The organism is Arthrobacter luteolus NBRC 107841, assembly GCF_001552075.1.
Classification (GTDB): domain Bacteria; phylum Actinomycetota; class Actinomycetes; order Actinomycetales; family Micrococcaceae; genus Arthrobacter_B; species Arthrobacter_B luteolus.
This window is the reverse complement of the sequence record NZ_BCQM01000001.1, coordinates 172,231-402,916: the sequence shown is the minus strand read 5'-3', so window position 1 is coordinate 402,916 and position 230,686 is coordinate 172,231. Positions and strand designations below refer to the sequence as shown.

Annotated in this window: 194 protein-coding genes, 2 tRNA genes and 4 pseudogenes (2 of these 200 running past the window's edge); 130 read left to right on the top strand and 70 right to left on the bottom strand. The window is 66.0% G+C overall.

Annotation, left to right across the window (positions count from 1 at the left end; translation table 11 throughout):
* From AL3_RS01800 to tsaD, 11 genes are all read left to right on the top strand, one after another.
* A protein-coding gene (locus AL3_RS01800; RefSeq protein WP_066295841.1) for a bifunctional ADP-dependent NAD(P)H-hydrate dehydratase/NAD(P)H-hydrate epimerase crosses the window boundary here: on the top strand, positions 1 to 1,113 show its 3' portion. It extends 405 nt beyond the left edge of the window; 1,113 of the gene's 1,518 nt are visible here — the last part of the coding sequence; its start codon lies beyond the left edge, outside the window; it ends in the stop codon at positions 1,111 to 1,113.
* A 93-nt stretch (positions 1,114 to 1,206) separates the two neighbouring features.
* Entirely contained in the window at positions 1,207 to 3,393 is a 2,187-nt protein-coding gene (gene glgX, locus AL3_RS01795) for a glycogen debranching protein GlgX (RefSeq protein WP_066295838.1), read from the top strand.
* Positions 3,390 to 5,726 carry a malto-oligosyltrehalose synthase gene (treY, locus tag AL3_RS01790; RefSeq protein ID WP_066295836.1) on the top strand — a complete coding sequence of 779 codons (2,337 nt, stop codon included), beginning with the start codon at positions 3,390 to 3,392 and terminating at the stop codon, positions 5,724 to 5,726. The genes glgX and treY overlap by 4 nt, the downstream gene beginning before the upstream one ends.
* Complete coding sequence (gene treZ / locus AL3_RS01785; protein ID WP_066295834.1) at positions 5,723 to 7,468, top strand: malto-oligosyltrehalose trehalohydrolase; 1,746 nt, start codon at positions 5,723 to 5,725, stop codon at positions 7,466 to 7,468. The genes treY and treZ overlap by 4 nt, the downstream gene beginning before the upstream one ends.
* Positions 7,469 to 7,542: 74 nt before the next feature.
* Positions 7,543 to 8,589 carry an L-glyceraldehyde 3-phosphate reductase gene (gene mgrA / locus AL3_RS01780; protein WP_066295832.1) on the top strand — a complete coding sequence of 349 codons (1,047 nt, stop codon included), beginning with the start codon at positions 7,543 to 7,545 and terminating at the stop codon, positions 8,587 to 8,589.
* 18 nt (positions 8,590 to 8,607) lie between these two features.
* Positions 8,608 to 9,186 carry a GNAT family N-acetyltransferase gene (locus AL3_RS01775; protein ID WP_246168413.1) on the top strand — a complete coding sequence of 193 codons (579 nt, stop codon included), beginning with the start codon at positions 8,608 to 8,610 and terminating at the stop codon, positions 9,184 to 9,186.
* Between the two features lie 34 nt (positions 9,187 to 9,220).
* Positions 9,221 to 10,426 (top strand): alanine racemase, encoded by a 1,206-nt coding sequence (gene alr, locus AL3_RS01770; protein ID WP_066295829.1) that lies wholly within the window; start codon positions 9,221 to 9,223, stop codon positions 10,424 to 10,426.
* A complete protein-coding gene (gene tsaE / locus AL3_RS01765; RefSeq protein ID WP_066295828.1) occupies positions 10,423 to 10,977 on the top strand; it encodes a tRNA (adenosine(37)-N6)-threonylcarbamoyltransferase complex ATPase subunit type 1 TsaE in 555 nt (184 codons plus the stop codon). Before alr ends, tsaE begins: the two co-directional genes overlap by 4 nt.
* An 89-nt stretch (positions 10,978 to 11,066) precedes the next feature.
* Positions 11,067 to 11,735: a tRNA (adenosine(37)-N6)-threonylcarbamoyltransferase complex dimerization subunit type 1 TsaB gene (tsaB, locus tag AL3_RS01760; RefSeq protein WP_066296990.1), complete on the top strand. Its 669-nt coding sequence runs from the start codon at positions 11,067 to 11,069 to the stop codon at positions 11,733 to 11,735.
* 41 nt (positions 11,736 to 11,776) lie between these two features.
* Positions 11,777 to 12,253, top strand: coding sequence for a ribosomal protein S18-alanine N-acetyltransferase (gene rimI / locus AL3_RS01755; RefSeq protein WP_066296992.1), 477 nt, complete (start codon positions 11,777 to 11,779; stop codon positions 12,251 to 12,253).
* Positions 12,254 to 13,327: a tRNA (adenosine(37)-N6)-threonylcarbamoyltransferase complex transferase subunit TsaD gene (tsaD, locus tag AL3_RS01750; protein ID WP_066295827.1), complete on the top strand. Its 1,074-nt coding sequence runs from the start codon at positions 12,254 to 12,256 to the stop codon at positions 13,325 to 13,327.
* Positions 13,328 to 13,392: 65 nt separating this feature from the next.
* Here the strand turns inward: tsaD and AL3_RS01745 are convergent, their stop codons facing one another.
* Positions 13,393 to 14,541 (bottom strand): glutamate--cysteine ligase, encoded by a 1,149-nt coding sequence (locus AL3_RS01745; protein ID WP_066295826.1) that lies wholly within the window; start codon positions 14,539 to 14,541, stop codon positions 13,393 to 13,395.
* A gap of 146 nt (positions 14,542 to 14,687) precedes the next feature.
* Here AL3_RS01745 and AL3_RS01740 point away from each other — a divergent pair, with 146 nt between their 5' ends.
* The gene (locus AL3_RS01740) at positions 14,688 to 15,500 is read left to right on the top strand and encodes a shikimate 5-dehydrogenase (RefSeq protein ID WP_083521362.1); all 813 of its coding nucleotides are present in this window, start codon (positions 14,688 to 14,690) and stop codon (positions 15,498 to 15,500) included.
* 30 nt (positions 15,501 to 15,530) lie between these two features.
* On the opposite strand, the gene AL3_RS01735 is transcribed toward AL3_RS01740, so the two are convergent.
* Positions 15,531 to 16,751, bottom strand: coding sequence for a class I SAM-dependent methyltransferase (locus AL3_RS01735; protein WP_066295825.1), 1,221 nt, complete (start codon positions 16,749 to 16,751; stop codon positions 15,531 to 15,533).
* 100 nt (positions 16,752 to 16,851) lie between these two features.
* Between AL3_RS01735 and AL3_RS01730 the strand changes: the two genes are divergently transcribed.
* Entirely contained in the window at positions 16,852 to 18,009 is a 1,158-nt protein-coding gene (locus AL3_RS01730) for a MalY/PatB family protein (RefSeq protein ID WP_066295824.1), read from the top strand.
* Between the two features lie 32 nt (positions 18,010 to 18,041).
* On the opposite strand, the gene AL3_RS01725 is transcribed toward AL3_RS01730, so the two are convergent.
* The 4 genes from AL3_RS01725 to AL3_RS01710 form a co-directional block, all read right to left on the bottom strand.
* Positions 18,042 to 18,800, bottom strand: a complete 759-nt coding sequence (locus AL3_RS01725) for an iron ABC transporter ATP-binding protein (RefSeq protein WP_066295823.1) — start codon at positions 18,798 to 18,800, stop codon at positions 18,042 to 18,044.
* A complete protein-coding gene (locus AL3_RS01720) occupies positions 18,797 to 19,813 on the bottom strand; it encodes an iron chelate uptake ABC transporter family permease subunit (protein WP_246168414.1) in 1,017 nt (338 codons plus the stop codon). The genes AL3_RS01725 and AL3_RS01720 overlap by 4 nt, the downstream gene beginning before the upstream one ends.
* Positions 19,806 to 20,756: an ABC transporter permease gene (locus AL3_RS01715; protein ID WP_066296982.1), complete on the bottom strand. Its 951-nt coding sequence runs from the start codon at positions 20,754 to 20,756 to the stop codon at positions 19,806 to 19,808. Before AL3_RS01715 ends, AL3_RS01720 begins: the two co-directional genes overlap by 8 nt.
* 168 nt (positions 20,757 to 20,924) lie before the next feature.
* Positions 20,925 to 21,878 carry a siderophore ABC transporter substrate-binding protein gene (locus AL3_RS01710; protein WP_066295822.1) on the bottom strand — a complete coding sequence of 318 codons (954 nt, stop codon included), beginning with the start codon at positions 21,876 to 21,878 and terminating at the stop codon, positions 20,925 to 20,927.
* A gap of 378 nt (positions 21,879 to 22,256) precedes the next feature.
* On the opposite strand from AL3_RS01710, the gene groES reads away from it, so the two are divergent.
* The 12 genes from groES to AL3_RS01650 all read left to right on the top strand — a co-directional run bounded on the left by groES (position 22,257) and on the right by AL3_RS01650 (position 39,246).
* Positions 22,257 to 22,553 (top strand): co-chaperone GroES, encoded by a 297-nt coding sequence (gene groES / locus AL3_RS01705; RefSeq protein WP_055239413.1) that lies wholly within the window; start codon positions 22,257 to 22,259, stop codon positions 22,551 to 22,553.
* Positions 22,554 to 22,631: 78 nt separating this feature from the next.
* Positions 22,632 to 24,242 carry a chaperonin GroEL gene (groL, locus tag AL3_RS01700; RefSeq protein WP_066295821.1) on the top strand — a complete coding sequence of 537 codons (1,611 nt, stop codon included), beginning with the start codon at positions 22,632 to 22,634 and terminating at the stop codon, positions 24,240 to 24,242.
* Between the two features lie 161 nt (positions 24,243 to 24,403).
* Complete coding sequence (locus tag AL3_RS01695; RefSeq protein ID WP_246168415.1) at positions 24,404 to 26,533, top strand: acyltransferase family protein; 2,130 nt, start codon at positions 24,404 to 24,406, stop codon at positions 26,531 to 26,533.
* A 125-nt stretch (positions 26,534 to 26,658) separates the two neighbouring features.
* Positions 26,659 to 28,176: an IMP dehydrogenase gene (guaB, locus tag AL3_RS01690; protein WP_066295819.1), complete on the top strand. Its 1,518-nt coding sequence runs from the start codon at positions 26,659 to 26,661 to the stop codon at positions 28,174 to 28,176.
* Between the two features lie 80 nt (positions 28,177 to 28,256).
* Positions 28,257 to 29,396: a GuaB3 family IMP dehydrogenase-related protein gene (locus tag AL3_RS01685; RefSeq protein WP_066295818.1), complete on the top strand. Its 1,140-nt coding sequence runs from the start codon at positions 28,257 to 28,259 to the stop codon at positions 29,394 to 29,396.
* A 50-nt stretch (positions 29,397 to 29,446) separates the two neighbouring features.
* Positions 29,447 to 31,171, top strand: a complete 1,725-nt coding sequence (locus AL3_RS01680; protein WP_066295817.1) for a glycerol-3-phosphate dehydrogenase/oxidase — start codon at positions 29,447 to 29,449, stop codon at positions 31,169 to 31,171.
* A 13-nt stretch (positions 31,172 to 31,184) separates the two neighbouring features.
* Complete coding sequence (locus AL3_RS01675; RefSeq protein WP_066295816.1) at positions 31,185 to 31,676, top strand: PTS sugar transporter subunit IIA; 492 nt, start codon at positions 31,185 to 31,187, stop codon at positions 31,674 to 31,676.
* Positions 31,677 to 31,731: 55 nt separating this feature from the next.
* A complete protein-coding gene (locus AL3_RS01670) occupies positions 31,732 to 32,568 on the top strand; it encodes an SURF1 family protein (protein ID WP_066295814.1) in 837 nt (278 codons plus the stop codon).
* Positions 32,565 to 32,987, top strand: a complete 423-nt coding sequence (locus AL3_RS01665; protein WP_066295809.1) for a DUF3817 domain-containing protein — start codon at positions 32,565 to 32,567, stop codon at positions 32,985 to 32,987. The genes AL3_RS01670 and AL3_RS01665 overlap by 4 nt, the downstream gene beginning before the upstream one ends.
* An 84-nt stretch (positions 32,988 to 33,071) precedes the next feature.
* On the top strand, positions 33,072 to 34,661 hold the full coding sequence (guaA, locus tag AL3_RS01660; RefSeq protein ID WP_066295807.1) for a glutamine-hydrolyzing GMP synthase: 1,590 nt from the start codon (positions 33,072 to 33,074) through the stop codon (positions 34,659 to 34,661).
* Positions 34,662 to 34,748: 87 nt separating this feature from the next.
* Complete coding sequence (locus AL3_RS01655; protein ID WP_246168418.1) at positions 34,749 to 38,708, top strand: DUF4011 domain-containing protein; 3,960 nt, start codon at positions 34,749 to 34,751, stop codon at positions 38,706 to 38,708.
* Positions 38,683 to 39,246: a hypothetical protein gene (locus AL3_RS01650; RefSeq protein WP_066295805.1), complete on the top strand. Its 564-nt coding sequence runs from the start codon at positions 38,683 to 38,685 to the stop codon at positions 39,244 to 39,246. The genes AL3_RS01655 and AL3_RS01650 overlap by 26 nt, the downstream gene beginning before the upstream one ends.
* 46 nt (positions 39,247 to 39,292) lie before the next feature.
* Here the strand turns inward: AL3_RS01650 and cpaB are convergent, their stop codons facing one another.
* From cpaB to AL3_RS01635, 3 genes are all read right to left on the bottom strand, one after another.
* Positions 39,293 to 39,910 carry a Flp pilus assembly protein CpaB gene (cpaB, locus tag AL3_RS01645; protein WP_066295803.1) on the bottom strand — a complete coding sequence of 206 codons (618 nt, stop codon included), beginning with the start codon at positions 39,908 to 39,910 and terminating at the stop codon, positions 39,293 to 39,295.
* A 336-nt stretch (positions 39,911 to 40,246) separates the two neighbouring features.
* The gene (locus AL3_RS01640; RefSeq protein ID WP_066295801.1) at positions 40,247 to 40,549 is read right to left on the bottom strand and encodes an FmdB family zinc ribbon protein; all 303 of its coding nucleotides are present in this window, start codon (positions 40,547 to 40,549) and stop codon (positions 40,247 to 40,249) included.
* A 110-nt stretch (positions 40,550 to 40,659) separates the two neighbouring features.
* Entirely contained in the window at positions 40,660 to 41,268 is a 609-nt protein-coding gene (locus tag AL3_RS01635; RefSeq protein ID WP_066295799.1) for a 5-formyltetrahydrofolate cyclo-ligase, read from the bottom strand.
* A 68-nt stretch (positions 41,269 to 41,336) separates the two neighbouring features.
* Between AL3_RS01635 and galU the strand changes: the two genes are divergently transcribed.
* The 11 genes from galU (at position 41,337) to AL3_RS01580 (ending at position 51,765) form a co-directional block, all read left to right on the top strand.
* Positions 41,337 to 42,239, top strand: coding sequence for a UTP--glucose-1-phosphate uridylyltransferase GalU (gene galU, locus AL3_RS01630; protein WP_066295798.1), 903 nt, complete (start codon positions 41,337 to 41,339; stop codon positions 42,237 to 42,239).
* A 4-nt stretch (positions 42,240 to 42,243) separates the two neighbouring features.
* Positions 42,244 to 42,861, top strand: coding sequence for a GNAT family N-acetyltransferase (locus AL3_RS01625; RefSeq protein ID WP_066295796.1), 618 nt, complete (start codon positions 42,244 to 42,246; stop codon positions 42,859 to 42,861).
* 289 nt (positions 42,862 to 43,150) lie between these two features.
* Positions 43,151 to 43,930 carry a hypothetical protein gene (locus AL3_RS01620; RefSeq protein ID WP_083521414.1) on the top strand — a complete coding sequence of 260 codons (780 nt, stop codon included), beginning with the start codon at positions 43,151 to 43,153 and terminating at the stop codon, positions 43,928 to 43,930.
* 9 nt (positions 43,931 to 43,939) lie between these two features.
* The gene (locus AL3_RS01615) at positions 43,940 to 45,244 is read left to right on the top strand and encodes a phosphotransferase family protein (protein ID WP_066295793.1); all 1,305 of its coding nucleotides are present in this window, start codon (positions 43,940 to 43,942) and stop codon (positions 45,242 to 45,244) included.
* A 103-nt stretch (positions 45,245 to 45,347) separates the two neighbouring features.
* Positions 45,348 to 46,262, top strand: coding sequence for an N-acetylglucosamine kinase (locus tag AL3_RS01610; RefSeq protein WP_066295791.1), 915 nt, complete (start codon positions 45,348 to 45,350; stop codon positions 46,260 to 46,262).
* The gene (locus AL3_RS01605; protein WP_066295789.1) at positions 46,259 to 46,744 is read left to right on the top strand and encodes an NUDIX domain-containing protein; all 486 of its coding nucleotides are present in this window, start codon (positions 46,259 to 46,261) and stop codon (positions 46,742 to 46,744) included. Before AL3_RS01610 ends, AL3_RS01605 begins: the two co-directional genes overlap by 4 nt.
* 156 nt (positions 46,745 to 46,900) lie before the next feature.
* Positions 46,901 to 48,022, top strand: a complete 1,122-nt coding sequence (locus AL3_RS01600; protein WP_066295788.1) for an ABC transporter ATP-binding protein — start codon at positions 46,901 to 46,903, stop codon at positions 48,020 to 48,022.
* A 1-nt stretch (position 48,023) separates the two neighbouring features.
* Positions 48,024 to 48,719 carry an ABC transporter permease gene (locus AL3_RS01595; RefSeq protein ID WP_066295787.1) on the top strand — a complete coding sequence of 232 codons (696 nt, stop codon included), beginning with the start codon at positions 48,024 to 48,026 and terminating at the stop codon, positions 48,717 to 48,719.
* The gene (locus AL3_RS01590; RefSeq protein WP_174522104.1) at positions 48,716 to 49,468 is read left to right on the top strand and encodes an ABC transporter permease; all 753 of its coding nucleotides are present in this window, start codon (positions 48,716 to 48,718) and stop codon (positions 49,466 to 49,468) included. The genes AL3_RS01595 and AL3_RS01590 overlap by 4 nt, the downstream gene beginning before the upstream one ends.
* On the top strand, positions 49,465 to 50,433 hold the full coding sequence (locus AL3_RS01585) for an ABC transporter substrate-binding protein (protein ID WP_066295786.1): 969 nt from the start codon (positions 49,465 to 49,467) through the stop codon (positions 50,431 to 50,433). Before AL3_RS01590 ends, AL3_RS01585 begins: the two co-directional genes overlap by 4 nt.
* A gap of 114 nt (positions 50,434 to 50,547) precedes the next feature.
* Complete coding sequence (locus tag AL3_RS01580; RefSeq protein ID WP_066295785.1) at positions 50,548 to 51,765, top strand: pyridoxal phosphate-dependent aminotransferase; 1,218 nt, start codon at positions 50,548 to 50,550, stop codon at positions 51,763 to 51,765.
* 16 nt (positions 51,766 to 51,781) lie between these two features.
* Here AL3_RS01580 and AL3_RS01575 read toward each other — a convergent pair whose 3' ends face one another.
* Positions 51,782 to 52,015, bottom strand: a complete 234-nt coding sequence (locus AL3_RS01575) for an exodeoxyribonuclease VII small subunit (protein ID WP_066295784.1) — start codon at positions 52,013 to 52,015, stop codon at positions 51,782 to 51,784.
* Between the two features lie 47 nt (positions 52,016 to 52,062).
* Entirely contained in the window at positions 52,063 to 53,343 is a 1,281-nt protein-coding gene (xseA, locus tag AL3_RS01570; RefSeq protein WP_066295782.1) for an exodeoxyribonuclease VII large subunit, read from the bottom strand.
* A gap of 182 nt (positions 53,344 to 53,525) precedes the next feature.
* Between xseA and AL3_RS01565 the strand changes: the two genes are divergently transcribed.
* The 8 genes and pseudogenes from AL3_RS01565 to AL3_RS19155 form a co-directional block, all read left to right on the top strand.
* Entirely contained in the window at positions 53,526 to 54,350 is an 825-nt protein-coding gene (locus tag AL3_RS01565) for a hypothetical protein (protein ID WP_066295780.1), read from the top strand.
* A 57-nt stretch (positions 54,351 to 54,407) separates the two neighbouring features.
* Positions 54,408 to 55,487: a 4-hydroxy-3-methylbut-2-enyl diphosphate reductase gene (locus AL3_RS01560; protein ID WP_066295779.1), complete on the top strand. Its 1,080-nt coding sequence runs from the start codon at positions 54,408 to 54,410 to the stop codon at positions 55,485 to 55,487.
* Positions 55,488 to 55,615: 128 nt separating this feature from the next.
* Positions 55,616 to 56,701, top strand: coding sequence for a redox-regulated ATPase YchF (ychF, locus tag AL3_RS01555; protein WP_066295777.1), 1,086 nt, complete (start codon positions 55,616 to 55,618; stop codon positions 56,699 to 56,701).
* 207 nt (positions 56,702 to 56,908) lie between these two features.
* Positions 56,909 to 58,048: a M24 family metallopeptidase gene (locus AL3_RS01550; protein ID WP_066295775.1), complete on the top strand. Its 1,140-nt coding sequence runs from the start codon at positions 56,909 to 56,911 to the stop codon at positions 58,046 to 58,048.
* A 109-nt stretch (positions 58,049 to 58,157) separates the two neighbouring features.
* Positions 58,158 to 59,009, top strand: coding sequence for a hypothetical protein (locus AL3_RS01545; protein WP_083521358.1), 852 nt, complete (start codon positions 58,158 to 58,160; stop codon positions 59,007 to 59,009).
* Between the two features lie 103 nt (positions 59,010 to 59,112).
* Positions 59,113 to 59,667 carry a putative immunity protein gene (locus AL3_RS01540; protein ID WP_205054082.1) on the top strand — a complete coding sequence of 185 codons (555 nt, stop codon included), beginning with the start codon at positions 59,113 to 59,115 and terminating at the stop codon, positions 59,665 to 59,667.
* Positions 59,668 to 59,797: 130 nt separating this feature from the next.
* Positions 59,798 to 60,841, top strand: a complete 1,044-nt coding sequence (locus tag AL3_RS01535) for a helix-turn-helix transcriptional regulator (RefSeq protein WP_066296973.1) — start codon at positions 59,798 to 59,800, stop codon at positions 60,839 to 60,841.
* 244 nt (positions 60,842 to 61,085) lie between these two features.
* Positions 61,086 to 61,436: pseudogene (locus tag AL3_RS19155) on the top strand (DUF7793 family protein); the annotation flags it as partial.
* Between the two features lie 15 nt (positions 61,437 to 61,451).
* Here AL3_RS19155 and AL3_RS01530 read toward each other — a convergent pair.
* Positions 61,452 to 61,877 carry a hypothetical protein gene (locus AL3_RS01530; RefSeq protein ID WP_066295773.1) on the bottom strand — a complete coding sequence of 142 codons (426 nt, stop codon included), beginning with the start codon at positions 61,875 to 61,877 and terminating at the stop codon, positions 61,452 to 61,454.
* A gap of 52 nt (positions 61,878 to 61,929) precedes the next feature.
* Entirely contained in the window at positions 61,930 to 62,799 is an 870-nt protein-coding gene (locus AL3_RS01525; RefSeq protein ID WP_066295771.1) for a PhzF family phenazine biosynthesis protein, read from the bottom strand.
* A 25-nt stretch (positions 62,800 to 62,824) separates the two neighbouring features.
* Here AL3_RS01525 and AL3_RS01520 point away from each other — a divergent pair.
* The 5 genes and pseudogenes from AL3_RS01520 to nrfD form a co-directional block, all read left to right on the top strand.
* Positions 62,825 to 62,989 (top strand): annotated as a pseudogene (locus tag AL3_RS01520) (VOC family protein); the annotation flags it as partial.
* Between the two features lie 48 nt (positions 62,990 to 63,037).
* Entirely contained in the window at positions 63,038 to 63,607 is a 570-nt protein-coding gene (locus AL3_RS01515; protein ID WP_066295770.1) for a dihydrofolate reductase family protein, read from the top strand.
* A gap of 34 nt (positions 63,608 to 63,641) precedes the next feature.
* Positions 63,642 to 66,947, top strand: coding sequence for a formate dehydrogenase (fdh, locus tag AL3_RS01505; RefSeq protein WP_157075238.1), 3,306 nt, complete (start codon positions 63,642 to 63,644; stop codon positions 66,945 to 66,947).
* Positions 66,944 to 67,939 carry a 4Fe-4S dicluster domain-containing protein gene (locus AL3_RS01500; protein WP_066295765.1) on the top strand — a complete coding sequence of 332 codons (996 nt, stop codon included), beginning with the start codon at positions 66,944 to 66,946 and terminating at the stop codon, positions 67,937 to 67,939. Before fdh ends, AL3_RS01500 begins: the two co-directional genes overlap by 4 nt.
* Positions 67,936 to 69,024, top strand: coding sequence for an NrfD/PsrC family molybdoenzyme membrane anchor subunit (gene nrfD / locus AL3_RS01495; RefSeq protein ID WP_066295763.1), 1,089 nt, complete (start codon positions 67,936 to 67,938; stop codon positions 69,022 to 69,024). The genes AL3_RS01500 and nrfD overlap by 4 nt, the downstream gene beginning before the upstream one ends.
* An 11-nt stretch (positions 69,025 to 69,035) precedes the next feature.
* On the opposite strand, the gene selD is transcribed toward nrfD, so the two are convergent.
* On the bottom strand, positions 69,036 to 70,040 hold the full coding sequence (selD, locus tag AL3_RS01490) for a selenide, water dikinase SelD (protein WP_066295762.1): 1,005 nt from the start codon (positions 70,038 to 70,040) through the stop codon (positions 69,036 to 69,038).
* A gap of 42 nt (positions 70,041 to 70,082) precedes the next feature.
* Between selD and AL3_RS01485 the strand changes: the two genes are divergently transcribed.
* The 3 genes from AL3_RS01485 to selB all read left to right on the top strand — a co-directional run bounded on the left by AL3_RS01485 (position 70,083) and on the right by selB (position 73,341).
* Positions 70,083 to 70,177 (top strand) — tRNA-Sec (locus AL3_RS01485).
* A gap of 36 nt (positions 70,178 to 70,213) precedes the next feature.
* Positions 70,214 to 71,545, top strand: coding sequence for an L-seryl-tRNA(Sec) selenium transferase (gene selA, locus AL3_RS01480; RefSeq protein ID WP_066295761.1), 1,332 nt, complete (start codon positions 70,214 to 70,216; stop codon positions 71,543 to 71,545).
* Between the two features lie 2 nt (positions 71,546 to 71,547).
* Positions 71,548 to 73,341, top strand: coding sequence for a selenocysteine-specific translation elongation factor (gene selB / locus AL3_RS01475; RefSeq protein WP_066295760.1), 1,794 nt, complete (start codon positions 71,548 to 71,550; stop codon positions 73,339 to 73,341).
* 27 nt (positions 73,342 to 73,368) lie between these two features.
* On the opposite strand, the gene AL3_RS01470 is transcribed toward selB, so the two are convergent.
* Positions 73,369 to 73,980 carry an NAD(P)-dependent oxidoreductase gene (locus AL3_RS01470; RefSeq protein ID WP_066295758.1) on the bottom strand — a complete coding sequence of 204 codons (612 nt, stop codon included), beginning with the start codon at positions 73,978 to 73,980 and terminating at the stop codon, positions 73,369 to 73,371.
* Positions 73,981 to 74,318: 338 nt separating this feature from the next.
* Between AL3_RS01470 and AL3_RS01465 the strand changes: the two genes are divergently transcribed.
* The 3 genes from AL3_RS01465 to AL3_RS01455 all read left to right on the top strand — a co-directional run bounded on the left by AL3_RS01465 (position 74,319) and on the right by AL3_RS01455 (position 78,885).
* Positions 74,319 to 76,121 carry an ABC transporter family substrate-binding protein gene (locus AL3_RS01465; RefSeq protein WP_066295757.1) on the top strand — a complete coding sequence of 601 codons (1,803 nt, stop codon included), beginning with the start codon at positions 74,319 to 74,321 and terminating at the stop codon, positions 76,119 to 76,121.
* Between the two features lie 203 nt (positions 76,122 to 76,324).
* Positions 76,325 to 77,866 carry an ABC transporter permease gene (locus tag AL3_RS01460; protein ID WP_066295756.1) on the top strand — a complete coding sequence of 514 codons (1,542 nt, stop codon included), beginning with the start codon at positions 76,325 to 76,327 and terminating at the stop codon, positions 77,864 to 77,866.
* Positions 77,863 to 78,885 carry an ABC transporter permease gene (locus AL3_RS01455; protein ID WP_066295755.1) on the top strand — a complete coding sequence of 341 codons (1,023 nt, stop codon included), beginning with the start codon at positions 77,863 to 77,865 and terminating at the stop codon, positions 78,883 to 78,885. The genes AL3_RS01460 and AL3_RS01455 overlap by 4 nt, the downstream gene beginning before the upstream one ends.
* A gap of 32 nt (positions 78,886 to 78,917) precedes the next feature.
* On the opposite strand, the gene AL3_RS01450 is transcribed toward AL3_RS01455, so the two are convergent.
* Complete coding sequence (locus tag AL3_RS01450; RefSeq protein WP_066295754.1) at positions 78,918 to 79,547, bottom strand: PH domain-containing protein; 630 nt, start codon at positions 79,545 to 79,547, stop codon at positions 78,918 to 78,920.
* A gap of 91 nt (positions 79,548 to 79,638) precedes the next feature.
* Here AL3_RS01450 and AL3_RS01445 point away from each other — a divergent pair, with 91 nt between their 5' ends.
* From AL3_RS01445 to AL3_RS01435, 3 genes are all read left to right on the top strand, one after another.
* Complete coding sequence (locus AL3_RS01445; protein WP_066295749.1) at positions 79,639 to 81,474, top strand: ABC transporter ATP-binding protein; 1,836 nt, start codon at positions 79,639 to 79,641, stop codon at positions 81,472 to 81,474.
* A gap of 274 nt (positions 81,475 to 81,748) precedes the next feature.
* On the top strand, positions 81,749 to 83,671 hold the full coding sequence (gene typA / locus AL3_RS01440) for a translational GTPase TypA (RefSeq protein WP_066295748.1): 1,923 nt from the start codon (positions 81,749 to 81,751) through the stop codon (positions 83,669 to 83,671).
* A gap of 10 nt (positions 83,672 to 83,681) precedes the next feature.
* The gene (locus tag AL3_RS01435) at positions 83,682 to 84,218 is read left to right on the top strand and encodes a hypothetical protein (protein WP_066295747.1); all 537 of its coding nucleotides are present in this window, start codon (positions 83,682 to 83,684) and stop codon (positions 84,216 to 84,218) included.
* On the opposite strand, the gene AL3_RS01430 is transcribed toward AL3_RS01435, so the two are convergent.
* On the bottom strand, positions 84,215 to 84,661 hold the full coding sequence (locus tag AL3_RS01430; RefSeq protein ID WP_343031033.1) for an ArsR/SmtB family transcription factor: 447 nt from the start codon (positions 84,659 to 84,661) through the stop codon (positions 84,215 to 84,217). The genes AL3_RS01435 and AL3_RS01430 overlap by 4 nt on opposite strands.
* Before the next feature lie 92 nt (positions 84,662 to 84,753).
* Positions 84,754 to 84,993, bottom strand: coding sequence for a putative acetyltransferase (locus AL3_RS01425; RefSeq protein ID WP_066295742.1), 240 nt, complete (start codon positions 84,991 to 84,993; stop codon positions 84,754 to 84,756).
* A 125-nt stretch (positions 84,994 to 85,118) separates the two neighbouring features.
* Here AL3_RS01425 and fdxA point away from each other — a divergent pair, with 125 nt between their 5' ends.
* From fdxA to AL3_RS01410, 3 genes are all read left to right on the top strand, one after another.
* Positions 85,119 to 85,442 (top strand): ferredoxin, encoded by a 324-nt coding sequence (gene fdxA / locus AL3_RS01420; RefSeq protein WP_066295741.1) that lies wholly within the window; start codon positions 85,119 to 85,121, stop codon positions 85,440 to 85,442.
* Entirely contained in the window at positions 85,439 to 86,593 is a 1,155-nt protein-coding gene (dapC, locus tag AL3_RS01415) for a succinyldiaminopimelate transaminase (RefSeq protein ID WP_066295733.1), read from the top strand. Before fdxA ends, dapC begins: the two co-directional genes overlap by 4 nt.
* A gap of 187 nt (positions 86,594 to 86,780) precedes the next feature.
* Positions 86,781 to 88,073, top strand: a complete 1,293-nt coding sequence (locus AL3_RS01410) for a citrate synthase (protein ID WP_066295728.1) — start codon at positions 86,781 to 86,783, stop codon at positions 88,071 to 88,073.
* Positions 88,074 to 88,165: 92 nt separating this feature from the next.
* Here AL3_RS01410 and galE read toward each other — a convergent pair whose 3' ends face one another.
* From galE to dapD, 3 genes are read right to left on the bottom strand one after another with little or no spacing between them, the layout of a single operon-like run.
* The gene (galE, locus tag AL3_RS01405) at positions 88,166 to 89,185 is read right to left on the bottom strand and encodes a UDP-glucose 4-epimerase GalE (RefSeq protein WP_066295727.1); all 1,020 of its coding nucleotides are present in this window, start codon (positions 89,183 to 89,185) and stop codon (positions 88,166 to 88,168) included.
* A 40-nt stretch (positions 89,186 to 89,225) separates the two neighbouring features.
* The gene (locus AL3_RS01400) at positions 89,226 to 90,098 is read right to left on the bottom strand and encodes a hypothetical protein (protein WP_151723894.1); all 873 of its coding nucleotides are present in this window, start codon (positions 90,096 to 90,098) and stop codon (positions 89,226 to 89,228) included.
* Positions 90,099 to 90,123: 25 nt separating this feature from the next.
* Positions 90,124 to 91,095, bottom strand: coding sequence for a 2,3,4,5-tetrahydropyridine-2,6-dicarboxylate N-succinyltransferase (dapD, locus tag AL3_RS01395; RefSeq protein WP_066295726.1), 972 nt, complete (start codon positions 91,093 to 91,095; stop codon positions 90,124 to 90,126).
* A 33-nt stretch (positions 91,096 to 91,128) separates the two neighbouring features.
* Between dapD and dapE the strand changes: the two genes are divergently transcribed.
* Positions 91,129 to 92,220, top strand: a complete 1,092-nt coding sequence (dapE, locus tag AL3_RS01390; RefSeq protein ID WP_066295724.1) for a succinyl-diaminopimelate desuccinylase — start codon at positions 91,129 to 91,131, stop codon at positions 92,218 to 92,220.
* Between the two features lie 120 nt (positions 92,221 to 92,340).
* Here dapE and AL3_RS01385 read toward each other — a convergent pair whose 3' ends face one another.
* The 4 genes from AL3_RS01385 to AL3_RS01370 all read right to left on the bottom strand — a co-directional run bounded on the left by AL3_RS01385 (position 92,341) and on the right by AL3_RS01370 (position 95,693).
* Positions 92,341 to 93,213 (bottom strand): amino acid ABC transporter permease, encoded by an 873-nt coding sequence (locus AL3_RS01385; RefSeq protein ID WP_066295722.1) that lies wholly within the window; start codon positions 93,211 to 93,213, stop codon positions 92,341 to 92,343.
* Positions 93,210 to 93,884, bottom strand: coding sequence for an amino acid ABC transporter permease (locus AL3_RS01380; protein WP_066295721.1), 675 nt, complete (start codon positions 93,882 to 93,884; stop codon positions 93,210 to 93,212). Before AL3_RS01380 ends, AL3_RS01385 begins: the two co-directional genes overlap by 4 nt.
* 98 nt (positions 93,885 to 93,982) lie before the next feature.
* Positions 93,983 to 94,822 (bottom strand): glutamate ABC transporter substrate-binding protein, encoded by an 840-nt coding sequence (locus AL3_RS01375; RefSeq protein ID WP_066295719.1) that lies wholly within the window; start codon positions 94,820 to 94,822, stop codon positions 93,983 to 93,985.
* An 88-nt stretch (positions 94,823 to 94,910) separates the two neighbouring features.
* Positions 94,911 to 95,693, bottom strand: a complete 783-nt coding sequence (locus AL3_RS01370; RefSeq protein WP_066295718.1) for an amino acid ABC transporter ATP-binding protein — start codon at positions 95,691 to 95,693, stop codon at positions 94,911 to 94,913.
* Between the two features lie 166 nt (positions 95,694 to 95,859).
* Between AL3_RS01370 and AL3_RS01365 the strand changes: the two genes are divergently transcribed.
* The 5 genes from AL3_RS01365 (at position 95,860) to AL3_RS01350 (ending at position 99,667) form a co-directional block, all read left to right on the top strand.
* Entirely contained in the window at positions 95,860 to 96,630 is a 771-nt protein-coding gene (locus tag AL3_RS01365) for an LOG family protein (RefSeq protein ID WP_066295717.1), read from the top strand.
* Between the two features lie 36 nt (positions 96,631 to 96,666).
* Positions 96,667 to 97,062 (top strand): DivIVA domain-containing protein, encoded by a 396-nt coding sequence (locus AL3_RS01360; RefSeq protein ID WP_083521354.1) that lies wholly within the window; start codon positions 96,667 to 96,669, stop codon positions 97,060 to 97,062.
* On the top strand, positions 97,059 to 97,634 hold the full coding sequence (locus AL3_RS01355) for a DNA-3-methyladenine glycosylase I (protein ID WP_066295716.1): 576 nt from the start codon (positions 97,059 to 97,061) through the stop codon (positions 97,632 to 97,634). Before AL3_RS01360 ends, AL3_RS01355 begins: the two co-directional genes overlap by 4 nt.
* Before the next feature lie 194 nt (positions 97,635 to 97,828).
* Positions 97,829 to 97,996: a DUF3117 domain-containing protein gene (locus AL3_RS17935; protein WP_083521353.1), complete on the top strand. Its 168-nt coding sequence runs from the start codon at positions 97,829 to 97,831 to the stop codon at positions 97,994 to 97,996.
* A 72-nt stretch (positions 97,997 to 98,068) separates the two neighbouring features.
* Positions 98,069 to 99,667: a leucyl aminopeptidase family protein gene (locus AL3_RS01350; protein WP_066295715.1), complete on the top strand. Its 1,599-nt coding sequence runs from the start codon at positions 98,069 to 98,071 to the stop codon at positions 99,665 to 99,667.
* A 15-nt stretch (positions 99,668 to 99,682) separates the two neighbouring features.
* On the opposite strand, the gene AL3_RS01345 is transcribed toward AL3_RS01350, so the two are convergent.
* The gene (locus tag AL3_RS01345) at positions 99,683 to 100,330 is read right to left on the bottom strand and encodes an O-methyltransferase (protein ID WP_066295712.1); all 648 of its coding nucleotides are present in this window, start codon (positions 100,328 to 100,330) and stop codon (positions 99,683 to 99,685) included.
* 354 nt (positions 100,331 to 100,684) lie between these two features.
* On the opposite strand from AL3_RS01345, the gene sigE reads away from it, so the two are divergent.
* The 3 genes from sigE to AL3_RS01330 are packed head-to-tail and all read left to right on the top strand — an operon-like array spanning position 100,685 to position 102,725.
* Positions 100,685 to 101,296 carry an RNA polymerase sigma factor SigE gene (gene sigE / locus AL3_RS01340; RefSeq protein WP_066296970.1) on the top strand — a complete coding sequence of 204 codons (612 nt, stop codon included), beginning with the start codon at positions 100,685 to 100,687 and terminating at the stop codon, positions 101,294 to 101,296.
* 5 nt (positions 101,297 to 101,301) lie between these two features.
* Positions 101,302 to 102,222, top strand: coding sequence for a zf-HC2 domain-containing protein (locus AL3_RS01335; protein ID WP_066295711.1), 921 nt, complete (start codon positions 101,302 to 101,304; stop codon positions 102,220 to 102,222).
* 50 nt (positions 102,223 to 102,272) lie between these two features.
* Complete coding sequence (locus AL3_RS01330) at positions 102,273 to 102,725, top strand: twin-arginine translocase TatA/TatE family subunit (protein WP_066295710.1); 453 nt, start codon at positions 102,273 to 102,275, stop codon at positions 102,723 to 102,725.
* A gap of 221 nt (positions 102,726 to 102,946) precedes the next feature.
* Here the strand turns inward: AL3_RS01330 and AL3_RS01325 are convergent, their stop codons facing one another.
* Genes AL3_RS01325 through AL3_RS01315 form a run of 3 tightly spaced genes read right to left on the bottom strand, consistent with a single transcriptional unit; the run spans position 102,947 to position 105,977 of the window.
* Entirely contained in the window at positions 102,947 to 104,101 is a 1,155-nt protein-coding gene (locus tag AL3_RS01325) for an Mrp/NBP35 family ATP-binding protein (protein WP_246168420.1), read from the bottom strand.
* Between the two features lie 3 nt (positions 104,102 to 104,104).
* Positions 104,105 to 104,698, bottom strand: a complete 594-nt coding sequence (locus AL3_RS01320; protein WP_066295708.1) for a DUF1003 domain-containing protein — start codon at positions 104,696 to 104,698, stop codon at positions 104,105 to 104,107.
* Positions 104,691 to 105,977 (bottom strand): magnesium transporter MgtE N-terminal domain-containing protein, encoded by a 1,287-nt coding sequence (locus AL3_RS01315; protein WP_066295706.1) that lies wholly within the window; start codon positions 105,975 to 105,977, stop codon positions 104,691 to 104,693. Before AL3_RS01315 ends, AL3_RS01320 begins: the two co-directional genes overlap by 8 nt.
* A 120-nt stretch (positions 105,978 to 106,097) precedes the next feature.
* Between AL3_RS01315 and AL3_RS01310 the strand changes: the two genes are divergently transcribed.
* On the top strand, positions 106,098 to 107,078 hold the full coding sequence (locus AL3_RS01310; RefSeq protein WP_066295704.1) for a YflT domain-containing protein: 981 nt from the start codon (positions 106,098 to 106,100) through the stop codon (positions 107,076 to 107,078).
* Between the two features lie 179 nt (positions 107,079 to 107,257).
* On the opposite strand, the gene AL3_RS01305 is transcribed toward AL3_RS01310, so the two are convergent.
* Positions 107,258 to 108,847 (bottom strand): aminopeptidase P family protein, encoded by a 1,590-nt coding sequence (locus AL3_RS01305; protein WP_370664886.1) that lies wholly within the window; start codon positions 108,845 to 108,847, stop codon positions 107,258 to 107,260.
* A gap of 101 nt (positions 108,848 to 108,948) precedes the next feature.
* Between AL3_RS01305 and AL3_RS01300 the strand changes: the two genes are divergently transcribed.
* From AL3_RS01300 to AL3_RS18765, 3 genes are all read left to right on the top strand, one after another.
* A complete protein-coding gene (locus AL3_RS01300) occupies positions 108,949 to 109,797 on the top strand; it encodes a PHP domain-containing protein (RefSeq protein ID WP_066295703.1) in 849 nt (282 codons plus the stop codon).
* Between the two features lie 572 nt (positions 109,798 to 110,369).
* Positions 110,370 to 111,959 carry a sodium:solute symporter family protein gene (locus AL3_RS01295; protein WP_246168422.1) on the top strand — a complete coding sequence of 530 codons (1,590 nt, stop codon included), beginning with the start codon at positions 110,370 to 110,372 and terminating at the stop codon, positions 111,957 to 111,959.
* Positions 111,960 to 112,027: 68 nt separating this feature from the next.
* Complete coding sequence (locus AL3_RS18765; protein WP_215727396.1) at positions 112,028 to 112,159, top strand: putative transporter small subunit; 132 nt, start codon at positions 112,028 to 112,030, stop codon at positions 112,157 to 112,159.
* 337 nt (positions 112,160 to 112,496) lie between these two features.
* Here AL3_RS18765 and AL3_RS01290 read toward each other — a convergent pair.
* Both AL3_RS01290 and AL3_RS01285 read right to left on the bottom strand, forming a co-directional pair.
* A pseudogene (locus AL3_RS01290) lies at positions 112,497 to 113,345 on the bottom strand (DNA-methyltransferase); the annotation flags it as partial.
* A gap of 21 nt (positions 113,346 to 113,366) precedes the next feature.
* Complete coding sequence (locus tag AL3_RS01285) at positions 113,367 to 115,031, bottom strand: DEAD/DEAH box helicase (protein WP_066295702.1); 1,665 nt, start codon at positions 115,029 to 115,031, stop codon at positions 113,367 to 113,369.
* 441 nt (positions 115,032 to 115,472) lie between these two features.
* On the opposite strand from AL3_RS01285, the gene AL3_RS01280 reads away from it, so the two are divergent.
* Together AL3_RS01280 and AL3_RS01275 are read left to right on the top strand one after the other, a co-directional pair.
* A complete protein-coding gene (locus AL3_RS01280; RefSeq protein WP_083521348.1) occupies positions 115,473 to 116,183 on the top strand; it encodes a ferritin-like fold-containing protein in 711 nt (236 codons plus the stop codon).
* 20 nt (positions 116,184 to 116,203) lie between these two features.
* Entirely contained in the window at positions 116,204 to 117,343 is a 1,140-nt protein-coding gene (locus tag AL3_RS01275; protein ID WP_066295701.1) for an SGNH/GDSL hydrolase family protein, read from the top strand.
* Between the two features lie 7 nt (positions 117,344 to 117,350).
* Here the strand turns inward: AL3_RS01275 and AL3_RS01270 are convergent, their stop codons facing one another.
* From AL3_RS01270 to AL3_RS01260, 3 genes are read right to left on the bottom strand one after another with little or no spacing between them, the layout of a single operon-like run.
* Entirely contained in the window at positions 117,351 to 117,653 is a 303-nt protein-coding gene (locus AL3_RS01270; RefSeq protein ID WP_066295700.1) for a hypothetical protein, read from the bottom strand.
* Between the two features lie 7 nt (positions 117,654 to 117,660).
* On the bottom strand, positions 117,661 to 117,885 hold the full coding sequence (locus AL3_RS01265; protein WP_066295699.1) for a DUF3107 domain-containing protein: 225 nt from the start codon (positions 117,883 to 117,885) through the stop codon (positions 117,661 to 117,663).
* A 45-nt stretch (positions 117,886 to 117,930) separates the two neighbouring features.
* On the bottom strand, positions 117,931 to 118,545 hold the full coding sequence (locus AL3_RS01260; RefSeq protein WP_246168423.1) for a TetR/AcrR family transcriptional regulator: 615 nt from the start codon (positions 118,543 to 118,545) through the stop codon (positions 117,931 to 117,933).
* 150 nt (positions 118,546 to 118,695) lie between these two features.
* On the opposite strand from AL3_RS01260, the gene moeB reads away from it, so the two are divergent.
* On the top strand, positions 118,696 to 119,865 hold the full coding sequence (gene moeB / locus AL3_RS01255; protein ID WP_066295698.1) for a molybdopterin-synthase adenylyltransferase MoeB: 1,170 nt from the start codon (positions 118,696 to 118,698) through the stop codon (positions 119,863 to 119,865).
* Positions 119,866 to 119,889: 24 nt separating this feature from the next.
* Here the strand turns inward: moeB and AL3_RS01250 are convergent, their stop codons facing one another.
* Positions 119,890 to 121,236: a glutamyl-tRNA reductase gene (locus tag AL3_RS01250; RefSeq protein WP_066295696.1), complete on the bottom strand. Its 1,347-nt coding sequence runs from the start codon at positions 121,234 to 121,236 to the stop codon at positions 119,890 to 119,892.
* Positions 121,237 to 121,405: 169 nt separating this feature from the next.
* Here AL3_RS01250 and hemE point away from each other — a divergent pair, with 169 nt between their 5' ends.
* The 8 genes from hemE to hemL all read left to right on the top strand — a co-directional run bounded on the left by hemE (position 121,406) and on the right by hemL (position 130,106).
* Complete coding sequence (hemE, locus tag AL3_RS01245; protein ID WP_066295694.1) at positions 121,406 to 122,467, top strand: uroporphyrinogen decarboxylase; 1,062 nt, start codon at positions 121,406 to 121,408, stop codon at positions 122,465 to 122,467.
* Between the two features lie 2 nt (positions 122,468 to 122,469).
* On the top strand, positions 122,470 to 123,918 hold the full coding sequence (gene hemG / locus AL3_RS01240; RefSeq protein WP_066295692.1) for a protoporphyrinogen oxidase: 1,449 nt from the start codon (positions 122,470 to 122,472) through the stop codon (positions 123,916 to 123,918).
* Between the two features lie 71 nt (positions 123,919 to 123,989).
* Positions 123,990 to 124,694 carry a hydrogen peroxide-dependent heme synthase gene (gene hemQ / locus AL3_RS01235; RefSeq protein WP_066295691.1) on the top strand — a complete coding sequence of 235 codons (705 nt, stop codon included), beginning with the start codon at positions 123,990 to 123,992 and terminating at the stop codon, positions 124,692 to 124,694.
* Positions 124,691 to 125,887, top strand: coding sequence for a ferrochelatase (locus AL3_RS01230; protein ID WP_066295690.1), 1,197 nt, complete (start codon positions 124,691 to 124,693; stop codon positions 125,885 to 125,887). Before hemQ ends, AL3_RS01230 begins: the two co-directional genes overlap by 4 nt.
* Entirely contained in the window at positions 125,887 to 126,840 is a 954-nt protein-coding gene (gene hemC / locus AL3_RS01225) for a hydroxymethylbilane synthase (protein WP_066295689.1), read from the top strand. The genes AL3_RS01230 and hemC overlap by 1 nt, the downstream gene beginning before the upstream one ends.
* A gap of 22 nt (positions 126,841 to 126,862) precedes the next feature.
* Complete coding sequence (locus AL3_RS01220) at positions 126,863 to 127,807, top strand: uroporphyrinogen-III synthase (protein ID WP_066295688.1); 945 nt, start codon at positions 126,863 to 126,865, stop codon at positions 127,805 to 127,807.
* Positions 127,804 to 128,787 carry a porphobilinogen synthase gene (gene hemB, locus AL3_RS01215; protein WP_066295687.1) on the top strand — a complete coding sequence of 328 codons (984 nt, stop codon included), beginning with the start codon at positions 127,804 to 127,806 and terminating at the stop codon, positions 128,785 to 128,787. Before AL3_RS01220 ends, hemB begins: the two co-directional genes overlap by 4 nt.
* Entirely contained in the window at positions 128,787 to 130,106 is a 1,320-nt protein-coding gene (gene hemL, locus AL3_RS01210; RefSeq protein ID WP_066295686.1) for a glutamate-1-semialdehyde 2,1-aminomutase, read from the top strand. The genes hemB and hemL overlap by 1 nt, the downstream gene beginning before the upstream one ends.
* Before the next feature lie 172 nt (positions 130,107 to 130,278).
* Here the strand turns inward: hemL and AL3_RS01205 are convergent, their stop codons facing one another.
* From AL3_RS01205 to AL3_RS19070, 6 genes and pseudogenes are all read right to left on the bottom strand, one after another.
* Positions 130,279 to 131,097: an ABC transporter permease subunit gene (locus AL3_RS01205; protein ID WP_066295684.1), complete on the bottom strand. Its 819-nt coding sequence runs from the start codon at positions 131,095 to 131,097 to the stop codon at positions 130,279 to 130,281.
* Positions 131,094 to 132,050: an ABC transporter ATP-binding protein gene (locus AL3_RS01200; protein WP_066295682.1), complete on the bottom strand. Its 957-nt coding sequence runs from the start codon at positions 132,048 to 132,050 to the stop codon at positions 131,094 to 131,096. The genes AL3_RS01205 and AL3_RS01200 overlap by 4 nt, the downstream gene beginning before the upstream one ends.
* A gap of 148 nt (positions 132,051 to 132,198) precedes the next feature.
* Positions 132,199 to 133,038, bottom strand: coding sequence for a MetQ/NlpA family ABC transporter substrate-binding protein (locus tag AL3_RS01195; RefSeq protein ID WP_066295681.1), 840 nt, complete (start codon positions 133,036 to 133,038; stop codon positions 132,199 to 132,201).
* Between the two features lie 244 nt (positions 133,039 to 133,282).
* Positions 133,283 to 133,960: pseudogene (locus AL3_RS01190) on the bottom strand (methionine ABC transporter permease); the annotation flags it as partial.
* Complete coding sequence (locus tag AL3_RS01185) at positions 133,957 to 134,937, bottom strand: methionine ABC transporter ATP-binding protein (protein WP_066295679.1); 981 nt, start codon at positions 134,935 to 134,937, stop codon at positions 133,957 to 133,959. The pseudogene AL3_RS01190 and the gene AL3_RS01185, both read right to left, overlap by 4 nt.
* Positions 134,938 to 135,170: 233 nt before the next feature.
* Complete coding sequence (locus AL3_RS19070; protein ID WP_306303018.1) at positions 135,171 to 136,211, bottom strand: 3'-5' exonuclease; 1,041 nt, start codon at positions 136,209 to 136,211, stop codon at positions 135,171 to 135,173.
* Positions 136,212 to 136,257: 46 nt separating this feature from the next.
* Here AL3_RS19070 and AL3_RS01175 point away from each other — a divergent pair, with 46 nt between their 5' ends.
* The 3 genes from AL3_RS01175 to AL3_RS01165 all read left to right on the top strand — a co-directional run bounded on the left by AL3_RS01175 (position 136,258) and on the right by AL3_RS01165 (position 143,451).
* Positions 136,258 to 136,653, top strand: coding sequence for an MGMT family protein (locus tag AL3_RS01175; protein WP_066295678.1), 396 nt, complete (start codon positions 136,258 to 136,260; stop codon positions 136,651 to 136,653).
* Positions 136,654 to 136,729: 76 nt separating this feature from the next.
* On the top strand, positions 136,730 to 139,966 hold the full coding sequence (locus tag AL3_RS01170; RefSeq protein ID WP_066295677.1) for an ATP-dependent helicase: 3,237 nt from the start codon (positions 136,730 to 136,732) through the stop codon (positions 139,964 to 139,966).
* Entirely contained in the window at positions 139,963 to 143,451 is a 3,489-nt protein-coding gene (locus AL3_RS01165) for an ATP-dependent helicase (RefSeq protein ID WP_083521343.1), read from the top strand. The genes AL3_RS01170 and AL3_RS01165 overlap by 4 nt, the downstream gene beginning before the upstream one ends.
* Before the next feature lie 84 nt (positions 143,452 to 143,535).
* On the opposite strand, the gene AL3_RS01160 is transcribed toward AL3_RS01165, so the two are convergent.
* The 4 genes from AL3_RS01160 to AL3_RS01145 form a co-directional block, all read right to left on the bottom strand.
* Positions 143,536 to 144,231: a hypothetical protein gene (locus tag AL3_RS01160; protein ID WP_066295675.1), complete on the bottom strand. Its 696-nt coding sequence runs from the start codon at positions 144,229 to 144,231 to the stop codon at positions 143,536 to 143,538.
* On the bottom strand, positions 144,228 to 145,157 hold the full coding sequence (locus AL3_RS01155) for an ABC transporter ATP-binding protein (protein ID WP_066295674.1): 930 nt from the start codon (positions 145,155 to 145,157) through the stop codon (positions 144,228 to 144,230). Before AL3_RS01155 ends, AL3_RS01160 begins: the two co-directional genes overlap by 4 nt.
* Positions 145,154 to 145,534, bottom strand: a complete 381-nt coding sequence (locus AL3_RS01150) for a GntR family transcriptional regulator (protein ID WP_066295673.1) — start codon at positions 145,532 to 145,534, stop codon at positions 145,154 to 145,156. Before AL3_RS01150 ends, AL3_RS01155 begins: the two co-directional genes overlap by 4 nt.
* Positions 145,535 to 145,744: 210 nt before the next feature.
* Positions 145,745 to 146,266, bottom strand: coding sequence for a MarR family winged helix-turn-helix transcriptional regulator (locus tag AL3_RS01145; RefSeq protein WP_066295669.1), 522 nt, complete (start codon positions 146,264 to 146,266; stop codon positions 145,745 to 145,747).
* A gap of 62 nt (positions 146,267 to 146,328) precedes the next feature.
* On the opposite strand from AL3_RS01145, the gene AL3_RS01140 reads away from it, so the two are divergent.
* Positions 146,329 to 147,804 carry an MFS transporter gene (locus AL3_RS01140; protein WP_066295668.1) on the top strand — a complete coding sequence of 492 codons (1,476 nt, stop codon included), beginning with the start codon at positions 146,329 to 146,331 and terminating at the stop codon, positions 147,802 to 147,804.
* Between the two features lie 43 nt (positions 147,805 to 147,847).
* On the opposite strand, the gene AL3_RS01135 is transcribed toward AL3_RS01140, so the two are convergent.
* A complete protein-coding gene (locus AL3_RS01135) occupies positions 147,848 to 149,224 on the bottom strand; it encodes a macrolide 2'-phosphotransferase (RefSeq protein ID WP_066295667.1) in 1,377 nt (458 codons plus the stop codon).
* A gap of 153 nt (positions 149,225 to 149,377) precedes the next feature.
* Between AL3_RS01135 and nudC the strand changes: the two genes are divergently transcribed.
* Together nudC and AL3_RS01125 are read left to right on the top strand one after the other, a co-directional pair.
* Entirely contained in the window at positions 149,378 to 150,355 is a 978-nt protein-coding gene (gene nudC / locus AL3_RS01130; protein ID WP_066295664.1) for an NAD(+) diphosphatase, read from the top strand.
* Positions 150,352 to 152,475 (top strand): ATP-dependent DNA helicase UvrD2, encoded by a 2,124-nt coding sequence (locus AL3_RS01125; protein WP_066295662.1) that lies wholly within the window; start codon positions 150,352 to 150,354, stop codon positions 152,473 to 152,475. Before nudC ends, AL3_RS01125 begins: the two co-directional genes overlap by 4 nt.
* On the opposite strand, the gene AL3_RS01120 is transcribed toward AL3_RS01125, so the two are convergent.
* On the bottom strand, positions 152,472 to 153,533 hold the full coding sequence (locus AL3_RS01120; RefSeq protein WP_066295661.1) for a ThiF family adenylyltransferase: 1,062 nt from the start codon (positions 153,531 to 153,533) through the stop codon (positions 152,472 to 152,474). The two genes, AL3_RS01125 and AL3_RS01120, sit on opposite strands and share 4 nt — an antisense overlap.
* Before the next feature lie 123 nt (positions 153,534 to 153,656).
* On the opposite strand from AL3_RS01120, the gene AL3_RS01115 reads away from it, so the two are divergent.
* A complete protein-coding gene (locus AL3_RS01115) occupies positions 153,657 to 154,229 on the top strand; it encodes a M48 metallopeptidase family protein (RefSeq protein ID WP_066295660.1) in 573 nt (190 codons plus the stop codon).
* A gap of 61 nt (positions 154,230 to 154,290) precedes the next feature.
* On the opposite strand, the gene AL3_RS01110 is transcribed toward AL3_RS01115, so the two are convergent.
* Positions 154,291 to 155,796 (bottom strand): zinc-dependent metalloprotease, encoded by a 1,506-nt coding sequence (locus AL3_RS01110; RefSeq protein ID WP_066295658.1) that lies wholly within the window; start codon positions 155,794 to 155,796, stop codon positions 154,291 to 154,293.
* A gap of 259 nt (positions 155,797 to 156,055) precedes the next feature.
* Between AL3_RS01110 and AL3_RS01105 the strand changes: the two genes are divergently transcribed.
* From AL3_RS01105 to AL3_RS01090, 4 genes are all read left to right on the top strand, one after another.
* Positions 156,056 to 157,210, top strand: a complete 1,155-nt coding sequence (locus AL3_RS01105) for a YlbL family protein (RefSeq protein ID WP_246168425.1) — start codon at positions 156,056 to 156,058, stop codon at positions 157,208 to 157,210.
* Between the two features lie 227 nt (positions 157,211 to 157,437).
* The gene (locus AL3_RS01100) at positions 157,438 to 160,413 is read left to right on the top strand and encodes a UPF0182 family membrane protein (RefSeq protein ID WP_370664873.1); all 2,976 of its coding nucleotides are present in this window, start codon (positions 157,438 to 157,440) and stop codon (positions 160,411 to 160,413) included.
* Positions 160,414 to 160,458: 45 nt separating this feature from the next.
* A tRNA-Met gene (locus tag AL3_RS01095) sits at positions 160,459 to 160,535 on the top strand.
* Positions 160,536 to 160,703: 168 nt separating this feature from the next.
* Positions 160,704 to 161,267 (top strand): DUF6328 family protein, encoded by a 564-nt coding sequence (locus AL3_RS01090; RefSeq protein ID WP_066296945.1) that lies wholly within the window; start codon positions 160,704 to 160,706, stop codon positions 161,265 to 161,267.
* Between the two features lie 66 nt (positions 161,268 to 161,333).
* Here AL3_RS01090 and AL3_RS01085 read toward each other — a convergent pair whose 3' ends face one another.
* A complete protein-coding gene (locus tag AL3_RS01085) occupies positions 161,334 to 162,086 on the bottom strand; it encodes a PspA/IM30 family protein (protein ID WP_066295657.1) in 753 nt (250 codons plus the stop codon).
* Positions 162,087 to 162,158: 72 nt separating this feature from the next.
* Complete coding sequence (locus AL3_RS01080; RefSeq protein WP_306303017.1) at positions 162,159 to 164,108, bottom strand: TPM domain-containing protein; 1,950 nt, start codon at positions 164,106 to 164,108, stop codon at positions 162,159 to 162,161.
* Between the two features lie 429 nt (positions 164,109 to 164,537).
* On the opposite strand from AL3_RS01080, the gene AL3_RS01075 reads away from it, so the two are divergent.
* The 4 genes from AL3_RS01075 (at position 164,538) to AL3_RS01060 (ending at position 169,010) form a co-directional block, all read left to right on the top strand.
* Positions 164,538 to 166,106 (top strand): S1C family serine protease, encoded by a 1,569-nt coding sequence (locus AL3_RS01075; protein WP_066295655.1) that lies wholly within the window; start codon positions 164,538 to 164,540, stop codon positions 166,104 to 166,106.
* A 321-nt stretch (positions 166,107 to 166,427) separates the two neighbouring features.
* A complete protein-coding gene (locus AL3_RS01070; RefSeq protein WP_174522103.1) occupies positions 166,428 to 167,267 on the top strand; it encodes an electron transfer flavoprotein subunit beta/FixA family protein in 840 nt (279 codons plus the stop codon).
* Between the two features lie 49 nt (positions 167,268 to 167,316).
* Positions 167,317 to 168,261 (top strand): electron transfer flavoprotein subunit alpha/FixB family protein, encoded by a 945-nt coding sequence (locus tag AL3_RS01065; protein ID WP_066295653.1) that lies wholly within the window; start codon positions 167,317 to 167,319, stop codon positions 168,259 to 168,261.
* The gene (locus AL3_RS01060) at positions 168,258 to 169,010 is read left to right on the top strand and encodes a PIG-L deacetylase family protein (protein WP_066295651.1); all 753 of its coding nucleotides are present in this window, start codon (positions 168,258 to 168,260) and stop codon (positions 169,008 to 169,010) included. The genes AL3_RS01065 and AL3_RS01060 overlap by 4 nt, the downstream gene beginning before the upstream one ends.
* Positions 169,011 to 169,022: 12 nt before the next feature.
* Here the strand turns inward: AL3_RS01060 and AL3_RS01055 are convergent, their stop codons facing one another.
* From AL3_RS01055 to AL3_RS01045, 3 genes are read right to left on the bottom strand one after another with little or no spacing between them, the layout of a single operon-like run.
* Positions 169,023 to 169,826: a class I SAM-dependent methyltransferase gene (locus AL3_RS01055; protein WP_066295650.1), complete on the bottom strand. Its 804-nt coding sequence runs from the start codon at positions 169,824 to 169,826 to the stop codon at positions 169,023 to 169,025.
* 14 nt (positions 169,827 to 169,840) lie between these two features.
* On the bottom strand, positions 169,841 to 170,308 hold the full coding sequence (locus AL3_RS01050; protein ID WP_066295648.1) for a tRNA (cytidine(34)-2'-O)-methyltransferase: 468 nt from the start codon (positions 170,306 to 170,308) through the stop codon (positions 169,841 to 169,843).
* Positions 170,309 to 170,331: 23 nt separating this feature from the next.
* Positions 170,332 to 171,291: a J domain-containing protein gene (locus AL3_RS01045; protein WP_161599339.1), complete on the bottom strand. Its 960-nt coding sequence runs from the start codon at positions 171,289 to 171,291 to the stop codon at positions 170,332 to 170,334.
* Between the two features lie 365 nt (positions 171,292 to 171,656).
* Between AL3_RS01045 and AL3_RS01040 the strand changes: the two genes are divergently transcribed.
* The 4 genes from AL3_RS01040 (at position 171,657) to AL3_RS01025 (ending at position 175,534) form a co-directional block, all read left to right on the top strand.
* Positions 171,657 to 172,883, top strand: a complete 1,227-nt coding sequence (locus tag AL3_RS01040; RefSeq protein ID WP_066295646.1) for a cysteine desulfurase family protein — start codon at positions 171,657 to 171,659, stop codon at positions 172,881 to 172,883.
* Positions 172,880 to 174,016, top strand: coding sequence for a tRNA 2-thiouridine(34) synthase MnmA (mnmA, locus tag AL3_RS01035; protein ID WP_066295644.1), 1,137 nt, complete (start codon positions 172,880 to 172,882; stop codon positions 174,014 to 174,016). The genes AL3_RS01040 and mnmA overlap by 4 nt, the downstream gene beginning before the upstream one ends.
* A 71-nt stretch (positions 174,017 to 174,087) precedes the next feature.
* Positions 174,088 to 174,465 (top strand): chorismate mutase, encoded by a 378-nt coding sequence (locus AL3_RS01030; RefSeq protein ID WP_066295642.1) that lies wholly within the window; start codon positions 174,088 to 174,090, stop codon positions 174,463 to 174,465.
* On the top strand, positions 174,449 to 175,534 hold the full coding sequence (locus tag AL3_RS01025; protein WP_066295641.1) for a uroporphyrinogen decarboxylase/cobalamine-independent methonine synthase family protein: 1,086 nt from the start codon (positions 174,449 to 174,451) through the stop codon (positions 175,532 to 175,534). The genes AL3_RS01030 and AL3_RS01025 overlap by 17 nt, the downstream gene beginning before the upstream one ends.
* A gap of 19 nt (positions 175,535 to 175,553) precedes the next feature.
* Here the strand turns inward: AL3_RS01025 and AL3_RS01020 are convergent, their stop codons facing one another.
* The 6 genes from AL3_RS01020 to AL3_RS00995 are packed head-to-tail and all read right to left on the bottom strand — an operon-like array spanning position 175,554 to position 181,841.
* Positions 175,554 to 176,234 carry a DUF4166 domain-containing protein gene (locus tag AL3_RS01020; RefSeq protein ID WP_066295640.1) on the bottom strand — a complete coding sequence of 227 codons (681 nt, stop codon included), beginning with the start codon at positions 176,232 to 176,234 and terminating at the stop codon, positions 175,554 to 175,556.
* Between the two features lie 17 nt (positions 176,235 to 176,251).
* Entirely contained in the window at positions 176,252 to 177,544 is a 1,293-nt protein-coding gene (locus AL3_RS01015; RefSeq protein ID WP_066295639.1) for a DUF58 domain-containing protein, read from the bottom strand.
* A gap of 12 nt (positions 177,545 to 177,556) precedes the next feature.
* Positions 177,557 to 178,570 (bottom strand): AAA family ATPase, encoded by a 1,014-nt coding sequence (locus AL3_RS01010; protein WP_066295638.1) that lies wholly within the window; start codon positions 178,568 to 178,570, stop codon positions 177,557 to 177,559.
* On the bottom strand, positions 178,567 to 179,823 hold the full coding sequence (locus tag AL3_RS01005) for a DUF4350 domain-containing protein (RefSeq protein WP_066295636.1): 1,257 nt from the start codon (positions 179,821 to 179,823) through the stop codon (positions 178,567 to 178,569). Before AL3_RS01005 ends, AL3_RS01010 begins: the two co-directional genes overlap by 4 nt.
* The gene (locus AL3_RS01000) at positions 179,820 to 180,500 is read right to left on the bottom strand and encodes a DUF4129 domain-containing protein (protein WP_066295635.1); all 681 of its coding nucleotides are present in this window, start codon (positions 180,498 to 180,500) and stop codon (positions 179,820 to 179,822) included. Before AL3_RS01000 ends, AL3_RS01005 begins: the two co-directional genes overlap by 4 nt.
* Before the next feature lie 6 nt (positions 180,501 to 180,506).
* Positions 180,507 to 181,841 (bottom strand): DUF7847 domain-containing protein, encoded by a 1,335-nt coding sequence (locus AL3_RS00995; protein WP_066295634.1) that lies wholly within the window; start codon positions 181,839 to 181,841, stop codon positions 180,507 to 180,509.
* 334 nt (positions 181,842 to 182,175) lie between these two features.
* Here AL3_RS00995 and mtrA point away from each other — a divergent pair, with 334 nt between their 5' ends.
* The 7 genes from mtrA to secA all read left to right on the top strand — a co-directional run bounded on the left by mtrA (position 182,176) and on the right by secA (position 192,266).
* Positions 182,176 to 182,853, top strand: a complete 678-nt coding sequence (mtrA, locus tag AL3_RS00990; RefSeq protein ID WP_066295632.1) for an MtrAB system response regulator MtrA — start codon at positions 182,176 to 182,178, stop codon at positions 182,851 to 182,853.
* On the top strand, positions 182,825 to 184,594 hold the full coding sequence (mtrB, locus tag AL3_RS00985) for an MtrAB system histidine kinase MtrB (RefSeq protein WP_246168427.1): 1,770 nt from the start codon (positions 182,825 to 182,827) through the stop codon (positions 184,592 to 184,594). The genes mtrA and mtrB overlap by 29 nt, the downstream gene beginning before the upstream one ends.
* Positions 184,587 to 186,311, top strand: a complete 1,725-nt coding sequence (locus AL3_RS00980; protein ID WP_066295630.1) for an LpqB family beta-propeller domain-containing protein — start codon at positions 184,587 to 184,589, stop codon at positions 186,309 to 186,311. The genes mtrB and AL3_RS00980 overlap by 8 nt, the downstream gene beginning before the upstream one ends.
* A gap of 131 nt (positions 186,312 to 186,442) precedes the next feature.
* Positions 186,443 to 187,252, top strand: coding sequence for a ComF family protein (locus tag AL3_RS00975; protein WP_066295628.1), 810 nt, complete (start codon positions 186,443 to 186,445; stop codon positions 187,250 to 187,252).
* 203 nt (positions 187,253 to 187,455) lie between these two features.
* Complete coding sequence (hpf, locus tag AL3_RS00970) at positions 187,456 to 188,181, top strand: ribosome hibernation-promoting factor, HPF/YfiA family (RefSeq protein WP_066296940.1); 726 nt, start codon at positions 187,456 to 187,458, stop codon at positions 188,179 to 188,181.
* A 29-nt stretch (positions 188,182 to 188,210) separates the two neighbouring features.
* Entirely contained in the window at positions 188,211 to 189,422 is a 1,212-nt protein-coding gene (locus tag AL3_RS00965; protein ID WP_066295627.1) for a winged helix-turn-helix domain-containing protein, read from the top strand.
* 90 nt (positions 189,423 to 189,512) lie between these two features.
* Positions 189,513 to 192,266, top strand: a complete 2,754-nt coding sequence (gene secA, locus AL3_RS00960; RefSeq protein WP_066295626.1) for a preprotein translocase subunit SecA — start codon at positions 189,513 to 189,515, stop codon at positions 192,264 to 192,266.
* Positions 192,267 to 192,270: 4 nt separating this feature from the next.
* Here the strand turns inward: secA and AL3_RS18835 are convergent, their stop codons facing one another.
* Positions 192,271 to 192,831, bottom strand: a complete 561-nt coding sequence (locus AL3_RS18835; protein WP_246168429.1) for an Rv3235 family protein — start codon at positions 192,829 to 192,831, stop codon at positions 192,271 to 192,273.
* 24 nt (positions 192,832 to 192,855) lie between these two features.
* Positions 192,856 to 193,626 carry a LysM peptidoglycan-binding domain-containing protein gene (locus tag AL3_RS00950; protein ID WP_066295621.1) on the bottom strand — a complete coding sequence of 257 codons (771 nt, stop codon included), beginning with the start codon at positions 193,624 to 193,626 and terminating at the stop codon, positions 192,856 to 192,858.
* Positions 193,627 to 193,878: 252 nt separating this feature from the next.
* Between AL3_RS00950 and AL3_RS00945 the strand changes: the two genes are divergently transcribed.
* Entirely contained in the window at positions 193,879 to 194,430 is a 552-nt protein-coding gene (locus tag AL3_RS00945; RefSeq protein ID WP_151723895.1) for a hypothetical protein, read from the top strand.
* A 26-nt stretch (positions 194,431 to 194,456) separates the two neighbouring features.
* Here the strand turns inward: AL3_RS00945 and AL3_RS00940 are convergent, their stop codons facing one another.
* The gene (locus tag AL3_RS00940) at positions 194,457 to 194,741 is read right to left on the bottom strand and encodes a helix-turn-helix domain-containing protein (RefSeq protein ID WP_246168477.1); all 285 of its coding nucleotides are present in this window, start codon (positions 194,739 to 194,741) and stop codon (positions 194,457 to 194,459) included.
* A gap of 185 nt (positions 194,742 to 194,926) precedes the next feature.
* Between AL3_RS00940 and AL3_RS00935 the strand changes: the two genes are divergently transcribed.
* The 4 genes from AL3_RS00935 (at position 194,927) to AL3_RS00920 (ending at position 203,297) form a co-directional block, all read left to right on the top strand.
* Positions 194,927 to 195,574: a CpaB family protein gene (locus AL3_RS00935; protein ID WP_066295619.1), complete on the top strand. Its 648-nt coding sequence runs from the start codon at positions 194,927 to 194,929 to the stop codon at positions 195,572 to 195,574.
* Positions 195,571 to 196,878, top strand: a complete 1,308-nt coding sequence (locus AL3_RS00930; RefSeq protein ID WP_066295618.1) for a CpaE/TadZ family protein — start codon at positions 195,571 to 195,573, stop codon at positions 196,876 to 196,878. The genes AL3_RS00935 and AL3_RS00930 overlap by 4 nt, the downstream gene beginning before the upstream one ends.
* An 88-nt stretch (positions 196,879 to 196,966) precedes the next feature.
* The gene (locus AL3_RS00925) at positions 196,967 to 201,802 is read left to right on the top strand and encodes an NAD-glutamate dehydrogenase (RefSeq protein ID WP_066295616.1); all 4,836 of its coding nucleotides are present in this window, start codon (positions 196,967 to 196,969) and stop codon (positions 201,800 to 201,802) included.
* Between the two features lie 13 nt (positions 201,803 to 201,815).
* Positions 201,816 to 203,297 (top strand): sensor histidine kinase, encoded by a 1,482-nt coding sequence (locus AL3_RS00920; protein WP_066295615.1) that lies wholly within the window; start codon positions 201,816 to 201,818, stop codon positions 203,295 to 203,297.
* Between the two features lie 192 nt (positions 203,298 to 203,489).
* Here the strand turns inward: AL3_RS00920 and AL3_RS00915 are convergent, their stop codons facing one another.
* Positions 203,490 to 203,738 carry a WhiB family transcriptional regulator gene (locus tag AL3_RS00915; protein ID WP_055239553.1) on the bottom strand — a complete coding sequence of 83 codons (249 nt, stop codon included), beginning with the start codon at positions 203,736 to 203,738 and terminating at the stop codon, positions 203,490 to 203,492.
* A 334-nt stretch (positions 203,739 to 204,072) separates the two neighbouring features.
* Here AL3_RS00915 and AL3_RS00910 point away from each other — a divergent pair, with 334 nt between their 5' ends.
* A complete protein-coding gene (locus AL3_RS00910; protein WP_246168432.1) occupies positions 204,073 to 204,498 on the top strand; it encodes a hypothetical protein in 426 nt (141 codons plus the stop codon).
* On the opposite strand, the gene AL3_RS00905 is transcribed toward AL3_RS00910, so the two are convergent.
* Positions 204,495 to 208,514 (bottom strand): FtsK/SpoIIIE domain-containing protein, encoded by a 4,020-nt coding sequence (locus tag AL3_RS00905; RefSeq protein WP_066295613.1) that lies wholly within the window; start codon positions 208,512 to 208,514, stop codon positions 204,495 to 204,497. The two genes, AL3_RS00910 and AL3_RS00905, sit on opposite strands and share 4 nt — an antisense overlap.
* A gap of 189 nt (positions 208,515 to 208,703) precedes the next feature.
* On the opposite strand from AL3_RS00905, the gene AL3_RS00900 reads away from it, so the two are divergent.
* The 5 genes from AL3_RS00900 to AL3_RS00880 all read left to right on the top strand — a co-directional run bounded on the left by AL3_RS00900 (position 208,704) and on the right by AL3_RS00880 (position 215,653).
* Complete coding sequence (locus tag AL3_RS00900) at positions 208,704 to 210,749, top strand: acyltransferase family protein (RefSeq protein ID WP_246168434.1); 2,046 nt, start codon at positions 208,704 to 208,706, stop codon at positions 210,747 to 210,749.
* A gap of 103 nt (positions 210,750 to 210,852) precedes the next feature.
* Entirely contained in the window at positions 210,853 to 212,040 is a 1,188-nt protein-coding gene (gene glf / locus AL3_RS00895) for a UDP-galactopyranose mutase (protein WP_066295612.1), read from the top strand.
* Between the two features lie 8 nt (positions 212,041 to 212,048).
* Positions 212,049 to 214,043: a glycosyltransferase gene (locus tag AL3_RS00890; RefSeq protein WP_066296923.1), complete on the top strand. Its 1,995-nt coding sequence runs from the start codon at positions 212,049 to 212,051 to the stop codon at positions 214,041 to 214,043.
* Between the two features lie 2 nt (positions 214,044 to 214,045).
* Positions 214,046 to 214,918, top strand: a complete 873-nt coding sequence (locus tag AL3_RS00885) for an ABC transporter permease (protein WP_066295611.1) — start codon at positions 214,046 to 214,048, stop codon at positions 214,916 to 214,918.
* Between the two features lie 3 nt (positions 214,919 to 214,921).
* Positions 214,922 to 215,653, top strand: a complete 732-nt coding sequence (locus AL3_RS00880; protein ID WP_066295609.1) for an ABC transporter ATP-binding protein — start codon at positions 214,922 to 214,924, stop codon at positions 215,651 to 215,653.
* A gap of 107 nt (positions 215,654 to 215,760) precedes the next feature.
* On the opposite strand, the gene rfbA is transcribed toward AL3_RS00880, so the two are convergent.
* From rfbA to AL3_RS00865, 3 genes are read right to left on the bottom strand one after another with little or no spacing between them, the layout of a single operon-like run.
* A complete protein-coding gene (gene rfbA, locus AL3_RS00875) occupies positions 215,761 to 216,636 on the bottom strand; it encodes a glucose-1-phosphate thymidylyltransferase RfbA (RefSeq protein ID WP_066295608.1) in 876 nt (291 codons plus the stop codon).
* 4 nt (positions 216,637 to 216,640) lie between these two features.
* Positions 216,641 to 217,705 carry a glycosyltransferase gene (locus AL3_RS00870; RefSeq protein ID WP_066295606.1) on the bottom strand — a complete coding sequence of 355 codons (1,065 nt, stop codon included), beginning with the start codon at positions 217,703 to 217,705 and terminating at the stop codon, positions 216,641 to 216,643.
* Entirely contained in the window at positions 217,702 to 218,958 is a 1,257-nt protein-coding gene (locus AL3_RS00865; protein ID WP_066295605.1) for a lipopolysaccharide biosynthesis protein, read from the bottom strand. Before AL3_RS00865 ends, AL3_RS00870 begins: the two co-directional genes overlap by 4 nt.
* A 268-nt stretch (positions 218,959 to 219,226) precedes the next feature.
* Here AL3_RS00865 and rfbB point away from each other — a divergent pair, with 268 nt between their 5' ends.
* Genes rfbB through AL3_RS00850 form a run of 3 tightly spaced genes read left to right on the top strand, consistent with a single transcriptional unit; the run spans position 219,227 to position 222,541 of the window.
* Positions 219,227 to 220,225, top strand: a complete 999-nt coding sequence (gene rfbB / locus AL3_RS00860; RefSeq protein WP_066295604.1) for a dTDP-glucose 4,6-dehydratase — start codon at positions 219,227 to 219,229, stop codon at positions 220,223 to 220,225.
* Between the two features lie 4 nt (positions 220,226 to 220,229).
* Positions 220,230 to 221,642, top strand: a complete 1,413-nt coding sequence (locus tag AL3_RS00855; RefSeq protein ID WP_066295601.1) for a sugar nucleotide-binding protein — start codon at positions 220,230 to 220,232, stop codon at positions 221,640 to 221,642.
* Entirely contained in the window at positions 221,639 to 222,541 is a 903-nt protein-coding gene (locus AL3_RS00850; protein WP_066295599.1) for a glycosyltransferase family 2 protein, read from the top strand. Before AL3_RS00855 ends, AL3_RS00850 begins: the two co-directional genes overlap by 4 nt.
* A 117-nt stretch (positions 222,542 to 222,658) precedes the next feature.
* On the opposite strand, the gene AL3_RS00845 is transcribed toward AL3_RS00850, so the two are convergent.
* Positions 222,659 to 224,635, bottom strand: a complete 1,977-nt coding sequence (locus tag AL3_RS00845; RefSeq protein ID WP_066295598.1) for a DUF6541 family protein — start codon at positions 224,633 to 224,635, stop codon at positions 222,659 to 222,661.
* A 310-nt stretch (positions 224,636 to 224,945) separates the two neighbouring features.
* Here AL3_RS00845 and AL3_RS00840 point away from each other — a divergent pair, with 310 nt between their 5' ends.
* The 4 genes from AL3_RS00840 (at position 224,946) to AL3_RS00825 (ending at position 227,753) form a co-directional block, all read left to right on the top strand.
* The gene (locus tag AL3_RS00840) at positions 224,946 to 225,770 is read left to right on the top strand and encodes a glycosyltransferase (protein ID WP_246168435.1); all 825 of its coding nucleotides are present in this window, start codon (positions 224,946 to 224,948) and stop codon (positions 225,768 to 225,770) included.
* A 113-nt stretch (positions 225,771 to 225,883) separates the two neighbouring features.
* Positions 225,884 to 226,591, top strand: a complete 708-nt coding sequence (locus tag AL3_RS00835) for a glycosyltransferase family 2 protein (protein WP_066296921.1) — start codon at positions 225,884 to 225,886, stop codon at positions 226,589 to 226,591.
* On the top strand, positions 226,588 to 227,019 hold the full coding sequence (locus tag AL3_RS00830) for a DUF2304 domain-containing protein (protein WP_066295593.1): 432 nt from the start codon (positions 226,588 to 226,590) through the stop codon (positions 227,017 to 227,019). Before AL3_RS00835 ends, AL3_RS00830 begins: the two co-directional genes overlap by 4 nt.
* Positions 227,016 to 227,753, top strand: a complete 738-nt coding sequence (locus AL3_RS00825; RefSeq protein WP_066295591.1) for a glycosyltransferase — start codon at positions 227,016 to 227,018, stop codon at positions 227,751 to 227,753. The genes AL3_RS00830 and AL3_RS00825 overlap by 4 nt, the downstream gene beginning before the upstream one ends.
* A gap of 131 nt (positions 227,754 to 227,884) precedes the next feature.
* Here the strand turns inward: AL3_RS00825 and AL3_RS00820 are convergent, their stop codons facing one another.
* Entirely contained in the window at positions 227,885 to 229,591 is a 1,707-nt protein-coding gene (locus tag AL3_RS00820) for a lysozyme (RefSeq protein ID WP_066295589.1), read from the bottom strand.
* A gap of 536 nt (positions 229,592 to 230,127) precedes the next feature.
* On the opposite strand from AL3_RS00820, the gene AL3_RS00815 reads away from it, so the two are divergent.
* A protein-coding gene (locus AL3_RS00815) for a TadA family conjugal transfer-associated ATPase (RefSeq protein WP_066295587.1) crosses the window boundary here: on the top strand, positions 230,128 to 230,686 show its start. 668 nt of this gene lie beyond the right edge of the window; 559 of the gene's 1,227 nt are visible here — the first part of the coding sequence; the start codon lies at positions 230,128 to 230,130; its stop codon lies off the right edge, out of view.

Below are 230,686 nucleotides of genomic sequence, written 5' to 3'. Positions count from 1 at the left end.
AAAGGCGGGCTGCGGGCACCGGCCGCCGACCTGGCCGTGCTGGAGCCGGCACGCCTGCGCCGGGGCCAGGCTCCCGCCATCATTGCCTGCGACCTTCCGAGCGGGATCAATGCCGACACCGGTGCTGCGGGCGGGGCGTATCTGCGGGCCGACCTGACCGTCACCTTCGGCGCTCCGAAGACCGGGCTGATGGCCGGCCCCGGCGCCGGCGCCGCGGGGGAGATCGAAAGCGTGGACATCGGCCTTGCACCCCAGCTGGGAACCGCCGAGGTCCAGCGGCTGGAGGCAGCTGACATCACGGATCTCCTCACCCTCCCGGACCCCGGAGACCACAAATACAGCCGCGGCGTGCTCGGGATAGCAGCCGGATCAGCGGCCTATCCGGGCGCCGCCGTCCTGGCTACCGGTGCGGCGCTGGCCACCGGGGTGGGCATGGTCCGTTTCCTGGGGCCGGAGCCGGTGCGGAGGCTGATCAACCTGGCCCATCCCGAAGCGGTCTGCTCTGACGATGCCGTGACCCAGACCCATGTCCAGGCCTGGGTGGCGGGACCCGGCGCGGGCGGGGACGAGGGGCAGCGCCGCAGGGCGGTGGAAGCCATGGCTTCAGGGCTCCCGGCCGTGATCGACGCCGATGCGCTTTCCGCCGTCGAACCTGGCCTGGGACCACAGGTAGTCCTGACGCCGCACGCCGGCGAGCTCACCGCCCTGCTCAACCGCCTGGGCGTACGCGGTGACCGGGGAGCCGTGGAAGCGGACCCCTTGGCCCATGTCCGCCAGGCCGCGGACCTCACCGGCGCCACCGTGCTGCTCAAAGGGTGGGCGACCCTCGTGGCCGCTCCCGGCGGGCCGGTCTTCAGCCAGGCGGAAGCAACCCCGTGGCTTGCCGCCGCCGGCAGCGGCGACACGCTTTCCGGCATTCTCGGGGCACTGCTCGCCACGGACCGCCGGGGATCCGGCAGCGCCGCCAGCCCCGGCCACTATGCCCGGCTCGCCGCAGCGGCGGCGAGCATCCACGGCCGGGCCGGCACCCTGGCGGCGCAGGACGGCCCGGTCGAGGTCTCCGGACTCCCCTCGTACGTCCGGCAGGTCCTGGCCGCGTTGCTGGCGGCGTGATCTCCCGGTGCCGCGCAGGCGCGGCTGACATACTGTAGAAAGTAAGCAGGCATAGCATTTATCTGCCGCCCACACAGCAGTCAGGAGATCTGAATGGAAGTCTGGCCCGGAGATGCATACCCGCTGGGTGCAACGTATGACGGCAACGGCACCAACTTCGCCCTCTACAGCGAGGCAGCAGAAACGGTAACGCTCTGTCTGTTCGACGACGACGGATCGGAAACCCGCATCCCGCTGACCGAGGTGGACGGGTATGTCTGGCACTGCTACCTCCCGCAGGCGGTGCCCGGACAGAAATACGGGTACCGCGTGGACGGTCCCAACGATCCCGGGCAGGGCAACCGCTGCAACCCGAACAAACTGCTCCTGGACCCGTATGCCAAGGCCGTTTCCGGCCAGGTTGACTGGGACCAGTCGCTGTTCGGCTACAACTTCGGGGACGAGGACTCCCGGAATGACGAGGATTCCGCCGCCCACATGATGAAGGGCGTGGTGATCAACCCGTTCTTCGACTGGGATGGAGACCGGCGCCCCCGCACCATGTACCACCAGTCGGTGATCTACGAGGCACACGTCAAGGGACTGACCCAGCTGCACCCCGAAATCCCGGAAGAACAGCGCGGAACCTACGCCGGCATCGCCCACCCTGCGGTGATCGCGCACCTGCAGAAACTGGGGGTCACGGCACTGGAACTGATGCCGGTCCACCAGTTCGTCAACGACTCAACCCTGCAGGACAAAGGCCTTTCCAACTACTGGGGCTACAACACCATCGGGTTCTTCGCCCCGCAGAACACCTACGGTGCCACCGGCGAAAGCGGCCAGCAGGTCCAGGAATTCAAGGCGATGGTCAAGGCGCTGCACCTGGCCGGCATCGAAGTGATCCTGGACGTCGTCTACAACCACACCGCTGAAGGCAACCACCTGGGGCCCACACTGTCCTTCCGCGGCATCGACAACGCCGCGTACTACCGGCTGATGGAGGACGACCAGCGGTACTACATGGACTACACGGGTACCGGAAACTCGCTGAACGTCCGCAACCCGCACTCCCTGCAGCTCATCATGGACTCGCTGCGGTACTGGGTCACGGAAATGCATGTTGATGGCTTCCGGTTCGACCTTGCGTCCGCGCTGGCCCGGGAATTTTACGACGTCGACCGGCTCTCAAGCTTCTTTGAACTGGTGCAGCAGGATCCGGTGGTGTCGCAGGTCAAACTCATTGCCGAGCCCTGGGACATCGGACCCGGCGGCTACCAGGTGGGAAACTTCCCGCCGCAGTGGACGGAATGGAACGGCAAATACCGGGACACGGTGCGCGACTTCTGGCGCGGAGAGCCCTCCACACTGGGCGAATTCGCCTCCCGGATCACCGGCTCGGCGGACCTCTACGAGACCTCCGGACGCCGCCCGGTGGCGTCCATCAACTTCGTCACCGCCCACGATGGCTTCACCCTGCAGGACCTGGTCTCCTACAACGAGAAGCACAACGAGGCCAACGGGGAAGACAACAACGACGGCGAATCCCACAACCGCTCCTGGAACTGCGGAGTCGAAGGTCCCACGGATGATCCTCAGGTCCTCTCGCTGCGCGCCCGCCAGCAGCGCAACTTCCTGGCCACACTCCTGCTCTCCCAGGGGGTGCCAATGATCGCGCACGGTGATGAGCTGGGACGGACCCAGCACGGCAACAACAACACCTATGCCCAGGACTCTGAGCTGAGCTGGATCAACTGGGAGCAGATGGACACCCCGCTGATGGAGTTCGCTTCCGCGGTGAGTAAGCTCCGGGCCGAGCATCCCACCTTCCGCCGGCGGAGGTTCTTCGACGGACGCCCCGTCGCCAGAGGCGAGGGGGAGGCCCTGCCGGATATCGTCTGGCTGGACGAGGACGGCAGTCCCATGCAGCCGGAGGACTGGGACTCCCAGCTGGGCCGCTCGCTGGGCGTGTTCCTGAACGGGCAGGAGATCCGCGGCAGCGACCGCCGCGGGCAGCGGATCACGGACCTGAACTTCCTGCTTTACTTCAATGCCGACGACGACGCGGTCACCGTAACCCTGCCGTCCAAGGAACACGGCGATCTCTGGGACCAGGTGATCGATACCGCGGGCGAATACGCGGACTCCGAGCCCGTGACTGCGGACGCCAAGATTTCCGTTGCCGCGAAGTCCATGGTGGTGCTCCGGCAGCACGTCCGCAACGAAGAAGTCCCTGACCATTCCGTGGCGGCATCGCTGGCTGCCCTCGCCGGAGCAAAGACCCGGGAGAGCGCTGCATGAGGACACCGCGGTCGACCTACCGGCTGCAGATCCATGCAGGGTTCACCCTGCACGACGCCGCCGGGCTGGTTCCGTATCTCAGTGACCTGGGGACGGATTGGATCTATCTTTCCCCCCTGCTGACGGCGGAGGATGGCTCGGCCCACGGCTACGACGTGACCGATCCCTCGGCCATAGATCCTGCCCGGGGCGGAGCCGCCGGTTTCCGGGCCCTGGCCGAGGCGGCCCATGCAGCGGGAATGCGGGTGCTGGTGGACATTGTGCCGAACCATATGGGGGTGGCAACCCCGCGCGCCAACCGGTGGTGGTGGTCCGTGCTCAGCGAGGGCCCGGCGTCGCGCTATGCCGAGGCGTTCGACATCGACTGGGCGGCCGGCGGCGGGAAACTGCGGCTTCCCATGCTGGGGGAGGGCAGCGATGAACTTGACCGGCTGCGGATCGTCGACGGGGAGCTGCGGTACTACGACCATGCCTTTCCCATCGCGGACGGCACCTTCGGACCCGGGGACTCTCCACAGGCCGTGCACGAGCGGCAGCATTACGAGCTGATCAACTGGCGCCGGGCCGATGATGAGCTGAACTACCGCCGGTTCTTCGGCATCACCACGCTGGCAGGAGTCCGGGTGGAGGTGCCGTGGGTATTCGAGGAGACCCACGCCGAAATCCGACGGTGGTTCCGGGAGGGGCTGGCTGACGGACTGCGGATCGACCACCCGGACGGGCTGGCCGATCCGGCGGAGTACCTGCACCGCCTGGAGGAGCTCACCGGGGGCGCGTACGTGCTGGTGGAGAAAATCCTGGAACACGACGAGGCGCTTCCGGCGGGCTGGGCCGCTGCGGGGACCACCGGTTATGACGCGCTCGCCGACGTGAACCGGCTCTTTATTGATCCGGACGCTGCCCCCGCATTGACAGCCGCTGCCGGGGCCGAACCCTACCGGGACCTGATCCACGACACCAAACGCGCCGTGGCAGACGGCCTGCTGCACTCAGAGGTGCAGCGGCTGGCCCGCCTGGTCCCGGCGGCGGAGCTGGATGCTGCCACGGCAGCCGACGCCTTCGCCGAACTGCTGGCCTGTTTCCCGGTCTACCGCAGCTACCTTCCCGATGGTGCCGGATACCTGGAGGAAGCGGGACGCGCGGCAAGGATCCGCCGACCGGACCTGGAGGCGGCGTTCGATGTACTGCTTCCCCTGCTGTCCGGCGGAGGGACCGGCCCTGCCGCGCCTCCGGAGCCCGGCACGGACGAGCTGGCCCTGCGTTTTCAACAGACCTCCGGCATGGTGATGGCCAAGGGCGTCGAGGACACGGCGTTCTACCGTTTCACCCGCCTCACTTCGCTCAACGAGGTGGGAGCCGACCCCTCGATCTTCGCGCTGGAACCCTATGACCTGCACCTGCGGATGCTCAGGCGGCAGCAGGAGTTCCCGGCCTCGATGACCGCGCTGAGCACTCATGACACCAAACGGAGCGAGGACACCCGGGCCCGGATCAGTGTCCTGTCAGAACTGCCGGAGGAATGGGCCGGCGCCGTGACGCGGCTCGAGGCGCTCCTCCCGCTGGGGGACCGGGCGCTGGCGGACCTGGTCTGGCAGGCGCTGGTGGGCGCCTGGCCGCTGGAACGGGACCGGGCACACGCCTACGCGGAGAAGGCGGCCCGGGAAGCGGGCCAGGGCACCAGCTGGACCTCCCCGGACGAAGCCTTCGAAAAGCAGCTCCATGCCCTGGTGGATGCCGCCTACGACCACCCGGAGGCGCATTCGGTGGTGGCATCCTTCGCTGAACGGATCACGCCCGCGGGCCGCTCCAACGCCCTCGGCGCCAAGCTGGTCCAGCTGACCATGCCCGGTGTGCCGGACGTCTACCAGGGCACCGAACTGTGGGACCACTCGCTCGTTGATCCCGATAACCGCCGGCCGGTCGACTTCGCCCTGCGGTCCCGCCTGGCAGCCGGCCTCGGCCGCCCCGGCGAAAACCGCCCGGTGCCGCCCATCGATGAGACCGGTGCCGCCAAGCTCCATCTGACCCGGGAGGCGCTGCGGCTGCGCCGGGGCCGTCCGGAGCTGTTTTCCGGCTACTCGGCGCTGGGCGTCGCAGGGCCCGCCGCGAAGCACGTGTTCGGGTTCGACCGGGGCGGGGCCCTGACCCTGGTTACCCGGCTGCCGCTGGGCCTGGAGGCGGCCGGCGGGTGGGACGGGACAACGGTTCAGCTGCCCGCCGGCACCTACCGGGACGGGCTCACCGGAGCAACATACCGCGGCGGAGAGACGGACGCCGGAACCGTCTTCGGCACCTACCCGGTGGCGCTTCTGGCACTGGAGGAGGAACTTTGAGCACTGATTTCGATGTGTGGGCACCCAACGCGGACACCATGAGGCTGCTGGCCGATGGCCGTGAACTCCAGATGAGCCGCGGGCAGGGCGGGTGGTGGCACGTCCAGCATGCAGCGCTGGACGGCGATATTGACTACGGCTACCTGATCGACGATGCCACCGTCCCGGTCCCCGACCCACGTTCCCGCCGGCAGCCGGCCGGTGTCCACGGACTCTCCCGCACCTTCGATCCCGGTGCCTACGAATGGCACGACGCCGGCTGGGCCTCGCCCGGGCTGAACGGCGGTGCCATCTACGAGCTGCACGTTGGCACCTTCACTCCCGAGGGGACACTGGATGCGGCCGCTGGAAAGCTGGACTATCTGGCGGACCTGGGTGTGCAGTACGTCGAGCTGATGCCGGTGAACGCGTTCAACGGCACGCACAACTGGGGCTACGACGGGGTGCTCTGGTACGCGGTCCACGAAGGGTACGGCGGTCCCCGCGCCTATCAGCGCTTTGTGGATGCAGCCCACCAGCGCGGGCTGGGCGTGATCCAGGACGTCGTCTACAACCATCTGGGTCCCAGCGGCAATTACCTCCCCAGGTTCGGACCGTACCTGCAGCAGGCCAGCGGCAACGCGTGGGGCGATTCGGTGAACCTGGACGGGCCGTTGTCAGATCCCGTGCGCCAGTACATCCTTGACAACGTTGAAATGTGGTTCCGGGATTACCACGTGGACGGTCTCCGGCTGGACGCCGTCCACGCGCTCCGGGACGAACGGGCACTGCACATCCTCGAAGAAATGTCCGGCCACGTTAAGGACCTGGCCGCGGATCTGGGCGGAGTCCTGTTCCTCGTTGCGGAATCGGATCTGAACAATCCGCGGCTCATCACCCCGCAGCGGCTGAACGGCTATGGCCTCGACGGACAGTGGTCCGACGACTTCCATCACGCGGCGCACAGCAACCTCACCGGCGAAGCCGGCGGCTACTACGCAGACTTCGATACCCTGGGCGCTTTGGCCAAGGTCCTTCAGGACGGTTTTTTCCACGACGGATCGTACTCATCCTTCAGACTCCGCAGCCATGGCCGGCCCTTGGACAAGGACGTTGTCACGGCCCGCCAGCTCGTCGTCGCAGCCCAGAACCACGATCAGGTGGGGAACAGGGCAGCGGGGGACCGGCTGACGGAAACCCTGGGCTATGAGCAGCTTGCGCTCGCAGCCGTCCTGAACCTGGCGTCCTCGGCCACGCCCATGATTTTTATGGGCGAGGAGTTCGGCGCTTCCACACCCTGGCAGTTCTTCACCTCGCACCCGGAGGAGGACCTCGGCAGGGCAACCGCGGAGGGCCGGCTGAGGGAATTCTCACGGATGGGCTGGGACCCCTCGCAGGTTCCGGATCCGCAGGACCCGCAGACATTCCAGGATTCCAAGCTCGTGTGGGAGGAAGCCGAAGCCGGCGGGCATGCGCGGCTTCACCAGCTTTACAAGGATCTCCTCCGGCTGAGGCGGACGGTTCCTGAACTCAGCGAGCCGGACTTCCGGAAAATCTTCGTGAATTTTGATGAGGTGTCGCGCTGGCTTACTGTCCTCCGCGGCAAGGTGGCCGTCGCCGTGAGCTTCGCGGACTCGCCGCGGGAGGTGCCGCTGCCCTTGCGGGAGCCGGCGGAGGTGCTCCTGGAAACCGGCCCGTCGGTCTTCGCCGACGGCGCCGTTCAGCTGCCGGCCTATGGGGCGGTGATCATTTCCGGCACCTGATGCGGAGACGGGCCGTCTCACGGTGCCGTCCGGCGTCCTCGATTCCGGCGTGAAGCGGTGGCAGGATGGGTCCCATGACCTACACTCCGGCCGACGGCCGCTATGATTCCATGCCCTACCGCCGCGTTGGCCGCAGCGGTCTGCTGCTGCCAGCGGTTTCCCTGGGCCTTTGGCATAACTTTGGTGATGACCGGGACTTCGCAACGCAGCGCGCCATCCTCCGCCGCGCCTTCGACCTGGGCGTGACCCATTTTGACCTGGCCAACAACTACGGCCCGCCGGCCGGGTCGGCAGAGACGAACTTCGGCCGCCACCTCCGCGATGATTTCCGGCCCTACCGCGATGAGCTGGTTATTTCCACCAAGGCAGGCTATGACATGTGGCCCGGGCCGTACGGCAACTGGGGTTCACGCAAATACCTGCTCTCCAGCCTGGATCAGTCGCTGGAGCGGATGGGCCTGGACTACGTCGACATCTTCTACAGCCACCGCCCCGATCCCGACACGCCGCTGGAGGAGACCATGGGCGCCCTGGACACCGCTGTCCGTTCCGGCCGTGCACTGTACGCGGGCATCTCGTCCTACTCACCGGAGAAGACCCTGGAAGCTGCCCGCATCCTGGCTGAGCTGGGCACTCCGCTGCTGATCCACCAGCCCTCTTACTCCATGCTCAACCGCTGGGTGGAACAGGGGGAGCCGAACCTGTTCCAGGCGCTGGAGGAAGCCGGAGCCGGTGCGATAGCCTTCTCACCACTGGCACAGGGCCTGCTGACCAGCAAATACCTGGGCGGCGTCCCTGAGGGATCGCGGGCCGCGGCCGGTAAATCCCTGGACCCGGCACAGCTCTCCGAGGAAAACCTGGAACGGGTGCGTGGATTGAACCGGATCGCCGAAGCACGGAACCAGACCCTCGCCCAGATGGCCATCGCCTGGGTGCTGCGTCCGCAGACCGGCGGCAGTGCCGTGACATCTGCCCTTGTCGGAGCTTCAAGCGTGGGACAGCTCGAAGACAGCCTGGCCGCCGTGCAGAACCTGGACTTCTCCAGCCGGGAGCTGGCGGACATCGACACGTTCGCCAAAGATGCGGACATCAACCTGTGGGCCGCCGCACTGGACGCATAGTTCCCCAGGGAATGACCGATGACCCCGAAAGGACCCCGAATGCCGCCGGCTCCGTCCGCTGACCATCCGTCCGAACCTGCCCCTCCCCGCAGGCCGATTGCCATCAGGGAAGCCACGGGCGAAGACTGGCCGCAGATCTGGGCACTGATGGAACCCATTGTCCGGGCAGGGGAGACCTATTGCTGGGACCGGGACCTGGACGCCGGTGCCGGCCGCCGGCTCTGGCTGGAACCGGCTCCGGCCCGCGTCTTCGTCGCCGAAGTTGAGGGGAAGGTCCGCGGCACGGCTCAGCTGCATCCGAACCGGGGAGGCGGCGGCAGCCACGTCGCCAACGCCTCCTTCATGACGGACCCTGCGGCGTCCGGGCAGGGCATTGCACGGACCCTGGCCGCACACGTCCTGGCGGAGGCCGCAGCCGAGGGCTATCTCGCCATGCAGTTTAATGCCGTGGTGGAGACAAACACCCGTGCCGTTGCGTTGTGGACGTCGCTGGGATTCCGGATCCTGGCCACCGCTCCGCGCGCCTTCCGGCACCCTGCCGCCGGGCTGACCGGACTCCATATTATGTACAAGGACCTTCCGCAGGGCGGGCGATGACCCGCGCCGGTGCAGACAATGGAAGAATGGACCCGTGAATTACCTCGAAGCTGTTCCCCCGGCGGAGCGTAGCGCCGTCGTCGACCTCGCTGCCATCCGCCACAACGTCCGCCATCTCGCTGAAGTCGTCAAACCTGCCCGCCTGATGGCAGTCGTCAAAGCCGATGCCTACGGGCACGGTGCCCTTGAAGCGGCGCGAACGGTGCTGGAAGCGGGTGCGTCCTGGCTCGGGACCGCCCACATTTCGGAAGCGCTGGCCTTGCGCACGGGCGGGATTTCCGCGCCCCTCATGGCCTGGCTGCACACTGCGGAGAGCGACTTTCCCGCCGCCGTCGCCGCGAATATCGACCTCGGCGTCTCAGGCTGGGAACTTGAGGCGGTGGTGGCTGCCGCACGGGAGCTTGAGGTACCGGCGAGGGTGCACCTGAAGATCGATACCGGGCTGGGCCGCAACGGCTGCCCGGAAGACCTCTGGGAATCCTTCGTGGGCCAGGCCCTGGCCTACCAGGAGGACGGGCTGATCCGGGTTGTGGGAATCTTCTCCCACCTGGCCGTTGCCGACGAACCGCAGCGCCGGGAAACGGATGTGCAGCTGCAGAAGTTCCGCGAGGCCGTGGCCGTGGCGGAAGACGCCGGCGTGGACCACGAGGTCCGGCACATCGCCAACACTCCGGCAGCGCTGTCCCGCCCCGACTCACACTTCGACATGGTGCGGGTGGGACTTGGGATCTATGGGCTTTCCCCCTTCCCCGGGCAGACGTCCGAAGAGCTGGGGCTGCGTCCCGCGATGACCCTGAAGACGACCATCGCGAACTGCAAGGCGGTTCCGGCCGGCCAGGGGGTCTCCTACGGGCTGCACTACCAGACGTCCGCGCCGACCACCCTGGCGCTGGTCCCCATGGGCTACGCCGACGGGGTTCCCCGGGTTGCCACCGGGGGACCGGTCATGGTGGACGGCGAGGTCTTCCCGGTGGTTGGCCGGATTGCGATGGACCAGATGGTCATCGACCTCGGACGGACCGGAATCGCAGGCACACCGGAATCCTTCGTGGGCAAGGAAGCCGTGCTCTTCGGCGGCGAGGGTGCTCCCAGTGTGGATGAATGGGCTGCGGCCAGCGGCTCCATCAACTATGAGATTGTTACCCGGGTCAGCGGACGGGTCACCCGGAGCTACGTGGATACCGACGCCGCGGCGGCGCCGGGGGAGGCTTCAGCAGCTGCCGAGTCCGTCCACCCATGACGGGCGCTGCGCCGGAAGAGACACCGGTATGGGAACTGGAACTTCACACCGCCTCTGCGGCAGCAACCCAGAGCCTCGCCCGGCAGTTGGGAGCTGCCCTGCGTCCGGGCGACCTGCTGCTGCTCACCGGTGAACTCGGTGCCGGGAAAACCACGTTCACCCAGGGCCTCGGCGAAGGACTCGGCGTGCGGGCCGGCATCATTTCGCCGACCTTTGTCCTGGTCCGAATCCATCCCGCCCTCGGAAGCGGGCCGGACCTGGTGCACGTTGACGCCTACCGGCTGGGATCAGCTGCGGAAATCGATGACATTGACCTGGAAAACACCATGGACAGTGCGGTGACGGTGGTGGAGTGGGGCCGCGGCATGGTGGAACACCTGGCCGAGAGCCGCCTCGAAGTGACCCTCCTGCGGGCCACCGGCGGGCAGGCGGATCCTGAGGGCGGCCTGGTCACGGACTTCTCCGCGGAGGACGACGCCGAGGAGCGCACCATCCGCATGGCCGGGTTTGGACCGCGCTGGGCATCCGCTCCTCAGCTGGACGGTTTCTGACGCCGTCAGCAGCGCTGAACGGGCTGCTTCCCGGCCCCCGGCGGCAGCCGTGACGGGAGGGGACGAAGGAACCGCGTAAAATGGGCACCGTGCTCATCCTTGCCATCGATACCTCCGCCATTGCCAGTGCGGCACTGCTAACCGGTGAAGGGGAGACGCTGGCGTCCTTCGCCACCGCAGACACCCGTTCCCACGCCGAGGTTCTTGCCCCGGGGATCCAGGACCTGCTGCAGCAGGCCGGAGTTACCGGAACGCAGATCGATGCACTGGTGGTCGGTGTCGGCCCCGGCCCGTTCACAGGGCTGCGCTCCGGCATCGCCACCGCCCGGACCCTCGCTTTCGCTTGGAACAAACCGCTGCACGGAGTGATGAGCCTGGACGCCATCGCCCTCGACGCGGCCCTGGACGCCTGGCGGGCCGGAGTGGACGAATTTGTTGTCGCCACGGACGCGCGGCGCAAGGAAGTCTACTGGGCGCACTACCGCAGCACCGGCGGCACCCCGGAACTGCTGGACGGACCGCACGTCACCTCGCCTGCCGAAGTCCCGGACCTGCCCGCGTACGGCGCGGGCGCCGGCCTGTATCCGGATATCCTGCGTCCCGTGCAGGACTTCGCCGCTGCCCAGCCGACGGCTGAGGCCCTGGGCCGCACCGCCGTCGTGCGCCTGGTCCGCGGGCTGGAACTGCTGGACAGTGCACCGCTCTACCTGCGGGAATCCGACGCCAAGGTACCCGGGCCCCGGAAGCGGGCCCTGTGAGCACCCAGCAGGAGAAGACCCCGCCGGTCAGCATCCGGCCGATGACCGAGGCCGACATTCCGGCCGTGGACGCCCTGGAAAAAGCCATGTTCCCGGTCGACGCGTGGCCCACGCAGATGTTCTACGACGAGCTCGGCCAGACGGACACCCGTTCCTATTACGTGGCTGTGCAGCCGGACGGCAGCGTGGCGGGGTACGCCGGGCTGATGTGTGTGCTGCCCATCGCCGACGTCCAGACCATCGCCGTCTCGGCGGCACAGGAAGGCGCCGGCATTGGCTCCCGGCTGCTCGCCGTGCTGATCGATGAGGCCAAGGAGCGCGGCGCCGATGACGTCCTGCTCGAGGTCCGCGCGGATAATCCCCGGGCCCAGCGCCTCTACCGCTGGTTCGGTTTCGAACAGATCCACCTCCGGCCGCGCTACTACCGCGACGGCGCGGACGCCCTGATCATGCGCCTGGACCTCTCGGCCTGGCAGGGCAGCCCGCAGCGTACCGCCCCCACTCCGAAGGAAGCGTAAATGAACCGCACCGAACCCCTGGTGCTTGGCATCGAATCATCCTGTGACGAAACCGGCGTCGGAATTGTCCGCGGAACCACCCTGCTGGCCAACGCCGTCTCCTCCTCCATGGAGGAGCACGTCCGGTTTGGCGGTGTGATCCCGGAGATCGCGTCCCGCGCCCACCTGGATGCCTTCGTTCCCACGCTCCGGCAGGCCCTGGACGAGGCCGGTGTGGCGCTCGAAGACATCGACGCCATTGCCGTCACCTCCGGGCCCGGTCTCGCCGGTGCCCTGATGGTTGGAGTGTGCGCGGCGAAGGCCCTCGCCGTTGCCACCGGCAAGCCGCTGTACGCGATCAATCACCTGGTCGCCCATGTGGGGGTGGGGGTGCTCGACGGCGGTGACCTCCCGGAGAACCTCGGCGCGCTGCTCGTCTCCGGCGGCCACACCGAAATCCTGCGGGTCAAGACACTGACCTCCGACGTCGAACTGCTGGGCTCCACCATCGACGACGCCGCGGGCGAGGCGTATGACAAGGTGGCCCGCATCCTGGGCCTGGGTTATCCCGGAGGCCCGGCGATCGACAGGCTGGCCCGGGAGGGGAATCCGAAGGCGATCCGCTTCCCGCGCGGGCTCACCCAGCCCAAGTACATGGGCAGCGCCGAGGCCCCCGGCCCGCACCGCTATGACTGGTCCTTCTCCGGGCTGAAGACCGCCGTCGCCCGCTGCGTGGAGCAGTACGAAGCCGCCGGGCAGGAACCGCCGGTCGCGGACATCGCGGCGTCCTTCCAGGAGGCCGTGGTGGACGTGATCACCGCAAAGGCCGTGCTGGCCTGCACCGAACACGGGATCACCAACCTGCTGCTTGGCGGGGGAGTGGCGGCGAACTCGCGGCTCCGGGAGCTGACCGCAGAACGCTGCGCGGCGGCCGGAATCACCCTGCGGGTACCGCCGATCCGCCTGTGCACCGACAACGGGGCCATGGTGGCCGCGCTCGGAGCGCAGGTGGTGATGGCCGGCGGCGAACCCTCCGGCGTGGGATTCACACCCGATCCGTCGCAGCCGGTCACCAGTATCCATCTGTCGGCCTAGCGCCGTCCCGGGGTTCCTTCCCCGGGCAGCGCCGGCCGGCTTGGCGGCAGGGCAGAAACGCGGGGTTAGAGCCCTTCGCGGAGCTGCTGGACGCCGTCCAGCACGACGGCGCGCAGGTCGCCGTTGTTTTCCGCGGCAACCCGGCGCTGGCGCTGGTATCCGGCGCCGCGTTCAATGATGCCGGCAACGTCTGCCAGTTCAGCGGTGCAGCCGAGCTTTTCCGCAACCGGGGCCAGGCGCGGCAGGACGTCTTCGAGCAGGTGCTCGGTGACCAGCTTTTCGTTGCCGGCGGCGTCCAGGATGATGATCGCGTCGAGCCCGTAGCGGGCGGCCCGCCACTTGTTTTCCTGTACGTGCCACGGCGGCATGGTGGGAATGGTTCCGCCGTTGTCCAGGATGGTGGAGAACTCGTCCACCAGGCACTGGGTCAGGGCCGCGATGGCCCCGATGTCGGTGGAGGTGGACAGCCCGTCGCAGACCCGCAGCTCGATGGTTCCGAGGGCGGGCACCGGGCGGATATCCCAGCGGATTTCACTGATCGAATCGATCACACCGGTGGTGAACATGTCCTGCACGTAGGACTCGTATTCGCCCCAGGACCGGAACTGGAAGGGAAGCCCCGCGGTCGGCAGCTGCTGGAACATCAGCGCCCGCTGTGAGGCGTACCCGGTGTCATCCCCGGACCAGAACGGGGATGAGGCGGAGAGCGCCTGGAAATGCGGGAAGTAGTTCACCAGGCCGTCGAGCACCGGCAGGACTTTGTCCCGTGAATCCAGGCCCACGTGGACGTGCACACCGTAGATGAGCATCTGCTGCCCCCACCACTGGGTGCGGTCGATCAGTTTCGCGTAGCGTTCCTTGTCCGTCACGGGCTGGGAGCGCGGTACGGCAAAGGGATGGGTGCCGGCGCAGAACAATTCAACGCCCATCCCATCGGTAACCCGGCGGACAGCGGCCATGGAGCGGGCCAGATCGGCTTTTGCCTCGGCCACGGTGGTGCAGATGCCGGTGACCAGTTCCACCGTGTTTTCGAGCAGCTCCTGCTTGATGTGCGGGTGTTCTTCGTCCGCGCTGAGCTCCGGGTCAGCGGCGTTGACTGCGCGCAGGACCTGGTCAGCTACTGAGAGAAGCTCCCCGGACTCCCGGTCTACCAGGGCCAGTTCCCACTCAACCCCCAGGGTCGACTGCGGTGAAGCTGCAAACTCAATGTTCAATACGTCTCCTGCTGTGCGTCTCGAATGGATGTCTCCGGTCCGCACCGTTGCGTTCTAAGAGCCGATCCAATCCTAGCCCGCAGGAAAGCCTGCTTTGTTCCGCTGCCAAACCTCCTTCTCCAACCGCTGCAGGCAATAATGATCAGATGCCCATCCTCAACAAAGACATGGTCCTGTGCATCTCACTGGCCGCCCGGCCGAGCAATATCGGTACCCGGTTCCACAACTATCTTTATGAACAGCTGGGCCTGAACTACATCTACAAGGCTTTTGCGCCGGCGGACCTGGCACAGGCGATCGCCGGGGTGCGCGGCCTGCCGATCCGCGGCGCGGCAGTGTCGATGCCGTACAAGGAAGAGGTCATCGCACTGGTGGACCGGATGGATGCCTCTGCCGCGGCCATCGACTCCGTGAACACCATCGTGAACGACGCCGGCGTCCTCACCGCCTACAACACCGACTACCTGGCCATCGCCCGGCTGCTGGCCGACCATGCAGTCTCACCGGCCAGCTCGGTGCTGCTGCGCGGCTCCGGCGGAATGGCGAAAGCGGTGGCTGCTGCCCTCCGCGACGCCGGATTCTCCGATGTCTGCATCATCGCCCGGAACGAGGGAACCGGCCGGGCGCTGGCGGATCTTTACGATTTCGACTGGCGGGCCGAACCCGGAACGGCGACGGCGGATCTGCTGATCAACGTGACTCCGCTCGGTATGGCCGGAGCCGATGCGCATGTCCAGTCCTTTTCCGGCGGAACGGTTGCCGCCGCGCGGACGGTGTTCGACGTCGTCGCGCTCCCCTCGGAAACCCCGCTGATCCAGGCTGCCCGCGCCGCGGGCAAACACGTCATCACGGGCGCCGAGGTCATCGCGATCCAGGCCGAGGAGCAGTTTGTCCTGTACACCGGGGTGCGGCCCACGCCGGAACAGGTCCGTGCAGCCAGTGAGTTCTCCCGGAGCTAGCGGTTCGCAGCTGCTGCCAGCCGCCGCCGGCTATTCGACGGCGGCCACCGGCTCGACGACGATCGCGACGCGGTCCTCGCCGATCCGGGTGAGCACCAGGGTGGCCTTGTTCGGGCCCTTGCCGGAGCCGGTGAGCAGCTGCTTGCGCAGTTCCTCCGGAGTCACAGACATGCCGCGCTTCTTGATGTCCAGCACGCCGATGCCGTTGGCCCGCACCCAGGCCTTGAGCGCCTTGACGTTGTACGGCCGGACCTCCAGGATCCGGTACGCGCGGGCAAACGGGGTCTGCAGCAGCTCCGGTCCGGCAATGTAGGCGATCTGCGGATCCAGCAGATGCCCGCCCAGGGTGCGTGCGACGTCGGCGACCAGGCCCGCGCGGATGACTGCGCCGTCGGGCTCATAGAGGTATCCCTCGGCCGGGCCCGTGCGGACGTCCTGGGCACCGGGGACGTAGTCCTCATGCGAGGTCAGCTCAGCAGCTCCGGCCGGCCCGATCACCAGGGCGGCCCGCCGGATCCCGGGGCGGCGCAGCGCGTTGAACCAGAGGGTTGCCTCGGTGACGTCGCCGGCGACGGAGACCCACTGGGCCTCGCAGTTCGCCGGGACTGACTCATGCGGAATTCCCGGCCCCAGCTTCACTCCCACGGGCATCCCGCCGTCGGCAAGGGACTCCACGAAAGACAGTGGCGGCGAAAATGCTTCCGGATCGAAGATGCGGGAGGTGCCCGACGTCGACGTCGTCCGCCGCGCCGGATCCAGCCAGACGCCGTCGAACCCGGTCAGGTCAAAACTCTCGGCATCTCCCTGGACCACGGTGGCTTCGGGCCAGGGCATGAGGTTGATGGTGGCGACGGCGGCGGTGATCTCATCGAGTTCGACGGCGGTGACCTGCCGGTCCAGTGTGGCCAGCGCCAGGGAATCCGCGCCGATGCCGCAGCCGAGGTCCGCGACCTTCACCAGCCCGGCCTCCTGGAACCGCTGGGCGTGCAGGGCCGCGACGTTCAGCCGGGTGGCCTGCTCCAGGCCGGCCGGGGTGAACAGCATATGTTCGGCGAACGGACCGAACTTCGCCCGGGCCTTCATCCGCAGCTTCGCCTGGGTCAGGACGGCGGCAACGAGTTCGGGGGAGTGCCCGGCTTTGCGAAGATCGGTGTTCAGCTTCAGCGACTCGGACTCCAGGTACGGGCCAAGCGAGTTCAGCAGGGCCCAGCCCTCGGGGGTCAGGACATGGGCAAGGGAAGTATCGGGCATGCTAACAAGCCTAGTTCTTCCGCCGGGATAGCTGTTCTCCCCGTCGTTGGCCTGCCACCGGAATCAGGCAGGCAGACAGGTTCCTTGTAAATTGGAAGACATGACTGAGATGGCCGTAGATCCCCTCGACGAACTGCGCCGGCGCACCAGCGTCAAGTGGTGTACCCACCCGCAGGATGTCCTGCCGCTGTTCGTGGCGGAAATGGATTATCCGCTCGCTCCCGCGGTTGCGCGGGCAATGATTGAGCGGATTGAAGCGTCCGACGTCGGGTACGTTGCGGGTCCGGGTCCGCTGGCACCGGCGTTTGCCGGGTTCGCGCAGCGGCGCTGGGGCTGGGACGTAGACCCCGCGCGCATCCGCACCACCACGGATGTCAGCGTCGGCATCGTGGAAGCCCTGCGGCAGGCCATTTCCCCCGGCGCCCAGGTGGTGATCACCCCGCCGGTCTACGCACCGTTCTTCCAGCTGCCCGTCGAGGCGGGCGGGACTGTCAAGGAGGTGCCGCTGCTGGACGACGGCGCCAGTTGGTCCCTGGACCTGGCCGGACTTGAGGCGGCCTTCGCTGGCGGCGCCCAGGCGCTGCTGCTGTGCAACCCGCACAATCCGCTGGGTCTGATCCACACCCGCGAGGCGCTCGCCGAGGTTGCCCGGCTGGCGCACCGCTACGGCGTAACCGTGGTCAGCGACGAGATCCACGCACCACTGGTTTATTCGGCTGCTGACTTCACGCCGTTCCTGGCGGTCTCGGAGGAGGCCCGTGCCCACGGGGTCTGCGTGACCGCGGCCAGCAAGGGCTGGAACATCGCCGGTGCCAAGTGCGCCATCGTGGTGGCGGGGGATCCCGCCATGCAACTGCTTCTGGACGGCATGCCAGCTGGAACCGGCTTCCGGACCAGTATCCTCGGACTGCACGGCACAGCCGCCGCTTTCGCGGAGGGGGAGGAGTGGCTGGATGGTGTCCTGAAAATGCTGGATGGCAACCGCCGCCTTCTGGGCGAGTTGCTGTCCGCAGAACTGCCCGGGGTCAAGTACCGGATGCCCGACGCCGGCTATTTGGCCTGGCTGGATCTGCGCGCCCTGGGCTGGGGCGAGGACCCGGCCGCGGTCGCCCTGGACAAGGCCCGGGTCGCGGTGGAACCGGGGCTCAAGTTCGGCACGGCCGGTGACGGCCATGTGCGGCTGAATTTTGGCTGCGCGCCCGAGGTCCTGGAAGAGGCCGTGCTCCGGCTTGCCCGGGCACGGGAGTCCGGCGCCTGAACCCGGCTCAGACCCGGGACCAAGCAGCCACCTCAGGCGAAGTACACGCCGATCCGGTTGCCCTCGATCTCCTCGATGCGGATATCGATCTCGTAGATGTCCTTCAGGACCTCCGGCTGCATGATCATCGACGGCGGTCCCTGGTGGAGCAGCTTGCCGTCGGCCATCGCAATGATGTCGTCGGAGTAGCAGGACGCGAAGTTGATGTCATGGATGACCAGGACCACCGTCTTGCCGAGTTCGTCCGTGAGCCGCCGGAGCAGCCGCATCATCTCCACGGAGTGCTTCATGTCCAGGTTGTTCAGCGGTTCATCCAGCAGCAGGTAGTCGGTGTCCTGCGCCAGCACCATGGCGATGAAGGCCCGCTGCCGCTGGCCGCCGGAGAGCTCGTCCACAAAGCGGTCCGCCAGGGCGGTCAGGTCAAGGAACGCCATGGCCTGTTCGATCTTCTCCCGGCACTGCGCCGTCGGGCGTCCGCCATTGTGCGGATACCGGCCGAAGCCGACGAGGTCCCGGACGGTCAGGCGGACGGTCAGGTGGTTGTCCTGCCGCAGGATCGCCATCTTCCGGGCCAGGTCCTTGCCGGGGGTGCGGACAACGTCCAGTCCGTCCACGGTCACAGTGCCGGAATCGGCAGGAAGCAGCCGGGCAATCATGGACAGCAGGGTGGACTTGCCGGCACCGTTGGGGCCGATGATTGAGGTGACGCCGCCTTCCTTGATGTGGCAGCTCACCTCATCCACCACGGCGGTGTTCGCGTACGTCTTGGTGACGCCGGTGACCTGGATCATTTGACGGAGCCTTTCAGGAGCAGGATCAGGAAGACGATCCCGCCGACGAATTCGATAACAATGCTCAGGGCCGTGTCGAACGCGAAGATGCGTTCCAGGACCAGCTGCCCGCCCACCAGGGCGATGATGCCGAGCAGGACGGCGATCGGGACCACAGCCGCGTGCTTGAAGTGGGAACAGAGCTGGTAGGCCAGAGACGCCACCAGCAGCCCGAAGAAGGTCACCGGTCCCACCAGGGCGGTCGAGACGGCCACCAGCACCGAACAGATGACGAGGACGATGGTCACCACCCGCTTGTGCTCCACCCCCAGGTTGATTGAGGTTTCCCGGCCCAGGGACAGCACATCCAGCTGGTGGCGCAGCCGCCAAGCCGGAATGCTCACGACCGCCGCGGCGATCAGTGAGTAGCCCAGCAGGGCGCCGTCAACGTTGTTGAAGCTGGCGAAGAACAGGTCCTGCAGGATGATGAACTCGCTCGGCTCGATCAGCCGCTGCAGCAGCGAGGAGACGCCGCGGAACAGGGTGCCCAGCACAATGCCGACCAGCAGCATCAGGTGCAGTGATTTCCCGCCCCCGGTAAAGAGCCAGCGGTAGAGCAGGAAGGAGAAACCCACCATCAGGGCGACTTCCATGCCGTAGCGCAGCGGTTCCGACATGGACAGGACCAGTCCGCCGCCGAAGGTAAAGACCAGGACGGTCTGGATGAGCACATAGAGGGCGTCAAAGCCCATGATCGACGGCGTCAGGATCCGGTTGGCGGTCACGGTCTGGAACAGCACGGTGGAGACGCCGACGGCGTAGGCCACCAGGATCATCGATCCCACCTTGATGGCGCGGCGGGGCAGCACGTAGCCGATGTTCCCGCGCAGGTCGATAGTCATAAAAATGGCCACCAGGACAGCTGCCGCCACCGACAGCAGGATGATCCAGAAGCGGGGGGAGAGTGTCCGGACCGGACGGCGGCGCTGGGCGGTGAGAGCGGAGGGGAGGGCACTGACTGGACTGCTAGGCACGGGCGGAGCGCTTTCTCAGGAGCAGGTAGAGGAACAGGGCGCTGCCGATGGCGGAGACGATGACTCCAACGGGGATCTCATACGGGTAGCGGATGGTCCGGCCGATGATGTCGCAGGCGAGGACGAAGCCCGCCCCGAAGATAGCGACCCAGGGGATGGCGCGGCGGACATTGTCCCCGATCAGAAGGGAGACCAGGTTGGGAACAATCAGCCCCAGGAACGGAACCGATCCAACACTCACCACAACCACGGCGCTGATCAGCGACACGATGATGAGCCCCAAGGTCATGACCCGGTTGTAGTTCAGGCCCAGGTTGGTGGTGAAATCCTGGCCCATGCCGGCCACGGTGAACCGGTCCGCAGCGAGGTAGCCGATGAGCGTCAGTGCACCGACGATCCAGAGCAGCTCGTAGCGTCCGCGCAGCACCCCGGAGAAATCGCCGGTCATCCAGGAGTTCAGGGTCTGCAGCAGGTCGAACCGGTAGGCGAAAAAAGTGGTGACGGCGGCAATCACGCCGCCGAGCATGATTCCCACGAGCGGGACGATCAGTGTGTTGCGCAGTGGAATGCGGCGCAGGACCAGCAGGAAGAGCGCCGTGCCGGCCACGGCAAATACCGTCGCGGTGGACATTTTCAGGAAGAGGGAAGCACCCGGCAGGAAAACGGTGACCACCAGGATGCCCAGGGACGCGGACTCCACTGTGCCCACGGTGGAGGGTTCCACGAACTTGTTGCGTGCCATCAGCTGCATGATGAGCCCGGCCACGCTCAGCGCCATACCGGCCAGGATGATGCTCAGAGTCCGGGGGACCCGGCTGATCCAGAAGATGTCCCAGGCATGTTCGTCACCGGCAAGCAGGGAGCCCAGCGAAACGTCGCTGACACCAACGAACATGCTGACGACGGCGAGCACCAGGACGGCGGTTCCCCCCAGGATCAGCATGGCTGCGGGACCCAGGAACCGCCGTCGTCCGGAAACGGCAGCGGCCCCGGCGGGTGCCGGAGCTGCGGGGGGAGTAATCGTGGTCATAGCGTGTTCCGTCTCCCTCAGCGGCCGGCCTTCCCCTGGGGAAGGCCGGCCGGCAAGGATCTAGCAGGTGGTGTGGACGGTCTAGGCGATGCCGTCCTGGACAGCGCTGACCATGGCGTCAACGTTGTTCAGGCCGTAGCCCACGAGGTACCAGCTGGAGGAATCGAGCATGGTGATGTTGTCGTTCTGGGCAGCCTTGGTGCCCTTGACCAGTTCGTTGTCCAGTACTGCGGAGGCAACTTCGCCGGCGTTGCCCACTGCGACGTCGCGGTCGATGACGAACAGGTGATCCGGGTTGACCTCGGCCACGTATTCGAAGGACACGGATTCGCCGTGCTGGGCTTCGGACTTGATGTCCGCAGCGGTGGCTACACCGAGGACGTCGTGGATCAGGCCGAAACGGGAGCCGGCGCCGTAGGCAGTCATTTCACCGCCGCTGGTCAGGACGATCAGGCCGTTGCCTGCGTCTGCTGCGGTGGCCTTGGTTTCTTCGACCTTGGCGTCCAGGGCAGCAAGCTTCTCTTCAACTTCGGCTTCCTTGCCGAAGATCTCACCGATGATTTCGGTGTTCGAGATGAAGGAATTCCACGGATCCGCAGCGTCGGTGCTGACGTTGATCGTGGGAGCGATCTTGCTCAGTTCCTCATAGGAATCGGATACCCGGCCGGACATGATGATCAGGTCGGGGGCGCCGGCGCTGATGGCCTCGAAGTCGGGCTCCTTCATGCTGCCGATCTTGGCGTAGTCATCCGAGCCGTACTTGGACAGGCTTTCGGGGAAGTTCGCGGCAGGGACACCGTCCACCTCGATGCCCAGGGCATCCAGGGTGTCCAGGGCACCCAGATCGAAGGTGTAGACCGTCTCCGGGTTAACCGGAACCTCGGTGGTTCCCTGCGTGTGCTCGACGGTGACGGTGGTGGGCTCGGCAGCTGCCGGCTCGGCGGCAGCGTCGGTTTCCTGGCCGCACGCGCTCACGGCAAGCAGGGACACGAGGGCGGTTCCGGCAAGCAGCCGGGACTTCAGGGTCGTCTTCACGAGTGGGTGCTCCAGTTTGTTTCTCAAAGGATGCGCCGCCTGCCGGATGCCTCCGCCATTAGGACACAAAATCGTTGGCTAATTTTTGCGCGCCCTTGAAAACTATCCGGTTAGGCAAGGCTAAGCAACTTGAGGGCGGGGTGCAGGTAACAGAAAGCCCGGCTGCCGCAGGGGCGCCCAAAGCACGCACTCACGATTCCCTCAAGGATTGTTGGCACTCACCTTGACCGAGTGCTAACGGTTGCATAAAGTCGGACCTAGCACTCGCCATGTGAGGGTGCTAACTCCTGAGGGAAGCGTTCACCGGCACCCGCGACGACGGCAAGCGCCTACCGACGGTCCACAAACCCGTTAGTAACTAAGCAAAGGAGAGCCCGAGTGTCGGTCTCTATTAAGCCCCTTGAGGATCGCATCGTTGTTCGCCCGCTCGAAGCTGAGCAGACCACGGCCTCCGGCCTGGTCATCCCGGACACCGCAAAGGAAAAGCCGCAGGAAGGCGAAGTCGTAGCAGTCGGCCCCGGCCGCGTAGACGACAACGGCAACCGTGTGCCGATCGATGTCGCCGAGGGCGACGTCGTCATCTACTCCAAGTACGGCGGAACCGAGGTCAAGCAGGGCGGCCAGGAATACCTGGTGCTCTCCGCACGCGACGTGCTGGCCATCGTCGTCAAGTAATTCTTTGAAGACCCCGGCCAGATTCGGCCGGGGTTTTCTTTTGTAGATGCAGATGTAGTTGTCGGAAAGGACACACACATGGCAAAGCAGTTGGAGTTCAACGACTCCGCCCGTCGTTCACTGGAAGCCGGTGTCGACAAGCTCGCCAACACGGTCAAGGTCACCCTCGGCCCGCGCGGCCGCAACGTTGTGCTCGCCAAGACGTGGGGCGCCCCCACCATCACCAACGACGGCGTCACGATCGCCCGCGAAGTTGAGCTGGACGACCCGTATGAGAACCTTGGCGCGCAGCTGGCCAAGGAAGTCGCCACCAAGACCAACGACGTCGCCGGTGACGGCACCACCACCGCCACCGTCCTGGCCCAGGCCCTCGTGAAGGAAGGCCTGCGCAACGTGGCAGCCGGCGCAGCACCGGGCGCCCTCAAGCACGGCATCGAAACTGCCGTCGAGGCCGTCGCCGCGCGCCTGCTGGAAAACGCCCAGGAAGTAGAGGGCAACCAGGTTGCCCACGTCGCCGCCATCTCCGCGCAGAGCGAAGAAATCGGCGAACTGCTGGCCAAGGCTTTCGACACGGTCGGCAAGGACGGCGTCATCACGATCGAAGAGTCCTCTTCGACCTCCACCGAACTGGTCATCACCGAAGGCATGCAGTTCGACAAGGGTTACCTCTCGCCCTACTTCGTGACCGATCCGGAACGCCAGGAAGCCGTCCTCGAAGACGCGCTCATCCTGATCAACTCCGGCAAGATCTCTTCGGTCGCCGAATTCCTTCCCCTGCTGGAGAAGGCACTGCAGGCCTCCAAGCCGCTGTTCATCATTGCCGAAGATGTTGACGGTGAAGCCCTGTCCACCCTGGTGGTCAACAAGATCCGCGGCACGCTGAACGTGGTTGCCGTCAAGGCTCCGGGCTTCGGAGACCGCCGCAAGGCCATGATGCAGGACATCGCGACCCTCACCGGCGCGCAGGTCGTGTCTCCGGACCTCGGCCTGAAGCTGGACCAGGTTGGCCTTGAGGTGCTGGGCTCCGCCCGCCGCATCACGGTCACCAAGGATCACACGACCATCGTCGACGGCTCCGGTTCCGAAGCTGACGTCGCGGACCGTGTGGCCCAGATCCGTGCCGAAATCGAGCGCACGGATTCCGACTGGGACCGCGAGAAGCTCCAGGAGCGCCTGGCTAAGCTCTCCGGCGGCATCGGCGTCATCAAGGTCGGCGCCGCAACCGAAGTTGAGCTGAAGGAAAAGAAGCACCGGATCGAAGACGCCGTGTCCTCGACCCGTGCCGCCCTGGAAGAAGGCATTGTGGCCGGCGGCGGTTCCGCGCTGGTCCACGCTGCCCGCGCCCTGGACACCGATGCCAACGTCACCAAGCTCGAAGGCGACGCCGCCACCGCGGTTGGCCTGGTCCGCCGCGCCCTGGCGCAGCCGCTGCGCTGGATCGCCGAGAACGCCGGTGCCGAAGGCATGGTTGTTGTTTCCAAGGTAGGTGAGCTCGAAGTCAACAACGGCTTCAACGCCGCCACCGGCGAATACGTCAACCTGATCGAAGCCGGCGTCATCGACCCCGTCAAGGTCACCCGGTCGGCGCTGCGCAACGCTGCTTCGATCGCTGCCCTGGTCCTCACGACCGAGGCACTGGTTGTTGAAAAGCCCTCCGACGAGGGCGATGACCACGGTCACCAGCACTAGTTTCAGCTGAGCAAAAAGGCCCGGCCAGGCGCAGGATTTCTGCGTTCGGCCGGGCCTGTTTGTGTCCTGCGTCCCGTGGCTGGGCACTGCGCGGATTCCAGCTCTGTGCGAACGGCAGGTAAACTCTTGCGGTATTTACCATGTCGAAAGGACACCCGCAAGTGTCAGCACCTGAGCAGCACGCTGCCGCTTCGCGCCACGCCGCCCGCCCCGAAGCAGCAGCGAAGTCCGGCACCACCGCCACCCCGGCAGCATCAGCCCCCACCGAACGGCGCTACCGCCCCGAAGTCCAGGGCCTCCGAGCCCTCGCCGTGGTGCTGGTGGTCCTCTACCACGTGTGGCTTGGACGGGTTTCCGGGGGAGTGGACATCTTCCTGCTGATTTCGGCCTTCCTGCTCACCGGCTCCTTCGTCCGCAAAGCCGAAACCGGCCGCGCCCTGGCCCTGGGCCGCTACTGGCTGCACCTGTTCAAGCGCCTGCTGCCCGCCGTCGTCGTAGTGCTGCTTGCCGTCCTTACGGCGGCCGCATCCCTCCTGCCGGCCAGCGCCTGGCAGGACGTCATCGGCCAGGCATGGTCCTCGCTCTTCTATGTCCAGAACTGGACCCTGGCCAACAATGCCGTGGACTACCTCGCCGCGGACCACAGCGCCGCGAGCCCGCTCCAGCATTTCTGGTCCCTGTCCATCCAGGGCCAGGTCTTTATCCTCTGGCCGCTGATCTTCGCCGCAGCCCTTCCGGCGGCCAAGCTGCTCCGACGCAGCTACCGGTCCGTGCTGGCCGTGACCTTCGGCACCATTTTCGCTGCCTCGCTGGTGTTCTCGATCTGGGAAACCAGCACCAACCAGGCCTACGCCTACTTCGATACCCGGACCAGGCTTTGGGAATTCGCGCTCGGCTCACTGCTGGCGCTGGCCCTGCCTTACCTGCAGCTGAACCGCCGCCTGCGGATCGTCCTGGGCTGGGTGGGTGTGGCCGCCATGCTCAGCTGCGGCATCATCCTGCAGGTCCAGCAGCAGTTCCCGGGCTACCTCGCGCTGTGGCCCACCCTTGCCGCAGCCATGATCATCACCGCCGGAGACACCGGCAGCAGCCGGGGTGCGGACCGCTGGCTGAAGGCAAAACCGCTGGTGAAGCTGGGGGACAACTCCTACGCCCTTTACCTGTGGCACTGGCCCATCCTGGTCTTCTGGCTCGTCGCCTCCGGGCAGCAGAATGCCGGCATCATCGACGGCGCGGTGGTGATCGCGGTTTCCCTGGTGCTGGCGGTCCTGACAACCAAGCTGGTCGAAGGCCCGCTGCGCGGCTGGTCCTGGCCCGAAGCGGCGTCCTGGCGCTCCGCCGTCGTCCTCGCTGCGTCGTTTGCCGTGGTCGCGGCACCGCTGGCGGGCTGGCAGGCCAAGGTCACCGCGGACGCCGAAGCCGTCCGGCTGCAGAGCATCGCGGACAACCCCGGCGCCCTGGCGCTGGATCCGGCCTTCGAATTCGCCGCCTCAACCAGCGCCCTGGTGAAGCCTTCACCGGCGGACATGGACCAGGAATGGGCGCAGCTGGACGAATCCTGCGGAGCGGATTTCGCGCCCGCGGACGACTCCGTCCTGGCGGACTCCTGCAAGCAGATCGGCAGCGCCGAGGGGGCCAAAAAGACCATTGTGGTCCTGGGCGACTCGCACTCCATGCAGTGGTCCGCGGCTCTGCGGCCGATTGCGCTGGCCAACGACTGGCACGTGGTCACCGTCCTGAAAATGGGCTGCCGCTACGGTGACGAGGATCCGGAACGCTCACCGGAATGCAACGCGTTCAACCAGGCGGCCAGGGACTACGTCCTGGAAAAGGCACCCGACGCAGTGTTCACCGTGGCTTCGGTCACCAAGGAATCCCGTCCTGATGAAATGCTGGCCGGAGGCTACGACGAGGGCGTGCGCGGCTTCGCCGAAGCGGGAATCTCCGTGCTGGCCATGCGGGATAACCCGCGGTTCGAATTCGATATGTTCAAGTGCCTGGAAGAGAACGGTTTCGCGGCCGATGCGTGCCAGGTGCCGCGCGGCGACGTCCTGGCGGAAGTCTCGCCGCTGGAAGGGCTGGAGGAACGGATTCCCGGCGTCCAGGTCCTGGATATGTCCGACCTGCTCTGCATTGACGGCACCTGCCCGGGAATCATCGGGAATGTGATCGTCTACAAGGACCATGACCACCTCAACCGCACCTACATGGAGACCACGTCCCATGTGCTGGCCGAACGCATCCTCGAAGCCACCGGCTGGGAGGGGACCACGGTCCCGGAGTCGGCCTAACCGGTGCCGGGCGGGAGAAGCCCCGGGAATAGGGCGCCCCGCCGGTTTCGTTCTACGATTGAATGTAACGCGGCCGTGATGCTCCGGCCCTCCCCACACTCTCCGGTCCTGAAAGAGGCGCGAACTTGAGCCAGCAGTCCCCAGAACACGATCCGTTCGGCTTCATCGGTCTTACCTACGACGATGTCCTCCTGCTGCCCGGCCCCACGGACGTGATCCCGTCCGAGGCTGACACCAGCTCCCGCCTCAGCAAGCGGATCACGGTCCAGACCCCGCTGCTGTCCGCTGCGATGGACACCGTGACCGAATCCCGGATGGCCATCGCCATGGCCCGCCACGGCGGCCTCGGGGTGATCCACCGCAACCTGTCCATCACCGACCAGGCTGAGCACGTGGACCGCGTCAAGCGCAGCGAATCCGGCATGATCACCAACCCGGTCACGATCTACCCGGAAGCAACGCTGGCGGAACTCGATGACCTGTGCGCCCACTTCCGGGTCTCCGGCCTGCCCGTCGTGGACCCGGACAACAAGCTCCTGGGTATCGTGACCAACCGCGACACCCGCTTCATTCCGCGCTCCGAGTACGCCACCCGCACGGTCGGGGAAGTCATGACCCGGATGCCGCTGATCACCGGACGCGTGGGCATCACACCCGAGGAAACCGTCGAGCTGCTCGGCAAGAACCGGATTGAAAAACTCCCGCTGGTGGACGACGCCGGCCGCCTGCAGGGCCTGATCACGGTCAAGGACTTCGACAAGGCCGAGCAGTACCCGCTGGCCACCAAGGACGACGAGGGCCGGCTCCGTGTCGGTGCCGCCGTCGGGTTCTTCGGCGACGGTTACGAGCGGGCGATGACGCTGGTCGAGGCCGGCGTCGACATCCTGGTGGTGGACACCGCGAACGGCCACAGTGCAGGCGTCCTGGAGATGATTGCCCGGCTGAAGAAGGATCCGGCTGCCGCGCACGTCGACGTCATCGGCGGACAGGCCGCCACCCGTGAGGGCGCACAGGCCCTGATCGACGCCGGTGCGGACGCCATCAAGGTGGGCGTGGGCCCGGGCTCCATCTGCACCACCCGCGTTGTTGCCGGTGTTGGCGTTCCGCAGATCACCGCCATCTACGAAGCCGCAAAGGCAGCCATTCCCGCAGGCGTGCCGGTGATCGCCGACGGCGGCCTGCAGTACTCGGGCGACATCGGCAAGGCCATCGTGGCCGGCGCTGACACCGTGATGCTCGGCGGCCTGCTCGCCGGCTCGGCCGAGAGCCCCGGCGACCTTGTCTTCGTCAACGGCAAGCAGTTCAAGACCTACCGCGGCATGGGGTCCCTGGGCGCCATGCAGACCCGCGGGAAGAACACGTCCTACTCCAAGGACCGCTACTTCCAGGCAGACGTCCCCAGCGACGAGAAGCTGATCCCGGAAGGCATTGAAGGCCAGGTGCCGTACCGCGGCCCGCTCTCCGCCGTCGCGCACCAGCTGGTCGGCGGCCTGCGCCAGACCATGTTCTACACCGGCGCGCACACCATTCCCGAGCTCAAGGCCAAGGGGCGGTTCGTCCGGATCACCCCCGCCGGGCTGAAGGAATCCCACCCGCACGACATCATGATGACCGCCGAGGCGCCGAACTACGGCCGCCGCTAGGCACCTGCTCCATGACGAAGCGGGCACCGTTCCACAGGGACGGTGCCCGCTTCCTTTTTGGTCTGGGATAACCTAGAGCAGTGACTAACGAGATAGAGATTGGCCGAGGCAAGCGTGGGCGCAGAGCCTACTCCCTGGATGACGTAGCGATTGTGCCGTCCCGGCGCACCCGCGATCCGCAGGACGTCTCGGTCAACTGGCAGATAGACGCCTACCAGTTCGAGATGCCGGTGATCGGCGCTCCCATGGACTCGGTGATGTCCCCGGCAACGGCCATTGCCCTTGGCCGGCTTGGCGGACTCGGCGTCCTGAACCTCGAGGGCCTGTGGACCCGTTACGAGGATCCGCAGCCGGTCCTGGACGAGATTGCCGTCCTGAGCGAAGAGAACTTCAACCCGGCTGCCACCCGCCGGCTGCAGGAAATCTACGCGGCACCCATCCGTGCCGAACTGATCACCTCCCGCCTGGCCGAGGTCCGCGAAGCCGGAGTCACCGTGGCAGGGTCACTGACGCCGCAGCGCACCCAGGAGTTCTACAAGACCGTCCTGGCCGCGGGCGTGGACATCTTCGTCATCCGCGGAACCACCGTCTCCGCCGAGCACGTCTCCAAAAACGCCGAACCGCTGAACCTCAAGCAGTTCATCTACGAACTCGACGTCCCCGTCATCGTGGGCGGTGCCGCCGGCTACACCCCGGCGCTGCACCTGATGCGCACCGGCGCTGCCGGCGTCCTGGTTGGTTTCGGCGGGGGAGCGACGACGACGACGCGGCGTGCCCTGGGCATCCACGCGCCGATGGCCACTGCGATCTCCGACATCGCCGAAGCGCGCCGGGACTACATGGACGAGTCCGGCGGCCGCTATGTGCACGTGATTGCCGACGGCGGCATGGGCACCAGCGGCGACATCATCAAGGCCATCGCCATGGGCGCCGACGCAGTGATGCTCGGTTCCGCCCTGGCCCGCGCCGAAGAAGCCCCCGGACGGGGCTGGCACTGGGGCCAGGAAGCGCACCACAGCGAACTGCCGCGCGGAGACAGGGTCCATCTGGACACCGTCGGCCCGCTCCAGGAAGTGCTGTGGGGTCCGTCGCACCATACCAACGGGACATCGAATCTGATGGGTGCACTAAGGCGGGCAATGGCCACTACCGGCTACTCTGATCTAAAGGCCTTCCAGCGCATCGATGTGCTGGTCTCGCCCTACCTGTACAACACCTGAGCACATCCTCCCCGGTACCCGGGGGCACGCTTCAGAGAGGAATCTTGACCATGGCTACAGATGCTCTAAGTCCGGAATACCGCGAAGCTGCCCTCGAGAAACTGCGTGCCACCGCCCAACCCGGCGGTGAGCTGGACATCCTGATCGTCGGCGGCGGCGTGGTGGGTGCCGGGGCGGCGCTCGACGCCGTGACCCGCGGCTTGAAGGTCGGCATGGTGGAAGCCCGGGACTGGGCCTCAGGAACCTCCTCCCGGTCCTCGAAGCTGATCCACGGCGGTCTGCGGTACCTGGAAATGCTTGATTTCGCGCTGGTGCAGGAAGCCCTGAAGGAACGCGGCCTGCTGATCCAGCGGATTGCCCCGCACCTGGTCAAGCCGGTGCCCTTCCTGTATCCGCTGACCAAGCGGGTCATCGAGCGGCCGTACGTCGGCGCCGGAATCCTGCTCTACGACACCATGGGACTGACCTCGGGCAATTCCCGCGGGGTGCCCATGCACAAGCACCTCAGCCGGCGTTCGACCCTCCGGGCGGCTCCCAGCCTCAAGGACGACGCCATGATCGGCTCGATCCGCTATTACGACGCGCAGGTCGACGACGCACGCTACGTGGCCAACATGGTCCGCACCGCAGTGCATTACGGCGCTGCCGCCGCGAACCGGCTCGCCGTCGTCGACTTCCTCCGGGAGGGCGAGCGTGTGGTCGGAGCCCGGGTCCGGGACCAGGAAAGCGGGGAAGAGTTCGACATCTTCGCCCAGCAGGTGGTCAACGCCACCGGCGTCTGGACCGATGAAACCCAGGCCATGGTCACGGACCGCGGCCAGCTGAAGGTCCGGGCCTCGAAGGGCATCCACCTTGTGGTGCCGCGGGACCGGATCCAGTCCACCGTGGGCATGATTCTCCGCACCGAGAAGTCCGTGCTCTTCGTGATCCCGTGGGGACGGCACTGGATCGTCGGCACCACAGACACCGACTGGAACCTGGACAAGGCGCACCCGGCCGCAACGTCGGCGGACATTGACTACCTCCTCGAACACGTCAACCGGGTCCTGAAACGGCCCCTGACCCGCGAGGACGTCGAAGGCGTGTACGCCGGGCTGCGGCCCCTGCTGGCGGGCGAGAACGATTCCACTGCCAAGCTCTCCCGCGAACACGTCGTGGCGCACCCCGTACCGGGGCTGGTGGTCGTCGCCGGCGGAAAGTGGACCACCTACCGGGTGATGGCAAAGGACGCTGTGGACGAGGCAGCACGGGCCTTGGACGAAAAGGTCCCCGAGAGCTGCACCCAGACGATTCCGCTGCTCGGTGCCGTCGGCTACAAGGCCGCCTGGAACAAACGCCACCGTACGGCGGAGGACTACGGCATCCATGTGGTGCGGGTGGAGCACCTGCTCAACCGCTACGGCTCCCTGGCCGGCGAAGTGCTGGACCTGATTGCCGCGGACCCGACCCTCGGCGAGCCCCTGCCCGGCGCGGATGACTACCTGCGCGCCGAAGTTGTGTACGCCACCACGCACGAAGGTGCCCGCCACATCGAGGACGTTCTGGCCCGCCGGACCCGGATCTCCATCGAGTCCTGGGACCGTGGTGTCTCCGCAGCTCCGGTCGTCGCCAAGCTGATGGCTCCGGTGCTGGGCTGGGATGAACAGCGGGTTGAAAGCGAGGTCCGGCACTACCTGGCCCGGGTGGAGGCAGAGCGCCTGAGCCAGGAACAGCCGGACGACGTTTCCGCCGATGCTGCCCGGCTGGCCGTCCAGGACATCGCGCCCCCGCGCTGAACGGCATGCAAGCATGAGCGATCTGAGTCTGAATCAGTATGACGCGGTCCTGACGGAACCGGAGATGGTCATCCTGGACCTGGAGGCCAAAGACCGGACCGATGCTGCCGCCCAGCTTGCCGAGCGGATGTACAAGCAGGGCCGGCTGACCGATCTGCAGGGCTTCCTGAAGGACGTCACGGCCAGGGAACACCAGATGGCCACCGGGCTTCCCGGCGGAATCGGTCTGCCGCATGCCCGGAGCGAGTACGCGGTCAAGACCTCGATCGCCGTGGGTATCTGCAAATACGGGCACCGGCTGGACTTCGGGGCGTTGGACGGCCCGGCTAGCGTGGTGCTGCTGATTGCGACGCCCGCCGCCTCCTATTCCGAGCATCTTGAGGTCCTGGCCACCCTCGCCCGGTCGCTGTTCCGGCCGGCTTTCCGCGAATCCCTGCGCCGGGCCCAGGACCCGGAGGTTATTGCGGAACTGATCAATTCCTCGCTGGTGTTCTTTGACCATTGACCGCCCGGCGACCGGGCATTCGGTTTTCTACACAAGTACGAAGTACCGTTAAGCCGTGCTTAAGACTGCCCTGCAACTACGCTGGATCGCCGGCCTGATCCTTGCTCTGGCCATTTCCACCGTCTTCGTGCTCCTCAGCGAGTGGCAGTTTTCCTCCGCTGAGAATGAGGGCGCCCCGCCGGCAGCGACCACGGAGGAGGTCCGCCCGCTCACCGAGGTCTTCACCCCGGGGGAGCCGCTTTACGCCACCCAGGCCGATCAGATGGTCTCTTTTACCGGCTCCTTCCAGCCCGCAGACCAGGTCCTGGTTCCGAACCGCCTGCAGGACGGCGAGGAAGGCTACTGGGTGGTCACGGCCTTCGCCGTCGACGGCGCACCCGGGGATACGCTGATCCCGGTCGTCCGCGGCTGGACCGACGACTCGTCCAACGCAGGCACCGCCCCGGAGGGCGGCGTCGAAATCACCGGGCGGCTCCTGCCCTCTGAGGCACCGGTCGCCGGTCCCCAGCCCGACGGGACAGTGGGCGCACTTTCCAGTGCGGAGCTCGCGAACATCTGGGACGAACCCCTCTATTCCGCGTTCGTCACGGCACACGAGACGCAGGCTGCCGGCCAGCAGGGCCCGGCCAGCGAGCTGGAAACCGTCGTCACAGGACCGCAGCCGCAGGAAAAGACCGTCAACTGGCTGAACATCTTCTACGCAGTGGAATGGTTCGTTTTTGCCGGGTTCGCTGTGTTCCTCTGGTGGCGTCTGCTCGCCGACTCCTACCAGCGCAGCCTCGAAGACGATGACGACTATGAAGACGATGACGAGTACGACGATGCACCTGAAGACGACCAGTCCGGCGGAGAGCTGCCGCCCGGACCAACTAGCAGTGAGGTAAAGAAGTGAGCGATCCCGCAGTCACCAAGAAGCCGAGGCCCCGGAAAAAGAAGCGCCGGTTCGGCGGAACCCACGCCCAGATCCGTTCTGCCCTGACCTTCTACAAGATCTCCTCATGGGTGACGGGCGTTTTCCTGCTGCTGCTGGTCGCCGAAATGATCATGAAGTACGCGCTGGACATCCCCCCGGTGATGCTCGGCGGCCTGAACCTGTACACGGCGGTGCTGATCGCCCACGGCTGGCTCTACGTGGTTTACCTGTTCGCGGACTTCAGGATCTGGCAGATGATGCGCTGGCCGTTCGCAAAATTCATTGTGATTGCCCTGGGCGGTGTTGTGCCGTTCCTCTCCTTCATCGTGGAGAGCCGGACCCACAAGCAGGTGCTGGCCGAGCTGGAAGCCCACCCCGAAGCGGCCAAGCGCTACTAGCGGCAGAGCCGGACCGGCCGCGCACCGCGGCCGGTCCCGCCCGCGATGTGCGGTGGCGGCACTCAGGCGACTATCCTTGAAACCGTGACTAATCCCGCGACTGCTCCCATAGAAGAGCGCCCCGTCCTGGTTGTAGACTACGGTGCCCAGTACGCCCAGCTGATTGCCCGGCGCGTGCGCGAAGCCGATGTTTACTCCGAGGTTGTGCCGCACACCTACAGCACTGAAGCGCTGCTGGCCAAGAACCCCGCAGCCATTATTCTGTCCGGCGGACCCTCCAGCGTCTACGCCGAGGGTGCACCGAAAATCGATCCCGCGCTCTTCGAAGCCGGGGTGCCGGTCTTCGGCATCTGCTACGGCTTCCAGGCAATGGCCGCCGCACTCGGCGGCAAGGTCGCCGAGACCGGCCTGCGCGAATACGGTTCCACGGACGCCAAGACCGTCAACGGTGCCCGCTCCATCCTCGAAGGCACTCCGGACCACCAGAACACCTGGATGAGCCACGGGGACAGCGTCCAGGAAGCTCCTGAGGGCTTCGATGTGCTGGCCAGCACCGCCGGCGCGCCGGTGGCCGCTTTCGCCAACGAGGAGAAGCGGCTCTACGGCGTGCAGTGGCACCCCGAGGTCAAGCACTCCGCCCACGGGCAGCAGGTCCTGGAGAACTTCCTGTTCAAGGGCGCCCGCCTGGACCGCAGCTGGACCACCGGCAACATTGTCGACGAGCAGGTCGAGCGGATCCGCGAACAGATCGGCTCCTCCCGGGTCATCTGCGGTCTTTCCGGCGGCGTCGACTCCGCCGTGGCAGCTGCCCTGGTCCAGCGCGCCGTCGGCGACCAGCTGACCTGTGTCTTCGTGGACCACGGCCTGCTCCGTGAAGGTGAGGCAGAGCAGGTGGAACGCGACTTCGTCGCCGCCACCGGCGTCAACCTCTACGTCGCCAACGAACAGGAGCGTTTCCTGAGCGCCCTCGCCGGCGTCACCGATCCGGAAACGAAGCGCAAGATCATTGGCCGTGAGTTCATCCGCGCCTTCGAAGAAGCCGAGCGTGCCATCATGGCCGAGGCCAAGGCCGCCGGCGAACCGATCCGCTTCCTGGTTCAAGGCACCCTGTACCCCGACGTCGTCGAATCCGGCGGCGGCGAAGGTGCGGCGAACATCAAGAGCCACCACAACGTGGGCGGCCTGCCGGAAGACATGCAGTTCGAACTGGTCGAGCCGCTGCGCCTGCTGTTCAAGGACGAGGTCCGTGCCGTGGGCCGCGAGCTCGGCCTGCCCGCCGAAATCGTTGGCCGCCAGCCGTTCCCCGGCCCCGGACTCGGTATCCGCATCATCGGCGAGGTCAACCAGGAACGCCTGGACCTGCTGCGCCGGGCAGACGCGATTGCCCGCGCCGAGCTCACCGCTGCCGGCCTGGATGACGAGGTCTGGCAGATGCCGGTAGTGCTGCTGGCTGATGTCCGCAGCGTCGGAGTCCAGGGTGACGGCCGCACCTACGGCCATCCCATCGTCCTGCGTCCGGTGTCCAGCGAAGACGCCATGACGGCGGACTGGTCGCGGCTGCCGTATGACCTGCTGGCCCGGATTTCGAACCGGATCACCAACGAGGTGGACGGTGTGAACCGCGTGGTGCTCGACGTGACGAGCAAGCCGCCGGGAACCATCGAGTGGGAGTAGCATCATAAACGCGGGGGACGGCTGAACAAGCCGTCCCCCGCGTTGCTATCCGGAGCTATCGAGGTCAGAGGAGATAGCTTGGAAGGTATGCCAGTTTGGTCAAGATCGTCGCGCGGAAGTGCAGGAAAGAGGACACCAGTGTCTGAGCAGAATCCCGGGGAAAAGGCCTCGGACTTCCTGCTGCCGTGGCTGGCCGGGCTCGGCCAGCATGCGGGGTCGGACACGCTGCTGCACTACACGGTCTCGGCGGAAAACAGCATCGACCTGACCCACGCGCACCCCTCCGGCCTGGCCCAGCTGCTCGCCGGGCGGCGCACCCGGCTCTCCACCCTGCTGCGCGACGCCGACCATTACCGGACGGCGATGCGGGCTGCCCGGGCGCTCCGGGCGAAAATCTACGAACTGGGCTCCGACCGGGGGCTCGACGTCGGATACCTCGCAGCGGGCACTGCCTCCTGGCGCTATGCATCCGATGACGCAGTGCGGCCGGAATCCCTGACCGCACCGGTGCTGCTGACACCGGTGTCGCTCACGGTTCACCCCTCCCAGGACGACTACGAACTCCAGCTCACCGGCAAGGCCGAGCTGAACCCGGCCCTGGTCCGGCACCTGCAGGTCCAGCAGGGCCTGGACGTCGACGCCGACGTGCTGGCCCGGCTTGCCTACGGCACCGCCCGGTTCGATCCGCACCCGGTCCTGGACCGGCTGCGTGCCCTCGCCGAGGGTGTGCGCGGAATGAACATCGAACACCGGATCCTCGTTTCGACCTTCGCTGACCTCCCTGACCTTGCCGAGGATACGGCGCTGGACCCCAGCCACCCTGTTCTCCGCGCCCTGATGGAATCCGCTCTCAACGGGCAGGCGCAGCCCTCCGAACCCGGCGACCCAGGGCTTCCCCCGCTCGACGAACGCTCCCCGGCCGATGAACTGCTGGTGCTTGACGCCGACCGCGAGCAGCAGGACGTCCTGGACCTGATCGGTGCAGGAGAATCCCTGGTGGTTTCCGCGCCGCCCGGCACCGGGCAGACACAGACCGTGATCAACGCGGCCGCAGCGCTGGTGAACGCCGGGAAGTCCGTGCTGGTGGTCGCCGAACGCCGCAGCACGCTGAACGAATTCGTCTCCGGACTGGATGCACTGAACCTGGGATCCCTGGTCCTGCAGGCCAATACCGGCCTGAACGAGGAGCAGCTGCGCGACCGGCTGGTCAGGGCAATTGTCCGCAACGAAAAAGCCGTGGAACCCAACCTGGGCAACCTTCACAAGGTACTGGCCGAAAGCCGGCACCAGCTCAGGGACCATGTGAAGTCCCTGCATAACGTCCGCCAGCGCTGGGGCTGCTCGCCCTACCAGGCGATGCAGTCATTGGCCGAGCTGACCTCCATGAACCCGGCCCCGGCCACGACCGTCCGGCTCAAGCGCAGCGTGCTGGACAGCATCACCGACCGCACCGAGCTGACCGGGCGCCTCCGCCGCGCCGCCGAGCTGGGCAGCTTTTCCCGCGCCGCCGTTTCCAGCCCGTGGTTCGGCGCCAAGCTGCTCAACCGCAAGGAAACCGAAGCAGCGCACAAGCTTTCCGAGGAACTGGCCGAGGCGCTGCCCCGCCTGCGCGAACGGGTCCAGGAAGTCGCGGAACATTCCCAGATCAGCCTGGGTGAGACCTTTGCGCAGTGGGGCGAGCAGCTGGAACTGCTGGTCGCCGTGCGCGAGAGCCTGGACAAGTTCACCCCGGACATTTTCGACCGTCCGGTGACCGACCTCATTTCCGCGACCGCGTCCTCCTCCTGGCGCAGGGAGCATGGCGTGGACATGAGTTCCATGACCCGCTCCCGGCTGCGCCGGGTCGCCAAGGAGTACATCCGTCCCGGGGTCCATATTTCGGACCTGCATACCTCCCTCGTCCTGGTCCAGCAGCAGCGGGTGACCTGGTCGCGGTATGCCACCACCCAGCGCCACCCCTCCGTGCCGACCGGACTCGCGGACCTGAACGGCACGTTCCTGGCCGTGAAGGAACAGCTGGAAACGCTGACCGGAATCCTGGCCCAGACACCGGACAAACCGGAACTCTCGGCGCAGTCGCTGGATGAGCTGGAAAAAAGGCTCCATGCCCTGGCCGGGGATAAGGAAACCCTGGAAACCCTGCCCGAGCGGACCCTGCTCGTGGACGAGATGCGGGACCAGGGCCTCGGCGAACTGCTGGACGACCTCGAAGCCAGGGAAGTCACACCGCGGCAGGTGGGCTACGAGCTGGAGCTGGCCTGGTGGCAGTCCGCCCTCGAAGCCATGATCAGCGGGGACGACTACCTCGCCATGTCCGACGGCGACAGCCTGCGCCGGCTGGAAGCGGAATACCGGCTGGCCGATAACGCGCACATCGCCTCAGGCTCCTCACGGCTGCGCTGGGCACTCTCCCGGCGCTGGCACGACGGGATTAAATCCAAGGCGCACGCCGCCGGACGGCTCAAGGAAACCATCAAGTCAGGTCCGCTGAGTGTTGAATCGCTGGGCACCCAGTCCGAAGACCTCGTCACCTCCCTGCTTCCCATCTGGGCTGCCAGTCCGCTGCTGCTGCCCATGCTGCTGCCCGGCAGCCGGCGGTTTGACGCTCTGCTCATCCTCGACGCGGAATCCGTCAGCCTGCAGGCTGCCGTACCCGCCATCGCACGGGCCAGCCAGGTCATCGCCTTCGGCGACGGCTGCCTGGGCGGCCCGCGTCCCTTTACCATCGATGTGCAGGCACAGCCGGCCGGTGAGGACCTGCCCAGCGTCTTCGACGCCCTCCAGCGGATCCTGCCCAGCCGCTCCCTGTCCACCGTGTACCGGGGGACCGACAAGCACCTGCTGAAGCAGCTGAGCGACGAGTTCTACGGCGGGCGGCTCGCGTGGGTACCCCGCGGCGACGAAGTGACCACCGGCGAACGCCCGCTGACCGTGGAGTACCTCGCCGACGGAACGGGCATGCCCAGCGCCGACCACGAAGGCGTTGAAAGCGTTGCCGCCGAGGTCAACCGTGTGGTGGACCTGGTTTTCGAGCACGTCAGGCGGCGGCCCAGCCAGTCCCTGGCCGTGATTACTGCCAGTTCCAGGCACGCCGTCCGGGTCGCCGAGGCGATCCGGGTCCAGATGGCGAACTTCCCCTGGGCTGCTGACTTCTTCGCCCCCGGGGCCGAGTCCTTCCGCGTGGTTCCTGCCGACCGGGCATCGGGTCTGGTCCGGGACGCCGTGATCTTCTCCCTCGGCTTCGGCCGGACGCCCCATGGCCGTGCCCTGCACAACTTCGGGCTGCTTTCCGAACCGGAAGGCCGCGGCCGGTTTGTGAATGCGATGACCCGGGCCCGGCAGAGGCTGCATGTCCTGACCTGTTTCCAGCCCGCAGACCTGGATGAATCACGCCTGGGCCACGGAGCCCTCGATTTCTACCGGCTGATTGTGCGTGAGCTCTCCGGAAAGCCGGCAGCCCCGGCGGAGACACTTCCCACCGGCGGCTCGATCATGTCCGATGACCCGCTGGTCGCGGACCTCGTCGGCCGGCTCCGCTCCCGCGGTGCACGCGTCTGGGACCACTACGACGGTGTGATCGACATCGTTGCGACAGTGGAGCGGCAGGGCGAGTCGGATACTGCGGTCCCGATGGCGATCGAGTCCGACGGCACGGCACGGTACCGGAGCATGAGCGTCCGGGAACGCAGCCGCCTTCGTCCGCAGCTGCTGGAGCGCCTGGGCTGGCGTTACATGCCGCTGTGGACCATTGAGGTATTCACCGATCCCTCAGCCTGCGCCGACCTGGTGGGCCGGTACCTTGGCCTGCGGCCGCCGGAAACCCAGCCGGAACCGGTCCGCGCCGCCAGCGCCGCCGGGAGCCGGAGCATTGTCACCCCGCACGGGAGCACCCGTATCCGCCAGCGTTCCGCTGAGGAAACCAGCTCCGGCCGGGAAACCGCTCCGGGCGGGGAATCAAACCCAGCCATCAGCGCTGCCGCGAAAGCTGCCGCAGCTGTGGCCGGTGGAAGTGATAGAGGCAATGAAGGAAAGACACCAGCAAACTGATCCGGCCGGCGCCGCTGATCCGGGGACAGACCCGGAGAGGTCTGGCAGCCCGCAGGAATCAGCCCGGAACCAGCAGCCGGAAGACTCGGCGAAAGCCCGGCCTGAAGCCCGGTCCGAGGCCCTGCCCGAGGCCCGGGACGAGGTCGCCGGCGCGGTAGCTGCCCCGGGGAAGCGCCGGTCCCGCCGCAGCACGGCGGCGCCGGCAACCCTGCGGCGCGCTGCGGAACTGATCCAGTCGGCCCCGGCCGGCCCCCGGAGTACCGGTAAACCCCCGGGAGGGCCCGGCGTCGGCGCCCGCCCTGCCCAGTCAGGCCGCCAGGCAGGCCGCCAGGCAGACCGCCAGGCAGGCCGTCAGGCAGGCCGTCAGGCCGAGGCACCCGGCAACACCGGTCAGTCCGCGGGCGCAGGCAACACCGGTCAGTCCGCGGGGGCATGCCTTCCACGGCTGGCCCGTGAAGATGATCCCCGCGCCTGGGGTGACCAGCCGGATGACAGTGCTCAGTGGCTGCGCGAGCAGCGCCCGCCGCACTGGGGCTGAACCAGAAGCCTGCCTCCGTCACGCCGCGCTCCCGTCCCGGCTGCAGCTAGCCACCGCTGAGGACCAGATAGAGGTTTCCGCGCTCGGAGGCCCCGGCCAAGGCTGCGGCTTCCTGCCCGCGGGCAGCGACGACGACCAGCCCGGCATCCGCTTCCGCGGACCCCGGCCAGCTTCCTCCGCTCTCCGGCGCATCGCCTCCAATCCACAGGACCGGAACGCCGGCGGCCAGCAGCGACGCAGCCGCGGCACCGTCGAAGTTGTCACCGGGTGCGAGCATCACATCGACCAGGACACCGGGAGAAAGCAGGCCTGCCACGGCCGGGTCCGCGGCCCGCAGCGGCACGGCGGACGTACCGGGCGGCGACCCCGCGAGCAGCCCGGGCCCCACCAGGAACGAATCAGTCAGGACGCTCCCGGCGCGCAGGGGAACGGCCAGCCGTTTTCCGGTGACCGCTGCCGCCGCGGCGAAAGACCCGGGAGGATCGGCGTCGGCCGGAAGCGAAGCCACCCGCAGGTCACCGGGCCCCAGGACACGCCCGGCCGGGAGGTCGGCACCGGCGGTCACTACGGAGACCGTCCGTGCGTCCGGAGGGAGATACGCCTCCACAGCAACGCCGCAGGCCAGGGCCGCGAGAACCCCTGCCAGCAGCCGCCTGTGGCGCACCGTAAACCTGCGGAACCGGTCCCGAAGCGAGGTGGCCCCTGGCCGCTCCCGCCCCGGGCGGCGGAGGGCAGGTCCAGGTCCGCCGTACGGCCGGGACGGACCAGCCCGCACACCAGGGGAAATCCGCTGACGGCGCGGGGGACCGCCCCGGGCACGGCGGGAGGTTGAGTTGACGAGGCTGCCGAACATGAGGCCAGCCTAGAACGCGCCGGGCCACGTTCCCCGGCGGGATACCGGGCCTGGGGACAACGAACGGCGCCCACCGTCCTGTGGAGGACCGGTGGGCGCCGTACGTTGTGTTTAGGGGCCGCTGCTGTGGCAGCGGTGGCTTGGCTTTTAGCCTGCGGCGGGAGCTGAGGACGACGCAGCGGCCGCCGGAGCCGGCGCAGCAGATGACTTCTCCGGCGCTCCTGCCTTGGCCGGGCTGTCCTTCGCCGGCGTGGCCGGGACGGTGGAAGCCGCGTCCCTGGAATCGGTGCGGTAGAACCCGGATCCCTTGAAAACCACGCCTACGCTGTTGAACTTCTTGCGCAGGTTTCCGCCGCACTCCGGGCAGACGGTGAGGCTGTCATCAGTGAAGGACTGCTGGATATCGAACGCGTGGCCGCAATCCTTGCAGGCATAGGCATACGTGGGCACTCTTACTCCTCCTGAAGACCGAAAAGAAGGCCGCAGCGGTGCTTTCCGCGCCAGCGCATCCCGGCTGGGACGCCGTGGGCTCTGGGGTTGGCACTCTGGGACCTTGAGTGCTAAGTATACACCCCGGACGGCGGCACGGGCGTGAAACCGGATGGCGTCAGGATCCCGTCCACGGGTGCGTCGAGCGGCTCGGCGGGAACCTCTCCGGCGGGCAGGAACTCATGGTCGTACACGATGGCGACAGTGCGCCCCGTACCGCCCGCCGCCCGGAACCTGGCCAGGAACCGGTCGTAATAGCCGCCGCCTTTGCCCATGCGGGTGCCGGCGGCGTCGGCGGCGAGGGCGGGGATGAAAAGCAGGTCGAGTCCCTTCACCTCCGCCAGATCCAGCCGGGGACCCACCGGTTCGGGGATGCCCGGGAACAGGCCGGCAGCCAGCTCCACGCCGGGGGTCCAGTGCCGCCAGGAGAGCTGCCGCCCGGGTTCACAGACCGGTACCAGCACTGTGTGACCGGCGGCGTTCAGATCCGCCAGGAGCCGGGAGGTATCAGGCTCACTGCCCATGGAGAGGTAGCAGGCCACCAAAGAGCGGGCCGGAAGTGTCCGCAGCAGGGGAGCGGCGGCCGCTGCCAGTTGCCCGGCGGTTGCGGCGGCACTGCCCAGCCCGCGCCGCTGACTGCGGAAACGGGAACGGATGCTGTCTTTGCTGTCGGCTGGCATGCACCTATTGTGCCCACAGCGGCGGTGCATTTGGCGCGCCGCATGCTCCCATAGGTATTCTTACCGTCATGACCTCACGACCGAAGATTACCAAAGCCGTTATTCCTGCCGCCGGTTTGGGCACACGCTTCCTTCCTGCCACTAAGGCCATGCCGAAGGAAATGCTCCCAGTCGTCGACAAGCCGGCTATCCAGTACGTCGTGGAAGAGGCCGTGAACGCCGGGATGCCAGACATCCTGATGGTTACCGGACGCAACAAGCGCTCCCTCGAAGACCACTTTGACCGGGTCCCCTTCATCGAGGCAACGCTGAAGGAAAAGGGCGACGAAAAGAAGCTCGCACTGGTGCGGGAGTCGTCCGAACTGGGTGAAATCCATTACCTTCGCCAGGGCGACCCCAAGGGCCTGGGACACGCCGTCCTCCGTGCGAAGCTGCACATCGGCGACGAGCCGTTTGCCGTGCTCCTCGGCGACGACCTCATCGATGCCCGTGATCCGCTGCTCGAAACCATGGTTGAGGTGCAGGCAAAGACCGGCGGCTCGGTCATCGCCCTGATCGAGGTGGAGCCCGACCAGATCAGCTCCTATGGATGCGCCGATATCTCGGTGATCGAAGGCGAGGACTTCGTCCGCGTCAACAAGCTGGTGGAAAAGCCGGACGTTGATGAGGCCCCGTCCAATCTCGCCGTCATCGGCCGGTACGTCCTGCACCCCGCAGTCTTCGGCGTCCTGGAAGAGACCGGTCCGGGCCGGGGCGGAGAAATCCAGCTCACCGATGCCCTGCAGACACTCGCTTCCGCTGAGGGTGAAGGCGCCGGAGTCTACGGCGTCGTCTTCCGCGGCCGCCGCTACGACACCGGAGACAAGCTCAGCTACCTGAAGGCCGTTGTGACCCTGGCTTCCGAACGCGAAGACCTCGGCCCGGACCTGCGTGCCTGGCTGAAGGAATTCAACGGCTCCATCGAAAACTAGCTCCGTGCTGGGGTCGGCAATCTGGCCGGTGACGCTCGAATGCGGCGACCTCATCCTCCGCCCCATCCGCTACCGTGACCGCGGGGAGTGGAGCGCGGTCCGGTCCCGGAACAGTTCCTGGATCGGTCCGTGGGAAGCGACCAATCCGCTGCCCGGCACCGAGCTGCCGAGCTATGCCGGGATGGTCCGCAGCCTGAACCAGCAGGCCAGGCAGGACACAGCGCTTCCGTTTGTCATCACGGAGCGGCTGGGCGGTGCGGGCCAGGCCCCGGCGATCATTGGCCAGCTGACCGTTTCCAGCATTGTGTGGGGCTCGGCGCGGATGGCGACCCTGGGCTATTGGGTGGATGAAGCCCGGGCCGGCCGCGGAATCGCCCCAACGGCGGTGGCCATAGCCACCGACCACTGCTTTCGGGCCCTGGGCCTGCACCGGATGGAAATCAACATCCGGCCGGAGAACCGGCCCAGCCTGCGCGTCGTGCAAAAGCTGGGTTTCCGGGAAGAAGGCCTGCGCCGGCGGTACCTGCATATCGCCGGAAACTGGGCCGATCATCTCAGCTTCGCACTCACGGCGGAGGAAGTCCCGGACGGGTTGCTGTCCCGGTGGCTCTCTACGCGCTGACCTCGGCTTTTACCGGTGGAACTGAGAATTCGGTGGAAGTCCGCCGACACACCGCCGGCAATGCCGAGCGCTAGGTTTCTTTTCTCATACCGTCATAGTTGTGGACATCCCTCTTAACAGCTCCCTGGTCCTGGCGGCAGCCGTCGGGCTTTGGCTGCTGTGGGTTGCCCCGCAGTACCTGCATGGAAGGCAGACACCTGCAGCGTCCGCATCCGGGCGAACAGGAACGGCCTCCGGTGCAGTCAGCAGCGCCGCCAACGAACCGGACCCAAGTTCTCAGGGGAACATCATGTACAACACCAGCACCGGCGTCCAGCCGCCGCACGGGCCGGGGCGCCCCCAGCCGGGGGCAGACCGCGGTTCTGGTGATACGCCTGCCCGGTCCGCCGCAGCCGCTGCGCCGCTGCGCATCCGGTACGACCGCCTGGTGCTGGCCGGACTGGGGCTGCTCTTCCTTGCCGGAATCCTTGCAGGCGGGGCGGCAGCGCTCCTGGGGATGGTGTCTGGTTGGCTGCCAGCAGCAGCTGCCCTCGGCACGATCACTGTTTTCGCGGCACTACGTAATCTTGCCGTCCGCGACCGCCGGGTACGCCGGGCGCGCCGTGCAGCGGCACTGGCAGACCGTGCAGCGCAGCCTGCTGCGGCTGCGCCCATCCGGTCCAACCCGCGGGCCGACGTCGTTTTCGATGCTTCCCCTCCGGTTGCCGCGGAGTCCGGAGCCGCGGCTGCTGCAGCCGCGCCGCCCGTCCGGCCGTCCGCCCCGGCTCCGAAGCCGCTGCCGCGCCTGACCGCAGGAGAACTCCGCGCAGCGGCCCTGGCCGAAGCGGCCAAGAGTGCCGAAGCATCGTCCTGGGAGCCCGTTGACGTTCCCAAACCGACCTATGTGGATGCGCCCATGGCACCGCGTCCGGCACCGAAGCCCCTGGCCGCTCCCGCAGCGCCCAAGCCCGTGTTGAAAACGCCGATCCGTCCGGTCGCAGCACCGGCTGCCGGCAGCACCCCCATCGATCCCCGGCCGGCCACCGGTATTTTGAACCTGGACGACGTCCTGCAGCGGCGCCGGGCCTAACCGGGCCGAATGCCGCCGTACCCGCGGCGCGGACGCGGCGGCGGCGAACGCTCCCGTCCGGGACTCTCCGCCGGTGCCGCACACCGTTCCCTGCTGGAGGGCACGAAAATGGCTGTGCCGCTGGCGCAGCTGCTGACGCCGCGGCACCTCATCCTGGACTCCTGGACGCACGAGCGGACCTTCCACCGGCCCGGAGCCGGCGTCAGCTGCCTGTACGGGGTACAGGCACTCGACCGGGCGGGCCGCATCGTGAGGCTCTATGCAGGCGCCACCACAGCTGACCTCGGCAGCACGGACCAGGGCACCCTGCAGACCTCTGTGGCCGGGATCCGGCTAAGCGTGTGGCTGCACCCTCATGATCCGCTGCTTCCCGCGCTGCCCTGGGCACTGTCACCCGGTGACGTTGCCCGGGATGTTTTTGGCCAACCAGACGCTGAGGCCCAGACAGTCCTGAGCCTCTCCGCATACCGGCCGCTGCGCCGGGCCGTGGTGCGGGCCGTATCCGGGGAGAACACTGCCTACCTGAAAATCCTGCTTCCGGGCCACGCGGAGGAACTGCGCCGCCGGCACCGGCTGCTGGCCGGGACAGGGATTCCCGCGGCCGCAGTGACCGGCACCCGCCAGCCCGCCGATTCCCGGGCGGACAGCGCCGTGGTGCTCTCCGCCCTGACCGGGGAGCCCCTGCTGCCCGGGCTGCGGACCGGAACACACGGCCTGGTCCCGGAAGACCTGACCCGGCTCCTGGACCTGCTCCCGGACGACGCCCTGGCCCTGGATCCACGCCCTGCCTGGGCGGAGCGGGCCCGCGCCTACGGCCACGCAGCGGCCGTCATCCTGCCGCAGGAAGCCGGCCGGATCAGGGGCATGGCACAGACAATCGAGAAGTACGTCCGCGGCCTGGAGCCCGGACCCACCGTCCCCGTGCACGGGGACTTTTATGAGGGGAACCTCCTGGCAGCCGGCGGACGCATCACCGGCCTGCTCGACGTCGACGGTCTGGGCCCCGGTCACCGCGTTGATGATCTCGCCTGCTTCCTGGGCCACCTGGCTGTCCTGGCGGAACTCTCCCCGGACTCTGCGCTGCCAGGGGAGCTGCAGGTGTTCCATGCGGCATTCCAGGATTTTGCCTCCGCGGCCGGAAGTTCACCGGCTGCCTTGGACGCGCGGGCGGCCGGAGTTGCCCTGAGCCTGGTGCCGGGAGCCCGGGCGGGGAGCCTGAGCCGCACCGGGAACGCCCTGGCGCGTCTGCGGGCCGCGGAAACGCTGCTGGCACAAGCGGTCACCGGCGGCGGCGGAAAAGCTCTGTGGGTATGACGGATGCCCACAGGCGGCTCTATCCGCCGCCGATCCGCCGATCCGCGGCGGAAATGGCTGCCGCCTATCCGGACCGGGCGGTAAGGCTGCGTAGGCTGAAGGCATGCAACTGAGCTCCAAACCCCGCCCACGGGGTGAACAGACCGCCGTCGGCCTGGATATCGGCGGAACAAAAACACACGGCATCCGGCTGCAGGGCAGCGAGGTCGTGGCAGAAGCCGTCAGCGGCAGCGCCAACGTGCAGAACGTTTCCCGCGAGCAGGCACGGCAGCACCTGGCCGAGATTTTTGCGGCCCTGGGAACCCGGGACGTGTCCCGGGTGGTCGCAGGCTCCGGGGGAGTGGACACGGAAGAGGACGCCGCAGCGCTGCGTGCCCTGATCCACGAACACGTTCCGGACGCCGAGGTGAGCGTAGTGCATGACACCCGGCTCATCCTGGCCGCGGGCGAGGCTCCCGCCGGCATTGGCCTGATCGCGGGCACCGGCTCCGTCGCCTGGGGAATGGACCCCTCCGGTGCCCAGGCGCGTTCCGGGGGCTGGGGCTACCTCCTCGGCGACGAAGGCAGCGCCTACTGGATCGGCCGCGAGGCGGTCCGCCACACCCTGCGCCTGCACGACCTTGGCCAGGAACCCGACCGCCTGGCAGCCGAACTGCTGCTGGCCGTCGGCGTGGAGTCTCCGGAGCTGCTCATCGCCCGTTTCCACGCTGACACCGGACGGCGCTACTGGGCTTCCATGGCGCGGGTTGTGTTCGAGGCTGCGGAGGAAGGACATGCTCCCAGCCGGAGCATCGTCGCCACCGCGGCGCGGGATCTCGCCGGACTGGTCGGCGACGTTGCCGCCCAGCTGAATATCCGGGGTCCCGTAGTGATCGGCGGCGGCATCGGCGTCCACCAGCCGCTGCTGCAGGACCTCCTCGAGGCAGGGCTTTCCGCCCGGGGACTCGCGGATATCCGCTTCCTCACCCAGGACCCGGTTTTCGGCGTCCGCTACCTGCTCGGCGGTGAAGCCGCATGAGCGGAGCCAAAGAACCGTTCGACGTCCGGGTCGGCGCGTACGCCGTGGTTATCCAGGACGAGGCGATCCTGCTGGCGCACTGGCACCAACACGGTAACTCCGCGTGGACCCTTCCGGGCGGCGGACTCGAATTCGGAGAAGACGCACCCACCGCCGCTGTGCGTGAGGTGCTGGAGGAAACCGGGTACACGGTGGAACTGGACGGCCTGCTGGGGGTGGACAGCCACTTCATTCCGCCGGCGAAAAGGATGCACGGGGAAGGCCGCATGCTCCACGCGCTCCGGGTCATCTACCGGGCCAGCATTACCGGTGGAACACTGGTCAGTGAACAGGCCGGGAGCACGGATGAAGCGGCCTGGTTCCCGCTGGCCGAGGTGGCCGGGCTGGAGCGTGTTGGACTGGTTGACGCGGCCCTTGAGCTGCTCCGGACCGCTCCCGGCCAAGGGACGGCGCCGCTTCGCCCGTGGCGTAACACTCCCTAGCGCTGGACTCAGGGGCGCGGTTACACATAGCGTAATTCCACGGCTTGTCAGCATACTGCCGATTTCCCGCCGTATGTGCACCAGCCGAAACCAACCACGGAGGCCATCATGTCCCTGCCGGATGCCCCTACGCCCCAGCCGGGTGCTGGACAGCCCATGATCAGTTTCAGCGGCGTCACCAAGTCCTATCCGGACGCTGACTCGCCCGCCGTGGACAATCTCTCCCTCGACATCGACAAGGGCGCCATCACCGTCTTCGTCGGGCCCTCCGGCTGCGGGAAAACCACCTCGCTGCGCATGATCAACCGCATGGTGGAGCCGACGTCCGGAACCATCCTGGTGGACGGCCGGGACGCGGCCAGCATCCCCTCCTCCGACCTGCGCCGGTCCATGGGGTACGTGATGCAGTCCTCCGGGCTGCTCCCGCACCGGACCGTCCTCGACAACATTGCAACGGTTCCGCGGCTGAACGGGGTTTCCAAACGGCAGGCCCGGGCCCGCGCCGCAGAGCTGCTCGACGTCGTGGGCCTGGCCCCGGAGATGGGCAAGCGGTATCCGGCCCAGCTGTCCGGCGGCCAGCAGCAGCGGGTCGGCGTCGCCCGGGCACTGGCCGCGGATCCGCCGGTGCTGCTGATGGATGAGCCGTTCAGTGCCGTGGACCCCGTGGTCCGCGCTGAACTGCAGCAGGAGTTGCTGCGCCTGCAGCGTGACCTGGCCAAGACCATCGTGTTCGTCACCCACGACATCGATGAAGCAACCATCCTCGGAGACAAGGTCGCGGTCTTCGCCGTCGGCGGGCGGCTGGCGCAGTACGACTCCCCGGAGGGTATTCTCCGCGCCCCCGTCGACGACTTCGTTGCCGGTTTTGTGGGCAAGGACCGCGGTTTCCGCCACCTGGGCTTCCAGCCCGGAGACACCATTACCGTTCATCCCGTGCAGACGCTGGACCCGGCCCAGCTCGCGGACCCGGCCGTTCCGGTCCGCGGCGGGTGGGCGCTGGCGGTCGACGACGGCGGCCGGCCCCTGGGCTGGGTGCCCGCCTCCGGGCGTGCGGCCGTTACCGCCCCGGCCGACGTCGTGCCGGGCGGTTCCCTGCACCGGCGCGGGGAAAGCCTGCGCAGCGCACTGGACGCGGCGCTGTCATCTCCGTCGGGAATGGGCGTCGTCGTTGATCCTGACGGCCGGGCGGAAGGCATCGTCCAGGCCGGGGAAATCCTTGAACTGATCGAAAAGGCCCGGCTGCGCCGCGGCATGGCGCTGCACGGTTCGGCGGTCTGACATGGACTGGTTCCTGCAGAACACGGAAATGATCGGGCGCCTCACCGCGCTGCACCTATTCCAGGCCGTGATCCCGCTGGTGCTCGGTGTGCTGATCGCCATTCCGCTGGCCCAGGCCGCGCGGCTGCACCGCGGGCTCGGAGGGTTCATCCTCGGCACGTCCGCCGTGCTCTACACCATTCCGTCCCTGGCCCTGTTCGTCCTGCTGCCCGTCATCCTGGGCACCAAGGTCCTGGACATCACCAACGTGATTGTGGCGCTCACCATTTACGCCGTCGCCCTGCTGGTCAGGTCCACCGTGGACGCCCTGAACTCGGTGGATGACGATGTCCGCCAGGCCGCGGCGGCGATGGGCTACCGGCCGCTGCGCCGCTTCCTCGCCGTCGACCTTCCCCTGTCGCTGCCCGTGCTGTTCGCCGGGCTGCGGGTGATTTCGGTATCCAACATGTCCCTGGTGAGCGTCGGCGCCCTGCTGGGCATAGACAGCCTCGGCCGGCTCTTTATGGACGGTCTCTACCGGAACTTCCCCACCGAGATCGTCGTCGGCATTGTGCTGATTCTGCTGCTTGCGCTGGTGCTGGACCTGGTGCTGGTCCTGAGCCAGCGGCTCCTCACCCCGTGGACCCGGGCCGCCAAGCGGAGCGCTCCCCGGCTGCCGCTGTCCACCCTTGAAGCCAGGACGGCGGGTGCGTCATGAACTACTCCAGCGATAACGTCCTGGTTCAGATGTTTGAGTGGCTCACCTACCCCGCCAACTGGGAAGGGCCCCGCGGGATCCCCGTACGGATCGTGGAGCACCTGGGCTACACGGCACTCGCCGTCGGCATCGCCGCGCTGATCGCCGTTCCGCTGGGCCTGTACATCGGACACACCGGACGGGGGCGCGTGGCCGTTGTCTCCGGCACCGGCATCCTGCGGGCCCTGCCCACCCTGGGCCTGGTGTTCCTCTTTGTGCTGCTCGCCGGAATCGGACTGATGCCGCCCATCTGGGCCCTGGTGCTGCTGGCCATACCTCCGCTGCTCGCCGGCGTCTACGCCGGGATTTCCTCCGTGGACCGCACCATCGTCGACGCGGCACGGGCGATGGGGATGAACGAGTTCCAGATCCTCTTCCGGGTCGAGCTGCCCAACGGCCTGAAGGTCGCCTTCGGCGGTTTCCGGGCAGCCGTCCTGCAGGTCCTGGCCACCGTCTCCGTCGTCGCGTTCATTTCACTTGGCGGACTGGGCGTGTACCTGATCGAAGGAACCCAGCTGCGGGACAACGGACGCCTCTTCGGCGGTGCGCTGCTGATTGCGCTGCTGGCGCTCGCCGTGGATTTGGTGCTGGCGGCCGTCCAGCGCCTTGTACTATCGCCGGGGCTGCGGAACCGCAGTATCCGGAAACCGGCCGCCCCAAGCCGCCGGCAGGCCCAGCCCGCCGTCCTCCAAGAAGGAGCATCATCATGAGCACACGTACCCGTCCGCGCACCAAGGCCGTCCTGACGGGAGCAGCAGGCCTGGCAGCCGCTCTGCTGCTGGCGTCCTGCGGAGCGAATTCAGACCCGCAGGGCGAGGAAAGCAGCACCTCGCCGGCAGCCTCGGGGGAAACCTCGACCCTCGTCGTCGGATCAGCCGACTTCCCCGAATCCCAGATCATCGCGGAAATCTATGCCGGGGCCCTGAACGCCAAGGGCATCGAAGCCAGCACCAAGCCCGGCATCGGTTCCCGCGAGATCTACTACCAGGCCCTCGAAGACGGCTCGGTCCAGATCATCCCGGACTACAGCGGGAACCTCCTGCTGTTTGCCGACACGGAAGCCACCGCTCAGTCGGCGGAAGAGATCATGGATGCCCTGCCGGCCGCGCTCAAGGAAGAATCTCCGGACGCCAACATCGCTGTCCTGGAACCGGCCTCGGCCGAGAGCAAGGACGCCCTGGTGGTCACCCAGGCCACTGCGGAGAAATTCGACCTCACCTCGCTGGAGGACCTGGCCAAGGTCTGCGGCGAGATTACCATCGGTGCGCCCACCACCTTCCAGGAACGGGCCTACGGCCTGCCGGGCCTGGCAGAGAAGTATGGCTGCGAACCGGCCGGGTTCGAAGCGATTAACGACGGCGGCGGTGAGGCAACGCTGCAGGCGCTGCTGACGGACAAGGTCCAGGCGGCGGACATCTACACCACCACGCCGTCGATCGAGGAGAACAGCCTGGTGGTCCTGGAGGACCCGAAGAACAACTTCATCGCCCAGCAGGTTCTGCCCCTGGTCAACCTCGACGCCGTGAACCAGGAAGCGCAGGACGTCCTGAACAGCGTCTCAGCCGTCCTGACCACGGATGACCTGATCGCCCTGAACCAGGCCGTCTCGGGGGACCAGAAGCAGGATCCGAAGGTCGCAGCGGAAGCGTGGCTGAAGGAGAAGGGCCTGGCATAGGTCCTCATGAAATGACAGGCAGCGGCCCGTTTGATTCGTCAAACGCGCGCCGCTGCCTGTCATTTTGGGAAGGCCGCGGCCAGGGTGCCGTGGCCCATATGGCATTCTGAGTAAATGCCAGAATTCACCCAGTCCCACAAGCTCCACAACGTCCTCTATGACATTCGTGGACCGCTGCTTGAACATGCGCAGCGAATGGAAGCCGCCGGCCAGCGGATCCTCAAGCTGAACATCGGCAACCCCGCGCCGTTCGGTTTCGAGGCGCCGGAGGCGATCCTGGTGGACATGATCCGCCATCTGCCTGACGCACAGGGCTACAGCGATTCGCGGGGCATCTTCTCGGCCCGCACCGCCGTCGTGCAGTACTACCAGGGCCGCGGCATCCAGAACATCGACGTGGACGACGTCTACCTGGGCAACGGGGTCAGCGAACTGATCACCCTGTCCCTCCAGGCCCTGCTGAACAACGGGGACGAAATCCTGGTCCCCACTCCGGACTACCCGCTGTGGACAGCATCCGTGTCACTGGCCGGCGGCACCGCCGTGCATTACCTCTGCGATGAGGACAACCACTGGTGGCCGGATGTCGAGGACATGGAGGCCCGGATCACCAACCGGACCAAGGGGATCGTGCTGATCAACCCGAACAACCCCACCGGTGCCGTCTACCCCGAGTACATCCTGCGCCAGATCGTCGACCTCGCGCGCAGGCACGACCTCATCATCTTTGCCGACGAGATCTACGAAAAGATCCTCTACGACGGCGCGGTGCACATCAACGCTGCTGCGATCACCGGGGAGGACGTGCTCTGCCTGACGTTCAGCGGCTTGTCCAAGGCCTACCGCATCGCCGGTTTCCGCAGCGGCTGGATGACCATTTCCGGTCCGAAGCGGGACGCCGCCGACTACATCGAGGGCATCAACCTGCTGGCCAACATGCGCCTCTGCGCCAACGTTCCGGCGCAGCACGCCATCCAGACGGCGCTGGGCGGCTACCAGAGCATCAACGATTTGATCCTGCCCGGCGGCCGGCTCAAGGCCCAGCGGGACCTGGCCCACAAGATGCTCAACGACATCCCCGGTGTCAGCTGCGAAAACGCCGAAGGCGCGCTGTATCTCTTCCCGAAGCTGGACCCCGAGGCTTATCCGATCGAATCGGACGAGATGTTCGCGCTGGACCTGCTCAAGCAGCAGAAGATCCTGGTCTCACACGGCACAGCGTTCAACTGGATCCGGCCGGACCACTTCCGGATGGTGACGCTGCCCGCGCTGGAGGACATCGAGGACGCGGTGTCGCGGCTCGCTGAGTTCCTCAGCACCTACAAGCCGTAGCCTCACCCAGCCGCGTTCACTCCGACGCTTCGCCGCGGGCTGCCCGTGCCGCTTCCAGGCGCGCACGGGCACCCTCGAGCCAGGATTCGCACCGGGTAGCCAGCGCTTCGCCGCGCTCCCACAGGGCCAGGGATTCCTCGAGGCTGGCACCGCCGGCCTCCAGCCGGGTCACTACGGATACCAGCTCGTCGCGGGCCTGCTCGTAGCTCATGGCTTCGACGTCTGCCGGCAGCGCTGCTGCTTCATTCATGCTGTTCTCCTGGTTGCTTTGATGCTGGGTGGGAAGGACTGGAACGTTCAGGCCGGCGGCCGGGGACCGGTCGCCGTGGCGCCGAGTTCACCTGCCGCGACACGGATGCGCAGCGCGGCCCCGGGTTCAACCCCCGCCGCGTCCCGGACCACGGAACCGTCTGTAAGCTGCACGACGGCGTAACCGCGGTCCAGGGTTTTCTGCGGTGAGAGGGAAAGGACCTGCGCCCGCAGATAGGTGATCCGGTCGGCGTCGCGCCGGACTTCGGCGCGCATGGCGGAGAAGGCCCGGTCCCGGAGCCGGCGGATGTCATCGCCGCGGGTAGCGAGCATGGTTTCGGGCGCGGAAAGCACCGGGCGGCTGCGGATGTGCCGCATCCGCTCGGCTTCGCGTCCCAGCGTCAGCTCCATGATGCGGCGCAGCTGCGAGCGTGCAGCGCCGATGCGCGCGAGTTCCTCGCCGACGTCGGGCACAATCCGCTTGGCCGCGTCGGTGGGGGTCGAGGCCCGCAGGTCCGCCACCTCGTCGAGCAGCGGGCGGTCGGCCTCGTGGCCGATGGCACTGACCACCGGGGTTTGGGCGGCCGCCACCGCGCGGACCAGGTCCTCATTGCTGAAGGGCAGCAGATCCTCCAGCGAGCCGCCGCCGCGGGCGATGACGATCACGTCGACTTCCGGCATGGCATCCAGGGCAGCCAGCGCGCGGGTCACCTCGGCTACCGCGTTCACACCCTGCACTGCGACTTCCCGCACCTCGAACTCCACTGCCGGCCAGCGCAGGGCGGCGTTGCGCATCACGTCCTTCATGGCATCGGAGTTGCGGCCGGTAATCAGGCCGATCCGGCCGGGAAGCAGGGGCAGGCGGCGCTTGCGGGCCGCACTGAACAGGCCCTCGGCTGTCAGGGCCTGGCGCAGCCGCTCGATCCGGGCCAGCAGGTCGCCGAGGCCCACCGGACGGATGTCCCGGGTCTGCATGGACAGGCGGCCGGTCTTGACCCAGAAGTCAGGTTTGATGTGCGCCACCACACGTGCACCCCGCTCGAGCGGCAGCTCCAAACGGTTCATCACGGTGCCCCATACCGTCAGGGACAGGGAGATCTCAGCATCGACGTCGCGGAGCGTAATGTATGACGCGCTGGCCCGGCGGTTCAGCTCAATGATCTGGCCCTCGACCCAGGCAGCGGGAGCCCGGTCGATGTAGGCCTTCAGGTTCTTCGAAAGCAGCGCCAGCGGCCAGGGGTTTTCCGGCGAAGTCAGTGCCGCCGTCGGGGCCAGGGCGGTCCCGGCGTCTGCCTCGTCAGGGCCCTGGGGTCCTGTTTCATCCTGCATTCGAACTCCTGGAGGTTTAGCTGCCGGCCGGTGCCCGGGAAGGTACCGGTCCACGGTTAATGTCTATCAGGTACTTAGGACACGGCGGGCCAACGATCCCGGATGGTGGATGCGGCGCCGGTGTTTGGCAGAATTCCAGCAGGGCAGCGAACCGGCGGCCTGCGTATTACGAGTGGAGACAGATGCGAAGCTTTGGTTCAGCGATCCTGGTTCTGGCAGCCGTGCTCTTGGCAGGGACGGCCGCCTGCGGTGCCTGGCTGGCGCAGAATGTGGTGTCCCCGGCAGGCTTCGCCAGCCTCGCCCAGCCGCTGGGGGAGAACCAGGCCTTCCAGGCGCAGCTTTCCGATGCCATCGCGCAGCAGGCGGCCGCAGCCGCGGCGGACGGCCTGCCGGAGGGCATCACCCAGTTCATCGAACCCGTTGTCCAGCAGGCCGTGTCCGGAATCCAGCAGGATCCCGGCTATCCACAGGCCTGGACCGCAACCCTGGAACAGTCACACTCGGCCACGTTTGAATCCGGCATCCCGACCCTGGATATCGGGCCTCTGCTGAACCTGGTCCTCGCCGGCGTCGCAGGGGAAATCGGAACCGACGCGCCGGACGGAGCATCCCGGCCGGTCGCCCTTTCCAACACCGATGTGAGCGGGCAGCTGGAGCGCCTCACCGGTTTTGCGGACGCGTGGCCGATGTTTGCAGCCGCTGCGGTCCTGGCCGCTCTGCTTGGACTGCTGGCCGCCCGCCGCCGCTCCACCACGCTGGCACTCACCGGCGCCGGCGCACTGGGCGTTGGAGTGATCCTGTGGCTGCTCGCCGGAGCTGCCCCCGCCGTTCTGGACCGGTTCTCACCCTCCAACCCGGTCGCTTCCACGTTCATCAGCGCCCTCGGCCCCGAAGCAAGTGCGGACTTCCAATCCTGGCTTGTCCCGCTGATGCTCGGGGCGGCCGCCGTTTTTGTCCTGGGGCTGGTCTTCCGGCTGGCAGCGGGCGCCCGGCGGAGGGTGCGCTGACAGCGTAGGGGCAGCCCCCGGCGCCGGGCCGTCGACGGCACCGGCTAGCATGGTGGTATGACCAGCACAGCCGTTTCCGTGCCGATGCCCACCGTGCCACGCCGCCGCCGCAGCCCCGAAGAGGTTGCCGCGGCTGCCCCCGTTGAGGGCCAGCGCCGGGTACTTCTTGCCGCTCCGCGCGGCTACTGTGCCGGCGTGGACCGAGCGGTCATCGCCGTCGAAAAGGCGCTGGAGGCCTACGGGCCGCCCATCTACGTCCGCAAACAGATCGTCCACAACCTGCACGTGGTCCACACGCTGGAGGAAAAGGGCGCCATCTTCGTCGACGAAACCGACGAAGTTCCGGAAGGCGCACGGCTGATCTTCTCTGCACACGGCGTCTCTCCCGCCGTCGTGCAGTCCGCGAAGGACCGGAACCTGCAGACCATCGATGCCACCTGCCCGCTGGTGACCAAGGTCCACAAAGAGGCAGTGCGTTTTGCCCGGGATGACTTTGACATCCTGCTGATCGGCCACGAGGGCCACGAGGAAGTTGAGGGCACCTACGGCGAGGCCCCCGAGCACACCCAGATTGTGAACGGTCCCGAAGACGTGGACAAAGTGGTGGTCCGTGATCCGGAGAAGGTCATCTGGCTGTCCCAGACCACCCTGAGCGTGGACGAAGCCATGCACACGGTGAATCTGCTGCGCCAGCGGTTCCCCACCCTGCAGGATCCGCCCAGCGACGACATCTGCTATGCCACCTCCAACCGGCAGGCCGCCATCAAGAAGATCGCCCCCGACGCCGATCTGGTGCTGGTGGTTGGTTCGGCGAACTCCTCCAACTCCGTGCGGCTGGTGGAGGTTGCGCTGGAGTACGGGGCGAAGGCCTCCCACCGCGTGGACTTCGCCAACGAGATCGACGAGAGCTGGTTTGAAGGCGTGGCCACCGTCGGTGTGACTTCCGGCGCCTCCGTGCCGGAAAACCTGGTCCAGGACGTCCTGCACCTGCTGGCGGACTACGGCTACGGCGACGTCGAAGAAGTGGTGACCGCGCAGGAGGACATCATCTTCTCCCTGCCCAAGGAAATCCGCGCCACGCTCAAGGCCATGGGGGACACCTCACGCGGCCTGGGCGGACGCCGCAGCAACTCCTAACGAGGCCGCCCCTCCCCGAGACAGCAGGAACGGCACGCAGCAGCGCTGAAACGTGCAGTTTCCGGGGAGGGCCCGCCCGCAGGGCTCCGGTTCGGCTCTGGCGGGCCGTCCCGGTAACATTGGCTAACGTGGCTCTTACTATTGGCATCGTCGGCCTGCCCAACGTCGGCAAATCGACCCTTTTCAACGCGCTGACCCGGAATAACGTGCTGGCAGCGAACTATCCGTTCGCGACGATCGAACCGAATGTCGGCGTCGTCTCCCTGCCCGATCCGCGGCTGGCCAAGCTTGCCGAGATCTTCGGCTCGGCCCGCATCCTGCCGGCCACCGTGTCCTTCGTGGACATCGCCGGCATCGTGAAGGGCGCCTCGGAAGGCGAAGGCCTGGGCAACCAGTTCCTCGCCAACATCCGCGAAGCCGAGGCCATCGCCCAGGTCATCCGCGTCTTTGACGATCCCGACGTTGTGCACGTGGACGGCAAGGTTGATCCGAGCTCCGACATGGAGACCATCAACACCGAACTGATCCTCGCGGACCTCCAGACCCTGGAGAAGGCCATCCCGCGCGTGGAGAAGGAAGTGAAGATCAAGAAGCGCGACGCCGCGCAGCTGGCTGCCATGCAGGCAGCACAGGCTGTGCTGGAGCGCGGCGACACGATCTTCGCCTCCGTGGAGAGCGACAAGCTGGACATGGAGCACCTGCGCGAGCTGAGCCTGCTCACCGCCAAGCCCTTCATTTACGTGTTCAACGTCGACGACGCCGTGCTGGGCAACCCGGCCCGCCAGGAGGAGCTCCGCGCCCTCGTGGCCCCCGCGGACGCCATCTTCCTCGACGCCAAGCTCGAAGCCGACCTGGTGGAGCTGGACGAGGAAGAAGCCCGCGAAATGCTGGAGATGAGCGGCCAGGAGGAATCCGGCCTGGACAAGCTCGCCCGTGTTGGCTTCCACACCCTCGGCCTGCAGACCTACCTGACCGCCGGCCCCAAGGAAACCCGCGCCTGGACCATCCGTAAGGGCGACACCGCCCCGCAGGCTGCCGGCGTCATCCACACCGACTTCCAGCGCGGCTTCATCAAGGCCGAGGTTGTCTCCTTCGACGACCTCGCCGAGGCCGGCTCCATGGCTGAGGCCAAGGCCCGCGGCAAGGTCCGGATCGAAGGCAAGGACTACGTGATGGCCGACGGCGACGTGGTGGAGTTCCGCTTCAACGTCTAGATTCTTTGCTTTGAGGCGTTTCAGATAGCCGCCAGGAACACAGGTTCCTGGCGGCTATCTGCTTTAAGGCATCCCGGTATCGGCACCTGACAGGCAGAACGCCGAAGTCCAGTCATCCGGGCAGCCCGCGGAGCCTTTCCAGAGCTCCAGGGGCGGCAGAGGCGGCGATGGGTTGCCCACCGATGAGCCGCGCACCAGAATGCGGTCATGAGTGATCCCCGCAGCCCCTCCGAACCGGCTCCGTTCACCACCGATGACTTCGCCGAGCGGTTGCGGCGATCAGCCAACGCAGCGCAGGAAGCGGGGCTTGACGGCATCCTGGTCACCCCCGGACCCGACCTGCTGTACCTCACCGGATATGCCCCCGTGGCCATCACCGAACGCATCACCATGCTCGTGATCCCCGTCGACGGGGAACCGGCCATGATCGTTCCGAGGCTGGAGCGGCCGGATGCGGAAGCAGCGCCCGGCGCCTCGATCCTGCGGATCACCGACTGGACCGACGGGAGCGACCCGTACGCGGAATCCGCAGCGCTGATGGCCGGTACGGGGAGATACGCAATCTCCGACTCGGCCTGGGCCATGCACCTCCTCGGCCTGCAGGACCGTCTGCCCAAGTCCTCCTACACCTCGATGACGGCCGCCCTGCCGATGCTTCGGGCAATCAAGGACGACGGCGAGATCGAGCGGCTGGCCGCGGCCGGAGCAGCCGCAGACCAGGCGTACGAGGAGATCGTCACCATGCGGTTCGCCGGCCGCAGCGAGACCGACGTCGGTGCTGATCTCGCTGACCTGCTGCGCCGGTTCGGTCATTCGCAGGTGGACTTCACCGTCGTCGGGTCCGGCCCGAACGGCGCCAACCCGCACCACGAGGTCGGTCCGCGGATCATCGAGGACGGCGACATGGTGGTGCTCGATTTCGGCGGCCTCAAGCACGGCTACGGATCCGACACCACGCGGACCGTGCACGTCGGCGAACCTACAGCCGAGGAGCGCGAAGTCCACGACGTCGTCCGGCACGCTCAGCAGGCCGGGTTCGAAGCCGTGCAGCCAGGCGTCGAGTGCCAGGAGATCGACCGGGTGTCCCGGGCAGTGATCACCGACGCCGGCTACGGCGAGTACTTCATTCACCGCGTAGGGCACGGAATCGGGCTCACGACACACGAGCCGCCCTACATGGTCGAAGGCGAAACCCAGATCCTCCAGCCCGGCATGTGCTTTTCGATCGAGCCCGGAATCTACCTGCCAGGCAGGTTCGGAGTGCGGATCGAGGACATCGCGACCGTAGTTCCCGACGGCGGACGGCGGCTCAACCAGACCTCGCATGAGATGAGAATCGTCCAGTAGCCCCCCGCCGGCGTCGTTCCAGCACATTCCGTGGCCCGTGTACGTCCCGGCACTGACTCGTACGGCGGCTTGAATGTGAACGTGCCTTCATAGCCCTACGCTTGGACCCATGGGGGCATTGCTGAGGAAATTCGATCAGATGAACGTTCGGTACCTGCATGCCGGGATGATCGTCCTGACGCTGGCGCTGTTCACGTGGTTGGCCGGCAATAACCTGCCGAAGGCGTCCGTGTTCCTGGCGGTTGGGGCGGTCTACGCAGCTCTTGTGTATCGCATCGCCTCACAGTCAGTGCGTGCCTTCAACGTGATGTCCTGGACGTTCATCGTGAACTACTGCATGCTCATCTCGATCACCGTCGAAGGTTCCCTTGATATCCCCTCAGCCGGACCGTGGTTTCTCGGGTTCCTGGTCGGCGCGATTGCGGGCGGCTACGTCTGGCTGGGTCCGCGCGCCGGTTCAGCATTCAGGCACAGGCGTCAGCGCATCCCCGAGGCGGACGGCAATTTCACCGGAGGGTGGCGCCTGGCGGTGATCAACGGATTCTGCGCCCTGGTGCTGCTCGGCATCGGCATAGCGCAGCTTCTCCTCCTGTCACCGACGCAGGCGTCGGTTGCCGTCCTTGTTGCCGCGCTGATGGCGGGCTGGGCACTATTCCGCTTCCCGCCGTCGCTGGAAATCAGAAACGGCCTCCTTATCCTGGGCCTGCCCGTTATCTACTTCGTGTTGATCTTCGCCGGTGGTGCAACAGATCAGATAGCGCTTCCCCATGCGTGGGCCTACGGAGCCCTGGTAGGCATTTTGATCGGCGGGAGGTACTGGACCGGACCGCGGATTGGCCAGCCCCGTCCGCCCTTTAACGGTCCACTCCGCCGCCGTCGTAAACGCCGCTCGCGGGCGAGGCAGAAACCGGAGCCAACGCAGAAACCCGAAAAAGCGGCTGCCGGTGTAGTCCATCAGTGACAAGCCGGAGGGGACAGAGGTGGAAGCGTGCCGCGGGCTTGCAAGTACTTTCGGGGTATCCATATGGTTCCCGGCGGTGCCTCCCGTGTGACAGAGTCTGAACGTGGCCTCCCTGCAGACTCTCAGCGACCCGGACCGGCGGATAGCCGCGCGGTGGGCCGTCGAATGCGCCCAACATGTGCTCCCGCTTTTTGAGGCTGATGCGTTGTCGAAAGAGCAGTTGTTTGATGCCCTGGCTCGTGCGGGTGCTTACAGCCGTGGGGAAAGCACCGCTGCCGATGAGATCGGCAAACGCCTGACCGCTGTGAAAGCCGCGGGTGCCGCGACGACTCCTGCTGGTGCTGCGGCCGCCAGATCGGTTGCCCAAGCTGCAGCGGTTGCTCACATGGGCGCCCATGCGCTGGGCGCAGCGGCGTACGCAGCTAAGGCGGTCTCTCTCGACAACCCCGGCCAGCCGGAATTGGTGCAGGAAGAGATCCGCTGGCAGCTGGAGCAGCTGACCGCGAATGAGCAGGCAGTGCTTCGGCTTCTTCCGCCCCTTGGCTCCGACGCCTCCGGACCTCTCGGTGCTGGACTGCTCTCAAGCGGGATCCTGGGCGCTGCCATCCGGGAGATCCAGGTGCAAATCCACCGGGTGCAGCCCGGTTTGCAGGGGTAGAGACCAGGCGTTCGCGGAACCCCGGTCTGGAACGTCGTGGAAGTACGGGGTAACAGTTCATGGGGGCGTCCTACGGGGATGCCATTATTTAGGCTCGGGTTTCGTACAACCGGAAGGCTCCGTGGACTTTATGCTTCCTGCCTGTGACGATGCTCCCGGCTCGAGTTCATTGCCACGGCGGGGACGCCTCACCCGCTATCGTGTGCCGGGCAGGTTAAGCCCGGACGAGAAATTCGAGCACTGGCGCACGTGGTACGGCTCCGCCGTCGATTTACCCATGCGCCTGGAGAAAACCGAAAAGGTGGTGCACCGCAGCTTTAATCCGACCGCGGTAGGCCTGACCGGCTCGGGGTTCAGTCTTGTGGAACTCACTAATGAGCCCGCCGCCGGGTACTGGAAGGGGGATACGCCTTCCGATGAGATCCGCTTGGTGCATTTCAAAACTGCCTGCGCGGGGTTCACCTTCCCGGGCGGGTCCGAAACCGTTGTGCCAGGTGCGGTGAGGTTCATTGATCTCTCGTCTTCCGGTAGTTTCCATGCACCAGCCGGACTCAGGACAGTGCAGATAAACATAGACCGCGGGCTGCTCGGAATGGACGAAAAGTCCGTGCAGCAATTACACGCGCTGACAGATATCAGGTCTAACCCCGTGGTGAGGTCTCTGATAGTTCCAGTGCTGTCAGGCTGGCAGCATCCGGACATGGATCAGGAAGTGGATCGCCTCCTTCCAGTCGTCCGATCAGTCATGGCGGCCTTGGTTGGCTCGCTGTTCGACACACATACTGACGCCGCCGACCTACGAACGGTCCGCATCCTGGCGATCAGGAAATTCATTCAGAAGAACGCCCGGAACCCAGCACTGGATGTGGACGCGGTCGCGGAGTACTCGCATCTTTCACGCCGCGCTCTCTACTACCTTTTCGAAGACCAAAAGTTACAGGTAAATGGCTACATTCGTGCGCTCAGGGCGTTGGATGCCCTTGAGCTCCTCACCACCCCGAACCCGCGGAAGACTCCACTCACGGTGATAGCTGAAGCGAGCGGGTTTAGCAGCGTGGCAGCGATGCGGCGGGCTGTCGAAACGACCACGGGAGCTTCCCTGCCGGAAATGCGGTCTGATCCGGAACGACTGCGTTCGGCGGTCCTGGCGCTCAGAAAATCAATCGGATTCTGAGGAACCCGCCAACCTCGCTGATTCCGGTTGTGGTCCACGCCATTCGTAGTGCACGCGATGGTCATTTTGGCGCACAAGTCTGCACGAACTGGTGGTCCTGCATCTGTTTGGCCGGTTAAGGAGTCCGTAAAATTGATGCAGGCCGGCGGCGGGCTTTCCGGGTGGATTCCCCCAAATTCCTGCCTGGTGAGTGTTGCCCCGCCGCTGGCCCAATTCAGCGTTCAAATACGTCTCAAGGCTGCACATGATCCCAACATACGAAGCGAATGGCATCGAGGACATATGTCCAGCCTCTACCCAGGGCGGGGCCTGTCAGCCAGAGATCGCCCGGCTGTCTTGTGGCGTCGTCCTCGTTCGCTGGCCAGTAAATACAACATTGGAAATCCCAGAGGCGCTCGCTGCCATCGCCCGCATTGAGAAGCTGACCGGGGACGGATCAAGCCCGCTGTTGCTGGTGGATATGCGCGGCATGCGTTATGCCAGCTCGGCGGTACTAAGACAGTTTGCCCAGGCCCTTTCCGCTACCCGGATGGCGCTGGTCGGAGCCTCACCGGTTGAACAGACAATCGGGCATTTTTTCCAAGCTATTCACCGGCCGTCTTACCCGGTTTCATACTTCACTCAGGACTCGGAGGCGTTGGAATGGCTCGCAGCCGTGGAAACTGCCGGCCCGCTGGCGCCGCCGTCGCAGTTCCCGCCAGCTGCTCACGGCCAGCGCCAGGGACCAGACGCTCCACAGCCGCTCCAGGGGTGAGCGGGAGACCGCATTCATGACAGTTCCCACGGTGCCGAGACCAACGCATCCCCGGAGGATTACCCGCCGCGTGCCGGGGGACGTGCCGGGAGAAACAAGCGCGCCTGCGCCGGCGGCATAAACCACAGAGGCCACCGCACTGGTGATCCGCAGCCGGGCCGGCAGCCTGCCCTCATGCTGTCCGCCGAATGCGGCACGTCCCCACGGGACGCCGGCGGCAAGGGCAGCCTGAAAGGCTGACAGGGTGGTGAGCAGCAGGGGAGCAGCGGGGCTGGTTCGCATGCGGTCATGCAAGCATCCCCCGGGCGGGTCCGCAAGCCCTCCCAGCCCCGGCTTACCTGGCCGGCTGGGCCTGGTCGATCTCGGTGGCCGTGCCCGAGACCCGGATGCCACCGGCGGCGGGGATGTCCACGGTCAGGAGGCTGGGGCGGCCCACATGCCGGCCCTGATGGATAAGCACCCGACCGGGAACCTCTACCAGACCCAGCTCTCGCAGGTAGGCCCCCACGGAAGCCGCGGCGGAACCGGTGGCAGGGTCCTCGGTAATGGCGCCCACCGGGAAGACGTTGCGCGCCTCAAACTCATGGGGGGAACGAACATGCAGAACGGTCACGGTGCCTTTCCAATCCTGTTCATCCATCAGGCCGCGCACGGCGTCCGGACCGAAGGTGAAGCCGTCAAAGACCGCCGTCTCTGCCAGCACGAGAACTGGATGGGTGTTGCCGGCAAAGGACAGCCGCACCGGGTAGGCCTCGTGCAGGTCCGCCGGTGCCAGATCCAGCAGACCGAGCAGCCGGTCCAGGACTCCGGGGTCCATGTGCGTGACCTTCGGCTCCACGCTGGTGAAGGAAGCCGTGGTTCCGGCGGGCGAAGGGGACGTCGTAATAGGTACTTCGCCTGCGGCGGTCTCGAAGACAAAGCTGTCCGCGACGCCGCGTTCGGCCAGCGCGACGGCGGTCGCTATGGTTGCATGGCCGCAGAAAGGCACCTCCGCAACGGGCGAGAAATAGCGGACAGCGATCCGGCCCGGCTCCCCGACCGCGCCGGAACGCGTCACGAAAGCACTTTCCGCATAACCGACCTCCGCCGCGATCCGCTGCATCTGATCGGTGGACAGCGACGATGCGTCCAGCATCACCCCGGCAGGATTGCCGCCGTCGGGCGTGGAAGCGAAGGCGGTCAGACGCAGGATACCGGGTGTCATGGCGGCTATTCTCCCAGAAAGCACCGCCTTCTCCGTCGATGATCTGGACGAAGCCCTTGAAATTGCCGCCCAACACGGTTGCCATCCGCTGCGCGGGGTGGCAACTTATCAGGACGTTTACCGGCTGACCTGTGTCCGCGGGCCCAGCAGGATCATCGTGATGCCCGCGGAGGACCTGAAGAAAACCTGAGCTGACGGCCAACCCGCCACCCCTGTGCAGATGGAGATTGGAACCACTATGGGAACCCTGATGTTTACGGCGACAGTTTCCCTGGACGGCTTCGTCGCTGATCAGGACGGAGACTTCCAGTGGACAGGCCCTGCAGACGACATGTTTGCCGTGCACGTCGAGCGGATGGCTGAGGTATCGACGGAAGTGCTCGGCCGGAAAACCTATGCGTTGATGGAGTACTGGGAGACCCTTCCGGACACTGAAGAAACGCCCGTGGCCATGCGGGAGTTCGCCCGCCGCTGGCGCGGGATCAGCAAGGTTGTGGTGTCGTCGACGCTGACGGAAAACGAGCTGGCTTCTGACCGGGCCCGTATCGTGCCGCAGCTGAGCCTGGCAGAGCTGCAGAGAATCGTTGAGGATGCCGAGGGCATGGTCGAGATTTTCGGGCCGACGACGGCGGCGGAGGCGATCCGTGCGGGCCTCGTTGACGAGTTCCGGCTCTTCGTGGTTCCAAAGCTGGTGGGCGGCGGCCTGCGTGCCCTGCCCGACGGCGTCCACCTGGACCTGGAACTCGCCGGCCAGAGGACTTTTACCGGCGGCACTGCCTATCTGCGCTACCGGACCCGCCGGGACTGACCCAGGAGCGGCACGATCCGCTATGGTAGGCCGTATGTCGCGGTTCAGCTTCCTTGAATGGCCGGTGGTTCGGCAGTTCCGGTCGAGTGATTCACTCGGCCGCGGAGAAGCCGTGACCTCTGCCCAGACCCGGGAGATCACACCGCGGACCTCCACTGCAGACCGGGTGGTTCAGAGTGTTTGCCCTTACTGCGCCGTAGGCTGCGGGCAGCGCGTCTTCGTGAAGGACGAGAAGGTTGTCCAGATCGAAGGCGATCCGGATTCACCGATTTCCCGGGGACGGCTCTGCCCCAAGGGCGCGGCCAGCGAGCAGCTGGTCAACGCTCCCGGCAGGCAGACCAAACTCCTCTACCGTGCGCCCCACGCCACGGACTGGCAGGAACTTGAACTCGACACCGCCATCGACATGCTGGCTGACCGGTTTATCGAAGCCCGCCGGAACAACTGGCAGCAGGATGATGAAGCCGGCCGTCCGCTGCGGCGCACCATGGGTATTGCCGGCTTGGGCGGGGCCACACTCGACAATGAAGAGAACTATCTGATCAAGAAGCTCTTCACTGCCGCCGGTGCGATCCAGCTGGAGAACCAGGCCCGTATTTGACACTCCGCCACGGTTCCCAGTTTGGGAACCTCGTTTGGGCGGGGAGGCGCCACACAATCGCTCCAGGACATGGCTAACGCCGACTGCATTGTCATCCAGGGATCCAACATGGCCGAATGCCACCCTGTCGGTTACCAGTGGGTGACAGAGGCTAAGGCAAGAGGCGCGAAGGTCATCCACGTCGACCCTCGGTTTACCCGTACCAGCGCCGTGGCGGACAAGCACCTGCCTATCCGCGCCGGCTCGGACGTTGTGCTCCTCGGCGCCCTGATCAACTATGTGCTGAGCAACGAGCTCTGGTTCCAGGAATACGTCCTCGCCTACACCAACGCCTCGACGCTGGTCGGCGAAGAGTTCCGCGACACCGAGGACCTCGACGGACTGTTCTCCGGATACGACCCGGAGACCGGGCACTACGATCTGTCTTCCTGGGCCTATCAGCGGAAAGCCGGAACGGACCACGAAGCGCAGCAGCATGAGCACGGTGCCGACACCTCGAAGCGCGCCGCCGGCGACCAGTACGGCAGCGGCGGCCCCTCCATGGGCAGGCCCGACTTTGAACAGGACACCACGCTGCAGCACCCCCGCAGCGTCTTCCAGATCCTGAAACGGCATTACGCGCGCTACACACCGGAGATGGTGCAGGAAGCCTGCGGAATTTCCCCCGCCGACTTCGACTATCTGGCCAGGGCCATCACGGAGAACTCCGGAAGGGACCGGACGACCTGCTTCGCGTATGCCGTGGGGTGGACTCAGCACACGCTGGGCGCCCAGTTCATCCGGACCGCTGCCATCCTGCAGCTGCTGCTGGGCAATGTTGGTCGTCCTGGCGGAGGGATCATGGCACTGCGCGGTCATGCCAGCATCCAGGGTTCCACCGACATCCCCACGCTGTTCAACCTGCTGCCGGGCTACCTCCCGATGCCCAAGGCCGAGATGGAGACGCTGGAACAGTACCTGGAGGGCATCGCCTCGCCGCAGCAGAAGGGCTACTGGGCGGCCGCTGATACGTACACCGTCAGCCTGCTCAAGGCCTGGTGGGGCGACGCCGCCACCGAGGACTCCGAATGGGCCTACCAGTACCTGCCACGGATCAACGGACCACACGGAACGTACAACACGGTCATGAGCATGCTCGACGGCGACGTTGACGGCTACTTCGTCTTCGGCCAGAACCCCGCCATCGGCTCAGCCAACGGACGGATGCAGCGGCTGGGCATGTCCCACCTGAAGTGGCTGGTGGTGCGGGACTTCAGCCTGATCGAATCGGCAACATGGTGGAAAGACGGACCGGAAATCGCCTCCGGTGAACTCAAGACGGAAGACATCGCCACCGAAGTCTTCTTTATGCCGGCGGCAACCCACGTGGAGAAGGCAGGCTCCTTCACCCAGACACAGCGGATGCTCCAATGGCGGCACCAGGCGGTCCGGCCGCCGGGCGACTGCCAGAGTGAACTGGACTTCTTCTACGACCTCGGCAAACGCATCCGCGCGAAGCTTGCAGGCTCAACGGATGAGCGGGACCGGCCGCTGCTGGACCTGACCTGGGACTACCCGGTCAACGAACACGGCGAACCCGATCCGGAAGCGGTGCTGGCGGAGATCAACGGCATGCACCTGACCGGACCCGAGGCCGGGACCCCGCTGTCCTCCTACACCCAGATGCGGGCCGACGGCTCCACCTCCGGTGGATGCTGGATCTACACCGGTGTTTATGCGGACGGAATCAATCATGCCGCTGACCGGTTGCCGGGACAGGAGCAGGGGCCGGCAGCCTCCGAATGGGGCTGGGCCTGGCCTGCCAACCGCCGGATCCTCTACAACCGGGCCTCGGCCGACCCCGACGGCAAACCGTGGAGCGAACGCAAGAAGTACGTTTGGTGGGACCCGGAACAGAAACGGTGGACCGGCCAGGACGTACCGGATTTCCCCGTGGACCGTGCCCCTGACGCCGCTCCGGACCTCGACGCCGGCGGAGCGGCAGCGCTGGCCGGTGACGACCCGTTCATTATGCAGTCGGACGGCAAGGGCTGGCTGTTCGCGCCGAAAGGCATGGTCGACGGGCCGCTGCCCACCCACTACGAGCCCCAGGAATCCCCGGTCGCGAACCCGCTGTACCAGCAGCAGCAGAACCCTGCCCGGCTGACCTATCCGCGGGCGGACAACCTCAGCGCGCCCAGCGCCGGGATGCCGGGGTCCGAGGTCTACCCCGTCGTCTTCACCACCTACCGGCTGACAGAGCACCACACGGCAGGGGGTATGAGCCGATGGCTGCCCTATCTCTCGGAACTCCAACCGGAAATGTTCTGCGAAGTTTCTCCGGAGCTGGCAGCTGAGCGGGGTCTGGAGCCCTACGGGTGGGCCACCATCATCTCGCCCCGCTCAGCGATCGAGGCCAGGGTGCTGGTGACCGACAGGGTGAAGCCGCTGATCGTGGGTGGGCGGACCTTCCACCAGATCGGCTTGCCCTACCACTGGGGCGTTGGGTCGGAGGCCGTGGTGTCCGGGGACAGCGCCAATGACCTGCTCGGCGTGACGCTCGATCCAAACGTGCAGATCCAGGAATCCAAGGCCGGGTCCTGCGAAATCGTTCCGGGAAGGCGCCCCCGCGGCACCGCGCTCCTGGAGCTGATCGCGGAGTACCAGTCCCGGGCAGGGGCGACCCCGGCGACCGGCAACCAGAAACTCACCGGTCCCGGCCGCACCACGGGCCAGGAGACGAAGGAGAACAACGAATGAACCCGCTGACCGAATCCCCGGACCACCTCCGGCATACCGGGCACCCCCGGAAGGGGTTCTTCACGGACACCTCCATCTGCATCGGCTGCAAGGCCTGCGAGGTCGCGTGCAAGGAATGGAACCGCAACCCCGCCGATTCCAGCTACGAACTGCTTGAGTCTTCCTATGACAACACCGGGTCGCTGGGCGCGGATACCTGGCGGCACGTCGCGTTCGTCGAGCAGGACGGAGAGCAGATTGACCGGGCCCGCGAATCCGGCCGTGCCCTGGTTAATCTCGGGATGCCTAAAATCGGCGCGCCCGGACAGGGCCAGGCCGCGAACCTGGCCGGCACTGACACCACCCCGCCGGATACTCCTGACTTCCGCTGGCTGATGTCCTCCGACGTGTGCAAGCACTGCACAAACGCCGGCTGCCTCGATGTCTGCCCCACCGGGGCCTTGTTCCGGACAGAACACGGGACCGTGGTTGTGCAGGAAGACGTCTGCAACGGCTGCGGAACCTGCGTGGCCGGGTGCCCCTTCGGGGTGATCGAGCGGCGCCAAAACGGCACCGTCCAGTCGAAGAACGACCGCGACTTCACCCCGGGGGAGCAGGCTCCCGTGCACAATGTTGGCGTCGCCCAGAAATGCACCCTGTGTTATGACCGGCTCGTCGAAGACCAGACACCGGCATGCGCCCAGACCTGTCCCACGACGTCGATCAAATACGGCGAGCGCGAGCACATGGTCGCCACGGCCAAAGAGCGGGTGGCCGAACTCCATGCGCAGGGGCTGACCGAGGCACGCCTGTACGGGGCCAATGACTCGGACGGTGTCGGCGGCACCGGTTCCGTCTTCCTGCTCCTGGATGAGCCGGAGGTCTACGGGCTCCCGCCGGATCCCCGGGTGCCCACTGCAGACCTGCCGCGGATGTACAAGCGGGCGGGACTTGCCGCTGCCGGCATGCTCGCTGCGGCGGCCGCGGCGTTCCTCGCAGGAGGCCGGGCGTGACGGTCTCCGACTTCGACGACTACCGTCCGCCGGAACCGCCGCGCCGCCGCAGGCGGGGTGGCAAACGACGCCGGGCCGGAGGGAAGGATGGCGGAGGCCGCGGCGAAGTCCCCATGGTGCCGGAAGCGCAATTCAGCACGTATTACGGCCGCCCGGTGATCAAGGCACCGCCGTGGGGAAACCCGATCGCTGCCTACCTTTTCCTGGGCGGTGTGGCGGGCGGGTCCGCGCTGCTCGGAGCCGGTGCGCAGCTGGCCGGCAAGCGGGTCCTGTGCCGCAACAGCCGGCTGGCCGCGCTCGCCGCCGTGGGGGTTGGCTCTGTCGCCTTGGTGGCGGATCTGGGCCGGCCAGAGCGGTTCCACCACATGCTCCGGACTTTCAAGCCCACCTCCCCGATGAGTGTGGGCTCGTGGATCCTTATGGTCTTCAGCGTCGGTGCCGGAGTTTCCGGGGTGTCCGAAATTGACCGGATGACCGGGTCGCGGCTTCCGCTGGGGCCGCTGCGCCGGCTGCTCCGGGGCGTGGAAGGGCCGGCGGGGTTTGAAGCAGCCGTCTTTGCCACACCTCTGGCCGCCTACACCGCGGTCCTGCTTTCAAATACCGCGAATCCGACCTGGAACGCCGCACGGGAGGATCTGCCGTTCGTTTTTGTCAGTTCTGCCAGCCTCGCTGCGGGCGGCCTGGCCATGATCACCACTCCGGTCAGGGAGACCGGACCGGCCCGCGCGCTGGCCGTGCTGGGCGTCGCCGGTGAGCTGACCGCCGTCCGGATCATGGAAAAGAACATGGACCCCATCGCTGCTGAGCCGCTTCATCTCGGTGGGCCGGGGAAGATGCTCAGGTGGAGTGAGCGGCTGGCCGTTGCAGGCGGACTGGCCGCCCTCTTCGGCGGCCGGAACAGGGCCATCGCGGCGGCTGCGGGGGTGTCCCTGCTCGGCGCATCGGCGCTCACCCGGTTCGGGATCCTGCGCGCGGGCATCGCGTCGGCAGAGGATCCCCGCTACACGATCGAACCGCAGAAGAACCGCCTGGCAGCGCGCCGCCGGGCGGGCATCACCCATGATTCGATCACTACGGCCGGCTGAGCCGGCCGGCGTTATCGTACTTCGATTCCCGGACCTTCAGTCGTATAGCCCACCACGGGGTAGCCGGGCAGTTCACCGACCACCAGCAGGCCGCCGGAGGTCTGGGCGTCGGCCAGCACCAGGAGGTCCTCCTCGGAGATGCCCGGCCCCGGCTGCAGATGGCGCCGGACCCAGTCCAGGTTGCGGCGCGTTCCGCCGGAGATGAAGCCATCCCGCAGGGCCTCGGGGGCGCCGGCGACCAGGGGCACCGCGTTCCGGTCAATGACCGCTCCTACACCGGAGGCCCGGCACATTTTGTACAGGTGCCCCAGCAGTCCGAATCCGGTCACGTCCGTGGCGGCCTGGACTCCGCGCTGAACTGCGGCCTCGGCAGCGTCACGGTTCAGCTGCACCATGACCGCAATGGCTTCGGCAAAAACCTCCCCGGTCTGTTTGTGCCGGTTGTTCAGTAAACCGAGGCCGATGGGTTTGGTCAGCGTGATCGGAAGCCCGGGGCGGGCAGCATCGTTGCGCAGCAGCTTGTCAGGGTCCGCGATGCCGGTGACAGCCATCCCGTACTTGGGTTCCGGATCGTCGATGGAATGCCCGCCAGTCACGGGACAGCCGGCTTCGGAGGCAACCGCCAGCCCTCCGCGCAGCACCTCGGTCAGCAGTTCCATGGGCAGCACATCCCGGGGCCAGCCCACAAGGTTGATGGCGCTGATGGGACGACCGCCCATGGCATAAATGTCCGAGAGCGCGTTCGCGGCCGCTATCCGGCCCCAGTCGTAGGCATCGTCCACCACCGGGGTGAAGAAGTCCGCGGTCGACAGCAGGGCGAGGTCCGCGCCCACCAGAACAGCGGATGCGTCATCCCCGCCGTCGAGTCCCACCAGCACATCGGGATGGGCCTGGCCCACCAGGCCACGGACCACGTCCTCGAGCTCACCCGGCGGAATCTTGCAGGCGCACCCCCCGCCGTGGGCATATCCGGTGAGTCGGAGCGCTTCCTGGTCAGGGGCAATGTTCCCGTTCATGGCGGCCAGTCTAGGAGAAGCGTGCGGTGTTAGCATCCTCATGGAGGCGTCCGGGTCCTGGTGGGCCCCCCGGTCTTCAAAACCGGTGAGACCGGGCATCCCGGTCTGGCGGGTTCGATTCCCGTCCGCCTCCGCCAACTTTGCGCAGTCGAAACTGATCCCGAAGGAGGGACGTGGGCAACGACGACCCCCGCAGGCGCATCCCGCGCACCGACCGGTTGCTGGCTCATCCGGAGGTGCAGCGGGCCCGGACACGGCTCGGGGAGGACATGATCCGCTCCATCGTCCGCGGGTTCCAGGACCAGGCGCGTCACGGCGGGCTGGCACCTGGGGACGTCGAACCGGGAGTCCTCGCCGCTGTGTCGGCCCGCGGTGCCACGTCGCTGCGCCCAGTGCTCAACGCCACCGGCGTCGTCGTCCACACAAACCTGGGCCGCGCCGCACTTTCGCGGTCCGCCCGGGAGGCGCTGCTGACGGCGGCCGGTTATGTCGACGTCGAACTGGACCTGCCGTCAGGATCGCGGTCCCAGCGCGGAACCGGAACACGCCAGGCCCTGCTGCGGGCCTGCCCTGCTGCCGGGGACGCGCTGGTGGTCAACAACGGTGCAGCTGCGCTTCTGCTGGCCACCACAGCCCTGGCCGGAACCCGCGAAGTGGTGATCAGCCGCGGTGAGCTGGTGGAGATCGGCGCCGGGTTTAGACTCCCTGAGCTCATCGAATCGACCGGTGCCCGCCTCCGGGAAGTGGGCACCACCAACCGGACCCACCTGAGCGACTACGAGTCCGCCATGGGCGAGCAGACCGGATGCCTGCTCAAGGTCCATCCGAGCAACTTCCGCATCAGCGGGTTCACCAGCAGCGTCGACATAAGGCAGCTCCGGAAGCTGGCCGAGGCACACCACGTCCCGCTGGTCGTGGATCTTGGCAGCGGCCTGCTGGCCCCGGACCCCCTGCTTCCGGAGGAACCGGATGTGACAGGCGCGCTGGAAGCAGGCGCCGACGTCGTGATTGCCAGCGGCGACAAACTGCTGGGCGGCCCGCAGGCCGGACTCCTGTTCGGCCGCACCGAAATGATTGCCAGGCTGGCGCGGCATCCGCTGGCCCGGGCGCTGCGGGCAGACAAACTGGCGCTCGCCGCACTGGAAGCAACAGTGTCCGGGGAAGAGCCGCCGGTAGCTGCGGCCCTGCACGCCGACCCCGGACGGCTCCGGGAGCGTGCCGAAACACTGGCTGCGGCCGTGGGCTGCCCGGTCGTAGAGCACGATGGGAGGGTCGGCGGCGGGGGAGCGCCCGGCGTGCCCCTGCCTGGCTGGGCTGTGCAGCTCCCTGAGAACGTGGCCCACGCGCTGCGCACGGGGGTTCCGGCAGTGCTGCCGCGGGTCCACGGCGGAGCGTGCCTGGTGGATCTGCGCTGCATTCCGGAGGACGACGACGACCGGCTGGTCCAGGCTGTCCGCAGGGCCCTGGCGCGGACCGGTGATCCGTCCGGAACTGAAAGCAGCTAGCCGTGTTTGTGGTGGCCACGGCCGGGCACGTTGATCATGGCAAGAGCACGCTGGTGCGTGCACTGACCGGCATGGAGCCTGACCGGTGGGCTGAGGAACGCCGCCGCGGACTGACGATCGATCTGGGATTTGCGTGGACAACTCTGCCCTCGGGCCGCGAAGTGGCGTTTGTCGACGTGCCAGGTCACGAGCGGTTCCTCGGCAACATGCTGGCCGGGGTAGGACCGGCCCCCGCGGTCTGCTTTGTCGTGGCGGCTGACGAAGGCTGGCAGGCCCAGTCCAGCGATCATCGAGATGCCATTGCGGCCCTGGGGATCAGCCGCGGGATCGTGGTGCTGACGCGCAGCGACCGCGCTCCCGGCGGCGCCCCCGGGGTACTGGCGCGGGTCCGGTCCGAACTGGCCGGCACCGGGCTCCGCGACGCGCCGGCCATCACGGTCTCGGCAGTCGATGGCACCGGACTCGATGAACTGCGCAGCGCGTTGGACACCTTGGTGGGGTCCCTGCCTGCACCGCAGCCGAATGCCCGGGTCCGGCTGTGGATCGACAGGTCCTTCACGATCAACGGAGCCGGGACGGTCGTCACCGGAACCCTGACGGCCGGCACACTCGCGCAGGGCGAGAACTTGATGATCGCCGGTGCGGACGGTACTACACCGGTGTCGGTGCGGGGGCTGCACAGCTGCAACCGGGCTGTCGGGTCCGTCGGCCCCACCAGCCGGGTGGCGGTCAACATTAGATCAGGGGTATCCGCAGACGGGATCCACCGCGGCGACGTCCTCCTCGCCGGGGACAGCTGGCCGCTGGTGAACGCCGTCGACGTGCGGCGCACCATGGGCTCCTCTTTCACGGATGCGCCGCAGCAGCTGATGGTCCACATCGGCACCGCTGCGGTGCCGGGGCGCCTGCGTCCCTTCGACGGGGACCACGCCCGGCTGATGCTTGACCGCCGGATCCCGCTCGAGCTGGGCGACCGGCTGGTGCTGCGGGCGGGCGGCAGCAGATCGGTGCTGGCCGGGGCGCAGATCCTCGACATCGAACCACCGGCGCTGAGCCGGCGCGGGGACAGCGGGCGAAGGGCCACCGCACTTGCAGCAATGTCAGCCGGGGGAGACCCGCTGACCGAAGTGGCCCGCCGGGGAGCGGTACGGGTCAATGAGCTGCGCAGAATGGGCGTCACCGGGCTGGGGCAGGTGCCCAGCGGGGTGAAGGCCTTCGGTGAATGGTGGGTGCACGAACCGGCTTTGGAGGTATGGACGCTGCGGCTGCGCACCGCCGTCGAGCAGCTCAGGGAACGGGATCCGCTGGCTGCGGGGCTTTCCCTCGGCGCGGCGCGGGACCTGATCGGACCCGCTGGCGGTGCCCTGCTGGACCCCATCCTCCAAGCCGCGGGCCTGGAACACAGCACCGGCTATATCAACCTTCCCGGAGAGCGCCGGGATCTAGGCGCGGCAGAGAAAGGCATCGGTGAGCTGGAAAGCCGGCTGACGGACCATCCGTTCGCGGCTCCGGAAGCGGGGGACCTGGACATACTGGGCCTGGGTGCCCGGGAACTGGCTGCTGCGGAGCGCAGCGGGCGGGTGCTGCGGCTGGGGGACGGAATTGTCCTGCTGCCGCGGGCGCCTGCCCTGGCCATGCGCGAGCTTTCTGCTTTGCCGCAGCCGTTTACCACCAGCGAGGCGCGTCAGGCATTGGGCACCACCCGGCGGGTGGTCATTCCGCTGCTGGAATACCTGGACAGCCGTGGCTGGACCCGGCGGCTCGACGCGGGCCGCCGGACGATCAAACGGGGTTAGCGATGGACGGTGGCGCCCGTGGGGGCCCTAGCCGCTCAGGCCGAAGGCTTTGCCAATGCTGGCATCATCGGTGAGCAGTCCGAGGATGCAGGCTGCAAGGTCCCCGCGCGGGATCGAACCGCCCAGCTTTCCTTCGGCGCTGGTTTCCAGGGCGCGCCAGGTGCCCGCCGGTTCCTTGTCCGTGAGGCCGGTCGGCCGGACGATCGTCCAGTCCAGCCCGGAAGCCTGGACCGTGCGTTCCTGCTCATTGTGGTCCGCCAGCGGTTTGGCCAGGGCTGTCCGCATAACCAGCCGCAGCGGACCCGGCAGTTGCGACGCCGAATCGCCGGCGCCCAGCGACGACTGCACAATCAGCCTCCGCACACCCGTTTCCTGCATGGCGCCGACGACGGTCCTGGTGACCGCAGCACGCTGCTGGGGGACTCCCTTGGCTCCGCCCACCGTGATCACCACGGCGTCGGCTCCGGCCACGGCACCGGCAGCTGCTGCGGGATCCGTGGCGTCGCCTGTGATAACCCGCAGGCCGGCAGGCGCACTTCCGGTGCGTGAGAGGACTGTGACCTCATGGCCAGCGTCCCGGGCCAGGTGGGCCAGCTGTGCTCCGGTGCCCTTGGATCCGCCGATAATCGTGAGTTTCACGTATTCCTCTGGTTTTTGAAATGGCTGCTGCAGGCAAGTTTATCCGGGATCCGGGTCCGGGCCGCAGGGCGCAGTCCAGCCCCTGCGGCAGCGGTCATGGGAAGGCGGGGGACAAGAATAGACCATCCGAAGACTGTGCGCCAGAGCACATCCCGTAATCGCTTTTTCGAGGTTGCAAACGTGTAACAACCGTGTCGCGCTGTGAACCAAGTTACGACCGGGTAGGGGTCAGAGGCTTACTCTCTTACTCATATGCGACGAGACACGCAGGAACTGCGCTGTCCGTCCTTCCGGTAATCCCGCCGGAGAGAAACCCGCACTAAGAATTAGGAGGCGGAATGCGTTTCGGACGTATTTCCAAAGCAGTGGGAGTCGCGGCAGCAGCTGCACTTGCACTGAGCGCCTGTGCTGCAAACCAGGGGACCACCGATAACGGGTCCACTGAGGGCGAGAGCACCGGCGGTGAAGTCCGCGTGGTGGAGGTTAACGCCTTCAGCTCGTTCAACAGCCAGACGGCGAACGGCAACGTGGACGTCAACAGCAAGATTGCGTACGCAACGCACTCCGGCTTCAACTACATCACTGATGACCTCAAGGTGGAGCCGCTGACAGACTTCGGCACCTATGAGAAGGTCTCCGACGATCCGCTGACCGTCAAGTACACCGTGAACGAGGGCGTCAACTGGTCCGACGGCGAACCCGTCGACGCCGATGACCTGATGCTCATGTGGGCAGTCAACTCCGGTCACTTCAACGATGCGACCCTCGATCCGGAAACGGGCGAAGTCGCCGCGGGCACCAACTACTTCGACTACGCCGGCGATACCTCCGGACTGGCCCTGACCGACGTGCCCGAGGTGGGCGACGACGGACGGTCCATCACGCTGGAATTCTCCGAGCCCTACGCTGACTGGGAAGTCGCCTTCGGCGCACTGTCCGACGGCGGCGTTAACGTCCCCGCCCACGTCGTAGCCGAGAAGGCCGGCCTGGCCGACGGCGACGCGCTGATCAAGCTGATCCAGGACACCCCGGCTGGCGATCCTGCCAACCCCGCTCCGGCCGCCAATGAAGAGCTGAAGGCCGTTGCCGACTTCTGGAACACCGGCTTCGACACGAAGTCCCTGCCGTCGGATGCTTCCCTGTACCTCTCGAACGGGCCGTTCATCGTTTCGGCCATCGATCCCGAGAACTCCATGACGCTGGTCCGCAACGAGGACTACAACTGGGGCCCGGAGCCCAAGGTCGACGAGATCACCGTCCGCTACATCGGTGATGCCCCGGCACAGGTCCAGGCACTGAAGAACGGCGAAGTGGACATCATCGCTCCGCAGGCTTCCGCCGACACCCTTCAGCAGCTCGAAGCTATTGACGGCGTGACCATCAACAGCGGCAACCAGATCTCCTACGATCACCTCGACCTGAACTACACGGGCGTATTCGCAGACGAGAAGGTCCGCACGGCCTTCATGAAGACCGTTCCGCGTCAGGCGATCATCGATGCCATCCCGAAGAAGCTGAACCCGGATGCCGCACCGCTGGACTCCCAGATCTTCCTGGCTGACCAGGCCGGTTACGAAGACGCAGCGGCCGCCAACGGTTCCTCCGAGTACGCCGATGTTGATATCGAAGGCGCCAAGGAACTCCTCGCCGGTGCTACTCCGGAAATCCGCATCATGTACAACAAGGACAACCCCAACCGGGTTGACGCCTACACGCTGATCGCACAGTCGGCTTCCGAGGCAGGCTTCAAGGTCGTCGACGGCGGCCTGGGCAAGTCTGACTGGGGCTCCGCCCTGGGCGGCGGCACCTACGATGCCTCCATCTTCGGCTGGATCAACTCGGGCGTCGGCGTTGCCGGCGTTCCGCAGATCTTCAAGTCCGGCGCAGCATCCAACTACAACGGCTTCTCCAGCCCCGAAGCTGATGCCCTGATGGATGAACTGATCCTGGAAATCGACAAGGACAAGCAGAAGGACCTGCAGGTCCAGATCGACAAGCTGATCTGGGACTCGAGCTACGGTATTCCGCTGTTCCAGTCGCCTGGCGTGGACGCGCACAGCGACAGCATTGGCGGCATTGATTCCTACATGCCCAACCAGACCGGTGTCTGGTGGAACTTCTGGGAATGGGAAGTAAAGTAACCGCTTCGGCCTAACCGCCAAGCAGTGACCCGCAAGGCGCCGGGGGCCTCCACGGCCCCGGCGCCTTGCACCTTTTCCACGCTCCACCGGCGCTGTCCGGCGAGTGATTGGGATTTACCAAATTCCCACCCACTATGACCTGCACTACACTTCTGCGAGTGCCGGGAGAACCCCCGGACCCGTTCAAATGAGGCTGACACTCTATGGTTACCTACATCGTCCGGCGGCTTTTGACCGCCGTGCTTATTCTCTTCGGGGCATCTTTCCTGGTGTACCTCCTGACAGCGGCGTCCGGAGATCCGCTTGAAGACCTGCGCGACAGCCCAGCTCCAAACAAGGATGACCTCATCCGCTCCCGCATCGAGCTCCTGGATCTGGACGTTCCCCCTCCGCTTCGCTACTTCCACTGGCTCGGCGGGGCGGTTAAGTGCCTGGCCCCGTTCGCCGCCACCTGTGACCTGGGCCAAAGCATCCAGGGCGAGGCCGTGACGGACGCCCTGGGCCGGGCCATGGGAGCCACGATCCTCCTGGTCACCACCGCCACCATCCTGGCCATCATCGTGGGCATCTCGCTCGGCATCATCACCGCGCTGCGGCAGTACAGCTCGCTGGACTACAGCGTGACCTTCATGGCCTTCCTCTTCTTCTCCCTGCCGATCTTCTGGCTCGCCGTCCTCCTCAAGGAGTACGGGGCCATCGGCTTCAACGACTTCCTGACCGACCCGTCCATACCCATGTCCGTGGTGCTCGGCGTCGGACTGGCCAGCGGCCTGATCTGGGTGGTTTTCGCCGGCGGTTCCTGGCAGCGCCGCGGCATTGCCTTCGCCGCAGGATTCGCCCTCGCCGCCGCCATCCTCTACCTGCTGGGCCTGACCGGCTGGTTCACGGCCCCCAGCCTCGGACCGGTGGTGATTGCCCTGACAGGTGTTGCCATCGCCTACGGCGTCACCCTGCTCAGCGCGGGGCTGAAGAACCGCAAGGCCCTGTACTCGGCGCTGATCACCGTCGGCATCGGCGTCGTGGCCTACTACGCCGTGCAGCCGCTGCTGAATCAGGCGACCTGGACCATGGTCCTGCTCCTGGCCCTGGCCACCATCGCCGTCGGCTGTGCCGTGGGCTACTTCATGGGCGGCTACGACCGCGGGCAGAGCATGCGGGGAGCCGCGCTCACCGGCCTGCTGGTCGGCGGACTGATTGTCCTGGACCGCTTCTTCTACGCCTGGCCGTCCTACATGGACAACTCGCGGATCCGCGGCAGGCCGATCGCAACAGTGGGTGCTTCAACCCCCAACCTGGAAGGCGACTTCTGGATCAGCGGCCTGGATACCTTCACCCACCTGCTCCTGCCCACCATCGCCCTGCTCCTGGCCTCCCTCGCCAGCTACAGCCGCTACTCCCGGGCCTCCATGCTCGAAATTATGAACATGGACTACATCCGCACCGCCCGGGCCAAGGGACTGTCCGAACGCACAGTGGTCATGCGCCACGCTTTCCGCAACGCCCTGATCCCGCTGGCCACCATCGTGGCCTTCGACATCGGCGCCCTGATCGGCGGGGCGGTGATCACGGAACAGGTCTTCGCCTTCAGCGGCATGGGGCAGATGTTCGTCCAGGCGCTGCACCGAACGGATCCCAATCCGATCATGGGATTCTTCCTGGTGACCGGCATCCTGGCCCTGGTCTTCAACCTGGTGGCCGACCTTGTTTATACCGTCCTTGATCCGCGCGTAAGGGTGAAGTCATGAGCACTACGTATTCCGCCGAGACCCCGTCCAACCCGCCCGGAACCGACCCTGAACTGCCTGCGGCGAAAGCAAAAACCAAGGGCCTTTCACAGAGCCAGATCGTCCGGAAGCGCTTCTTCGACAACACCGCCGCCATCATTTCGCTGGTGGTCTTCGCACTGATCTGCATCCTGGCTTTCACCTCCATCGGGTTTGCCGGGCTGCCCGGCTGGTGGAAGTACGACTACCGGGAGTTCTCCGCACAGGTCAACGACGGTGCACCAACCTTCGTGAACATCTTCAACTGGGGGGACCACCCCTTCGGCCAGGACCGGATCGGCCGGGACATGTTCGCCATGACCATGCGCGGCACCCAGCAGTCGATCATCGTGATGTTCCTGGTCGGAGCCATCGCCTGCATCGTCGGTTCCATCGTGGGAGCCGTCTCCGGTTACTTCCGCGGCTGGGTGGAAGCCGTGCTGATGCGGCTCACCGACATCATCATCATCATCCCGATCATCGTCCTCGCCGCCGTGCTGGGACGCACCGCCGACCGCCTTGTCGGCGAAGGAATCGGCGTCGTGCTGCTCGGCATCTTCCTCGGCCTGGTCACCTGGACCTCGCTGGCACGGCTGGTGCGCGGCGAGTTCCTTTCCCTGCGGGAGCGGGAGTTCGTTGACGCGGCCCGGATTGCCGGCGCATCCAACAACCGGATCATCTTCAAACACATCCTGCCGAACGCGGTCGGAGTCATCATCGTGAACACCACCCTGCTGATGTCCACGGCGATTCTTCTCGAAACCTCCCTGAGCTACATCGGCTTCGGTGTCCAGCCCCCGGATGTGTCCCTCGGCCTGCTGATCAGCCAGAACCAGGAAGCCTTCCAGACCCGCCCCTGGCTCTTCTGGTGGCCCGGCCTCTTCATCGTGTCGATCTGCCTGTGCATCAACTTCATCGGCGACGGACTGCGGGACGCTTTTGACCCGCGGCAGAAGAAGTTCAATGCCAAGCGGATGAAGACGACGGCGGCTGGCAAGTAGTGGCGCCGCAGACGCCGGACGCGGGGCTGGCCCTAGGCCAGTCCCGCCAGGGCGAAGAGCACTACGGCCAGGGTCGGAAGGCCCAGCAGCCAGCGCCAGTTCACGCTGATCTCCGCGCGGGCGGTTTCGGTCTGGTCCGGATCGATGGCACCGGCGTTAACCAGTGCTTCCCAGCGGCTGCGGACCATCCGGGCCGCCTGCCCGGAGTCGGTGTGGCTCAGGTCGCCCGGCCGTACCGATCCGCCCGCCCCGTAGGTGCTGCCCGGCAGGTTGCGCACATGCTCGGGCTTTCCCGCGTGGGTGCCCCAGACGCCGGGCGCGGGTGCGGCCCAGGCAGTGTAGGAGCCCGACGGCGTCACGAGCTTGAGTGCGAACCGCGTGTCCACATGGATCAGCCCGGCCCAGGGAACGGCAATGGTGCGGACCGGATTGTGCAGGACGACGCCGTTCGCGTTCACCCGCACGCTCGGATACCAGAACAGCCAGCTGGCGGCCGCCGGAATGAGCAGCAGGGGAGCCGTGGCCAGCAGCCCGGAGAGTCCGGAGCTCAGGACAGCGGACACCATGGCCGCCAGGGCCAGCAGCCCGGCAATCCCGGTGAACCAGAGTGTGGTCCGTGGACGGAAAAGCGCGGCGTCAGGATCGTTCAGCGGGATCGACATACCCCCATCGTTACAGCATTTCCAGGTACCTCTGTAATCGGCCCGATGACCCGGGACCGGCGTGCAGCCTGGACGGAAGGAAACCACGGCCATGACTGAAACCATTATCGGAAGTTCGGACACAGCGAGCCGCCAAGACCGGCCTCCGGTCCTGGAAGTCCGCGACCTCTCGGTTGACTTCGGGGTGGACAAGGAATGGGTTCCGGCCGCCGTCGGACTGAACTACCACGTCAACGCCGGAGAAGTGCTGGCCATCGTGGGCGAATCCGGCTCGGGGAAAAGCGCCAGCTCCATGGCACTGCTGGGCCTGCTGCCCACGAACTCCCGGGTTACCGGCGAGGTCCTGCTGGACGGCAAGTCCCTGCTGGGCCTGTCCCCGCACAAGCTGCGCCAGGTCCGCGGCAACGATGTAGCGGTTATCTTCCAGGAGCCGATGACGGCGCTGAACCCGGTCTACACGGTGGGTTTCCAAATTGTGGAGACCCTGCGGCTGCACAACGAAATGTCCCCGGACGAGGCCGCGAAGCGCGCGCTGAAACTGCTGGCCATGGTGGAGCTCCCGGACCCGGAGAAAGCGTTCAAGTCCTACCCGCACCAGCTTTCGGGCGGCCAGCGCCAGCGCGCCATGATCGCCCAGTCGCTCTCCTGCGACCCGAAGCTGCTGATCGCGGACGAGCCGACCACTGCACTGGACGTCACCGTCCAGGCGGAAATCCTCGACCTGATGCGCAACCTGCGCAACAAGCTGAACTCAGCCATCGTCCTCATCACCCATGACATGGGCGTGGTCGCGGACTTGGCGGACCGGATTGCCGTGATGCGCCACGGTGTGATTGTGGAAACCGGGACAGCGAAGGAAGTCTTCGCCAACCCGCAGCACCCCTATACCCGGGCGCTCCTGGAATCCGTTCCCCACCTGGGCCAGGGTGCCGACGGCGAGGACGTGGACGTGGTCGCCGCGCTGGCAGCGGCAACCAACGTTGAGCTGGAGTCCGTGGACCAGGAGGAACTGGCACGCCGCGAGGAGATAGTCCTCGCCGGCCTGGAAACTGCTTCGGCCACAAAGGCCGCGGCTCCCGCAGCAGAACCCGTCCTGGTGCTGGAAAACGTTGCCATTGAATACCCCAAGCAAGGCCGGGTTGCGGCATTCCGTGCCGTTGAGGGCGCCAACCTGTCCATCTTCCCCGGACAGGTCATGGGCCTGGTGGGTGAATCCGGCTCCGGCAAGACCACCATCGGCCGTGCGGCAGTCGGGCTGCTGCCCGTGGCCGAGGGTGAACTCCGCGTGGTCGGCACGGACATCTCTGAGCTGAAGCCCAACTCCAAGGCCATGCACCAGCTCCGCCGCCAGGTGGGGATGGTCTTCCAGGATCCGTCTTCCTCGCTGAACCCGCGGCTGCCCATCGGAGAGAGCATCGGCGAGCCGATGTTCCTGGCGGGGGAGGCCAAGGGTGCCGCCCTGCAGCAGCGGATCGAAGAACTGCTGGACCAGGTGGAACTGCCCCGCGCCTACCGCAACCGGTACCCCCACGAGCTCTCCGGCGGCCAGAAACAGCGCGTGGGTATTGCCCGTGCCCTGTCCCTGAAGCCGAAGCTGATGGTGGCGGACGAACCGACGTCGGCCCTGGACGTTTCCGTACAGGCCAAGGTGCTGGAACTGTTCCAGAACCTGCAGCGCGAACTTGGGTTCGCGTGCCTGTTCGTCACCCATGACCTGGCGGTCGTGGACGTGCTGGCTGACAACATTTGTGTGATGCGTCACGGGCGGATCGTGGAACAGGGCACCCGGGACCAGATCCTGCGCAACCCGCAGCAGGAGTACACGCAGCGCCTGATCGCCGCGGTGCCGCTCCCGGATCCGGACAAACAGCGCGAACGGCGGGAACTTCGGGCCAAGCTGAACGCGGGCTCCGGCGTCGTTTCCTAGTCTTTCGGCGTATCCGAACTGCGGAAGGCCCCTTTCCCGGCTATGGTCCAGGGAGGGGCCTTCCTGCATGCTGCGCCGGGTGCGGCAGGTCCGCATTAGGGAACCTTTGGCAAAACGACTAGAATAGTATGGTGCCCGCTGACGGCGGCCTCTCGGCGATTCCTACACGTGTGTTCCCACGCAGCATTTGTATAGAACTGCCGGATTCTCCGGATCGACTCCGGACCACTGTGAACCATCCCCGAACGCTTACCTATGAATTGAGTCTTCACGCATGTCAGAAACCAACACGGCTGTGAACAGCGCTGTGCGAAGCGACCTCCGGAACGTTGCTATTGTGGCCCACGTTGACCACGGCAAAACGACCCTCGTCGACGCCATGCTCAAGCAGACGAACTCCTTCGCATCCCACGGAGACGTTGAAGAACGCGTGATGGATTCTGGTGACCTGGAACGTGAAAAGGGCATCACCATCCTGGCCAAGAACACGACCGTGTTCTACAACGGCCCCGCCGCCAAGGGCGAAACCATCACCATCAACGTGATTGACACCCCCGGCCACGCCGACTTCGGTGGAGAGGTCGAGCGCGGCCTGTCCATGGTCGACGGCGTTGTGCTGCTCGTGGACGCCTCCGAAGGCCCGCTCCCGCAGACCCGTTTCGTGCTGCGCAAGGCCCTGGCCGCGAAGCTTCCCGTCATCCTGCTGGTCAACAAGACTGACCGCCCCGACGCCCGCATCGACGAAGTCGTTAGCGAAGCCATGGACCTGCTCCTGGGCCTGGCTTCCGACCTGGCCGATGAGGTTCCCGACCTGGACCTCGACCTGGTGCTGAACGTTCCCGTGGTTTACGCCGCCGCACGCGTTGGTGCTGCCTCCCTGGAGCAGCCGGCCGATGGCCAGGCCCCGGCCAACGACAACCTGGAACCGCTGTTCCAGACCATCATTGACCACATCCCGGCTCCGACCTACGATCCCGAAGGTGTCCTGCAGGCGCACGTCACCAACCTGGATGCTTCCCCCTTCCTGGGCCGCCTCGCGCTGCTGCGCATCTTCAACGGCACCCTGCGCAAGGGCCAGCAGGTTGCCTGGGCCCGTGCCGACGGCACCATGAAGACGGTCAAGATCACCGAACTCCTGGCCACCAAGGCACTGGAGCGCGTTCCGGCCGAATCCGCCGGTCCCGGTGAGATCGTTGCCGTCGCCGGCATCGAAGACATCACCATCGGCGAAACCCTCACCGACGTCGACAACCCCAAGCCGCTGCCGCTTATCACCGTGGACGATCCCGCGATCTCCATGACCATCGGTATCAACACCTCGCCGCTGGCCGGCCGGGTCAAGGGCGCCAAGGTCACCGCACGCCAGGTCAAGGACCGCCTCGACAAGGAACTGATCGGTAACGTCTCACTGCGCGTGCTGCCGACCGAGCGTCCCGACGCCTGGGAAGTCCAGGGCCGCGGCGAGCTCGCCCTGGCCATCCTCGTGGAGCAGATGCGCCGCGAAGGCTTCGAACTGACGGTTGGCAAGCCGCAGGTTGTCACCAAGATGGTCGACGGCAAGGTCCACGAGCCGATGGAACACATGACCATCGACGTGCCCGAAGAATACCTGGGCGCTGTTACGCAGCTGCTGGCCGCCCGCAAGGGCCGCATGGTCAACATGGCTAACCACGGCACCGGCTGGGTCCGCATGGAATTCATTGTTCCGGCACGTGGCCTGATCGGCTTCCGCACCCGGTTCCTCACCGAAACCCGCGGCGCCGGCATCTCCGCCTCCATCGCCGAGGGCTACGAGCCGTGGGCCGGTCCGATCGAATACCGCACCAACGGTTCGATGATCGCTGACCGTGCCGGCGTGGTTACCCCGTTCGCCATGATCAACCTGCAGGAACGCGGTTCCTTCTTCGTGGAGCCGACCTCCGAGGTTTACGAAGGCATGATCGTGGGTGAGAACTCGCGCGCCGATGACATGGACGTGAATATCACCAAGGAAAAGAAGCTCACCAACATGCGTGCAGCTTCCTCCGACACCTTCGAGAACCTGACCCCGCCGCGGAAGCTGACGCTGGAGGAATCCCTCGAATTCGCCCGTGAGGACGAATGCGTAGAGGTCACCCCCGAGTCGATCCGCATCCGCAAGCTCATCCTGGACGCCAACGAGCGTGCCAAGGCCAACCGCGCCCGCGCCAAGGCCTAGCACCATCGCCATGGCACATACCTCCGGCCACCGGGTCCCGCGTCTGCGGGGCCCGGTGGCCGTGGTTCTGGGTGCCGTGGCAGCGGCCGTCCTGGGCACGTCACTGCACGCCCAGACGGTCTTCGCCGGGGACACAGCCCTGCTTCTGGGGGCTGCGGGAGCGCTGGTTTTCAGTGCCGCCATGTCCGTCCTGGCCGGCCTGTGGGCGCGTTCCGTCCTGGTCAGCGCGCTGACCGGGGTGTTGACGTACGTGTTGCTCGGCTTCTTCAGCCTCGACGTTTTTGGCGGTCCGCTGATCGTTACCGGAACCGTCGCCAACCTCGACCTGCCGGTGACCACGGCCGGGCTGATCTGGATCTACGGGCAGGCGGCAGCGACTGTGGCTGCGGTCCTGGTCACTGCCGGCGTGCTGCGCCGTGAGGCGTTGTTCCAGCGCACGGCGGCTGCTCCAGAGCCGCTGGGCTACGGAACGGATCCCGGCTACCGTCCCGGCGGACCCGGGGCCGTTCAGGGCCCGGAATCCGGCCGCCAGGAACCGTCCGCTTAGTTCCCCGCAGGGTCCAGGTGATGGGCCAGCAGGAGTGAGGTCGGGGTGCCGTCAGGATCCGGACCGCGCACGGCATACTCCTGAAGGACAGCCCGCAGCTTCGCCATCATGGAGCTGCGGTTTTCCTCGTTAAGGCACACGCCCATCCGCACCACATCAATATCCGACGGAGACAGGCCGTCGATCTCCTGAAGAAAAGTCTCCACCAGCACCGCTTTCGTGCCTTCGGGCACCGATGTCTGCCAGCTGAGGCCAGTGGCGCGGTACGGGATTTCCTTCGCGCCGCGGTTGCCGGTCCGGGGTTCGCCGGCGGACAGGAACCCGGTGCCAAGCAGGGTCCGGACATGGTGCAGGGCGGTTGCGGGATTCAGGCCCAGCGCCTCGGCAATTTCCTTGTTGGTCCGCTCCCGGTGCAGGCACAGCCGCAGGATGCGAACCCTCACTGGAGAACTAAGCGCCCGTCCACGGGCTTGGAGTACCTCATCGCTCGGCATCACCTCAGCATACGCCGCAGCTCCCGCGGTTTTTTCTGGGTTCAGGGTCCTGTGCGCGGCCGGCGCCGCGGTGGAGCCTCCGGTACCGGCTTGCCGGCGGTGACCAGTTCCCAGGGGATAAACACCTCGCCGGTCCGGGTCGCTATCGTGCAGCCGGCAGGATCCAGGGCAGTGATGGTTCCCAGGGCATCGGTCAGCCCTTCTTCGATCCGGTACCTGACGACGGCGCGGCGCCCGGTCCCGGCCTCGCGGAGGCGGGATTCGGGAGTCTGGGAAGTCATCGTTACATAGTACGCGGGCGCCGTCCGGCTGGGAGATAATGGTGTGGGCTACTAACGTGGAAGCATCACCTCGCGGACAACCGCTGATCAGCGATAGATCCGCACACCAAGGAAGGCAAAGGGACGTGACGTACGTAATTGCGCAGCCATGCGTGGATGTTAAGGACAAGGCATGCATCGAAGAATGCCCCGTGGACTGCATCTACGAAGGTGAACGCTCCCTCTACATCCACCCCGACGAGTGCGTCGACTGCGGTGCCTGCGAACCGGTGTGCCCCGTGGAAGCTATTTACTACGAGGACGACACTCCTGAGGAATGGGCCGACTACTACAAGGCGAACGTCGAGTTCTTCGATGACCTGGGTTCTCCGGGCGGCGCTGCCAAGCTCGGCAACACCCACAAGGATCACCCGTTGATCGCCGCCCTGCCGCCGCAGAACCAGGAATGAGCGGGACCGTCTCCCGGAGCTTCGGACTGAACCTCCCGGAGTATCCCTGGGAAGCCATGGCTCCGTACGCACGGAAGGCCGCTGCCCATGCCGACGGCGCCGTGAACCTGTCCATCGGGACGCCGGTGGACCCAACCCCCGGTTTCATTCAGGAGGCGCTGGCCGCAGCAGCCGATGCGCCGGGATATCCCACGACGCACGGCACGCTCGAACTCCGCCAGGCCATCGCCGCGTGGTTCGCCCGCCGCCGAGCCGTTCCGGGCCTGGATCCGCAGGACATTATGCCGACCGTCGGTTCCAAGGAACTGGTGGCCTGGCTCCCGCTGCTGCTGGGGCTCGGGGCGGGAGACGTCGTCGTACGTCCGACCGTCGCCTACCCCACCTATGACATGGGTGCCGTCCTCGCCGGTGCCACCGCGGTGGCCGCAGACGACTTGGATGACCTGGATGATCAGACCCGTGCCAGGGTCCGGCTGGTCTGGGTGAATTCGCCCGGCAACCCCACCGGAATCGTGCGTGATGCGCAGTCCCTGGCCCGGCTGGTGGAGCAGGCCCGGACACTTGGCGCCGTGGTCGCTTCCGACGAGTGCTACGCCGAACTTGGCTGGGGCGAATGGGACACCGCACGGGGCGGAACTCCGGTTCCATCGGTCCTGGACCCCCGTGTGAGCGGCGGCAGCAACGAATCGCTGCTGGCCGTCTACTCGCTCAGCAAGCAGTCCAACGTGGCCGGCTACCGGGCAGCGTTCGTGGCCGGGGACTCCGCGATCATCGCGAACCTGGTCAACAGCCGTAAGCACGCCGGCATGATCGTTCCGGCTCCGGTGCAGGCCGCCATGCAGGCTGCGCTGTCCGAAGACGCGCACGTTGCAGAGCAGAAGGACAAATACCGGGCCCGGCGGGAACTCCTGGTTCCCGCCCTCGAAGCCTTCGGCCTGGACATCCGGCATTCCGAAGCCGGTCTCTATCTCTGGGCTACGGCCGGAGAAGACACCTGGCAAACCGTCGAACGGTTCGCCGACCTGGGAATCGTCGTCGGACCGGGTGTGATTTACGGTGACGCGGGTGCGGGATTCATCCGCGTGGCCCTGACCGGCAGCGATGAGCGGATTGCGGCGGCTGCCCGGCGATTGACCGAAGCTGCGGGCTGATTGGCCCGTGACATGGCGCAGCCATGTTGCGCTTGCACAACAAGATGATTACCGATTAGTGGTATCGCCCGGTCAGCCGGTAGCGTTTTGAGCGAAATAGTTTAAGCACCGAATGTGTACTATGGGCGCTTCCCTCACGAGGACGAGGGCCCGTAGCAGTGGGTTCTTCAACTCCTGAAGGAGAAAAATGACTGAGCGACCGAGTGCCGAGCTGCACTATGGGACCGACCCGGGGGACAAGCTGGAGCTGCCCCGCATCGCGGCGGAAGAAGGCAACGACGGTTTCGACGTATCGAAGCTGCTGAAGCAGACGGGGACCGTCACCTTCGATCCCGGCTTTATGAATACCGCGGCAACCACCTCGGCGATCACCTACATCGACGGTGACGCAGGGATCCTGCGCTACCGCGGGTACCCGATCGAACAGCTGGCCAAGCACTCGAGTTTCCTCGAGACCTCATACCTGCTGATCTACGGCAACCTTCCCACTGCCACGGAGCTGGAAAACTTCGACCACCGGATCCGCCGGCACACGCTGCTGCATGAGGACCTCAAGGGCTTCTTCGGCGGCTTCCCCCGCGACGCGCACCCGATGCCAGTGCTTTCCTCCGCGGTCAGCGCCCTGTCCACGTTCTACCAGGATTCCCTGGACCCCTTCGACGATGAGCAGGTGGAACTCTCCACCGTCCGCCTGATGGCGAAGCTCCCGGTGATCGCGGCCTACGCGCACAAGAAGAGCATCGGGCAGCCCATGCTGTACCCGGACAACTCCATGAACCTGGTGGAGAACTTCATGCGGCTCTCCTTCGGCCTGCCGGCCGAGCCGTACGATGTGGATCCGAAGCTGGTCAAGGCACTTGACCTGCTGCTCATCCTCCACGCAGACCACGAACAGAACTGTTCGACGTCGACTGTCCGTCTGGTCGGCAGCTCCAACGCCAACATGTTCGCTTCCATCTCCGCCGGCATCAGCGCGCTCTTCGGACCGCTGCACGGCGGTGCCAACGAAGCCGTCCTGAACATGCTCCGCCAGATCCAGTCCACCGGCATGCAGCCGGAAGACTTCATGGAAAAGGTGAAGAACAAGGAAGACGGCGTGAAGCTCATGGGCTTCGGGCACCGCGTCTACAAGAACTACGATCCGCGCGCCAAGATCGTCAAGGCCACCGCACACGAGATCCTCGCGGACCTCGGCGGCAACGATGAGCTGCTGGACATCGCCATGCGCCTGGAGGAGAAGGCCCTCGCGGACGACTACTTCATCGAGCGCAAGCTCTACCCGAACGTGGACTTCTACACCGGCCTCATCTACAAGGCGATGGGCTTCCCGGAGAAGATGTTCACGGTGCTCTTCGCCATTGGCCGCCTGCCCGGCTGGATTGCCCAGTGGCGCGAGATGATGCAGGATCCGCAGACCAAGATTGGCCGCCCGCGCCAGCTCTACACGGGTGTGCCGGAGCGCAACTACCCGGAGCGCTAGAACCAAAACCAAAGGGCGGGCCGCTTCCTCGTGAGGAAGCGGCCCGCCCTTTGGCGTATCAGGGGCGGCTCCGGATCAGGAGCGCCTTGGGATCAGGAACCGGTGGCGTAACCCTGCGGGTTCTGCTTCTGCCAGTTCCAGTGGTCCTGACACATATCGTCAAGGGACCGTCCAGCGGACCAGCCCAGCTCGGCGAGGGCGGCGGAGGGATCGGCATAGCTGACGGCTGCATCGCCGGGACGGCGCGGGGCGAATTCGTACGGGACGTCCTTGCCGGCTGCCTTCGAGAATGCGGCAAGCACCTCCAGGACCGAGGAGCCGTTGCCGGTGCCCAGGTTCCACCGTTTGACGCCCTTGCGGGCCGCAATGTAGTCCAGCGCCGCCAGGTGGCCGGCCGCGAGGTCCATCACGTGGATGTAGTCGCGCACACCCGTTCCGTCCGGTGTGGGGTAGTCGTTGCCGAAGACCATGACTTTTTCCCGGCGTCCGACAGCAACCTGCGCCACGAACGGAAGCAGGTTGTTCGGCACACCCGTGGGGTCCTCGCCGATGCGGCCTGATTCATGGGCGCCGACCGGGTTGAAGTAGCGCAGCAGGGCGATGCTCCAGCGTTCGTCGGAGGCACCAAGGTCCGCCAGGATGTCCTCGATTTGTTCCTTGGTCCGGCCGTAGGGGTTCACGGCGTCCATTGGCATCTTCTCCACCAGCGGCACTTCCTCGGAGGCGCCGTAGACGGTGGCGGAGGAACTGAATACGATGGTGCGCACATCATGCCGGTCCATCACCTCCAGCAGGTTCAGGGTGCCGGCGACGTTGTTCCGGTAGTAGTACAGGGGCTTGGCTACCGACTCGCCTACGGCCTTCAGCCCGGCGAAGTGGATCACCGCCTCGGGGGAGTGCGCGGCGAAGACCTCTTCGAGGGCCTGCGGGTCCAGCAGATCGGCCTGCACAAATTCCGCGGTGCGTCCGGACAGTTCCTGGACCCGGTTGAGGGATTCGGTGCTGGAGTTGGCCAGGTTGTCCAGCACCACGACGTCGTGCCCAGCCTGCAGCAGTTCCAGTGTGGTGTGGGAGCCGATGTAGCCGGTTCCTCCGGTGACTAGTATTCGCATCCTTCCAGCCTACTGGGTGGACCCGGCGACCATTGAAGGGTTATCCGGCGCCCACGGGGGCAACATGGATGGCGATCTGGGAATCAGAGGCGTCAGAGCCGGTCCATTCGCCGCTCCCGCGGCTCCAGGTCCTGGAATCGTAGGAGACCTCGTTGATGCCCAGTGCGCGGGCATTGGCTACAGCCCAGTGCGCAAGGGACCAGCCGTACTCGCCGGAAGCACCAACCAGAAGCACCTCACCCAGGACAACGGCCTGCTGCGTGCCGTAGAGAGTGGTCATTGCGGCGAGGACGGTTTCCGGATTTCCCGCGGTTTCGGCGGGGTTCAGGACACAGGTCAGAGCTGCAGGTGACTGGCCGGTCAGGGCTGAAGCAAACGCCCGCCCCTCGGGTTCGTGATCCGCGTAGGCGTCCGGGTAGGCACTGCGCTGGACCGTCTGGGCAGCGACCGTGATCGGCAGCTCCTGGTACCCCTCAACCTGCACCAGCGCATCGTAAAAGGCGTTGGCGGCATACACCGGATCCATGATCTGCTCCTGGGTACCCCATCCCTGTGAGGGACGCTGCTGGAACAGGCCGCGGGAATCCGGGCCGGCGTCGTCCCCGTAGTCGATATTCCGCAGTCCGGATTCCTGGACCGCCGTCGCCAGTGCAATCGACGCCGCCCGCGGAGGCAGTCCGCGGGCGACGGCGACAGCCGTGATGGTTGCAGCGTTGGCCGTCTGTTCCGGGGTGAGCTGCCAGGAGCTCTCATTCACGGTTGCCGTGCAGCTTTCCCGCAGCGGGCGCTCTTCCCCGGAGGTGCCCGCGAGGATCAGGAGGTACAGTGCGGCGGCCGCCGCTGCGGCACCCGCTACGAGGAGCACCGTCACCCGCTGCCTGCGGGCGGGCAGCGGGTGACTGCGGGGATTCACGGCCAGTTCTCCCGGTTGCGGACGCCTAGTTGGCGTGTAGAGCCGCGTTCAGTTCCACGGTCCGGGCCAGCCGGGGGAGTACCTCGACGGCGCCGGTCACGGAGTTGCGGCGGAAAAGCAGGCCGGGGACGCCGGAGAGTTCCGCAGCCTTCAGCGTGCGGGCTTCCCCGGTTTCCGGATCCACCACGCTGACCCGGGTTCCGGCGGTGATGTAAAGGCCGGCTTCGACGACGCTGTCATCACCGATGCTGATGCCGACTCCGGAGTTCGCCCCGAGGAGCACCCGTTCCCCGACGGTGATTCGTTCCTTGCCGCCGCCGGAGAGGGTACCCATGATCGAAGCTCCGCCGCCGACGTCGCTGCCGTCGCCGACGACTACTCCTGCGGAGATGCGGCCCTCAACCATGGACGTGCCCAGGGTGCCGGCATTGAAGTTGACGAAGCCCTCGTGCATCACGGTGGTGCCTTCGGCGAGGTGCGCGCCGAGGCGGACGCGGTCGGCGTCGGCAATGCGCACTCCCGCGGGCAGGACGTAATCCACCATCCGCGGGAACTTGTCGACGCCGTACACGGTGACCGCGCCGCGGGCACGCAGGCCGACCCGGACCTGGTCAAAGCCGGCGACCTGGCAGGGGCCGAAGTTGGTCCAGACAATGTTGGGCAGGACCCCGAAGATGCCGTCGAGGTTGATGGTGTTGGGGGCAGCGAGCCGGGCGGAGAGGACATGCAGGCGGAGGTAGGCGTCTGCGGTGGACTCCGGAGCGGCGTCCAGATCGATCTGCGTTTCCACGACCTCGCCGCGGGTACCGCGGACCTCGTCCGTCATGGTGCCGGCTGCCTTGGCCAGTTCGGTGGCCAGCGCGTTGTCGGCTTCAAAGGGGGTCAGCTGCGGCCGCGGGTACCAGACGTCAAGGACGGTGCCGTCTGCGGCTACGGTAGCCAGTCCAAGGCCGGAGGCGGTGCGGGCGGTCAGGGCTGATGGGGTGCTGGAAGTCATGGGTTCCACTCTACCGAGCGGTAGTCTGGTCCGGTGACTGTATTACCTGTGAACCGCCTGGACCTGGAGGGCGACGTTGCTGCCCTCACCGCCGCCCTGATGGACATTGAAAGTGTCTCCGGCAACGAGGCCGCCATCGCCGACGCGGTGGAAACCGCGCTGCGTGCCCTGGACCATCTGGAGGTGGTGCGTGACGGCGATACTGTCATGGCCCGCACCAATCTGGGCCGGGCCGAGAGGGTCATCCTGGCCGGCCACCTGGATACCGTACCGCTGCCGACCGTCCCGGGAGCCCGCGGCACTGTGCCCTCGACCTGGGAAGGGGACGTGCTGTACGGCCGCGGTGCCACAGATATGAAGGGCGGCGTGGCTGTCCAGCTGGCTCTCGCAGCCCAGCTGGCCGAACCCACCCGGGACATCACCTTTATCTTTTACGACCACGAAGAAGTTGATGCTTCGCTCAGCGGACTGGGCCGGGCCGCCAAGAGCTACCCGGAGTGGCTGAAGGCGGACTTCGCGATCCTGCTTGAGCCCACCGACGGAACCGTGGAGGGCGGCTGCAACGGGACCATGCGGTTCCAGGCCCGCACCACGGGCAAAGCCGCGCACTCGGCCCGTGCCTGGATGGGGGAGAACGCCATTCACGCGGCGGCGGAGATCCTGGTGAGGCTGCGCGGCCATGAGCCGGCCACCGTCCGGGTGGAAGGCCTGGACTACCGCGAGTCGCTGAACGCGGTCCGCATCAGCGGAGGCACCGCCGGGAACGTCATTCCCGATGCGGCCACTGTAGAAATTAACTACCGGTTCGCTCCGGACAAGGACCTGGCCCAGGCGGAGGCCTACGTCCGGGACCTGCTCCACGGATTCGACCTGGTTCTTACGGATGCTTCCGCCGGCGCCCGGCCCGGGCTGGACCGCCCGGCTGCCGCCAGCTTCGTGGCAGCAGTCGGAGCGGAGCCTAAACCCAAGTACGGATGGACCGACGTCGCCCGGTTCAGTGCCCTGGGCGTTCCGGCAGTGAACTTCGGGCCCGGGGATGCTCTGCTGGCACACTCCGACGACGAGCATGTGCGGGCGGATGCCATCCGCGAGTGCCTGCGGGCGCTGCGGGCCTGGCTGGCCTAGAGTCTTCCGGGCGGGTCCCGGGGTGCCGGCTGAACCCGCCCCCGGATGTTCCGCTCAAACAGTGAAGGTTCCCTTCCGGTGATCCGGAAGGGAACCTTCACTGTTTGATGCTGTCCTGGTCTACCGGGCCGGGGCGGGCGCCCCTTCCGGTTCCACCGCGTCCTCGGTCCGCAGCAGCTGCCCGGAGCGGGCGCCGAGGCGGCGGGAGAGGCGCTGAGCGGCGAACGTCAGCAGCATGTTCAGGACGATGAAGATCGCTGCCGTGACCAGCAGGGCCGGAAGGATGTTACCTTCGCCTGCCGCCAGCCTGCGGGCGTACGCCAGCAGGTCGGTGTAGCCGATGAAGGTGCCCAGGGCGGAATCCTTCAGAATCACGACGAACTGGCTCAGCAGTGCCGGGAGCATGGCCACCAGTGCCTGCGGAACCTCGATGGACCGCAGCGACTGGCTCCGGGTCAGGCCGATCGCCAGGCCGGCTTCACGCTGTCCCTTGGGCAGGCCGAAGACGCCGGAGCGCACCAGCTCGGCGATCACCGAACCGTTGTAGAGCGTCAGTGCCAGCACAACTGCCACAAACGGCACATCGGCCGATGGTACCGGCGTCGACTTGGAAAGGAACTGGTAGAAGAAGATCATCATCAGCAGCACCGGAACGGCGCGGAAGAACTCCACGATCACGCCGGAGGTCCAGCTGATGGCCTTGACCGTGGACAGCCGGCCGAGCCCGAAGATGAGGCCGAAGAGGATTGAGGTGACGATCGCTACCCCTGCAGCCCGCAGGGTGGCCATCAGGCCCGGCAGCATAAAGAACTCCCAGGTGCGCCACTCCAGGAACGGAGTCCACTTGGCGGCGTCGAACTGGCCCTTCTCCGCCAGTCCATTCACGATCAAGGCGATCAGGCCCAGGATAAAGAGGACGCCGAGGACGTTGCCGGCCATGATGCGGCGCCGGGCCCGGGGGCCGGGCGCATCGAACAGGACACTCTGGCTCATCGGGCCACCGCCAGTTTCTTCGAGGCCCAGGTTGTCAGGAGGCCGATCGGAATCACGATGAGGACGAAGCCCAGCGCGAAGGTCAGGAAGATCTGCGTCATCAGGTCCGGGCGGAATTCAATCATGGTCTTCATCAGCCCGGAGGCTTCCGCCACGGACGCCGTGGCCGCCACCGTGGTGTTTTTGGCCAAGGCGATCAGGACGTTGCCCAGCGGTGCGATGGCACCGCGGAAGGCCTGCGGCAGGATGATCAGCCATGCGGCGGGCAGGAAGGAGAGACCAATTGAACGGGCCGCCTCGGCCTGTCCCAGCGGCACGGTATTAACGCCGCTGCGGATCGCCTCGCAGACGAAGGCTGCGTGGTAGATCGACAGGGAAAGGATGGCGAGCCGGAAGAAGTTGAGGTTGAAGTCACTGGACAGGCTGACCTGGAGCTGGGACCACAGGGCCAGCGCACCGAAGACCATGATGATGGTCAGCGGCGTGTTCCTGAAGATGTTCACATACGCCGTACCGAACCAGCGCAGGCTGGCAATGGGGGAGATGCGCATAACGGCCAGGAGGGTGCCGAGCACCAGGGACCAGAGGCCAGCCCAGAAAGTCAGTTGGATGTTGACCCAGAAGGCACCAACGACGTCGTAGTCGCCGAAGAGCTCAAAGAAACCTTCCATATGTCACCTCTTCCATAAAAATAAAGTGCGGAGCCCGGGGCAGGGCCGCGGCCCTGCCCCGGGCTGTGCCGCCGAAAACCCGGCGGGGGTTGGTGAGGTTAGGCGCAGGCGTCCGGCGTCGGCGGGTTCAGGGAAGCGTTGAAGGTGTAATCGGCACCCTCGGTGTTCGCCTTGATGGCCTCTTCCCAGGCGCCGTCGTCGATCATCTTCTGGATGGCAGCGTTGATGTCTTCACACTTGTCGCTGCCCTTCTGGATGCCGACGCCGTACTTCTCTTCGGAGAAGGTGTTGCCGACTACCTTGAACTGGCCCTTGTTGGCCTCGGTGGAAGCCAGACCGGCCAGGATGATGTCGTCAGTGGTGACGGCGTCGATGGCGCCGCCCTGCATGGCGGTGACACATTCCGCGTAGCTCGGCTGTTCCATCAGGTTCACCTCGGAGGCCAGGGTGTCCTTGATCTTCTGCGCGGAAGTGGAACCGGTGACCGAGCAGAGGTTCTTGCCGTTCAGATCCTCGGGACCCTTGATGTCGTTATTGTCCGAGCGGACCAGCAGGTCCTGGCCGGCAACGAAGTACGGTCCGGCGAAGCCGACCTTTTCCTTGCGGGTGTCGGTGATGGAGTAGGTCGCGAAGATCATGTCGACCTGATCGTTTTCGAGCATGTTTTCGCGCTGGGCGGAGGGCGTCTCGATCCATTCGATCTGGTCTTCGCTGAAACCGAGCTCGCCGGCTACGTACTTGGCGACGTCGACGTCGAAGCCGGCGTAATTGCCGCCTTCGTCAAAGCCGAGACCGGGCTGGTCGAACTTGATGCCGACGCGGATGGTCTCCCCACCGGCGGAATCGGCGTTTTCGTTACCGGAATCTCCGCCGCAGGCGGAAAGAGTCAGGGCAGCAGCTGCGGCCATCGCGGCAGCAGCGTAGCGGGTCTTGCGCATTTTTTCTCCTTGCATTGCGGCAGGTTCCGAGTGGATCCTGCCTTGCCTCAAAGGGTTGGTGAAAAACTTTTGCAGTGCGGTGGGGGTCTTAGTGGGCCAGGATCTTGCCAAGGAAGTCCTTGGCCCGGTCGCTCTTCGGATTGGTGAAGAATTCCTCGGGGGTTGCCTGTTCAACGATCTGGCCGTCGGCCATGAAGATCACGCGGTCCGCGGCCTTGCGGGCGAAGCCCATTTCGTGGGTCACCACGATCATGGTCATGCCCTCGTGGGCCAGCTCGACCATCGTGTCCAGGACCTCGTTGATCATTTCCGGGTCCAGCGCCGAGGTTGGTTCGTCGAACAGCATCACCTTCGGCTTCATCGCCAGCGCACGGGCGATCGCCACCCGCTGCTGCTGTCCGCCGGAGAGCTGGGCGGGAAGCTTGTTCGCCTGATTGTCGACGCCGACCCGCTTGAGCAGGGCCATGGCCTTTTCCTTGGCCTCAGCGGACTTTGTCTTCTTGACCTTGATCGGACCCAGCGCCACGTTGTCCAGGATCGATTTGTGGGCAAACAGATTGAACGACTGGAAAACCATGCCGACGTCGGCACGCAGCTTCGCCAAGGCCTTGCCCTCGGCGGGCAGGACCTTGCCGTCGATGGTGATCTCGCCGTCGTCGATGGTTTCCAGGCGGTTGATCGCTCGGCAGAGGGTTGACTTGCCCGAACCGGACGGGCCGATCACCACAACCACTTCGCCGCGGGCCACATCGAGATTGATGTCCCGCAGCACGTGGAGGTCCCCGAAATGCTTGTTGACGTTTTTCAGCGAGACGAGGGGTGCTGCGGCTTTTTCAGGTACAGGCTGCCCTGGTGTTGTGTCACTGGTCATACGTAGAAGATAGCGAACAAATCAAGGTGCTGTGCGCCGCATCACTCCACGGGGCAGAAATCGTGACTCAAGAGAAACACAAACAACGCTGCTAACAGGCCGGCCCGAACGCCCGCCTTAGGGCGGGGGTGAGATCCGGGACACGCCTAGCCGCTAGCCTTGGAGCATGGCAATCAGCGACGAGCAAGACCTCACCAACCCGGTATCGGCGAAGCGCCGCGGCCCCGTGGAACTCCGCCGGGGGCAGGCGCGCGTGCCGCAGTCGGACCGGTTCCTCCTGGATACCCAGGACGGAACGCACTTCACGCACACCGACCCCTGGCGGGTCCTGCGCATCCAGAGTGAGTTCGTCGAGGGTTTCGGAACGCTCTCAGAGCTGGGTCCAGCGGTCAGCGTGTTCGGGTCCGCACGGAGCCTGCCAGGATCACGGTGGTACAAAACCGCCGAAGAAGTCGGCAGGCTGCTGTCCGGCGCCGGCCTGGCCGTGATCACTGGAGGCGGCCCGGGATCCATGGAAGCCGCGAACAAGGGCGCCGTGGAGGCCAGCGGCGTATCCGTGGGCCTGGGGATCGAGCTGCCGTTCGAAACCGGGCTCAACGACTGGGTGGACCTGGGCATAAACTTCCGCTATTTCTTCGTCCGCAAGACCATGTTCGTCAAGTACGCGCAGGGCTTCATCGTCCTCCCCGGTGGCTTCGGCACACTGGATGAACTGTTTGAAGCGATGACGCTCGTCCAGACCCAGAAGGTGACGTCCTTCCCCATCGTGCTGATTGGTACGGATTTCTGGGCGCCGCTCCTGGACTGGGTGCGCGGCAGCCTGCTGGCCGAAGGCATGATCTCGGAGAAGGACCTGAACCTGCTCCATCTGGTCGATGACCCCGCGGAAGCTGTCCGCCTGGTTGTGGCCGACAGTGCCGGGCATGTCTCCCTCTAATCGCCCGCCGGCACAATCTGGGACGATGGAGCGGTGATGATCCTGCTCGCCTTCCTTGCCATCGCCGTCGTCGGCGCGGTCTCCCTGCTGGTGGCAGGCCGGATCGGTCCGGGCAGGTGGCGGCGTGCGCCTGGCCCGGAGCTGGAGAACGGGGAAGGGGAACAGCGCTTTCCGGCTGCCGCCGGACTCGCCGAACCTGATCCCCGGCTGCCTCCGGTGCTTCTGCCGGAGCGGCCCGTCGCAGCGGACATCGCGGACCTGCGGTTCTCTGTTGGCTTCCGCGGTTACCGGATGGACGAGGTGGACGTGGTGCTTGAACGGCTGGCCACAGCCCTCCTGGAACGTGACGCGGCGCTCGCCGAACTGCGTGGGCCGGGCGGACCCGGTCCAGCCGCTCCGCCCGGAACCGCCCGGACCGAGCAGCCCGAATGACAGCACAGCCTGGTCCGGACGGACGGCTGCGCTGCCCCTGGGCACTTGGCAGCCCGGATTACCTCGCCTATCACGACGAGGAGTGGGGCCGGCCGGTGACCGGTGAGGCTGCGTTGTTTGAGCGGCTTAGCCTGGAGGGCTTCCAAGCGGGGCTGAGCTGGATCACGATTCTGCGCAAGCGGGAGGCCTTCCGTGAAGCCTTCCGCGGCTTCGACCCGGAAACTGTGGCCGGGTTCGGGGACGCCGAGGTAGCTGACCTGGTGGAAAACCCCGGGATTGTCCGCAACCGTGCCAAGATCCAGGCCACGATCAACAACGCGCGTGCCCTGCTCGCGCTCCCAGCGGGCGAATCGCTGGAAATCCTGCTCGGGAAACACCGCCCGCCGCCCGGACCGGCTCCCCGGTCGACGGCGGACGTTCCCGCCTCCACCCCCGAATCCGTCAGCCTGTCCCGGGCACTCCGGGACCGGGGCTTCCGCTTCGTTGGGCCGGTCACCGCGTACGCCATGCTGCAGGCCACCGGATATGTAAACGACCATCTGGCAGCCTGCAGCATCCGGGCCAGCTGCTAGCAGCCAGCCCCCGCACCCCGCCGCGCTGTGGCGCCAGACACACCGAAATTTCGCCTGCTCACTACTTGTACGGAATAATGGTCCCCAAATGCAGCTCGGTGCCCTAAGCAACGGCTCGGAAACCGATCGGCAGCAGTACAGGTGACTACTCGGGGAATAACCCCGCAGTGCACTGTTGAAAGGGGAACTTCAAGATGGCTGCGATGAAACCGCGTACGGGTGATGGACCTATGGAGGTCACCAAGGAAGGGCGCAGCCTGATCTTGCGGGTGCCGATCGACGGCGGCGGACGCCTTGTGGTGGAACTGAACGCAGAGGAAGCCGGCAAACTCAAGGAATGCCTCCTCGGCGTCACCGGCTAGGCTGGGAGCATGCGTCCTTCCAGGCAAGTTTCCAAGCCTGCGGGTTCCTTGCAGGCTCCCCGCAGGATGTCCATGACAGCTGTTTCACCGCTGCCGCCGTACCCGCGGTCAGATGAACCTGGCGCGGATACCGGCCTCGAACCGAAACCAGGCGAGGGCGTGGACGTCCTGGCCGTGGGAATCGCCCCGGGGCCGGCGGCGGAATCTGCCCAGGAAGGCGCACCTGCGGGTGCGAAACCCGTTCCCGAACCCCGCAGCGGAGCCGTTGAAGCCGCCGTGCGCTACGGCGTTGACGTTGCGGCGCGTGCGGATGCTGCCGGGATCAGCGGCCGGGCAGGGGAGCATCTTGTGGTTGAACCGCCGCGCGGTTCCGAGGGCCTGCCCGGGAAACTGATCTACCTGGGGGTCGGCGATGAGTCCCACCAGAGTCTTCGGCGCGCCGGTGCCGCGTTGGCCCGCGCGACGTTCGGAGCGCAGAAAATACGCACCAGTGTGGTGGACGGACTGACGCCCCAGGCACAGCAGGCCTTCCTCGAGGGGTTCCTGCTTGGCGGCTACCGTGCGCCGAAAACCGGGCTCACCGACTCCGCCAAGCCCATGGCCGCGAAAATGGAGGTCACCGGTTTGAACCCGCAGGCGCTGGCCCTGGCTGAAACCAGTGCCCGCGCAGCCTGGCTCGCCCGCGACCTGACAAACACCCCACCGGACACCGCAACACCGGCGTGGATGGCAGCGCAAAGCCGCTCCGTGGCCCAGGCCGCCGGGCTCGAATTCGAAGAGTGGGAGCCCAAGCGGCTGGCAGCTGAAGGCTTCGGCGGGCTCACCGCTGTGGGATCCGGATCGGCGAATGGCCCGCGGCTGGTGCGCGTTACGTACCGGCCCACGGGGGCTGCCGGAGCCGAAGCCGGCGGCGTGGTCCTGGTGGGGAAGGGCATAACCTTCGATTCAGGCGGCATCTCGCTCAAGCCGCGCGATTCCATGCCCGCCATGAAAATGGACATGGCCGGCTCGGCCGTGGTCCTGGCCGCAGTACAGGCCGCCGCTGAGCTGAAGCTGCCGTTCGAAGTGACGGCCCTGCTTGCCCTGGCAGAAAACGCTGTCGGTGCGGCGTCCTACCGGCCCGGCGATGTTGTCAGGACCTGGAACGGCACCACCGTGGAGATCGGCAACACCGACGCCGAAGGGCGGATGGTTCTTGCCGACGCCCTCGCGTACGCAGCCGGCCGGCTGGAGCCCGATGCCCTGATTGATGTTGCCACTCTGACGGGTGCGGCCGCGCTGGGACTGGGTAAACGCCATGCGGCCCTCTTTGGTAACGATCCCAGCCTGCTGACCGCCTTCGAGGCGGCCGCCAGCAGCTCGGGGGAGCCGCTCTGGCAGCTGCCGCTGGTGCCGGAATATGACTATCTGCTGGACTCCGACACCGCTGACCTGGCGCATGTGGCACCCGTCGGTGCCAAAGCGGGGGCAGGGGCTATTCTCGGGGCACTGTTCCTGGAGAAATTCGTGGACGGCACACCCTGGATCCACCTGGATATCGCCGGGCCCATGGAAGCGGCCGGCGACAGCCACGAGTACGCCAAGGGTGCCACCGGTTTCGGTGCCCGGCTGCTGATCGCTTTCCTGCGCGCCCGCGCCGCCCGCACGCTGGCAGGACTCGACGCTTCCTAGGCTGCTGCCCGGACGCTACCGGCGCGCCGGCAGTACCTTGACGGCCAGCAGGAGGCCGTCCCCGGTTGGCAGGAGCGCGGAGACCAGCGAATCGTTGTCCCGGATGGCCTTGCCCACCTGCCGCATCGTGCTGGTCAGCGGTTCACGTGCCGCCGGATCGGCGACGCGGCCGTTGTCGAGGGCGCCGTTAACGATCAGCAGCCCCCCGGGCTTCAGCAGCCGGACGGCCTGCTCGGTGTAGACGGGGAAGGATGCTTTGTCCGCATCGATAAAAACCAGGTCGTAGGCGTTGTCGGTGAGCCGCGGCAGGACCTCGGCGGCGCGGCCGGAGATGGTCCGGGTCCGGTTTCCCGGAATGCCGGCCTCCGAATAGGCCAGCCGGGCAGCGCGCAGGTGGTCGACGTCGGAGTCAATGGTCGTCAGGACGGAATGCGGGCCGAGTCCGCGCAGCAGGCAAACTCCTGAAACGCCGGCACCCGTCCCCACCTCCACAACGGTCTGTGCCTTCGCGGACGCAGCCAGGACGGTGAGCGCCGCGCCAACTCCGGTACTCACGGGATGTACACCGAGTTCATGGGAACGCTCGCGTGCGCGGAGCAGCACTTCATCCTCGAAGGGCAGGGCCTCCGTGTAGGACCAGTTGGTCTGCTTGTCGGCGCTCATCGGTGTACGTCACTTTCGGTCGGGGTGGCAGGGGAAACCAGGAACAGATCGGAATAAGAAGGAAATAGTCCGGAATGCAGCAGGGGGCGCAGCCGCTGGGCTGGGCCGGCGGCGGACTGCTTTACCAGCTTAAGGCCAGCGGTGCAGCAAACCGGGCTGGCGTGGCCGTGCCGCGGATCTTGTCAGGTGGATGTCGCAGCGAAAGGCACGCCCGCTTGTCTGCCGAACCACGGCATGCTAACAGCGAACTCCCAGAATCATGCGCGAATATTGATGCTGAAGCTGGCGATCAGAGACTGCCCCTACCTCACCGGAAACAAGGCAGCCGACTTGCGCTTTGAAGGGAGGAAGACCATGACCGGGACACTTGACGTTTCAGCGGACGCATCGGCAGGCGCCGACTGGGTGCGTCCGACCTGGGAAGAAGTGGTGCAGGCGCACTCCGCGAAGGTCTACCGCCTGGCGTACCGCCTGACCGGCAACAAACACGACGCCGAGGACCTGACCCAGGAAGTCTTCGTCCGTGTTTTCCGTTCCCTGGCCAACTTCCAGCCCGGAACCCTGGACGGCTGGCTCCACCGGATCACCACCAACCTCTTCCTCGACCAGGCCCGGCGCAGGAGCCGGATCCGGTTCGACGGGATGAGCGAAGAAGCCGAGAGCCGCCTCCCGAGCCCGGGTCCCGGCCCGGAACGTAGTTTCGAATTCAACAACCTCGACGTCGATATCCAGCAGGCGCTGGAAGAACTTCCTCCGGATTTCCGGGCAGCCGTTGTGCTCTGCGACCTTGAAGGGCTGTCCTACGACGAAGTTGCCCGTGCCTTGGGCGTCAAGCTGGGCACCGTACGCTCCCGGATTCACCGCGGGCGGACCATGCTGAAGGAAAAACTGGCCCACCGGGATCCAACCCAGCGCCGGACCCCGGCCGTCAGCCTCAAAATTCCCCGCGTGGTTGGAGCCGGATAGAGAATATGCGCCATCCTCGACGCCATATCCGTGAGTTCCTGGACGATGAACTTCCGCAGCGCAAAAGGGCAGCAGTCCAGGCTCACCTGGAACGCTGCGCACCCTGCCGGTCCCTCGTGGAAGAGGAACGGCGCCTGCGCATCCGGCTGCGGTCCATGAGCATACCGCTGCCGGGGGAGGACCTGGCCCGGCGCATTGTGGCCGGAGGAGCATCCCTGCCGGCCGCCGCGGAGGCCAAACGGCCGCGGACCCGCGCCCGCTACGCCGTCGCCGTCGGCAGTATCCTTACCCTCGTCTCCGGATTCGTCCTGGCTGGTGCCTACGTGCTGGGTACCTTGGCCAACGAACCCTTCTCCGCTCCGCAGCAGGCGCATCTGCTGGCCGGCTGGAACCAGGTAACCCAAAGCCAGACCGGCAAGCTCTCCAGCGACCAGCTGCAGAAGCTCCGTGAAGCCGGCTGGTCCTGCCCGGAGCTCTCCGAACTCGGCTTCACCCTTGAAGAAGCCACCGCCACGCACGTGGCCGGCCAGCCAGCCGTCGCGCTGGTACTCGCCCGCAATGGGGAGAAGATTACGCTGTATGAGCAGCGTCCGGGTGAGGGCGATACGAACGCCAGCGTTCTGCATGCAGTCAGCGAACGGCCGGTAACGGAAGAGGGCTTCACCCTCCAGACCGGGAACTCCGCTACCTCGCCCCGGGTCTGGCGGGATCCGGCGAAGCCCGGCCAGGCAGTGCTGTCCACCGGCAATGTCACCTATACCCTCGCGTCATCTGCGTCGAACGAAATGGTTGCCGGTGCGGTCAGTGAACTGTCGCTGACTGAGTCAGCCCGCCTGCTGGTGCCTTCCAAGGACCGCGATTCCGGGCCGGTGGACCGGGTGATGCGGGGGCTCTCGCTGCTGGCCGGCGCCGGACGTTCACTTTGAGTCCAGACTGGAAGTCGCTTGAACCGGGCGGGAAAAGGTAACCTTCAGAAGTGTTCGGAATAAATGGCTATGAGCTGATCGTGCTGGCAATCCTTGCTGTGGCCGTTCTCGGCCCTGAGCGCCTGCCCGAATACGCCTCCCAGTTGGCCCGCCTGGTCCGCGAACTTCGCCGTATGGCCAGTGGCGCCCGGGAGCAGCTGCGCGAAGAAGTCGGCCCGGAAATTGACGAAGTGGACTGGCGCAAGCTGGACCCGCGGCAGTACGACCCGCGGCGGATCATCAAGGAAGCACTGCTCGACGACGTCGAAGATGCTGTCCGCCCGGCTCCGCGGCAGGGAACCTCCGGGCACCCCGTCCGCAGCGCAGCCACAGCATCCGCAGCCGCAGCGCCGGCGGCCGCAGCCGTTCCGGCTGCCGCAGTGCAGACATCACCGCCGCCCGTGCAGCGCATCGAACGGCTCGCGGCCGGGGAAACTGCTCCCTTCGATGTTGAGGCCACCTAGTCCCGCACCAGGCAGTGCCAGTACGCCGGACGGACCAGCACCTGCCGCCGGAGCGGCCGCCGCAACAGCGTAGCCCCGCGGCCGGCGGATCCTCACCGCCCGGTGACGTGCCGTCAGAGCGGCGCGGCGACATCAGTGTGGCGCCTGCCAATATCGAGGTCCCTTGTCTCCAGTAGCCTGCGGCAGGGCGTCTCCAGTAGCCTGCGGCAGGGCGGAGCCCATCAGGAGCGGGGAGTGACTCCCAGGCTCATCCCCGAGAGTCCCCGCGGACGGCGGGACAGGGTGTGGGCGATTCGCCGCAGCTCAGCACCGGCGCTCCCGTCCTGAGCAGCGGAATCCGTCAGCACCACCGGAAGTCCCGCGTCCCCGCCTTCGCGCAGGCGGACGTCGAGCGGGATGCTGCCGAGCAGCGGGACTCCGTAGCCGAGTGCGCCGGCCAGCCGCTCGGAGACGATCGCACCGCCGCCGGAACCGAAGAGCTCCATCCGTTCCCCGTTCGGCAGGCTCAGCCAGGACATGTTCTCGATGACGCCGGCGACTTTCTGACCGGTCTGGGCGGCAACTGTTCCCGCCCGCTCGGCAACATCCGCCGCCGCAGCCTGCGGCGTCGTGACCACCAGAATCTCAGCCGACGGCAGCAGCTGGCCCACAGAGATAGCGATGTCGCCTGTGCCCGGCGGAAGGTCGAGCAGCAGCACGTCCAGGTCCCCGAAATACACGTCGGTGAGGAACTGCTCCAGTGCCCGGTGCAGCATCGGCCCGCGCCAGGCCACCGGCTGGTTACCGTCGAGGAACATACCGATGGAAATCGTCTTGATGCCGTGGGCCACCGGCGGCAGGATCATCTCGTCGACGCGGGTTGGTGGCGCGGTGATGCCCAGGAGGCCGGGGACGGAGAACCCGTGGACATCGGCGTCGACCACACCCACCCGCAGCCCGGAGGCAGCCATGGCTGCGGCGAGGTTGACCGTGACGGTGGACTTGCCCACCCCGCCCTTGCCGCTGGCGACCGCATAGACACGGGTCAGGGAATCCGGACGGCTGAATGGAATCCCGCGGGCTCCGCCGGGGCCGCGGAGCATCGCCTTGAGCTCTTCGCGCTGCTCCGGGCTCATCACGTCCAGATCAACGTCCACCGAGGTGATGCCGGGAACCGCGGCGAGCTCGCGCTCCACGTCGCCGGTGATGGTTCCGCGCAGCGGGCAGCCCGCAATCGTCAGGAGCACCGAAACGCGGGCGGCGCCGGCGTCGTCCACTTCCACGCTGCGAAGCATGCCCAGCTCGGTAATGGGACGCCGCAGTTCCGGGTCGATGACCCGGCCAAGGGCGGCGCGGGCCTGTTCCTGCAGGGTCTTGCCGGATTCGTTCAAAGGCACTGCTTAGTCTTCTCCTGCTCCGGGCGTAATCTTGGGCAGCGCTGCGGTGGCATCCTGGCCCCGGCGGCGCTGGTTCCGGCGGCTGGAATCGTCCCGGTTGTCATTTGCTTCCAGGAGCTCTTCGAGCAGGCTCCGGATCTCGGAGCGGACATAATCCCGTGTGGCTACTTCGCGCAGGGCGATCCGCAGCTCGGCGATTTCCCGGGTGAGGTACTCCGTGTCCATCAGGTTGCGTTCAGCGCGTTCGCGGTCCTGGCGCATGGACACACGGTCCCGGTCGTCCTGCCGGTTCTGGGCTAGCAGCAGCAGGGGAGCGGCGTAGGAGGCCTGGAGAGACAGCATCAGGGTCAGCAGCGTAAAGCCCAGCGCCACGCTGTCGAAGCGCAGGGACACCGGCCCCCACGTGTTCCAGCCCAGCCAGAGAAGGCAGAAGACCGTCATGTACAGCAGGAACTGCGGGGTGCCCATGAACCGGGCGAAATTCTCCGTGGCGTGGCCAAATGCATCGGGGTTTGGGGACAACCGCGGGAGCCACCGGGTACGGGCGGTGCGCGGGGTATCCAGGCCGTCGGTGCGGGGGCGGTTTTTCTCAGCCATTCTTCCTTCCCTGCCACGTAATGGGGCCGGTGTCATCGGAGGCGCGCCAGTCATCCGGGAGGAGGTGGTCCAGCACATCGTCCACCGTTACGGCTCCCACGAGCCGGCCGCCGTCGTTCACTACCGGCAATGAGTTCAGGTTGTAGGTCGCGAGCATGCGGGAAATCTCGCTGATATCCGCGTAGTCGCGGACCGGTTCAAGGTCAGTGTCCAGGATGTTTCCCAGCGCCTCGGGGGGAGCGGCCCGCAGCAGCTTCTGGATATGCACGACGCCGAGATACCGTCCGGTGGGAGTCTCCAGCGGGGGCCGGCAGACATAAATGGAGGAGGCGAGGGCTGGGGTGAGCTCTTCCTTGCGGACATGGGCCAGGGCCTCGGCCACGGTGGCTTCCGGCGGGAGGATCACGGGCACCGGCGTCATCACCGAGCCGGCAGTATCCTCTTCATATTCCATCAGGCGCCGCACATCGCGGGCGTCTTCGGGCTCCATCAGCTGCAGGAGCTCTTCCTTCTGTTCCTCCGGCAGCTCGTTGAGCAGGTCGGCGGCATCATCCGGATCCATTTCTTCCAGGACGTCGGCGGCGCGCTCAAGGTCAAGTGACTGCAGGATCTGAACCTGATCATCGTCGGGGAGTTCCTGCAGGACGTCGGCGAGGCGCTCATCCTGGAGTTCGCTGGCGACCTCGATGCGGCGTTTGCCGCTCATCTCGTGCAGGGCCTCGGCGAAGTCGGCTGCCTTGAGGTCATCGTGCTGGGCAACGAACTGTGTGGCGGCCTGTGGGCCGGAAATGTCCCAGTGGTAAATCTCGGCCCAGTCCACGATCAGCAGTTCACCGCGCCGGCGCAGTCCGCGGAGCCCTGAAGCCTGACCGCCGCGGCGGACGAAGAGGCTGGAGACATGCCAGTCCCCGGCACGGTTCTGCTCAATGGCAATATCCTCGACGGTGGCCTCGCCGCCGTTGTCCGCCAGGATCACCTTGCTGTCGAAAAGCTCGGCGACCACCAGCATTTCCGCGCCGCGCTGCTGGAAACGGCGCAGATTGACCAGCCCGGTGCAGATGATCTGGCTCGGGTCCATGGAGGTGATCCGCGTGATCGGCACGAAGACCCGTTTTTTGCCCGGGACCTCGACGACGATTCCCACGGCCTGGGGCGGCCTGCCCGCGCCGCGGTCCAGCACCACGGCATCGCGGAGGCGGCCCAGACGGTCCCCGAGCGGATCGAAGACATCCAGGCCGAGCAGCCGTGCAATGAAGACTCGGGTGGGATTTGTGCTCACCCTTCTTAGGCTACTTGGCGGCGGCGGGATCGGCGTATTACGGCGCCGCCATCCGGGCCCGGCGTTCACTGCGAGCGATACATTCCCCCACAACAGCCCCACGTGCGAAAGAATGGTGGAATGTCGAACCTATTTGGTGGATCAACGCAGCGGGACCCGGGACGCAACCTGCCACGCGGCGAACTCGTGGGCCGTTACACCGCGTACCTGGATGCCCAGAAGGCGGTGGACTACCTGGCGGATTCGAAGTTCCCCGTCCAGCTTGTCTCCATTGTCGGCAACGAGCTGAAATCAGTGGAGCGGGTGACCGGAAGACTGTCCTATCCGCGGGTGGCGTTGTCCAGCGCCGCCACCGGTGCCTGGTTCGGTCTCTTCGTGGGGCTTGCCCTGATGCTGTTCGGCGGCGGCGATTCCTATATCTCGCTGATCCCGTCCATGGCGCTCGGTGCCGTCTTCTGGCTGCTGTTCGGAGTGCTGGCGTACGCCTTCCAGCGCGGCCGCCGGGATTTCACCTCAACCAGCCAGGTCATCGCCACCAGTTACGACGTCGTGGTGGCGCCTGAGGCTGCCAATGAAGCCCGGAGGCTGCTGCAGCAGCTGCCCATGGTGGGGCAGAGCGGGCATCCGGCAGCTTCGCAGGGACAGCCGCCCTACCAGGGACCGCAGGGGCAGCCGCCGTACCAGGGGCAGCCGCCCTACCAGGGACCGCAGGGGCCGCAGCAGGGCCAGGCGCCTCAGCGCCCGTCCACATGGGCAGATCCCTACGGTGCCCGCGGCGCCGGCACCTCCGGCGAAGCTGTGTCCGGCGGAGCGGGCGCTCACGCTGCCGCAGCCCAGGGGCAGCCCGCCGAGCAGCAGGCACCGGCTGGGCAGGCTCCGCCCCGGGGCCAGTTCCCCGATCTGCCGGACGGCCGGCCCCGTTATGGTGTCCGGCTCCCGGATGCTGTCCCGGCCGCCCAGAACGACAGTGGTGCTGGTTCCCCGGAACCTGGAGCTGCTGCACCTGAAACTGCGGCGCCTGAAGCTGCCGCACCTGAAGCCCCGGCAACCGATGCCGCGCAGAATGAAACACCCCCGGAGCAGAAGGACGGGAACCGCTGATCCCAGCAGGGTCCGGGCCGGCGCAGCCGCTCAGCATGGGGCCGGCAAAAGCCACCGCCCTTGAGAATTGCCGCCCATGAGGATCTCAGCCCATAAGAACTACAGCCCATAAAAATACCCGCCCGGATCATCCGGGCGGGTATTTTTATGGCTCGGGCTGTTTCGGCCCCGGGCAGCTGCTAGGCGTAGATGCCGGCCATCCAGGCCTCGACGTCGTCCGGGTTGCGCGGCAGCGCGTCGCTGAGGTTTACCGGGCCGTCAGCGGTGATCAGGACGTCGTCCTCGATCCGGACGCCGATTCCGCGGTATTCCTCGGGGATGGTGAGGTCTTCCTTCTTGAAGTACAGGCCGGGTTCGATGGTGAAGACCATGCCTTCCTCGATGACACCGTCCAGGTACAGCTCGCGGCGTGCCTGGGCGCAGTCATGGACATCCAGGCCGAGGTGGTGGCTGGTGCCGTGCGGCATCCAGCGGCGGTGCTGCTGGCCCTCATCGGAAAGCGCTTCCTCGAGCGGAACCGGAAGCAGTCCCCAGTCCTGAAGGCGTTCGGCAAGGACCCGAACTGCGGCAGCATGCACGTCACGGAACTTGTTTCCCGGCTTGGCCGCAGCGAAGCCGGCATCGGCGGCGTCCAGCACAGCCTGGTAGACCCGGCGCTGCACCTCGGAGAACTTGCCGTTGACCGGCAGGGTGCGGGTGACATCTGCGGTGTAGAGGCTCTCCGCCTCGACTCCGGCGTCGAGCAGCAGCAGGTCACCTGCCTGCACAGCGCCGTTGTTCCTGATCCAGTGCAGGACGGTGGCATTGTTGCCGGCCGCGGCGATGGTGTCGTATCCCAGCTCGTTGCCCTCTTCGCGTGCCCGGGCAAAAAACGCGCCTTCCACGACGCGCTCCCCCCGCGGGTGGGCGATGGCGCGGGGAAGGGCCTTCACCACCTCGGTGAAGCCGTTGACGGTTGCGGCGACGGCTTCACGCATCTGGGCGATTTCCCAGTCGTCCTTGATCAGCCGGAGCTCGGAGAGCGCCTCGGTGACTTCATCGTCCAGGGCGTCCAGTGCCGAGAGGTCAACGTTTTCCGGGTCGGGAGCAGTGTTGTAGCGGACGGTGTCGACCAGGGCATCGACCATCTCGTCCACCTTCCGCAGCAGACGGACCGGGGTGCCGCCAAACTGCGGATCGCCGACGTTCGCGGTGATTGCGGTTTCAGCTTCCGACAGGTCACGGGTGGGCAGGCCAACGAGGGCGCTGATTTCAGCCAGGCCGAGCCGCGAGCCGATCCAGAATGCTCCGTAGCGTGCGTTGGAGTAGAACTCCTCGCTGTCGGTTCCGGCGAGCGGCCGGAAGTACAGGGTGGCAGTGTGGTGGCCGCCGTCGTCGCCGGTTCCTTCTTCCACGGGCTCCATAACCAGCACCGCGTCCGGCTCGTGGTCCAGGCCGAGCCCCGTGAGGTGGGCGAAGCCGGAGTGGGGCCGGAACCGGTAATCGGTGTCATTGGAACGGACCTTCAGCGGACCGGCGGGGATGACCAAACGCAGTCCCTTGAACCGCTCGGACAGGGCCCGGCGCCGGGCGGCGGCATACGGGGCCACTTCCGACTGCTGGGGCAGTTCGTGCGCCTCGGCGGCCCAGCCGGAGGACATAAAGTCCTTGAAAGCCTGAGATGTGGGGCGCTGGGAGCGGTTGTTTACGCGGTCATCGAGCGGCTGTCCCTCCGACAGTTCTTCGAGGCCGGAGTCAGCAGTGTCTGGGGAAATGGCGTCAGTACTCACCTGTACATGGTCTCACCGCCCATAACCTGGGCCAAACACCTCCGGCGCGGAGCGGGACCGGCCTGCGGAACCTGGGGCGGCGGAGCGCGTAGATTGGTGGGGTGAGAATCGACCTGCATACCCATTCCAATGTTTCGGACGGAACTGAGCCGCCCGGTGCCGTGATGGCTGCAGCCAGCGCCGCCGGCCTGGATGCCGTCGCGCTGACGGACCACGATTCCACGGCTGGCTGGGGCGAAGCGGCGGAAGCGGCGCGCGGGCTGGGCCTGGTGTTCGTCCCGGGCATGGAGGTCTCCTGCCGGACGGCAGACGGTATCAGCGTGCATGTGCTTTCCTACCTGCATGATCCCGAGCACCCCGGGCTGCTGGCTGAGATCGCCAAGTCCAGGTCGGCACGTGTCACCCGGGCCGAACGGATGGTGGAACGCCTGGCGGAGGACTATCCGATCAGCTGGCAGGACGTTCAGGCGCAGGTGGCCCCCGGCGCAACCATTGGCCGCCCGCACATAGCCGACGCACTGGTGGCAGCCGGCGTGGTCCCCACCAGATCGGCGGCTTTCGCCGGCATCCTGACGGCGCGTTCGCGGTATTTCGTGGCACATTACGCCCCGGACCCGGCTGCGGCCGTGGAACTGATCCGCGATGCAGGAGGGGTACCCGTTTTTGCCCACCCGGAGGCTTCCTCCCGCGGCCGGGTGGTCAACGAAAAGACGTACCACGAGATGATCGACGCCGGCTTGGCAGGACTGGAAATCGACCACAGGGACAATCCGGAAGCCGGCCGTGAATTCCTGCGCGGCCTGGCCCGGCGGCATTCCCTCCTGGTCACCGGCTCCAGCGACTACCACGGCACCGGCAAACCGAATGTGCTGGGGGAGTGCACCACCGCCCCGGCAGTCCTGGAAAAAATGGCCGAACTTGGCACCGGAACGGGTCTGATCACTCCGTAGAGGGCCCCCGCTGGAGACTGCTGTTCCGCTGCCGCGCACCAGCCGGACGCGGACATAGCTCATTTCAGCAGCTTTTACAAAATGGCATCCGGGAAAGCCCGGCGAAATCAGGCCGGACGCTTCGAAGCCTAACTGTAACAATTCATATTGCTTATTAGTCAATTGAAATATGTTATGTTGTAAAAAGTCCGAGGGTGCCCGGGGATGGCATTCGCGGACCGGAGACCTGTGCCCTGACGTCACAGGGTGCATCCTGGACGCAGCTTAGGCTGCAGGCCGCGGTTCGAGTGAACTCACCGCAGGCTGGGCGGCGCTATGAGCGCCGTATCCCCGATGAGCAGGGCTGCCCGCAGGGGTTCTTTCGCGGAATGATCTGTTTCCGCACGCTGCACCTGCCATCTTTCGCAAGGTCCGCCGAACGCGGTTCGTGGCCTTTTCGCATGAGTGACCCGCGGTGCCGGACCGGCTGCGGAGGAGAGGAATATGTGGTTGACGACGGAGTGGAGTTTTATCAGCTGGGCGCGTGGACAGTAGTTGCGCTGTTTATCCTGTTTTACGGCGGGACATTCCTAATGTCAGCGCTAATTGGTAAAAAGAATGAAAATGCCGACGGTTACATGACTGCCGGAAATAAGATCGGATTCGGTGTTTCGGCTGCCAGCATGACGGCCACCTGGATCTGGGCGTCCTCCATGTACGCCTCGGCAACGTCCGGTTATACCTATGGGATCTCCGGGCCAATCCACTACGGGCTGTGGGGCGCCCTGATGATTCTGTTTATCTACCCGTTCGGGCGGAGGATCCGCAAGGTTGCCCCTAAAGCGCATACCCTGGCGGAGGTTATGCGTGCCCGGCACGGAAAATCGAGCCAGCTGATGCTCGCGGGATCCAATGTGGTGGGCAGCGTCATTTCACTGACCTCAAACTTCATCGCGGGCGGCGCGCTGGTCGCGCTGCTGTCCCCTTTCAGCTTTCAGCAGGGCATCGTCGCCGTGGCTGCCGGAGTGCTGCTGTATACGCTGTGGTCCGGGTTCAGGGCCTCTGTCCTGACCGACTTTGCCCAGGTGGTGGCCATGCTCGGCGCCGTCGTCGTCATTATTCCCGTGGTGTTTTTTGCCGCTGGAGGGCCGGGAATGTTTGAGGCAGGGGCAGCTAACCTCACGGCGGAGCAATCAAACTTCTTCTCGTCCGAGGCCTTCCTGAACCAGGGGGCACCCTATATTGCCGCGGTCCTTGCCTATGCCATCGGTAACCAGACCATTGCCCAGCGGCTGTTCGCGGTCCGGGAAGACCTGATCAAGAAGACCTTCGTCACCGCCACCATTGGATACGGTGCCACAGTCATCGGCATCGGCATGCTCGGCGTAATGGCCCTGTACCTGGGTATCAGCCCGGCGGAGGGCGACCTGAACAACCTCATCCCGCAGATGGCCTCCACCTACCTGGGCCCGGTTCTCCTCGGCGTTTTCTTCATCATGATCCTCGGTTCGCTTTCTTCCACCGCCGACTCTGATCTCTCCGCACTTTCGGCCATCATGATGGCCGATGTCTACGGCCAGAACATTGCCCGGAAGGGCAAGGCCAACCCCCGGACCATGCTGATGATCGGCCGGATCTCCATGGTGGTGGCCACAGGCGCCGGGCTCTACTTCGCCAGCGGACGGATGAACATCCTTGATCTGCTGGTCTTCGTCGGTGCGCTCTGGGGTGCCCTCGTTTTCCCGGTGCTGGCGAGCTTCTACTGGACGAAGGTTACGAACAAGGCCTTCACGGTCTCCGTCCTGGCGGCCCTGGCGGTTTTCCTTCCCGTGCGGTTTGGCTGGCTGCCCATGGACGGAGCCACCGGCTATGTCTTTGACGCCGTCTCCGTGGTGGGCATCGGGGTGGTCCTGGGGCTGATGGCCTTCGGCTTCTTCGGCCTCCGCGCCGCCCTGATCATCGGTGCGGCCGGCGCGCTGCTTTCAGCACCTTTCGTGATGGGCTTCCTGCACGACTACGAAGTGCTGACCGGTTCACTGGTGGCCTATGCGGTCAGCACAGTGATCTGTTTCCTCATGTCCTTCCGCAACCGGAACGAATTCGATTTTGCGCTGATACAGCAGCGGATCGGTGACTACGACCAGCGCCCGCTGGAACCGGCTGCATCCGCAGCTCGGCCCTGATACCGCAGCCGGGCCCTGACCCCGCCACCTGCAACCGCCAGCCACCTACGACCCTTAGGAGCATCACCATGGCAGCATTCTGGCTTACCGTTTATGTCCTTATCTGGCCCGTTGTGGTCGCCGGCACCCTGGCAGTTATCTGCCGGGGGTTCTTCCGGGACTGGGCCGAGTCCCGCCGCGAAGGCCGCAGCATCATCTAGTTCAGTTCAGTTCAGTCCAGTCAGCCGGAGCTGTCCAGGGCCCGGGACAGTGAAAAGCGCCGCAGCAGCAGGAGTTCCTGCTGCTGCGGCGCTTAAGCACACTGCGGGCTGAAGCCGGCTAACCGGCGTCGACGGTGTCCGCATCGATCCTGCCCACATCGACACTGCCCACGTTGACACTGCTGTTCACTTCCGCGGCATCCGCGGCATCCGCGGGTGCCGCCGGAGCCGTTCCCGCCGCGCTCACAGGCGCGGCTTTCAGCGGCAGAGCAGCCTTGGCCCTGGCACGGGAAGGCCGCGGTTTTTTGGCGGCTGCGGCTTTCACCGGGACAACGACGGCGGCGGCGTGCCCCAGCCGCTGCTCCATCACTTCGATCGCCTGCGGGTTGGCATCCACGCAGACGAATTTCCGGTTGAGCTTCGCGGCGACGGCACCCAGGGTTCCGGAACCCGCGAAGAAATCCAGGACCCAGTCACCCTCGCGGCTGCTGGCGGCCACTGCCCGGCGCAGCAGGCCTTCCGGCTTCTGCGTGGGATAACCCGTCTTTTCCCGGCCCGTGGGGGAGACGATCGTATGCCACCAGACATCCGTGGGCAGTTTCCCCAGCGCAACCTTTTCCGGCGTGACCAGTCCCGGAGCCATGTACGGCTCACGGTCCACTTCCGCGTTGTCAAAGTGGTAGGTGTTCGGGTTTTTGACGTACACCAGGATGTTGTCGTGCTTGGCCGGCCAGCGGCTCTTGGCCCGGCCGCCGTAGTCGTAGGCCCAGATGATCTCGTTCAGGAAGCAGTCGCGCCCGAACAGCGCATCCAGCATCACCTTCACATAGTGGACCTCGCGGTAGTCCAGGTGCACGTACAGTGTCCCGTCCTCCGCCAGCAGGCGCCATGCTTCGGCCAGCCGTGGTTCCAGGAACGCCCAGTAGTCCTCGAAGGCATCGTCGTAGCTGGAGAGCAGGCCCTTGACCGTGGTGTAGCTCCGGCCCTTGAAACCCGTCCTGTCGCCGCTGCCGTCGGCGCTGCGGACCATGGTGGTCTGCTGGCGCCGCTGCGCCCGGCCCGTGTTGAACGGCGGGTCGACGTAGATCATCGTGAAGGCGCCGCCCGGCAAGGTCGGCAGGTAGTCCGCATTGTCTGCATGGACTACCAGCGACCCGCCGTCCGGCGTCCAGGTAGGTGTGCTCATCCGTGCCGCAAAATTCCCGCCCTATTCGGCTGCGGGAGCCTTGCTGACCACTTCGCCGTTGCGGCGGCGGGTGCGGCTGCGGTTACGGCGCGGGCGGTCCGCCTTGGGGGCGTCGCCACCGGTGGCCGGTGCCGTCTCGCCTGCTGCGGCCGGTGCCTTGTCGGTGCTGCTGCGGCGGGCTCCGTCGCGCGGGGCGCGGGTCCGCTCACCGCTGCGGCCGCCGTCGGAGCTGCGGCCGCCGCGTGAACGCGAATCCGATCCGGCATCCGAGCGGGCCGGCCGGCGTCCGCCGGACTTCCCGGTTTCGCCCAGGTCTTCAAGCTTCTCCGCATCGATGCCGGCCAGGACGCGCTTGTTGCGGGGCAGCCGGCCCTTGGTGCCTTCCGGGATATCCAGGTCGGTGTAGAGGTGAGGGGACGAGGAATAGGTCTCCACCGGCTCGGCCTGGTCCATGCCCAGGGCCTTGTTGATCAGGCCCCAGCGGGGAACATCGTCCCAGTCAACGAAAGTGACGGCCGTGCCCTTGTTGCCGGCGCGGCCGGTACGGCCAACCCGGTGCAGGTAGGTCTTTTCGTCTTCGGGGCACTGGTAGTTGATGACGTGGGTGACGTCATCAACGTCGATGCCGCGGGCGGCCACATCGGTGGCCACCAGGACGTCGACCTTCTCATTGCGGAAGGCACGCATGGCCTGCTCGCGGGCGCCCTGGCCAAGGTCGCCGTGCATGGCAGCCACGGCGAAGCCGCGGTCCACGAGTTCCTCGGAGAGCTTTGCCGCGGTGCGCTTGGTCTTGGTGAAGATGATGGTGCGGCCGCGGCCGCGGGCCTGCAGAATCCGGGCCACAACTTCGCTCTTGTCGAGGTTGTGTGCGCGGTAGACAACCTGACGGATGTCCTTCTTCGTCAGGCCTTCGTCATCAGGATCCGCTGCCCGGATGTGGGTGGGCTTGGTCATGTAGCGCCGGGCCATGGAGACGACGGCGCCGGGCATGGTGGCCGAGAAGAGCAGGGTCTGGCGCACGGCGGGGGTGGCTGCCATGAGGGTTTCGACGTCGGGCAGGAAGCCGAGGTCCAGCATTTCGTCGGCTTCGTCCAGGACGACGATCCGCACGTTCTTCAGCGAGAGCTGCTTCTTGTTGTAAAGGTCGATCAACCGGCCCGGCGTTCCGACGACGATTTCGACGCCGGCAGCCAGCGCCTCGATCTGCGGTTCGTAGGCACGGCCGCCGTAGATGGTGACAATCCGGGCGCCGCGGCGGCGGGCAGCAGTGGTGAGGTCGCCGGCCACCTGGACGGCAAGTTCGCGGGTCGGGACCACGATCAGGGCCTGCGGGGCGCCGGGGACGGCAAGGTCCGCGTAGCCCTCATCAGCCGGGGCAATCACACGCTGCAGCGCGGGGATGCCGAAGCCCAGGGTCTTGCCCGTGCCGGTCTTGGCCTGGCCAATGATGTCGTGCCCGCCCAGCGCGACCGGAAGGGTCATCGACTGGATGGGGAAGGGGTGGGTGATTCCGGCGTCAGCCAGGGACTCCACGATGTCTGCACGCACGCCGAAATCCGCGAACGTCAGTTCGGGGATTTCCGCAGCTGCTTCCGTGGTTGCCAGGGTCTCGGCTACATCGAGTTCTTCATTGCTGTCATCGGCGGTCAACTGAGCGTCGCCGATCTGTGAAAGTTCAGTGTTCAATTACATACCGTTCAGTTAGGCATTCCTGCCGGCCGCGCTCGACGAGGGGGCTGATAAAGCCCGTCCCGGAGCGGACGGCGCGCAGGTGATGCGTCCAGCGGAAGCCGATCGCGGGCTAACAACTGCTGGCCACTCCAACTGCATTCGGCAAAGGCAGTGGCCGGGAAATATCAAGATCGCGTAGGTACTGCGGGTCTCACAACCAGATTGGTGCATGTACATACGACGTGCGTACAACTGGCTCTTCAAGATGATGGGAACGACCGGGCATCCATTTACTACCATTCCAGTCTACCCGGTACAGCCGTGCACCGGGCGCATTGGGTGCCGGCGGGCGTTCCGCGCTCCCGTGCGGACGGGGCGGGCTGCCGGCATGACGGACTTTGAACGGCCGGGAGTGCCGCGCGTCCGCAGGCCAGGGCGCACCGGTACGCTGGGGATATGAGTGAGAACAAGCCGCCGGCGGCCAGCGGCCAGGGACCCGCCGCCGGGATGCCACCGGCCTACCAGCAGTTCCTGACCGACCTGTTTGGTGTTATTGCCTATGGTGAGCTTTCCGCCTTCGAACGGATGTCCTCCGATGCACGATTCTCACCCACTCTGCACGACCGGGCCACGCTGGGCCGGCTGGCGGTTCGTGAATACGCCCACTTTGAGCGGGTGAGCCGGCATCTCGAGAATCTCGGTGCCGACCCGGAAGAGGCCATGGCGCCCTTCCAGCAGTCAGTGGACGCTTTCCACGACCGCACCCGGCCGGGGGACTGGTATGAATCCCTCATGAAGTTCTACGTCACGGACGCGATCTCCGATGACTTCTATGCGGCTCTCGGTTCCCGGCTGGACCCGGAGAGCAGTGCCCTGATCTCCTCCCTTCACGGCAGCAGCGAAGCTCCCGGCGAAGTGCTTTTTGACCGCCTGCAGCGTTCACTCAAGGACGATCCCCGGCTCGCGTCCCGGTTGGCGCTTTGGGGCCGGCGGCTGGTGGGGGAAGCCCTGACACAGGCTCAGCGCGTTGTGATCGAACGGGCGTTCCCCAAAGGGCTGGCAGATGCGCTCAGCACCGAGGAATACGACACCCAGGTCCGGGAACTGTTCAGCCAGCTCACCCGCAACCACTCGCGGCGCATGTCCCTGCTGGGCCTGACCGCCTGAGCGCTGGCCGGGGGGCACACATGTCAGGAAGATTCATCCGTCCGTTCCGCCGGGCTCTTGCCGCGGCTGCAGTGCTGGCGTTTGCCGCGGGTGCGGCCGGCTGCGGGGTGGCTGCTCCGGCAGCGCCCGCACCCGCAGCAACCCAGGCCGATGACTCCGTGGAAAACCCGGAAGACGAACCGGGGAAGCCGCAGGCCGGGGGACCGGCGCAGATCAGCGCCGAGCCCATGGCCTCGGATGCCGGTCCCGTCCCGCCACCAGCCGGTGTTCCAGCTTCGGCCTGGGGCGCGATGCTGCGCTTCGCGGAACTGCGCCAGGACACCGGGCGGCCGCTGGCGGAAGCGACCGGCGACCCTGATTGCTCTCTTCCCGGGCCGGGATGTGCCTGGCCCCATGCGGCCGAAACCGTTGTGTGGTCCGCTGCCTCCGGAACCCGTGCCCTGCGGACCGAAGTCTTCACCAGATGGAAGGCGGCGGGACGGACCCAGCTGGGCTGGCCTGTCTCTTCGGAATACCGTTTCGGCGGGGATTACCGCACTGATTTCCAAAAAGGGTCGTTAATGTACGTTCCCCGGCTCGGACGGGTCATGGCCTATGATCCCGGCGTGGAAAAATCCGCCGTCGTTATCGGGGACTCGCAGGCAGGCAAGGACACCTGGGTAGGGAAGGGACTGGCGTCACTTGGCTACGCGCCGGTGATCCTCGGCGCCGGCGGTACCGGGTACACCCGCGGCAACGGAACCGTGGACAGCTACCCCGAGGCCCTTGAGGAAGAGGAATGGCTGCTGCCCTGGGGAACGCCCGCGCTGGTCATCCTGCAGGGCGGCGGCAACGACGCCTACGGGCCCAGCAACCAGGCGATCCGGCACAACGCCATCCAGCTGATCCGGGAAGTCCGGCGCACGTACCCCGAAGCCCGGATCGTCGTCGTCGGTGTCATTGGCAGCGGCAGCGGGCGCCGCGGGGAAATTGATGACCTCATGGGCCGCGTGGCCGCGGAGCAGCAGCTGGAATTCCTGAGCGTCAAGGACTGGTGGAGCAGATATGCGCTCAGTTCGAAACTGGAGGACGGGATGCACCTGGGCAAGGCCGGCCACGACGCGGCGGCACCGGTTTTTGCCCGTGAACTCAAGGGGATCCTGGACCGCCCACGTCCTTAGCCGCGGGCTAGAGCTTCAGAATGCGTTCCAGCTCGGCGTTATCCCGTGCGCTGCGCGGAGGAACCACGGTCAGAGCCGCGGCAACGGCCGCCGCGGGGCCGACAGCCACTGGAACAGCCCACGTCAGCCAGGCAAATTCGGAGCTGGCACCGGTACCGGAAAACTGCAGGATGATCCAGGCCAGGAGCCCTGCCGCCAGGGAGATCCCCGGCAGCAGGAGAATGCCGTACCGCTGCCTGCGCCGGTCGGCACCCCAAATGATGAAACCGGCGGAGACGGTGCCGGCGGCGGCAAGCATCAGCTCCAGCATGGGTGGCCTAGAGAGCGCCGAATCCGACGCGGCGTACTTCCTCCGCGCCAATCTCGACATATCCGATAACACCAGCGGGAACGATAATGAGGCGTCCCTTTTCATCCGTCAGGCGCAGTTCCTTCGCGCCGTTAATGGCCTCGGCGACGGTGTCGGCGACCTGGTCCGCGCTCTGCCCGGACTCGAAAACAATCTCGCGTCCGACGTTCTGGATACCGATCTTAACTTCCACCGTGGTGCCTCCTGTTTAAATGAACTCAGTGGAATGAAATCTACTCTAGATTTCCTTGGGGAAACGGCTGATTCCGCGCCAAGCTAAACGGTAGACCAGCTCACTGGCGGCATCGATGTCCAGATCGCCGCCGGTCTCCAGCCAGTAGCGGGCGCTGACCTGCGCCATTCCCGCCATGGCCCGGCCCAGAAGGGTTGCCTCGATATGGGAGAGCTTGGTGTCCTCGGCGATCACGTCGGCGATGTCGCTGGCGAACCGTGCATTGAATTCTTCGATCCGCGAGCTGACTTCCTTGTCGCTGGTCAGGTCCGACTCGAAGACGAGCCGGTGCCCCTGGCTGTCCTGGGCCACGAAACGGAAGTAGGCCCGCATGGTCTCACGGACCCGGAGCTTGTTATCCGTGGTGGAGGTCAGCGCGGTCTGCAGGAACCGGGTCAGCGTGCCCAGGTGGTCCTCCAGCAGGGCCAGGTAGAGTTCGCGCTTGCCGGGAAAATGCTGGTAGAGCACCGGCTTGCTGACCTGCGCGGTCTCGGCGATCTCATCCATGGCGGCACCGTGGAAACCGTGGCTGACGAAAACTTCCTGCGCCGCCTGCATCAGTTGCCTGCGGCGTTCTTCCCGGGGGAGCCGGGTGGACTTGCCGGCGGGCTGGTTGCTCACGTGTGAAGGGCCTCTCAGAGTTTTCCCGGGTTCACACCCGGCGCAATCGAACAACAGTTTACCCACCGGTAACCGGCAGGGAAGCGAACCGGGCGCCGCATGTGGCGCAGCTCTCGAATTCCCTCCGCCCGTGGGCATAGATTGGAAGGCATGAGTACTGCTGATCTGCCGCCGCTGGTCGACCCGGCCCCGGAACTGAGCCGTGAAGAGGCAGAACGCTATTCACGGCACCTCATTCTCCCCGGATTCGGCGTCCCGGCGCAGCTTCGCCTGAAGAACGCCCGGGTGCTGGTGATCGGTGCCGGGGGACTGGGCTCGCCCGCCCTGTTGTATCTGGCTGCGGCGGGAGTGGGAACGCTGGGCATCGTGGACGAGGACACCGTGGAAACCTCGAACCTCCAGCGCCAGGTGATCCATACGGCGGCGGATGTCGGGCGCTCCAAGGCGGAGTCCGCCCGCGCCGCAGTGCTGGCGCTGAATCCGCTGGTGAACGTCGTCCTGCACGAGGTTCACCTGGATGCGGGAAATGTCCTGGAGATTTTCGCCGGCTATGACCTCATCCTGGACGGAACGGACAACTTCGCCACCCGCTACCTCGTCAATGATGCCGCGGAAATCCTGCGCAAACCGTATGTCTGGGGATCCATCCTCCGGTTCGATGGCCAGGTGAGCGTTTTCTGGGGTGCGCACGGCCCGACCTACCGGGATCTCTACCCCGAGCCGCCCGCGCCCGGTGCCGTACCCTCCTGCGCCGAAGGCGGGGTCCTGGGCGTCCTATGCGCCCAAGTCGGATCAGTGATGGTCAACGAGGCGATCAAGCTGATCACCGGAACGGGACGCCCGCTGCTGGGCCGGCTCCTGGTCTTCAACGCCCTGGACATGAGCTGGCGGGAGGTGGGTCTGCGGGCCGACCCCGAGCGTGCCCCTGTCACGGAACTCATTGACTACCAGTCCTTCTGCGGCCTGACTCCGGCCGGGGACGCTGAACCCGTCCCGAGCATCGGCGTTGCGGAGCTCGCCATCCTGCTGGCCGACCGCCGGGCCGGCCGTGCCGACTTCGACCTGCTGGACGTGCGGGAGCCCGGGGAACACGAAATCGTCAGCATCGAAGGGGCGGACCTGGTGCCGCGGGCCGGAATTCTCTCCGGAAGCGTGGTTCCGGATCCGCTGCGCACCGTCTACGTGCACTGCAAGTCCGGGGGACGTTCGGCGGAGGTGACGGCCTTCCTGCGCGGCAGGGGATATGAACGCGCGTTCAACGTCAGCGGCGGGGTACTTGACTGGGTGCGCGAGGTGGAGCCGCACAAACCTGTCTACTAGCCGCAGCGGATCCGAAGGAGGCTGTTAGGCGGACCGGCTGTGGCCGGCGGCTTCGTCATCAGGTTCGAGGGCTGCGGTGGCGGGCTGCTCGACGGCGGCAGGCGGTGTCTCCGCGGTCTTTCCGACGGTGATTCCGTACACGGCTTCAAGCCCGCGGACGTATTCCTCCTGCTGGCCGCTGGCAGCCAGTTCACGGGCGCGGACAGCCGGAACATGGAGCAGCGCCTTGACCATGCGGCGCATGGCAAATTCGACTTCCTCAGCAGCACCGGTGCAGCCGTGCTGGGCGCGTACCTTTTCCAGTTCCTTGTCCAGTACGCCGAGGGTGTGGCGGCGCAGGGCAACGATGGCGGAATCCATTTCGCGGCTTAGCTGGGCTTCGGAGAAGGCCTGGGCTGCGTCTGAAACGATCCGGTTGGCCTGCTGGAGGGACTCGGCCTGCTCAGCCGGGGCCGCGAGCCGGACGGATTCGAGGGTGATGAGGTCGACACCGTCAATTTCGCGGACGTCAGGATCGAAATCATGCGTCAAGGCGAGGTCGATGATGATCAGCGGTTTGCCGGACTCCGCCCGGACCCGGCGGATGTCATCGGCGCTGACCTGGTTCTCGGAGCCGGAGCAGCCAATCACAACGTCCGCGCGGGCCACTGCCGGTCCAAGGGCGGCACTGTCCAGGGCGGTTCCGCCGCGCGAAGCGGTGAATGACTCGGCACGGCCGGAGGACGAATACACAGAGATGTCGGTGCAGCCGCGCTCTTTCAGGAGGGCCATGGTGGCTCCCGCATAGGCGCCGGTGCCGAAGACGACGACTGCCTTATTCCGCCAGTCGATGTCCTCGGAAAGATCGGTGGCAAGTTCCAGGGCGACCGAGACGATGGAGAGGCCGCGCTTACCCAGCGCCGTCAGCGCACCAACGTCCTTGGCGGTGCGGGAGGCTGTCTGGAAGAGGCGGGTCAGGGTGCCGCTGGCGGTCCCCTTTTCCTGTGCCTCGATCAGCGCGCGGCGGACCTGGCCGGCAATTTCGCGTTCACCAACGACGGCGGAGTCCAGTCCGGCGCCGACGGCGAACAGGTGCTTGGCTACATCCTGGCCCGTGTTGGTGGTGAAGGAACGGGACACCAGGTCCTCGTCCAATCCGGAATGCCGGCTGATTTCGGCAATTGCAGCAGAGCGCGCGGCCTCGACGTCCGCGTCGGAGCGGGCTTCGCAGTAGACCTCGAACCGGTTGCAGGTGGCAAGGATCACTGCCCCCGATACCGCCGGGCCGCTTTCCAGCAGGGAGGAAGGGACCTCGGGCGCGCCGGCACTGAGCCGGGCAACGGTTTCCAGGTCTACGTCAGAGTGTGTCGCAATAAGGGAAAGAAGTACCACAGTGGCTTAATAGTAGCCACGCAATCCGTATTCGGTGGCATCGGAGCCTCCAAAGACGGGCAGATGACGGGTGATCCGGGACGCAGCCGGCAGCGCCCGGGCCGCCCGACGGGCACCCGGTGCGTTGCCCCGGTTATCCTTCCGCGGGAAATTTGGGGAGAATCAATTCATGACTCTCAGCGCCACTCATCCGCTCATGGATGGCCGCACGGCCGATTCCCCGCTCATCACCGCCTACCGCGGCGGAACTCCGTCCCGGAGGCCGGTCTGGTTCATGCGCCAGGCCGGGCGGTCGCTTCCTGAGTACCGGAAGCTGCGTGAAGGCACCGGCATGCTGGAATCCTGCCTGCTGCCGGAAATGGCCTCCGAAATCACCCTTCAGCCGGTGCGCCGGCATAACGTCGACGCGGGGATCTTCTTCTCCGACATTGTGATTCCGCTCAAGCTGGCCGGGGTGGACGTGGATATCGTTCCGGGCGTGGGCCCCGTGCTCGGATCCCCGATCCGCAGCGCCGCCGATGTCGCGGCCCTGCCGCAGCTTACGGAGGCAGCCCTGGAACCGATCCGGGAAGCCGTGCGCCTGACCGTGGACCAGCTCGGCAAGACTCCGCTGATCGGTTTCGCTGGGGCCCCCTTCACCCTCGCGGCCTACATGGTGGAAGGCCGCCCCTCCCGGGACCACCTGGGTCCGCGCACCATGATGCACGGCGACCCGCAGACCTGGAAGGCGCTGACGGACTGGGCCGCAGATGCCTCCGGCATGTTCCTGCGCGCGCAGCTGGAAGCCGGTGCCAGTGCCGGCCAGCTCTTCGACTCCTGGGCCGGCTCCCTCAGCCTGGCCGATTACACCAACCACGTTGCACCGGCCTCCGCCCGGGCGCTGGACCACGTCCGTGACCTGGGGGCGCCGCTGGTGCACTTTGGCACCGGAACCTCCGAGCTGCTGGCCGCGATGCGGGACGTCGGCGTCGACGTCGTAGGTGTCGACTACCGCCTGCCGCTGGATGAGGCCAACCGCCGCCTTGGCGGCAGCGTGCCGCTGCAGGGGAACATCGATCCCGCGCTGCTCTCCGCCCCGTGGGAGGTTTTGGAAGCACATGTCCGCAGCGTGCTCGCCGCCGGAGCCGCAGCTCCGGGCCACGTCGTGAACCTCGGCCACGGCGTGCCGCCGGACACCGACCCGGAGGTGCTGACCCGGGTCGTGGAACTCATTCACTCAGTGGAGCCGTAACCATGCCCGGCACCGCATCCCCGCGCCGGTCCGCCGTCGTCATTGGCGGCGGAATCTCGGGACTCATCGCCGCCCGTGATCTCTCCCGCGAAGGCCTGGACGTTACCGTCCTCGAAGCCGGGAAGAGCTTCGGCGGCTGTGTCGGCAGCCATCAGGTAGCCGGACTGAGCCTGGACAGCGGCGCCGAATCGTACGCCACCCGGTCTCCGGCGGTACCGGCCCTGATTGAGGAACTGGGACTGGCCGGGAACATCGTCCAGCCACATCCCGGCGGTGCCTGGCTGCAGCTGGGCGGAACGGACCTGGCCCAGTCTGCGCAGCGGATGCCGCAGAGCGGGCTGCTGGGCATTCCGGCCGATCCGCGCGCTGACGAAATCGTCAAGGCCATCGGCCGGGTGGGGGCCGCGCGTGCCGCCCTGGACCGCGTGCTGCCAGTCGCGCCGCTGCTGCGCAAGGACAAGGTGAGCCTGGGTGAGGTGGTGCGCGCCCGGATGGGCGAGGCCGTCCTGAAACGGCTGGTCGCACCGGTGGTCGGCGGAGTCTACTCCGCGGATCCGGACGTGCTCGACGTCGATTCCGTGGCACCCGGACTGCGCAAGGCGATGGCAGAGCACGGCTCGCTGTCCGCTGCCGTCGGGGCCATGCGCAAGGCGGCGCCGGCAGGATCCACTGTTGCGTCATTGAGAGGCGGCATGGGGACGCTGACAACGGCGCTGACCTCTGACCTCGCGTCCCGTGGCGTCCATTTGGAAACTGGCACACCAGCCGTGAGCATCGAACGGACCGGCACAGGATTCCGGATCGCCACCGGGGAACGGGTGCTGGACGCCGACGCCGTGGTGGTTGCCACGGAGGGACCGGCCGCCGTCGATCTGCTGGCCCGGGTGGTGCCTGAGCTGGCGGACTACCGCCCCGAACCCGGGCCGGGGGTCGCGCTGGTAACGCTGGTGGTGGACCAGCCGGAGCTGGACGCGATGCCGCGCGGCACCGGTGTTCTCGTGGCCCGCGACGCTGACCAGGTGCAGGCGAAGGCCCTGACCCATGCCACCGCCAAGTGGCAGTGGCTGGCAGATTCCACCGGCCCCGGTACGCATGTGCTGCGCCTGTCCTATGGGCGCGGGCTGGGGGCGGGGGAGGAAGCCGACACCACGGCCCTGCGCCCGGACGAAGAACTCTTCCGGGCTGCCCTGGCGGACGCGTCGGTGCTTTTACAGACCCCGGTGGAGGAAGCCGATGTTATCGGCTGGGATGTTGTCCGCTGGGTGGGCGCCCTGCCATCTGCCGCCGTCGGGCATGCAGACCGGGTAGCCGCTGTCCGCTCGGCCGTTGCTGCAGTCGACGGGCTGGAGGTGGTGGGGGCCTGGCTGGCCGGGACCGGGCTGGCAGCTGTTACTTCCGATACCCGCCAGCGAAGCCTCCGCCTCGCGGAGGCCGTCCAAACCGTGGAATAATCGATTTTGTTCTACAGAACGTAGAAGTTCGCATTTCGCCTAAGTCTGTCCAACGCGGCAGACTGTTAAACATGAGTGAGCCCATGGGTCAGACCGCATCTGTCACAGCCGAAACACAAGAACAGTTCTTCACGCTCTGGACCGTTTTCAAGCGTTCCGAACTTCCCCGCGAGACAACAGACAACGCCGTCAGCGACTTTGACGTCCTGGAAAAGGGCCTGGCTGCGGAGAACGTTACGCTCCGCGGTATCTACGATGTCTCGGCCATGCGCGCCGATGCCGACATCATGGTCTGGCTGCACGGCAGCCAGCCCGAAGCGCTGCAGGCCGCAGTACGCCGGATCCGCCGTTCGGAGCTGTTCTCCGGCACCGAAATCGTATGGTCCGCCATGGGCGTGCACCGCGACGCCGAGTTCTCCAAGGACCACTGGCCTTCCTTCTCCCGCGGCATCGCGCCCGAAACCTGGGTGTGTGTTTACCCGTTCGTCCGTTCCTACGAGTGGTACCTGCTGCCTCCCGAAGAGCGCGGCGCCATGCTCCGCGATCACGGCAAGCTCGGCCGCGAGTTCCCGCAGGTCCTCGCCAACACGGTGGCCTCCTTCGCCCTGGGCGACTGGGAATGGCTCCTGGCACTGGAGGCACCGGAACTGGTGGACCTCGTGGACATGATGCGCCGCCTGCGCTCAACCGAAGCGCGCAACCATGTGCGTGAGGAAATTCCGTTCTACACCGGCCGGCGCATCCCCGCCGCCGAAGTTTCCGAGGTGCTCAAATGACATCCCTTTCCACCGAATCCCAGGAAGGTTTCGACCCCTTTGAGGGTGTCGGCGAGGACGGAGTGATGGCTCCGGCCAAGTACGACGCCATCCTGCTCGCTTCCTTTGGCGGACCCGAAGGCCAGGAAGACGTTATTCCGTTCCTACGGAACGTCACCCGCGGCCGCGGCATCCCCGACGAACGCCTCGAAGAGGTGGCAACCCACTACCGCGCCAACGGCGGCATCAGCCCGATCAACGAGCAGAACCGTGCGCTGAAGGCCGCGCTGGAAGCTGAACTCAAGAGCCGCGGCATCGACCTTCCGGTGCTGTGGGGCAACCGCAACTGGGACCCGTACATCAAGGATGTCCTGCAGGACGCCTATAACACCGGCTACCGCCGCCTGCTGATGGTCACCACCAGCGTCTACTCCAGCTACTCCAGCTGCCGCCAGTACCGCGAAGACCTGGGCATGAACCTCATCGCGACCGGCCTGGACAAAAAGCTCCAGGTGGACAAGGTCCGCCAGTACTTCGACCACCCCGGCTTCGTGGAGCCCTTCGTTGAAGGCACGCGCGAGTCCCTGGCGAAGGTCCGCGAGCAGCTGGCCGCCGCAGGCAAGGCCGACGGAAAGATCGAAGTCCTGTTCGCGACGCACTCCATCCCTACCTCCGATGCCGAGGCGTCCGGGCCCCGGGACCGCGAATTCGAAGAAGGCAGCGCCTACGTTGCCCAGCACCTGGCCAACGCCCGGGCCATCATGGACCGGGTCCCTGAAGCAGCCGGCTTGGATTGGCAGCTCGTGTACCAGTCCCGCTCCGGTTCGCCGCACACCCCGTGGCTGGAACCGGACATCAACGACGCGATCGCCGAACTGCCTGCCAAGGGCGTCGACGGTGTTGTTATTGTTCCGCTGGGCTTTGTCAGCGACCACATGGAAGTCATCTGGGACCTCGATACCGAGGCCATGGAGACCTGCTCCGAACTGGGCCTTGCCGCCCACCGCGCACCGACTCCGGGCATCCATGGGAAGTTCGTGGCCGGGCTGGTTGACCTGGTCTGCGAACGGACGGTGGAGAACACCATTTCCGAGCGTCCGGCTCTGACTAAGCTTGGCCCCTGGTACGACGTCTGCCGGCCCGGCTGCTGCGCAAACCTGCGCGGCGAAAAGCCGACCATCGCGGGCGCCGATTCCACGGTGGGTGTGCAGTAGTGGCGCATTCGCCTGTCCTGATCGGTACGCGCGGCTCCGCGCTGGCCGTCACTCAGACCACCACGGTCGCCGAAACCCTGTCCGACCTGGGCGGCTTCGACGTGGAACTGGTCCGGGTGAAAACCGAAGGTGACATCAACCGGGCAGCGCTTTCCCAGATCGGCGGCACCGGCGTGTTCGTGGCCGCGCTGCGTGAATCGCTGCTTGCCGGTGACTGCGACGTCGCCGTGCATTCGCTCAAGGACCTGCCTACGGCTGAGGCCGGCGGACTAACCATCGGGGCGGTTCCCGCCCGGGTGGACGTGCGCGATGCCCTCTGTGCGCGGGACGCGCTGACACTGGGTCAGCTGCCTCCCGGCGCCAAGATCGGCACCGGCTCTCCGCGGCGGGCAGCCCAGCTGCGCGCGGCGCGTCCGGACCTTGAGATCGTTGATATCCGCGGCAACGTGGATACCCGGCTTGCCCGTGTGGCGGGACTGGTCGACGGCGGCCCCGGGGACCTCGACGCCGTGGTGCTGGCGGCCGCCGGTCTCTCCCGGTTGGGCCGCCTCGAGATGGTGTCCGAATTCCTGGACCCGTCAGTGATGCTCCCGGCCCCCGGCCAGGGCGCACTGGCAGTGGAATGCCGTACCGCCGATGCCGCCGAAGGCCCGCTGAGCCGGGCACTGGCAGCCTACGACGACACCGCGAGCCGGCTGACGGTGACCGCTGAGCGCGCTCTCCTGGCACGGCTCGAAGCCGGCTGCACCGCACCGATCGGTGCACTGGCACGCGTCACCGAACTGGGCCTCTCGCTTGAAGCCGTGGTCTGCAGCGATGACGGCGCCCGCACACTGCGGCGCTATTCCTCCACCTCGCAGGTCGACGAGGACGGCGCCCGTGCCCTGGGCATCCGCATGGCCGAAGAATTGCTGGCCGCCGGTGCTGCGGAGCTGACGGAACTCGCGTCCTGATGAAGAGCTGAGGCTGGCCCCGATGACCACCGACCGCGCCAGGCCGGCACCGCCCGTGGCCGGAGGAACTCTCTCCGGCACCGACGTGGTGCTGCTCCGGACCCCGGACCGTGCGGCCCCCATGGCGGCGGAGCTGCAGGCGCGCGGAGCACGGGTCCATCTGCTCCCGCTGATCGACTTCCAGCTGCCGGCGGACACCGAACCGGTGTCCGCCGCGCTCCGGGAACTCGGGGAGCGGAATTTCGACTGGATCATCTTCACCTCGGCAACCACCGTGCGGGCCCTGCACCGGTTTGCCGCAGACACCGGGCGGACGCTGCCCGGACTGACCTCAGGGACCCGGGTAGCCGCCGTCGGCGCAGGCACCCGGCAGGCGCTGTCCCGGGAGGGCATTAACGCTGACCTCGTGCCGGAAGCGGACCAGTCCGCGCGCGGCCTCGCCGCAGCCTGGCCGGCGCCCGGACCCGGACGGAACCGGCTGCTGCTGCCGCAGGCCGACATCGCTGACCCGTTCCTGCGCACCGCCCTGGCCGACGCCGGCTGGGAGGTTTCCGCGGTCACCGCCTACCAGACGGTCGACTACCCGGCGCCGGCAGAACAGCGGCTGGACCCCGGGGCCGCGGCGCCCGGCGCAGGCAGCAACGCCGAACCCGCTCAGCTGACGCCGGCGCAGTACCGGCGGTTCGCCGTGGCTGCCGCAGCCGGTGGCGCATCAGCACCGCACGCCGTCGTCGCCACCTCGCCAAGCACGGCCCGGCGGTTCGTCCGGGACGCCCTGGTGCCGGGCACGGCGGTGCTGGCCGCCATCGGGGATCCAACCGCCCATCAGCTCCGGTCCCTGGGCCACCCGCCGGAAGCCACCGCTTCCGCGCCAACGCCGGCTGGAATAGCCGACGCCGTCGAAGCAGCCCTCGCTGCACACCGGATTTCCCATTCCCCTCGACCGGAAGGCAGAACGCCCCAATGAGCTTCCCCCAGCACCGCCCCCGCCGGCTGCGGACCACCCCGGCCATGCGCCGGATGACCGCCGAATACCGGCTTGATCCCGCCGAACTCGTGCTCCCGGCCTTCATCCGGGAGGGCCTCACCGAGCCGAATCCCATCAGCTCCATGCCCGGCGTCGTCCAGCACACCACCGAAACCCTCAAGCGCGCCGCTGCCCAGGCCGTGGAGCTGGGAGTCGGCGGCATGATGCTCTTCGGCATTCCGGCAGTCCGAGACGCAGCCGGCAGCGCCGGCACCGATCCGGACGGGGTCCTGAACAAAGCCATCGCTGATGTCCGCGCCGAGGTGGGCGATGACCTGGTGATCATGAGTGATGTCTGCCTTGATGAATTCACCGATCACGGTCACTGCGGTGTCCTGGACGAGCACGGGGTGGTCGACAACGACACCACGCTCGAAATCTATGGCCGGATGGCTGTGGAGCAGGCCCGTGCCGGTGCCCACGTGCTGGGCCCGTCCGGCATGATGGACGGCCAGGTTGCCGTGATCCGCCAGGCCCTGGACGACGCCGGTTTCCAGGACGTCTCCGTCATCGCCTACGCGGCCAAATACGCCTCAGCCTTCTACGGGCCGTTCCGCGAAGCCGTGGATTCCCAGCTCAAGGGTGACCGCCGCACCTATCAGATGGATGCTGCGAACCGCCGCGAAGCGCTGCTCGAGGTGGAACTGGACCTCGAAGAGGGCGCGGACATGGTGATGGTGAAGCCCGCCATGAGCTACCTGGACATCCTGGCCGACGTTGCTGCCATGTCTCCGGTTCCCGTCGCGGCGTACCAGATCTCCGGCGAATACGCGATGATCGAAGCTGCGGCCGCCAACGGCTGGATTGACCGTCGCCGCGCCATTGAAGAATCCGTCCTCGGCATTAAGCGTGCCGGCGCAAACATCATCCTTACGTACTGGGCTGCCGAGCTGGCCGCCTGGCTGAAAGAAAGCAAGTAATGACCCAGACAGTCTCCTCCGAAGAGCTCTACGACCGCGCCCGTGCCCTGATGCCCGGCGGCGTCAACTCGCCCGTGCGCGCTTTCGGATCCGTGGGCGGAACCCCGCGCTTCCTGGTTTCGGCCAAGGGCCCGTACGTGACGGACTCCGAGGGCCGTGAATACGTGGACCTGGTCTGCTCGTGGGGGCCGGCGCTGGTGGGCCACGCACACCCCGATGTCCTGGCTGCCGTTCATGCTGCGGTGGACCGGGGACTCTCCTTCGGTGCCTCGACCCCGGCAGAAGCTGATCTTGCGGCCCTGGTGATGGACCGGGTAAAGCCCGTGGAACGCCTGCGTATGGTCTCCACCGGGACGGAAGCCACCATGACGGCAGTGCGTCTGGCACGTGGTTTCACCGGCCGCAACCTGGTGATCAAATTTGCCGGCTGCTACCACGGCCATCTGGACGGCCTGCTGGCATCCGCCGGGTCCGGCGTAGCCACCCTGGCGCTGCCCGGATCCGCCGGCGTCACTGAAGCGACCGCCGCGGAGACACTGGTGCTTCCGTACAACGACGCAGCTGCCGTGGAGGCAGCGTTCGCCGAGCACGGCGCGAACATCGCCGCCGTGATTACTGAGGCAGCTCCGGCCAACATGGGCGTGGTTACCCCGGCGGAAGGCTTCAACGCAGCCCTGTCCCGCATCACCACCGCCCACGGTGCGCTGCTGATCCTGGACGAGGTACTCACCGGCTTCCGCACCTCGCCGGCCGGATACTGGGGCCTGACCGGTGCGAAGGAAGGCTGGACGCCGGACCTGTACACCTTCGGCAAGGTCATTGGCGGTGGGATGCCGGTGGCAGCCTTGGGCGGACGCGCCGAGGTCATGGACTACCTGGCACCGCTTGGACCGGTCTACCAGGCAGGCACCCTGTCCGGTAACCCGATCGCCATGGCCGCCGGTGTTGCCACCCTCACCGCGGCAACGCCCGAGGTATACGCGAACATCGACGCGCGTTCGGCCCAGCTCTCCCAGGCCGTCTCCGATGCCTTCGTGGCTGAAGGCGTGAATCACAGTATCCAGCGGGCCGGCAACCTGTTCAGCATCGCCTTCGGCACCGCGGAGCACGGTGTGCACAACTATGCCGATGCGCTGGCCCAGGAGGCGTTCCGGTTCAAACCGTTCTTCCACTCCATGCTGGACTCCGGGGTCTACCTGCCGCCGTCGGTCTTCGAAGCGTGGTTCCTCTCCGGTGCGCACGACGACGCCGCCATGGACCGGATCCTCGCTGCGCTGCCGGCAGCTGCCAAGGCAGCGGCTTCGGCGAAGCCCGAATAACACTGCGGAAGCCCGGGTAACCCTGCGAAGCCCGGGTAACGCTGTGCGGCCCGGGTAACGCTGTGAAGCCGCGCTAACGCGGCGAAGCAGCAGCGGCTCCACAGTGCCGGCCAGGTTCCCCCGGGAGCCTGGCCGCTGCCGTTTACGGCCCGGCCGCCGGACCGGGTCGGAGCTACCCCAGGATGTCCCGCCGGCGCAGTGCCGCGGCAGCCGCCGCTGTCAACACGGCGCCGGCTGCGGCCAGAAGCGCCAGCCCTGGCACATCGAATCCCTCCGCCAGGGGCGCATTCCGGTACGCCCAGGAGTAGGGGGAAATATCCCTGAGCCAGGCCAGGTCAGCGTCCTGGTTGGCCAGGGCATTCAACACGTATCCGTACGCCGCGGCGGCGGCCCCTGCACCCAGTGCCACCGAGCGGCGGCCCGTGGCCGCGCCAGCGGCAAGGGCGAGGCTTCCGGCGAGGAAGCCCAGGCCAAGCCAAGCTGCTTCCACGGCAAGGAGGTCCACCGGCTCCAGTCCCAGCTGGGAAGGACCGTTGAGGATCAGGATGACGGCTGTGGTGTATACCGCGAACCAGAGCAGCCGGGTGAACAGGCCGAGCGCGGATTCCAGGGCGTATTGCGCCCGTCCCACCCCGTGGGACAGAACCAGCTCCAGGCGGCCCGACTCCTCGGCACCGGCTATCGCCGTCGACCCCCAGGTGACCGCCGCAATGGTGATGAAGACAAAACCAAGGAGTCCGAAGAACGCTCCCTGGACGTAGCCCGGTCCGGAGAAAATGTCGGCATAACCCAGGGCGCTGACCAGTTCCGGCGGCAGCCCCTCGATCAGGTTCCGCATGTCCGCCCCGTTCATGGACGGGTACAGCGGCAGATACAGCAGCAGGGCCGCGGTCAGGGCCAGCGTCCAGACGAGGGTTGAACGCCAGGTATCCGTTACTGCACGCCGGAAGACGGGCAGCGGGCGGGGAGCGACCGCAGTCCCGGCGCTCACGGCGCTGCCCGCCCTTTACCTGCCGTTCCTTTGCCGGCCTGTGGAACCTCCGCAGCCCGCCCGTAGAGGCTGAGCACGGATTCCTCCAGATCAGGCTCCTCCACCGCCAGGTCCACAACCTGATACCTGGCCAGCACCTTCAGGAAAGGATCCACGCCGCCTTCGAGAGTGCCCTGCACATGCACGGTATCTCCCTGCGCTGTGACCGTGCCCGTGAGACCGGCGGAGAGTTCAAGTTCGCCCTGCAGCCGGTCCGGTTCAGCTCCGGTAACGGAGGCCCGGACATGCCGCAGGTTATTGAGCCGCAGGGAGGCGACGTCTCCCTGCGCGACAACACGCCCCTGGGAGAGCACCGCCACCATGTCGGCGGTCTGCTGGATTTCGCTGAGCACGTGGGAACTGAGCAGTACCGTGCGGCCGGCGGTCCGCGCCTCGCGCACCATGGCAAGGAATTCCTGCTGGATCAGCGGATCGAGGCCGCTGGTCGGTTCGTCGAGAATCAGCAGGTCAGGGTCGTGCATAAAGGCTTGGACCAGTCCAAGTTTCTGGCGGTTGCCTTTGGAGAGTGCGGAGACGGGGCGGGACAGATCCAGGCCGAGGCGTTCAGCGAGCAGATCGATCTTTTCCGCCGGGACCGGGGAGCTGATGTCAGCGAAGTGCCGCAGCAGGGTCCTGCCGCGGATCCGGCCCTCCAGCCGAAGATCGCCCGGGATAAAACCGATCCGGCGGCGCAGTGCCGCCCCGCCGGTACGCGGGGACAATCCCAGAACCAGCGCTGCCCCTGACGTCGGACGGATGATGTCGAGCAGCATCCGCAGCGTTGTGGTCTTTCCCGATCCGTTGGGTCCGATCAAACCGAAGACCGTCCCGGGCTCGACGCTGAGGTCCAGCGAGACGACGGCAGTGGTGCTCCCATACCGTTTGGAGAGCTCATGGGTCTCGATAGCTGGCATCGCGGGTCCCTTCGAGAGGTGCGGTGACGCAGTGCTGCAGTCCCGCGGATCTCCCTGGCCGGTACGGCTAGGGTACGTCGCTCTGCGCCGCAAAAGAACATGCCCCGCACCCTAAGGGGTGCGGGGCATGCTGCTGGGCCAGGCAGTCTTAGAAGGCTGCGGTGACGTCACCGTTCGGCCACTGCTCTTCGATAAAGGCCTTGACCTCAGGGGAGTGCAGGAGCTCGTCGAGTTTCTCGATCCGTGCGTCCTTGTTCCCGGCCTTCCAGACCAGGAGGTTGGCGTACGGGTTGGCATCGAGCGACTCCACCAGGAGCGCATCATCGGTGTTCAGCCCGGCATCCAGGATGTAGTTGCCGTTGATGATCGCCAGATCCACGGTGGGATCGGAAAGATCGTTGACCAGAAGCTCGGCCTGGTTTTCCACGAAGTCCAGGTTCTTCGGGTTCTGCTCATCGGTCAGGGAGATCACCGAGGCGTCCTCCTCGATGTCCTTCAGGAGACCGGCTTCTTCCAGCAGGGCCAGGGCCCGCGACTGGTTGGACGGATCGTTGGTGATGGCCACGCGGCCGCCGTCAGCAACCTCGGAGATATCCTGGTGCTTTTCGCTGAAGACGGCGTAGGGCTCGATGTGGATTCCCTCGCCGTGCTCGAAATCGTAGCCCTGGTCCGCGATCTGGGCCTCGAGGTAGGAGAGGTGCTGGAAGTAGTTGGCATCAATCGAGCCGTCGTCCAGTGAAATGTTAGGAGTCACGTAGTCGTCGAACGGCACAACCTCGAGTTCGAGCCCGGCGTCCGCGGCGAGGTTCTCGGCGACGTACTCCAGGATGACGGCGTGCGGCTGGGGGCTGGCACCCACAGTCAGCGTGACCGGGTTGGCGGGATCGAGGCTCTCCACAGCGCTGGAGGAGGATTCGGAACCCCCGCAAGCCGTCAGCGCCAGAGCCGCGGCCACGCCGGTGGCCACGAGTGAAATTGCTTTCCGCATCGGATGCGTTTCCTTTCAAGTGTCGGCCGGGTGAACCGGCCGGCTGTTATGCAGCTAGCGGCTACTGGCTGCAGTCCCCGGTCCGCACCTTCGTGCGGGCGCCGGGAAGTTTGAGGGGCCGCAGGGTTTAGGCCCGGCTCCGCGCGTCGTTCTTCAGCTCTTCGGTGCCCGGGGCGGCCGTGCCTGGCGCAGGTGCGGCGGCAGCGGCAGTGCCCGTGCGCCTGCGGCGGTTGCCCGCTGCGGAGCGGTGATCCACCCGCCGGGCAGCGAAATCGCCGGCCAGCTGGATGATCTGGACTATCGCCACAATGATGACGATCGTGACAACCATCACCGTGGTGTCGAAGCGCTGGACGCCGTAGTTGTAGGCCAGGCGTCCCAGGCCGCCACCGCCGATGATGCCGGCCATGGCCGAGTATCCGACCAGGGTGACCAGGGTTGTGGTCAGTGCGGCGACGAGTCCCGGCAGTGCCTCCGGCATAAGGACCTTGCGGATAACCTGCATGCGGGTCGAACCCATCACCAGGGCAGCATCGATCTTCCCTCCGGCCACGTCGCGGAGCGCGGTTTCCACCAGGCGCGCGAAGAACGGAATGGTGCCGATGCTCAGCGGAACGCAGGCCGCCAGCGGCCCGATCGAGGAACCTGTGACCATCCGTGAGAACGGAATGAGGATCACCATCAGGATCGCAAACGGGATGGACCGGGTGATGTTCACAATCACGTCGGAGAGGATCCGGTTGGTCACCGGCATCGGCCGGAGCCCGCCGGGAGCACTGGTGTGCAGGAAGATTCCCAGCGGCAGCCCGATCAGCAGGGTGAAGAAACCGGAGACACCCACCATCAGCAGGGTGTCGGTGACCGCTTCCGGGAGCGCCTTGGTAATGCCGGGGTTGTTGGCCAGCTCTTCGAAGAAATTCATGCCGCGACCTCCACTGTGACTCCCTGGGAAGCCAGGTAGGTTCTGACCGCTTCCATATCCGTGCTCGCGTCCAGCTGGACCCGCAGGCGTCCGAAGCGCTGGCCGGCGAGGGTTTCCACACTGCCGGCGAGTACATTAACGTCCGTGTCGAAGCGTCTGGTCAGCCCGGACAGGACAGGCTCTGTCGCATGTTCGCCGACCATCAGCAGTTCCACCACCGGGCCACCGGCAACCGGGGGAGTCGGCGGAAGCGGGATCAGGGCCTTCGCGAGGCGGCCGCCCAGATGGGACGCGACCTCCCGCAGCGGACCGTGTTCAACCACGCGCCCGGCTTCCAGCAGGGAAACCGAGTCGCAGATCCGCTTCACAACGTTCATTTCGTGCGTGATGATCAGCACCGTCAGGCCGAGCCGTTCAGAGAGCTCCGAGATGAGGTCCAGGATTTCATCCGTGGTCCGCGGGTCAAGGGCCGACGTCGGCTCGTCGCAGAGCAGCACATCGGGGTGGGCTGCGAGGGCGCGGGCGATGCCAACACGCTGCTTCTGGCCACCGGAGAGCTGGGCGGGGTAGGCCTCGGCGAACTGGTCCAGTCCAACCAGGGCCAGCAGCTCAGCCACGCGGGCGTCGATGTCCCGCTTCGGTGTACCCACCAGCTCCAGAGGATGCGCGATGTTGGCAGCGGCCGTGCGGGAATCCATCAGGTTTGCGTGCTGGAACACCATCCCGATCCGGCGGCGGGCCAGCCGGATCTCAGAATCCTTCACATTCGTCAGCTCCCGGCCGTCGATTGTGACAGTTCCCGACGACGGGCGGTCAAGCAGCGTGAGGCAGCGGACCAGGGTCGACTTCCCGGCACCGGAGTGTCCGATGATGCCGTGGATGGAGCCCTTGGGCACGCTCATGCTGACACCGTCCAGGGCGACTACTTCCCGGGTGCCCTGGCGGTAGACCTTTCGCAGGTCGGTAACTGTGATCATTCATCCTCGTGTCTGCGTCGTCTGGAACATGCGTGGCAGGAGCAGGGCGATCGCGGCGGCACGCCGCAGGCCGGGCCCTGTGGAGGAGTGCCTGCCAATCACGTGACACGGGGCGCACCACCGGCTCCCGAGGAGCGGACAGGCTGCGCCCGGGCGCCATCAGCGCCTGACACTGCGTCAAGTATCTAATGTTACGCGGGTACGACCCATAGCCGGAAATCCGTCAGACCCGGCTAGGCGGAGGCGAAGCTGCCTTCAGACAGGTCCAGGGCGAGCTGTCCGTCCGGTTCCTCGGCCAACCGCATCCCGGCGGGAACCGGCGCGGTCTCTGCCGGCAGCGAAAAGAGGGCTGGCTCGGTGAATTCCGCGGCCGGGACTGCCTGTGCTGCCGGAACTGCCTGTGCTGCCGGAACTGCCTGTGCTGCTGGGACTGCCGGGGCGGCCTGTGCTGCCGGTGCGGGCTCCGGCTTCAGGACCGGATGGGCGGGTGCGGCAAGGGCCGGCGCCGGGACGGTGCTATCCGGAACGGCAGCGGGAAGCGGCGCGGGCTCGGCAGGAACTGCGGAGCCTGCCCGGACCGGCCAGGTGCCGTCAATCACGGCTTCCGGATCGCGGCGGCGCAGGTAGGACTGGAAACTTGCGGCCTGTTCGGCTGCCCAGCCGATCTGGAGCTGGTGGAGCGATGCGGCGTCCTGGGCCAGGACCGGAAACGCGCCGGCCATCGCAGCGCCGACGGCCAGCGTGGCCATAACATCCGCGGCGGAAGTGTGGGCATTCTCGAAGGCCACGCCGTAGTGCTCGGCCATGGCGGTGAGCGTACGTTTCCCGCGGCGGTAGCGGTCCGCCTGCTTGTCCATGATGAAGGGATCGATGACGGGGAACGGCACGGGTGCTGCCAGTCCGCTGCGCTCCGCTTCCCGGGCCAGCACCGTGAAATCGTAGGCGGCGTTGAACGCGAGCACCGGCACGCCGGCGGCGAAGGTGTCCTGCAGCACCTGGATAATCTCCGCGATGCCATCCCGGGCGGGAATGCCCTCCGACTGCGCACGCTCGGTGCTGATGCCGTGAATGGCGGCGGCTTCCTCCGGAATTTCCACGCCCGGGTCAACCAGCCACTCGTGGTGCTTGAGGATGCTGCCTCCGGCGTCCACCAGGATGATCGACGCCGTGACGATCCGCGCCTCCTGCGGATCCCGTCCGGTGGTTTCCAGGTCGAAGGATGCGCGGGGGAGTTCGTGCCAGCTCAACATGTCATCAAACGTACCCGCGGGCACGGACAATTCCGGATTCAGCGCGCCGGGGCGCCGCTAGGCTGTGCATATGCGGGAGGACTATCAGGAAGCCGTACTGGCAGCAGCAGAGCTTATTGCGCCGGGCAAGGTGCTTGCCTATGGAGACATCGCCGAGCTTCTCGGCGCCGGCGGCCCACGCCAGGTCGGAGCCGTGCTGGCACGCAGTGGAAACGCCGTTCCCTGGTGGCGGGTTATCCGGGCCTCCGGTGAGCCGCCGGCCTGTCACGGCGGGCGCGCCTGGGAACACTATGTGGCCGAAAACACGCCGGTCCGCGGCAGGCCGTCCGCGGACGGGACGGGCTACCGCGTCCGCATCACGGAAGCCCGCTGGCAGCCTTCAGACGCGGACTGGGAAGTCCTGGACGGACTGCGCCGCGGCCTCGAGTCCGCGGCAGGGAGCAGGCAGCCAGGGGAGGCCCGGTGAACCGGGAAGGCGTAAAAACCCGCAGGACGGCGGCGGCGAATCAGGCAATGTCGGTGCGGCGTGGTGAAGTGGAAGCATGAGCATCAACCTGCAACTTGTTCCGCCCGCGGCAGCAGGCAGGGCAGCTCCCCGGCTGAGCCCCGACCAGCAGGGGGCCGTGGACAGGCGCACCGGCAGCGGTCCGCTGCTGGTGCTCGGCGCGCCGGGCACCGGCAAATCCACTGTGCTGGTGGAAACCGCCGTCGCACGCATCCAGCGGGACGGCCTGGACCCGGCAGGTGTCCTGCTGCTTGCCCCGTCGCGGCTGGCAGCAGCGTCCCTGCGCGATGCCCTGTCCGCGCGGCTGGAGCGGACCATCAGTGCTGCCCCGGCGCGGACCTGGGCTTCCTACGCGTTCGACCTGATCCGCCGGGCCAAGGCGGAAGGCAGGCTCCCGTACCTGACACGGGCACCCAAGCTGCTCTCCGGCGCCGAGCAGGACGTCATCATCAAGGAACTCCTGGCCGGCCACGGCCAGAACGGCGTGCCGCAGCTGCCCTGGCCTGATTCCCTTGAACTTGCGCTGGGGACCCGTGGTTTCCGCCAGGAAGTGCGGCAGCTGTTCGACCGCGTTATCGAGCTGGGCCTGGCACCCGGGGAGCTGGCAGATCTGGGCCGGCGCTACGGCCGGCAGGACTGGGTGGCCGCAGCGGGACTGTATGCCGAATACCGCGATGTCCTGGACATCCGCATGCCCGAAGCCTTCGATCCGGCCGGAATCATCACAACGGCCCTGGAGATCCTGGAATCGGATCCGGAGTTCCTGGCCGCCGAGCACGGCCGGCTGCAGCTGATCCTGGTGGATGACCTGCAGGAAGCCAACCCCGCCATCCATCAGCTGCTGCGGCTGCTGGCCGCCGGGCGGGACGCAGTGGTGACGGCCAGCCCGGACACCGTGGTCCAGGGTTTCCGCGGAGCACGGCCGGATCTCCTGGGCAGCCTGGCCGAGACCCTCGGTCCAGGGCTGGAAACAGCCGTGCTGGAGACCCAGCACCGGCTCGGCGGTCCCGTTGCCGCCGCCTGGCACCGGGTTGCGTCCCGGATTTCCGTAGTACCCGGGCTATCCTCCTGCCGCACCGCCTCCGGACGCCCGGTGGAGCAGGCAGCACCGTCAGGGGAAGGCGCCCGTGCGGCCGCCGCCGCCCACGTGGTGGACTCTCCCATGCACGAACAGCGCTACATCGCCCAGCGCATCCTCGAGGCCCAGCTGCTGGAAGGGCGCCGCCTCGAAGACATCGCCGTGATCGTACGCACCGGCGGGCAGCTTGCCAGGATCCAGCGCTACCTCACCAGCCAGGGGATTGAGGTGAAGGTTCCCGTCGCGGAAAAGGCCGTCCGCGACGAAGCAGCCGTCCGGCCGCTGCTCGATGCCTTCGCCGTCGTCCTGGATCCGGAACTGCTGACCCCTGAAACTGCCGTGTCACTGCTGACCTCCAGAATCGGTGGGGCAGGCTCGCTGGACCTGCGCAGGCTGCGCCAGGCACTGCGGCGTGAGGAACTGCGCGCCGGCGGCGGACGCAGCAGCGATGCCCTCCTCGTCGAAGCGCTGCTTGATCCGCTCTCGGACTCGGGCCTGGCACTGGCAGGTCTTGGCTGGGAAGCCGGTGCGGCCAAACGGCTGGCAGCAATGCTGCGGGCCGGAACGGAAGCGGCCGGCCAACCCGGAGCCACCGCCGAAACGGTGCTGTGGGCGCTGTGGGCAGCCACTGGCTGGTCGAAAAAATGGGCCGAAGCCGCTTTGGGCGGCGGCTCCACCGGGCTCCGCGCCGACCGGGACCTTGACGCAATCATGGCCCTGTTCCAGACGGCAGAACGCTATGTCGACCAGCTGCCGGGTTCCACCCCCGCCCAGTTCCTCGACTATCTCACCAGCTCCGAACTGCCGATGGATACCCTGGCGGCCCGGGCCCAGAAGCGCGACGCCGTGGAGCTGCTCACTCCGGCCAGCGCCGCCGGCCGCGAGTGGCCGGTGGTCATTGTGGCCGGTATCCAGGAAGGCGTCTGGCCGAACCTGCGCCTGCGCGGGGAGCTGCTGGGCAGCGGAGACCTGGTCTCCGCCGTCGAATTCGGCGATGATTACCGGCGCTACCGCAATCCGCAGACGCTCATGCACGGTATCCGCCACGACGAGCTGCGCAGCTTCTCCACCGCCGTCTCCCGGGCCCGCGACGTCCTGATCTGCACGGCCGTGGCATCCGAGGATGAACAGCCCTCCCAATTCCTGGATTTGGTGGACCCGCTGCCTGACGGTGTGATGGCCCGGCCCCGGACCGAGGTCCTGCGCCCGCTCACCCTCCGGTCCCTCGTCGCTGAGCTGCGCGCCTACGCCCAGCAGGCAGATACCGATCCTGAGCTGGCGCAGGAGGCAGCGGGGCATCTGGGCCGGATGCTGCGCCACCCCGTCCAGGTTCCGGGCGCTGCGCCCGTGCAATGGTGGGGGCTGCTCCCGCTCTCCAGCACCGAGCCGATCCTCCCGGCGGAGGCACCTATTCCGGTCTCGCCGTCGAAGGTCGACGCGGTGACCAAGTCCCCGCTGAGCTGGTTCGTGTCCGCCGCCGGGGGCGAGCAGGCCACGGACTTTGCCCGGTCCCTGGGCACGCTGGTCCACCAGATCGCGCAGGACATGCCGGACGCGTCAGGCACCGAATATGCCGCTGAACTGCAGCGCCGCTGGCCGTCCCTGGGGATGAAAGACACCTGGGAGGGCAAAATCGATTTCAAGCGGGCCGAGACGATGGTCCGCAAGCTGGCCGACTACGTGATCCAGATGCGTCAAAACGGCAGGAGCCTCGTGTCCGTGGAAAAGGACTTTGAGGCACAGATTCCGGTTGAAGTCCGGGGCGCCGTCCGCACAGCGCTGCTCCGCGGGCAAATCGACCGGTTGGAAGCCGACGCCGAGGGGCGGCTCTTTATCGTCGACCTGAAGACCGGCAAATCCGCGCCCAAAAAAGCTGACCTGGACGGGCACCCGCAGCTCGCCGCCTATCAGGAAGCGGTCCGTGAAGGGGCACTGGAAGAAGGGCCGCCCGTCCCGGGCGGAGCTGCCCTGGTCCAGCTCGGGACCGCGTCCAAGGGGGTTTCCGTGCAGGAACAGCCGCCGCTGGGCGCTCAGGACACCAGCGCACTGGAAATGATTCAAAACGCTGCCGCACTGATGTCCGGTGCCACGTTCGAGACAATTCATGATCCCGCCAGGAGCGGTTTCGGAGGGCATGGCTGCCGCCTGCCGGAAATCTGTCCGCTGTGCACCGAAGGAAAGCAGGTCACCGAGTGAGCGTCCACGTGAGCGAAGACGTGCGGAACAGCCAGGAACAGGGCCCGCGGTTCTCCGCCCGGCAGCTTGCCGAACTGCTGCACGGCGACTCGAATGAGCCGGTCCAGTACCCCACAGCGGCGCAGGAAGAAATCATCGAGGCACCGCTGCAGCCGCTGCTGGTTGTTGCCGGTGCCGGATCAGGCAAGACCAAAACCATGGCGGACCGGGTGGTGTGGCTGGTCGCCAACGGGCTGGTGGCACCCGAACAGATCCTGGGTGTGACGTTTACCCGCAAAGCCGCGGGCGAACTGGCCACCCGTATCCGCCAGCGGCTCCGGCTGCTGTTCCGCATGCTGGGAGAGGAAAGCGGGGCCGAGGCAGACCAGATGGAGGCAGCTGTCTCCACCTACCACTCCTACGCCAACGGCATCGTGAACGATTACGGGCTGCGCATCGGCGTCGAACGGGACTCTGTGATGCTCGGTGGGGCGCAGTCCTGGCAGCTTGCCAACGAAGTTGTTGAGGCTTATTCCGGGGATTACGAGCACTTCACCGCAGCCAAGTCCACGCTGGTGAATGCCGTCCTGCAGATGGCCTCCGAATGTTCCGAACACCTTCGGACACCGGCGGAGGTCCGCGCCGATCTGGAACACCAGGTCGCCGAGGTGCAGGACCTGCCCTATCAGACGGGAAAAACCAAAGAGCCGACGCAGGCGGCAAGGACCCTGCTCGGGAAGCTGCGCACCCGGATTTCGGTCACGGAACTGGTCGAGTCCTACCAGCGGGCCAAAGCGGAACGGCGGCAGCTGGACTTCGGCGACCTCGTGGCACTCGCTGCCCGCATCGCCGAGGAAATCCCCGAAGCCGCCGCGATGGAACGGGCCAAGTACAAGGTGGTGCTGCTGGACGAGTTCCAGGACACCTCGCACGCGCAGATGGTGCTGTTCTCCAAGCTGTTCGGTGACGGAACCCCGGTCACCGCAGTGGGGGATCCGCACCAGTCCATCTACGGTTTCCGCGGTGCGTCAGCCGGGCAGCTGGGCACCTTCCGCACGCACTTCCCGCTGGTCCTGCCGGATGGCAGCAGGGCACCGGCGCCGGTAGCCAACCTTTCCGTGGCCTGGCGTAACTCCACCGCCATTCTGGCCACCGCCAATGCCGTGTCCGGTCCGCTGAACCAGCCAGTGCCCTGGCTGAAACACAACCGTCCCCTGGACGTACCGGAACTGCAGGCCAAACCCAAGGCCCCGGTGGGGGAGGTTTACCTTGGCCGGTATCTCTCCGAGAAAACGGTGACGCTCCCGGACGGGACCCTCAGCCTGGGCGAAGCCGAAGCGCTGGCGGCGGAGATCGCGAAGCTCCGGGCCCAGTGGTGGAAGCGCCCGCACGAGACCGATTCGCGGGGCAATCTGCTGCCGCCAACCATGGCTGTGCTGTGCCGGGGAAAGAAACAGTTCGACCCGATCCGGCGGGCGCTTGAAGCAGAGGGCATCCCGGTGCAGATTGTGGGACTGGGCGGTCTGCTCTCCACCCCGGAGATCGTTGACCTGCTCGCCGTGCTCCGGGTCCTGGGCGATCCCGGGCGGTCCGATTCCATGCTGCGGATCCTTGCCGGTGCCCGCTGGCGGATCGGCCCGGCTGACCTGATGGCGCTCGCCGACTGGTCCCGCCATCTGGTGCGGGTCCGGGAACGGGCCGTCCGGGTACAGGACCTTGCCGACGTCGACGGACCGGACGAAAGCGGCGCCGCCGTCGTCGAGACGGACCTTTCCGAGGCAGGCAGCCTGGTGGAGGCAGTTGATCACCTGCCCAAACCGGGCTGGACGTCGAACGCCGGACGGTCCCTGAGCGCTGAGGCACTCTCCCGGCTGGCTGCGCTCCGCGACGAGCTGCGGGAACTGCGTGGCTACGTCGGGGAGGACCTGGCGACCCTGATCGGAGAGGTGGAGCGGCGCATCCTGCTGGACATCGAAGCCGCCGCCAAACCGGGGATCAGCATCCACGAATCACGGCGCAACCTCGATGCTTTTGTTGACGCAGCGGCCACCTTCAGCGCTTCCGCCGACAGGGTTGATCTGGCCGCCTTCCTGGCCTGGCTTGAAGTCGCTGACGAGGAGGAGAACGGGCTGCCGGTAACCCAGCTGGAGACCAGCCGGGAAGCCGTTCAGCTGCTGACGGTCCACGCATCGAAAGGGCTGGAATGGGACGTTGTTGCCGTTCCGGGTCTCAGCGAAGGCCAGTTCCCCAACGACAAGGACTCCCGCTGGAGCAGCGGCAATGAAGCCATTCCGTGGAACCTGCGCGGAGACGCCCCCGACCTTCCGCAGTGGGAGTGGGAGCAGCCGGATCAGAAGTCCTGGGTTGATGCGGAAAAGCTGTTTGCCGAAGATGCGCGGGGGCATGCTGAGCGCGAGGAGCGCCGGCTCGCGTACGTGGCCTTCACCCGGGCCAAGCACGTGCTGCTGTGCACTTCCAGCGCCTGGGGCGGAGGGCGGTCCAAGCCGACGCCGGCATCGCGCTACCTGCTGGACCTCCACGCACTCGGCGCAGCCGGTGCGGAGGGTTTCCAGCTGCTGGCCTGGCTGGAACCGGAGCAGGAAGGGGACGAGAACCCGGCCAACGCAACTGCCGAACGGGCCGTGTGGCCTAAGGACCCGTTGTCCCCGGCCCGCCGGACCGCGATGGAAGATGCCGCAGCCGCAGTACTTGCTGCTGCCGGGGCAGCGGAAGCAGACGGAACAGGTCCGGGCACTCCGTCACCGGCAGCGGGCGGGACAGACGACGGCGCCTCTGCGGTGTTCGAACCCCGCCGCTGGAACCGGGATGTTGAGCTGGTCCTGGCGAGACACCGGGCGCCGGACGAAGTGATGCAGGTTGAGCTGCCCGCCCACATCTCCGCCTCCATGCTGGTGGACCTGCGGGATGATCCTGAAGCCGTGACCCGCCAGCTCCGCCGGCCCGTTCCCCGCGAGCCGGGAATGGCTGCCCGGAAGGGGACGGCATTTCACGCCTGGGTGGAGGACTTCTTCGGCCGCTCCGGCATGCTCGATCTGGACGAGCACGCCGGAGCCGCCGACGCCTATGTCGATGAGGCCTACCAGCTTGAGGACATGGTAGCCACCTTCGAAAATTCCGAATGGGCGTCCAGAACTCCGGCGTTCATCGAGGTCCCGGTGGAAACCCGGGTCGATTTGGTGATTGTCCGCGGACGTATCGACGCAGTCTTCCAGGACAGCGACGGCGGCTGGGACCTGATCGACTGGAAAACAGGTGCTCCGCCGTCGGCAGACAAACTGGCGGTGCGGTCCGTCCAGTTGGCGGTCTACCGCCTGGCCTGGTCGCGGCTCAGAAACGTGCCCCTGGAGAAGGTGCGGGCTGCCTTCTATTTTGTGGCCGCAGACAAAGTGATCCGGCCGCACAACCTCCTTGGCGAAGAAGAGCTGGAGCGGATCATTCTCGACTCAGCAGGCGGAGCAGCCCCGTCCGGCGCAGCCCGGTCCTGATCGTTCGGGACCGAGCAAATCGGAACAGCGCCGCCATCCTGGACTGGACGGCGGCGCTGTTCCGTTTCTTCGGAGGTCCGGTACCTAGGGGGTTGCCCGGCGAAGTGTTCCGTAAGACCCTGCGGCGAGGACCACCCCGGCGAGCAGCAGCCAGCCGGACAGGGACAGCGGTGTGAGCTGGACGAACCAGGCGCCGACGGCGGCCCAGGATTCCGTCGTCGTTGCGGCGGCTACCCCGCCCAGCAGGATCAGGGCGAAACCCAGCAGGGCTGCAACCAGCCCAATTGTCCGCCAGCGCCGGTACACGGTGGCGAACCAGAAACCGAACATAAACAGCAGGATGGTCAGCGCGAAGTAGAGAAGGATCTGGACCCACCAGGCAGACTCAGCGACCCACGGCAGGGCGAAGATGTTACCGTCGACGCCCCAGCCGTTCGTTGCCCGTTCCACCAGCCCCAGGAGCCAGTACAGCACCCCCAGGCCGAGCGCGAGGAGCGAAAACAACCCCAGGGTTCCAATGTAGAAAGACCTCCGGCTGACGCTCATCGCCTGCGAAAACGGAAACGTAAGGCTCAGCGACTGAACACCGGCAGCCAGAAAATACCACATGACCGCCTGGCCGGAGAACGCCAGCCGGGTTCCCTCCCCCTGATCGGAGGGGACCAGCGCCAGGATCGCGATGGCAATCAGCGTGGACGTGACGATAATGATCCCTGGTATGCCCAGGTACAGCCATTTGTTCAGCAGCTGCATGCGGGCGACGGCGAGCGGGCGGTTCATCGCAGGACCTCCTGGGTCTGATCGTTGCTGCCGGCGGCGGAGCCGAAGTGCTCGTTTGCCTTGAGCGTGCGGCGGATAATGAGCTGCTGCAGGGAAACCGGAGCGATTTCCAGGCCCAGGGCCAGGGAACGTTCGCGGTCATCCGGTGAGAGGGGAGCGTCGACGGTGACCGATGCGAGGGCTCCCAGGCCTTCCCGGTGCAGCACCGGCCGCCCGGCAACGAATTCCTCCACGGCCGAGGACTTCCCGGCTACGGCGAACGCGGATCCGGTGATGGTTTCCACCTCGTCGTCCATCACGATGCGTCCGCGGTCAATCACGATGACGTGCTCAAGCAGGTTCGCCACTTCATCGATCAGGTGGGAGGAGAGAATGATCGTCCGCGGGTGGTCTGCGAAGTCTGTGAGCAGGCGGTCGTAGAAGAGCTGCCGGGCGACGGCGTCGAGACCCAGGTAGGGCTCGTCGAAGAACGTCAGCTCTGCCCGGGACGCCAGGCCGATGATCACGCCGACGGCGGAGAGCTGGCCGCGGGAGAGTTTCTTGATCCGGTGCTTTTTCGGCCGGGGAAGCTGGAAGTCCTCCAGCAGGGTTTCTGCCAGGTTCCTGTCCCAGTTGGGGAAGAACAGGGCAGCTGCGTCCAGGGCATTCCGTACCGTGAAGTCGTCGGGGTACTTCTGCGACTCGCGGACGAAGCAAAGGCGGGAGAGGATGTGTTCGTTCTCGAACGGGTTTCCGCCGAACACCCGCACTTCCCCGGAGCTGGCAAAACCCTGGGCAGTCAGGATGGACATCAGAGTGGTTTTCCCTGCACCGTTGCGGCCCAGGAGGCCGTAGATGCGGTTCGGAGAGATATCGAGGTTGACGTCGTCAAGGGCCAGCTGGTCCTTGTATCGGCGGGTCAGTCCGCGGGTTTCTATGACGTTCATGGTGCCGGGGTCCCTTCGTGTTCAGCGGCACTGCGTTGGATAAGGCTGGTAAGTTCCTCCACCCCGATGCCGAGCTTCCGTGCCTCGGTCTGGAGGGGCTGCACATACTGGCGGTAGAACTGGTCCCGGCGTTTGGCGAGCACTGCGGCGCGTGCCCCGGGTGCCACGAACATGCCAATGCCGCGGCGTTTGTAGAGCAGGCCCTGGTCCACCAGCAGGTTGACACCCTTCGCGGCCGTTGCCGGGTTGATCCGGTAAAACGCGGCGATTTCGTTGGTTGACGGCACCTGGCCCTCCTCCTGCAATACACCGTCCAGGACATCACCCTCGATCCGCTCAGCGATCTGCTGGAAGATCGGTCTGCTGTCATCGATCACGGCATCCTGCTTTACTGTGGCTCATTTTGCTGCGGCCCTAATTGGCTCGTTGGTTAGTTACTTGACTAACTAACCATGGAGGCGGGAGCGTGTCAACGGTTTGCGCCAAGGAATTCACCGGGGGGGGGCGTGGCGGGCACTAAAAAGCGCCTGCCTGGATTCAGGCAGGCGCAGCGGCTTCAGGAGGCAGGCAGCGGCAGGCAGGCAGGGTCAGTCTGTGGCCTGGTCGTACACCGCGACGAGCCCGTCAAGAAACTTCTGCACGGTCGCGCGTTCCGGCGCTGACATTCCCTCGATGAGCTGCTCGACCCCTTCGATCATGGGCAGTACGCGTTCGTAGGCCCGGTCGGCCGAGCTCTGTGCGGCAGTCACGATCAGTTTCCGCCCGTCGGATGGATGGCGGTCGCGCCTGATGTGGCCTGCATCTTCGAGGCGGTTCAGGACAAGCGTGGTGGCGGCCGTCGAAATCCCCAGCCGCCTGGCGAGTTCCGTGGGTGTGGCCGGGCCGGCCGCGATCAGGTGGTCCATCGCCTCGAGCCCCGGCGCATCCACACCCAGCTCGGAGGCCAGATAGCGCTCAAAGCGCTGCTGTCGAATGGTCAGCTGTTGAATACGCGCGCGGATGTCATCCTCCGGGAGCTCCCGGCCGTCCCGCCGTGCCGCTTCCCGGTCGCTTCGATCGGACCGCCAGGGTGGGCCGGAGGGCGGCTGGGCAGTGCTTTTGACATCCATATCCTCCATAGTAATACTCAAAGTTGCCAATCAAATTGATAATCAAGAATCGGAGCAACTTAATGGGCGAAACCGCCGCTACCCCCTACCGCTGGCGGTGGCTCATCCTCGGGGTGATGCTCGCCGCAGAAATCATGGACCTGCTCGATTCCACGATCGTCAACGTTGCCGGGCCTGATCTGGAACGCTCGCTCGGAGCGTCCGCGCTCGGACTCCAGTGGGTAATCGGCGGCTACGCCCTGACTCTCGGTGCGGGGCTGATCCTGGGTGGACGGCTGGGAGACCGTTTCGGCCGCCGCCCGATGTTCCTGGCAAGCCTTCTGGCGTTCACGGTCATCTCCCTGCTCTGCGCCCTTGCCCCCAGTATCGAAGTCCTCATCACAGTGCGGCTGCTGCAGGGCCTCGCCGGTGCAATGCTGCTGCCTCAGGGTCTGGGGCTGCTGCGGGAGAACTTCTCCGGCAGGGAACTGGCACAGGTTTTCGGCGTTTTCGGACCGGTGCTGGGCTTGGGTGGCATCCTGGGACCGATTATTGGCGGCGGCCTCATCGAAGCCAATCTCCTGGGGCTTGGATGGCGTGCAGTTTTCCTCGTCAACGTGCCCATCGGTCTGGCGGCTTTCATCATCGCGTGGCGCATTCTTCCCCGCCGGGCCGGAGACAAGACGGTCGGGGTGGACATTGTGGGAGCGGCCATCATTATCGTGGCGTCGGCGCTGCTGGTTCTGCCGCTGAACTTCGGACAGGAGCAGGACTGGCCGCTTTGGACGTGGCTGAGCATTGGTGCAGGCCTCGCCGGGTTTGTGGCGTTCGCATGGCATCAACGAGCAGCGGCCCGGCACGGCCGGACTCCTCTGGTTGTGCCGGGGATTTTCTCCCGCCGGGCCTACACCCTTGGTCTGGCAGGCATAGCGCTTTACTTCAGCGCACTCATCGGGACGCAGCTGATCCTGACATTGTTCCTGCAGATCGGCGAAGGATTCAGTGCCGGTGAAGCCGGGCTGGGTAACCTGCCCGTCGCCTTGGGGACCGCCGTTGGAGGCGCGCTGAGCGGAGCCTTCCTCGCAGAGCGGCTTGGCCGCGCTGTCCTGCAGATCGGTGCTGCCGCCCAGATCATCGGAGCTGCGGTCCTCTGGATAGAACTTGGCGCTGAAGGACCGTTCGATATCTGGCAGATCGTGCCGGGGATTGCCGTGATCGGTTTTGGGTCGGGTCTGGTCATCGCCGCGCTGTTCAGCATCATCCTGGCAGCGGTCAAGGACGAGGAGATCGGCTCGGCCTCGGGGGTGCTCACGGCCGTGCAGTCAATCGCCAGTTCGATCGGCGTGGCGGTGTTCGGGTCAACGTTCTTCTCGGTCATCACCGACGGTTCACCCGCGGATGCCTTCCGAAGCACACTGCTCATCCAGGCCGGATTGCTCGCCGCATTCTTTATCCTGTCCTTCCTGTTCCCCAGGACGGGACGGGCAGACGAGTTCGGTGCAGGACCGGACGACGAGGCCAGCCCGGTGGAATCGAAACCAGCACTGGCTTCCGAATGACCGCTGGTTTCGACCGGTCTTCGGCCAGCTTCCCGGACTCCGGCTAGCTGGCCGGGCGCGGGTCCTTCTTAGCGCCGGGACCCGCGCTGTCCGTCAGGGGAATTGCTGTGGTCGCCGTTCCCGGCTCCCCGGCTGCGGCAGCCGGGCCGGCGGCCTCCTCCGGCTCAGCCGCGAGTGCGGGTGCGCTGGCCTCCCCGGGTGCTGACGGGCCGGCGGGGCTGTGTTCTGACGTGGCGGTGGCCTTTTCATCTGCCGCGGGAACGGTGCCGTCAACGCCGCTGACCTGCTCCGCCGGAGCTGCCGGAGCTGCCGGAGCCTCCGGAGCCACGGTTTGCAGAACGCCTGGCTCATCCACGCTGATGGGCAGGACGCTCACCTTGGTTTCGGCCTTTGCTCCCACCTTGGTTCCGGCCGCGTTTTTCACAGTGCCGGCGGGATTGGACGCCGGTACACCGGCGGGTTCGAATTCCGGTGGGGCGGACTCGCGTTCCAGGGCCAGGGCAGCCTCCTGCTCCAGGATGTCCGCTTCCAGGGTCGAGAGCATGTCCTCTGCCTCGGCCACCATCTCCGGGTTCTGCGCGGCTAGCCCGCGCACCAGCCACTGGGCCAGGGCGAACTCTGCGGAGAGCGCTGCGCGGCGGATGAGGTGGGGATCCACCGCGTCCGGGCGTGCCGCCACATAGGCGGCATGGACGGCGTCGGTGAAGCCGGTGTTGTTGGCGGCGATCAGCCAGGCAAAGTCATCGGCGGGATCCCCGATGCGCAGATCTGTCCAACCGCTGACGGCGCTGACCCGGCTGCCGGAGATGAGCAGGTTGTCCTCGTGGAGGTCGCCGTGCACCACGGTGGGACTGAACCGCCACAGACCGACATCCTCCAGGGCATGCTCCCAGCGCCGCAGCAGGGTGGCGGGGATTTTGCCGGTGGTGGCGGCCTGGTCGAGTTCGTTCAGCTTGCGCTGACGGAACTCGTTGGCCGTGTAGCTGGGCAGGTCCGCGTTGTTGACCAGGGACTGGGGCAGGGCGTGAACCGCCGCCATGGTGCGTCCGATGTCGGCGGCCAGCTCACCGCCAACGGCGGCCAGGTCATCAATGTCACGGGTCGTTCCGGGCAGGTGGGAGTACACGAAGGTGCACAGCTCGCCCTGGCGGACGGTTCCGGCGACATAGGGCAGCGCGAACGGCAGCTCGGCGCGGACAGCAGGGACGAAAGCGCGCAGCACCAGCAGCTCGGTTTCGAGGCGCATGCTGGCTTCCACATGCTTGGGTGAGCGTACCCGCCACTGTTTGCCGGCGTCGTCAACAAGGAGTGCGGAGTCGAAATCCGCGACGTCGTCCGGCGAACCGGCGACACCGGTAAGCGCCAGTGCCGGTACGGCGGCGCTGGCCAGGGCTGCCAATTCCATAGGTGTGCGTTTCACACCTTCAACCGTAGGGGCACATGTGGCGGGAGTAACCCATAGACCCCCGGCGAGTCGGAAGAGCGTGAGGAAAACCTCAGCGGGGCGGGTGCTCTATCCACTGCGCGGCATCCCGCTTTCCGCTTGGGCTTCCTCAGTCAGTACGGTAGGTATATGACCAGCCCGCTACGCACAGCAGAGACCCCGCAACTTGGAGCGCTGCCGCTCGCCCGCGGCGCCGTGGACCGGGGCAGTGAACGGAGAGCCGCCGAAGATCTCTTCGAGACCATCCTTGACCTGCCGACCACCCGGGTGATGTACATTTCCGGCGGGAAAACCCTGATCCGGGACACCAGCCGGAACAACTCAGAACTGGTCCTGCAGCGGCCCGGGCCCGGCGGCTTCGGCACCGACCCGGTCTATCTGGGCCGGACGCTCGAAGCAGGCTCAGCTGACGTTGGCGCTGACATTGTGATGGTCACCGTGCCGGAGCCGGAAGCGGCACCCGCCGTGGACGGTGCCCGCTGGGCCGGCCTGCGGGAGGTTGCGACAACTCTGGGAGCGCTGGACGCGGGACTCTTTGTCGAAGCCAGCGCAGTATCGAACTGGCATGCCACGCACACCCACTGCCCGCGCTGCGGCGCGCCCACCGGGCTGGAACAGGGCGGCTGGGTACGCCGCTGCCCGGAGGACGGCAGCCAGCACTTTCCCCGCACTGATCCGGCGATCATCGTGGCCATCACCGATCCACAGGACCGCATCCTGCTCGGCTCAGCGGCTGCCTGGCCCGGCAACCGGTACTCCACGCTCGCCGGCTTCGTCGAGCCGGGGGAATCGCTGGAAGCGGCGGTGATCCGCGAGGTGGCGGAGGAATCCGGTGTCGTGGTGCGTAATCCGCAGTACCTCGGCTCGCAGCCCTGGCCGTTCCCTTGTTCCCTGATGCTCGGTTTCTGCGCTGAGGCAGACGGAACCGAACCGCAGGCCGATGGCGTCGAGATGTCAGACGTGCGCTGGTTTACCCGTAAGGAACTTACCGAGGCCGTGGCCTCGGGAGAGCTGACCATCCCGTCCTCGATCTCCATCGCCCGCAACCTGATTGACCGCTGGTACGGCGGGCCCGTGCCCGAGCCGGTTCCGGCAGGCGGCAAATGATCACCGATTCGCTCGAAGCACGGATCCTCGCGGGGCTCGACGACGAACAGCGCGAAGTCGCGACCACGCTGAACGGGCCGCTGTGTGTCCTGGCCGGTGCCGGCACCGGCAAGACCCGGGCCATCACCCACCGCATGGCGTACGGCGTCCACTCAGGCCTGTACAAGCCGCAGCAGGTCCTCGCCGTTACCTTCACCGCCCGGGCCGCAGCTGAAATGCGCACCCGGCTGCGGGATCTGGGGGCAGGGGGCGTCCAGGCGAAGACTTTCCATGCCGCGGCGCTCAAGCAGCTGCAGTACTTCTGGCCGCAGACGGTTGGCGGGCCCCTGCCCGGGCTGCTGGACCACAAAGCGCAGCTGATCGCTGAAGCTGCACGCCGGCTGCGGCTCTCCACCGACCGCGCCGCGATCCGCGACGTGGCAGCGGAAATCGAATGGGCCAAGGTCTCCATGCTCACCCCGGACAGCTACGTGCGGGCAGCCGCGGGACGGGACGCCCCCGCCGGGTTTGACCTCACCACCGTGTCCCGGATCTTCCAGTCCTACGAGGATGTGAAGGTTGACCGCAACGTCATCGATTTCGAGGACGTGCTGCTGATTATTGTGGGCATCCTGCAGGAGGACCCCCGGGTGGCCGCCGCGGTGCGGGACCAGTACCGGCACTTCGTGGTGGACGAGTACCAGGACGTTTCCCCGCTGCAGCAGCGCCTGCTGGACCTGTGGCTGGGGGAGCGGAACGAACTCTGCGTGGTGGGTGATGCCAGCCAGACCATTTACTCCTTCACCGGGGCCACATCACGGCATCTGCTGGAATTCACGCACCGCTTCCCGGGCGCGCAGGTGGTGAAGCTGGTGCGGGATTACCGTTCCACTCCGCAGGTGGTCAACCTGGCCAACCGCATCCTGGCTGCCCGGACGGCTGAAGGGGAACGTTCGCGGAACGCGCCCCCCTGGCCCGAGCCGCTGGAACTGATAGCGCAGCGCAGCTCCGGCCCGGAACCAACGTTCACTGAGTGCTCCGATGATGAAGCAGAGGCTGCCCAGGTCGCCGCGCGGATCCGGAAGCTGGTCGAGGAAGGCATCGAACCCAGCCAGATCGCCGTCCTGTTCCGGACGAACGGGCAGTCCCAGGCCTACGAGCAGGCTCTGGCCACCGCCGGAATCGGCTACCAGCTGCGCGGTGGGGAGCGCTTCTTCGCCCGGCGGGAAGTCCGCGACGCGATGCTGCAGCTGCGCGCTGCGGCCCGCTCCGTGGGAAACGAACCGGTGCCGCAGGTGGTGCGGGACATCCTTGCGAACCTCGGCTACACCGCGGAAGCGCCCTCCGGGGGAGGAGCGACCCGCGAACGCTGGGAATCCCTCGCCGCCCTGGTGGCGCTCGCCGATGAGCTGCACGCGAACCGGACGTTGGATCCGGAGAGCATTTTCACCCTGCAGGACTTCTCCGCCGAACTCGAGGAGCGCGCTGCCGCGCAGCACGCGCCGAAAGTCCAGGGCGTGACCCTGGCGAGCCTTCACTCGGCCAAGGGCCTGGAATGGGACGCCGTGTTCCTGGTGGGACTGAGTGAAGGCCTGATGCCGATCTCCTTCGCGGACACGCCGGAAGCTGTGGATGAGGAACGGCGCTTGCTCTACGTCGGGATCACCCGCGCGCGGGTGCATCTGGCACTGTCCTGGTCTACGGCCCGGACACCGGGCGGCCGGGCCAACCGCAAGCCGTCGCGGTTCCTGGACGGGCTGCGGCCCAATACCGCACGGGACGCCGCCGGACCGCGGCAGGTAAGGACGGCCCGCAAAAAGGTTGCCGGTCCGGCAAAGTGCCGGGTGTGCGGGACACTTCTCGGCTCCGGTGCTGAGCGGAAGATGGGCAGATGCGGGGACTGTCCTGCGACCTATGACGAAGTGACGTTTGAGGCGCTGCGGGATTGGCGCCGCGGAACTGCTGCCGAGGCGGGCATTCCGGCGTTTGTTGTCTTCACCGATGCGACGCTGGTGGCCATCGCTGAGGACAAACCGCCAACGCTGAACCGGCTGGCCACCCTTCCGGGGGTGGGACCGTCCAAGCTGGAACGCTACGGTGAGGCAGTGCTGGCCGTGCTCGCCGCCCACCCCGGCGCTTAGGCCGCCTTGTTTGCGCCGGCGGACTGGAGCCGGCAGCCGCACCCGGGATGGAACTCGAGTGGTTCCACTCCGATGTGTCCGTCAGCAGTGCGCAGCTGAAGCACGGCGGACCACGTCACGGGCTGGGCCACGCCGTCGATGAAGGACAGCGCCTGGCCCGCGGCGATCCCCGCTGCCAGGCCAGCCGCCGAGACTTCCTCGCCGCCGGGTCCCTGCTGGCCGCCGGGGTCAGGCGGCGCCGGCGCCGCGGAGGAGGCGTACCAGCCGGGATCGGCATCGCCGCGGTACCGGTCCAGGCAGCCCAGGCAGGCAGTGGATCCCGGCACTACGAGCGGGCCGACCTGGTAGCCGTACTGCTGGACCGCAACCGCGAGATGGGGCTGCTCGCGTTCACCGCCGCCAGCTGAGAGCAGCGGGCCGGGCTGGTCGGAGACGAGGACAGCCAGGTCCGTGCCGGCTGCGGGCCGGCCCGCAGCCGGTCCCGGAACGGAGAGGACCCGGACGGTCGGGTCGATCCGGTACAGGTGCCGTCTGACTGCCTGGAACCGCTGCATGCCAATGTCGGTCAGCGCGTAGGCGGGTCCCACGTCGGAGGGCGCGACTACGTTCGGGTCGCCCAGGAGCAGGGTGCCGATTCCGGCAGCTGCCAGGGTGCGGGCAAGGAGTGCCCCGCAGCGGCCCAGGCCCTGGATTTCGACGGCGGCACCTGCCCGGCGGGCGACAGCTCCGGAGGCGTCCTGGCCATATACCGCGGAGAGCCGCTGGATGTCCGGCGAGAGCCGTTCCTGCCGCAGGGGAGGCAATGGATACTGGCTGCCGGGGCAGGGCAGCAGGACAGGTGCCAGGGCTGTCAACAGCTGCGACTGCCGTTCTGCGCCGATGCCTGCCGCTGCGGCAGCCGTCTGCTCCGTACCGTCCGGAACCCCGCCGCGCAGGTGCCCGACAAATGCCAGATCGGCGGCAGTGAGGCCGGCCAGCAGCAGCGCCCCGGCGCCCAGGCCGAACTGCCTGCGGTCAGGGCCAAGGTCCAGAACATAGATTCCGGGGTTGATCCGCATGCTGGGCCTCCTGAAGACAGCGGTCTGAAAACGTGGGAGCACCCATGCTGGCACGCGGTGAAACCGCTTCCAGGGTTATCCACAGGTTCACGAACCTGCCGGCTGCCGGAATAAGCTGGAGACATGCCCACCCCGTCTGTTCCTGCCACCACCCGTGGCGGCCTGCCCATTGAAGTGCGCCGGTCGGCCCGGCGGAAGCGCACAGTCAACGCGGTTTTCCGGGACGGGGTAGCAGTGGTGTCCATTCCGGCGCACTTCACCCGGGCGCAGGAAGCGGATTGGGTTCAGCGCATGGTGGACCGGTTGGAGACCCGGGCAGCGGCTGCTCCGGCACCGGACCCCGCCAGCGGGGAAACCGACCTGGCGCGGCGCGCAGCCGAGCTTTCGGACCGCTACCTCGGCGGGGCGGCCAAGCCGGTTTCGGTGCGGTGGGTCAGCAACCAGAACTCGCGCTGGGGCTCGGCCACACCGGCACGCGGCACCATCCGGCTGTCGGACAAACTGGCAGGCATGCCGCCCTGGGTCGTTGACTACGTTCTGCTGCACGAACTTGCCCACCTGATTGAGGCGTCACACGGACCCCGGTTCTGGCGCCTCCTGGAGTCCTACCCACAGACTGAGACGGCCAAGGCTTTTCTCTCCGGCGCGGCCTTTGCCAGCGCGCGCGGGCTCAAAGGCGAGATGTCCGAAGACTGAAACACCCCGGGCGGTTCGCTGCCCGGGGTGTTTCAGTCACTGGCTGAGGAAGGTCTGCGGCCTAGGACGCGTTGCCGTCCTTGCCGTTGTCAGGGTTCTCTGCGTCGTTCTCTGCATCAGATCCGTCCTCCGGGCTTCCGTCCGGCTGCGCGTCTCCGGAGGAGTCCGCCTCGGCGTCCGGACGGGTTTCGCCGGAGGGATCAGCAGCGGGATCGGCGGGCGTGCCGGGGGCGTCCTGGTCGAATCCGCCCTCAAGCAGCCGCCGCAGGGCCGCATCGACATCGGAATCGGAGGCGTCGAGCAGTTCGCGGCGCTTGCTGAATCCCAGCGGGTCGTCCAGGTCTTTGGAGGTGGGCATCAGATCGGGGTGTTCCCAGATGGCATCCCGTCCCTCAATTCCGCGTTCTTCGCGCAGCTGCGCCCACAGGGCAGCGGCATCGCGGAGCCGGCGGGGCCGCAGCTCCAGTCCAACCAGCGATGCGAAGGTGTGCTCAGCGGGACCGCCGCTGGCCCTCCGCCGCCGGATCATCTCGCGGAGGGCCGCGGCTGAAGGAAGGTTGGAGGTGGCGGCAGCGCTGACCTCGTCCACCCAGCCTTCGACCAGGGCCAGCGCGGTTTCCAGGCGCTCAAGCGCCGCATCCTGCGCAGGTGTGCGCTCGGGCTGGAAGACGCCGCCGGCCAGAGCTTCCTGGAGCGACTCGGGGTTGCTCGGGTCGATGTCCCGGGCCACGTCTTCGATCTTGGAAATATCGATGTGGATGCCCCGGGCATAGCTCTCAATGCTGCCGAAGAGATGCCCGGCGAGCCAGGGCGCGTGGGCGAACAGCCGGGCGTGGGCTGCTTCGCGGACAGCCAGGTACAGCCGGATTTCAGCCTCCGGAATATCCAGGCCCTCGCCGAAGGCGGCGACGTTCGCCGGCAGCAGCGCCATGGTTCCCGCGGCCAGCGGAAGGCCGACATCAGTCGAGCTGACAACCTCCTTGGACAGGGCACCAACCGCCTGGCCCAGCTGGATCCCGAACATCGCCCCGCCCATGTTGGCGAGCATGGAAGAGGCCCCGCCCATCATGGACTTCATTTCCTCAGGCATCTGCGTGGAAATGGCGTTGCTCAGCGCTTGGGAAATGCTGACTGCCACGGGCTCGGTAAGGCGGCGCCAGGAATCCATGGTTGCTTCGACCCACTCGGCGCGGGACCAGGCCTTGCCGATCGCCGCCGTGGAGGGAAAATCGGTGACCGGATCCAGCCACATCTGTGCAACGTGCAGTGCTTCGCCAACGTCACGTGCCTGCTGGGCGCTGACCGAGGGGTCGGTGCCGGTGGCGGCCACCCGGCGGGCGTTGTCCTTGGCGAGCTGCCAGTTGACGGGCCCGTCCGTGGGAGTGCTGAACATGGCCTGAACCTGCTGAAGGATCATGGCCATGGCATTGGGGTCCGAAGGCAGCCCGGCGGCTTTGGCCAGTTCCTGCGGATCTATGCCTCCGGCCTGCCCGCCGAAAAGGCGTGCCAGCATTTCGGACAACGGGTCCTGGGGCGTATCCCCGTGGTCGGAGGGGTTTGAGCTCATGGGTACCACCGGTCCTGTGGAAGTTCTGATGCCTGGGCAGCCGGTGGATCACCGGCGGCCTGGGTTTCCACGTTACCGGCAGGCGCCGCGGCCTGTCCCGCATTCCGGGATTCGTTCGCTGTTGGCAAAGGACCACGTGGGACAATGGCCCAGGGCTCCACGTACGGCCCAAGAACCAGGCCAGCATGCACTGCGCCCGAATCGCCACGAAAACAGCCGCTGCGCCGCGAAGACCGCCGGTGCAGGAAAGGAAAGCCGATTGCGTTCCCCGAATGAAGACTTTCCTCCCGCTGCCGACGGCGCGGAGATACCGTCCGCGGACAGCTCAGCGGACGCCGGACCACGTCCGTCCCGCGGCCGGCGTTCACCCCGCCGGCGGGCCTTGTTCGTTGCCGGCGGAACGGCGCTGCTGCTCGGGGCCGCGGGCTTGATGCTGCCCGCTCCGTACGTCGTGGAATCGCCCGGTCCCACGTTCAACACCATCGGGGAAATCCCTTCGGGTCCATTGATCAGCATCGAGGGCCGGGAAACCTATCCGACGGCGGGCGAACTGGACCTCACCACTGTCTACGTCTCCGGCGGCCCCAACGGCGCGGTCAGCATGGCGGAGGTGCTCGCGGCCTGGATCAGCCCGGACGACGCCGTTCTTCCCGTTGACTTTGTCTATCCGCCGGGAACCACCAGCGGCCAGGTCAAAGAGGAGAACGCGGCTGCGATGACCTCATCGCAGGAATCTGCCGTGGCGGCGGCTTTGGCGCAGCTGGATATTCCCTTCACGGAGGAGCTGGCAGTTGCCGGCACCATGGAAGGGGCGCCGGCAGACGGAAAGCTGGAAACCGGCGACGTCCTGCTGCAGGTGGACGGCAAATCCATCGAGGGGATGGACTCGCTGCGCCAGGCACTGAATGAGTCGGAGGGAAACCCCGCCGAGATCACGGTCCGCCGGAATGGCGGAGAGCAGACCGTCAGCATCACCCCTGAACTTTCGGACTCAGGCGCCTACCAGATGGGTGCCTACCTCAGCATCGACTTCACCTTCCCGTTTGAGGTCAGCATCGCGCTGGAGAATGTTGGCGGCGCCTCGGCCGGAACGATGTTCGCCCTGGGAATTATCGACAAACTCACCCCGGGAGAGCTGACCAACGGGCGGCACTTCGCCGGCACCGGCACCATCGACGCATCCGGGAACGTCGGTCCCATTGGAGGGATCGAACAGAAGATGGTGGGTGCGAAGAGCTCGGGAGCCGAGTTCTTCCTGGCGCCGGAGGCCAACTGCGAGGAGGTTGCCGGAAATATCCCCGCGGATCTGGTGGTGGTCAGCGTTGCCACCCTGGATGATGCGCTCACCGCCGTCGAGACCCTCGCCGCGGGCGGGAGCGCCGCGGGCCTGGGCAGCTGTACGGACGGCGCCTAAGAAAGTTCTCGGCGGGCGCGAATCACGATCCTAATAAGGTTCAGTTCAGGGGCCGGTATAAGTGGCCGTTCGGCAGCCAAACAGGGCAGAATAGGGAACCACGGCAAGAAACGCGCAGCCGTCGGACAGAGGGGTCACGGTTGCTTCGATTTGGAGGCAGCGGAATATCTCCACCCGCCGAGCTGCCGCAGGTGCCGTGAGCCGACGCCCCGAACGATGAGGAAACTGTGACTTCCGGACCAAATGGCCCATTCTCCCAACCCGGCTCCACCGCCACCAAACGGCGGCGCAGCCCGCTGATAGCAACCCTCATTGTGGTTGCTGTCCTGGTGATCGGGTTCGTGTACTTCTCCCAGGTCTACGCCGACGTGCTCTGGTACAACCAGCTCGGTTTTCTCGAGGTGTTCGTAAAGGAGAACCTCACCCGCCTCGGCCTGTTTGCCGCGGCGTTCCTGGTGATGGCGGCGTGCGTCTTCTTCAGTATCCGGGCCGCCTACTCTTCGCGTCCGATCTATGCGCCGGACAGCTCCATGCAGGACAACCTGAACCGCTACCAGGCGCAGCTTGAGCCGGTCCGGAAGCTGCTGATGATCGGTATCCCTGTGGTGGTCGGCGGATTCGCCGGCACGGCGGCGATGGCGATGTGGGAACAGACCCTGCTCTTCTTCAACCGCCATGACTTCGGGCAGACTGACCCGGAATTCAACATGGACTACAGCTTCTACCTCAACACGCTGCCCTTCGTGGGCTTCGTCGTCGGGTTCCTGATTTCCGTCGTGGTCATCAGCGGTATTGCAGGACTGCTCACGCATTACCTCTACGGCGGCATCCGGCTCGAGGAAAAGGGTATCTTCGTCAGCCGGCCGGCACGGATCCATATTGCCGTCATCGCGGCTTCCTTCCTGCTGCTGCAGGCAGTGAACTTCTGGCTGGACCGCTACAACACGCTCCAGAGCACCTCCGGCGCCTGGACCGGCGCCCTGTACACCGATGTGCACGCCGTCATTCCGACGAAGGCCATCCTGGCCGTGGCATCCGTGATCGTCGCCCTGCTGTTCATCGTCTCGGCCATCATCGGACGGTGGCGCCTGCCCATCATCGGTACCGCCATGCTGGTCATCACGGCGATCGTCGCCGGCGGTGTCTACCCCTGGATCGTCCAGCGTTACCAGGTCATTCCGTCGGAGCAGACGCTTGAGCGCGAGTACATCCAGCGCAACATCGAACTCACCCGCGAAGCCTACGGCCTCTCGGACACCGAAGTGATCCCGTACGACGCCACTGTCGACGCGAACGCCGGTGCGCTGGCCGCAGACGCCGGAACCACCTCGAACATCCGCCTGCTGGACCCGAACGTCGTCTCTGACGCCTTTGGCCAGCTGCAGCAGTTCCGCCAGTACTACCAGTTCCCGGAAAACCTCAACGTCGACCGTTATGACGTGGAAGGCGATGTCCAGGACACCGTGATCGCGGTGCGTGAACTGAACGTTGGCGGCGTCCCGACCGGCTGGGTGAACGAGCACGTCCTGTACACCCACGGCTACGGCGTGGTCGCTGCCCGCGGCTCCACCGTCCAGCCGGACGGCAAGCCCAGCTTCATGGAGTCCGGCATCCCGTCCACCGGTGTGCTCGGGGACTACCAGCCCCGCATTTACTTCGGCGAGTCTTCCCCTGACTACTCCGTCGTCGGCGCCCCTGAGGGCACCGATCCGGTGGAAATCGACCGTCCGCAGACCGGCAATTCCGCGGACGATTCGCAGACCACGTTCGACGGCGAGGGCGGCCCGAGCATCGGCAACATCTTCAACCAGCTGGTTTACGCCATCAAGTTCCAGTCCACGGAACTGCTGCTCTCCGACTTCGTGAATGAAGAGTCGCAGATCCTCTACGACCGTGACCCCCGCGACCGTGTCGAAAAGGTCGCTCCGTACCTGACCGTCGACGGAAATGCCTACCCGGCGGTCGTGGACGGACGCGTGAAATGGATCGTGGACGGTTACACCACCAGCAGCCACTTCCCGTACTCCACCCAGCAGGAGCTTGCCTCCGCCACCACCGACTCGCTGACCGGCGGCGGCTCCCAGGCCCTGCCTGCGGACCGGGTGAACTACATCCGCAACGCCGTCAAGGCCACCGTGGATGCGTATGACGGATCAGTCACCCTGTACGCCTGGGATGACCAGGATCCGCTGCTGCAGGCCTGGCAGGATGTTTTCCCGTCCACGCTGAAGCCCTACAGCGACATGTCAGCGGACCTGATGGCGCACGTGCGGTACCCGGAGGACCAGTTCAAGGTCCAGCGCGAGCTGCTTGGCCGCTACCACGTCACCGACGCTGACTCCTTCTACAAGAACGACGACGCCTGGTCTGTCCCGTCGGACCCGACCCGGACGAATTCCGACGTCAAGCAGCCCCCGTACTACCTGTCCCTGCAGATGCCGGGCCAGGAGAAGGCAGCCTTCTCGCTGACGACGCCGTTTATTCCGTTCGTCGCACAGAATGGCGAAGCACGGAACGTGCTCTACGGATTCCTCGCTGCCGACGCCGACGCCGGCACCGGAACCGCGGGGGAGAAGGCAGACGGCTACGGCAAGCTCAGGCTCCTGGCGCTGCCTACGGATACTGCTGTGCCCGGCCCGGGCCAGGCCCAAAACCGGTTCAACTCTGATCCGACCGTTTCCAACGCCTTGAACCTGCTGCGCCAGGGAGCCTCGGAAGTTATCAACGGCAACCTGCTCAGCCTCCCGGTCGGCGGCGGCATGCTCTACGTGCAGCCGGTCTATGTGCAGTCTTCGGGAGCATCGTCCTACCCGACGCTGCAGCGCGTACTGGTGAACTTCGGTGAGAAGGTCGGCTTCGCGCCAACACTGGACGAAGCGCTGAACCAGGTGTTCGGCGGCGATTCCGGCGCAGTCACCGGCGACCAGGAGAATGTCGGCAACACCCCGGATACCGGAACCGAAGTTCCGGGGGGAACCACGGCGCAGGCTGACCTGACAACCGCGCTGGCCGATGCCGGCGCAGCCATCCAGGAGGGCCAGGACGCCCTGGCCAGCGGCGATTTCGCGGCCTATGGTGCAGCCCAGGACAAGCTGAACGCGGCTATCCAGCGGGCTATCGCAGCGCAGGACAAGATCGCCGGTGGCGCTGCCGCCGGTGCCGCCCAGGATGGCGGCACCAGCGGTGAAGGCTCCGGTGAGTAGCTGATTTGCGGCTCCGCCCCGCGGCCGGTACAGTTGATACCACGCCGCGGGGTGGAGCAGTTCGGTAGCTCGCTGGGCTCATAACCCAGAGGTCGCAAGTTCAAATCTTGCCCCCGCAACCAAGAAAATCCCCGTCCGGGTTCCGGACGGGGATTTTGCTTTTTTTCCTGCACTGTTTTTTGGCAGGGGTTCCTGACGGCTGTGCCCTGCTGCAGACGGTGCCCAAAATCCGGTGTCCGATCTTCCGGCCGAACCCGCTGCCGGCCGGCGGCAGCCACTACACTCGCTGCATGACTGCCCGCCGCAGCGGCAGGCCGCACGGAAAGTCCTGGAGCGGGCCGGAGGCAGACCCGGACCGCGGGGAAAGCGCCCTGCAGAAGCTGGACCGCAATTGGACAGACCTGCTGCAGGAACTGCGCGTGCTGCAGACCGGCATCCAGATCCTCACCGGTTTCCTGCTGACGCTTCCGTTCCAGGAACGCTTCACCACTCTTACCCCGGCCCAAACCGGAATCTATCTGGCCCTGGTTGTTCTCTCGGTCCTGGTGACGGCGGTGCTGATGTCCACGGTGGTAATGCACCGCTCCTTTTTCCAGCGCCGGATCAAGTACGACCTGGTCCGCAACAGCGACCAGCTGCTGCGCTGGACCCTGGTCCTGGTGGGACTGATCCTCATCGGCACCGTAGGGCTGGTGTTCGACATCGTGCTTGGTGGCTGGGCAGGCCCGGTGGCCGCCGCGGCAGCCGCCGTCGTCCTTGCCGGTCTGTGGATCGTGCTGCCGCTGGCCGGCCGCAGGCGTGCCCTGCAGCGCGGCGGAGGTACTGAGCCGGGAGAGGACACCCCGGCCGGGTAACAGCGCGGAAAAACCAGCAGGCCGGCACCCGGTCGGGGGCCAGCCTGCTGTAAAACGCCGCTGTGGCTAGTTCTGCTCGATCGCAGACTGGTTGGCGGACTGGTTCGAAGCCGAGGCCTTCAGGGCTGCCAAGCGGGCTTCAACCTCGGTCTGCTCGCCGAGATCCTCCAAGGACTCAAACTGGGCGTCCAGGCTGGACGCAGCGAGTTCGTTGGCGCCGCGCACCTTGGCCTCTTCGCGGCGGATCTTCTCTTCGAAGCGGCCGACCTCTGAGGTGGGATCCATCACGTCGATGCTCTTGATGGCGTCGTGCATCTGGTTCTGTGCGGCGGCGTTCCGGGCGCGGGCGATGAGCTCGTTGCGCTTGGACTGCAGCTGCTGGAGCTTGTCCTTCATCTGGGTCAGGCCGGTCTTGAGGCGCTCGACGATTTCTTCCTGGGAAGCGATCGTCGGTTCGGCGCCGCGTGCCTCGCTCTCAGCAGCCATCTGGCGCTGAATCGCGACCTTTGCAAGGTTGTCGAACTTCTCTGCGTCCACGGTGTTTCCGCCGGAGCGGAACTCGTCCGCCTTGCGGGAGGCCGCGAGAGCCTTGTTGCCCCAGTTCCGGGCGTTCTCCAGATCTTCGTTGTAGTCGTCCTGGAGCATCCGCAGGTTGCCGATGGTCTGGGCGACGGCGCTCTCTGCTTCGGCGATGTTGTTGCTGTAATCGCGGACCATCTGGTCAAGCATCTTCTGGGGGTCTTCCGCCTGGTCCAGGAGGGCATTGATATTGGCCTTGGCCAGTGTGGCGATCCGTCCGAATATTGACTGCTTTACCATCTGTCTGCCTTTCAAACGCTGGGGTTGTGAGTTGTGTGCTGTTACCAGCCTGTCAAAAATCTTGGCTGCAGCCTAGAAATTTCCGCCGGAGGAACCGAAGCCCCCACCGCCGCCGCCGAAGCCGCCTCCGCCGCCCCAGCCGCCAAATCCGCCGCCGCCCCAGCCGCCTCCGCCGCCATGGGAGCCGCCACGGAGGATGGAATCGATCAGGATGCCGCCCAGGATTGCCCCGCCCAGCCCGCTGCCGCCGCCGCGTCCACCGTACATACCGCCGCCACCACCCATACCGCCCATTCCGCCGAACCCGTCGACATCCTGGCGGGCCATCTCGGACGCCTGCGCCGCCAGCGCATTGGCCTGCTGGGCGTAAGCGAGCGCACTGACCGGGTCTGAGGACTGCACGGCGATGGCCTGCTGCAGGTTGCGTTCAGCTTCGGCGAGCCGGGTCCTCGCTTCGCTGCCGACTCCGCCGCGGCGGGCGCGGATGTAGTCGGAGGTCCCGGCGATCTGCGCCTGCGCCGACATGATTGTGTGCTGCAGGGCGTCGCGGGCCCGGCGTTCCTGTTCCTGCCGGTCGCGGAGCCCCTCCAATGCCGCATCAAGCTGGGCGTTGGAGGACTCAAGCCGGCCGAGGAGGTCCACCGGATCGTACTTGCCGCGCCGGGCGCTTTCAACGGCGTCCAGTGCCTGTTCGACGCCGGCAATCGGGCCGGCCAGGGCGCCCTGGGCGCCGCTCTGGGCAAAGGCCCGTGCCTGCGCCAGATCCTGCCGTGCGTCGGCTACCGCCCGGTCAAGTTCCGAGGCCGCGGTATCCAGTCCCGCCCCGGTGCGGTCAATGGCATCAATGAGGACATTCGCCTGATGGAGGCTTTCCTCGGCGGCCCGGACGGCCAGCACCGCTGCGGAGGTGTCTGCGCTGCTGAGCTTCTCTTCCGCGGTGGCTGCGGCGTTCTCCACGAAGGCCAGCCGCTCGGTGGCCTGTTCAATGTTGTCCCGTACCTGGACCAGGGCGGAGTCGCTGTACCGGGTACTGAGTCCGTCCAGGGCCGCCTGGGCGGAGTCCAGCCTGGCCGCGGCGGCGCGCGCGGATTCCTGCGCCGAAGCGAGGGCACTCGGTGCGTTCTTCTCCAGTTCGCGCAGCGCATCGAAGTCTTCCTTGTGCGCCTGCAGCGAATCGTTGACCGCTTCACAGCGGCGGATGATGTCCTTGAGCCAGGTGCGCTGCTGCTCCTCGGTATCCGGAATCTCGTCGTCGAGCTGCTGCTGCATCTTGAAGGATTCACCCATGTGGGCACGGGCGACGGCGAGGTCGTCAGTAAACGTCGATACGGCGTCGTCCCCGTACTGGGCTGCGGCGAAGGCGAGTTCCTGCTCGCTGGATTTGATGGCGTCATCTGCCGCAATGAGCAGGCTCCCGGCACGCTTGCGCAGCTCTTCCACGCTCATGGCATCCAGCGGATCCTTCGGCGCAGCGTCCTGAGCCCGAGGCAGTGCGCCCCGTTTCCGCGAGCGGCTGCGGACCAGGGCAAAGACAGCGAATGCTCCGACAAGCACGATGCCGGCGGTGATGAACGCGGGGAGCAGGCTGCTGCCGCCGGTGGAGATTTCCCCGCTGCCGCCCTCGGCAATGTCCTCCAGGGACTTGGTGGCGTTGACAGCGGAAGCCGCCCACTGCTCGGAACTGATGTTCTGCACGCCAAGCAGCGGTTCCTGGGCTGCCTCAATTATCGCGTTGCGCTTGTCCTGGGTGAGTACCGACTGGTCTCCGGTGGAGACCTCCAGCTTGCGTTCGACGGTTGCGACGCTCAGCAGGGCTTCCTTGGAGCCCATGCCTTTTTCCGTCACGACGTCCTCGGCCCAGGCACTGGCATCCGAGGGATCGGTGAAGCTGTCCACGTACACGACGTAGAGGGTGTAGCCACTGCTGCGCTGTACGTCCGTGATTGCCTGCTGGACTTCGCCGGTGCTGCCGCCCAGGGAATCGTTGGTATCCACCAGATACTGCCCGGGGGGGATGCTCACGGGAGGGTCCGCGTGGGCCATGGACGGAGTCAGCACCGCCATCGCACTCAGAGCCAGCACGGCCGCAAACCGCTTCGTCCTCAACCGCATAAAAAATCCCTTGTGTGTTTTGAACTTGTTTGTCTCTGCACTTTGTCTCTGCGCCGCGTCTGGTGGTGCTGGGCTCTGCCGGACGGATTGCATTGATTCTATGGGTGGCCAGAGCACCCGTCCACCACGAAACGGTATCCCATGGAGCTGGACGCTTGCCCGGAGATACCACGGCTGACTAGGGGAGACGACGGCGGTCCAGCGGCCCACCGCTGCCACAGCCGTTCGGGAAACTCCCAGTAACCATCCAGACTTCTCCAGTCTGCATCACAGACTCCCCTGTCATAGTGGATGGGTCGATACTTGTGGGTAAACCGAATTCTCGAAAGGACGGCCCATATGACTGAGCACTATGGGGGCAGCGAAGGCACACAGCGGCCTCTGCCTCCCCGTCCGCCGGCACCGCCGTCTTCCAGCACCCCCGCAGGGGACGCGCCGGAGCCTGCGGCGACCGAAACAACCCGGCTTCCCGCCGGCGGCGGCGCTCATCCCGATCCGGGAGGCAACAGCGGGCAGCAGCCAGCCTGGACGGCGCAGCAGGCACCCGGCGGGATGCCGGCCCAGTCCGCGTCCCAGCCCGGCACTTTCGGCACTCCGGGCTCCGGTCCGCAGCAGGGATACGGCGCCCCCTATCCAACGGATTCCCCGGGCAACACCTATTACGGAGGCGGCCACGGGAATACAGGCCTGCCGCCCGCAGCAACGGAACGGCGCCGTTACGGCACCGGGACCCTGGTGACGGCGATGCTGGTAGCCGGCCTCCTCGGCGGCGGTGTGGCGGTCGCGGCAGACGCGGCGCTCAACGGCGGCAATACGGCCGCTGGAACCACAGGCCAGTCCCAGACCGTGGTGGTCAACGATCACGAGAGCGTTAACGCCGTGACTGCCGCGGCGGTAAAGGCCTCTCCGAGCGTGGTGACCATCGAGGTCTCCGGCTCCGGCAGCTCCGGCAGCGGCTCCGGGATCATCCTGGACGATGAAGGGCACATCCTGACGAACACCCACGTGGTGACGCTCGGCGGCACGGTTGCCAGCCCCTCCATCGAGGTGCAGACCGAAGACGGCCGCGTGCTTTCCGCAACGGTGGTCGGCACCGACCCGCTGTCCGACCTCGCCGTCATCAAGGTGGACGCACCGGACCTGACCCCTGCCTCGCTGGGGGACTCGGGCGATTTGAACGTCGGAGACACCGTCATCGCCATCGGCGCACCGCTGGGACTGGCAGGCACGGTCACCGATGGGATCGTCTCCACCCTGAACCGGACCATCAGCGTCCAGTCATCAGCCGCACCCGAGTCCAACACGGATTCGGCACCGGAGGACGACGGCTACGGGTTCCGGTTTGCACCGCCGGACGGGTCCTCGCAGAATCAAAGCTCGGCCTCCGCATCGATCTACCTGAACGTCATCCAGACTGACGCGGCGATCAACCACGGAAACTCCGGCGGAGCGCTGGTGAACTCCGACGGCGAAGTCATCGGTGTGAACGTTGCGATCGCTTCGGCGTCCTCCACCAGCACCGGAGAAGACAGCGGGAGCATCGGCGTCGGGTTTGCGGTTCCCGCCAACTACGCAAAACGCGTGGCTGAGGAAATCATCGCCGACGGATCCGCCAGCCACGGTTTCCTGGGCGTTTCGGTAACGCCGGCCACCGGGTCGGGCTCGTCTTCCTTCACCATCGGTGCAGCGATCGCCGACAATCCGGCGAGCGGGACACCGGCCGCCAACGCAGGGCTGCAGAAGGGGGACATCGTGACATCCGTGAACGGAATCCCCATCACCGATGCGCAGTCCCTGACCGCAGCCATCCGGATGCAGGCTGCCGGCAGCAAGGTCAACATTGACTACGTCCGCAACGGCCAGACCGCCAGCACCAGCACCACGCTGGGCGACTCAGCCAGCCAGTAGCTGCCCGGCGCCCGCGCACCGGCACAGGACACCGCACCGGCACAGGACACCGTGCCGGCGCAACAGGAACAGTTCCGGCCCGCTGTGGGGATGAATCCATCTCCCGCAGCGGGCCGGAGCCATGTTCCGGCCGCTGCGGCCAGGGGCGGCACCCCTTTAGGGGGAGTGCCGGGACTACCCGGAGGGAACTTTCACCGGAGCGCGCCGGGCCCTGGCATTCGAGCCCGGCGCCGGCGTGTGATTAGCTTTAAACTGTCGCCGCCGATGCGCGGGGGAATGCCGGAATCCCACCGGCGGAATCGTCCTACAGGAAAGGCCGGAATGCAGGAGTCAGCCAACAGGCCGCTGAACATCGTCGTTTTGGTTAAACACGTCCCGGACACCCAGTTTGATCGTCAGCTGGCTGGCCCGGACCACACACTTGACCGTTCCGAGAGCATCCTCTCCGAGCTGGACGAATACGCCCTCGAAGCCGCGCTCCAGCTGGCTGAGGCACGCGGTGGGGAAAAGGGCGGCAACACCGTTACCGCCGTTGCGATGGGGCCGGCCGCCGCGGTGAACGCGGTGAAAAAATCCCTTCAGATCGGCGCCTACAAGGGCGTGCATCTGCTGGATGACGGCCTCGCCGGGTCCGATGCCGCCGGCACCTCGCTTGCCCTGGCCGCCGTCGTACGCCATCTGGACAACACTCAGGGACCCGTTGACCTGGTGATCACGGGAATGGCGTCCACCGACGGAGAGACCTCGCTGGTTCCGGCGCAGCTCGCCGAGCGGCTGTCGTTTGCCCAGCTGACCTTCGCCGCGGAGCTGGAAGCGGTGGACACCGCGTCCGGTCCGGTGCTGCGTGCCCGGCGCGACGGCGACTCCTACTCCGAGACGATCGAGGCGCCGCTGCCGGCCCTGGTGTCGGTGACGGACCAGGCCAACGAACCGCGCTACCCGAACTTCCGCGGAATCATGGCGGCAAAGAAAAAGCCTATTGCCGTGCTCTCGCTCCAGGACATCGGGCTGGAGGCGTCCCAGGTGGGATTGGCCGGGTCCTGGACCTCAGTGGCCGCGTCGGCACCGCGCCCGGCGCGTGGGCAGGGCACCGTCATCAACGACGACGGGGATGCCGGCATCAAGCTCGTGGACTACCTCGCTTCGCAGAAACTCATCTAGCACGTCCGCTCAGGCGCTGCCGCGCCCGCACCCCCAAGGAGGGCGCCCCATGGGCTCCGTTTTGGTCTTCATCGATGTTCCGTCCCTGCCACTGCCGCGGGCGGCCCGCGAGCTGCTGGCTATCGCCGCCTCGATAGGTGACCCGGTGGTCGCCTCACCCCGCCCGCTGTCCGAGGAAACCGCCGCGGAACTGGGCAGGCACGGCGTCGTGGAACTGTACGAGCCTGCCCAGCCGCTGCCCGATGTGCTGGTCGCTGCCAAAGCGGCGTTCCTCGCTGAAGCGGTCCGGGCAGCCGGGCCCGTGGCCGTGCTGCTGGGCAACTCCTTCGAAGACCGTGAGGTGGCGGCGCGGACGGGCATCAAGCTCGGTTCCGGCGTTATTACCGACGCCGTCGCCGTCGCACCGGATCTCTCGGTCACCAAATCGGTGCTGGCCGGGTCTTTCACGTCGACCTGCCGGGTCGAGACCGGGGTTCCGATCATCACCATTAAGGCGAACTCGGTCGAACCGGCGCCGGCCGGGGAGAACGCCGCACCGGTGCGCAGCCTGGTCACCGTTCCGGAAACCGGCCCGGCGGCAACCGTGACCGGACGCTCCGAGAAGCGTGTGAGCGGACGTCCGGAGTTGTCCGAAGCCAGGGTCATCGTGGCCGGAGGCCGGGGCGTGGACGGCGACTTCGGACCGCTTGAGGAGCTCGCCGACCTGCTGGGAGGCGCCGTGGGAGCCTCCCGTGCAGCCACGGACGCCGGCTGGATCGAGCATTCCGCGCAGGTGGGCCAGACCGGCAAGACGGTCTCTCCCCAGCTGTACATCTCCGCCGGTATTTCCGGCGCGATCCAGCAGAAGGCCGGAATGCAGACCGCCAAGGTGATTGTGGCCATCAACAAGGATTCCGACGCACCCGTTTTCGAGATCGCCGACTTCGGTGTGGTGGGTGACCTGTTCTCCGTGCTGCCGCAGGCCGCCGAGGAAATCCGGCGGCGCCGGGCGTGACGGTTTTTCCGGCTGAAATAAAGGTGCAGCGGGTCCTGGCCTTTGCCGCGCACCCGGATGACATTGATTTTGGGGCAGCGGGAACGCTGGCAGCGTGGGCTGCGCAGGGCGCCGAGGTTTCCTACTGCGTGATGACTGACGGAGACGCCGGCGGTTTTGAACCAGGGGACCGCGCGGGCGTGAGCGCCCTGCGAAGCAGCGAGCAGCGGGCCGCTGCGGACATCGTTGGCGCCGGCCAGCTGCATTTCCTGGGCGAACGCGACGGATTCCTGGAAGTGGGCCACGAGGTCATCGGCCGGACGGTGGAGCTGATCCGCCAGGTCCGGCCGGACGTTGTGCTTGCCATGCATCCGGAACGGAACTGGTCGCGGATCCAGGCCAGCCACCCGGACCATCTGGCCTGCGGTGAGATCGTGACCCGGGCGGTCTACCCGGCCGCGGAGAACCCGTTCGCCTACCCTGAACTCGCAGCGCACGGGCTCGAGGCCTACAAAGTACCGTGGCTCTGGTTCTACGGAGCTCCCAGGGAACGGGAAAACCATGCCGTGGACATCACCGCGCAGCTGGACCGGAAGCTCGCCGCTATCCGGGTGCACGCCAGCCAGCATCCGGACATCGAGGGAATGGACGCCTCCGTCCGCGGTTTCCTGCAGGACAATGCCCGCCGGCATGGACTGCCGGCAGGCAGCAGTGCGGAGGTTTTCCATGTGGTGGGCGTGAACACACCCGCCACCATTGCGGGTTTCTAGCTCCCGCCGGACCTACGGTTTGAGCGCTGTCACGATCAGCGTGTCTGCGTTCAGTGTGTAGTCCGGGCCGAGGTCGGCAAGGAAACCGTCCTGGACCCGCCGCAGAGCGTCCGGGTCTTCGGGCAGCAGCATCCGCAGGGCACTGCCCAGCACCAGTGACCACGCCAGCTCGGAACTGAGCTGTACCGGAACCGGAGTATGCACGGCCTTGACCTGTTCAAGGCCCAGGCCCTCCAGCCAGGCGGTGGCCTTCTCCGGCGTGTTAATGCGCATCATGTTCTCCCGGGCGGCTGCGGTGGGAACTTCGATGTGCCCGCCTTCAGCAGCACAATGCCGGAAGAGGGCACTGGAGAACTCCGTCAATGACCCCTCGGCCCAGGTGCTCAGCGCCAGCCTGCCGCCGCTGCGAAGCAGCGAGACGAGGTGGTGCACCCCGGCGTCCATGTCCGGCAGGAAGAAGACGGCGTAACCGCAGAGCACGGCGTCGTACTCGGTTCCGGGCTGCCATTCCAGGACATCCGCCTGATGAAGGGCAACATTTTCCAGGGAGAGGGTTTCCGCCTTCGAACCCGCCACAGCCAGCAGGTCCGCTGAAATATCCACGCCGTCGACTATCGCGCCGGGACCGGCGCTCTGCGCTGCCGGAATGGTGATCGCGCCGCCGCCGCAGCAGGCATCGAGGACGTTGTCCCCAACCCGCACATCCGCCGCCGCCACCAGTGCGTTGCCCATGGGGTTCCACAGGGACGGAGCCAGGCGCTCGAAATCCGCGGCACCGGAATCAAAGGTTGGTGCTAGGGGGTGCTGCTCGGGCATGGTGTCTCCTTCGGCTAGAGCTGGGCTCCTGCGAAGCCCTGCTGACGCCAGGCTTCGTAGACGGCTATGGAGGCGGAATTCGCCAGGTTCAGTGAACGCAGGGAAGGCAGCATGGGCAGCCGGACCCTGGCAGTCACATGCGGATCGTTCTTGACCTCCGGCGGCAGGCCGACCGATTCGGGTCCGAAGAGCAGGACATCACCGGGCCGGTACTCGATATCCGTGTAGCTGGTTTCGCCGTCCGAAGTAAACGCGAACACCCGGTCCGGCTGGAGAGCCGCCCACGCCGCTTCCAGGTTGGGATGGACGTGCAGCACGGCAAGATCGTGGTAGTCGAGCCCGGCGCGGCGCAGCTTGGAGTCTTCCAGGTCGAAGCCCAGCGGCTCCACCAGGTGCAGTTCGGCGCCGGTGACAGCGGCCAGCCGGATGGCATTGCCGGTATTGCCCGGAATTTCAGGGGTATGGAAAAGGATGCGGAACACCTCCTTATCCTATGCCCGGCCGGCTACTGCGCAGATGCATCGATGAGGGCACCGAGCACGGGGAGCAGGACTGTGTTCGGTGCCGGCCCGGTACTGAAGAACCGCCGCAGGTCCCTGGCGAGGGTACCCGGGTTTACAACGTCAACCGGTGCGGACTCGGGAAGATCAGGCGGCGAATCGATGACGGGCTCGAAAGGATTGTTGTTCGGGCTGTGCAGGACCAGCCAGCCGCAGACATTGAACTCAGGGAACCGGTCCTGCAGGGTGCGCACAGCATCCGCGAGCCGCAGGGAACCGACAGCGTGACCGCGGTGCCGCAGCACCGTTCCGTCCCAGTAGTATCCGCCGGGGGAAGACATCAGGGAATCCACCACCGCCATCCGGTAACCGCCCAGGAGCACGTGGCCCACTTCAAGGGTTCCGCCGCGCGGCCCGGAGTCCGGTATCCGCAGGTTGTTGACGAGCCGGCCGGCCGGATAATCGGGCAGCAGCGAATTTGAGAGCAGCCCGATAGTGCGGTTTTCGGCGTCGAACCGTGAGCCGGCAGAGGAACCCAGACGCTTAAACAGTCCCGGCCTTTCCGGTTGTCCGGTCACCTGGCGGCCCAGCAGGGACAGCGGAATGACGGGTGGATGCTGCGGGCTGAAATCGGGTTCAAAGACCGGCGGCCTGCCAAAGTCCGGATTTGCAGCCGGACGGCCGGCCGGCGAGGTGCTGTGGGTCGGCGCAGGCCGCACAGGGGAACTTCCAGCGGGACGTCCGGTGCTCCCGGCCCGGCCCAGCCGCAGGTCGTAGGCGGCCCGCTGTGCGGGATTGGAAAGCACCTGGTAGGCCTCGGACACCAGATGGAAGCGCTCGCTGCTGCCGCCGTGGTCGGGATGGGTGTCCCGGGCGGCACGGCGGTAGGCGGTCTTGATCTGCTCGGCAGTGGCCGACGGAGCAACTCCCAATACCTGATACAGCGTTTGGGCTGGGGGAGTCACTGCTGTTCCTTTCGGTAACCCTGCCGGGCACTGGTATGCCGAAGCGGCGCGCCCCATGGAAACTCTTGACGGCGAAGGGAACGCTGCCGCGGCCGGTGGGGTCCGCTGGCCGTGGAAAATAATTCTAGCCTCAGGGCAGGCACCTCAGGTTCGCCTGGACGGCAGGGAAATTTCCCGGCCCGGCCGGCAGCGGCCCCAGCCGCCCCGGCCCCGCCTTGGTCCTGTCCCTGCCCCGTCCCGGACCGGGACACGTTTTTAGGCACGTCCCTGCTCAGAGGGCTGGCCAGGGGGCTGGCCAGGCCCCCTGGCCAAGGGGCTGCGGACCGGAGGCGGACGCGCGGCAGCCCAGCCGTTAGAATTGGTAGGTGCCCGTGTACCTTGACCACGCGGCGACCACGCCGATTTCGGCTTCGGCCCTCGCCGCACTCACCAGTGAACTAAGCCGCAGCGGCAACCCCTCCTCGCTGCACGGCTCCGGCCGGCGTGCCCGGATGGTGGTGGAGGATTCCAGGGAATCCCTCGCCGCGGCCCTGGGCTGCCACCCCTCCGAAGTGATTTTCACCTCCGGCGGCACCGAAGCGGACAACCTGGCAGTCAAGGGACTGTACTGGAGCCGCCGCGGAGCGGATCCCAAGCGGGCCCGCATCCTTTGCTCACCCGTGGAACACCCCGCCGTGCTGGACACCGTGGAATGGCTCGAGAAGCACGAGGGCGCCACCGCTGTGTGGCTGCCGGTCGACGGCGACGGCCTGGTGTCCCTGGACGCAGTCCGGAACGAGCTGGAACAGCACGCGGATACCACCGCGCTGCTGACAGTGATGTGGGCCAATAACGAGGTTGGCACACTGCAGGACATTCCGGCGCTGACTGCCCTGGCCCACTCCTACGGTGTTCCGGTCCACTCCGATGCCGTGCAGGCTTTCGGCGCGGTGCCGGTGAACTTCCGGGAATCCGGTCTGGACACCATGGCCGTCAGCGGCCACAAGATCGGCGGGCCGGTGGGCGTGGGTGCCCTGGTGGTCGGCCGGGCCGTTCAGCTCACTCCGGTACTTCATGGCGGCGGACAGGAACGGGACATCCGCTCCGGAACGCTGGATAAACCCGGTATCGCGGCGTTTGCCGCCGCTGCCCGGGAAGTGACCGAGAATCTGCCGGAGGAAAGCGCCCGCCTGCGCACGCTGCGCAATCACCTGATTGCCGCCGTCGAACGGGTGGTCCCGGACGCCGTCCTGCGCGGGCCGCGCGACGACGAGGACGGCACCCGCCGCCTCCCCGGCAATGCGCACTTCACCTTCCCCGGCTGCGAGGGTGACTCCCTGCTTTTCCTTCTGGATCTGGCGGGGGTGGAGTCCTCCACCGGCTCGGCCTGCACTGCCGGAGTTCCGCGGCCCTCGCATGTCCTGCTGGCCATGGGACTCACTGAGGCGGAAGCACGCGGTGCCCAGCGGTTCAGCCTGGGGCATACATCCACGGCCGACGACGTTGACGCATTAATAGACGCCCTGCCCGAAGCCTATGAACGGGCCAAAAAGGCCGGCATGGCGGGCAGCGAAAGCAGCATACGAACAGCAGGGACAGGTTTTACTTCATGAAGGTTTTGGCAGCAATGAGCGGCGGAGTCGACTCCGCCGTGGCCGCAGCACGGGCAGTTGAAGCCGGGCACGACGTCGTCGGGGTCCACCTGGCGCTGTCCCGCATGCCCGGGACACTGCGCACCGGCAGCCGTGGCTGCTGCACCATCGAGGATTCCCGCGATGCGTGGCGCGCGTGCGACATTCTGGGCATTCCCTACTACGTCTGGGACTTCTCGGAGCGTTTCAAGGAAGACGTGGTGGATGACTTCGTGGCGGAATACGCCGCCGGGCGCACCCCGAACCCGTGCATGCGCTGCAACGAACGGATCAAGTTCGCCGCGCTGCTGGAAAAGGCGCTGGCACTGGGCTTCGACGCGGTCTGCACCGGGCACTACGCCAAGGTCATTACCGACGCCGACGGCAATCCGGAGCTGCACCGCGCAGCTGACTGGGCGAAGGACCAGTCGTACGTGCTGGGTGTCCTGACCAACGAGCAGCTCAAGCACGCCATGTTCCCGCTGGCCGATACCCCGTCCAAGGCCGAAGTCCGGGCCGAGGCTGAGCGGCGTGGCCTCTCCGTGGCGAACAAGCCGGACAGCCACGATATCTGCTTCATTCCCGACGGTGACACCCGGGGCTGGCTCGAGGAACGCATCGAGATGAGCGAGGGCGAGATCGTGGACCCGTCGGGGGAGACGATCGGTACGCATCCCGGGGCAAACGCGTTTACGGTGGGGCAGCGCAAGGGCCTGAAGCTCGGCCGCCCGGCAGCCGACGGCAAGCCCCGCTTCGTGCTGGAGATCCGGCCCAAGGAAAACAAGGTGATTGTTGGTCCGGAGAAGCTCCTGAACATCGACCAGATGCGCGGCATCAAGGTCTCCTGGGCGGGCCTGCCCATCCGCGAAGTGGAAACCGGCGAGGTTTTCGACTGCACTGCGCAGGTCCGGGCGCATGGTGACCCCGTTCCTGCGACAGCGTGGATGGAAGCCGGCGAGGGCGGGCGCAGCGAACTTGTGGTGCGCCTCAATGAGCCGATGCGCGGTGTCGCCCCAGGCCAGACAGTGGTGATCTACCAGGGCACGCGCGTGCTGGGACAGGCGACGATCGACTCCGCCCGGTCGCTGGAATGGGACCCCACCGCGGTCTCCTAGCCCTCCAGCAGCCGCGGGCGCTAAGCGTAACCTGGAAACCTGCGGTGCCTCCGGGACCCTAAACTGGAGGCATGAGTGAAAAGTCCGCCGACGAATTTGACCCCGAGGCCAGCTCCCTTTCCGGGAAGGTAGCCGATGAGGTGATGGCCGAACTGCTGGCCATGCGCAGCAGTATCGACAATATCGATGCCACCCTGGTCTATCTGCTGGCGGAGCGTTTCAAGGCAACCCAGCGGGTGGGGCACCTGAAAGCAGAGCATCATCTGCCGCCTGCCGATCCTGGCCGGGAAGTAGCCCAGATCGCCCGGCTTCGGCGGCTGGCCGAGGACGCGCACCTTGATCCGGCCTTCGCGGAGAAGTTCCTGAACTTCATCATCAGCGAAGTCATCCGGCACCACCAGGCTATTTCCGAGACCCGCAACGGCGGAAGCAATGCAGCGGGAGCCTGAACCGGAATCAGCCGCCGGCACGGACGCCGGTCCGTCGGGAGTCACCGCCACCGGGCCCGGCGGCTGGCCGGGAAGCGATCCCGTGGAGGCGGCGAAGATCATCCGCGGGGAACTCGGGGATCCGCATCTGCCATTCCTGATGGAGCTCCCGCAGCGGGGAATCGGTGCCGACCCTGTGGGACGCACAGCGGCGATGCTCGTCGAACTTCCCGTTGATCTGCAGCCCCACGGCTGGCGGCTGGTGGACCGGCCCGGCATTGACCACCGCCGGGCAGTCTCCCTGCTGTCCCGCGACATCAATGCCCTGGCTGACGTCATTGGTGGCGAAGAGGACCCCGGGCGCCGCCTGGCAATCCCGCTGCAGGGTCCGCTCTCGCTGGCTGCCGGCCTGCACCTCCACAACGGGGAACGGGCCCTGGCCGACGCCGGCGCCCGCCGGGAGATTGCCGAATCACTGGCTGCCGGGGCGGCGGCCTACGTGGGCCGGGTCAAGGAAATTGCCCGCGGCGCATCCATCGTGGTCCAGCTGGACGAACCGCACCTGGACAAAGTCCTGGGCGGGCGGATACCCACAGCCAGCGGCTACCGGACACTGCGTTCCGTCCCGGCGCAGGAAGCCTCTCTTCTATGGACCATGCTCCGTGAAGCCCTGGCCGCGGCCGGTGCGTCCGGCGTCGTCCTCCGCCTTCCCTCCGCAGGGCATGGGCAGCCGAAATCCGGGCTTGACCTGGCCCTGGGATCCGGTGCCGACGGCGTCGCCCTGCAACTGGGCGGGCTGGGCGACCGGGACTGGGAAGGCATCGCGGAAGCCGTCGAGGCCGGGAAACAGGTGTGGCTTGGGGCGCTGCCGCTGCCGGCAGCGGGGGAAGAACCCCGCCAGGTGACGGCGCTGGTGGAGGACATTACCCGACCCTGGACCCGGATTGGGCTGCCGCTGCGGGATCTGCCGGCGCTGCACCTTACTCCCGCCGGCGGCCTGGCTGACCTGTCACCTGCCACGGCGCGGCGGGTGCTGGCCCGGCTGACGCAGACGGCCTCGGCGCTGGACCAGCTGGCGGCGGAGAGCTAACAGCACAGCTGCGGCCGGGCTAGAGCCGCCGCTCCCACTTCTCCGGCGTGGCATCCGGTGGCAGTCCGCCGTCGAAATCCCGGTACTCGTAGGTGAAGCTTCCGTCATAGACGAACACCGTGCCGAGCTGCCGCTGGCGGACCAGCGTGCGGATCCGGAACCGTCCGGTCTCCTCGTCCCACCACTGTTCGGCATGGGCGTCGGCACCCGCCAGGACAGGTACCGGTACGCGCAGGCGGCCCAGGAACAGACGGGTGTGCGGGGAGTGCATGTGCAGCCGGCCGTCCCCGGAGACAGAAAGTTCCAGGTCAGTGGCGAGGTTCCGGCGGCGGCCGACATAGTCGGTGAGCCCCGCCGGGGAGGTCAGGGAGGTAGTGTCCTCGAAGACGCGTTCGCCGCGGTCGAACCGGAAGGTCCGCACCGCGGTCAGCGATGACCGGCCGAATGGGTCAAGATGCGCGAAATTGCGGATCGTGAAGGGGACACCGCGGCCGTAGTCGGGGAAAAACGCGTTCCGGACGGGAAGGCCGGCCAGTACCGGCCGGAGCGCCGGACGCGGGCATCCCGCGAGGTCGAAGGAACCCGTGCCGAGGCCGTAACGCCCCTGCTCCGGGGAGAGCGAAAAATAGTCCTGCAGCTCAGGCTGCAGCCGGCCGAAATCGGCGCCCAGAACCCGCTGGTAGAGGGACCCGTCAGTCATGGCTCCACCCTACGCTGCTAGAGCCGTCCGGAAGCCTTGAGCCGGATGTACATGTCAGCAAGTTTCGGCGGCAGTTCATACGGCGTCTCGTCCACCACCTCGGCCCCCATCGACTTGAGCTGCGCCGTGACCGCGGCCCGGTCCAGCAGCGCCCGCTCGGCTGCCGCAGCCCGGAAGACATCAGCGGCGCTCCCGCGGGCGGAGCGCAGCTCATCCAATGCAGGGTCCCGCACCGAGGCAATGACGACGACGTGTTTGGCCAGCAGTGCGGGCAGGACGGGCAGCAATCCTTCCTCCACGGCACCGGCGTCCAGCGAGGTAATCAGCACCACCAGGGAACGGCGGGAGGACACGGACTGGACGACGCCGGGCAGGAGGGAAAAATCCGCTTCGATCAGCTCCGCTTCCAGGGGAGCCATGGCGCTGGCCAGGCGCGGAAGGAGGTTGCCCTTTGCCGCTGAAGCCACCCGGGCACGCACCCGGCGGTCAAACGCGAGAAAATCGACGCGGTCTCCGCCGCCGTGCGCCAGCATGCCCAGCAGCAGGGCCGCTTCGATGCCGGTGTCGAGCCTCGGCTCGTCCAGGATGCGGGCGGCGGAGGTCCGTGCTGTGTCCAGGCAAAGAATGACCCTTCGGTCCCGTTCGGGACGCCAGGTGCGCACCACCGTCTCCTGCCGCCTCGCCGTGGCCCTCCAGTCGATGGAACGGACGTCGTCGCCCCGGACATAGTCGCGCAGGGAGTCGAATTCCGTTCCGGCGCCGCGCAGCTGAACTGAAGCGTTTCCATCCAGCTCGCGCAGCCGGCGGAGTTTCGCGGGCAGATGGCGCTTGGAACGGAAGGGTGGCAGGACACGAAGCGATCCCGGGTACGGGATGGTCCGCTGCCGGGCAGCGATGCCCAGGGGGCCGAAGGACCGGAGGGTGACGTGCGCCGTGCGCAGTTCCCCGCGGCGTTCGGGCCTGAGCGTTCCTGCGGCGAGCCTGGCCTCACCCGGCGGGACGGTGAGACGCCGGACAGGGTTTCCCTGCCCGGCCGACGGCTGCCAGGCATCGCGGATCAATGCGTGCATGGTTCTGCCCGAGCCGTTGCGGACCACGAGCGGAGCGGGGATCTCCTCACCAAACCGGGCGCTCTCCGGCAGCTGCCGTTCCAGACGCGCCCGCAGGGGGGGAGCAGCAAGCGCCAGGTCCAGGGCTGCCGCAGCAGTGAGCAGCCCCAGCCAGAGCAGGATGGTTCCCGTCCCGGGAAAGAGGACCACCGCGGCGGCACCCACCGCGGCAAGGAGAACGAGGCGGCCTGAGACAGCCATCTGGGGCGCCGCCTACCGGGGGACCGGGACGGTGGCGAGGATGCTTCCCAGGACATCGTCCACGCTGACCCCGTCCATCTGTGCTTCCGGACGCAGGGCCACACGGTGGCGCAGGGCAGGAAGCGTGAGCGCCTTGACGTCGTCGGGAGTGGTGAAAGTGCGGCCGGACAGCCAGGCCCACGCCCGGGCAGTGTTCAGCAGTGCGGTGGCACCGCGCGGTGACACACCAAGCTGGAACGACGGTGCGGACCGGGTAGCCCGGACCAGATCGACGATGTAGCCGAGAACTTCCGGGGACACCTCGACCCGGGACACCGCGCTCCGCGCTTGGCGCAGGTCCGCTTCACCGGCCACGGGACGAACGCCGGCGGCGGCCAGGTTCCTGGGATCGAAGCCGCTTCCGTGCCGCCGGATGACTTCGATTTCCTCTTCGCGGCCGGGCAGGTCCAGCGTCATTTTGAGCAGGAACCGGTCCAGCTGGGCTTCCGGCAGCGGATAAGTGCCCTCGTATTCCACCGGGTTCTGCGTGGCAGCGACAATGAACGGGTCCGGAAGCGGGCGGGACACGCCGTCGACGGAGACCTGGTGCTCCTCCATGGCTTCGAGCAGCGAGGCCTGGGTCTTCGGGGGAGTGCGGTTGATTTCGTCGGCCAGCAGGATGTTGGTGAAGACGGGGCCCTCGCGGAAGCTGAACTCCGATGAGCGCCCGTCATAGATCAGTGAACCGGTGACGTCGCCGGGCATCAGGTCGGGAGTGAACTGCACCCGTTTGGTGTCCAGGGACAGCGCAGCCGCCAGCGTCCGGACCAGCAGCGTCTTCGCCACCCCGGGAACGCCCTCCAGCAGCACATGCCCCCGGGCCAGCAGGGCGATGATCAGGCCCGTCACCGCCGCGTCCTGGCCGACCACAGCCTTGGCAACCTCCTGCCGGACACTGTGCAGGGCACGGCGGGCATTCTCATCGTGCTCCGACACACCGCTGCCGACGTGAACCGCGCCGGATGCGGCGCTGTACTGCTGGGTCATGATTCGGTTATCTCTTCCTCTAAGGCGAGCAGTTCCTGTGACCAGATCACCAGGGCGCTGTCGGTTGCGGGTATGGAGCGGTTGAGCAGGTTATCCAGGTCGGCGGCGGGACGTCCGGTGGCCCGCGCTGCGGCTTCCACCACGGCCCCGGTGCTGCTTCCGGGACCAAGCCGCAGCCGCGCGGCCAGCCGGGTGAGGGTTGCTGCCCGCAGGTTGGCCGCGGCCTGGTCCAGCGCCCGGCTGTCCTGGTAGAGCCGGGCCCGGCCATCCGCCGTTTCCGAGGCCCGTACAACAACGGGCATCGGTTCCAGCGCCAGCGGTCCCAGCCTGCGGCCACGCCATAAGGCGGCGAGGGCCGCGACCACGAGTATCCAGGCCAGCAGCGGGTTCACCCAGCCCGGGAGCAGCGAGAGCGGATCGGCGGGGGCTGCCCCGGCCGGGATGTCGCCGGCTGTTGGGAGGTACCAGACCAGGGTCCCGGTGCTGCCCAGTGTGTGCAGGGCCAGGGCAGCGTTTCCGCTGCCGGTGATGGTCTCATTGGCCAGCAGGCCGGTGTAGCCCAGTACCGTCTCCGTACCGTCCAGGGAGCCGGCGTAGAGTCCGGCGGGCGGACCGTCACCGGTGACGGGGAAACAGGTAACCGGACCGCGGTAGGCCAGGCCGCCCGGGGTAACACTTCCGGCGGCCTGGGCAGCAGGGTCCGCGCAGCCGGCCGGAAGTGCGGCATTGCTGTCCAGGACGTCCTGGGGAATCAGGCCGGCCTGGGCGATGTCCGGAGCGAGCTGCGCCAGCTGCGCGAATGTCGGTTCCACCAGAACCGTTTTCGCTGCTGCGGTCCCCAGCTCGGCGAGCTGGCCGCGGTCCAGGTATTCGTTGGGATCGAACAGCAGGAGCGTCGCGTCACCGGCCTGAAGTCCGGCCATGGCTGCGGCATGGTCATCGGCCACAACGACGTCGACTCCCTGGTCCTGCAGGACCCTGGCGAGGGCCTGCGCGCCCATCGGTGCTGGATTCCCGGCGGAGAGTGCGGCCCGGTCATCACCGGAACCCCTCACCAGCCCCAGCACAACGGTGGCTGCAAGGACCAGCGCGAGGATGATCCAGAGCCGCCAGGCCCGCAGCTTCCGGCGCAGCCTGCCCGGCCCTGCTGCAGCCGGCGCCGATACCTGATCCGGGGTCTGCAGTGTTTCGCGGACCGGCGGCCCTCCGGCTGTGGGCGCAGGCAGTCCGGCGCCCACCTTCCCGGGGCTCACTTCGGCACCGCCAGGTACGGCGCCTGGCCGGCGCCGGACGCCGGTTGGCTCTGCAGAAGAAGGGAATCGAGTTCCTGTGCCCGTCTGGCGTCTTCGGCGCCGGCACGCCCGTTTCCGTAACGTACTTCGTCGAAGCGGCGGCTCAGCCACAGAATTTCATCTGCAGTGGCCGGAAAGACGGAGCTGAGCGCAGAGCCGGCCTCGTAGGCGGTCCGGCCGGGACGCCGGTCCAGGATGACCCGTTCCTCCGCAGTGCGGAGAACAGCGCGCAGGCGTTCCGCGAGGGCGGTGTCCCAATCCCCGTCTGCAGCGGCTTTCTCTGCAAGCCGGCGGTGGACTGCAGCGTCCTGCTCGGGAGCGGACTCCTCAAACAGGCCGGGCCGCCGCCTCGCGTTGAGGCGGGGCCTGATCACCAGGACCGCCAGTGCAAGGACCAGCAGGGCACCAAGACCCAGCAGGAGGACCCCGGCGGTTGGACCTACGCCCTGGATGCCGGAGAGAACATCACCGAGCCATTCCAGGACGGTTCCGAGCAGCTGTTCAGCCAGTCCGGGCCGGGCCTCCTGATACTCGCCTTGGGACAGCTCGGTTTCGAGCCAGCTGCGGGCCTCGTCAGCACCGGGAGCCACCGGTATCTCAAACCGCACCGGCAAGCCGGGGGAGATGTGGACGATCATGGGCGCCTAGACGGAACCGCCGGCAGGACCGGCTGGCCACTGCCCCTGCGGTCCGGCGGCGGGGCCGGGTTCAGCGGCGCGTCCCGGAACGGTGTCCGGTGAATCGGTGCCGACAAGCTCCTGGTCCTTCATCAGGGCGACGTCAAAGCCCTCCCGGCGCATCCGCAGGTCGAGGTAGAGCAGGGAAGTGACGGTGGCCTGGAACGCATAACCGATGGCACCAAAGAAGGAAGACACCGCGGTCGTCAGGATGATGGCGGGCATCATCACGGAGAAATCCCCGGCAGCGGCTTCAGCGTTTCCGAAGGAAGCGAACAGGGTAATGAGCATGGTGATGGGTGTGCTGATCACTGACGTGATGATTGAAACGATGATGCTGGTCAGCAGCAGAATGCCGCAGGTCCTCCACCAGTTCCGCCGGGTCAGTGCCCAGGAGCGGCCGATGGCCGCGAAGACCCCGCGGGGTTCGAGGACCAGGGCTGCCGGGGCGAGCGCGAGCTTCACCCCCAGCCACACGAAAACGGCGGTGAGGCCCAGCACCCCAAAGATGGTCATCGCCGCGCCGAACCGGCCCAGGAACCCAATGACGAACACAACACTGAAAACGAAGGCCACAATCCCGGCCGCGGAAGCAGCCAGGAGCAGCAGCGACAATCCGGCCAGCCGGAGCAGGGAACCCTTGGCCAGCCGCCAGGTCTGCCCAAAACCGGTTTTAAGGTTGAGCACAGCCCGTGCCATTGGAATAACCAGCAGGCCCTGCATGGTGAAAATTCCGACGACTGACAGGACGAGCAGCCCGGTTCCGCCGGTGAGGGCAGACGCGCCCAGGGAAAGTGCCTCCGCATCGGTCAGCTCGGAGTCGACGTCTAAGCCGGTGAGAGGAGCCAGCAGGGTCTGCCCGAAGATCACGGTCAGAACGGCTATCACGGCCTGAATCACGATCGCCGTGCCGAAGGTCGCCGCGGGATTGCGGCGGCAGGCCTGGAAAGCTCCGTCCATGATTTCGCCGAGGCCGAGGGGACGGAGGGGAATAACACCGGGCTTGGGCGGGGCAGTGTACTGCCCGCCGGGACCTGCGCCATAGGGGGACTGTCCATAGGGGGACGGGGGCACCTGGCCCGGCGGCGGAGCATAGGGCGCCTGTCCCCAGCCCGGCTGCTGACCCCACTGCGGCTGCTGTCCCCACTGAGGCTCCTGACCCCACTGAGGCTGCTGAGGCTGCGTACCCCAGGGCGGCTGCGGAACGGACGGCTGGCCGGTTCCCGGACCGGACCCGCCGTGCGGTTCTCCGGCGTCGGCCGCGGCACCGGGATCCGGTTCGTTGTGATTATCCTGACTCATCCGCAGCCCCCGCTTTTCGGTACATCATTTCGTTTCTCCTAGTCCGACTATAGTTTCTGCAGGCGCTGACGGGGACCCGGCGGGCCGTGGCGAAAATACGCCCCGTGGGGTGATAGGGATACCATGGGCTATTCCGGCGTACTGCGGCTCCTTCCAGCAAGGACGCGGCAGCACGCGTATTTTTATGCGCAGCCGGCCGCTCGTCCCGGGTACATCCCGGGAACGGCACGGCCGGGCCGGCGGAATCAGCAAGCCTGGCGCCAGGGAACGTTGCGCGGCAGCCGGGGGCGTCCAATGCCCATCCGGGGCGGGAAGTAGTGGGGAACTGGGAAGCATGAAGGCACGGATACTGGTCGTAGACGATGACGAAGCGCTGGCCGAAATGATCGGCATTGTGCTCCGGAACGACGGATTCGACCCCGTCTTCTGCGCTGATGGCGCCCAGGCCCTGGAGATTTTCCGGAGTTCAAAACCCGATCTGGTGCTGCTGGACCTGATGCTGCCCGGGATGGACGGCATCGAAGTATGCCGGCAGATCCGCGCCGAATCGGACCTGCCCATCGTGATGCTGACCGCCAAATCCGATACTGCCGACGTCGTCCGCGGTCTGGAATCCGGTGCAGACGACTACGTCCCCAAGCCCTTCAAACCGGCAGAGCTGGTTGCCCGGGTCCGGGCGCGCCTGCGCCCCGTGGATTCGAAGTCTCCGGAAACCCTGTCCATCGGTGAGATCAGTATCGACGTTGCCGGGCACTCAGTCGCCCGCGGCAGTGAGCGCATTGCGCTGACCCCGCTGGAGTTCGACCTCCTTGTTGCCCTGGCCCGCAAGCCGTGGCAGGTTTTCACCCGCGAGATGCTGCTGGAACAGGTCTGGGGCTACCGGCATGCCGCCGATACCAGGCTGGTCAATGTGCACGTACAGCGGCTGCGTTCCAAGATCGAGCGCGATCCGGAAGCCCCCGAAATCGTCCTGACGGTCCGCGGTGTCGGTTACAAAGCCGGCCAAAACTAGCCCCGGCTCCGCCGCCGGAGTGGCAGCGGAGCCGCGCAGTACGGCTGCACGCGGTACGGCTGGCAGGGAGCGCCTGGCCCGTGCCGTTTCGGCCCTCCGGCGGGCGGCCGACGCCGTCAACCGGGCAACCGCCGCACGGATTGCGGTCCGCTGGCGGCGGTCCCTGCAGTTCAAGACAGTGCTGGCGACCCTGCTCCTGGTCATCGTTGCGTGCGGGGGAATCGGCGCGTTCCTTTCCCACCAGATCGCCGGCGCCCTCTACGAGGAACGCCTGACCCAGTTCCGGGCTGAAGCAACATCCGGCCTCAGCAGCGTCAAGGAGAATTTCCGCACGACGGCGGCCACGGACCGGGAAGGCACCGAGCGGCTGGTCTCCAACACCCTGTCCCTGCTCGAAGGCCGCGGCGCGGAAACCCCGCGGCGGTACCTGCTCACGCCGCTGCCCGGGCAGGAGAACCTTTACGTGTCACCGCTGGGCGACGGCATCACCGCCAGCGGCATTCCGGCACCGCTCGCGGAGTCCGTCGCGGGGCTGGACCCGGAAGGGGAAGACGTTGTCTACTGGTCAGCCCTGGCGCTGGCCCACGGCGAGCCGGGCCTCGCCTTCGGCACCAAGGTCACCCTGCCCCCGGACCGCTCCGAGTATGCGCTGTACCTGATCTATGACCTCTCCACCATGCAGCAGACCCTGAATGACATCCATGGCATCCTGTGGATCGCCGGCGGGCTGCTGCTGGTGATCATCGGCACCATCGCGTGGGTGGTGACCAAGGCCGGCCTGGGGGCCGTCAGCGCCGCCGCCTCCGTCTCCGAGAAGCTGGCCGCCGGTGAGCTGCAGGAACGGATGGAGGTCAAGGGCGAGGACGAGGTGGCCCGCCTGGCTGCGTCGTTCAACCACATGGCCGCCACCCTGCAGGACCAGATCACCCAGCTGGCCCAGCTCTCCCGGATGCAGCAGGGTTTCGTCTCCGACGTCTCCCACGAACTCCGCACCCCGCTGACCACGGTCCGGATGGCAGCCGAGGTGCTTTACGATGCCCGCGAGGGCTTCGACCCGATCAGCAAACGCTCCACGGAACTGCTCTACCACCAGGTCGAACGCTTCCAGGCGCTGCTCGCCGACCTGCTGGAAATCAGCCGGTTCGATGCCGGCGCCGCAGAGCCGGACCTCGAGGCAGCGGACATTCTGGGCATCGTGCGGGATGTAGTGGAAGCTACGGAGCCGCTGGCCCTGAACAACGGCTCCGAGGTCCGGGTTGTCTGCCGCGAAGACCGGGTGGTGGTGGACGCAGATCCCCGGCGGATCGAAAGAATCGTGCGGAACCTCGTGGTCAATGCGCTCGAACACGGCGAGGGCAGGCCGGTGGAAATCGCCGTCGCCACGAACGCCGACGCCGTCGGGGTGGCTGTGCGGGACTACGGCATCGGAATGACCGACGACGCCGCTGCCCGCGTGTTCGACCGCTTCTGGCGGGCCGACCCGGCCCGCGCCCGGACCACCGGCGGCAGCGGACTGGGGCTCGCCATCGCAGCCGAAGACACCCGCCTGCACGGCGGCTGGCTGGAGGCCTGGGGCAGCCCCGGCGAGGGCGCCTGTTTCAGGCTCACCCTGCCGCGCAGGCACGGCGGCACCATCGTGGCTTCGCCCGTACCGCTCTCGCCGCAGGACATCCCGCTGCCGGCAGCCCCCCGTGCACTGTCCGCTCCACCCCGCGCAGCCCAGGAGGACACCCATGGCTAGGAAACCGGCAGCGCCCGGCATCACGCTGGCGTTCCTGCTTGCGGCCCTGATGTTCCTGGCCGGATGCTCCTCCATTCCCACCGTGGGCCCGGTGGGCACAGCCACGGCCAGCGCCGGTGGAAATGCCCTCTCCAACCAGCTCAGCTACAGTCCGCCGGGTCCCGCAGAGGATGCCGGCCCGCAGGAAATCATTGACGGCTTCATTACAGCCGGTGTAGGCGCGGCGGAGGACTACAGCGCAGCGCGTGAGTTCCTCACGGCCGAGCTGGCTGCCTCGTGGGTGCCCAGCGAACGCGTGGTGATCTACGGAGCAGATCCGAACGTCGTCCCGCTTCCGGAACCCAACGCATTCCAGATCCAGCTAGAAGTCGTGGCGTCCGTCAATGCCAAGGGGGTCCGGACCGAGTCGGCTCCGGGCACCACGGAGACCATCCAGGTGCGGCTGGCCCAGAACGGAGAGGGGGAGTGGCGGATCAGCGGCATACCGAACGGCGTGATGATCTCCGACGTTACGTTCCCGACGGTGTTCCAGGCCCACAACCTCTACTTCTACTCCAGCACCTACCGGTACTGGGTCCCTGACACCCGCTGGTTCGTCCAGCGCTCCGGCATGGCAGCTTCCGTAGTGAACGCGATGCTGGCCGGCCCGGCACCTTACCTGCAGGGCGCCGTGACAAGCGCCTTCCCTGCGGAAACTTCGCTGGCCCGGGACGCGGTGCCGGTCGTATCCGGGGTTGCCTCGGTCGATTTCTCCGCCGAGGTCCTGGAAGACTCCAGCGACCTGAGCAGGCAGCAGATGGCCCTCCAGCTGGAACAGAACCTGCGTCAGCTCAACAACGTGAACTCCGTCGAAATGACGGTGAACCAGCGGCCGGTTGATCTGGGGCCGGAAAGCAGCAAGCTGATCCCGGTCCAGGACGATCCGTCCGTGGGCAACACACAGGTGGCAGTAAGCGGCGACGGGCTGACCTTCTTCCGTGACCGCCAGGCCCTGCCGATCGAGAACCTTCCCGACGTCACGGAATTTGATCCGCGGGAGCCCGCGGTCTCCGTCGATCTGGCGACCATCGCCTTCCTCTCCGGAGACCGCAGCACTTTGCTGGTGACGGGTCCGGACAAGGACGTGGCGCCGGTGGCTGCTGGCAGCAGCCTTAGCGGTCCCAGCATCGACCCGGAAGGATGGATCTGGTCGGCATCGGCTGGCGGGGGCGGAGGTCCCGGAACGAAGCTGCTGGCTGTCGGCCCCGATCTGCGCGCCTCCAATCCCGCCAGCCTGACGCCCTCGTGGCTGGCAGACATGAACGTGCGCGAGCTGCGGATTTCCCGGGACGGTGCGCGGGCGCTCCTCGTGGTGGAGCAGGGCGGCGCCAGCCGTGTCCTGATCTCCGGCGTCGTGCGTTCTTCGGACGGGACACCGCAGACACTGACCACTCCGCTCGAGCTCTGGACCGCTGAACCCGTGACGACAGCGGTCTGGGTCAGCGAAACCGAAATCGCGGCCCTCCAGAAAGGCCAGGATGAGGCGCTCACGCCGGTCATTCTGGACCTGACCACGGAGAACCGCGCCCTGGCACCCTGGGAGGGGAGCTTCGGCCTCAGCGGGGGTGACGGACCGGAGGACCTGTTCGTCCAGACTGCCGACGCGGTCTACAAAAAACTCGGCAACGGCTGGATCAAGGAAATCGACGGCCTGCGGGATCCGGCCTTCCCAGGATAGGAGCCGGCAAGGCCTCCCACACCGTCGCACTGCTCCTCCACACAGGGCGGCGAAGGGCGGAAAAACTGCCCCGGACTCCCTGTGGAAGTGTCCTCCACAGGAGCCTCGGCCGGCGGCCTTCACACTGGGGCATGACCGTCCTGGACAGACTGGAACGCTGGCTCACCCACCCGGCAGCCGAGGCGCTGCTGCGTGCCGGACGGGAATTGCGCGCCGTGCTCCTCCCTTCGTCCTGTGTGGTGTGCAGCCTCCCCGACGAGCCGCTGTGCCCTCCCTGCGCCGGCGACCTGCGGCAGAGCACGCTGCGGCCCTTCGACGCTTCAGCCGAAGCTGACCTCCTCCCGCCGCAATCCGCGGCAGCTGATCCGGGTGCGGATTTCCGCCCGCTGCGGGTCACCGCCGCCGGCTACTACCGGTCTGGTCTGGCCCGGGTGCTGCTCGCCTTCAAGAACCACGGCTGCACCGGCCTCAAGGTGGACCTGGCAGCTGCCTTCGCGCGGGCTCTGCACGCCAGTCCGGACACGGGGTCCGGCCCGCTTGTCCTTGTCCCGGTGCCCGGCAGTGCCGGAGCTTGGCGCCGGCGTGGCTACGACCCGCTGCGGTTGCTTCTCGGGGCGGCGCAAACCCGGGGCCTGCTGCCCCGTGGTGTGCGGATTGGGTACCTGCTGGGGCGCCGGCGGCTGCCGCTGCCCGCACGGTGGGCTGCCCGCCGCGCCGGCGGGCAGAAAGCACTGGGCGCCAGGGCCCGGCGGAAAAACGTCCATGGCACTATGAACGCCGGCGAACCGGGAAGCCTGTACGGGGTCCGGGTGCTGGTCGCCGACGATGTCCTCACCACCGGAGCGACGATCGCCGAAGCGGTGCGGGCGCTGCGGGCAGCGGGGGCAGAGGTCTGCGGAGCCGTTGTTATTGCCGCAGCGCGGGCCCCCTCGCGGCGGTAACAGCCCGGTCCAGCCGGCGGCTGCTGACCGGTGGCAGCGGCTCTTCCGCGCAGCGCGCAAGACCGGAAGATGAATTAACCTCCGGGGTGATCTAACGTGTTGGATATGGACTGCTTCAAGCAAAGGAGCAATCCTGCGGCAGCGGCCGCGGAGGAAACTGGCAGCGGCCGTTGTTGTGTCACCGAAGAATATTGGAGGGCACCATGGAATTCATGATCAGCGGACGCAATGTTGCAGTATCCGATCGGTTCCGTCAATACGCCGCCGACAAGATCGGCAAAGTCGAGAACCTCGGAGATAAGGTGCAGAGGGTTGACGCCCGGGTCACCAAGCATCAGAACATCCGCGAAGCCGACAGCTCCCTCACCGTGGAATTGACGGTCGTCGGCCGTGGACCGGTTGTCCGCGCCGAAGCCTCGTCCGCGGATAAGTTTGCGGCTTTTGACCTTGCCTACGCCAAGCTCTTGCAGCGCCTTCGCCGTGCCAGCGACCGCCGCAAGGTCCACCACGGCCGGCACACCCCGGTTCCGGTCCGGGTAGCCACAGCCGGTCTCGATCCCGTCAGCAGCACAGAACCTCTTTCCGATCAGTTCGCCGTCAAGGAAAACGAACCGGTGGACGGCAACGAAGCCGACCAGGAGAAGCAGGCCGGTGATTGTCCGGTACTGATCCGCCGCAAGGTTTTCCCCGGGGCCCCCATGAGCCTTGACGACGCCGTCGACAACATGGAGCTGGTTGGCCACGACTTCTACCTGTTCGTGGATTCCGCCACGGGCGCCCCTTCTGTGGTGTACCGCCGTAAGGGGTGGACGTACGGCGTGATCACCCTGGATTCCAAGTGCGCTGAGGGCACTGAGGAGATCCGCGAAGAACTGCGCGGGTACCGGGACGGGGCTCCCGTCCCCGGGGAGGTGCGGGCGACCGCCTGAGCCTTGGCGGGCCTGCCTAGGATAGGGGCATGTCTCCCGCCCTGACTCCGGCCCAGGCCCGCCGCACCGTACTGAGTGCGCAGCAGCTTGCCACGACGCGGCCCGCCAGCCCTACCGCAGGGCAGGTGGGCCGCGTTTTTAATGCCCTGGCACTGCTGCAGATCGACTCCGTGAACGTCCTGGCGCGCAGCCATTACCTGCCGCATTTCTCCCGGCTGGGGCCCTACGACCGCACGCTGCTGGAGCGGATGTCGTCGCGGCATCCGCGGCAGATGGTCGAGTACTGGGCACACGAAGCCAGCTACATCCGCCCGGAGCTGTTCGCTGACCTGAGGGTATGGCAGCGCCGGACCTGGATGAGCGCCCGGGACATGCCCCAGGAACTGCGCGCCGCAGTGTCGGAAGCTGTCCTGGACCTGCTTGAGCAGAAACACCCGCTGAGTGCCCGGCAGATTGAGGCGCTGCTGGGCCACGAGGCAGACACTGCGGCGGCTAAATCCTGGGGCTGGAACTGGAGCGCGGTGAAGCGCGTGCTGGAAGATCTCTTTGAACAGGGCATCATCACCGCAGCCGGCCGGAGCGCCCAGTTTGAGCGGCTCTATGCGCCCACAGACTCGGTGCACCCGTTCGGAGCAGGAGCCATGGAGCGCCCGGACCGAGACGAAGCCCTGCTCCGGCTGACCGAGACCGCGGCCCGGTCCCTCGGCGCTGCGACGGCCAGTGCGCTCGCCGATTACTTCCGGCTGCCGGTGCGGGACACGCTCGCGGCGGCCCGGATCCTTGCCGCGCGAGGCCGGCTGGAAGAAACGGCAGTCGACGGGTGGAAAGGTCCGGTGTTCCTGCACCCGGAGGCGCACACACCGCGCAGGGCCCGGGGGAGGGCCCTGCTGAGTCCGTTCGACTCCCTCGTGTTCGATCGGCGGCGGCTGCAGGAGATTTTCGGAATCGAGTACCGGATCGAAATCTATACGCCTGCACACAAACGCCGCTTCGGCTACTACGTGCTGCCGTTCCTGCTCGGCGAGCAGATCGCGGCGCGCGTGGACCTGAAAGCCGACCGCGCCGCGGGAGTGCTCCTGGTCCAGTCCGCGCACCTTGAGCCGGACGCACCGGGCAACACTGACGTTGAGCTTGCCGCGGAATTACAGCTGATGGCACAGTGGCTGGGCCTTTCAGAGGTTATGGTAAGACCTGTGGGCAACCTTGCGCCCGCCCTTAAACTGGCAGTTAACCGTGATTAACCCGTGCCGGGAACCGAGGCGACCTGCCGGACGTCTCTCACGTAGACTGAGGACGCCAGAAAACGGCAACACTAGATTGGGAGCAAATCAGTGGCATCACTTCTCGAACGAGTTCTTCGCACCGGTGACAAGAAAACGCTGAAAACCCTGCGTATCTACGCCGACGCGATCAACGTGCTCGAGGACGAGTTCAAGGGCATGAGCGATGCCGAACTGCGCGCCGAGACGGACAAGCTCAAGGAACGCCACGCAGACGGTGAGTCCCTTGACGACCTTCTGCCCGAGTCCTTCGCCCTGGTCCGCGAAGCGGCTGGCCGCACCCTGGGAATGCGGCACTTCGACGTGCAGATGATGGGCGGCGCAGCCCTGCACCTGGGGAACATCGCCGAAATGAAGACCGGTGAAGGTAAGACCCTGGTCGCCACCGCACCTGCGTTCCTCAATGCGCTGACCGGCCGCGGCGTACACGTCGTGACCGTCAATGATTACCTGGCCGAATACCAGTCGGACCTCATGGGCCGCGTCTTCCGCTTCCTGGGTATGTCCACCGGCTGCATCCTGGCAAACCAGGACCCGGCCACGCGCCGTGAGCAGTACGCCGCTGACATCACCTACGGCACCAACAACGAATTCGGCTTCGATTACCTCCGCGACAACATGGCCTGGAGTGCCAACGAGCTTGTCCAGCGCGGCCACAACTTCGCCATCGTTGACGAAGTGGACTCCATCCTCATCGATGAGGCACGGACCCCGCTGATCATTTCCGGTGCAGCCAGCGGCGACGTGAACCGCTGGTACACGGAGTTCGCCAAGGTTGTCCAGCGTCTGTCCCTCGACACGGATTACGAGGTCGACGAGAAGAAGCGCACTGTCGGCGTCCTGGAAGCCGGAATCGAAAAGGTCGAAGACTACCTGGGCATCACCAACCTGTACGAGGCAGCGAACACCCCGCTCATCGGCTTCCTGAACAACGCCATCAAGGCCAAGGAACTGTTCAAGCGGGACAAGGACTACGTCATCCTCAACGGTGAGGTATTGATCGTTGACGAGCACACCGGACGTATCCTGGCCGGGCGCCGCTACAACGAAGGCATGCACCAGGCCATCGAAGCCAAGGAAGGGGTGCAGATCAAGGCCGAAAACCAGACACTGGCAACGGTCACTCTGCAGAACTACTTCCGCCTGTACGAGAAGCTCTCCGGCATGACCGGCACCGCCGAGACCGAGGCCGCCGAGTTCATGGGCACCTACAAGCTCGGGGTTGTTCCCATCCCCACGAACAAGCCGATGGCACGCCTGGACCAGCCGGACCTCATTTACAAGAATGAGGTCGCCAAGTTCGACGCCGTCGTCAAGGACATTGCCGAGCGCCATGCCTCGGGCCAGCCGGTCCTGGTGGGCACCACCAGCGTTGAAAAGAGCGAATACCTCTCCAAGCAGCTGGCCAAGGCCGGTATCCGGCACGAAGTGCTGAACGCCAAGAACCACGCCCGTGAAGCAGCGATCGTGGCGCAGGCCGGCCGCAAGGGCGCAGTGACCGTCGCCACGAACATGGCCGGCCGCGGCACCGACATCATGCTTGGCGGCAACGCCGAGTTCAACGCCGTCGCCGAGCTCAACAGCCGCGGACTGGATCCGGCCGAGAACCCTGAGGCGTACGAAGCCGCGTGGCCCGCCGCACTGGAAAAGGCGCAGGCCGCCGTCGCCGCCGAACACGACGAGGTGCGCGCATTGGGCGGCCTCTACGTGCTGGGCACCGAACGCCACGAATCCCGCCGCATCGACAACCAGCTGCGCGGGCGGTCCGGCCGCCAGGGGGATCCGGGCGAGTCCCGGTTCTACCTCTCGCTGACCGATGACCTGATGCGCCTGTTCAACTCGGGTGCAGCGGAACGGATCATGAACAGCTCCTCGATGCCCGACGACGTCGCGCTGGAATCGAAGCTGGTGTCCAAGGCCATCCAGAACGCCCAGGGCCAGGTGGAAGGACGCAACGCTGAACAGCGGAAGAACGTCCTGAAATACGACGACGTCCTGAACCGCCAGCGTGAAGCCATCTACGGTGACCGGCGCCGGATCCTGGAAGGAGACGACCTGCAGGAGAAGATCGGCTTCTTCCTCGAGGACGTCATCACGGCCATCGTTAACGACGCCACGGCCGAGGGCCACGGAGATGACTGGGATCTCGACACCCTGTGGAAGAACCTTAAGCTCGTCTACCCTGTGGGGCTGACGATCGATGAGGTCATCGACGAAGCCGGCGGCAAATCGGATCTCACCCGGGATTTCCTGCTCAACGAAATCCTCTCCGACGCCCGCCTGGCCTACCAGGCCCGGGAAGACGCACTGGGTTCCGACGCGATGCGCGAACTCGAACGCCGGGTTGTCCTGTCCGTCATCGGCCGTAAGTGGCAGGAACACCTCTACGAGATGGACTACCTCAAGGAGGGCATCGGCCTGCGCGCCATGGCGCAGCGCGACCCCTTGGTGGAGTACCAGCGCGAGGGCTTCATCATGTTCCAGACCATGATGGAGGCCATCCGCGAAGAGAGCATCCGGTACCTGTTCAACGTTGAGGTACAGGTCAGCCAGCCCGCTGTTCCGGAAGCCCTGCAGGGTGTCAAGGACGCACGGGGAATCGTGGGTGCACCCGTGATCAAGGCGGTCGGCCTGGACGCTCCTGAACAGCCCGCGAGCCTGCAGTTCTCTGCCCCGAACAGCCAGGGGCAGGTCGAAACCCGGATCGAGCGTACTGCGCCCGCGAAGAAGAGCGGGACAGCACCCGGCTCACAGGCCACCTCACGCAAGGACGCCAAGTCCGCAGCGAAGAAAAAGCGGAAGTAGCTTCCTAGCCGATTTCCAGCACGGTGACCTTCCAGAGTCCGCGCCGCAGCTCCAGACGGAGAGCTGCAGCGCGGACTCTGCCCGTTTCGGCGGCGGCAACCGCCGCCTCGTAGATGCCCTCAGAAACGGGGCACACCCGGACCCGCAGCACCCGGACATTGCGGTGCAGCCGCAGGTCGCTGCGCCCCCGCACCAGGTTCGCCCGCAGCTGCAGCCGCTCGAACTCCGCGAGGTCGAGCCACCGCACCATCTGCTGCAGCGGACGGACTCCCGCCAGCACCTCCAGCGCTCCGATAGTGACAGCGCGCGCTATGGCCTCCACCCGCTCGTCATCATCCGGTGAACTGGCCCAGTTGGCGCCGGCAGGAAGAGGGTCTGGGCGAAGGGGACGGACCTCAGCGGGCCGCTGCTGGGGAACAACGGGCGGTGCCTGTCCCGGGACGGTGCCGAACACCGGTGGCCGGGGAAGCGGGACGGGCAGGGGTTCGCCGCTGGCACGGGCCAAACCCGGAGCCTGGTGTGCGGGACGTTCTCCCGGCGCGGGAAGGATGATCACGGTTGTCACGGGCATGTTCCTTTCCGAAAGGGCCTAGCCTGCAGGCAGGGTCGGGACCACGAGGATCTGGCCGGGCAGCAGGACGTCCGGGTCCGGGCCGACCACCTGCCGGTTCAGTTCGTACCAGTGCGGCCACAGCTCGGCGACTTCCACGGCAGTCGCGAGGGGACCAAGCTGGGCAGCGGCCAAATCCCAGAGTGTGTCTCCCGCAAGCACCGTGACGCTCGTTCCGGCCGCAGGTTCGGCACGCAGCCCGGGCGGGACGAGCAGGGACGGGGACACCGGATCAGGAGCGGGTTTCCAGGCAGGATCCACGGCCGCGGACTCTTCCCCGCCGCCGGCAGGTCCCAGCTGCCAGCTCGGATCAACCGCGCTGCCCTGTGCGGCAGGGAGGAGACCCTGGCCGGCTGCCGGGCCCTGCAGACCGGCCGCCGCCGGGACCGAGGCCAGCGCCGCAGGGATTGGAACCGCCATCAGCTGAACGCCGAGGGAGGCAGCCGCAAGCCGGCGGAGAAACCCAGGGCTGAGCAGCCCGAAGATCCGGGCTGCCCGGACGCGTCCCCGCCGCGCGAGGACAGCGGACAGGAAAGCAGCGGCGAGCCCCAAGGTCCACCAGCCCAGCACCAGCAGGCCAACGGCCGAGGCTGCCAGCCCGGCCGCCGTCTGGAGATCTGCCAGCGAATAGGCAGGCCGCACGTCACCCGGAAGCCCGCCGGAGCGCAGCTGGATACCCGAGAACACCAGAAGCAGCCCGGCCAGCGCTGCGCCGGCCGCCTGGAACAGGTCTTCGAGATGACGTCTCACTGTGGTGTCCCTTTCCTTCGCCGCTTTGAAGCGGGTAGCCGGCTAGCCGGGCTGCCGTAGTTGCCGCTGGTACCGATAGGGGCCGAAATTAGTGACAGGCCGGTGGACTGATTGAGCGGCTGATCGATTTGATGCCATTTGATGTTGTTTGGTGTGCTTTGACTCTTTTCAGCGCCAATTGGTGTCTTTTACTACACAGGTATTTGTGGACTGTCCAGAGTGAACAGCGAAAACCTGGGTTAGCCTTTCCCGATGAGATGGGAAGCGTTGTTCGCGGATTTGGAAGCGCAGCTGGCAGCCGCCGGGCAATCTTTCCGGGAAACGGAAATCGCAGACCGGCAGCGAGGCGAATCCGCCGCTATCGAGTTACCGGAACGGCTGCGCGGCCAGGTGGGCCGGAAGCTCAGAGTGCATGTGGACTCACCCGCCGGAACACTGACAGGCGTTCTGGCCCAGCTGGGCTCGGGCTGGCTCCTGCTGAGCGCGGCTGCCGGAACGCATCTGGTGCCGCTGGACGCGGTGAGGATGGTGGAGGGCATGGACCGGTTCACTGTTCCCGCGGAGGGGAGGGTGAAACTCGGTCTGCAGGCGGCGCTGCGGGGTCTTGCCAGGGATCGGTACCCCGTTCACCTGCAGCTGCGCGGCACGCAGTCCGGAACCGTGTACGGCAGCATCGACAGGGTGGGCCGGGACTTCCTCGAAGTAGCCATCCTGGAGGCCGGAGCCGTCCGCAGGCGGGAAAACGTGGCGTCAGCTGCGCTGGTTCCGCTGCGGGAGATCGCCGTCGTCAGCTCCCGTCACTGAGCGGCCGGCGGAGGGAGGACGCGCTCCTAGGCGTCGGCCGCTTCATCCAGCGGCTGGGCAGAATCCAAGGGCAGGGCAGAATCCACGGGCAGTGCAGTGCCCACGGGCAATGCAGACCTGGCAGCTGCGGCCTTGCGGTAGGCGCCGGCTATGTATTCCTCCAGCTTGGCTGATTCCACCCGCCACTGCCCTCTTCCACCAACTTGGATGGCGGGAAGTTCCCCCGACCGGACCAGCGCATACGTCTGGGACGAGGATATGTTCAGGACCTCGCCCACATCGGCGAGGGTGAGGAACCGCTTCTCCATCATCGTGCCCACCATCGAACCCTTTCCAGCAATCTGCCGCTGCTGCCCTAGTCTGCCACCGCAGCTGGAGCCCGGCACACGTTATCCACAATTTGGGCCCGCCACCCGTTCCCATCCTGCACGTTCCACGTCACAATGGCGTCCAACACTCCGCGGGGTGTCCAGTGGGAGCACAAACAGGGGGAAATATGAGTCTCAAGACGGCAGCGCCCGCAGCGCCTGTCCAGCGTCTCAAGAAACCATCGTGGCGAGACCCGCGGCTGCTCCTGGGACTGCTGCTGGTCCTCGGATCGGTGGCCGGGATTACCGCGCTGATGGCCAGCCAGAACCAGACCACCGAGGTGCTTGCCGCAGGGCGGGACCTGCCCGTGGGAACACCGCTGCAGGCGGCGGACTTTGACGTGGTTTCGGTCCGGCTGGGCAGCGTCGCCGGCGCCTACCTGGCCGCAGATGAGCCGTTGCCGGAAAACACAGTGGCCGGGGGACTCATCCGAAAAGGCGAACTCATCGCGCGGGGCGATCTGTCCACCGCTGACCAGCTGGACCGGAAGCCCTTTGGACTGGACGTCGAAACACCGCTGCCCTCCGGCATCAAGCCCGGAAACCGGATCGATGTCTGGGCATCGCTGCCGGACGGGCGAAACGGTTTCAGCGAACCCCGCCGTCTGCTGGAAGCCGCGGAAATCTCCGAACTCTCGGTCTCGGAATCGGTTATTGCCGGAGCGGACTCGACCCGGCTGCTGGTGCTCGTCGAGGATGCGGACCTGCCCGGGCTGCTTGGTGCCCTGTCCAACCAGGCGAAAATCGCCGTCGTTCCGAATCCCTCAGCCGGATGAACAGCATTCCCATCGTGACCTCAGGCACCGGTACCGCCGAGCTGGTCCAGGGCCTGGAGCGGCTGCAGGGGCCGGTCACCGTTATCCGCCGCTGCGGGGAACTCACGGAGCTCATCGCCGCCTGCCAAAGCGGCATGGCGCGCGCCGCGGTGATTGACGACGGCGCCGGGGAGCTGACTGCAAGCCTGGCCGAACGCCTCGCGGCGGCGGGGGTGGCACTGGTTGTTCTCGCGGACGACGACGAGTCCAAGGCACGGCTGGAAACGCTCGGAATCGCGCATGTGCCGCGGTCCCTGGAATCCAGCGCGCTCGCAGCACTGGTGGCAGAGGCGGTGGCCGGGCAGGAACAGATCTTTGCCGCCCGCGGCAGCGCGTCCTCGCTGGCGGATCCGGCAGAGACCCTTCGCCGGTGGGAACTGGCGGAACCCGAAACGGAACCTGGAGAACCGTCCCCGGGCACACGGGGCACGGTGGTGGCGGTCTGGGGCCCCGCCGGAGCTCCGGGCCGTACAATGCTCGCATTGAATCTGGCAGCGGAAGCAGCCGCCGCAGGAAGCCGGGTGCTCCTGATCGATGCGGACACCTATGCGCCAAGCATCGCCGCTGCCCTGGGCCTGACGGAGGAATCCGCCGGGGTGGCCCAGGCCTGCCGGCTGGCCGACCAGGGAGTGCTGGACCCGGTGTCGCTGGCCGGCTCCGGAGTCTCAGTGGACATCAAAGGGGAGCGGATGACGGTCCTGACCGGCATCACCCGGTCGGACCGCTGGATTGAGATCCGCGGAACCGCGCTGGCCCGGGTGCTGGAACAGTCCCGCGCGGCAGCTGACATTACCGTGGTGGACTGCGGATTCAGCGTCGAAGCGGATGAAGAACTGAGCTACGACACCATGGCGCCGCGGCGCAACGCGGCAACGCTGATTGCCCTGGAACACGCAGACACCATTTATGCGGTGGGGGCTGCCGACCCCGTCGGCGTTCCGCGCCTGGTCAGGGCTCTTGCGGAGCTGGAAGTGGCAGTGCCGGGGGCGTCGCCGCTGGTGGTGCTCAACAAAGTCCGGCGATCGGCCGCCGGGCGTGTTCCCGAACGCCAGCTCAGCCAGGCCTGGGAGCGGTTCGGTCCCGGGAAAATCGATGCTTTCCTTCCGGCTGACTGGGACGCCACTGATGCTGCCCTCCTTGCCGGCGCCGCCCTGCTGGAAGCTGCGCCGGCGTCGTCCCTTCGGACAGCCATCGCGGCGCTGGCCAACGTCCCGGCGGGCGCGCGCCGCCGAAACCGGCGGCGCCGGGGAGCGGGCACAAAATGAACTTTTCTTTGTCAACGAGATAGGCTCGTTACAAACGGGCCGCAATGGGGCGGTTCGGACAAAGCGGCGATTTTCGGAGGCGTATTAAATGTCGTCTGGGTCCAACACCACGGATCTTTCCAGTTCGAGTACTTCCCTTGAGGAGTTCATCGGGAACTACTACGAGCATCTGGCGGCTGAGGACGCCGAGCTGTACCCGCAGCAGGTCCTCAGGGAGCGGGCAGAGCAGCACCGGGACCTGGCCTGGACCCGCGCCGAAGGCACAGCGGCCGTAAATATCTTTGACCAGGGTGACTCCAGCGTCATCCTGATCGTCACCGATGACATGCCGTTCCTGGTGGATTCCGTAACGGCCGAAATTGTGCGGCAGAACTGCGGCATCCGGCTGGTGGTCCACCCGACGTTCCTCGCTGTCCGGGACCGGGAAAGCGATACCCTGCAGCAGGTGCAGCGGGTGCCTTCGGCTGCCGGCGTCTCGAGCGGTGATACCGCGGCATTGCCGAACATCTCGGGGCTGCTGGGCGGGGACAACCAGACGGCGCGGATCGAGTCCTGGATCGCCGTCGAGGTTCCCCGGCTGATCGATGCAGACCGCCGGGCCGCCATGATCGACGGGCTCGAACGCGTCCTCGCGGACGTGAGCGTTGCCGTTGGAGACTGGGCCGCTATGCGTTCGAAGGTCCACGAAATCGCCGGCGGGCTGGATTCGATCTCCGGTGCCGCCGGAATCCCGGATCTGCAGCAGGCCCACGAACTCCTGACCTGGCTGGACAACGGCAACTTCACGTTCCTTGGCTACCGTGAATACGACCTGATCGAGGACAACGGGGAGGACGTGCTCCGTGCCTCCTCGGGCACCGGCCTGGGACTGCTCCGCCGCAGTTCCGAAGCCGGCAAGGTCCAGCACCTGACGGCTGCCGGTAAGGCGAAGGCCCGGGAGAAGCGCGCACTGGTGATCACCAAGGCGAACTCGCGCTCGACGGTCCACCGCGCGGCCTACTTCGACTACATCGGCGTCAAGCGGTTCGACGCGCAGGGAAACGTCAACGGGGAACGCCGGTTCATCGGACTGTTCGCCACGGGTGCCTACACCGGCTCCGTCCGGAAGATCCCGATCCTGCGGGACAAGGTGAAAGCCGTGATGCACCGTGCCGGTTTCCCGGCGGATTCGCACTCCGGCAAGGACCTCCTTGCCATCCTGGAGACCTTCCCGCGGGACGAGCTCTTCCAGATCGAGGTTGATGCCCTGCTGGAAACCGCCCAGGGCATTCTGCGCCTGCAGGAACGGCGCCGGACCAGGCTCTTCCTCCGTCCTGACGTTTACGGCCGGTTTATGTCGGCGCTGGTGTTCCTTCCCCGTGACCGCTACACCACCTCGGTCCGCCTGCGTATCCAGGACGAACTCCGCTCCACCTTCAACGCTGAGTCGATCGACTACGAAGCGCGGCTCACTGAATCAGCCCTCGCAAGGCTCTTCTTCCGTATCCGCCTGCCCAAGGGCGTGGAAATCACCGACGTTGATGCCGCAGCTCTGGAACGCCGCCTGGTCAGTGCCACACGGTCCTGGCCCGAAGGAATCAATGAGGTGCTGCGCGGCAAGTTCGACCGCGAGCAGGCTGAGCAGCTGTCCGCGCTCTGGGGCGAAGCGTTTCCGATGGACTACCGCGTTGGGTATGAAGTCGAGGATGCCCTCGAAGACATCGCCCGGTTCGAGGACCGGCTGCAGAACCCGGACACCGCACCGGAGCTGTATGTCTACACCCCCAACGGCTCCGCTGACGGCGCCGATGCCCGCCTGAAGCTGTACCTGCTGGAACCGCGGTCCCTGACCCAGATTCTGCCCTTCCTGCACAACCTCGGACTCGAGGTGCTCGACGAGCGCCCCTTCGAGATCCGCCGCCAGGACGGCGTCGAACTCTTCCTCTACGACTTCGGTCTGGAATACCCCGCCGGAGTGGATCCGCTGAAGACCGGCACCCTGCTTGCTGAGGCCTTCCACGCGGGCAGCTCGGGCGTCAGCGAATCGGATGAATTCGACCGGCTGGTCCTCGGCCAGAACCTTGGCTGGCGCCAGGTGGTGATTTTCCGCAGCTACGCCAAGTACATGCGGCAGATGGGCAACACGAACTCGTACGGCTTTATGTCCGACACCCTGATGGCCAATCCGCGGGTTACGGCGGCGCTCGTCCGGCTGTTCAGGGCGCGGTTCGATCCGGACATGGACGGCGCCGTCCGCGGCGGTGAACTCGAAGCGGCCCGGACCGAGCTCGACGCCGGCCTGGAACAGGTCCCCACCCTGGATGCCGACCGCGTCCTGCGCACGTTCGCCAACCTGATTGAGGCAACACTGCGGACCAACTTCTACCAGGGCAAGTCCTATGTGAGCTGCAAACTCGACACCGAATCCATCGACGGAGCGCCTTTCCCGAGGCCCAAGTACGAAATCTGGGTGTACTCGCCCCAGGTGGAAGGTGTCCACCTGCGCTTCGGCGAAGTGGCCCGCGGCGGCCTGCGCTGGTCGGATCGGCGGGAGGACTTCCGCACGGAAATCCTGGGCCTGGTCAAGGCACAGACCGTCAAGAACGCCGTTATTGTGCCCACCGGGGCCAAGGGTGGCTTCTACGCCAAGCAGCTCCCCGACCCGGCCGAGGACCGCGGTGCCTGGATGGAAGAGGGCAAGGAAAGTTACCGCACCTTCATCCGCGGCCTGCTGGACATCACGGACAACATGGTGGTGACGGAGGACGGCGAGCAGATTGTTCCGCCGCAGCGTGTGGTCCGGCACGACGGCGACGACAGCTACCTGGTCGTCGCAGCGGACAAGGGCACAGCGTCCTTCTCAGATACGGCCAATGCGCTTTCCGCCGAGTACGGTTTCTGGCTGGGTGATGCATTCGCCTCCGGCGGCTCCATCGGCTACGACCACAAGGCCATGGGAATCACGGCCCGGGGTGCGTGGGAATCGGTCAAGCGGCACTTCAGCGAACTCGGGGTCGACACCCAGAGCGAGGATTTCACCGCAGCAGGCGTGGGCGACATGAGCGGTGACGTGTTCGGCAACGGGATGCTCCTCTCGGAGCACATCCGGCTCGTGGCCGCGTTCGACCACCGGCATGTTTTCCTGGATCCCAACCCGGACGCTGCGCGTTCCCACGCTGAACGGCGCCGGCTGTTCGAGCTTCCGCGTTCCTCCTGGGCTGACTACGACGAATCGCTGATCAGCGAAGGCGGCGGGGTGTACCCGCGCCAGGCCAAGTCCATCCCGGTCAGCGCCCAGGTCCGCGAGGTCCTGGGACTGGACGAGGGAGTTACCCGGCTGAGCCCGCCGGAACTGCTGCGCGCCATCCTCAAGGCACCCGTGGATCTGCTCTACAACGGCGGAATCGGCACCTACATCAAGTCCTCCGCTGAGACGAATGCCGACGTCGGGGACAAAGCGAACGACGGAATCCGCATTGACGGCAGGGACGTCCGGGCCAAGGTTATCGGCGAGGGAGGCAACCTCGGTATGACCCAGCGCGGGCGGATCGAGGCTGCACTGGCCGGCGTTATCCTCAACACCGACGCGATCGATAACTCCGCCGGGGTGGACTGCTCCGACCACGAAGTGAACATCAAGATCTTCGTGGACCGGATGGTTGCCGCCGGACGCCTCGATCCGTCGGAGCGCTCGGAGTTCCTGCATTCCATGACCGATGAAGTCGGAAGGCTGGTGCTCCAGGACAACATCGACCAGAACATGCTGCTGCTGAACGACCGGCAGCACGTTGTGGAATGGAGCCCCAGCTTCGAACGGCTGATGGACTGGCTGGAAGAGCGGGCCGGCCTGGACCGCCGGCTCGAGGCGCTGCCGACCAACGAGCAGCTGCGGGCACGGCTGGCCGAGGGGCAGGGGCTCACCGCACCGGAGCTCGCTGTCCTGGCCGCGTACGCCAAGATCGAACTGACCCGGGCACTGACTGCCTCGGACCTGGCTGACGACCCGTACTTCCGCGGCACCCTGCGGAGGTACTTCCCCAAGCAATTGGTGGAACGGTTCGAGGACCAGTTGGACAGCCACCCGCTGCGGCGGGAGATCATCTCCACGATCGTCGCCAATGACATGATCAACATCGGCGGCATCACCTTCGCCTTCCGGGTGATGGAGGAGACCTCCGCCGGCGAAGCAACAGTTGCCCGCGCCTTCAGCGCGCTGCGGGAAATCTACGCGATCGACGACGTCGTTGCTGCCCTGGGCGAGCTGCCGGCAAGTTTCCCCACGGAAACCTGGACCACCATCCATCTCGACATGCGGCGCCTGCTGGACCGCGCCGTCCGCTGGTTCGTGAACCACGTAGGCAGCGGCAGCACCATCGACGAGGACATCGCAGCGTTCAAGCCCATTGTGGAACCGCTGCGCAAGGACCTGATGCGCTTTATGCGCGGAGGCGACCGCGAACGCGTGGAAGCTGCGATGGAAAAGGCTGCGGCCTGGGATCTCCCGGAAGGACTGGGCTCATACTGGGCTGAGCAGTTCGAGAGCTACGGCCTGCTCGATGTCGCATTGGCAAGCCGGCAGGTCGAGGAGCCCGTGGAAAACATCGCCGCGGTCTATTACGCGGTGTACGACCGCTACGGAATCGACGACCTGCTGGAACGGATCACGAAGCTGCCCCGCGGCGACCGCTGGCAGGCACTGGCCCGGGCAGCGCTTCGGGATGACCTGTATTCAACCGTCGCGGACATGACCGTGGCAGCGCTGCAGGCCACACCGTCAATGGCCGGCGGGGACCCGGTGGAACGGCTGGAGGCCTGGGAGCGTGAAAACTCCGAGAACCTTGAGCGGGCCACAAAGATGTTCGCCGAAGTGAACGAGCTGGAACAGGACGACATGGCTTCACTGTCGGTCGCCCTGCGCCTGCTGCGCTCGATCGTCAGGCGCTGACGGAGTTTGGAACATGGCTATCTTTACTGATCCGATCAAGGAACACGCCGACTTCGCACCCGGCGACGCCGAGTGGCTGCACCTGCTGGTGGGCGACTGGCAGCTGGTGGCGGACCTTGCGTTCGCCGACCTGGCGCTCTGGTTTCCGCTTCCCGACGGAAGCTACGTCGCGCTGGCACATGCCAGGCCGTCGACGTCGCACACCGTTTTCCACAGCGACTTTGTGGGGGAGCGGATCCGGGGCGACCTGCAGCCCCTGGTCGATGCGGCGTGGAAGAGCCAATCCATCGAGCGGTCGAGTGAGACAAACTGGACCACCGACACGGCCATGCGGGTCGAAGCGATTCCCTTCGTCCGCAACGGCCGGACGCTCGCCGTCGTGACATCCCATATGGACCTCTCCAGCTCGCGGATGCCCTCGCGGCTGGAACTGACCTACCGCCAGTGCGCCTATGATCTGCTGCGGATGGGGACCCTGGGTCTGTGGCCGGACTTCGCGACGCCCACCGGTTCGCGCCGGGGTGCGCCGCGGGTGGGGGACGGGCTTATCCGGCTCGACGCCCAGGGAGTGGTGCAGTACGCCAGCCCCAACGGTGTCTCGGCCTTCCGCAGGCTCGGCGACATGGAATCGCTCGAGGGACGGCCCCTGGCCGAAATCACGACGGCGCTGCTCAAGGACCGACGGATGGTCGACGAGACGCTGCCGCTGGTCGTGACCGGCCGGATGCCGTGGCGGACGGAAATCGAGTCGCGGGGCGTCAGCCTGTCGCTCCGGGCTATTCCCCTGCGCGACGAAAAGGAGCGGTTCGGGGCGCTGGTTCTCTGCCGCGACGTTTCGGAGCTCCGGCGGCGGGAAATGGAGCTGGTGTCCAAGGATGCCACGATCCGGGAGATCCACCACCGGGTTAAGAACAACCTCCAGACAGTTGCTGCGCTGCTGCGGATGCAGTCCCGCCGGATGGAAAGCGAAGAGGGGAAACTCGGGCTCGCGCAGGCCATGCGCCGGGTATCCACCATCGCACTGGTGCACGAAACCCTATCCCAGGGCCTGACCCAGAACGTGGACTTCGACGAGCTCATCGACCGGCAGTTCCGGCTGTCGGCCGAGGTGGCGTCGCCGGCTCAGGGCGTGCGGACCGAACGGCAGGGAACCTTCGGGGAACTGCCCAGTGACTTCGCCACCCCGCTGGCACTGGTGATCAACGAGCTGGTGACCAACGCCGTCGAACACGGCTTGTCCGGACGGGAGGGCGGAACCGTGTGGCTGAGCGCCGAACGGCGCAGGGCCGAGGACAACGAGGAAACTCTGGCGGTGACCATCTCTGACGACGGCGTTGGCCTTCCGGCGGAGCCGCGCAGTGAAGGACTTGGACTGCAGATTGTGCGGACCCTGGTCCAGAGCGAGCTCGCCGGAACCATAGCCTGGTCGCCCCGGCCCGGCGGAGGCACCGAGGTGACTATCGAGATGGGCCTCGACGGCGCCCGGCGCCGTTGAGGTCTGCTTCCTGACCCGAGGTCCTTTCCGGCTGCCGAAGAACCCGTGCGGCGGGAAGATTCCGGTCTGCGGACATCAGGGAACAACGAAGGGCCGCTGCTGAGGCAGCGGCCCTTCGGGTATCCCAGGCGGGGGCGCCTGAGGAAGTCTTCTTGGTTCGATCAAGAACCCTGCGGTCCTTGGCGGGTTTCCTTAGGAAGCCCGGCGTGCCCTTGCGGCACGGCGTTTCAGCGCACGGCGCTCGTCTTCACTCATGCCACCCCAGACCCCGGCATCCTGACCGGTTTCGATGGCCCACTGCAGGCAGGTATCGATAACCGGGCACCGGCGGCATACGCTCTTGGCCTCTTCAATCTGAAGAAGAGCCGGGCCGGTGTTTCCCACAGGGAAGAACAGCTCCGGATCCTTGTCCAGACACGCTGCGCGGCTCCGCCAATCCATGCTAATCACTATCTCCTCTGAAAAGTTGACTCCGTTTGTTTGTGAAAACATTCACGAGCAACCACAAACTAAAGGGGCCGGTTCCGGCCCCTGATCCCCTCTACAAGGGTGTCACGACAGGGAAACGCAAACAAGGGTTAACAAGCTGTTAATCTGCCGGAAATGATGAGGGATGCGTCACAGGGATCCGTGGTTCAGGCAATAGCAGACAAACTGGCTGAGAAACTGCGGTGCTGACCGGGCCCTGTCCTGAGAACTGCGCTGAAGGGGTCAAGCCCGCTGGCTGGGGGGTTCCGCCTCACCGCCCCTCGACTATGTCCGGTAGTGTGCCAGTGTGTCAAGACCCCAAGATTCCACCGCTCCCGCGTCCCGTCCGGCAGCAGTCATCCTGATATCCATCGTTCTCGTCCTGGAAGCCGTCGGCCTCCTGAGTGTCGCCGCCTGGTATGTGTACAACCTCCTGACGGCCACGGCAACGTCCCTCGGCGGTGCCATTTTCAGCCTCATCCTCATCGTGGCGGTCGCGGTTTGGCTCCTGGTCGTGGGGCATTTCTTCTTCCGCGGCATGCGCTGGACACGGGCTGCGGCCTTGGTGTGGCAGCTCTTTATGATCGTGATTGCCGTGCCCACCCTCCAGGGTGGTGTGGTCCTGGTCGGCCTGGCTCTGCTGATTCCCGCCGCCGCAGTCCTTCTGCTGATTTTCACCAAGCCGGTGATCGCCTGGACCAGCGGCACGCAGGCGGAGCCCAAAACCTACTAAATCCTGCCTTCCGCCGGGCGGGCGAACTGGGTCTCCATGACCCGTGTTCCCGCAATTAGGTAGCCCCGCCCTGCGCGTGGCGGGGCATGGAGGTTCAACCGAACCCCGAAAAACTCGGCATCAGAAGGCTGCTCCGGAGCGAGAACTGCGCCTCTGGGCTCGGACCGCAGCCGTGCCGCGGCGGGCAGTCTGGAAGCCAGACCGAAACCGGGAACCGCTGCCAGCACCAGCCTGGCACCGTCCTCGAGGAGCTGCGTCAACCGGGCATGCGCTGCCAGGGGCAGCCGATCGGCGTCGTCGACCAGAACCAGGCAGTTGCCGCGGCCGCCACCCGGCGGGTTCATACCAGTCCGCGGCGTCTGCGGTGCGGGCGAAAGGGCAGCTGGATCGAATCGGTGGACCTCCATCGCCTGGCCTGCGGCGCACTCGAATTGACGCAGGAGCGTCGTCCGGCCTGACCCGGGCGGACCAAGAATCAGAAACGCGGTTCCCGGCGGAAGATAGGCCTCGGCCGTTTCCAGTTCGTCCCCGTGCAGTCCCAGGGGAAACCGGTCCGGTCCGGAGCCTGGAGCGAGGTCTTCCGAAACGGCCTGGGCAGGCAGCGCCTCCACACGCTGCGGCGGTCTGGTCCCGGCGGGCAGTGGAACGGGGTCAACGGAAACGGGCGGTTCTCCGCACTGCGCCACCGCTCCTGCGGGGGCTCCGATCCGTCCCTGCACGAAGGCCCGGCCCGGAAGGGGCTCCATCGGCGGCATCCGGGGCCAGGCCACGAGCGCGTCGTCCGCAAGGCCGGCGGGAAACCAGAGCCGGTTAGGGATCAGCTGGAAGAACCGCGCGGCCGGCAGTTCCCTGTTGCCGTTGATCACCAGGCAGATATCCGCAGCCTCGCCATCCCGGACCAGGCCGAGCAGCTCATCTTCGGCGTTCGGGAACCGGCTGGACCGGAAAGCGTCCTGCCACCGGCCCCAGCCGGAAACCACAAGCGTGATTCCGCTTGAGCTGGGAGCACGCGGACGGTCCCGCCCGTTAGCCAGGCGTTGGAGGACAGCGCCGCCAAGGACACTAATGACCCGGGCGGCTCTGAGCGTCTCATGCGGCGGGACATAGGCGCCCGTCTGTCCATGGCCGGCTGCCCACGCCAGCGAACCGTCTCCATCGAGCACATAAAGGTGCCGGTCAGGCAGGACGGCAAGATGCTCGGCTGCAAGAAGGGCTGTGGTGGGTTCCGTACCGGAAAAGGCCGGCCCCACCAAAGCCAGGTGCGAATCGCAGCGGGGGCTCCACTGAAGCAGGTCCTGTTCCTGTTGTTCCGGCCGGTCCGCCAGTCCCAGGACCAACCTGCCGGTGCCTGCTCTTTCGCGAAACCGTGGCCGGTGCGGGAGCCGGTTGGGCAGTGGAGGGTGGACCGGTGGCTGTGCCGCCGCTGGACAGCCAGTGACGGCGGCCGCGGAAATCACGGCCTCCACCAGCTCGTCGAGGCTCCTTCCTAAGCTGGTTCCGCGCCGGTTGTGGGGAGAGGAGAGGTACTGCGCCAGTGTCTGGAGCAGCGGCGGTGGCCCGCCGGGGCCGGAGCCGGTCGACCGTACCTTCAGCGGGGACGGCGGGGAGCCGGCTTTGCGCAGGATGGCCGTTCCCGGGGCGGACGCCGGGATGTCCGCTGCATCGTCAGACCCCACCACGTCACGGGATTCCAGGGCTGACTGCACGCGGAGGCAGACCGAGGTGGAAATATTGGCGCGGATGTCCGCGGTGACCGCGCCCTGCGGCCGCTGAGTGGCCAATACAAGATGCAGTCCAAGGGACCGGCCCAGCACGGCTATCCGCATCAGCTCGGCGACCGCCGTAGGTACGGCATCCGCCAGCATCCGGAATTCGTCAACAACAACAACCAGGCGGGGAACTGTCTTCGAACCGGGTGCGCTGGAGTTGTATCCGTCGAGGTCACTGGCCTCGACTGCGGCCAGCAGTGACTCCCGGCGTTTGAGCTCGGATCGGAGGGAAACCAGCGTACGGGAGACGTTTTCTCCGGAGAGATCGGTGAGGAGCCCGGCAGTATGCGGCAGCCGCGCCAGGGGAGTGAGCCCGGAGCCACCCTTGAAATCGATCAGCAGAAAGTTCAGCCGGGTCGGTGGCACGGCAGCCGCCAGGGAGGCAACAAACGTCCGCAGCAGTTCGGACTTGCCCGAGCCGGTTGTCCCGGCGATGAGGAAATGGGGACCATCCGCCAGCAGGTCAAGGGACACTGCTGCCGTTCCGTGGTACCCAATAGCCGCCTGCGGAGATCCGCCGCGGGCCCAGGAAGCCGCGATATCGCCGCTGGAGACGGGGAATAGATCCCTGGGCGCAGACTGGACGCCGCCGAGACGTGACCGGGCCAGCTGGGCGGTTGTGCGGTGGAAGGCCTGGGGCCCGATGAGGTCTGGACGAAAGGCCTGCTCAGTACCGCCCGCCCGGAGCACACCGCCGTCTTCGGAGAGCAGAACAGAGATCGAGCTGTTCCCGGACAGGGCCGGGAGGCCGCCGGCCGTATCCGGGTCAATACCGATCAGGAAGACCGCCGAACCCCTGACCACCTCCGGCAGCCCTGCCCGCAGGAGGCCGGCGTCCGCAGCGGCCGAGGGAGGCGCAACCACTACCGGCGGTGCGCCTGGACTCTGTCCTGCAGCCACTTGGATGGCCGCGGCTGCTGCCGGTCCGTCGGAAGAAGTCAGAAGCTGGACTCCTGGCAGCAGTCTTGCATCGCAGATGAAGCGGTTTACTTCGCGGCACAAAAGAATCACGGGACCCGCGCGGTCAGGATGGCGCGAGGCCAACTGAAGCAGCGCTGACCGCAGCGCTCCCATTGTCTCTTCGGCCGGACCCACCACCCGGATCTCGGCTCCGGGGACGGGGGAGAGAACAACGGGGACGTCGTCCAGCAGCGGAGGCAACCACTCCTCCCGAGGTGAGGACAGCACGATATTGGCGGGCAGGGCTCCGGCTCCGAGATGAATCCCGGAAACCGGTGGTGCGGGCAGGCTGTCTTCGGCGGCAGCGCCTCCGGGCGTGCTGGGCTGAGGCGGCCGGGCCATCCGCAGGCTGGGATGCAGTGCTGCAAGTGCCCGCTCCCCGGGAGTGGGGTGGGCGAGCCTCCGCCGGGCCGAGTCCTCTGCCGCGGTTCTCGACACCGCAGCAAGGAACCGCCGCCGCCGGCGCCTGAATCCCGCGAAGCCACCGAGGGCAGTGAGGGCTGTGAGGGCCGAGAACGCCAGAAAAATCCACATGCCTGTGGTCATGGCCAGCACAATGCCCAGCCCCAGAGCCAGCACGGCCGCCGTTAGCAGGCCGGGATTGAAGGTGCCGGGCGGCTGTGCCGGCACTGTAAGCGGCCCGGCGGAACCGGAACCGGAACCGGAACCGGCCCCAGAACCGGAACCGGCCCCGCTCCCGGACGGAGGAACAGAGCTGGGGACCCAGATCCGGAATGTCGTGTTCCCCGTTCTCACCAGTGAATCTGTGGTGAGTTCGGCCGTGCTGATACGGCGTCCATCAACCCACACGCCGTTCTGTGAGGCCGCGTCGGTGATCCGGACACCCCTCACATCTACGGTCAGCTCGGCATGCAGGCGGGAAAGCGCCGGGTCCCTGAGCTCAATAGGGGTACTCCCGGCAGTTTGCACCAGGCCGGGACGGCCCAGCCGGTACCGGCCCCGGCGCAGCTCGATGACCCTGCCGGCGTCGGGGCCGCTGTGGGTCACGAGAACCAGCGCGGGAGCCACGGCGGGACGGGGCCGGCCCGGACCGGCCAGCACGACCCCGTGGGGGAGGCACCCGATGGGCTCAGACAAGGCCGCCATTGGTTGGCCATCGGCTGTGTAGGGGCCCGGTCCGAAGGCCTGCTCCAGCGCCGCAGCCAGGTCCGTGCCGGAGGAAACTGCTGTTGGATTAATCACCAGGGGTATGCTCTGGCGGCCGCCGCCTGCCTCGGGCCCCAGCCGCTTCGCCGGAGGCCGAACAAGGATGGCATGAATGCCCACGCTGCGCCTCCTGATCACGATTGGCAAGGATGGATGGAAGCGTAACCGTCCTTCGCCGGGGCCTGAGGACGGGACAGGCATCCTGTGGATAAAGGCTCCAACCCGCCCAGCCGGTCCAAAACAACTTTTGTTACCCAGAGGTAGACTTCACTGCGGGGGAGTCTGAGAAGTTCTTTGAGAAAGGTCTGTGTGTCACAGGAATTGCTGGCTGCCTCCAGGCAGCAGGCGCACCCCGCCACCCGGGCGTCCTACCGACCCGAGGTTCAGGGCCTTCGTGCGCTCGCCGTGCTGATGGTCGTGACCTATCACGTCTGGTTCGGGCGCGTATCCGGCGGCGTCGACATTTTCCTCCTCATCTCGGCCTTCCTGCTGACTCTCTCCTTTGTCCGCAAGGTCGAGGCCGGCAAGGCCCTTGACCTGGGCCGCTACTGGCTACACCTGTTTAAGCGGCTGCTGCCCGCCGTCGTCGTGGTGATCCTGGCCGTCCTGGCCGCCACAGCGCTCTTCGTACCCCGCTCCCGATGGACCGCCATCCTGGACCAGGCGTGGTCATCCCTGCTCTATTTCCAGAACTGGGTCCTGGCCGCCAATTCTGTTGACTACTACGCGGCAGACCAGAGCGTTGCCAGCCCGCTGCAGCACTTCTGGTCCCTGTCGGTCCAGGGACAGGTCTTTATCCTGTGGCCGATCCTCTTCGCACTGGCGGCACTTGTGGCCAGGGCCACGGGAATCCGGTACCGCCGTGTGGTGCTGATGGTGTTCGGCACGCTCTTCGCCGTTTCGCTGGCGTTCTCCATCCATGAGACCTACACCAACCAGGTCCACGCTTATTTCGATACGCGGACCCGCCTGTGGGAGTTCGCATTCGGCACCCTGCTGGCGCTGGCCCTGCCGTACCTGAAACTTCCCCGCCCGCTGCGCATCGCGGCTGGATGGGTGGGGCTCGCCGCGATGCTGTCCGGCGGCTTCATCCTGGACGTCCAGGGACAGTTCCCCGGTTACGTTGCGCTCTGGCCGCTGGTGGCCGCAGCCCTCGTCATCGTGGCTGGACAGACCGGCAGCGTATTTGGGGCGGACAGGTTCCTGAGCTGGAAGCCGCTGATCCGGCTGGGGGACATGTCCTACGCGCTCTACCTCTGGCACTGGCCCATCCTGGTTATTTACTTGATCTGGCGGGGCAGGGAAGAGGTCGGGCTGGTTGGGGGCGCGGGCATTATCGCGCTGTCACTGGTCCTGGCGTACCTCACGACAAAGTTCGTCGAGCGTCCGCTGCGCAGCATGGCGTGGGCAGATGCGAAGAAACGCCGTGCCGGAGTCGTCGTGGCCGTCTGCCTGGCGCTGGTGGCTGGACCTGTCCTGGGCTGGCAGCAGGCGCTGAGGCTGGAGGAACAGCGGGTAGAGGCCGAGGCACTCCGGAACAACCCCGGAGCCCGTGTCTTATCTGAGAACTACTTAGCTGAGAGTGAGCCCAATGCGCCAATCATCCCGCTCTTGAGCGCACTGGGATCTGAGTGGGGAACGCTGGATGGTGGCTGCAGCGTGCACGATGATGGACCAAGGGACCCGCTCTTGGCAGGGCGATGCATGGCAACCGAGTCCAAGAACTACGAGAAGACAATTCTGGTACTTGGGGATTCTCATTCCCAACAGTGGCTAGGCGCTATCAAGCCGATGGCTGAGGAGCGAAACTACCGGGTAATGGCCCTGCTTCTTGGAGCCTGCCCCTTCGGCAAACCCAGTGAAGACCGACGGGCGGAATGTAATGACTTCAACGAAGCCGCACTCCGCTTTGCCGAAGACCTGCGACCTGACGCGGTGCTCGCCGTTGGCACTGCGGCGTCGCCGGTAGAGGCACTGGACCGGGTGGTGTCAGGATTGCCAGAGGCTTCCATCGACCTGGCCAGATACGGGATTCCCGTCATTGCTATCCGGGACAATCCCCGCTTCGAGGTCAATATGCTCCACTGCGCAGAGAGCAAGGGAGCTTTTGCTGACGAGTGCAGCGCACCCGTTGCTGAAAAACTCTCGGACGCTGCAGAAGTTGCAGAGAGTTTTGACTCTTTCCAGGGACTGGCGCTGTTGGACATGACGGATTTGATTTGTCCTCAGGAGCTCTGTCTGGCCGCGATAGGCAACGTATTCGTCTACATGGACGACAATCATCTGACTACCACCTATACAGCATCGATGGGCGAAGAATTCGATCGCCGCTTCCACGACGCCCTGCATTGGTAAGCAGGGTCCCGCTGTCCTGGAAAGTGTGCTGGCAGCAAAACTTCGATAACCTTGACCGTCGGGTGCGTGCCGAGGGCCGCACCGAAACCAACAGGAGTGACAAGTGAACGTTGACCTCGTCGTCGTCGGGTCGGGCTTTTTCGGCCTCACTGTAGCCGAGCGTGCTGCCAGGGAACTAGGTCTGAAGGTTGCTGTCCTGGACCGTCGGCACCACATTGGTGGAAATGCTTACAGCGAAAACGAAGCCCAGACCGGCATTGAGGTGCACCGCTACGGAGCGCACCTCTTCCATACCTCAAACGAACGGGTTTGGAACTATGTCAACGAATTCACACAGTTCACCAACTATGTGCACAAGGTCTACACCAGCCACAAGGGTGAGGTGTACCCGATGCCGATCAACCTCGGCACCATCAACCAGTTCTTCCGCGCCTCCATGGGCCCAGCAGAAGCAAAGGCGCTGATCCAGGAACAGGCCGGCGAATTGGCGGGCACAGACCCGGCAAACCTTAATGACAAGGGAATCCAGCTGATTGGGCGTCCGCTGTACGAAGCCTTTATCAAGTACTACACCGGCAAGCAGTGGCAGACCGACCCGAAGAACCTGCCCGCGGAGATCATTTCCCGGCTTCCCGTGCGGTACACATATGACAACCGGTACTTCAACGACAAGTACGAGGGCCTGCCGGTCGACGGATACACCGCATGGATCGAGCGGATGGCCGACCACCCCAATATCCAGGTGCACCTCAAGACCGATTTCTTCGACGAAGGCCACGAGTTCTCCCGTGCGACGACGCTCGGCCAGGTTCCGGTCGTCTACACCGGAGCGGTGGACCGCTACTTCGACTATGCGGAAGGTGACCTGTCCTGGCGCACCATCGACCTCGAAGAGGAAGTCCTTCCCATCGAGGACTTCCAGGGCACGTCGGTCATGAACTACCCGGACGAGGATGTCCCTTACACCCGGATCCATGAGTTCCGCCATTTCCACCCTGAGCGGGACTACACCAAGGATGCCACCGTCATCATGCGTGAATTCTCGCGGTTTGCCGAGAAGGGCGATGAGCCCTACTATCCGGTCAATACAGCTGAGGACCGTGCCAAGCTCCTGGCTTACCGTGATCTTGCCAAGGGTGAAAAGTCCGTACTGTTTGGCGGGCGTCTGGGCACGTACAAGTACCTGGACATGCACATGGCCATCGGATCCGCTCTTTCCATGTATGACAATAAGATCAAGCCCCACTTCACCGGGGGAGCCAAGCTGGAAAGTGGAGGAGTAGACGCGTGAGCAAGGTTATGGCCAAGGACGCCTTGAAGTCCGAGAGCCCGCTGAGGGAATGGTCGACCCTGCAGCGCATCATCCTCCCCTCTCAAGACCAGCTGGATACCGTACCGCTGTACCTGGACACAGGAAGCGCGATGGGCGTTCAGCTGTCAACCATGAATGGGGATACCAAATCATCCGCTTCTGCCCCGACCGTTTCAGCGCCCGGTAAGGAGGCGCACGCGGAGGATTTCCTATCCCGGCACTCGACATCTGTCCGGGCCGGGGAGCGGGTATCGTTCGGATCGTACTTTAACGCTTTTCCTGCAAGTTACTGGCGGCGTTGGACCAACCTGGAGACCGTGCGTCTGAGCGTTAGGACAACAGGTACAGGCGCCGTCAGCGTCTACAAATCCAACGCCCGGGGTGCGCTCCAGCATGTTGAAACCCAGCGCGTTAATGCCCCCGCCACAAGTACCTTCGAGCTCAGCCTCAAACCGTTCGGTGACGGCGGGTGGTACTGGTTCGATCTGGTAGCCGGCTCTGAGCCACTGATCCTCGAGGACGCCGAGTGGCAAGCTCCCGGAGCCCCGGTCACTCAGGGAACGGTGACTCTGGAAATCACCACACTGAACAAGACACAGTTCTGCCTCAACAACCTGAGGATCCTTGGGGAGCACCCGGATGCTTTGAAGTGCCTCAAGGAGGTACTCATTGTCGACCAGGGAACCCAAAAGGTTGCTGACGCCGAAGGCTTCGCTGACGTCGAAGCAATGCTTGACGGCAAGCTGCGCATCATCAACCAGGCGAACCTGGGCGGATCCGGCGGATTCGCCCGCGGGATGTACGAAGCAGTTGAGAACGGCAGTGACTACGTTCTCTTGCTGGACGACGACGTCGTTATGGAACCGGAGAGCATCTTCCGGCTGATTACATTCGCCGACCGCTGCAAGACCCCCACCATCGTTGGTGGTCATATGTTCGATCTGTACAACCGGACGGTCCTTCATACCTTCGGCGAAACAGTAAACCCGTACCGTTTCCAGCCAGCTCAGCCGCATGAGGAAATGAGCCTTGGACACGACTTTGTCCGGTCGAATCTGCGCCAGACATCCTGGCTGCACCGTCGGGTGGATGTCGATTACAACGGCTGGTGGATGTGCCTCATCCCGACCCAGGTCATCCGTGACATTGGGTTGTCGCTGCCGGTGTTTATCAAGTGGGACGACGCGGAATACGGCCTTCGTGCCAAGACCGCCGGTTACCCGACAGTCTCGATGCCTGGATCAGCAGTGTGGCACGTCAGTTGGATCGACAAGGATGACCTGGTCGGGTGGCAGTCGTATTTCCATACCCGCAACCGGATGATTGCCGCGCTCTTGCACAGCCCGTATGAACACGGTGGCCGGGTCGTGCGGGAAACCAGCTATATGGACCTTAAGCACCTGATCTCTATGCAGTACTACACAGCGGTGGGACGAACAATGGCACTGCGGGACCTGCTTCAGGGCCCGGATCAGTTGCATGACCTGCTGCCTGTGAAGCTGCCTGAGATCCGGGCCATGGTGGATGGGTTCTCGGACGCCCAGATCCAGTCCGAGCCGGAAGCCTTCCCCGCACCGGTAATGCACAAGCCACCGAGGCATGGGCAGGGCTTCAAATCGCCGTCGTACGCCACACTTGTCCCCTGGGCAGCGAAAACAGTGGTCAAGCAGCTGACCCGCAAGGTACCTTCGACAAGCCTCGAGCACCCGCAGGCCTACGTCGCCCACCAGGACAACAAATGGTGGCGGATGTCCCAGTACGACAGCGCCGTGGTGTCAAACGCCGAAGGCACAGGCGCATCCTGGTATAAGCGTGATCCGAAGCAGCTGCGGCAGCTCCTCGCCGAAAGTGTCCGGCTGAACGCTGAAATCCTGAAAAACTGGCGTGCACTGAGCGATCAGTACCGGTCTGCCCTTCCGCACATCACTTCCTTTGAGGCGTGGAAGAAGACCTTTGAAGAGCACTCGGAAGAAGGCAAGTAGGTTTGTCCACCGACGCACTGGAGACGCCGGGAAGGGGAGCAGGCCTGGCCGACGTCGTCAGGTCCCGCTTTCTTCTCAAACTCCTCGTATCCAAGGAACTTAAGGTTAGGTACCGGGGCTCCGTTCTGGGTCTGTTGTGGTCCTATGTGAAACCCGGCGTTCAATTCATAGTCTTCTACATAGCACTGGGTGTATTCCTCGGACTGGAAAAGAGCGAGAGGAACCCCGGCGGGCTTCCGAACTACGCCATCTATCTCTTCGCCGGCATTGTGTTGATCAACTTCTTTACTGAAGCTCTGGGTAATGCCTCGCGGTCCATTGTGGGAAATGGGGGTCTGATCAAGAAGATATACCTTCCCCGACAGCTCTTTCCGGTGGCCTCAGTATGGGTGTCCGGGGTCCACTTCGTTCCACAGATTCTGATTTTGGTGGTGGCCTGCCTGTTCAATGGGTGGCGGCCGAACTTACTACAGCTGGCGGCTGCAGTAGGCGGGTTCGCCATCGTGGCGTTATTGGCTACGGGACTTGGGCTCCTCTTCGGGGCGGTCAACGTGTATTTCCGTGACGCCGAGAACTTGGTAGATATGCTGCTCATGATTGCAACCTGGGCTTCGCCAGTTCTTTATTCATGGGTTATGGTCCGTGAACAGCTGGGCGAGACGTTCTTCAACCTCTATCAGTTGAATCCACTGACTGTGGGGGTTGAGACTTTCCACTACGCCTTCTGGCTCCCGACAACGGACGGCGCTGAAGCGATTCCTCCGCATTTGCTCTCACTTTGGCTTCCCATCGGCCTCGCCATTTCGGCAGTAGTCCTGCTGCTGGGCCAACTCGTTTTCCGCCGGCTTGAAGGCCGATTCGCGCAGGAGCTCTGAACCGTGGCAAACGCCATCGAAGTACGCAACATTTACAAGCGATTTGTCCTGCGCCATACACGCTCAATGAAGGAAGCGTTTGTGTGGCTGATCAAGGGCCGAAAGGGCGATCTCTCTGAGCGGTTCTACGCGCTCAAAGGGGTTTCCCTGGATGTGGAACAGGGCGAGACCGTTGCCTTGCTGGGACTCAACGGGTCAGGAAAGTCGACGCTGCTCAAACACATCTCCGGTGTCATGCGTCCTGATACCGGCACAGTGGCTACCCGGGGCAGGGTTGCGGGCCTGATTGAAGTAGGTGCCGGTTTCCACCACGACCTCAGTGGTCGTGACAATGTATATCTGAATGGCGCCATTCTCGGAATGACAGAGCAGGAGATCGACGAGAAGTTCGACTCCATTGTCGAGTTCTCCGAGATCGGTCAGTTCATTGACACGGAGGTCAAATTCTATTCGTCTGGCATGTACCTTCGTCTTGCCTTTTCTGTTGCTGTGCATACGGACCCGGAAGTCTTCCTCGTCGATGAGATCCTTGCGGTAGGGGATGAACCCTTCCAGAAGAAGTGCATCGACAAGATCAAGGAGCTTGCTGGTGAAGGCAAGACCCTGGTTGTCGTCAGCCACGATCTCGACCTCGTGTCTCGTATATGTGAACGCGGTGTCCTGCTGGAGCACGGAGAGATCATAATGGATGGTCCTGTGCTGGACGTAGTGGACCGCCTTCGAGGAAACAGCTAAAACCGGAGGCCTGCCCTCCTGGCAGGTTAGACAGCTGACGCAAAAAAAGAGGAACGGCCGGCATGAAGCCGACCGTTCCTTTTGCTGTCCTTAGATCAAGCTGGCGGTTACCGGGCTTCGCCGGATTCCAGCAGGGAGATCAGATAAGCGCCATAGCCGCTTTTAACAAGGGGCTCGGCGCGTTCGCGCAGTTCGTCATCGGAGAGGAAACCGAGGCGCCAGGATACTTCTTCCGGGGCTCCGATTTTCAGGCCCTGGCGGTGTTCAATGGTCCGGATGAAATTCGACGCGTCATTCAGCGAATCGAAGGTTCCGGTGTCGAGCCAGGCTGTGCCGCGCGGAAGGATATCGACACTGAGTTTGCCCCGCTCGAGGTACGTCCGGTTGACGTCTGTGATCTCAAGCTCACCCCGCGGTGAAGGCTTGAGATTGCGGGCGATTTCCACGACGTCGTTGTCATAGAAGTAGAGCCCGGGCACCGCGTAATTGCTCTTGGGGTGGAGGGGCTTTTCCTCAAGCGAGAGGGCTTTGCCGTCTGCGTCGAACTCAACCACGCCGTAGGCCTTCGGATCACTGACCCGGTAGCCAAACACCGCACCGCCGTCGATGTCCCTAAAACGGCGCAGCTGCGCTCCCATTCCCGGGCCGTAGAAGATGTTGTCGCCGAGCACGAGGGCGACCGGGCCGGTCCCGATGTGCTCGGCACCCAGGATGAATGCCTGCGCCAGCCCATCGGGAGAGGGCTGCTGAACGTAAGTCAGTGAAATGCCGAACTGGCTTCCGTCTCCCAGCAGGCGCTGGAACTGTTCAGCATCGTGAGGGGTGGTGACGATCAGAATGTCCCGAATCCCTGCCAGGATCAGCGTGGAAAGCGGGTAGTAGATCATCGGCTTGTCATAGACGGGCACGAGTTGCTTGCTGATGCCAAGAGTGATGGGATGCAGCCGGGAGCCGGTTCCTCCGGCCAGAATAATTCCACGCATGGCTCTAGTCTTTCCCGGGAGAGCGGTCTCGTCCAAATCCGGGTGCTCCGGGGCGTCGGGCGAATGTGGTGCGCAGCAGCTCGCCGGGCGTGCCGGCGGCGAATTCGGCCAGGCAGGCCGGGGCTATGTTGCCGCTGCGCGCGCCCGCAGCGAGTGCTGAGAGGGTCGGAACCCAACGATGGCCGGAGGAGAAGACGGCGTGGGCCTTGAGGAACTCCCGGCTGCGGGAATCCAACCGTTCGAAAAGCGTGTCAACCATTATCCGCCGCCAGCCGTAAGAGAGGTTCAGGCAGGCAGCGGCGACCTTGGCGGGTGAATGGCCGCCCTCGAACCGGTCAGCCAAGGCGCTGGCCCGCCTGATGCTTCGGAACGAGTTAAAGCCTCCTGCGGCTTCGCCGAGCACATTTGATCCGTGCTGCACATAGTCCTGGACGATGTCGTCCACAACCAGCACCGAGCCGGCAGCGCCTGCGCAGGCTGCCAGCCAATGGTCATGGACCTCTGTCACGGTGTTGAGCCGGGGAAAGGGCAGTGCGAGGTCCAAGAGGTCCCGCCGGAAAACGGTCTGCCCGCCGGTCACCTGGTTTTGCGCGATGAGATCAGTGAAGGGGACGTTGCGCCTGCTGGTGGAGGCGGCGATGACGCGTCCGGAGCCTGCCTCGACTACGCGGGCCTGCCCGGAGACCAGCTGGTGTTCTTCTAAATGAGGCAGCAGCCGTTCGAGCTTCTCCGGGTACCAGTAGTCATCCTGGTCTGACAGTGCGGCCCACCGGGCATGCGCGGGAACATGGGAAAGCACCCGTTCGAAGTTGCCGTAGAAACCGAGCCGGTCGCCGAAGCCAAGCACATGGAAGCGCGGATCATCCAAAACCTCCGCCACGAAGCTGCGGATCGGCTCCGGATCCCCGTCGACGGAGATTAGGCAATCGAAGTTTGCGTGGGTCTGTTTCTGGATGGACTCGAGCTGGGTGCGGAACAGGTCCAGGTTGGGCTGGTATGCCGCCATGGCGACGACTCCGTAGGGGCCGGAGGCTTTGGTGCCGGATGTGGAATGCGCGGGGTTGCTCACGGCTTTTTGGGCTCCTCGTAGGATTCTTCGGTGGATGTGGTCTCTGCGGCCCCGGGCCCGGGAGATGTCCCGCTGCCGTGGTTCAGGCCCGTGAAGTAACGGCGGAGGACCAGCATCTGGTATCCGGCCACAACGAGTTCGCCTGCCGCGACGGCCCATGCGACACCGGTGCCGCCAACAAATAGGCCCAGGACCACCATGAGGATGATGTTCAGCCCGGCCCCGATGGCGGTGGACTTGGCCAGTTCACTGCCCTTGCCTATGGGAATAAGGCAGGCGAGTCCGATGATCTGGGCAATGATCACCCCACCGAAAATAATGCCGAAGGGGACACTGAGGCTGAAACCGACCGACAGGCGTCCGGCGGAAAGCAGTCCTGACGCCCAGGGAATAACAAGGGCAAGCGCCGCTCCGCCGCCAAGCCCTAGCAGGGGTGCCAGCTTTGCGGCTTTACGTATGCGCGCGTCTTGATGCGATGGCCCCATTTCGGGGATCCACCCCTGGATGACCTGCAGAACCGGTCCGAAACCGGCGACGCCGTAGCGGAAGAGCTTGTCTGCCAAGGCGTAGACCGGCAGAAGGGGAGGGGCCAGCAGGGTGACTGCGATGATTGGGCCGTTGCTGTTGATGCTGCCCGTCCCGGCAGCAATCACGCCATGCCACTGGGATTTCAGCCGCCGCATGGCCGGCCCCAGGCGCAGCGACGGGCGCAGTGGTTCCGCGGAGTCGTATCGGAAGACGACGACGGCGCTGCCTGCCACGGCGATCAGGTTGAAGACCAGCTGGCAGGTGACATAGACCCAGACCTCCGGGATGAAGATCGTGGCGATTACGCCCGCGACGGTCCCCAGCCCCTGCGGGAGCACATCGAAAGCAAAAAGCCGCCATGGCTTGGACTGCCCGACAAAAAACCACGAGGCTCCGAGGAAGGGCATGAGATAGGCCAGGGCTGCAATGCCGGCAGCCACTGGATCGATCGAGGAGATAAGTCCAACAACCGCGATCAGCGGAACGGCGGCGAAAAGGAAAAGCCAGGCCCTGCTCACCAGTGAATTGGCGTACAGCATTGGGCGTTCGGGCGCCGGTGTACCGGCAGTCAGGGCCGCCCCCACCGTTCCCCAGCCAAATGCAACCAGGATGCCGAAAATTGCGGCGGCGGCCATGGCCACCGCGAGCTCGCCCCAGGCCTGGGCACCGAGGTTCACGATGACGAACGGAATCGCGATCAGGCTGACGGCGGTGGAAAAGGCCAACGAGACGGCAAACCCGCCCAGTCTCCGGACTAGGCTGGTTGGCTTGTTTTGCGCCACGAAGGTTCTCCCATGACTCGATGAGGTCCGCATCACTACGCCGGTGTCGGATGCGGGGGGACCGGCAGCAGGCCGATTCCCGCTCCCAGCAAGTTTAGTTGATCGCCCTGTGCGCCCGGGACGCTTCCGCACCCGTTGAGGCCAGCCGGAGAGATGACACGGGGCACAGGAGTGCGGACTGGGTTAACTGCGAACCCGGTAGGCTGGAGCCATGCAGAAACTTCTGGTGACCGGCGGTGCCGGCTTTATTGGTTCAAACTTTGTGCACTACGCCTTGGCCAACACTGGCGCGTCCATCACTGTCCTCGACAAGTTGACGTATGCAGGAAACCTGGCTTCGCTGCAGAGGCTGCCGGAAGATCGTTTCACCTTCGTTGAAGGCGACATCTGCGATGCTGACCTGGTTGACCGCCTTGTGGGGGAGTGCGACGTCGTTGTCCACTACGCAGCAGAGTCGCACAACGATAACTCGCTGCACGATCCCCGGCCGTTCCTGGATACGAACATCATCGGCACCTACACCCTGATCGAAGCGGCCCGGAAACATGGCACCCGCTTCCACCACATCTCTACGGACGAGGTCTACGGCGACCTTGAACTGGATGATCCGGAGCGGTTCACGGAGAAGACGCCGTACAACCCCTCCAGCCCTTACTCCTCCACCAAGGCCGGCTCTGACCTTTTGGTGCGTGCCTGGGTTCGCTCCTTCGGCCTGCAGGCAACCATCAGCAACTGCTCAAACAACTACGGCCCCTACCAGCACGTGGAGAAGTTCATTCCCCGGCAGATCACCAACGTGATCGACGGCATCCGACCCAAGCTCTACGGCGCCGGAGAGAACGTCCGCGACTGGATCCACGCCAACGACCACTCCTCTGCTGTCCTGCGGATCATCGAAAAGGGCGAGATCGGGCAGACCTACCTGATCGGCGCCGACGGCGAGAAGAACAACAAGGAAGTCATCGAGCTCATCCTCAAGCACATGGGCCAGCCAGCTGATGCCTATGACCAGGTCATCGACCGTCCCGGCCACGACCTGCGCTACGCCATCGATTCCACCCGGCTGCGCACGGAGCTGGGCTGGAAACCGCAGTTCTCGAACTTCGACCAGGGTATCGAGGACACGATCCGCTGGTACCGCGAGAATGAGGCCTGGTGGCGCCCGCAGAAGGCGGAAACGGAAGCCAAGTACAAGGTCCAGGGCCAGTAATACGATGGTGGAATTCTCCAAGCCCCTGACCAGCCACGAAACCCCGATCCCCGGCGTCGTCCTGTATGACCTTCCGGTCCACGGTGATAATCGGGGCTGGTTCAAGGAAAACTGGCAGCGCGAGAAGATGCTGACACTGGGACTTCCGGACTTCGGACCGGTACAGAACAACATCTCGTTCAACGAAAGCGCCGGGACCACACGCGGGATCCACGCCGAGCCGTGGGACAAGTACATCTCTGTGGCCACCGGACGGATTTTCGGGGCCTGGGTCGACCTGCGGGAGGGACCCAGCTTCGGCACCGTGTTTACGGCCGAACTGGATCCCAGCCAGGCCATCTTCATTCCCCGGGGCGTGGGCAACGCCTTCCAGACTCTGGAAGACAACACCGCCTACACCTATCTGGTCAACGACCACTGGAGCGCGGATGCACAGGGGCAGTACACATTCCTGAACCTTGCAGACGAGACAGCGGGGATCGCCTGGCCTATCCCACTGGAGAAGGCCGAACTCTCGGACAAGGACAAGGGTCATCCGCGCCTGGCGGACGTTGTTCCGATGGAGCCGAAAAAGATTCTGGTCCTCGGCGCCGACGGTCAGCTCGGCAAGGCACTGCGGAAGGCCTACGACGGCGAAACTGCTGTGGAGTTTGCGGGCCGCAGCGAGTTCGACCTTGCTGATCCGGCCTCGTTCGAGCGGAACTGGAAGAACTATTCAGCCGTCATCAACGCTGCAGCCTACACCGCTGTGGACAAGGCCGAAACGGCCGAGGGGCGACGCGCCGCCTGGGAAATCAATGTCAGCGCAGTGGCCCGCCTGGCCCGGGTCGCCGTCGAAAACCGGCTGACGCTTGTCCATGTCTCCAGTGACTACGTTTTCGATGGAACTGAAGCCGTGCACACTGAGGACGAACCGTTTTCACCGCTGGGAGTCTACGGACAGACCAAAGCTGCAGGTGATGCCGTGGTCTCGGTAGTCCCGCAGCACTACATCGTCCGCACCAGCTGGGTGATCGGCGAGGGCAGCAACTTTGTCCGCACCATGGCCTCCCTTGCCGGACGGGGTGTGAAGCCCGCAGTGGTCAATGACCAAATCGGACGGCTCAGCTTTACAGCTGACCTGGCCGCCGGAATCCGGCATTTGCTCGCGGTCAAGGCACCGTTCGGCACGTATAATCTCAGCAATACCGGAGAACCGGAGAGCTGGGCCGGCATTGCAGCATCGGTCTACCGCCTTTCCGGCGGGAGCGCGGACGCGGTCACCGGTGTCAGCACTGAGGAGTACTTCAAGGGCAAGGACGCTGCGCCGCGGCCGATGAACAGTGTCCTGGACCTGCAGAAGCTGGAAGCTGCCGGATTCACCCCCGCTGATTCGGCTGCGCGACTGACGGACTACGTGTCCGGGACGGACAAATGACAGATTCCCGTTCCACGGTTGGGATCTACATCCCGTTCTGGGGCGAGCTGGCATACCTGCGTACCGCCGTGGAAAGCGTGCAGGCCCAGACAGATCCGGATTGGACTCTGACCGTTGTCAATGACGCACATCCGGACCGCTCCGTAGACGCCTATTTCCAGACGCTTGAAGACTCGAGAATCAGGTACATCCGCAACGAAACCAACTGCGGGATCACGGAGAACTTCCGGCGCTGCGTCCAGATGGCCACGGAGCCGCGGATTGTGGTGATGGGCTGCGATGATTTCCTGCTGCCCGGCTACGTCGAGGTTGTCCGGAGAGCGCACGCAGAATTCCCGGGTGCGGGGCTCATCCAGCCCGGTGTCCAGGTGGTTGACGAAGAGGGACGGACCGTCTCTACCCTCGTGGACAATGTGAAGCAGAAGCTGATGCGTCCGCGGCACAGCACGCCCGCCCTCCTGGGCGGAGACAAACTGGCTGCGAACCTGATGCAGGGCAACTGGCTGTACTGGCCTTCACTGGCATTTCGCCGTGAAACCATCCAGGCACACGATTTCCGTGATGAGTTCGCGGTCATCCAGGATCTGGCGCTCATCATGGACCTCCTGTTGGACGGGGAAGAGCTGCTGTTGGTCCCCGAAACGGTATTCGCCTACCGGCGGCACAGTTCCAGTGCCTCGTCGCTGGAACTCATCAACGGATCCCGCTTCGAAGGTGAGCGCAGGTTCTTTGCGCTGGCGGGTTCGCTCGCCACAGCCAAAGGCTGGAACCGGACCCGGACCGCAGCACGGATGCATCTGACGTCCCGCATTCATGCCCTGGTTCTGCTGCCGGCTACGCTGGCCCGCCGCGACATGCCGACCGTCCGGCGGATCCTTCGGCACAGCTTCGGCAGCTAGCGCCACAACTGCACGGCTCCTACCGGGACTCCGGACGCACACCTGCAGAAAAGGCAAAGTCCCGTGAAATGCCCTAGCCGGGCGGTTCACGGGACGTTGCCCGTTCGGGGCTTACCCCTAAGGGCAGCCGATGAAGCGGTACAGTGACGCCTCTCCGACATTCGCAACCTTTTCGAAGTCGGAATCTCCTTCGAGGTCTTCGATTCCGGGGTATCGGTGGTCCCCGCCATGAACCTCGCGCGTACCGAAATCAAGCACGTAGCTGACCTTTGTGTCTGCAACGGCATCACAGACTTCCGGCATGGAATCGGCGTCCTTGAGCGATTCGTCCACAACGCTGCCCTCAGGGCTGGTGTTGGAGAGTGTGTGCTTGTACGTGGTGTCCCGGCCAGAGAACGCGTAGGCAAGTGCGGCGCCCGTCCAGGGGTTGACCGCAATGACTGCGTCCTCAGGAGTCAGCTGGTCCAGCTGGTTGAGGAGCTCCAGTTCATCGGTTGAAACCAATGCGGAGTCTGGAGTGACCAAGTAGTTGGCCCGCCCGCTCTCAACCGCGGTTTCCATACTGGCACGCTGCGTTAGTGGAAATAGGACCAGCACGGCAACCAGGCCCAGGGCAATTGGAGCAGCTGCCTGCAGCGGTGCGGGTATGCCTTTCCTGGCCGAAAGCCAGGACCTCAGGGCGAGGTCCACGGGCGCGAGCAGGAGCTGCAGTCCGAGAATGGCCAGCGGCGCGCCTATCAGCGGCAATATGGCAGCCAGCCGATATGAGTCGTTGTACCAGACCCCGGTGGCGAACATTCGGGAGTCACTGATGGGGTACCCGGCGGCGATGACGAAGAGCCAGATGCTCAGGAAATAGGCGCCGGCGACCCACAGAAGCCTGGGCGTGCGGAAACATTGGATGATCCCCAGCAGGACCAGGAAGCTGATGACCAGCGCCATGGGCCGTCCCAAAGGAGCGTTGAGGATGGCTTCGCCGAATGCCTGTGCGGGCATTTCCACACGGTCCCAGAAAGCGGCTGCTTCGGGCGGCCGGATAACCTTCCAGAGGGTCAGGAAGATGGCCGCCGAGGCGACCGCAGCTGCAGTCGCAAGAGTAAACGCAGGCCAGCGGGCCCCAGTGGAGCGGAGAGCGGCCATCCCCCGGATGTAAGCCGATATAACGACAGGAACTCCGAGGACAAGCAGGGTCATGATGCCGTTAGGATGGGCGATCGCCACACCAGGCAAAGTCAGCACGGCCAAGACGAGCGCTTGGAGCATTCCTATCCCAGGAAACGGTGCCTGCCGGAGGATGATCGCTACGACCATAAGCGCCGCCGGGACCATGGCGAAGGAAAGCACGTTCGGATAGAGGACACCGAAGTCCAGCAGGAGAATGGGGAAGGCGGAGAAGCTGCCGATCAGGACCCCGGACCCCAGGATCGTAGCGGGAGCGAGTTGAGCCAGCCGACGGGCAGCGAACAGGACGCTGAGCGGCCAGACCGCGGCGGAAACGGCGATGGCACCGGCGGTCGTAGCTGCTGTGATGGGGGCGCCCGAAAGCTGGACTATTAGGGCGATCAACCCATGCCAGGCCGCGGGGTAGAAGTACGCCGGCTGATCGGCGGTGGTCATAGATGTCAGCGTTAGCGAGGATGCGCTGCCTGTATCCAGGACATAGCGGACCGCGTTGAGGTGGAAGACATTGTCAAAAGTCTGAGAAAATTTCTCGGGGGCGCCGATGACATGCACTACCTGCCAGCCGATCAACAGGAAAGCGACGGCGGCGGCACCGAACCATGGGAGCTGCTGGCGAAGCGAGCCTCCTCTATTTACAGCGGTCCGGCGGCCGCTGGGGCGGCGGAATCTCATGAGCAGGAAGCAGGCCGCGGCAACGAGCACCGTCAACACAATCAGCGGCAGTACGCTCCACGGTATGCCTAGCATCGGCGCAGCGACGGCGCTGATGCTGATCATCGTGACCGTGATCAGGGGCGCGATGGCGACTGCATCGAATATCCGCAGCCGCAGGGCCAGCCCGACCGCCAGCCCAGGAACGATGAGCAGCGCCAAGCTGATCAGTATGGTGGGAACGGCCGCTAGCCAATCCATATACGTGAAATCCTCCGGTGTGTAGGCATGGCTGCAAGGCCCCGCCAATTCTAGCCTTTCACCAGCCGGACCGCCGACTCATCGACGCGGCGGCAAACTGGCGGGTAAGGGGGGAGTTCTATAGCCTGTAGCTACTATGCATATACGTGGCGGAGCGGATCCCGCGCCCGAGCCCGGGAAAACCCGGCCGCAGCAGCACACCGGTCACCGGATGGAACACCGGGCCGGAGCGTCAATCAAAAAGACCAATACCGGGGCTGTGGTCACCGCATACCGGCCTCCGGTTGAGCTTCCCGCCCGGGTAGGGAAAATGCTGGATCACTTTGCTGCGGTGACCGTTGTCGATGACGGCTCCGGTGCCGGCAGTGTAGTGCTGGATGCATGCCGTGAACTCGGTGCCCAAATTGTGCGGCTAGACACCAATTCTGGGATCGGGCTCGCCTTGAACGCCGGCATTTCTGCGCTGCGGGCCCAACACCCTGCACTGGACTTTATCGTTTCGTTCGACCAGGATTCCGAGCCTCCGGCTAGCATCCTGGATCACTTTGAGCAGGCCCGGCTAGCGGCGGAATTGGACGGTCTTACCGTTGGCTCCGTCAGCCCCGGAAGTGTGTCCGGCAGCCGTGTAATCAGCTCCGGAGGCGGCGGTGCTTATGCTGAAGTCCGCGAACCGATCCAATCGGGCCTCCTGGTCCCGGTGGACGTGCTCGACGATGTAGGCGGTTTTGATGAAGGTCTTTTCATAGATGGGGTGGACACCGATTTTTATTGGCGGCTGCAGGATGCCGGGCTGACAGCGGTATCAGCACCGGACGTTGCCCTGGAACACGCTTTGGGCCAGCGCCAGCAGGCCAGGCTCTTCGGCGTGCCGGTTCGGTTGCCGTCCGGACCGCTGATGCTGATGCAAAGCGCACCGTTCCGCTACTACTACATCGGCAGGAACCGCGTGCATCTGCTACGGCGTAACCTCCGCTCCCACCCCGGGTGGATGCTCCGGGGATTGGGTCTGGACCTCCGCCACATCGGCCTGGTGGTGCTGCTCGGAAGCAGCCGCCGCCAGCGTCTGCGGTATTTTGTAAGAGGGGTCATCGATGGCCTGCGGGGTCAAACCGGTAAGGTTCGCGATGCTAAGTAATGAAAGTCGGTGGAGCCCTCGTGACAAATCAGCATACTGAACCAGTGCAGAACGGGTATGGAGTGCGCGTGGAGAACGCAGACGAACAAGTGTCAGACCGGCTGCTGGTCATCATGCCGGCCTGGAACGAAGCTGCATCCGTAGGGAATACGGTCGCAGAAGTCATCCGTGCCGTTCCAAACTGCGATGTCCTGGTTGTGGATGACGGCTCAACTGATAAGACCGCAGACCTCGCTGAAGCCGCGGGCGCCACAGTGCTGCGCCTGCCATTCAACCTGGGGGTTGGCGGGGCCATGCGGGCAGGCTACAAGTACGCTCACCGGTGGAAGTATGCCAAAGCGATACAGGTCGATGCGGACGGGCAGCATGATCCCAAGGATCTCGTCAACGTAGTCAAGGGCCTGTCCGACGCCGACATTTCCATCGGCGCCCGTTTCGCGGACAAAGGCAATTACGAAGTGCGTGGCCCGCGGAAATGGGCCATGGTGTTCCTCGGTTGGGCCATATCAAGAATTGCCAAGACGCGCCTTACCGATGTGACCTCCGGGTTCCGTGCTGCCAACGCCAGGGCCATCGCCCAGTACTGCGAACATTATCCGGCGGAATATCTGGGCGACACGATTGATTCGCTGGTGGTCGCGGTCCGCTCCGGGCTGACTGTTACCCAGGTCCCGGTTGAAATGCGTCCGCGGCAGGGCGGGCAGCCCAGTCACAACCCAGCGAAGGCCGCCCTCTATCTAGGCCGCAGCGGATTTGCCCTGTTAATCGCCATGACGCGTAAAAAGACCGGCGTGACGAATCCTGAAGGACCTGCGAAATGACGAACACAGTGCTGCCGTTTATCCTTGCGTTCGTCGTCGTAGGTGCTGTTGTCTGGCTGCTCCGGCAGCGCAAGCTCCGTGAAAAGTACGCTGTGCTCTGGATACTGGTGGGGGTTGTAACCCTGGTCCTTGCCGGCTTCCCCCAGCTGCTGAACTGGGCCGCGGAACTGACGGGGTTCGCCCTGCCCTCCAACCTTCTCTTTATGCTGGCAATATTCCTGCTGATGGGTGTGTGCCTGCACCTCTCCCTGGAGATCTCCGTCGTCGAAGATGAAACGCGGGCGCTGGCTGAGGAAGCAGCGATCCTCCGCAGCCAGCTGGACCTGCTGCAGAACGACGTCAACGTCCTTCTGGCGGAACGAACCACGGCGCCGGGATCCACGGAGCGCGGGAAGGGTGCAGACGGACGGCCCGAGGACTGCTCATGAGCTCCGAGGTGCGTGCAAGCGTCTGTATGGCGGCCTACAACGGTGAGCGTTTCATCGGTGAACAGATCGAATCGATCCTCGCTGATCTCGGTCCGCAGGATGAACTGATAGTCGTGGATGATAAGTCCACGGACGGAACCGCCAATCTTGTGGCCTCCTTGGGGGACCCCCGCATCCGGCTGGTCCGTTCCGAGACCAACGAACGCTATGTGCGGACCTTCGGTAAGGCCGCTGGTCTAGCCCGTGGTGACTACATTTTTCTGGCTGACCAGGACGATCTCTGGGTTCCGGGACGGACTTCGCGCATGATTGATGCGCTGGGCAAGACAGCCATGGTCGCAGGAAACGTCGCGCTCTTTGGTGGACCGGAAGAGAGCGCGCCCTGGTCGCTGCGTGCCAGCGACTCCGGGCGCAGGCTGGCAAATATCACGGGGGTGATGGTCGGTTACCGGCCGTACTACGGCTGTGCCATGGGCTTCCGCCGGGACTTCGCCGACGTAGTGCTGCCGATGCCCGCCTTCCTGTACGAGTCACACGACCTCTGGATGGCCCTGGCAGGCAACCTCGCCCGTGAAATGACACACCTGGAGGAGCCCGTCCTCTATCGCCGCCTTCACGAGGACAACGAAACGCCGCGTCACTGGCGCCGCCTGGATCGGATACTCAAAGCCCGGTGGATGCTCCTCCGCGCACTCTTCACCGCCTCACGCAGACTCCGGAACCGCACTGCCTGAATCCGAAGTGCCTGTCGCCGCAGAGAGAGTAACGCAGGACAAAATCCCCGGCTAAGCACCGGGCCGGAATACAATAAAGCCCCGGCGAACGGTTCGTGGACCGCCCGCCGGGGCTTTGTTGTTGATCCCGGCTAGCGGGTGACCCCCACGGACGTTCCCTGGCCGCGGGCCCAGCTTCCGGTGATCGGGCGGTCTCCGGCGTTGCCAAAGGCAAATGTGCTGTTGGCGACCGGACGCAGGTTGCTGTTACTCAGGTGCCAGGTGTTGCCACGCTGGACTCCCACCGTGGTGTTGCCGTCATTGTTCCAGTCTCCGGCCACTGCATTGTCTCCGGCGTTCCCATAGAGGAAGGACCCAGCAACCGTGGGGCGGATGTTGCTGTTGGACAGGTAGAACCGCTTCGCTGGGCCTTCCGCGCGGGCAACACCCAGTGTGTCATAGCCATCGCCGTCCCAGTCGCCCACCAGCGCGACGTCCGTGCTGTCGCCGAAGGCAAAAACGCCGTCGGCCATGCCGCTCGTGTTCCGGTTTTTCAGGTACACCATGCCCTGGCGGAAAACACCGATTGTGTCCTTGCCGTCTCCGTCCCAGTCACCACAGATCGGCTGGTCCCCGGGGTCGCCGTAGCTCAGTTCAGTAACCGTGGAATTTCCGGTGAGGCTGTTGCGGATATACCACGTGCCGTTACGGAACGCCGCGGGCGTAGCTGTGCCGTCGCCGTCCCAGTCGCAGGTGAGGAACTGGTCACTGGAATTGCCGTAGGCAAGTCCCGTTACCGGATTGCCGCGGTAGTAGAGCTGGCCCGGCTGAATGACGCTGGTCTGCCGTGCGAAGCTGCGCAGTTGCTGCAGAGATCCGTTGTAAACGTTGGAGTCGCCCGGGAACGGCCCGGTGCTGCTGTACTGCCACAGGGTGTAGTTTCCCCAGCCGCTGGGCAGGGCGCCCGCGGCGGTGGTGTTGTAGGAGGCAATGTGCAGGGGCTGGTTGGCGAAGGCTGAACTGTTTCCGGTGCAGGTGCGCCACCAGTCCGTGGTGGTGTAGATCATCGGCAGCCGGCCGGTGCGGGCGGCCAAGGTGTTGGAGAAATCGCGGATCCAGCCAACCATCTGGTCTGCGGACATGCTGTAACAGGTGTTGCCCAGCTCTGGGTAGGGATTGTATTCAATGTCCAGGAGCGGGGGCAGGGTATTTCCGTCCGCGCTCCAACCCCCGCCGTTGTCCACAAAATAGTTCGCCTGCACGGCACCGCTGGAGACGTTGGGGATGGCGAAGTGGTACGCGCCCCGCACCATACCGACAGAGCCTGCGCCGTTGTACTGGCTGGAGAAGAGCGGGTTCTTGTACGAGGTGGCTTCCGTTGCCTTCGCATAGGCGAACCGGGCGCCTTGATTCCAGGCAGCACCCCAGTTCACCGATGGCTGGTGGCTGCTGACGTCCATACCCTGCAGCCCGGAGGGCTGCCAGGTTGCAGCCAGTGAAACGGACGTTTCCTCCTGGCTGTATAAAGCAGCGGCGGGAGCGCCTGCATGGGGGGCGTCTGCGGCTGCCGGGTCCGCATCGGCTGCTTCGGGGGGCGACGCGAGGTCAGGGTCCGCGATGCCCTCCTCAATCAGCTCCTGCTCGGCGTCCAGACGGAGCTTCGTTTCTTCGGCTCCTGCCTGCTGGGGATCCTGAGTCTCTTCGATTCGTTCCAGGCCCTGGCCCATCTTGGCGCCAAGAATGCCGATAATTTCTTCCAGATCCTCTTCACTCAGGCTGGAAGGATCAACGGGGTGAATCGGTTCAGGCTCCGGCGGCAGTCCTGGAGCCGCAGTATCCGATGGTGGCGGCTCGGCCATGCCAGGCGATGATTCAACGGCAGGAGACTGTTCGGGGGCAGGGTCCGGTGGAGTCTCCGGGGTGTCTTCAATGCTGTTCCCGGGCGCTTCAGATTCCAGAGAAGGGGCAATCCCGCTGTTCTCCCCTTCAACGGGAGAAGCTGGAACCTCCGCAGCATCCGAGGGAAGAACCACTCCGTAAGCCGGGGCGGCCGAGACGCTAATGGCCATAGCGAGGACGATGGCCGCAAAGGGCCTGATCTTACTTGATGTCACTGGATCTCCAGGATGCGAATGAGCGTCGTTGACACTGAATGTCTGCACAAAGACTATCGGAGCCGGTGTTGCAAGTGTTGCAAATGTGATTCTGGAGCGTAGTCGACGTCTGCCCAAATGTAACCCCAACCGCTCTCCGAGCTTGGCCACTTTCCACAATGTTTTCTGTACTCTCGCCAGCAGGGACGAAATCTCCTATCCTCACCCCCAACGGCCGCGAGGGCCGGTCAGATCAGTCTCGTTGCCGCAGCCTCCAGCTGCGGAGAGCCCGGGGGAGCGCCATGGATGCTGTGCGTATTGTCGAGGATGAGGTCCGCGAGCTCATCCGCGTGCGTGGGCTGGATCCGGTGCAGCAGGTTCCCGAGGTCCGTCGGCTGGTCGAGGCCGCCGTCCAGGACTACGACGAACGCTCCCTCCTCGGATCTCTGCCGGCTCTGGGTCAACTGGACAAGGCACGGAAAAGGGTATTCGACGCCGTCGCCGGGTATGGCCCCCTGCAGCCGCTGCTGGACGATCCGACTGTGGAAGAGATTTGGATCAATTCCCCTGGCGAGGTCTACGCTGCACGCGGCGGACGCTCGGAACTGACGGCACTGACACTCACCGCCGAACAGGTCCGGGACCTCGTGGAGCGGATGCTGAAGTCCTCGGGCCGCCGCCTGGATCTGTCCTCACCGTTCGTGGACGCGTCCCTTCCTGACGGGTCCCGCCTGCATGTGGTGATTCCAGACATCACCCGCAGGCACTGGGCTGTCAACATCCGCAAGTTCATCGTCCGGGCCAGCCGCCTGGAGCATTTGGTGGAGCTGGGATCCCTCACGCCTCAGGCAGCACGGTTCC

Coding starts and splice junctions, on each gene's coding strand:
- AL3_RS01575 (WP_066295784.1), bottom strand. CDS start 52,015: ATGAATGAAGCAGCAGCGCTGCCGGCAGACGTCGAAGCCATGAGCTAC.
- AL3_RS01600 (WP_066295788.1), top strand. CDS start 46,901: ATGATCAGTTTCAGCGGCGTCACCAAGTCCTATCCGGACGCTGACTCG.
- AL3_RS01605 (WP_066295789.1), top strand. CDS start 46,259: ATGAGCGGAGCCAAAGAACCGTTCGACGTCCGGGTCGGCGCGTACGCC.
- AL3_RS01370 (WP_066295718.1), bottom strand. CDS start 95,693: ATGACCAGTGACACAACACCAGGGCAGCCTGTACCTGAAAAAGCCGCA.
- AL3_RS01125 (WP_066295662.1), top strand. CDS start 150,352: ATGATCACCGATTCGCTCGAAGCACGGATCCTCGCGGGGCTCGACGAC.
- AL3_RS01120 (WP_066295661.1), bottom strand. CDS start 153,533: ATGCGGATCAACCCCGGAATCTATGTTCTGGACCTTGGCCCTGACCGC.
- AL3_RS01595 (WP_066295787.1), top strand. CDS start 48,024: ATGGACTGGTTCCTGCAGAACACGGAAATGATCGGGCGCCTCACCGCG.
- mtrA (WP_066295632.1), top strand. CDS start 182,176: ATGAAGGCACGGATACTGGTCGTAGACGATGACGAAGCGCTGGCCGAA.
- hemL (WP_066295686.1), top strand. CDS start 128,787: ATGACCCAGACAGTCTCCTCCGAAGAGCTCTACGACCGCGCCCGTGCC.
- AL3_RS01585 (WP_066295786.1), top strand. CDS start 49,465: ATGAGCACACGTACCCGTCCGCGCACCAAGGCCGTCCTGACGGGAGCA.
- AL3_RS01110 (WP_066295658.1), bottom strand. CDS start 155,796: ATGAGCTCAAACCCCTCCGACCACGGGGATACGCCCCAGGACCCGTTG.
- AL3_RS01455 (WP_066295755.1), top strand. CDS start 77,863: ATGAGCACTACGTATTCCGCCGAGACCCCGTCCAACCCGCCCGGAACC.
- AL3_RS01085 (WP_066295657.1), bottom strand. CDS start 162,086: ATGGTAAAGCAGTCAATATTCGGACGGATCGCCACACTGGCCAAGGCC.
- AL3_RS01380 (WP_066295721.1), bottom strand. CDS start 93,884: ATGGAAGGTTTCTTTGAGCTCTTCGGCGACTACGACGTCGTTGGTGCC.
- AL3_RS01655 (WP_246168418.1), top strand. CDS start 34,749: ATGCCAGTTTGGTCAAGATCGTCGCGCGGAAGTGCAGGAAAGAGGACA.
- AL3_RS00830 (WP_066295593.1), top strand. CDS start 226,588: ATGACGAACACAGTGCTGCCGTTTATCCTTGCGTTCGTCGTCGTAGGT.
- AL3_RS01010 (WP_066295638.1), bottom strand. CDS start 178,570: ATGACCCAGCAGTACAGCGCCGCATCCGGCGCGGTTCACGTCGGCAGC.
- AL3_RS00920 (WP_066295615.1), top strand. CDS start 201,816: ATGGCTATCTTTACTGATCCGATCAAGGAACACGCCGACTTCGCACCC.
- xseA (WP_066295782.1), bottom strand. CDS start 53,343: ATGCAGGATGAAACAGGACCCCAGGGCCCTGACGAGGCAGACGCCGGG.
- AL3_RS01515 (WP_066295770.1), top strand. CDS start 63,038: ATGGGAACCCTGATGTTTACGGCGACAGTTTCCCTGGACGGCTTCGTC.
- galU (WP_066295798.1), top strand. CDS start 41,337: ATGACCTCACGACCGAAGATTACCAAAGCCGTTATTCCTGCCGCCGGT.
- AL3_RS01535 (WP_066296973.1), top strand. CDS start 59,798: ATGCTTCCTGCCTGTGACGATGCTCCCGGCTCGAGTTCATTGCCACGG.
- AL3_RS01500 (WP_066295765.1), top strand. CDS start 66,944: ATGAACCCGCTGACCGAATCCCCGGACCACCTCCGGCATACCGGGCAC.
- AL3_RS00995 (WP_066295634.1), bottom strand. CDS start 181,841: ATGAGTCAGGATAATCACAACGAACCGGATCCCGGTGCCGCGGCCGAC.
- nudC (WP_066295664.1), top strand. CDS start 149,378: ATGACCAGCCCGCTACGCACAGCAGAGACCCCGCAACTTGGAGCGCTG.
- hemE (WP_066295694.1), top strand. CDS start 121,406: ATGACTCTCAGCGCCACTCATCCGCTCATGGATGGCCGCACGGCCGAT.
- hemG (WP_066295692.1), top strand. CDS start 122,470: ATGCCCGGCACCGCATCCCCGCGCCGGTCCGCCGTCGTCATTGGCGGC.
- AL3_RS01355 (WP_066295716.1), top strand. CDS start 97,059: ATGACAGCACAGCCTGGTCCGGACGGACGGCTGCGCTGCCCCTGGGCA.
- AL3_RS01580 (WP_066295785.1), top strand. CDS start 50,548: ATGCCAGAATTCACCCAGTCCCACAAGCTCCACAACGTCCTCTATGAC.
- AL3_RS01055 (WP_066295650.1), bottom strand. CDS start 169,826: ATGCCCGAGCAGCACCCCCTAGCACCAACCTTTGATTCCGGTGCCGCG.
- AL3_RS01635 (WP_066295799.1), bottom strand. CDS start 41,268: ATGCCAGCCGACAGCAAAGACAGCATCCGTTCCCGTTTCCGCAGTCAG.
- mnmA (WP_066295644.1), top strand. CDS start 172,880: ATGAAGGTTTTGGCAGCAATGAGCGGCGGAGTCGACTCCGCCGTGGCC.
- tsaD (WP_066295827.1), top strand. CDS start 12,254: ATGAACCGCACCGAACCCCTGGTGCTTGGCATCGAATCATCCTGTGAC.
- AL3_RS00825 (WP_066295591.1), top strand. CDS start 227,016: ATGAGCTCCGAGGTGCGTGCAAGCGTCTGTATGGCGGCCTACAACGGT.
- AL3_RS01170 (WP_066295677.1), top strand. CDS start 136,730: ATGAGCATCAACCTGCAACTTGTTCCGCCCGCGGCAGCAGGCAGGGCA.
- glgX (WP_066295838.1), top strand. CDS start 1,207: ATGGAAGTCTGGCCCGGAGATGCATACCCGCTGGGTGCAACGTATGAC.
- AL3_RS01015 (WP_066295639.1), bottom strand. CDS start 177,544: ATGGCTGTCTCAGGCCGCCTCGTTCTCCTTGCCGCGGTGGGTGCCGCC.
- AL3_RS00915 (WP_055239553.1), bottom strand. CDS start 203,738: ATGGATTGGCGGAGCCGCGCAGCGTGTCTGGACAAGGATCCGGAGCTG.
- AL3_RS01310 (WP_066295704.1), top strand. CDS start 106,098: ATGTCGAACCTATTTGGTGGATCAACGCAGCGGGACCCGGGACGCAAC.
- AL3_RS01715 (WP_066296982.1), bottom strand. CDS start 20,756: ATGCTGATCCTGGGGGGAACCGCCGTCCTGGTGCTCGCCGTCGTCAGC.
- dapC (WP_066295733.1), top strand. CDS start 85,439: ATGAGCGGGACCGTCTCCCGGAGCTTCGGACTGAACCTCCCGGAGTAT.
- AL3_RS01675 (WP_066295816.1), top strand. CDS start 31,185: ATGAGCGATCTGAGTCTGAATCAGTATGACGCGGTCCTGACGGAACCG.
- AL3_RS01350 (WP_066295715.1), top strand. CDS start 98,069: ATGACAGCTGTTTCACCGCTGCCGCCGTACCCGCGGTCAGATGAACCT.
- AL3_RS01465 (WP_066295757.1), top strand. CDS start 74,319: ATGCGTTTCGGACGTATTTCCAAAGCAGTGGGAGTCGCGGCAGCAGCT.
- AL3_RS01410 (WP_066295728.1), top strand. CDS start 86,781: ATGACTGAGCGACCGAGTGCCGAGCTGCACTATGGGACCGACCCGGGG.
- AL3_RS01680 (WP_066295817.1), top strand. CDS start 29,447: ATGGCTACAGATGCTCTAAGTCCGGAATACCGCGAAGCTGCCCTCGAG.
- AL3_RS00935 (WP_066295619.1), top strand. CDS start 194,927: ATGAGTCTCAAGACGGCAGCGCCCGCAGCGCCTGTCCAGCGTCTCAAG.
- AL3_RS01375 (WP_066295719.1), bottom strand. CDS start 94,822: ATGCGCAAGACCCGCTACGCTGCTGCCGCGATGGCCGCAGCTGCTGCC.
- AL3_RS01610 (WP_066295791.1), top strand. CDS start 45,348: ATGCAACTGAGCTCCAAACCCCGCCCACGGGGTGAACAGACCGCCGTC.
- AL3_RS00850 (WP_066295599.1), top strand. CDS start 221,639: ATGACAGATTCCCGTTCCACGGTTGGGATCTACATCCCGTTCTGGGGC.
- AL3_RS01590 (WP_174522104.1), top strand. CDS start 48,716: ATGAACTACTCCAGCGATAACGTCCTGGTTCAGATGTTTGAGTGGCTC.
- AL3_RS01545 (WP_083521358.1), top strand. CDS start 58,158: ATGGGGGCATTGCTGAGGAAATTCGATCAGATGAACGTTCGGTACCTG.
- AL3_RS01195 (WP_066295681.1), bottom strand. CDS start 133,038: ATGCGGAAAGCAATTTCACTCGTGGCCACCGGCGTGGCCGCGGCTCTG.
- AL3_RS01360 (WP_083521354.1), top strand. CDS start 96,667: ATGATCCTGCTCGCCTTCCTTGCCATCGCCGTCGTCGGCGCGGTCTCC.
- hemB (WP_066295687.1), top strand. CDS start 127,804: ATGAGCTTCCCCCAGCACCGCCCCCGCCGGCTGCGGACCACCCCGGCC.
- AL3_RS00845 (WP_066295598.1), bottom strand. CDS start 224,635: ATGGATTGGCTAGCGGCCGTTCCCACCATACTGATCAGCTTGGCGCTG.
- AL3_RS01070 (WP_174522103.1), top strand. CDS start 166,428: ATGCAGGAGTCAGCCAACAGGCCGCTGAACATCGTCGTTTTGGTTAAA.
- AL3_RS01275 (WP_066295701.1), top strand. CDS start 116,204: ATGTCAGGAAGATTCATCCGTCCGTTCCGCCGGGCTCTTGCCGCGGCT.
- AL3_RS01230 (WP_066295690.1), top strand. CDS start 124,691: ATGACATCCCTTTCCACCGAATCCCAGGAAGGTTTCGACCCCTTTGAG.
- AL3_RS01775 (WP_246168413.1), top strand. CDS start 8,608: ATGACCCCGAAAGGACCCCGAATGCCGCCGGCTCCGTCCGCTGACCAT.
- AL3_RS01560 (WP_066295779.1), top strand. CDS start 54,408: ATGACCAGCACAGCCGTTTCCGTGCCGATGCCCACCGTGCCACGCCGC.
- AL3_RS00965 (WP_066295627.1), top strand. CDS start 188,211: ATGTCTCCCGCCCTGACTCCGGCCCAGGCCCGCCGCACCGTACTGAGT.
- AL3_RS01735 (WP_066295825.1), bottom strand. CDS start 16,751: ATGCCCGATACTTCCCTTGCCCATGTCCTGACCCCCGAGGGCTGGGCC.
- AL3_RS01115 (WP_066295660.1), top strand. CDS start 153,657: ATGCCCACCCCGTCTGTTCCTGCCACCACCCGTGGCGGCCTGCCCATT.
- AL3_RS01185 (WP_066295679.1), bottom strand. CDS start 134,937: ATGATCACAGTTACCGACCTGCGAAAGGTCTACCGCCAGGGCACCCGG.
- rimI (WP_066296992.1), top strand. CDS start 11,777: ATGACCGAGGCCGACATTCCGGCCGTGGACGCCCTGGAAAAAGCCATG.
- AL3_RS01525 (WP_066295771.1), bottom strand. CDS start 62,799: ATGACACCCGGTATCCTGCGTCTGACCGCCTTCGCTTCCACGCCCGAC.
- AL3_RS01175 (WP_066295678.1), top strand. CDS start 136,258: ATGCGGGAGGACTATCAGGAAGCCGTACTGGCAGCAGCAGAGCTTATT.
- moeB (WP_066295698.1), top strand. CDS start 118,696: ATGAGTACTGCTGATCTGCCGCCGCTGGTCGACCCGGCCCCGGAACTG.
- galE (WP_066295727.1), bottom strand. CDS start 89,185: ATGCGAATACTAGTCACCGGAGGAACCGGCTACATCGGCTCCCACACC.
- AL3_RS00855 (WP_066295601.1), top strand. CDS start 220,230: ATGGTGGAATTCTCCAAGCCCCTGACCAGCCACGAAACCCCGATCCCC.
- AL3_RS01345 (WP_066295712.1), bottom strand. CDS start 100,330: ATGAGCGCCGACAAGCAGACCAACTGGTCCTACACGGAGGCCCTGCCC.
- treY (WP_066295836.1), top strand. CDS start 3,390: ATGAGGACACCGCGGTCGACCTACCGGCTGCAGATCCATGCAGGGTTC.
- hemQ (WP_066295691.1), top strand. CDS start 123,990: ATGAGTGAGCCCATGGGTCAGACCGCATCTGTCACAGCCGAAACACAA.
- typA (WP_066295748.1), top strand. CDS start 81,749: ATGTCAGAAACCAACACGGCTGTGAACAGCGCTGTGCGAAGCGACCTC.
- AL3_RS00925 (WP_066295616.1), top strand. CDS start 196,967: ATGTCGTCTGGGTCCAACACCACGGATCTTTCCAGTTCGAGTACTTCC.
- AL3_RS00890 (WP_066296923.1), top strand. CDS start 212,049: ATGGCCAAGGACGCCTTGAAGTCCGAGAGCCCGCTGAGGGAATGGTCG.
- AL3_RS00940 (WP_246168477.1), bottom strand. CDS start 194,741: ATGATGGAGAAGCGGTTCCTCACCCTCGCCGATGTGGGCGAGGTCCTG.
- AL3_RS00975 (WP_066295628.1), top strand. CDS start 186,443: ATGACCGTCCTGGACAGACTGGAACGCTGGCTCACCCACCCGGCAGCC.
- AL3_RS01020 (WP_066295640.1), bottom strand. CDS start 176,234: ATGACTGACGGGTCCCTCTACCAGCGGGTTCTGGGCGCCGATTTCGGC.
- AL3_RS00930 (WP_066295618.1), top strand. CDS start 195,571: ATGAACAGCATTCCCATCGTGACCTCAGGCACCGGTACCGCCGAGCTG.
- AL3_RS01460 (WP_066295756.1), top strand. CDS start 76,325: ATGGTTACCTACATCGTCCGGCGGCTTTTGACCGCCGTGCTTATTCTC.
- AL3_RS01620 (WP_083521414.1), top strand. CDS start 43,151: ATGTACAACACCAGCACCGGCGTCCAGCCGCCGCACGGGCCGGGGCGC.
- AL3_RS01550 (WP_066295775.1), top strand. CDS start 56,909: ATGAGTGATCCCCGCAGCCCCTCCGAACCGGCTCCGTTCACCACCGAT.
- AL3_RS01090 (WP_066296945.1), top strand. CDS start 160,704: ATGACTGCCCGCCGCAGCGGCAGGCCGCACGGAAAGTCCTGGAGCGGG.
- AL3_RS01365 (WP_066295717.1), top strand. CDS start 95,860: ATGGCAATCAGCGACGAGCAAGACCTCACCAACCCGGTATCGGCGAAG.
- AL3_RS01200 (WP_066295682.1), bottom strand. CDS start 132,050: ATGCCAGCTATCGAGACCCATGAGCTCTCCAAACGGTATGGGAGCACC.
- AL3_RS01445 (WP_066295749.1), top strand. CDS start 79,639: ATGACTGAAACCATTATCGGAAGTTCGGACACAGCGAGCCGCCAAGAC.
- AL3_RS01075 (WP_066295655.1), top strand. CDS start 164,538: ATGACTGAGCACTATGGGGGCAGCGAAGGCACACAGCGGCCTCTGCCT.
- AL3_RS01000 (WP_066295635.1), bottom strand. CDS start 180,500: ATGATCGTCCACATCTCCCCCGGCTTGCCGGTGCGGTTTGAGATACCG.
- AL3_RS01335 (WP_066295711.1), top strand. CDS start 101,302: ATGCGCCATCCTCGACGCCATATCCGTGAGTTCCTGGACGATGAACTT.
- AL3_RS01025 (WP_066295641.1), top strand. CDS start 174,449: ATGCAGCGGGAGCCTGAACCGGAATCAGCCGCCGGCACGGACGCCGGT.
- AL3_RS00980 (WP_066295630.1), top strand. CDS start 184,587: ATGGCTAGGAAACCGGCAGCGCCCGGCATCACGCTGGCGTTCCTGCTT.
- AL3_RS01450 (WP_066295754.1), bottom strand. CDS start 79,547: ATGTCGATCCCGCTGAACGATCCTGACGCCGCGCTTTTCCGTCCACGG.
- AL3_RS00945 (WP_151723895.1), top strand. CDS start 193,879: ATGAGATGGGAAGCGTTGTTCGCGGATTTGGAAGCGCAGCTGGCAGCC.
- AL3_RS01155 (WP_066295674.1), bottom strand. CDS start 145,157: ATGAACGTCATAGAAACCCGCGGACTGACCCGCCGATACAAGGACCAG.
- mgrA (WP_066295832.1), top strand. CDS start 7,543: ATGACCTACACTCCGGCCGACGGCCGCTATGATTCCATGCCCTACCGC.
- rfbA (WP_066295608.1), bottom strand. CDS start 216,636: ATGCGTGGAATTATTCTGGCCGGAGGAACCGGCTCCCGGCTGCATCCC.
- AL3_RS00820 (WP_066295589.1), bottom strand. CDS start 229,591: ATGGCCGAGCCGCCACCATCGGATACTGCGGCTCCAGGACTGCCGCCG.
- AL3_RS00835 (WP_066296921.1), top strand. CDS start 225,884: ATGCCGGCCTGGAACGAAGCTGCATCCGTAGGGAATACGGTCGCAGAA.
- selD (WP_066295762.1), bottom strand. CDS start 70,040: ATGAACGGGAACATTGCCCCTGACCAGGAAGCGCTCCGACTCACCGGA.
- AL3_RS01650 (WP_066295805.1), top strand. CDS start 38,683: ATGAAGGAAAGACACCAGCAAACTGATCCGGCCGGCGCCGCTGATCCG.
- AL3_RS01730 (WP_066295824.1), top strand. CDS start 16,852: ATGACTGAGATGGCCGTAGATCCCCTCGACGAACTGCGCCGGCGCACC.
- sigE (WP_066296970.1), top strand. CDS start 100,685: ATGACCGGGACACTTGACGTTTCAGCGGACGCATCGGCAGGCGCCGAC.
- AL3_RS01270 (WP_066295700.1), bottom strand. CDS start 117,653: ATGCTGGAGCTGATGCTTGCCGCCGCCGGCACCGTCTCCGCCGGTTTC.
- AL3_RS01385 (WP_066295722.1), bottom strand. CDS start 93,213: ATGAGCCAGAGTGTCCTGTTCGATGCGCCCGGCCCCCGGGCCCGGCGC.
- groL (WP_066295821.1), top strand. CDS start 22,632: ATGGCAAAGCAGTTGGAGTTCAACGACTCCGCCCGTCGTTCACTGGAA.
- AL3_RS01160 (WP_066295675.1), bottom strand. CDS start 144,231: ATGAACCGCCCGCTCGCCGTCGCCCGCATGCAGCTGCTGAACAAATGG.
- AL3_RS01030 (WP_066295642.1), top strand. CDS start 174,088: ATGAGTGAAAAGTCCGCCGACGAATTTGACCCCGAGGCCAGCTCCCTT.
- rfbB (WP_066295604.1), top strand. CDS start 219,227: ATGCAGAAACTTCTGGTGACCGGCGGTGCCGGCTTTATTGGTTCAAAC.
- AL3_RS01565 (WP_066295780.1), top strand. CDS start 53,526: ATGCGAAGCTTTGGTTCAGCGATCCTGGTTCTGGCAGCCGTGCTCTTG.
- AL3_RS01295 (WP_246168422.1), top strand. CDS start 110,370: ATGTCAGCGCTAATTGGTAAAAAGAATGAAAATGCCGACGGTTACATG.
- tsaE (WP_066295828.1), top strand. CDS start 10,423: ATGACGGGCGCTGCGCCGGAAGAGACACCGGTATGGGAACTGGAACTT.
- AL3_RS01425 (WP_066295742.1), bottom strand. CDS start 84,993: ATGACTTCCCAGACTCCCGAATCCCGCCTCCGCGAGGCCGGGACCGGG.
- AL3_RS01530 (WP_066295773.1), bottom strand. CDS start 61,877: ATGCGAACCAGCCCCGCTGCTCCCCTGCTGCTCACCACCCTGTCAGCC.
- AL3_RS01740 (WP_083521362.1), top strand. CDS start 14,688: ATGCCCATCCTCAACAAAGACATGGTCCTGTGCATCTCACTGGCCGCC.
- dapD (WP_066295726.1), bottom strand. CDS start 91,095: ATGACTTCCAGCACCCCATCAGCCCTGACCGCCCGCACCGCCTCCGGC.
- AL3_RS01280 (WP_083521348.1), top strand. CDS start 115,473: ATGAGTGAGAACAAGCCGCCGGCGGCCAGCGGCCAGGGACCCGCCGCC.
- AL3_RS01320 (WP_066295708.1), bottom strand. CDS start 104,698: ATGGCTGAGAAAAACCGCCCCCGCACCGACGGCCTGGATACCCCGCGC.
- AL3_RS01220 (WP_066295688.1), top strand. CDS start 126,863: ATGACCACCGACCGCGCCAGGCCGGCACCGCCCGTGGCCGGAGGAACT.
- AL3_RS01725 (WP_066295823.1), bottom strand. CDS start 18,800: ATGATCCAGGTCACCGGCGTCACCAAGACGTACGCGAACACCGCCGTG.
- AL3_RS00840 (WP_246168435.1), top strand. CDS start 224,946: ATGCTGGATCACTTTGCTGCGGTGACCGTTGTCGATGACGGCTCCGGT.
- AL3_RS18765 (WP_215727396.1), top strand. CDS start 112,028: ATGGCAGCATTCTGGCTTACCGTTTATGTCCTTATCTGGCCCGTTGTG.
- AL3_RS01065 (WP_066295653.1), top strand. CDS start 167,317: ATGGGCTCCGTTTTGGTCTTCATCGATGTTCCGTCCCTGCCACTGCCG.
- AL3_RS01435 (WP_066295747.1), top strand. CDS start 83,682: ATGGCACATACCTCCGGCCACCGGGTCCCGCGTCTGCGGGGCCCGGTG.
- hpf (WP_066296940.1), top strand. CDS start 187,456: ATGGAATTCATGATCAGCGGACGCAATGTTGCAGTATCCGATCGGTTC.
- AL3_RS01140 (WP_066295668.1), top strand. CDS start 146,329: ATGGGCGAAACCGCCGCTACCCCCTACCGCTGGCGGTGGCTCATCCTC.
- AL3_RS17935 (WP_083521353.1), top strand. CDS start 97,829: ATGGCTGCGATGAAACCGCGTACGGGTGATGGACCTATGGAGGTCACC.
- AL3_RS01615 (WP_066295793.1), top strand. CDS start 43,940: ATGCCGCCGTACCCGCGGCGCGGACGCGGCGGCGGCGAACGCTCCCGT.
- AL3_RS01145 (WP_066295669.1), bottom strand. CDS start 146,266: ATGGATGTCAAAAGCACTGCCCAGCCGCCCTCCGGCCCACCCTGGCGG.